This is a genomic window from Novosphingobium sp. 63-713, assembly GCF_001898925.1.
GTDB lineage: Bacteria > Pseudomonadota > Alphaproteobacteria > Sphingomonadales > Sphingomonadaceae > Novosphingobium.
In genome coordinates this window covers 346,029-542,981 of record NZ_MKVS01000005.1, presented here as the reverse complement: position 1 = coordinate 542,981, position 196,953 = coordinate 346,029, and the positions used below count along the sequence as shown (strand labels likewise).

Annotated in this window: 157 protein-coding genes (1 of these 157 cut by a window edge); 81 read left to right on the top strand and 76 right to left on the bottom strand. The window is 64.5% G+C overall.

Annotated features, from left to right (window positions below):
• A partial coding sequence (locus BGP00_RS03310; RefSeq protein WP_292925700.1) for an Ig-like domain-containing protein occupies nucleotides 1-2,966 on the bottom strand: 2,966 nt, incomplete at its 3' end.
• A gap of 1,449 nt (nucleotides 2,967-4,415) precedes the next feature.
• Between BGP00_RS03310 and BGP00_RS03305 the strand changes: the two genes are divergently transcribed.
• Together BGP00_RS03305 and BGP00_RS03300 are read left to right on the top strand one after the other, a co-directional pair.
• Entirely contained in the window at nucleotides 4,416-13,718 is a 9,303-nt protein-coding gene (locus BGP00_RS03305; protein WP_292921925.1) for an autotransporter-associated beta strand repeat-containing protein, read from the top strand.
• Nucleotides 13,719-14,135: 417 nt separating this feature from the next.
• The gene (locus BGP00_RS03300) at nucleotides 14,136-16,724 is read left to right on the top strand and encodes a TonB-dependent receptor (protein ID WP_292921924.1); all 2,589 of its coding nucleotides are present in this window, start codon (nucleotides 14,136-14,138) and stop codon (nucleotides 16,722-16,724) included.
• Between the two features lie 116 nt (nucleotides 16,725-16,840).
• Here BGP00_RS03300 and BGP00_RS03295 read toward each other — a convergent pair whose 3' ends face one another.
• The 3 genes from BGP00_RS03295 to BGP00_RS03285 are packed head-to-tail and all read right to left on the bottom strand — an operon-like array spanning nucleotide 16,841 to nucleotide 21,360.
• Nucleotides 16,841-17,923 (bottom strand): glycosyl hydrolase 53 family protein, encoded by a 1,083-nt coding sequence (locus BGP00_RS03295; protein ID WP_292921923.1) that lies wholly within the window; start codon nucleotides 17,921-17,923, stop codon nucleotides 16,841-16,843.
• Between the two features lie 13 nt (nucleotides 17,924-17,936).
• The gene (gene galA / locus BGP00_RS03290) at nucleotides 17,937-20,432 is read right to left on the bottom strand and encodes a beta-galactosidase GalA (protein ID WP_292921922.1); all 2,496 of its coding nucleotides are present in this window, start codon (nucleotides 20,430-20,432) and stop codon (nucleotides 17,937-17,939) included.
• 4 nt (nucleotides 20,433-20,436) lie between these two features.
• Entirely contained in the window at nucleotides 20,437-21,360 is a 924-nt protein-coding gene (locus BGP00_RS03285; RefSeq protein ID WP_292921921.1) for a Gfo/Idh/MocA family oxidoreductase, read from the bottom strand.
• Nucleotides 21,361-21,487: 127 nt separating this feature from the next.
• Here BGP00_RS03285 and BGP00_RS03280 point away from each other — a divergent pair, with 127 nt between their 5' ends.
• Both BGP00_RS03280 and BGP00_RS03275 read left to right on the top strand, forming a co-directional pair.
• Nucleotides 21,488-23,281: an IlvD/Edd family dehydratase gene (locus tag BGP00_RS03280; RefSeq protein ID WP_292921920.1), complete on the top strand. Its 1,794-nt coding sequence runs from the start codon at nucleotides 21,488-21,490 to the stop codon at nucleotides 23,279-23,281.
• Between the two features lie 10 nt (nucleotides 23,282-23,291).
• Nucleotides 23,292-24,149, top strand: coding sequence for an SMP-30/gluconolactonase/LRE family protein (locus BGP00_RS03275; protein WP_292921919.1), 858 nt, complete (start codon nucleotides 23,292-23,294; stop codon nucleotides 24,147-24,149).
• Nucleotides 24,150-24,158: 9 nt separating this feature from the next.
• Here BGP00_RS03275 and BGP00_RS03270 read toward each other — a convergent pair whose 3' ends face one another.
• Nucleotides 24,159-24,878, bottom strand: coding sequence for an FCD domain-containing protein (locus BGP00_RS03270; protein ID WP_292921918.1), 720 nt, complete (start codon nucleotides 24,876-24,878; stop codon nucleotides 24,159-24,161).
• Between the two features lie 86 nt (nucleotides 24,879-24,964).
• Here BGP00_RS03270 and BGP00_RS03265 point away from each other — a divergent pair, with 86 nt between their 5' ends.
• The 6 genes from BGP00_RS03265 (at nucleotide 24,965) to BGP00_RS03240 (ending at nucleotide 30,677) form a co-directional block, all read left to right on the top strand.
• The gene (locus tag BGP00_RS03265) at nucleotides 24,965-26,542 is read left to right on the top strand and encodes a sodium/sugar symporter (RefSeq protein WP_292921917.1); all 1,578 of its coding nucleotides are present in this window, start codon (nucleotides 24,965-24,967) and stop codon (nucleotides 26,540-26,542) included.
• Nucleotide 26,543: 1 nt separating this feature from the next.
• Nucleotides 26,544-27,413, top strand: a complete 870-nt coding sequence (locus BGP00_RS03260; RefSeq protein WP_292921916.1) for a 2-dehydro-3-deoxygalactonokinase — start codon at nucleotides 26,544-26,546, stop codon at nucleotides 27,411-27,413.
• A complete protein-coding gene (locus tag BGP00_RS03255; protein ID WP_168602083.1) occupies nucleotides 27,413-28,042 on the top strand; it encodes a 2-dehydro-3-deoxy-6-phosphogalactonate aldolase in 630 nt (209 codons plus the stop codon). Before BGP00_RS03260 ends, BGP00_RS03255 begins: the two co-directional genes overlap by 1 nt.
• Nucleotides 28,043-28,126: 84 nt before the next feature.
• On the top strand, nucleotides 28,127-28,867 hold the full coding sequence (locus tag BGP00_RS03250) for an MgtC/SapB family protein (RefSeq protein ID WP_292921915.1): 741 nt from the start codon (nucleotides 28,127-28,129) through the stop codon (nucleotides 28,865-28,867).
• A gap of 37 nt (nucleotides 28,868-28,904) precedes the next feature.
• The gene (locus tag BGP00_RS03245) at nucleotides 28,905-29,951 is read left to right on the top strand and encodes an FUSC family protein (RefSeq protein ID WP_292921914.1); all 1,047 of its coding nucleotides are present in this window, start codon (nucleotides 28,905-28,907) and stop codon (nucleotides 29,949-29,951) included.
• A 123-nt stretch (nucleotides 29,952-30,074) separates the two neighbouring features.
• On the top strand, nucleotides 30,075-30,677 hold the full coding sequence (locus BGP00_RS03240; RefSeq protein ID WP_292921913.1) for an alpha/beta hydrolase: 603 nt from the start codon (nucleotides 30,075-30,077) through the stop codon (nucleotides 30,675-30,677).
• A 4-nt stretch (nucleotides 30,678-30,681) separates the two neighbouring features.
• Here the strand turns inward: BGP00_RS03240 and BGP00_RS03235 are convergent, their stop codons facing one another.
• Nucleotides 30,682-31,830 carry a ThuA domain-containing protein gene (locus tag BGP00_RS03235; RefSeq protein WP_292921912.1) on the bottom strand — a complete coding sequence of 383 codons (1,149 nt, stop codon included), beginning with the start codon at nucleotides 31,828-31,830 and terminating at the stop codon, nucleotides 30,682-30,684.
• 244 nt (nucleotides 31,831-32,074) lie between these two features.
• Here BGP00_RS03235 and BGP00_RS03230 point away from each other — a divergent pair, with 244 nt between their 5' ends.
• The 5 genes from BGP00_RS03230 to BGP00_RS03210 all read left to right on the top strand — a co-directional run bounded on the left by BGP00_RS03230 (nucleotide 32,075) and on the right by BGP00_RS03210 (nucleotide 36,297).
• Nucleotides 32,075-32,788 carry a glycosyltransferase gene (locus BGP00_RS03230; RefSeq protein ID WP_168601449.1) on the top strand — a complete coding sequence of 238 codons (714 nt, stop codon included), beginning with the start codon at nucleotides 32,075-32,077 and terminating at the stop codon, nucleotides 32,786-32,788.
• A 75-nt stretch (nucleotides 32,789-32,863) separates the two neighbouring features.
• Complete coding sequence (locus BGP00_RS03225) at nucleotides 32,864-33,064, top strand: hypothetical protein (protein ID WP_168601450.1); 201 nt, start codon at nucleotides 32,864-32,866, stop codon at nucleotides 33,062-33,064.
• A gap of 61 nt (nucleotides 33,065-33,125) precedes the next feature.
• A complete protein-coding gene (locus BGP00_RS03220; RefSeq protein ID WP_292921911.1) occupies nucleotides 33,126-33,995 on the top strand; it encodes an EamA family transporter in 870 nt (289 codons plus the stop codon).
• Between the two features lie 129 nt (nucleotides 33,996-34,124).
• Nucleotides 34,125-35,339: an MFS transporter gene (locus tag BGP00_RS03215; protein WP_292921910.1), complete on the top strand. Its 1,215-nt coding sequence runs from the start codon at nucleotides 34,125-34,127 to the stop codon at nucleotides 35,337-35,339.
• A 100-nt stretch (nucleotides 35,340-35,439) separates the two neighbouring features.
• The gene (locus tag BGP00_RS03210) at nucleotides 35,440-36,297 is read left to right on the top strand and encodes a DUF4437 domain-containing protein (protein ID WP_292921909.1); all 858 of its coding nucleotides are present in this window, start codon (nucleotides 35,440-35,442) and stop codon (nucleotides 36,295-36,297) included.
• Here the strand turns inward: BGP00_RS03210 and BGP00_RS03205 are convergent.
• Nucleotides 36,291-37,520 (bottom strand): MFS transporter, encoded by a 1,230-nt coding sequence (locus BGP00_RS03205; RefSeq protein WP_292921908.1) that lies wholly within the window; start codon nucleotides 37,518-37,520, stop codon nucleotides 36,291-36,293. The two genes, BGP00_RS03210 and BGP00_RS03205, sit on opposite strands and share 7 nt — an antisense overlap.
• A 172-nt stretch (nucleotides 37,521-37,692) precedes the next feature.
• Here BGP00_RS03205 and BGP00_RS03200 point away from each other — a divergent pair, with 172 nt between their 5' ends.
• From BGP00_RS03200 to BGP00_RS03175, 6 genes are all read left to right on the top strand, one after another.
• Nucleotides 37,693-38,508 (top strand): alpha/beta hydrolase, encoded by an 816-nt coding sequence (locus BGP00_RS03200; RefSeq protein WP_292921907.1) that lies wholly within the window; start codon nucleotides 37,693-37,695, stop codon nucleotides 38,506-38,508.
• Nucleotides 38,505-39,164: a hypothetical protein gene (locus BGP00_RS03195; protein WP_292921906.1), complete on the top strand. Its 660-nt coding sequence runs from the start codon at nucleotides 38,505-38,507 to the stop codon at nucleotides 39,162-39,164. The genes BGP00_RS03200 and BGP00_RS03195 overlap by 4 nt, the downstream gene beginning before the upstream one ends.
• 108 nt (nucleotides 39,165-39,272) lie before the next feature.
• Nucleotides 39,273-40,658 carry an MFS transporter gene (locus BGP00_RS03190; protein WP_292925699.1) on the top strand — a complete coding sequence of 462 codons (1,386 nt, stop codon included), beginning with the start codon at nucleotides 39,273-39,275 and terminating at the stop codon, nucleotides 40,656-40,658.
• Nucleotides 40,659-40,829: 171 nt separating this feature from the next.
• Nucleotides 40,830-42,968, top strand: a complete 2,139-nt coding sequence (locus BGP00_RS03185; protein WP_292921904.1) for a TonB-dependent receptor — start codon at nucleotides 40,830-40,832, stop codon at nucleotides 42,966-42,968.
• 55 nt (nucleotides 42,969-43,023) lie between these two features.
• Nucleotides 43,024-43,410, top strand: coding sequence for a cytochrome c family protein (locus tag BGP00_RS03180; protein WP_292921903.1), 387 nt, complete (start codon nucleotides 43,024-43,026; stop codon nucleotides 43,408-43,410).
• Between the two features lie 8 nt (nucleotides 43,411-43,418).
• Complete coding sequence (locus tag BGP00_RS03175; RefSeq protein ID WP_292921902.1) at nucleotides 43,419-44,327, top strand: alpha/beta fold hydrolase; 909 nt, start codon at nucleotides 43,419-43,421, stop codon at nucleotides 44,325-44,327.
• An 82-nt stretch (nucleotides 44,328-44,409) separates the two neighbouring features.
• Here the strand turns inward: BGP00_RS03175 and BGP00_RS03170 are convergent, their stop codons facing one another.
• Nucleotides 44,410-44,772 carry a hypothetical protein gene (locus BGP00_RS03170; RefSeq protein ID WP_292921901.1) on the bottom strand — a complete coding sequence of 121 codons (363 nt, stop codon included), beginning with the start codon at nucleotides 44,770-44,772 and terminating at the stop codon, nucleotides 44,410-44,412.
• 11 nt (nucleotides 44,773-44,783) lie between these two features.
• Entirely contained in the window at nucleotides 44,784-46,013 is a 1,230-nt protein-coding gene (locus BGP00_RS03165) for a methyltransferase domain-containing protein (RefSeq protein ID WP_292921900.1), read from the bottom strand.
• 204 nt (nucleotides 46,014-46,217) lie between these two features.
• On the opposite strand from BGP00_RS03165, the gene BGP00_RS03160 reads away from it, so the two are divergent.
• Nucleotides 46,218-47,255: a DUF1838 family protein gene (locus tag BGP00_RS03160; RefSeq protein ID WP_292921899.1), complete on the top strand. Its 1,038-nt coding sequence runs from the start codon at nucleotides 46,218-46,220 to the stop codon at nucleotides 47,253-47,255.
• A gap of 64 nt (nucleotides 47,256-47,319) precedes the next feature.
• Here BGP00_RS03160 and BGP00_RS03155 read toward each other — a convergent pair whose 3' ends face one another.
• Nucleotides 47,320-48,879, bottom strand: coding sequence for an FAD-binding oxidoreductase (locus BGP00_RS03155; protein ID WP_292921898.1), 1,560 nt, complete (start codon nucleotides 48,877-48,879; stop codon nucleotides 47,320-47,322).
• Between the two features lie 192 nt (nucleotides 48,880-49,071).
• Between BGP00_RS03155 and BGP00_RS03150 the strand changes: the two genes are divergently transcribed.
• From BGP00_RS03150 to BGP00_RS03110, 9 genes are all read left to right on the top strand, one after another.
• Nucleotides 49,072-49,692, top strand: a complete 621-nt coding sequence (locus BGP00_RS03150; protein WP_292921897.1) for a cytochrome b/b6 domain-containing protein — start codon at nucleotides 49,072-49,074, stop codon at nucleotides 49,690-49,692.
• Nucleotides 49,689-50,258: an ureidoglycolate lyase gene (locus tag BGP00_RS03145; RefSeq protein ID WP_168601466.1), complete on the top strand. Its 570-nt coding sequence runs from the start codon at nucleotides 49,689-49,691 to the stop codon at nucleotides 50,256-50,258. The genes BGP00_RS03150 and BGP00_RS03145 overlap by 4 nt, the downstream gene beginning before the upstream one ends.
• Nucleotides 50,251-50,613, top strand: a complete 363-nt coding sequence (locus BGP00_RS03140; protein WP_168601467.1) for a hypothetical protein — start codon at nucleotides 50,251-50,253, stop codon at nucleotides 50,611-50,613. Before BGP00_RS03145 ends, BGP00_RS03140 begins: the two co-directional genes overlap by 8 nt.
• A 13-nt stretch (nucleotides 50,614-50,626) precedes the next feature.
• On the top strand, nucleotides 50,627-51,832 hold the full coding sequence (locus BGP00_RS03135) for a class I SAM-dependent methyltransferase (protein ID WP_168601468.1): 1,206 nt from the start codon (nucleotides 50,627-50,629) through the stop codon (nucleotides 51,830-51,832).
• A 126-nt stretch (nucleotides 51,833-51,958) separates the two neighbouring features.
• Nucleotides 51,959-53,011, top strand: coding sequence for a DUF3089 domain-containing protein (locus tag BGP00_RS03130; RefSeq protein WP_292921896.1), 1,053 nt, complete (start codon nucleotides 51,959-51,961; stop codon nucleotides 53,009-53,011).
• Nucleotides 53,008-53,970 (top strand): alpha/beta hydrolase, encoded by a 963-nt coding sequence (locus BGP00_RS03125; RefSeq protein ID WP_292921895.1) that lies wholly within the window; start codon nucleotides 53,008-53,010, stop codon nucleotides 53,968-53,970. Before BGP00_RS03130 ends, BGP00_RS03125 begins: the two co-directional genes overlap by 4 nt.
• 452 nt (nucleotides 53,971-54,422) lie before the next feature.
• The gene (locus BGP00_RS03120) at nucleotides 54,423-56,855 is read left to right on the top strand and encodes a TonB-dependent receptor (RefSeq protein ID WP_292921894.1); all 2,433 of its coding nucleotides are present in this window, start codon (nucleotides 54,423-54,425) and stop codon (nucleotides 56,853-56,855) included.
• Nucleotides 56,856-56,961: 106 nt separating this feature from the next.
• Nucleotides 56,962-57,255, top strand: coding sequence for a DUF1330 domain-containing protein (locus tag BGP00_RS03115; protein WP_168601472.1), 294 nt, complete (start codon nucleotides 56,962-56,964; stop codon nucleotides 57,253-57,255).
• On the top strand, nucleotides 57,252-58,085 hold the full coding sequence (locus tag BGP00_RS03110) for a DUF1838 family protein (RefSeq protein ID WP_292921893.1): 834 nt from the start codon (nucleotides 57,252-57,254) through the stop codon (nucleotides 58,083-58,085). Before BGP00_RS03115 ends, BGP00_RS03110 begins: the two co-directional genes overlap by 4 nt.
• Here the strand turns inward: BGP00_RS03110 and BGP00_RS03105 are convergent, their stop codons facing one another.
• The 3 genes from BGP00_RS03105 to BGP00_RS03095 are packed head-to-tail and all read right to left on the bottom strand — an operon-like array spanning nucleotide 58,086 to nucleotide 61,208.
• On the bottom strand, nucleotides 58,086-59,420 hold the full coding sequence (locus BGP00_RS03105; protein ID WP_292921892.1) for an MFS transporter: 1,335 nt from the start codon (nucleotides 59,418-59,420) through the stop codon (nucleotides 58,086-58,088).
• Nucleotides 59,420-60,433: a phosphotransferase gene (locus BGP00_RS03100; protein ID WP_292921891.1), complete on the bottom strand. Its 1,014-nt coding sequence runs from the start codon at nucleotides 60,431-60,433 to the stop codon at nucleotides 59,420-59,422. Before BGP00_RS03100 ends, BGP00_RS03105 begins: the two co-directional genes overlap by 1 nt.
• Nucleotides 60,408-61,208 carry an alpha/beta fold hydrolase gene (locus tag BGP00_RS03095; protein ID WP_292921890.1) on the bottom strand — a complete coding sequence of 267 codons (801 nt, stop codon included), beginning with the start codon at nucleotides 61,206-61,208 and terminating at the stop codon, nucleotides 60,408-60,410. Before BGP00_RS03095 ends, BGP00_RS03100 begins: the two co-directional genes overlap by 26 nt.
• Nucleotides 61,209-61,377: 169 nt before the next feature.
• Here BGP00_RS03095 and BGP00_RS03090 point away from each other — a divergent pair, with 169 nt between their 5' ends.
• Together BGP00_RS03090 and BGP00_RS03085 are read left to right on the top strand one after the other, a co-directional pair.
• Nucleotides 61,378-62,466, top strand: coding sequence for a Gfo/Idh/MocA family oxidoreductase (locus BGP00_RS03090; RefSeq protein WP_292921889.1), 1,089 nt, complete (start codon nucleotides 61,378-61,380; stop codon nucleotides 62,464-62,466).
• 1 nt (nucleotide 62,467) lies between these two features.
• Complete coding sequence (locus BGP00_RS03085) at nucleotides 62,468-63,379, top strand: formylglycine-generating enzyme family protein (RefSeq protein WP_292921888.1); 912 nt, start codon at nucleotides 62,468-62,470, stop codon at nucleotides 63,377-63,379.
• Nucleotides 63,380-63,390: 11 nt separating this feature from the next.
• Here the strand turns inward: BGP00_RS03085 and BGP00_RS03080 are convergent, their stop codons facing one another.
• Entirely contained in the window at nucleotides 63,391-64,155 is a 765-nt protein-coding gene (locus BGP00_RS03080; RefSeq protein ID WP_292921887.1) for an SDR family NAD(P)-dependent oxidoreductase, read from the bottom strand.
• A gap of 118 nt (nucleotides 64,156-64,273) precedes the next feature.
• On the opposite strand from BGP00_RS03080, the gene BGP00_RS03075 reads away from it, so the two are divergent.
• Nucleotides 64,274-65,236, top strand: coding sequence for a hypothetical protein (locus BGP00_RS03075; RefSeq protein ID WP_292921886.1), 963 nt, complete (start codon nucleotides 64,274-64,276; stop codon nucleotides 65,234-65,236).
• Here BGP00_RS03075 and BGP00_RS03070 read toward each other — a convergent pair.
• The 4 genes from BGP00_RS03070 to BGP00_RS03055 are packed head-to-tail and all read right to left on the bottom strand — an operon-like array spanning nucleotide 65,223 to nucleotide 68,896.
• Nucleotides 65,223-65,852, bottom strand: coding sequence for an isochorismatase family protein (locus BGP00_RS03070; RefSeq protein ID WP_292921885.1), 630 nt, complete (start codon nucleotides 65,850-65,852; stop codon nucleotides 65,223-65,225). The two genes, BGP00_RS03075 and BGP00_RS03070, sit on opposite strands and share 14 nt — an antisense overlap.
• Complete coding sequence (leuD, locus tag BGP00_RS03065) at nucleotides 65,849-66,472, bottom strand: 3-isopropylmalate dehydratase small subunit (RefSeq protein ID WP_168601482.1); 624 nt, start codon at nucleotides 66,470-66,472, stop codon at nucleotides 65,849-65,851. The genes BGP00_RS03070 and leuD (BGP00_RS03065) overlap by 4 nt, the downstream gene beginning before the upstream one ends.
• The gene (gene leuC / locus BGP00_RS03060; protein ID WP_292921884.1) at nucleotides 66,469-67,893 is read right to left on the bottom strand and encodes a 3-isopropylmalate dehydratase large subunit; all 1,425 of its coding nucleotides are present in this window, start codon (nucleotides 67,891-67,893) and stop codon (nucleotides 66,469-66,471) included. The genes leuD (BGP00_RS03065) and leuC overlap by 4 nt, the downstream gene beginning before the upstream one ends.
• Nucleotides 67,894-67,903: 10 nt before the next feature.
• Nucleotides 67,904-68,896 carry an alpha/beta hydrolase gene (locus BGP00_RS03055; RefSeq protein WP_168601484.1) on the bottom strand — a complete coding sequence of 331 codons (993 nt, stop codon included), beginning with the start codon at nucleotides 68,894-68,896 and terminating at the stop codon, nucleotides 67,904-67,906.
• A gap of 238 nt (nucleotides 68,897-69,134) precedes the next feature.
• On the opposite strand from BGP00_RS03055, the gene BGP00_RS03050 reads away from it, so the two are divergent.
• The 4 genes from BGP00_RS03050 (at nucleotide 69,135) to BGP00_RS03035 (ending at nucleotide 74,264) form a co-directional block, all read left to right on the top strand.
• Nucleotides 69,135-70,589: an FAD-dependent oxidoreductase gene (locus tag BGP00_RS03050; RefSeq protein ID WP_292921883.1), complete on the top strand. Its 1,455-nt coding sequence runs from the start codon at nucleotides 69,135-69,137 to the stop codon at nucleotides 70,587-70,589.
• Nucleotides 70,590-70,690: 101 nt separating this feature from the next.
• Nucleotides 70,691-71,617, top strand: coding sequence for a polysaccharide deacetylase family protein (locus tag BGP00_RS03045; RefSeq protein WP_292921882.1), 927 nt, complete (start codon nucleotides 70,691-70,693; stop codon nucleotides 71,615-71,617).
• On the top strand, nucleotides 71,614-72,765 hold the full coding sequence (locus BGP00_RS03040) for an FAD-dependent monooxygenase (protein ID WP_168601487.1): 1,152 nt from the start codon (nucleotides 71,614-71,616) through the stop codon (nucleotides 72,763-72,765). The genes BGP00_RS03045 and BGP00_RS03040 overlap by 4 nt, the downstream gene beginning before the upstream one ends.
• Nucleotides 72,762-74,264 carry an aldehyde dehydrogenase family protein gene (locus BGP00_RS03035; protein ID WP_292921881.1) on the top strand — a complete coding sequence of 501 codons (1,503 nt, stop codon included), beginning with the start codon at nucleotides 72,762-72,764 and terminating at the stop codon, nucleotides 74,262-74,264. The genes BGP00_RS03040 and BGP00_RS03035 overlap by 4 nt, the downstream gene beginning before the upstream one ends.
• Nucleotides 74,265-74,298: 34 nt before the next feature.
• Here BGP00_RS03035 and BGP00_RS03030 read toward each other — a convergent pair whose 3' ends face one another.
• From BGP00_RS03030 to BGP00_RS03010, 5 genes are all read right to left on the bottom strand, one after another.
• Entirely contained in the window at nucleotides 74,299-75,093 is a 795-nt protein-coding gene (locus BGP00_RS03030; protein ID WP_168601488.1) for an IclR family transcriptional regulator C-terminal domain-containing protein, read from the bottom strand.
• Between the two features lie 113 nt (nucleotides 75,094-75,206).
• On the bottom strand, nucleotides 75,207-76,328 hold the full coding sequence (locus tag BGP00_RS03025; RefSeq protein WP_292921880.1) for a zinc-binding dehydrogenase: 1,122 nt from the start codon (nucleotides 76,326-76,328) through the stop codon (nucleotides 75,207-75,209).
• Nucleotides 76,329-76,332: 4 nt separating this feature from the next.
• Nucleotides 76,333-77,187, bottom strand: coding sequence for an isocitrate lyase/PEP mutase family protein (locus BGP00_RS03020; protein ID WP_292921879.1), 855 nt, complete (start codon nucleotides 77,185-77,187; stop codon nucleotides 76,333-76,335).
• A 60-nt stretch (nucleotides 77,188-77,247) separates the two neighbouring features.
• Nucleotides 77,248-79,110, bottom strand: a complete 1,863-nt coding sequence (locus BGP00_RS03015; RefSeq protein WP_292921878.1) for a hydantoinase B/oxoprolinase family protein — start codon at nucleotides 79,108-79,110, stop codon at nucleotides 77,248-77,250.
• Between the two features lie 16 nt (nucleotides 79,111-79,126).
• Entirely contained in the window at nucleotides 79,127-81,175 is a 2,049-nt protein-coding gene (locus tag BGP00_RS03010; protein WP_292921877.1) for a hydantoinase/oxoprolinase family protein, read from the bottom strand.
• Between the two features lie 260 nt (nucleotides 81,176-81,435).
• Between BGP00_RS03010 and BGP00_RS03005 the strand changes: the two genes are divergently transcribed.
• Together BGP00_RS03005 and BGP00_RS03000 are read left to right on the top strand one after the other, a co-directional pair.
• Nucleotides 81,436-82,941 (top strand): aldehyde dehydrogenase family protein, encoded by a 1,506-nt coding sequence (locus tag BGP00_RS03005; protein WP_292921876.1) that lies wholly within the window; start codon nucleotides 81,436-81,438, stop codon nucleotides 82,939-82,941.
• Nucleotides 82,942-83,050: 109 nt separating this feature from the next.
• A complete protein-coding gene (locus BGP00_RS03000; RefSeq protein WP_292921875.1) occupies nucleotides 83,051-84,265 on the top strand; it encodes an alpha/beta hydrolase-fold protein in 1,215 nt (404 codons plus the stop codon).
• Nucleotides 84,266-84,283: 18 nt separating this feature from the next.
• On the opposite strand, the gene BGP00_RS02995 is transcribed toward BGP00_RS03000, so the two are convergent.
• On the bottom strand, nucleotides 84,284-85,639 hold the full coding sequence (locus BGP00_RS02995; protein WP_292921874.1) for an MFS transporter: 1,356 nt from the start codon (nucleotides 85,637-85,639) through the stop codon (nucleotides 84,284-84,286).
• The gene (locus BGP00_RS02990; protein WP_292921873.1) at nucleotides 85,636-86,505 is read right to left on the bottom strand and encodes an alpha/beta fold hydrolase; all 870 of its coding nucleotides are present in this window, start codon (nucleotides 86,503-86,505) and stop codon (nucleotides 85,636-85,638) included. Before BGP00_RS02990 ends, BGP00_RS02995 begins: the two co-directional genes overlap by 4 nt.
• A gap of 120 nt (nucleotides 86,506-86,625) precedes the next feature.
• Between BGP00_RS02990 and BGP00_RS02985 the strand changes: the two genes are divergently transcribed.
• Genes BGP00_RS02985 through BGP00_RS02970 form a run of 4 tightly spaced genes read left to right on the top strand, consistent with a single transcriptional unit; the run spans nucleotide 86,626 to nucleotide 90,930 of the window.
• The gene (locus tag BGP00_RS02985) at nucleotides 86,626-87,912 is read left to right on the top strand and encodes a M24 family metallopeptidase (protein ID WP_292921872.1); all 1,287 of its coding nucleotides are present in this window, start codon (nucleotides 86,626-86,628) and stop codon (nucleotides 87,910-87,912) included.
• Nucleotides 87,909-88,733 (top strand): LLM class flavin-dependent oxidoreductase, encoded by an 825-nt coding sequence (locus BGP00_RS02980; protein WP_292921871.1) that lies wholly within the window; start codon nucleotides 87,909-87,911, stop codon nucleotides 88,731-88,733. Before BGP00_RS02985 ends, BGP00_RS02980 begins: the two co-directional genes overlap by 4 nt.
• The gene (locus BGP00_RS02975) at nucleotides 88,733-89,962 is read left to right on the top strand and encodes an LLM class flavin-dependent oxidoreductase (protein ID WP_292921870.1); all 1,230 of its coding nucleotides are present in this window, start codon (nucleotides 88,733-88,735) and stop codon (nucleotides 89,960-89,962) included. Before BGP00_RS02980 ends, BGP00_RS02975 begins: the two co-directional genes overlap by 1 nt.
• Complete coding sequence (locus BGP00_RS02970) at nucleotides 89,959-90,930, top strand: alpha/beta hydrolase (RefSeq protein ID WP_292921869.1); 972 nt, start codon at nucleotides 89,959-89,961, stop codon at nucleotides 90,928-90,930. Before BGP00_RS02975 ends, BGP00_RS02970 begins: the two co-directional genes overlap by 4 nt.
• On the opposite strand, the gene BGP00_RS02965 is transcribed toward BGP00_RS02970, so the two are convergent.
• Nucleotides 90,927-92,171: a serine hydrolase domain-containing protein gene (locus tag BGP00_RS02965; RefSeq protein ID WP_292921868.1), complete on the bottom strand. Its 1,245-nt coding sequence runs from the start codon at nucleotides 92,169-92,171 to the stop codon at nucleotides 90,927-90,929. The two genes, BGP00_RS02970 and BGP00_RS02965, sit on opposite strands and share 4 nt — an antisense overlap.
• Before the next feature lie 180 nt (nucleotides 92,172-92,351).
• On the opposite strand from BGP00_RS02965, the gene BGP00_RS02960 reads away from it, so the two are divergent.
• The 3 genes from BGP00_RS02960 (at nucleotide 92,352) to BGP00_RS02950 (ending at nucleotide 95,243) form a co-directional block, all read left to right on the top strand.
• Nucleotides 92,352-93,557 (top strand): FAD-dependent monooxygenase, encoded by a 1,206-nt coding sequence (locus BGP00_RS02960; protein ID WP_168601500.1) that lies wholly within the window; start codon nucleotides 92,352-92,354, stop codon nucleotides 93,555-93,557.
• Nucleotides 93,558-93,648: 91 nt separating this feature from the next.
• Nucleotides 93,649-94,395, top strand: coding sequence for an arylmalonate decarboxylase (locus BGP00_RS02955; RefSeq protein ID WP_292921867.1), 747 nt, complete (start codon nucleotides 93,649-93,651; stop codon nucleotides 94,393-94,395).
• 170 nt (nucleotides 94,396-94,565) lie between these two features.
• A complete protein-coding gene (locus BGP00_RS02950; protein ID WP_292921866.1) occupies nucleotides 94,566-95,243 on the top strand; it encodes a hypothetical protein in 678 nt (225 codons plus the stop codon).
• A gap of 128 nt (nucleotides 95,244-95,371) precedes the next feature.
• On the opposite strand, the gene BGP00_RS02945 is transcribed toward BGP00_RS02950, so the two are convergent.
• From BGP00_RS02945 to BGP00_RS02900, 10 genes are all read right to left on the bottom strand, one after another.
• Complete coding sequence (locus BGP00_RS02945; protein WP_168601502.1) at nucleotides 95,372-96,262, bottom strand: hypothetical protein; 891 nt, start codon at nucleotides 96,260-96,262, stop codon at nucleotides 95,372-95,374.
• Nucleotides 96,263-96,285: 23 nt separating this feature from the next.
• Entirely contained in the window at nucleotides 96,286-97,467 is a 1,182-nt protein-coding gene (locus BGP00_RS02940; protein WP_292921865.1) for a CaiB/BaiF CoA-transferase family protein, read from the bottom strand.
• On the bottom strand, nucleotides 97,464-98,381 hold the full coding sequence (locus BGP00_RS02935; protein WP_292921864.1) for a hydroxymethylglutaryl-CoA lyase: 918 nt from the start codon (nucleotides 98,379-98,381) through the stop codon (nucleotides 97,464-97,466). The genes BGP00_RS02940 and BGP00_RS02935 overlap by 4 nt, the downstream gene beginning before the upstream one ends.
• Nucleotides 98,378-98,965 carry a 3-isopropylmalate dehydratase small subunit gene (gene leuD, locus BGP00_RS02930; RefSeq protein WP_292921863.1) on the bottom strand — a complete coding sequence of 196 codons (588 nt, stop codon included), beginning with the start codon at nucleotides 98,963-98,965 and terminating at the stop codon, nucleotides 98,378-98,380. Before leuD (BGP00_RS02930) ends, BGP00_RS02935 begins: the two co-directional genes overlap by 4 nt.
• Nucleotides 98,962-100,332 (bottom strand): 3-isopropylmalate dehydratase large subunit, encoded by a 1,371-nt coding sequence (locus BGP00_RS02925; protein WP_292921862.1) that lies wholly within the window; start codon nucleotides 100,330-100,332, stop codon nucleotides 98,962-98,964. The genes leuD (BGP00_RS02930) and BGP00_RS02925 overlap by 4 nt, the downstream gene beginning before the upstream one ends.
• Nucleotides 100,332-101,360, bottom strand: coding sequence for a zinc-binding dehydrogenase (locus BGP00_RS02920; RefSeq protein WP_292921861.1), 1,029 nt, complete (start codon nucleotides 101,358-101,360; stop codon nucleotides 100,332-100,334). The genes BGP00_RS02925 and BGP00_RS02920 overlap by 1 nt, the downstream gene beginning before the upstream one ends.
• On the bottom strand, nucleotides 101,357-102,964 hold the full coding sequence (locus tag BGP00_RS02915) for an FAD-binding oxidoreductase (RefSeq protein WP_292921860.1): 1,608 nt from the start codon (nucleotides 102,962-102,964) through the stop codon (nucleotides 101,357-101,359). The genes BGP00_RS02920 and BGP00_RS02915 overlap by 4 nt, the downstream gene beginning before the upstream one ends.
• Before the next feature lie 94 nt (nucleotides 102,965-103,058).
• Nucleotides 103,059-104,429: an FAD-dependent oxidoreductase gene (locus tag BGP00_RS02910; RefSeq protein ID WP_292921859.1), complete on the bottom strand. Its 1,371-nt coding sequence runs from the start codon at nucleotides 104,427-104,429 to the stop codon at nucleotides 103,059-103,061.
• Entirely contained in the window at nucleotides 104,429-104,791 is a 363-nt protein-coding gene (locus BGP00_RS02905) for a hypothetical protein (RefSeq protein WP_168601508.1), read from the bottom strand. The genes BGP00_RS02910 and BGP00_RS02905 overlap by 1 nt, the downstream gene beginning before the upstream one ends.
• Nucleotides 104,788-106,014 carry a class I SAM-dependent methyltransferase gene (locus tag BGP00_RS02900; protein WP_168601509.1) on the bottom strand — a complete coding sequence of 409 codons (1,227 nt, stop codon included), beginning with the start codon at nucleotides 106,012-106,014 and terminating at the stop codon, nucleotides 104,788-104,790. The genes BGP00_RS02905 and BGP00_RS02900 overlap by 4 nt, the downstream gene beginning before the upstream one ends.
• 191 nt (nucleotides 106,015-106,205) lie before the next feature.
• Here BGP00_RS02900 and BGP00_RS02895 point away from each other — a divergent pair, with 191 nt between their 5' ends.
• The 7 genes from BGP00_RS02895 to BGP00_RS02865 are packed head-to-tail and all read left to right on the top strand — an operon-like array spanning nucleotide 106,206 to nucleotide 112,412.
• Entirely contained in the window at nucleotides 106,206-106,514 is a 309-nt protein-coding gene (locus tag BGP00_RS02895) for an REDY-like protein HapK (RefSeq protein WP_292921858.1), read from the top strand.
• A complete protein-coding gene (locus BGP00_RS02890) occupies nucleotides 106,511-107,338 on the top strand; it encodes an SDR family oxidoreductase (RefSeq protein WP_292921857.1) in 828 nt (275 codons plus the stop codon). Before BGP00_RS02895 ends, BGP00_RS02890 begins: the two co-directional genes overlap by 4 nt.
• Complete coding sequence (locus BGP00_RS02885; protein WP_292921856.1) at nucleotides 107,338-108,699, top strand: MmgE/PrpD family protein; 1,362 nt, start codon at nucleotides 107,338-107,340, stop codon at nucleotides 108,697-108,699. The genes BGP00_RS02890 and BGP00_RS02885 overlap by 1 nt, the downstream gene beginning before the upstream one ends.
• Nucleotides 108,696-109,577, top strand: a complete 882-nt coding sequence (locus tag BGP00_RS02880) for a VOC family protein (RefSeq protein ID WP_292921855.1) — start codon at nucleotides 108,696-108,698, stop codon at nucleotides 109,575-109,577. The genes BGP00_RS02885 and BGP00_RS02880 overlap by 4 nt, the downstream gene beginning before the upstream one ends.
• A complete protein-coding gene (locus BGP00_RS02875) occupies nucleotides 109,574-110,425 on the top strand; it encodes an alpha/beta hydrolase (protein ID WP_292921854.1) in 852 nt (283 codons plus the stop codon). Before BGP00_RS02880 ends, BGP00_RS02875 begins: the two co-directional genes overlap by 4 nt.
• A gap of 35 nt (nucleotides 110,426-110,460) precedes the next feature.
• Nucleotides 110,461-111,183, top strand: coding sequence for a DUF3108 domain-containing protein (locus tag BGP00_RS02870; RefSeq protein ID WP_168601514.1), 723 nt, complete (start codon nucleotides 110,461-110,463; stop codon nucleotides 111,181-111,183).
• Nucleotides 111,183-112,412 (top strand): MFS transporter, encoded by a 1,230-nt coding sequence (locus BGP00_RS02865; RefSeq protein ID WP_292921853.1) that lies wholly within the window; start codon nucleotides 111,183-111,185, stop codon nucleotides 112,410-112,412. Before BGP00_RS02870 ends, BGP00_RS02865 begins: the two co-directional genes overlap by 1 nt.
• An 18-nt stretch (nucleotides 112,413-112,430) precedes the next feature.
• Here the strand turns inward: BGP00_RS02865 and BGP00_RS02860 are convergent, their stop codons facing one another.
• The 4 genes from BGP00_RS02860 to BGP00_RS02845 are packed head-to-tail and all read right to left on the bottom strand — an operon-like array spanning nucleotide 112,431 to nucleotide 115,940.
• Nucleotides 112,431-113,450, bottom strand: coding sequence for an NAD(P)-dependent alcohol dehydrogenase (locus BGP00_RS02860; RefSeq protein WP_292921852.1), 1,020 nt, complete (start codon nucleotides 113,448-113,450; stop codon nucleotides 112,431-112,433).
• A gap of 6 nt (nucleotides 113,451-113,456) precedes the next feature.
• Nucleotides 113,457-114,377, bottom strand: a complete 921-nt coding sequence (locus BGP00_RS02855; protein WP_292921851.1) for a polysaccharide deacetylase family protein — start codon at nucleotides 114,375-114,377, stop codon at nucleotides 113,457-113,459.
• On the bottom strand, nucleotides 114,374-115,258 hold the full coding sequence (locus BGP00_RS02850; protein ID WP_292921850.1) for a polysaccharide deacetylase family protein: 885 nt from the start codon (nucleotides 115,256-115,258) through the stop codon (nucleotides 114,374-114,376). Before BGP00_RS02850 ends, BGP00_RS02855 begins: the two co-directional genes overlap by 4 nt.
• Nucleotides 115,251-115,940 carry an isochorismatase family protein gene (locus BGP00_RS02845; RefSeq protein ID WP_292921849.1) on the bottom strand — a complete coding sequence of 230 codons (690 nt, stop codon included), beginning with the start codon at nucleotides 115,938-115,940 and terminating at the stop codon, nucleotides 115,251-115,253. The genes BGP00_RS02850 and BGP00_RS02845 overlap by 8 nt, the downstream gene beginning before the upstream one ends.
• Nucleotides 115,941-116,325: 385 nt before the next feature.
• Between BGP00_RS02845 and BGP00_RS02840 the strand changes: the two genes are divergently transcribed.
• On the top strand, nucleotides 116,326-117,780 hold the full coding sequence (locus BGP00_RS02840; protein WP_210428367.1) for an NAD-dependent succinate-semialdehyde dehydrogenase: 1,455 nt from the start codon (nucleotides 116,326-116,328) through the stop codon (nucleotides 117,778-117,780).
• Between the two features lie 39 nt (nucleotides 117,781-117,819).
• Here the strand turns inward: BGP00_RS02840 and BGP00_RS02835 are convergent, their stop codons facing one another.
• From BGP00_RS02835 to BGP00_RS02815, 5 genes are read right to left on the bottom strand one after another with little or no spacing between them, the layout of a single operon-like run.
• Nucleotides 117,820-119,163, bottom strand: a complete 1,344-nt coding sequence (locus BGP00_RS02835) for an LLM class flavin-dependent oxidoreductase (protein WP_292921493.1) — start codon at nucleotides 119,161-119,163, stop codon at nucleotides 117,820-117,822.
• The gene (locus tag BGP00_RS02830) at nucleotides 119,160-120,452 is read right to left on the bottom strand and encodes an MFS transporter (RefSeq protein WP_292921495.1); all 1,293 of its coding nucleotides are present in this window, start codon (nucleotides 120,450-120,452) and stop codon (nucleotides 119,160-119,162) included. Before BGP00_RS02830 ends, BGP00_RS02835 begins: the two co-directional genes overlap by 4 nt.
• A gap of 8 nt (nucleotides 120,453-120,460) precedes the next feature.
• Nucleotides 120,461-121,639, bottom strand: a complete 1,179-nt coding sequence (locus BGP00_RS02825; RefSeq protein WP_292921497.1) for a M24 family metallopeptidase — start codon at nucleotides 121,637-121,639, stop codon at nucleotides 120,461-120,463.
• Between the two features lie 9 nt (nucleotides 121,640-121,648).
• The gene (locus tag BGP00_RS02820; RefSeq protein ID WP_292921500.1) at nucleotides 121,649-123,367 is read right to left on the bottom strand and encodes an amidohydrolase family protein; all 1,719 of its coding nucleotides are present in this window, start codon (nucleotides 123,365-123,367) and stop codon (nucleotides 121,649-121,651) included.
• Nucleotide 123,368: 1 nt separating this feature from the next.
• Nucleotides 123,369-124,733, bottom strand: a complete 1,365-nt coding sequence (locus BGP00_RS02815; protein WP_292921502.1) for an LLM class flavin-dependent oxidoreductase — start codon at nucleotides 124,731-124,733, stop codon at nucleotides 123,369-123,371.
• A 234-nt stretch (nucleotides 124,734-124,967) separates the two neighbouring features.
• Between BGP00_RS02815 and BGP00_RS02810 the strand changes: the two genes are divergently transcribed.
• From BGP00_RS02810 to BGP00_RS02800, 3 genes are read left to right on the top strand one after another with little or no spacing between them, the layout of a single operon-like run.
• Nucleotides 124,968-125,648 carry an SDR family oxidoreductase gene (locus tag BGP00_RS02810; RefSeq protein WP_292921504.1) on the top strand — a complete coding sequence of 227 codons (681 nt, stop codon included), beginning with the start codon at nucleotides 124,968-124,970 and terminating at the stop codon, nucleotides 125,646-125,648.
• Nucleotides 125,645-126,910 carry an MFS transporter gene (locus BGP00_RS02805; protein ID WP_292921506.1) on the top strand — a complete coding sequence of 422 codons (1,266 nt, stop codon included), beginning with the start codon at nucleotides 125,645-125,647 and terminating at the stop codon, nucleotides 126,908-126,910. Before BGP00_RS02810 ends, BGP00_RS02805 begins: the two co-directional genes overlap by 4 nt.
• Complete coding sequence (locus BGP00_RS02800; protein WP_292921508.1) at nucleotides 126,900-127,715, top strand: alpha/beta hydrolase; 816 nt, start codon at nucleotides 126,900-126,902, stop codon at nucleotides 127,713-127,715. Before BGP00_RS02805 ends, BGP00_RS02800 begins: the two co-directional genes overlap by 11 nt.
• On the opposite strand, the gene BGP00_RS02795 is transcribed toward BGP00_RS02800, so the two are convergent.
• Both BGP00_RS02795 and BGP00_RS02790 read right to left on the bottom strand, forming a co-directional pair.
• Nucleotides 127,708-128,109, bottom strand: a complete 402-nt coding sequence (locus tag BGP00_RS02795) for a hypothetical protein (RefSeq protein ID WP_292921510.1) — start codon at nucleotides 128,107-128,109, stop codon at nucleotides 127,708-127,710. The two genes, BGP00_RS02800 and BGP00_RS02795, sit on opposite strands and share 8 nt — an antisense overlap.
• Nucleotides 128,106-128,672: a hypothetical protein gene (locus BGP00_RS02790; RefSeq protein WP_292921512.1), complete on the bottom strand. Its 567-nt coding sequence runs from the start codon at nucleotides 128,670-128,672 to the stop codon at nucleotides 128,106-128,108. Before BGP00_RS02790 ends, BGP00_RS02795 begins: the two co-directional genes overlap by 4 nt.
• Before the next feature lie 444 nt (nucleotides 128,673-129,116).
• On the opposite strand from BGP00_RS02790, the gene BGP00_RS02785 reads away from it, so the two are divergent.
• Both BGP00_RS02785 and BGP00_RS02780 read left to right on the top strand, forming a co-directional pair.
• Nucleotides 129,117-131,621, top strand: a complete 2,505-nt coding sequence (locus tag BGP00_RS02785) for a TonB-dependent receptor (RefSeq protein ID WP_292921514.1) — start codon at nucleotides 129,117-129,119, stop codon at nucleotides 131,619-131,621.
• A gap of 49 nt (nucleotides 131,622-131,670) precedes the next feature.
• Complete coding sequence (locus BGP00_RS02780) at nucleotides 131,671-131,958, top strand: DUF1330 domain-containing protein (RefSeq protein ID WP_168601530.1); 288 nt, start codon at nucleotides 131,671-131,673, stop codon at nucleotides 131,956-131,958.
• Here BGP00_RS02780 and BGP00_RS02775 read toward each other — a convergent pair.
• From BGP00_RS02775 to BGP00_RS02750, 6 genes are all read right to left on the bottom strand, one after another.
• On the bottom strand, nucleotides 131,955-133,043 hold the full coding sequence (locus BGP00_RS02775; RefSeq protein ID WP_292921519.1) for a LacI family DNA-binding transcriptional regulator: 1,089 nt from the start codon (nucleotides 133,041-133,043) through the stop codon (nucleotides 131,955-131,957). The genes BGP00_RS02780 and BGP00_RS02775 overlap by 4 nt on opposite strands.
• 369 nt (nucleotides 133,044-133,412) lie before the next feature.
• Nucleotides 133,413-134,357: an alpha/beta fold hydrolase gene (locus BGP00_RS02770; RefSeq protein ID WP_292921520.1), complete on the bottom strand. Its 945-nt coding sequence runs from the start codon at nucleotides 134,355-134,357 to the stop codon at nucleotides 133,413-133,415.
• Between the two features lie 11 nt (nucleotides 134,358-134,368).
• Complete coding sequence (locus BGP00_RS02765) at nucleotides 134,369-135,196, bottom strand: phytanoyl-CoA dioxygenase family protein (protein WP_292921521.1); 828 nt, start codon at nucleotides 135,194-135,196, stop codon at nucleotides 134,369-134,371.
• On the bottom strand, nucleotides 135,193-136,281 hold the full coding sequence (locus tag BGP00_RS02760; protein WP_292921522.1) for an LLM class flavin-dependent oxidoreductase: 1,089 nt from the start codon (nucleotides 136,279-136,281) through the stop codon (nucleotides 135,193-135,195). Before BGP00_RS02760 ends, BGP00_RS02765 begins: the two co-directional genes overlap by 4 nt.
• A gap of 11 nt (nucleotides 136,282-136,292) precedes the next feature.
• The gene (locus BGP00_RS02755) at nucleotides 136,293-138,173 is read right to left on the bottom strand and encodes an MFS transporter (RefSeq protein ID WP_292921524.1); all 1,881 of its coding nucleotides are present in this window, start codon (nucleotides 138,171-138,173) and stop codon (nucleotides 136,293-136,295) included.
• Nucleotides 138,174-138,282: 109 nt separating this feature from the next.
• Nucleotides 138,283-138,945, bottom strand: a complete 663-nt coding sequence (locus BGP00_RS02750) for a hypothetical protein (protein ID WP_292921526.1) — start codon at nucleotides 138,943-138,945, stop codon at nucleotides 138,283-138,285.
• Nucleotides 138,946-139,203: 258 nt separating this feature from the next.
• On the opposite strand from BGP00_RS02750, the gene BGP00_RS02745 reads away from it, so the two are divergent.
• The 4 genes from BGP00_RS02745 to BGP00_RS02730 all read left to right on the top strand — a co-directional run bounded on the left by BGP00_RS02745 (nucleotide 139,204) and on the right by BGP00_RS02730 (nucleotide 144,383).
• Nucleotides 139,204-140,694 (top strand): FAD-dependent oxidoreductase, encoded by a 1,491-nt coding sequence (locus tag BGP00_RS02745; protein ID WP_292921528.1) that lies wholly within the window; start codon nucleotides 139,204-139,206, stop codon nucleotides 140,692-140,694.
• A 115-nt stretch (nucleotides 140,695-140,809) separates the two neighbouring features.
• Nucleotides 140,810-141,757 (top strand): formylglycine-generating enzyme family protein, encoded by a 948-nt coding sequence (locus BGP00_RS02740; protein WP_292921530.1) that lies wholly within the window; start codon nucleotides 140,810-140,812, stop codon nucleotides 141,755-141,757.
• Entirely contained in the window at nucleotides 141,754-143,937 is a 2,184-nt protein-coding gene (locus BGP00_RS02735; protein WP_292921532.1) for a molybdopterin cofactor-binding domain-containing protein, read from the top strand. Before BGP00_RS02740 ends, BGP00_RS02735 begins: the two co-directional genes overlap by 4 nt.
• Nucleotides 143,934-144,383: a (2Fe-2S)-binding protein gene (locus BGP00_RS02730; protein WP_292921534.1), complete on the top strand. Its 450-nt coding sequence runs from the start codon at nucleotides 143,934-143,936 to the stop codon at nucleotides 144,381-144,383. Before BGP00_RS02735 ends, BGP00_RS02730 begins: the two co-directional genes overlap by 4 nt.
• On the opposite strand, the gene BGP00_RS02725 is transcribed toward BGP00_RS02730, so the two are convergent.
• The 6 genes from BGP00_RS02725 to BGP00_RS02700 all read right to left on the bottom strand — a co-directional run bounded on the left by BGP00_RS02725 (nucleotide 144,370) and on the right by BGP00_RS02700 (nucleotide 150,573).
• Nucleotides 144,370-145,401, bottom strand: coding sequence for an oxidoreductase (locus BGP00_RS02725; protein WP_292921536.1), 1,032 nt, complete (start codon nucleotides 145,399-145,401; stop codon nucleotides 144,370-144,372). The genes BGP00_RS02730 and BGP00_RS02725 overlap by 14 nt on opposite strands.
• Nucleotides 145,402-145,510: 109 nt before the next feature.
• Nucleotides 145,511-146,905 carry a TolC family protein gene (locus BGP00_RS02720; RefSeq protein ID WP_292921538.1) on the bottom strand — a complete coding sequence of 465 codons (1,395 nt, stop codon included), beginning with the start codon at nucleotides 146,903-146,905 and terminating at the stop codon, nucleotides 145,511-145,513.
• Nucleotides 146,902-148,002: an HlyD family efflux transporter periplasmic adaptor subunit gene (locus tag BGP00_RS02715; protein ID WP_292921540.1), complete on the bottom strand. Its 1,101-nt coding sequence runs from the start codon at nucleotides 148,000-148,002 to the stop codon at nucleotides 146,902-146,904. Before BGP00_RS02715 ends, BGP00_RS02720 begins: the two co-directional genes overlap by 4 nt.
• Nucleotides 147,999-149,693: an ABC transporter ATP-binding protein gene (locus BGP00_RS02710; RefSeq protein ID WP_292921542.1), complete on the bottom strand. Its 1,695-nt coding sequence runs from the start codon at nucleotides 149,691-149,693 to the stop codon at nucleotides 147,999-148,001. Before BGP00_RS02710 ends, BGP00_RS02715 begins: the two co-directional genes overlap by 4 nt.
• A gap of 135 nt (nucleotides 149,694-149,828) precedes the next feature.
• The gene (locus BGP00_RS02705; RefSeq protein ID WP_292921544.1) at nucleotides 149,829-150,248 is read right to left on the bottom strand and encodes an SgcJ/EcaC family oxidoreductase; all 420 of its coding nucleotides are present in this window, start codon (nucleotides 150,246-150,248) and stop codon (nucleotides 149,829-149,831) included.
• Nucleotides 150,249-150,321: 73 nt separating this feature from the next.
• Nucleotides 150,322-150,573, bottom strand: a complete 252-nt coding sequence (locus BGP00_RS02700) for a hypothetical protein (RefSeq protein WP_292921546.1) — start codon at nucleotides 150,571-150,573, stop codon at nucleotides 150,322-150,324.
• 158 nt (nucleotides 150,574-150,731) lie between these two features.
• Here BGP00_RS02700 and BGP00_RS02695 point away from each other — a divergent pair, with 158 nt between their 5' ends.
• Nucleotides 150,732-150,905, top strand: a complete 174-nt coding sequence (locus BGP00_RS02695; protein WP_292921548.1) for a hypothetical protein — start codon at nucleotides 150,732-150,734, stop codon at nucleotides 150,903-150,905.
• A 33-nt stretch (nucleotides 150,906-150,938) separates the two neighbouring features.
• Here BGP00_RS02695 and BGP00_RS02690 read toward each other — a convergent pair whose 3' ends face one another.
• Nucleotides 150,939-151,415 carry a MarR family transcriptional regulator gene (locus BGP00_RS02690; protein ID WP_168601546.1) on the bottom strand — a complete coding sequence of 159 codons (477 nt, stop codon included), beginning with the start codon at nucleotides 151,413-151,415 and terminating at the stop codon, nucleotides 150,939-150,941.
• An 82-nt stretch (nucleotides 151,416-151,497) separates the two neighbouring features.
• On the opposite strand from BGP00_RS02690, the gene BGP00_RS02685 reads away from it, so the two are divergent.
• Genes BGP00_RS02685 through BGP00_RS02675 form a run of 3 tightly spaced genes read left to right on the top strand, consistent with a single transcriptional unit; the run spans nucleotide 151,498 to nucleotide 154,125 of the window.
• On the top strand, nucleotides 151,498-151,980 hold the full coding sequence (locus BGP00_RS02685) for a DUF3237 family protein (protein ID WP_292921551.1): 483 nt from the start codon (nucleotides 151,498-151,500) through the stop codon (nucleotides 151,978-151,980).
• A gap of 1 nt (nucleotide 151,981) precedes the next feature.
• On the top strand, nucleotides 151,982-153,667 hold the full coding sequence (locus BGP00_RS02680; RefSeq protein WP_292921552.1) for a CocE/NonD family hydrolase: 1,686 nt from the start codon (nucleotides 151,982-151,984) through the stop codon (nucleotides 153,665-153,667).
• Nucleotides 153,664-154,125, top strand: coding sequence for a DUF3237 domain-containing protein (locus BGP00_RS02675; protein WP_292921554.1), 462 nt, complete (start codon nucleotides 153,664-153,666; stop codon nucleotides 154,123-154,125). The genes BGP00_RS02680 and BGP00_RS02675 overlap by 4 nt, the downstream gene beginning before the upstream one ends.
• Here BGP00_RS02675 and BGP00_RS02670 read toward each other — a convergent pair.
• Both BGP00_RS02670 and BGP00_RS02665 read right to left on the bottom strand, forming a co-directional pair.
• On the bottom strand, nucleotides 154,110-155,459 hold the full coding sequence (locus tag BGP00_RS02670; RefSeq protein WP_292921556.1) for an MFS transporter: 1,350 nt from the start codon (nucleotides 155,457-155,459) through the stop codon (nucleotides 154,110-154,112). The two genes, BGP00_RS02675 and BGP00_RS02670, sit on opposite strands and share 16 nt — an antisense overlap.
• Nucleotides 155,456-155,845, bottom strand: coding sequence for a nuclear transport factor 2 family protein (locus tag BGP00_RS02665; RefSeq protein ID WP_292921558.1), 390 nt, complete (start codon nucleotides 155,843-155,845; stop codon nucleotides 155,456-155,458). The genes BGP00_RS02670 and BGP00_RS02665 overlap by 4 nt, the downstream gene beginning before the upstream one ends.
• Nucleotides 155,846-155,946: 101 nt before the next feature.
• Between BGP00_RS02665 and BGP00_RS02660 the strand changes: the two genes are divergently transcribed.
• The 6 genes from BGP00_RS02660 to BGP00_RS02635 all read left to right on the top strand — a co-directional run bounded on the left by BGP00_RS02660 (nucleotide 155,947) and on the right by BGP00_RS02635 (nucleotide 164,195).
• The gene (locus tag BGP00_RS02660) at nucleotides 155,947-156,744 is read left to right on the top strand and encodes an IclR family transcriptional regulator (RefSeq protein WP_292925698.1); all 798 of its coding nucleotides are present in this window, start codon (nucleotides 155,947-155,949) and stop codon (nucleotides 156,742-156,744) included.
• Nucleotides 156,745-156,845: 101 nt separating this feature from the next.
• Nucleotides 156,846-159,278 carry a TonB-dependent receptor gene (locus tag BGP00_RS02655; protein WP_292921562.1) on the top strand — a complete coding sequence of 811 codons (2,433 nt, stop codon included), beginning with the start codon at nucleotides 156,846-156,848 and terminating at the stop codon, nucleotides 159,276-159,278.
• Between the two features lie 75 nt (nucleotides 159,279-159,353).
• On the top strand, nucleotides 159,354-160,328 hold the full coding sequence (locus BGP00_RS02650; RefSeq protein ID WP_292921564.1) for a TauD/TfdA family dioxygenase: 975 nt from the start codon (nucleotides 159,354-159,356) through the stop codon (nucleotides 160,326-160,328).
• Nucleotides 160,325-161,953 carry a thiamine pyrophosphate-requiring protein gene (locus BGP00_RS02645; protein WP_292921565.1) on the top strand — a complete coding sequence of 543 codons (1,629 nt, stop codon included), beginning with the start codon at nucleotides 160,325-160,327 and terminating at the stop codon, nucleotides 161,951-161,953. Before BGP00_RS02650 ends, BGP00_RS02645 begins: the two co-directional genes overlap by 4 nt.
• Nucleotides 161,950-162,873: a TauD/TfdA family dioxygenase gene (locus tag BGP00_RS02640; protein WP_292921566.1), complete on the top strand. Its 924-nt coding sequence runs from the start codon at nucleotides 161,950-161,952 to the stop codon at nucleotides 162,871-162,873. Before BGP00_RS02645 ends, BGP00_RS02640 begins: the two co-directional genes overlap by 4 nt.
• Nucleotides 162,870-164,195 (top strand): MFS transporter, encoded by a 1,326-nt coding sequence (locus BGP00_RS02635; RefSeq protein ID WP_292921568.1) that lies wholly within the window; start codon nucleotides 162,870-162,872, stop codon nucleotides 164,193-164,195. The genes BGP00_RS02640 and BGP00_RS02635 overlap by 4 nt, the downstream gene beginning before the upstream one ends.
• Here the strand turns inward: BGP00_RS02635 and BGP00_RS02630 are convergent.
• Nucleotides 164,177-166,117, bottom strand: coding sequence for a glycoside hydrolase family 127 protein (locus BGP00_RS02630; protein WP_292921570.1), 1,941 nt, complete (start codon nucleotides 166,115-166,117; stop codon nucleotides 164,177-164,179). The genes BGP00_RS02635 and BGP00_RS02630 overlap by 19 nt on opposite strands.
• 310 nt (nucleotides 166,118-166,427) lie before the next feature.
• Here BGP00_RS02630 and BGP00_RS02625 point away from each other — a divergent pair, with 310 nt between their 5' ends.
• Nucleotides 166,428-168,341, top strand: a complete 1,914-nt coding sequence (locus tag BGP00_RS02625; protein WP_292921572.1) for a sialate O-acetylesterase — start codon at nucleotides 166,428-166,430, stop codon at nucleotides 168,339-168,341.
• 9 nt (nucleotides 168,342-168,350) lie between these two features.
• Here BGP00_RS02625 and BGP00_RS02620 read toward each other — a convergent pair whose 3' ends face one another.
• On the bottom strand, nucleotides 168,351-169,403 hold the full coding sequence (locus BGP00_RS02620) for a LacI family DNA-binding transcriptional regulator (RefSeq protein WP_168601560.1): 1,053 nt from the start codon (nucleotides 169,401-169,403) through the stop codon (nucleotides 168,351-168,353).
• A 304-nt stretch (nucleotides 169,404-169,707) separates the two neighbouring features.
• Between BGP00_RS02620 and BGP00_RS02615 the strand changes: the two genes are divergently transcribed.
• On the top strand, nucleotides 169,708-171,294 hold the full coding sequence (locus BGP00_RS02615) for an alpha-L-arabinofuranosidase C-terminal domain-containing protein (RefSeq protein WP_292921575.1): 1,587 nt from the start codon (nucleotides 169,708-169,710) through the stop codon (nucleotides 171,292-171,294).
• A gap of 132 nt (nucleotides 171,295-171,426) precedes the next feature.
• Here the strand turns inward: BGP00_RS02615 and BGP00_RS02610 are convergent, their stop codons facing one another.
• From BGP00_RS02610 to BGP00_RS02595, 4 genes are all read right to left on the bottom strand, one after another.
• Nucleotides 171,427-173,340 (bottom strand): NPCBM/NEW2 domain-containing protein, encoded by a 1,914-nt coding sequence (locus BGP00_RS02610; RefSeq protein WP_310013580.1) that lies wholly within the window; start codon nucleotides 173,338-173,340, stop codon nucleotides 171,427-171,429.
• The gene (locus BGP00_RS02605; RefSeq protein WP_292921577.1) at nucleotides 173,337-174,410 is read right to left on the bottom strand and encodes an alpha/beta fold hydrolase; all 1,074 of its coding nucleotides are present in this window, start codon (nucleotides 174,408-174,410) and stop codon (nucleotides 173,337-173,339) included. The genes BGP00_RS02610 and BGP00_RS02605 overlap by 4 nt, the downstream gene beginning before the upstream one ends.
• A gap of 177 nt (nucleotides 174,411-174,587) precedes the next feature.
• Complete coding sequence (locus tag BGP00_RS02600) at nucleotides 174,588-175,610, bottom strand: cupin-like domain-containing protein (protein ID WP_292921579.1); 1,023 nt, start codon at nucleotides 175,608-175,610, stop codon at nucleotides 174,588-174,590.
• 2 nt (nucleotides 175,611-175,612) lie between these two features.
• The gene (locus BGP00_RS02595) at nucleotides 175,613-176,299 is read right to left on the bottom strand and encodes a SapC family protein (RefSeq protein WP_292921581.1); all 687 of its coding nucleotides are present in this window, start codon (nucleotides 176,297-176,299) and stop codon (nucleotides 175,613-175,615) included.
• 364 nt (nucleotides 176,300-176,663) lie between these two features.
• Here BGP00_RS02595 and BGP00_RS02590 point away from each other — a divergent pair, with 364 nt between their 5' ends.
• The 3 genes from BGP00_RS02590 (at nucleotide 176,664) to BGP00_RS02580 (ending at nucleotide 183,868) form a co-directional block, all read left to right on the top strand.
• The gene (locus BGP00_RS02590; protein WP_292921583.1) at nucleotides 176,664-179,528 is read left to right on the top strand and encodes a TonB-dependent receptor; all 2,865 of its coding nucleotides are present in this window, start codon (nucleotides 176,664-176,666) and stop codon (nucleotides 179,526-179,528) included.
• 73 nt (nucleotides 179,529-179,601) lie between these two features.
• Nucleotides 179,602-181,146: a tryptophan halogenase family protein gene (locus BGP00_RS02585; RefSeq protein ID WP_292921585.1), complete on the top strand. Its 1,545-nt coding sequence runs from the start codon at nucleotides 179,602-179,604 to the stop codon at nucleotides 181,144-181,146.
• 118 nt (nucleotides 181,147-181,264) lie between these two features.
• A complete protein-coding gene (locus BGP00_RS02580) occupies nucleotides 181,265-183,868 on the top strand; it encodes a glycoside hydrolase family 3 C-terminal domain-containing protein (protein WP_292921828.1) in 2,604 nt (867 codons plus the stop codon).
• Between the two features lie 75 nt (nucleotides 183,869-183,943).
• On the opposite strand, the gene BGP00_RS02575 is transcribed toward BGP00_RS02580, so the two are convergent.
• Nucleotides 183,944-186,280 (bottom strand): glycoside hydrolase family 95 protein, encoded by a 2,337-nt coding sequence (locus BGP00_RS02575; protein ID WP_292921587.1) that lies wholly within the window; start codon nucleotides 186,278-186,280, stop codon nucleotides 183,944-183,946.
• 188 nt (nucleotides 186,281-186,468) lie between these two features.
• Here BGP00_RS02575 and BGP00_RS02570 point away from each other — a divergent pair, with 188 nt between their 5' ends.
• Nucleotides 186,469-187,605, top strand: a complete 1,137-nt coding sequence (locus tag BGP00_RS02570) for an aldose epimerase family protein (RefSeq protein ID WP_292921589.1) — start codon at nucleotides 186,469-186,471, stop codon at nucleotides 187,603-187,605.
• Between the two features lie 40 nt (nucleotides 187,606-187,645).
• Here BGP00_RS02570 and BGP00_RS02565 read toward each other — a convergent pair whose 3' ends face one another.
• From BGP00_RS02565 to BGP00_RS02535, 7 genes are all read right to left on the bottom strand, one after another.
• Nucleotides 187,646-188,386, bottom strand: coding sequence for an FCD domain-containing protein (locus tag BGP00_RS02565; RefSeq protein ID WP_292921591.1), 741 nt, complete (start codon nucleotides 188,384-188,386; stop codon nucleotides 187,646-187,648).
• 67 nt (nucleotides 188,387-188,453) lie between these two features.
• Complete coding sequence (locus tag BGP00_RS02560; protein WP_292921593.1) at nucleotides 188,454-190,148, bottom strand: carboxylesterase family protein; 1,695 nt, start codon at nucleotides 190,146-190,148, stop codon at nucleotides 188,454-188,456.
• A gap of 61 nt (nucleotides 190,149-190,209) precedes the next feature.
• Entirely contained in the window at nucleotides 190,210-191,652 is a 1,443-nt protein-coding gene (locus tag BGP00_RS02555) for a family 43 glycosylhydrolase (RefSeq protein ID WP_292921595.1), read from the bottom strand.
• Nucleotides 191,653-191,696: 44 nt separating this feature from the next.
• Nucleotides 191,697-192,386 (bottom strand): acetylxylan esterase, encoded by a 690-nt coding sequence (locus tag BGP00_RS02550; RefSeq protein WP_292921597.1) that lies wholly within the window; start codon nucleotides 192,384-192,386, stop codon nucleotides 191,697-191,699.
• A 262-nt stretch (nucleotides 192,387-192,648) separates the two neighbouring features.
• Complete coding sequence (gene xylA, locus BGP00_RS02545) at nucleotides 192,649-193,956, bottom strand: xylose isomerase (RefSeq protein WP_168601572.1); 1,308 nt, start codon at nucleotides 193,954-193,956, stop codon at nucleotides 192,649-192,651.
• Complete coding sequence (gene xylB, locus BGP00_RS02540; protein ID WP_292921601.1) at nucleotides 193,956-195,407, bottom strand: xylulokinase; 1,452 nt, start codon at nucleotides 195,405-195,407, stop codon at nucleotides 193,956-193,958. Before xylB ends, xylA begins: the two co-directional genes overlap by 1 nt.
• A 4-nt stretch (nucleotides 195,408-195,411) precedes the next feature.
• A complete protein-coding gene (locus BGP00_RS02535) occupies nucleotides 195,412-196,512 on the bottom strand; it encodes a glycoside hydrolase family 43 protein (protein WP_292921829.1) in 1,101 nt (366 codons plus the stop codon).
• Between the two features lie 173 nt (nucleotides 196,513-196,685).
• Between BGP00_RS02535 and BGP00_RS02530 the strand changes: the two genes are divergently transcribed.
• On the top strand, nucleotides 196,686-196,953 hold the 5' portion of the coding sequence (locus BGP00_RS02530; RefSeq protein WP_292921603.1) for a glycoside hydrolase family 9 protein. Its footprint extends 2,246 nt past the window's final position; only the first 268 of its 2,514 coding nucleotides appear in the window; its start codon is at nucleotides 196,686-196,688; the stop codon falls past the right edge of the window.

Genomic DNA, 196,953 nt, shown 5'->3' with positions numbered 1-196,953 from the left:
CACAGGCCGGTGGCGGCGCCGCTGCCGTTGGTGGGGTGGCCGAGGGCGGCGTTGATCTGCCCTGCGACCGAATTGGCGCCCGCGCCGTTCAGCACGTTGATCGCGGCCATCAGGCCTGCGATGGAATTGAGTGTGGGCGTACCGCCATGGGTGCTGGAATCATCGATGACCAGTGCAAGGTTGGCGTTCGTCCCGTTGATCTGCGTTTGCAGACCCGCCGTCGCCGTGCTGATCGCGCTTTCGATCGCTGCCCACAGGCCGGTGGCCGCGCCGCTGCCGTTGGTCGGGTGGCCGATGGCGGCGCTGATCTGGGAAGCGACGCTGCTCTGGCCCACCAGCGTTTGCAGGGCGGCGACCGCGCTGTTCAGCGCGTCGATCTGGGCGCTGAGCGAGGCGATGTCCTGATAGGTGGCGTTGGCGTAATTGGCGCCCTGCAGCGTGGCGATATCGTGCTGGAGCGTGGTCTGCAGCGCCGTAACGGTGGCGCTCAGGCTGTCGTGGGCGGCCTGCAGCGCAGTGATCGCGGCGGCATTGTTGCTGTTGCCGGTCTGCAGCGCCGACACGGCGGTCTGCAGCGCGCCGATATTGGTCAAAATCCCGGCGATCTGCGTGGCCTGCGTGGCAATATTGCCGGTGTTGGCGGCAATCTGGGTCGCCTGGGTGTTCACCTGCGCGGTCAGCGCGGTCATCGCCGAGGACAGATTGCCCACCAGCGTCTGGAGCGAATCCAGATTATGCGCCGTAATGGCGTTGAGATCGAGCTGCTGCTGGTTCACCTGCGTCTGCAGCGCGGCGAGCGCAGCCTGAATGCCGGTGATCGAGGCGGTGGTTGCCGTGCCGCCATGAGCCGAGGCGTCATTGATCAGCAGGGCAATGGCCGAAGTGTTGCCGCTCACCGCCGTCTGCAGCGCGCTGATCGCGCCGCTGATCTGGGGGATCGAGGGGTAATTCAGCGCCGAAATCAGATTGGCCGCGGTGCTGTTGCTGATGACGGTGTTGTTGCTGCCATATTCGACGGTCACCGTGGTGCCCATCAGGAACAGATTGCCCGGACTTTGCAGGAAGGTGATGAGGTCGTTGATCTGGCTCTGCGTGTCGAGATGGATCGTCAGTTGCCCCAGACCCGACAGGCTGACCAGCGAGGACAGCGCCTCGAACTGGGCCAGCGTGAGGACCACGCCCGAATTGATCTGGATATTGACGATGCCGGTCAGATTGACGCCCGACAGGTCAAGCGTGCCGTTGCGCACCTCGATCTGGTTAAAGCCCTGTACGCTGCTGGCCGAGGAGAGGACCACGCGATCCTGCGCCGAGGCGAAATCGAGGATCAGCAGGTTGGGCTGGCCCGGATTGGCGGCGGGCGAAACATTGGTGATCAGCGTCAGCGGATAGGTATCGACCGCGCCGGGGGTCTTGTCGGCGACGGTGACATCGACCGGGCTGCCGTTGGGATTGCCGGTGATGGTCAGCGATGTGGCGTTGGGCGCGTTGATTGTGATCGGCACATTGCCGTCAATGGCGTTGACCTGCACCGCGACATTGGTGGCGCTGGTGTTGACCACGCCCGAGCTGGACGAGACCAGCTGCAGGTTCTGCGAAGCCGTGGCGCTGTTGCCCGCCGCATCGGTGGCGGTCACGCCCACCGCGTTGATGCCATTGGCGTTGAGCGCCAGCGTGCCGCTGGTCGGCGTGGCGGTGGCGGTATTGACCGACCATGCGCCGCCGGTGGCCGTGGTCCGATAGGTGGCGCCCGCGATGGTGACGACCACCGTGTCGCCCGTTTCGGCCGTGCCCGAGAGCACCGGTGCGCCGCCTACCAGGATGGGCTGGCTGGTGATGCCAACGGCGGTCACAGTGTCGAGCGTATAGGACAGGGTGCCCGCCGAACCGGCATTGCCCGCCGCATCCGTGGCGACCGCCGAAACACTGACCGCGCCATCGCCAAGGGTGGCCATATCGCCCGAGGACAGGGTGACGGTCTGGGCGCTGCCCGTGCCGGTCACGGATTTGGTCACCGTGTGGCTGCCATTGGTGAAGGTCAGCGCGACCGTGCTGCCGTTTTCCGCCGTGACGCTGACCGAACCGTTGCTGGTCACGCGGTCGGTGGCCGAGGCGCCGGTGTCGGTGGAGAGCGCCAGCGTGGGTGCGGCGGGGCCGGTGGTGTCCAGCGTGAAGCTGTTGGTGGCTGCGCTGCTGGACAGACCATTGGCCTTGGCCACGGCGCTGACGGAAATCGCGCCATCGCCCAGCGTGGTGAGATCGGCCGAGGTCAGCACCACGGCAACCGCCGAACCGGTGCCGGTCACGGACTTGGTCAGCGTATGCGTGCCATTGGTAAAGGTGACGTCGATGGTCGTGCCCGAAGCGGCATTGACGGTGACAACGCCGCTGGCCTGGGTGGCTTCGGCGGCATTGGCGCCATTGGTGCCCACGCCATTGCCCAGCGTGACGACCGGGGCGGTGGGCGGCGTGGCCGGTGCGGCCGCCGATCCGCCGCCGCCGGCCAGCGCACCGGCGAGGCCGCCCGCCGCGCCAAGGCCCAGCAGGAGCAGCAGTGTGCCCGACAGGCCATGATGGCGGTCATCGGAATTGTCGCTTCCGCCCGCGCCTTGCGCGTCGGCTTCGGCATTGCCCCAATCTGCGGCGGCCCATGCGCCTTCGCCCGGATTCGCATTGTCAAAGGCGGTGTTGATAGCGCTCAGATCCAGCGGCCCCTTGCTGTCCAGCCCGTCGATCGCCTCGCCCGCGATTCGCAGCTGGATGGCGTCATCGCCCTGATTGTAATCGAGGATCAGCTTGCCGTGGGCAAACTCGGCCTTGGCCGGGCGCAGGGCATTGTGGTTCTGGGAATCGACCACTTCGACATGCGCGCCGGCGGGCAGCGTGATGTCGTTCATTCCCTTTCGCAGCTTCTTTGTGACGTGGCGTCCAGTTTCATGCGAGGCGATACGCAGGACGACGGTCATGTGTGGATCCTTATAAAAAAGATGATGCAAAGAGTGCGAAAGGCGTCGAAATCGCGGTATATTGTCGGGTCGGTAATGATCGGATTAAAACTTGCAACTCGTACAAACACATAGCGATTTGCGAGTTAAGTATTCCAACCTATTCTCTCCCTTTAATGCCATTATAGCACGGTCTTGGTTTCTTTATTTTAATCGCCGACCTCGTAGTAATACAGAAATTACTATTTGGCGGATAAGCGGCAATAAGGCACTGCCTGCGCCTGCGCCCGCCCGGCGCCGGGCAAGGGGAAAAGGTAAGCCATTGGCCCATCTTGGAGATTTTGCGCAGTGGGGCATGTTTGGCGCGCAGCAGGCGGGCGTGCGGCCGGTGGTTGGGGAAAGAGAGTTTGAGGCGAACCGAGTGCGATTTCGGCATTGCGGACCGGATCACGCAGGTTTTGCGCCTGTTGCGGCCGGAGGGTCAGCCCTATTGAAAACCCCGCAGCAAAGCGATGAACCGAGTCCGATTGATCGAGTGATGAAGCGGTGGGCCGTTTTATGGCGGAGGTGGCCACCGGCTGTGCCTGCCTTCCATCCGCTCATGCCCATTAGGGCGGATGTGTACAGCGCGGACAAGAGAAGCAGAGCCTGCCCCCGAATTGCCGGACGCGATAGGCTGCCGCTCTGTCCGATAGCGGCATGGTGGCGCATCCCAGGCTGGTCGCCAATGCTTGCGACCGGTTCGAGCGGATGCATTCCAGAGTCTGCATACGAGGCACCGGGCCGTTCCCATGGAGCTTTAGCTTTGTCGGCAGGGACGAACGGGGCCTTCTATCGCAAGGGGCAGATAGGCGCCGGGAGCGCGCATCAGAACTCCGACGCCGCCGCGACAGTTGCCATACTGCCCGGCGGAGCCTGTGCGGTTACGGAACGGGCGAGGGGCCTGCCTGCCTTTCCAGAATCGCAGCCTTTTTTATCCCTGTACGATTTGCCTTAGGTTCAAAAAGGTGAATTTTATAGGCCCGATCGGCGTAATGCTGCGTTTGCGAATGAATAAATATATTTATATTTCAATATATTAAATTCAATCTTGCACCCCTTCACGGCAAATGACGAAGGCGGAATTTATGGGTAGTCGACCTAGGTGAAAATTAACCAAATCTGACGTAATCGCCGGTTATATCGCAGGGTATAAGTCGTTCCGATGCGTCGGTGCGAACCGGATGGGGATTGCCTACAGTTTACTGTGGGTGGGTTTGAATATTTTTTGGGGACAGTGGGCGACAATTCCATACAGTGATTGAGGCTGCCGGGGCGGCATGCGCTCGCGTATTTGCGCAGTGCTTTGCCTGCCGGGCCAGTCTGTGGTTCTGACAACAAGGTTTTCCTTGGTGCGCGCCGGCTTGTGTCGGCGTGACTGGTTTTGTTGTGCCCTGTTCGTTTTGTTTTCTTATGAACAGGTGGATAGTGATGAAACAGCGTCGTGGATGGTTGCTCTCAAGCTCGATTCTGGCTCTTGGTGCCATGGCTTCGCTTCCGGCCACGGCTTTGGCCCAGAGCGCCCCGGTCAATGTCACCAACGGCAGCGGCGGCTCGGGCTTTGTCGTTTCGGGCGACACCTCGCTTCAGGCGGCCAACCCCACGAAGGTGGTCGGTTCGAACGTCTCGGTGGGCTCGAACAGCAGCCAGACGGTCTTCACCAACTATGCCACTGCGGGCGGCAATGGTTCGGGCGGCGGCGCGGGCCTTGGCGGTGTGTTCTTCGTGGACAATGGCGCCACGCTCACGCTCAACAACGTCAGCTTTGCCAATAACACGGTGACGGGCGGGCAGGGCGGCGGCATCGCCACCTCCTCGGTCGCTCCCATCGCCTTCACCGTCACGGGCGTCACGGCCGACGCCAGCGCGGCCCAGATCTATCGCCCCTCGCTGTCCAACGGTTCGAGCAGCCTGATTACCTATAACAACGGTCAGTACTACCTGACCGGCGTGGTCGCCACCGGCGACAACCAGTTGATCACCCAGGGCGCGGGCGTTGCCGTGGCCGGGCAGAACAACGGCGCCAGCGTGGCCGGGACCGTCGGCTCGACCATTTCCAGCATCACCAATGTGGGCGTCGATGCGAACGGCAATGCGCTCAACCTGATCACCTTTGCCGATGCGATTGCGCTGCCCACCTCGGATTTGGTCACCGGCACTGTGACCTTGGCCAGCACCACGGTGACGTTGGGCAATTCGGTCAATGTCTCGATGCTCCAGCGCGGCCAGAAGGTCTTCCTGTCCGACGGTACCACGGCCACCATCGCATCGATCACCTATGATTCGACCGATCCCAGCAACCCGGTCATCACCGGCTTCACGCTGGATCACGCGGTGGCCAATGTCACCGTCACCGCCGTTTCGGTGACCGAAGTGAACGTGGCGCGCTTTGCCACCGCCACCACCAGCACCTTGTCGAACACGATCACCCCGATCGCGGGTATGACCGGCTTCAAGGTGGGCATGGTCATCACCGGCAATGGCGTTCCGGCCAATACGGTCGTCACGGCGGTCAATGCCAATACCGGCGCGATCACCCTGTCGAATCAGGTCGATCTGAGCCAGGTCTATTCCTTCAAGGGAACCTTCAGCCCGCTGATCTCGAACACAGGCGGCAATGCGGTGGTTCAGGTCAACTCGCTCACCGGCCTTGCCGTGGGCGAAACGGTTTCGGGCACCGGCATTCCCAACGGGACGGTGATCACCGCGATCAACACCACCACCAATCAGATCACGCTGAGCAATGTCATCGCTTCGAACGGCGTTTCGGCGATCAATGCCAGCAAGGAAATCATGACCTTCAACCCGGTGCTGGCGGTCAACCAGACCGGCGGCAGCACGGGCACCGTGACGGTGGGCACCACCACCGGCCTGATGGTCGGCCATCTGCTGGTGGGCAGCAATGTGCCCGCCAATGCGGTCATCACCTCGATCAACACCGCCAACAACACCGTTTCCTACCGTATCGACGCCGCGGCGGGCAATCTCAACACCGGCGGCTCGATGAACAATCTGGCCTATATCGGCACGGTGGGCGGCAATGGCAGCGGCGGCGCGGATGGCAGCGCCTTCTCCGCGATCTTCGTCGATGGCGAAGGTTCGCCGGGCAATAACGGGCGCAATGCCTCGAACGGCACCAATGCGCCGGGCGGACGCGGCGGCGTGGGCGGCAGCGGCAGCGCGGGCGTTCCCTTCAATGCCCAGCAGACGCTGGCGGTTGCCAATGATGCCCTCACTCTGGGCTTTGACATTTCCGAAGCGGCGGCGGCGCTGGCCCAGTTCACCCCCAATTTCGCCGAATCGGCGATCAAGGTGGCCCGCGCGGCGGTCGATGGCGTGACGCTGGCCGATGACATTCTGGCGCTGGTGACGTGGAATATCGCGCTGGCCAACGGCACGGTGGCCCATGGCGGTGCGGGCGGCCAGGGCGGCAATGGCGGCGCCGGTTCGACCTTCTATGGCGGCGGCGCAGGCGGTCAGGGCGGTTCGGGCGGCGCGGGCGCGCTGTCGCAGACCGACGGCGGCGCGGGCGGCGCAGGCGGCGCGGGCGGCGCGGGCGGCTTTGGCGCGGGCGGCGGTTCGGGCGGCCTTGGCGGCGCGGGCGGCTCGGGCGGCCAGAGCATTGCGGGCGCGGATGGCACGGGCGGCGCGGCCGGTTTCGGCGGCGGCGTCGGTTCGACGGGCACGTCGGGCGGCGGCGGCGGCTCGGGCTTTGGCGGCGCGATCTTTGTGCGCAGCGGCGGCACGCTGGTGCTGCAGGGCAACGGCATTTTCCAGAACAACGCGGCCATTGCCGGATCGAGCAACAATGGCGGCGCGGCAGGGCAAGCGGCGGGCGCGGACATGTTCATCATGACCGGCAGCAATGTGACCCTTCAGCCGGGCACGGGCAACACGATCACCTTCTACGATTCCATCGCGGATGACAGCGCATCGAGCATCGGCACGGCCTCGATCGCGGCGGGCAGCGGCGCGTCGCTCAAGATCGTGGGCGGCGGCACGGTGCAGTTCCTTGGCACCAACACCTATTCGGGCACGACCGAGATTTCGGGCGCCACGCTGGAAGCGCAGGACGGCACCGGCATCAATGCCATGAGCCACATCCTGTTTGACGGTTCGGGCACGATCGGCGCGGGTCTGTCGACCAACTCGGCCGGTGTGCTCCTCTCGGGCGGCACCTTCAGCCGCGCGGTGGGCAGCCAGCCCAACAACGTCTCTTGGGCAGGCAGCGGCGGTTTTGCGGCCACCTCGGGCGGGCTGACCGTCAATCTGGGCTCGATCAACGGTGGCGTCGGCCCCGCGCTCACCTGGAATTCGGGCGGTTTTGTCACCACGGGCAGCACACTGGTGTTCGGCTCGGACGCGGTTGACGCCACCGGCTCGGTCAATTTCCTCAATGCGATCAACCTGAGCGGCCTTAACGGCAAGATCGCCGTGCTCCACAACAGCGGCGCCGCCACCAACGGCAGCACCAGCTTTGATGCGGTGATGCAGGGCGCGATCTCCGGCGGCACGCTGACGGTGAATGACGCCGCCAATGGCTATGCCGGCTCGCTGCTGCTGTCGGCGCAGAACAACCTGAGCGGCATTACCGTCAACGCGGGTCAGGTTTCGACCACCAATGGCACGACCAGCGGGCGCCTGATGAACGCCGTTTCGGGCGGTTCGGTGCAGGTCAACGGGGGCAGCCTCGTGCTGGGCGGCGCCGAGGCGCTGACCACGGTGAATGTCGCGGCGGGCGGTCTGCTGGTGGCCGCTGGCGCCACCACGGCGACCGCTATCAACAACGCGGGCACCACCACTTTCGGCAACACGCTGTCGGCCAACTCGATCACCAATTCGGGCGGGCTCTCGCTGCTGGGCTCGACCACGCTTACGGGCGGCGTGACCAACCAGTCGACCGGTACGCTGTGGCAACTGGCCAATGTCTCGGCGGCCAGCGCCGCCAACAATGCGAGCGGCATCTGGGATCTTTCGGGCAATCTGACCACCACCGGGACGGTCACCAATGACGGCCTGCTCAATGTGGTGGGCACGCTGTCGGGCGACATGCTGAGCGAGACGGCGGCCACGCGCACGATCAACACCGCAGGTTTTGGCGGCGCCTCGAGCGGCAATGTCAATCTGGGCGGCCTTTACAACACGGCCAACACGCTGGTCATCAACCAGTCGGGCACCTCGACCTACAGCGGCATTTTCTCGGGCGCGGGCGGCTTGACCAAGACCGGCGCGGGCCTGCTCAATCTGGCGGGGGCAAATACCTTCACCGGCCCGCTGGCCATCAACGGCGGCACGATCAACACCACCGCAGGCGGCACCTTTGCCGATACGCTGGACGTGACGGTGGGCGCGGCAGGCACCTATGTGGTCGGCACCAGCGACACGATCCATTCGCTGAGCAACAGCGGCACCACCACGGTGAATGCCGGTCTCAATCTTGCCACGCTGACCAACAATGCCACCGGCAATGCCACGGTCAACGGCTCGCTGACCAGCTCGGGCGATGTGTCGAATGCAGGTACGCTGGGTTTTGCGTCGGGCTCGACCGGCTCGATCGGCGGCGCGCTGAACAACACGGGTACGCTGACTTCGGCCGGGCAACTGACCGTTTCGGGCCTGTTCACCAATGCGCTGGGCGCAAGCGCCACGCTGGGTTCGGCGGGCTGGACCCTGCTTGACAGCCTGACCAACAACGGCACACTGACCGCCTCGTCTCCGTTGACCGTGACCCATGCTGTGACGAACAATGGCACGGGCACGCTGACCCTCAACGCCGGGTCGCAGGGCCAATTCGGCAGCCTGACCAACGCGGGCACGGTCAATGTCAACGACTCGCTCAACGTGTCGGGCGCCTATACCCAGAACGCGGGCACGCTGACCGTCGCCGGCGGCAAGACGCTCACCACGGGCAGCTTCTCGGGCGCGGGCGGCACCGTCACGCTGAACGGCACGGGCAATGTCTTCACCATCAACCAGTCGGCCGACGGCACCTATGCGGGCGTGGTGACCGGCACGGGCGGCGTTTACAAGCAGGGCGCGGCCACGCTGACTCTGGCGGGCGCTGCGAACAGCTTTACGCCGGGCCAGCTGATCGTTCATGAGGGCGGCGTGACCGTCCAGAACGCGGGCATTCTGGGCGGCGCTCTGCCGGTGCGCACCGATGCGGCGGGAACGCTCACGCTGCTGGGCGACCAGTCGATCCTGGGTCTGCTCAACAATGGCACGACCAATCTTGTCGCCAATCTGACTACCAGCAGCACCGTGACCAACAATGGCCTGATGAATGTGATCGGCACGGTTTCGGGCAATCCGGCCGTGGAAACGGCAGCCACGCGCACGATCAACACGGCAGGCTTTAGCGGCGCCTCGACCGGCAACGTCAATCTGGGCGGCCTTCAGGGCGCGGCCAACACGCTGGTCATCAACCAGTCGGGCTATTCGCTCTATGCGGGCGTCTTCTCGGGCGCCGGGGCTCTCACCAAGACCGGCAACGGCGGGCTCAGCCTTGCCGGGGCCAGCACCTTTGCGGGGCCGCTCACGGTCAATGCGGGTTGGATCGACACCTCGGCGGGCGGCACTTTTGCCGACACGCTCGACGCCACGGTCGCGGCCAATGCGGGCCTCTATCTGGGCACGAATGACACAATCCACTCGGTCAACAACAGCGGCTATACCTATGTCGGCGCCACAATCGGTCTGACCACGCTGAACACGACCGCGACCGGCTATACGCAGGTCTATAACACCCTCAATGCATCGGGCGACGTCAGCAATGCGGGCACGACCCGCTTCAGCACGGGCTCGGTGGAGAACCTTGCGGGCAACCTCGTCAACACCGGCGATCTGCGCTCGCGCGGCACGCTGAGCGTGGCGGGCCTGTTCACCAATGACACCACCGGCACCGCCACGCTGGGTTCGGGCATTTATGCCAACAACGGCACCAGCCAGTTCGGCGCGATGCTCAACAATGGGCTGATCGACGCCTACACGCCGCTGACCGTGACCGGCAATGCCACCAACAGCGCCACCGGCACGCTCAACCTGCATCTGGGCTCGGCGCCCGCGTTCGGCAGCCTGAACAATTCGGGCACGATCAACGTTTCGGACAATCTGTCCGTCTCGGGCGCCTATGTGCAGGATGCCGGTACGCTTTCGCTGGCCGATCATCTGGTGATGAACACGGGCAGCTTCTCGGGCGCGGGCGGCTCGGTGTTGCTGGGCGACAGCACGGGCTGGGCCATCAACCAGACCACCGACGGCACCTATTACGGCGCCATCGGTTCGCTCAGCGGCAATGCCTCGACCGCCAGCATCTTTAAGTATGGCGCGGCGGCCCTGACGCTGAACGGCGGCGCGGGCAGCGTGATGGCCTCGCTGCTTGAAGTGGCCAACGGCACGCTCAACGTTGCCAGCGCCAATGCGCTGAGCAGCAACATGGCGCTTTACGTCAATCCCCAGCAGAACGGCGCGGCGCCCGTGCTCAACCTGCTGACCAATCAGGCGATCACCTCGCTCTACACCAACGTGGGCGGCGTAACCAACCTGTCGGCGGATCTGACCACCAGCTCCTATACGCAGGTCGATGGTCGCCTCAATGTGCTGGCGGACGGCAGCGGCGCCACCACGCGCACCATCAACACGCCCTATCTGCTGGGCGCGGCAAGCGGTGTGGTCAATCTGGGCAGCAATGCCACGCTCAACCTCAACCAGTCGGGCAATTCGCTCTATCAGGGTATCCTCACCGGCAGCGGGGCGCTGACCAAGACCGGCAACGGCACACTGCTGCTGAGCGGGGCCAGCACCTTCACGGGGCCGCTGACCATCAATGGCGGCACCGTCGACACCACGCCGGGCGCCACCTTTGCCGACAGTCTGGATGTGACCGTGGGCGCGGCGGGCACGTTGATTGCGGGCACGAACGACACGATCCATTCGTTGAGCAACAGCGGCACGACCACGGTCAACGCCGCCCTGTCGCTCGCCTCGCTGACCAACAATGCCGGGGGCACCACCAGCATCAACGGCGCGTTGACCAGCACCGGCGATGTGTCGAACGCAGGCACCCTCACTTTCGCTCAGGGCACCACCGGCACGATCGGCGGCGTGCTGAACAACACCGGCACGCTGACGTCGCAGGGCGTGCTGCAGGTGGCGGGTCTGTTCACCAACGGGGCCTCGGCAACCGCCAATCTGGGCACCACGGGCGGCAGCAGCTTTGGCAGCCTGAGCAATGCGGGGATGCTCAACGTCAACTCCGTCCTGCTGGTCACCGGGGCTGCGGCCAACAGCGCGGGCGGCACGGTCAACCTCAATGCCGGGACGCTCTCGGAACTGGGCAGCCTGAACAATGCGGGCACTTTCACCGCCTCGTCCTCGCTGCTGGTTGACCACAATGTCACCAACAGCGGCACGCTGACGCTGAATGCGGGCAACACCTATCAGTTCGACAGCCTGACCAACAGCGGCGCAATTGCCGCCAAGGCCGACCTCTATGTCGCCAATGCCTACACCCAGAATGCGGGCAGCCTGATCACCAGCAACAATGCCACGCTGACCACCGGCTCGCTCTCGGGCGCGGGCGGCACGATCACGCTCAACGGCACCAGCACGTTCAACATCAACCAGACCGCCAACGGCACCTATTCGGGCGTCATCAACGGCACGGGCACGGTGCAGAAATACGGCACCGGCGTTCTCACGCTCAACGGCGGGGTCGACAGCTTTGCTCCCAGCGCGCTCTCGATCCACTTTGGCGGCGTGACGGTGGCCACGGCCGACCTGCTCGACCATGCGCTCAATGTGCAGATCGACACGCCCGGCACGCTGACGCTGCAGGCCAACCAGACGATCCACAACCTGACCGGCAGCGGCGTGCTGAACATCGGCACCAACCTGCTGACGCTGGCCAATGGCGGTTCGTTCAGCGGCGCGGTGCAGGGCACGGGCAATGTGGCGGTGTCGAGCGGCACCTTCAACCTGAGCGGTCAGAGCAGCTCCACCTCTGGCACGTTCAGCACCAACACCGGAACCACGCTCAACATCACCCAGACCGGCAGCATCGTTGCCCCGACGGTGACGCTGGCCAATTCGACGGTGAACCTGTCGGGTGCCATCACCGGTACCACGGTCAATGTCGCAGGCACGCTGCTGCACATGGGCAATGGCATCGATCTGGGCCAGAGCGGTGCGACCTCGGGTCTGGTGACTTCCACCAACACCTATGTCATCAACAGCGGCGCGATCACCGGCAACGGCTCGATCACCGGCAACACCTTCGTGGGGGGCACCACGGCGGGCACGATCGCGCCGGGCAACTCGCCGGGCGTGCTCACCTTCGGCAACCTGAATTTCGGCAACAATTCCAGCGCTGTGATGCAGATCGACGGCAATGCCGGGGCGGGCGCCACCGGCGGGTATGACCAGATCATCGTGACCGGCAACCTTGCGCTGTCGGGCTCCTCGGTGCTCAATCTCACCAAGTCGCTGCCCGCGAACAACTATGCCATTGCGCTGGGCTCGGGCATCCAGATCTTCAAGGTCGCGCCGGGCAAGACCTCGGGCTTCTTCGGCTCGGTGGTCACGTCCAACTTTGCCCAGCCGGTGGCGCTCAACCTGTCGAACGGCACGGTCTATGGTCTGGGCAGCTATACGCCCGCCAGCTTCACGGCCGCGGTTGCCACGAGCGACAACCAGAAGGCGATCCTGAGCACGATGCTGGTCAATTCGACCGGCGGCACGCCGCAATATTACGGCGGCAATCTGCTGGGCGCGCTGACCTCGGCTCTGGCCGCAGGCGGGGCGAACACCGCCAGCGTCTTCCAGCGCTGGTCGCCGCAGGGCTATGGCGCGATCCTCGATCAGATGCAGTTGGCTTCGCTCGACGGTCTGGCCGAGGTCGGGGGCTATCAGAAGCTGAACCCCGGCCACATCCGGGCCACCGGCTCGATCGAGCGCAGCGGCATGGACGGCGTCAAGGTTGCGGGCGACACCTGGAACAAGCATCGCGGCATGGCCTACAACATCGGCTTCTCGGGCGATCTGAAATTTGCCCAGCTCAATGTGACCTACAGCCACACCAACGGAAACTACTCGAACGACTATCTGACGGGTTCGATGCCGGGCGACCAGTTCGCTGCGGGCTTCTCGGCTCCGTTGACCCGCGATCAGGCGCTGCGTCTGTTCGGTCGCTTTGCCTATGGCACCTATTCGGCGCACGGCAAGCGCGTCATGCTGACCGGCGTGGCCGATTATACGGCCAATGGCGCCAGCACGACGACCTATGGCGGCGGGCTTGAATATCTCAAGAGCCATGGCGCGCTCACGCTCGACCTGACCGCCGAATATATGGGCATGACGCAGAAGACCAAGGCCTTCACCGAAAGCAGCGTCACGGCCAGCCCGCTCGACCTGTTCACCATTGGTGCGATGAACCGCAACCAGCAACTGGGCCGTCTGCGCGCCAAGTTCGATTATGGCTTCTCCAAGGTGGTGGGCGGCTATGTCGATCTGGGCTACACCCATGCCTTCGGCAAGGGGCAGACCCTGGTCGGCGCAACGCAGGTTGCCGATCCGATCGCCTTCTCGCTTAAGGGCAGCGGCCTGGCCGCCGATCGTATTCAGGCCAGCGCCGGTCTGCGCTTCACGATCAGCCAGTCGGTGCAGATCAACGCCGATGGCGGCGTGGGCAACAATGGGCTGTTCCGCTTTGGCGGCGGGGCGCGCATCGTCTTCTGATCGCGCTTCGGGTCTTTCTGACAAGAGCAAGGGGTTGGCTTTCGGGCCGGCCCCTTTTTCTTTGTGCGGAAGGGGGCTTTCGGGCCGGGCGCCTTGCCCTGATCCCGGAGAGGCACACCGGCGATGATGAGGGCCACCGACGATCAGGTCGGCGCGGGCGGGAATCCTGCGGACTTCCGCTTGGTCATCAACAGGTTGCCGGACGCGGGGGCTGATCCCTGAGTACCTTTCCTTCGGCGATTACCTGTGACCGATCCACCATAGGGCTGCGTCATCCTTGCCACAGTTGGGCGGGCTTTCGTCCGGGATCGTCTGCTTATGGTGTCTGCATTCTTGACAGCCCCATACGTATGACCTTATTTATAAGATAAATGAGATTCCAAAACGATTAACGCCAGGCCTTAAGGGAGGGTATTCGTGATTCGCAAAACATATGGCGCCGCAATGGTGAGCGCTCTGGCATTGGCTGTGGCCGCAAGCCCGGTTTGGGCGGCCGATGAGACCCCGGCGCCGCAGGATATTGTCGTCACCGGCCTGCGCGCCTCGCTGCGCGACGCCATCTCGGCCAAGCGCGCCTCGGCCGTCGTGACCGAGACGATTTCCTCCAAGGATATCGGCGTCTTGCCCGATGTGACCATTGCCGATGCGCTGGCCCGCCTGCCGGGCGTGACGGCCACGCGCGACCGCGGCAATGCCAGCCAGGCTTCGGTGCGTGGCCTCGGCCCCCGTCTGGTGCTGGGTCTGGTCAACGGGCGCGAAGTGGCGTCTTCCGAGCCGGACCGTAATGTCCGCTGGGAAATCTATCCTTCCGAAGCCGTGTCGGGCGTGACCGTTTATAAATCGCAGGGCGCCGATCTGATCGCGGGCGGTGTGGCCGCCACGATCGACATCCGCACGATCCGCCCGCTCGATTATGTCGGCCCGCGCCTGACGCTGCGCGCCGGGGCCCAGATGAACGACCCGGGCTTCCGCATCCCCAATTATGACAATGTGGGCACGCGCGGCAGTGTGCAATATATCACGCGCCTGACCGACACGCTGGGCCTCTCGCTGGGCGGCAGCTATCAGAAACAGAAGAACGGCTATTCCTCGTTCCAGGGCTGGGGCTATAACAATGCCGACGCCGGCAACAGCCCGCCCACCTATAACGGCCAGTCCGTCAACGCCCCGTGGGGCGCGCAGGCCGAGGTCAAGGCGCTGATCGAGGAGCGCTGGAGCACCAGCGCGGGGCTGCAGTGGAAGCCGGACGATCACTGGGATGTGAACGCCGATTTCCTCTATTCCAATGTGAAGATCAACGAGAACCAGTTCCAGCAATGGCATGGCGGCTGGGGCGATTGGGGTGGCACTTTGCCCGACGCTACCTATGGTGCGGGCCAGTTCACTCTGGCGGGCAACGATATCGTTGGCGCCACGGTGGGCAATTACAAGACCACCGTCACCAATGTGATCGCCAAATATACCGAGGACAAGAACCTGCTGGCGACGGGCCTGAATGCCCGTTACCGCGCCGATGATGTCACGGTGAAGTTTGACGCTTCCTATTCGCAGGCGCGCCGCAACAACACATGGGCCGCGCAGGAATGGAACGTCTGGCCCCAGAGCGTGACCTTCAACACCGCCGCAGGCGTCGTCCCTTCGATCTCGACGGCCACCGATGTGACCGCCGCCTCGGCCCAGTCCTATGCGGGCACAGGCCTGACCGGGCCGCAAAGGCTGGTCGATGCGCTGGGCGCCATGGCGCTGGATTTCAATTACAAACTGCATGGCGGGATTGTTACCGCGCTCAATGCCGGTCTGCGCTATTCCAACCGCATCAAGAGCTTCAACTCGCTGACCGGCGGCACGGTCAATCTGACAACCACGCCCAATTTCTCGTCTTTCAATATCACCGGCGGCGGCTTCAGCTTCCCCACCATGCTCTATGCCAATTATGACGCGATTTCCTCGCTCAACCTGAACACCGCGACGCAGGACAAGACCCAGTACTGGCGCGTGCGCGAGGATGATTTCGAGGCCTATGCGATGGCCGAACTGGCGGGTAGTCTGGGCGCTGTGCCTTATTACGGCAATGTCGGCGTGCGCATGGTCGATGTTTCCACCGGATCGAGCGCCTATCAGGGCGTGACATCGTGGAACGGCAGCGCCAATGTCACGACCTATAATCCGGTCTATGCGCCCAACCATTATTTCCGCGTGCTGCCCAGCCTCAACCTCAATTTCGACCTGAACGATCACCTCAAGCTGCGCGCGGGTGTGGCGCGGGTGCTCAGCCGCCCGCCGCTCGACGAATTGCGCGCCAGCCAGAACCTGTCCTACTATCCGCCCTCCTACCTTTCGGGAAGCGCGGGCAATCCAAACCTCAAACCCTTCATGGCCACGCAGGGTGATCTCAGCCTTGAATATTACTTCCACAAGGATGCGGTGATCGCGCTGGCGGGCTATTACAAGGATGTCGACAGCAATGTCGGCTATACCCAATATCCCACCACCATCGCGGGCACGACCTATACGATCACGGGTCCTGCCAACGGCAAGGGCGGCTATATTGCGGGCACAGAGCTGTCGCTCTCCACGCCCTTCTGGTTTGTGCCGGGCCTGTCGAACTTCGGGGTCTATGCCAATGCCGCGCTGGTGGATTCGAACCTGAAGGAAATGACGCCCACCTATAATCCGCTGCCCGCCGTGGGCATGGCCAAATTTACCAGCCAGTTCGACCTGTGGTATTCGGGCCATGGCGTGGATGCGCGCATCGGCATCAAGCATCACAGCCCCCAGACCGTGATCTTCGGCTGGGACGCATCGAAGCTGACGCGGATGGAAAGCGAGACGATCGTGGGCGCCAGCGTGTCCTATGCGATCACCAAGGCGATCTCCCTGCGCGTTCAGGCCAACAATCTGACCAATCAGGCGGCGCGCTTCTATTACGCCAACGATCCCAATCAGATCGCCCGTTATGAAAAGTATGGCCCCAGCTATCTGGCCGATGTGACCGTCAAGTTCTGATGAAAAGGGCCTCCGGGGGACCATCCTTCTCCCGGCGGCCCTTCCAACCTCTCTCACAGCAAAAGGGCCGCGAGGATTGCTCCCTCGCGGCCCTTTTCGGTTGCGCGGGTTTTGCGTTATTTCCGCGTCATTTCCATAAAGCGCATAACGGGCAGCGCCTCATGCCGCTTGATGTCGAACCACGCGGCATTTTCCCAATCCGATCCCACGCCCCAGCGCGTCCTGCATCCGGTCGAAACCCGGTCGGGCGCCCAATAGACCACGCCATTGCCGCCATTGGCCACCACCAGTTTCGTCAGGTCCTCCATATAGCGGGCCTGCCCCTCGCGGGTGACGGGATATTCGGGCAGGGCCGAATCCGAACCCAGCAGGTTGGGCGTGGTGTCGCCATAGTCATTGGTAAAGGGATAGGCCGTTTCCACCACCCAGACATCCGCGTCATAGCGCTTGTGGGCGGCATCGATCACCTTGCCCAGGCCCGTGAGGTTGTATTTCGACCATTTGGAATAATAGCTGATGCCGATGATGTCATAATCCATCACGCCTGCCGCCGTCGCATCGTCGAACCAGCCGATGACATTTTCCGGCTGGGCGATATGCAGCATGACTTTCATCGGATGGGCATGGGCCTTGGCCGCCTCGCGCACGGCGGCAACGCCTGCGTTGATCAATCGCGCATTGCGCTCCCAGTTGATCCGGCCATCCTTGGTGCCGCCCAGCATTTCCGGGTTTGTTTCATTGCCCACCTGAACAAAGGCGGGCAATTGCCCCTCGGCGGCCAGACGGTCGAGGATTTGGCGCGTGTAATCATGCAGCGCCTTGACCTGATCGTCGGTGGAAAGTTTGGCCCATGCGGCGGGCGCGATCTGCTTTTCACCATCGGCCCAGTCGTCGGAATAATGGAAATCGAGCAGCACCTCCAGGCCCGCCGCATGGGCGCGGCGGATCGTCTTGAGCACATCCTCATAGGTGCTGTATCTAGTCCAGCCCGGCGCGTTCCAGATGCGCACGCGCATGATGTTGCCGCCATGCGCCTTCATCAGCGCAAAGGGATCGACGGGCTTGCCGCCCTCGCGAAAGACCGCGCCGCAATCCTCCATTTCATTGGTAAAGGACAGATCGGCGCCCAGATAGAGTTTGGGCGCGGCCGGTGTCGAGGCCGAAGCCAGCAGCGCGGCGGCAAGAAGTCCAAGGGCCATGGGTTTTGCTCTTTCAGATCGTATGCGCAAACAGGTCGAGGCGGGCCGGGGCCAGCCCTTCGCCCTGCGCGGTGAGGGTGATCTGTCCGGCGCTCCTGTCCGCCTGAACCAGAACCTGCGCCAGCCCGTTGAAGGTGCGGCGCTCGAGGCTGTGGTCGGGCGTGGTGTCGGTGGGATCGCCATTGCCGGTGCCCAGCACGCGCCCCGGCCCCGAAAGGGCAAAGCGGATGGGGACGGCGGCGGTGGGCACGGGACGGCCCGCCCGGTCGAAGACCTCGGCGCGGATGATGGCCATATCGGCGCCATCGGCGTGCAAACGCGCCGTATTGGCCGACAGGCGCAGCATGGACGGAGCGCCCGCCGTCACCCGCCTGTCGCGCGCGGTGATTCGCCCCTGCGCATCATAGCCCACCGCCTCCAGCACGCCCGGCGCATAGGGAACCGACCATGTCAGGTGGCCATTGCGCGGCATCTCCTTGCGCCCAAACCCGCGCCCGTTCAGCCGCAATTCCACCTGCGCGCAATTGCCATGCGCCCAGACCTCGATGGGCTGGCCTTCGCGCCCGGCCCAGTTCCAGTGGGGCAACAGATGGACCTGCGGCAATTCGGGCCGCCACCATGCGCGATAGTAATAATAATTATCCTTGGGGAAGCCGCAGATGTCGGCCGCCCCGAAATAGGAGGAAACCGATGGCCATGCCGCATAGGGCGTGGGCTCGCCGCGATAGTCAAAGCCGGTCCAGATGAAGCCGCCCGCAATGCCGGGGTCCCTGGCCACGATGCTCCACCACGCCTCGCCGGTGCTGGCCCACCATGGCGCCTCGGTATCGTAGGCGCGCACGATATGGCGCGCGGCATCATTGGCATATTCGCCGCGCGTGGCGACAGTGCTGGCGGTTTCCGTGCCGATCACCGGCGTGTCGGGATATTTGGCCTTGAAACCGGCGATCTTGTCGGTGCGATAGTTGAAACCCACGACATCGACCGCGCGCGCCGCGCCATCCTCGTACCAGCCATTGTCCATGGCCTGCGTGGTCTGGCGCGTGGGGTCCAGCTCCTTGCAGCGCGCCGCCAGCTTTGCCGAGATATTGTGCCCGCGCGGGGTGCCCTGATGCCCTTCCTCATTGCCCACCGACCACAGGATGATCGAGGGATGGTTGCGGCTGGAAAGGATCATCCGGTCCAGCTCGTCCATCGCCTCGGGGCTGGTGTTGTTCAGCCTTGTTTCCGCGATCATCATCATCCCCATCTCGTCGCAAATGTCGAGCAGGGCCTGTGAGGGCGGATTATGCGCGCTGCGCCAAGCATTGGCGCCCATCTCCTGCATCTGCGCCACGCGCCAGCGGTGCAGCGCATCGGGGATCGCCGTGCCCACGCCCGCGTGATCCTGATGGTTGCATACGCCCAGCAGCTTGACCGGCGTACCATTGAGGAAGAACCCCTGATGCCCGTCAAAACGCAAGCTCCGCACGCCAAAGCGTGTTTCGACCCGGTCCACCACTTCGCCGCCCACGATCACTTCGCTGATCAGGCGGTAGAGCACGGGGGCCTTCACCGACCACAATTGCGCGCGGGGGATGGTGATGGCGTGGTCCACCACTGCCTTGCCGGCAACAGCGACGGCAGGACCATCTCCCGCCGCCGCCACGCCGCCATCGGGAGCCATCACCCGGTGGCGAAGCTGAACTGCCGTCTGCGCGCCCAGATTGACCAGATCGGTGGAAACCGAGACAATGGCGCCTTGCCCGCGCGGCTCGGCCCGCACGCAAACGCCCCATTGCGGGATATGCTGCGCTGCGGCGGAAACCAGCCGGACATGGCGATAGAGCCCCGCGCCCTCGTAAAACCAGCCTTCGCCAAGGCTGGCATCGACGCGGATGACCAGCAGATTGGGCTTGCCGTCATAATTGAGATAGTCGGCGATATCGACACGGAACGGGGCATAGCCGCCCGCATTCTCATGCGCGATATAGCCGTTGACGATCACCACCGCATCGCGAAACACCCCGTCAAATTCCAGCCAGACCGCGCGGCCCTTGTCCTGCGCGCCCACAGGCAGGGTGCGGCGATACCAGCCCACGCTGTTTTGCGGAAAATCGCGGCCGATGGCGCGGAAACCATGGCCCGCGATGAAATCCTCGCGCCCCTTTTCCATCGTGGCGGGCGGGGCGTAGGGCAGGGCGCTGGCCCAGTCATGCGGCACGCGCACCGCTTCCCAGCCGCTGTCGTCGAAATCGGGCTTGACCGTTTCGGCCACATCAAAGCCCGGCTTGGCATAGGTGCGCCCCCAATTGCCGAAACCGAAATCGCGCGCCGGATCGGCGGCATGGCCAAGGTGAAAGCGCCAGCCATCGTCGAGCACCACTTCGCGGCGTGGCGATGGGGCGGGGGTGGGCGTCTGGACGGCGGCCTTGGCCAGCGCCTGATCGGCGCAGGCAAGGCCTGAGGCCGCCGCCAGCGAGGCGGCAAGGACACGGCGGCGGTCTAGCGGGGGAAAAGAGCTGGTCATGGCGTCAGAACTCGAAAGGGGGGAGAGAATGGTGGCTGCCCAGCATCATCGCATCGGCCACCAGCGTCAGGGGCCGGGCATCGACATCGCTCTGCCCCGCATCGATCAGCCGGGCAAAGCGGGCATAGAGCCGCGGATATTCGGCATCGGGCGCCACCTCCTGCGCGTTGTTGTCAATGGTCATCTGCTGGCCGCCCTGCGTCAGTTGCAGCAGGCCCGCGTCCGTGTCGACGGCAATATCCCATTGCGGCGCGCCGGGGTGCAGGATCGACAGGTCGCAGGCCACCTCGGCCCCGGCATGGCGCATGGTCAGGCGGGCGGTCATCGGCGCCTGACGGTTGGCGGGGATGCCCAGATCCGCGCTTTCCAGCGCCAGCGGTTGCGGCAGGATATGCGTCAGAATCGAAAAGGCGTTGATCGCGGTGTCGAACACGCCAAAGCCGCCCGCCGCCAGCAGCCAGTCCTGACCCGGATGCCAGACGCGCACATCCTCGCGCCAGTTGAGGCGGACGGCCTTGATCTGGCGCGCGGCCAGCCATGCGGCGGCGGCATCGACAGCGGCGCTTTCGCGGCTGTGCCATGTGGCCAGCATGGTGCAGCCCGCGCTCGCCCGGACCAGTGCATCGACCTGCGAGAGACCGGCGGCGGGCGGCTTTTCCAGCATCACATGCAGCCCGGCCTCCAGCGCGCGCTGCGCCAGCCCCGCGCGCACCGAGGGCGGCGTGCACAGCACGACAGCATCCAGCGCGAGCCGCGCATCGAGCAGCGCATCAAGCGTGGGATAGGAGGCAATGCCCTCCAGAGCGCCCTGCGGATCGGCCGTGGCGGTCAGGGCAAAGCGTGGATTTTCGGCAATGGCGGGCAGATGCTGATCGCGGGCGATTTTGCCCAGCCCAACCAAACCCAATCGAATCAGGGAATTACTCATGAATGCATCCTCGCGCTTTACTTTTGTATGATATATATGCTTATAGACGTCAACAGCAAGCTGGCGCGGCGCGGGAATCGCATGGGGCCACCAGACACGCTGCCAGACACAAGGAGACTGAAACGCGATGTCCGATGCCCAAAAGCCAACGCTGCGTAGCCGCGCATGGTTCGACAATCCGGCCTCGCCCGACATGACCGCGCTCTATCTTGAACGCTATCTCAACTATGGCCTCTCGATGGAGGAACTGCAGTCCAACCGCCCGATTATCGGCATTGCCCAGACCGGCAGCGATCTTTCGCCCTGCAACCGCCATCACATCGTGCTGGCCGAGCGCGTGCGCGACGGCATCCGCGAGGCGGGCGGCATTCCCATCGAATTCCCCTGCCACCCCATTCAGGAAACCGGCAAGCGGCCCACCGCCGGGCTTGATCGCAATCTGGCCTATCTCAGCCTGGTCGAAACGCTGTTCGGCTATCCGCTTGACGGCGTGGTGCTGACCATCGGCTGCGACAAGACGACGCCTGCGTGCCTGATGGCGGCGGCAACGGTCAATATTCCCGCGATTGCCCTGTCGGTCGGCCCGATGCTGAACGGCAATTTCAAGGGCGAGCGCACCGGCAGCGGCACCATCGTGTGGAAGGCGCGCCAGATGCTGGCGGCGGGCGAGATCGACTATAAGGGCTTCATCAAGCTGGTGGCCTCCAGCGCGCCCAGCACGGGCTTCTGCAACACGATGGGCACGGCCACCACGATGAACAGCCTGACCGAGGCGCTGGGCATGAGCCTGCCCGGCAACGCGGCCATCCCCGCGCCCCACCGCGACCGCGCGGAAAGCGCTTATCACACCGGCCGCCAGATCGTGGAAATGGTGCGCGCCGACCGCAAGCCTTCAGACATTCTCACCCGTTCAGCCTTCCTCAACGCCATCCGCGTCAATTCGGCCATCGGCGGCAGCACCAATGCGCCGATCCACCTGAACGCCATCGCGCGCCATGTCGGCGTCGAACTTTCGCTGGCCGATTGGGAAAGCCATGGGGCCGACATTCCGCTGCTGGTCAATCTGCAACCGGCGGGCGAATATCTGGGCGAGGATTATTACCGCGCGGGCGGCGTTCCGGCGGTGATGGGCGAACTCTATCGCGCGGGCCTGCTCGATGGCGAAGCGTTGACGGTCAATGGTTGCACCGTGGCGCAGAATATTGCCGAGGCCGCCATTGAGGATGAGGATGTGATCCGTCCGCTCTCCGCGCCTTTGAAGCCTGCGGCGGGACTGACCGTTCTGTCGGGCAATCTGTTCGACGCGGCGGTGATGAAAAAGAGCGTGATTTCCGATGCTTTTCGCGCGCGCTATCTGGCCGACCCGGATGATCCGGAAGCGTTCGAGGGCAATGTCGTGGTGTTCGACGGGCCGGAGGATTATCATGCGCGCATCGACGATCCCGCCCTTGGCATCACCGACCGCTCGATTCTGGTGATCCGCGGCGCCGGGCCGGTGGGCTATCCGGGCGGGGCCGAGGTGGTCAATATGCGCCCGCCCGCCGCCCTCATCCGCGCCGGGATCGACGCTTTGCCCTGCATCGGCGATGGGCGCCAGTCGGGCACCAGCGGTTCGCCTTCGATCCTTAACGCCAGCCCCGAGGCGGCGGCAGGCGGCGGTCTGGCGCTGCTGCGCACGGGCGATATTGTCCGCATCGACCTGAAGACCCGCAGCGTGAATGTGCTGGTGAGCGACGAGGAACTGGATCGACGCCGCGCTGAAAACGCGGAAAATCCCTTCTCCGGCCCGGAAAGCCAGACGCCTTGGCACGAAATAGCCCGGCGCGAGACGGGGCAATTCGCGGGCGGCGCGGTGATCGAAAGCGCGGTCAAATATCAGCGCATCGCCCAGACCAAGGGCCTGCCCCGCGACAGCCATTAAGGGGGGGACTATGGGCGACTGGACCATTATCGAACGGGCGCGGCGCGACATTCTGGGTGAGGGCATCACCTATGTCGCGCGCGAGGATGCGCTCTACTGGGTGGATATCATTGGCCAGCGGGTGAACCGTTATGGCTTGGGCGATGGGCAATATCGCGAATGGGCGATGCCCGAAATGACCGGCTGGCTGATCGAGCGCAGCACGGGCGGGGGCTTTGTTGCCGGGCTGAAATCGGGATTTCACCATCTCAGCCTCGATCCCTTCGCGCTCGAACCCATCGCCGCGCCCGAGCCGGATCTGCCCTTCAACCGCATGAACGATGCCTGCGCCGATGCCCATGGTCGCATCTGGGCGGGTACGATGAGTATGGATGGCAGTCGGGACGAGGGCGGTCTCTACCGGCTCGATCCGGACCTGTCATGGCATCGCATGGACGCGCCCTACGCAATCGCCAATGGCCCGGCGATCAGCCCGGATGGCGCCACGCTTTACCATACCGACAGCGCGAAGGGGCTGGTCTACCGCTTTGCCTTGCATGACGATGGCAGCCTTGGCCCGCGCAAGATTTTTCTTGAATTTCCCGATGCATGGGGCTCGCCCGACGGCATGACGGTGGACGCGCAGGGCGGGATCTGGATCGCCCACTGGGGCGCGGGCTGCGTCAGCCGGTTTGATCCCGACGGCGGGCGCGAGCGCTGGATCGACCTGCCCGCCAGCCAGATCACGCGGCCCTGTTTCGCCGGGGCCGATTACAGCCGCCTGTTCCTGACCAGCGCCGCCGATGGGGTGGACGAGGAACTGGCCGGATCGGTGTTCGAGGTGGAGGCGGGCGTGTTCGGCCTGCCGCCCCGCATGTTCGGCGCCTAGGCGATGAGCCTAATGCGCCGCATGGCTGTGCCGGGCGATCAGGTCCATGACATCGCCGATGATCGCGCGCATGGCGTCCTGGGCCGCGCGCGGATCGCGGGCCATGATCGCATCGCGCACCGCGCCATGCGCGGCCAGATCGGCCGTGCGCCCGACAATGCGGTTGGTCAGCCGGATCGAGGTGCGCAGGGCCGTGGCGACCACATCGCGGAACTGGGCGAAGAAGGGATTGCCGCTGGCACGCAGGATGGCCAGATGGAACGCGATGTCGGCGTCGAGTACATCGTCCTCGCCCATTTCGGCGGCCTCCATCCGCGCAAACCCGGCCTCGATCAGCGCGCGCCCCTTGTCATCGGCCGAGCCGGCGGCCAGCGCGGCGGCGGCCGGTTCGATGGCCGCGCGCAACTGGTTGAACTGCGAGAGCAGCTCGACCGAGAATTTGCGTTCGAGCAGCCAGCGCAGCACATCGGCGTCAAACAGGTTCCAGCTCGCCACCGGCTGAATGCTGGTGCCCTGTCTTGGCCTTGCGGTCAGCAACCCCTTGGCCGTCAGCATTTTGACCGCCTCACGCGTGACCGATCGGCTGACGCCGTGCTGGGTCGAAAGCTCGGCCTCGGTGGGAAAGGGGCGGTTTTCAAAGGCGCCCGTCACGATTTGCCGCCCCAGCAGATCGAGCAGCCCGTAGGTCAGATTGCGCCCAAGGCCGGAGATATCGTCATTGTCGGTCATCGTCTGGCCCCCTCTGGCATGTGTTTTTATCATATAAATAGACATAATCGCCCTTTGGCAAGGGATTCGAGAGGAAACACCATCCCATGACGCTCTCAACCATCGATACGGCCATGGTGGTGGCCTATGCGATCTTCATCTTTGGCCTTGCCCAATGGGTCAGCCGCCGCAAGGGCGATGCGCAGGAGGATAGCGCGGGCTATTTCCTGGCCAGTCGCGCGCTGCCGTGGTGGGCCATCGGCGCCTCGTTGATCGCGGCCAATATTTCGGCCGAACAGATCGTGGGCATGGCAGGCTCGGGCTATGCCATCGGCCTTGCGATCTCCTCCTATGAATGGATGGCCGCGCTCACGCTGCTGATTGTCGGCAAATTCTTCCTGCCGGTGTTCCTCAAGAACAACATCACCACCATGCCGGAATTTCTCGAGGCCCGTTTCGGCCCGACAATCCGCACGGTGATGGCGGTGTTCTGGCTGGTGCTCTATGTGTTTGTGAACCTGACCTCGATCCTGTGGCTGGGCTCCATCGCGGTGCGTCAGGTGGCGGGCGTCGATCAGGATGTCGCGCTGGCGGTGCTGGGTGTCTTTGCGCTGGCCTATCAGATCCGGGGCGGACTGAAGGCGGTGGCGCTGACCGATATTGTGCAGGTGGCGCTGCTGGTGATGGGCGGCCTGATCGTTTCGGGCATTGCGCTGGGCCAATTGGGCGAAGGGGCAGGCGCGCTCCATGGCTTTGAGCGGCTGGTGCGCGCAGTGCCCGATCATTTCCATATGATTCTTTCGCCCGACAGTCCGCATTACAAGGACCTGCCCGGCCTTGGGGTGCTGATCGGGGGCCTGTGGATCGCCAACCTGTCCTATTGGGGGTTCAACCAATATATCATCCAGCGCACGCTGGCCGCCAAATCGCTGGGCGAGGCGCAGCGGGGCATTGTGTTCGCCGCTTTTCTCAAGCTGTTGATGCCGGTCATCATTGTGCTGCCGGGGATCGCCGCAGTGCTGCTGGCGCCCGATCTGACCAAGCCCGACCAGGCCTATCCGGCGATGATGCATCTTTTGCCCAACGGCTTGCTGGGGCTTGTTTTTGCCGCGCTGACGGCGGCGATCATCGCGTCCACGGCCAGCAAGATCAATTCCATCGCCACGATCTTCACGCTCGACCTCTATGCCCGCAAGATCGCGCCGGGCGCCAGCGAGGTGCAACTGGTCCGCGTGGGCCGCATCACCGCCTGCGTGGCCACGGTCATCGGCATTGTCGCGGCGCGGCCCCTGCTGGGCGGCATGGATCAGGCGTTTCAGTATATTCAGGAATTCTCCGGCTTTGTGACGCCGGGCATCACGGTGATCTTCCTGACCGGCCTGTTCTGGCCCCGCGCTACCGAGGCAGGCGCTCTGGCGGGCGCGCTGGCCAGTGTGATGCTCTCTGCGCTGTTCCGCTTTGGCGGGGTGACGGCTCTGACGGAAATTCCCTTCATGCATCGCATGGCCATGGTGTTTTTCGCCTCGCTGGCGCTGACGGTGGTGGTTTCGCTGCTGGGCAAAGCCCCGGTGCGAGAGGGCAAGGGCATCATGGAAGGCGTTTCCTTTGCCACTTCGCGCGGTTTTGTCATCGCTTCGGCGCTGGTCAGCGCGATCCTTGTGGCGCTTTATACGGTGTGGTGGTGATATGACGGGTGACATGATCGCGGTGGATTGGGGCACGACCAACCGCCGCGCCTATCTGATCGATGCGGCGGGACAGGTGCTGCATACCGAGCGCGACGGCATGGGCCTGCTGGCCGTGCCGCCGGGGGGCTTTGCCGACCAGATTGCCGCGATCCGCGCGAAGATGGGCGATCTGCCGGTGCTTCTGGCGGGCATGGTGGGGTCGGCGCGGGGCTGGGTCAATGTGCCTTACCTGTCCTGTCCGGCGGGGCTGGAGGATCTGGGCGGGGCGCTGCACTGGGTCGAGCCGGGGCGGACGGCCATCGTGCCGGGCCTGTGCGATCCGGCGGGCGATGTGATGCGCGGCGAGGAGGTGCAGTTGCTGGGCGCGGTGGCGGCCGGATTGGCGCCGGGCGACGCGCTGTTGTGTCAGCCCGGCACCCATTGCAAATGGGCGCGCATGGCGGGCGGGCGCGTGGCCTCTTTCGCCACGGCCATGACCGGCGAGATCTTTGCCCTGCTGAAAAACCATAGCCTGCTGGCCGATTTTCTGGGCGGCGATGTGGATGATGATGAAGCCTTCCGCGCCGGGGTGCGCGATGGGTTGAACGGCCGCCTGACCACGCGCCTGTTCCGCGTGCGCGCCGCCGCCCTGCTGGGCCATCGCCACGTCGAGGACAGCGCGGCCTATACATCGGGCCTGATGATCGGCCATGATGTGGGCGGCGAGGCCCTGCGCGAGGGCGATCCGGTCCATATCCTTGCCGACCCGCATCTGGGCCGGTTATATGCCGCCGCCGTGCATATTGCCGGAGGCCAGCCCATTCTGATCGACAGTCACGCGGCCTTTGTGGCCGGTATCTTCCGCCTGTGGAAAGCGAGCCAAGTATGATGACGCCTCTTGAACAACTGAACGCCGCCCTTGCCATTTGCCCGCTGGTGGCGATCCTGCGCGGAGTGCGCCCCGATGAGGTCGAGGCCGTTGGCGATGCGATCATCGAGGCAGGCTTTTCCATGATCGAGGTGCCGCTCAATTCGCCCGATCCGCTGGCCTCGATCGCGCTGCTGGCAAAGCGTTACGGGCCGGACGTGCTGGTCGGGGCGGGGACAGTGCTGACCACGGCGGATGTCGCCAATGTCAAGGCGGCGGGGGGCACTCTCATCATCTCGCCCAACGTGAACACCGATGTGATCCGCGCCAGCGTGGCGGAGGGCATGATCTCGCTGCCCGGCTTTTATACGCCCACCGAGGCTTTTGCCGCGTTGGAGGCAGGCGCCACGGGGCTCAAGCTGTTCCCCGCAGAAGGGGCCAGTCCAGCCTATATGAAGGCCCAGCGCGCGGTTCTGCCCAAGGATCTGCCCTTGCTGGCCGTGGGCGGGGTGACGCCGGAAAACCTGTCGCAATGGGTGGCCGCCGGTGCGCAGGGGGCGGGGCTTGGCTCGGCGCTCTACAAGGCTGGCCTCTCGGCGGCGCAGGTGGGCGAGCGGGCGCGGGCCTTTGTCGCGGCGGCGCGGGGGTAAGCACGCCGAGGCCATTTGTCGTCTGGTGTTAACATGGCGCGGGCAGTAAGGCGCCTCTTGCCCGCGCAACAGGACACCAGCCCGATGAACACCCCCAACCCGGCCCAGATCGCCGCCCTGTTCGATGTCGACCTGATCGGCCTGATCACCAGTTTCATCTGCCTGCTCACCGCCTTTGTGCTGGGCACGCTGATCGGGCTGGAGCGGCAATGGCGCCAGCGCACGGCGGGCCTGCGCACCAATGTGCTGGTGGCGGTGGGGGCGGCGGCCTTTGCCGATCTGGGGCTGCGCGTGGCGGGCGTCGACGGCGGGGTCCGGGTGATCTCCTATGTCGTCTCAGGGATAGGCTTTCTGGGCGCGGGCGTGATCATGAAGGAGGGCACCCATGTGCGCGGCCTCAACACGGCCGCCACGCTCTGGGCCAGCGCGGCGGTGGGCAGCTTTGCCGGGGCGCGCAAACCGGCCGAGGCGGTGCTGGTGGCGATCTTCGTCTTGGCGGGCAACACGCTGCTGCGCCCGCTGGTTGATGCGGTCAACCGCCGCCCGATGGATCCGGGCGAGACCGAGGCGCTTTATCGTGTCCATGTGGTCTGCCCCTCGGGGGGCGTGTCGCAGGCGCGCGATCTGTTGTTCGAGGAACTGGAAACCCACCATTATCCGATCCGCGACATAGAGACACTGGCCGATAGTGAGGCCCATGTCGAACTGGCCGCGATATTGGTGCCTTCCACGGCCAATCCGGCCGATCTGGACGCGATCACCGCCCATATCGCCCGCCATGAGGGCATCATCAGCGCGACCTGGACGGTCAGCGCCACCAACTGAGGTGGCCTTTGGCGGCGGGGCGGCCTAGGATGCACCCATGCCTTTTGCTCTCCCCACCCGCAATCGCCTCGCTCTGGCCCAGACCGTGCGCGTCATGGCCGCCTGCCTTGCCACCTACGGGCTGACCGGACTGCTCGGGCTGAAGCAGGGCTATTGGGCGATTTTCACCGTGCTGATCGTCATGCAGGGCTCGCTGGGCGCGACGGCGACGGCGGCCTTCGACCGGCTGCTTGCGACGATTGCCGGGGCGGTGCTGGGCGGAGCGGTGGTGATGGTCACGCCGCGCGATCCTGTGGCGGTGGGGGCCTCGCTGATCGTCATGTCGGGGGTGCTGACCTTTGCCGCCGTGCGCCAGCCTCGGCTGCGCGGTGCGGCGCTGACCTCGGCCATCGTGCTGTTGACGCGCTCGCCCGATATTCCCGTGGGGATCTTCGTCATTGATCGGATCATCGAGATCACGCTGGGCGGGGCGATCGGCGTGATGGCAAGCCGGTTCATCCTGCCGGTGCGCTCACGCGGGGCGATGATCGCGCGTTTTTGCGAGATCCTGACCACGATGGCGAAATTGCTGAACGCGCAGGCCGATACGGTGGCGCGGGGCGAGGCGCTGGTGTCGGCCGAGGCCAACATCGCCTTGCGCCAGTCGCTGGTGGCGACCGAGGCGGTTTTGAACGACGCGCGGCGCGAAAGGGCGATGGGGCTGGTGCGTGAGGATGTGTCCGACGGTATCCCGCGCACGCTCTGGCGCATCCGCAACGGCATTGCCCAGATCAGCCAGATTCTGCGCACGCCTTTTCCGCCCAACGCGATGGCGATTGTCGGCCCGGCGGTGGAGGGGATGCTGCGCGCCCATGCGCAATCGGCGCAGGATGCGGCATCGGCCCTGTCGGATGGCGCCGCGCCGGTGCAAGATTCCCAGGCGGCCGAGGCTTTTGAGCGGGCCTTTGTTACGCTGCAGCATTCGGACGAGGCGCGGGCGATTCCGTTTGATGAAATGGGGCGGGTGTTCGGCATGGCCTTTACCCTGCGGCGGATGCAGCAGGATTTCCACGATCTGGGCGAGCGGATCGCGGAGTGCCGATAGTATCTGGGTTGGCCGAGGCCCGGATGGACAAATTCCGCTTGGGGGTGGGCAAAGAGGAATAGCTGGCGCGTCGACTATACTCTACTTTATAAATAGACATTATCCCCATGCGCGGAGTCCATCGTGTCCTCCCATCCTGAATTTCCTTTGGTGCTGACTGTGCCGGGTCTGGGCAATTCCGGCCCCGACCATTGGCAGACCCGCTGGGAAGCGATCCATCCGCATTGCCGACGCGTGGAGCTGGGCCTGTGGGATCGGCCCCATCGCAATAGATGGATCAATCAGCTCAACCTGGCTCTGCGCCGCGCGCCGGGTCCGGTCCTGCTGGCCGCGCACAGCCTGGGCTGTCATGCGGTGACGGCCTGGGCCGCGATGGAGCCGGATGCGGCCTCGCTGGTGGTGGGGGCCTTGCTGGTCGCGCCGCCGGAGGTCGATTTCTTCCCTCTGGATCCCCGTGTCAGCGCCTTTTCGCCCACGGCTTCCGGGCCTCTGCCCTTTCCCTCGCTGCTGCTGGCCAGTCGCAATGATCCCTATTGCGGGCAACCGGCGGCGCGGGTTCTGGCGCGCATGTGGGGGGCGCGGTTCCTCGATGCGGGCGCGCTGGGGCATATCAATGCCGAAAGCGGGCTGGGCGATTGGGAGGAGGGCTGGCGGCTGTTGGCGCAATTGGTCGATGGCGGCGCAGGGCCGGAAACAGGCGTGCAGGCGGGGGCGCCTGCACGCTGAAGTCCTATTTTGCGCAGGCGGGATCGGGTTTGCCCGCCCATTCCACCGCCTGCGTCAGCATCCGGCGGTAATTGGCGTCGGCAAAGCTGGAGGGCGGATGGCCGATGGCGGAATAAAAGGCGCGGCCCCGGCCCACGCAATGTTTCCACGCGATGGGATGGTCGGCCCCCATCCGCAGATTGGCGGGCGGATCATAGCTTGCCTCGTCCAGTTTCGCCAGCACGCGCACGCCCTTCAGGCGGGGATTGGCGCGGAAGGAATACCATTCGTCGGTCATCGTGAATTGCGCCGGAATGCCGCGCGTCACCGGATCCTGCCCTTCGATATGCAGCGTTGCCGGGCGGAATTGCGGATTGGCCGGATGGCCGAGGAATGCCGCGCCCACCAGATGGTCGGTGTACCAGTCCCAGAACGTGGCCGGATCGCCCGCTGCGCCATGCACGCCGACAAAGCCCCCGCCATGCTCGATCCAGTCCTTGAGCGCGCGGCGCTGGGTCAGGGTCAGCGCATCGCCGCTGATATTGTTCCACACGACGAGGTCATAGCGGGCCAGCACCTCAGGCCGGATCGCGCCGCCCTTGTCGGTCACCTGCATCGACCAGCCGTTTTCCTGCGCCAGCCCCTGCAGCGCCTCACGCGCGGCGCCCACCGATTTGGCGTCGAGGAAGCCGTTGATCTTTTCAAACACCAGCACATGCAGTCCCTTGCCCGAGGGGCGCGGGTCGGCGGGCTCGTTGTCATAGCGCGCGCACCGGGCCAACTGGTCGGCGCGCGTGACAGGCAATTTATGCAACCGCGCGTCCAGCCTGGCCAGCAGGGCAGGGTCCTTGGGAGGCCCGGCCTGACCGCTGGAAAACACGCCGCGCAGGGTTACGATGGCGCTGAAGGTGGGGGCCTTGGTGCCGGTCAGAAAGGGGGTGAGTCCGGTAAAGCTCTCGCCCAGTTCGGCCGCCGCGGCTGCCTTGGCCTCCGGATTGATCAGCACATCGATAAGAGGACTGTCGATTGAATAGGGCGCGCGGGCCATCGGGCAATCAGTAACGGCATTGGCGGTGACGGCATCGGCCGCCAAGGCGGGCGTCGTCAGCGCGGGTAGGGCGAAACCCGCGCCAACCACCCCGACCAGCAGCTTTGCCATTCTTATCATGCTCATATTCGGGCCCTCTCATTATGGCTTTGGCCGTATCATGCTCTGATTGCGCTACCATTGCCACAGGAGATTGCACGGCCCCGGCCGACGGGCCGCCATGCGTGAAAAAGAAACATTGGAAGAGCGCCCCGCCCCGCTGGACATTGCCCGGGATAGGGCGATATAGCGCCCGCCAATTCCCGATTGGCAGGAGCATAAGAGATCATGCTGTTGCGCAAGCATTAAGACCGCCGGACACCAAGCTTTCATGCCCACTATCAGCCTGATTATCCCTGCCTTCAACGAAGAAGATTATCTGCCCGCATGCCTTGATGCGGTCATGCGGAATGTGGCGGGCAAGGCGTTCGAGATCATCGTCGTCGACAATAACAGCACCGATGGCACGAAACAGGTGGTCGAACGTTATCCGGGCGTGACCTATGTGTTCGAGGCGGAAAAGGGCATCACCCGCGCCCGCCAATGCGGTTTCAAGGCGGCAAAGGGCGATATTCTGGCCTATGTCGATGCCGATACGCTGCCGCCAGCGGGCTGGGTCGAACAGATCATCGAACAGTTCGACAAGGACCCCAAGCTGGCCTGCCTGTCCGGCCCCTACAGCTTTTATGATGTCAGCGGGTTGCGCAACGCGATCTCGAACGCATGGTTCGTGGCGGCGCGCCCGCTATATAATTTCACCGGCTATATGCTGGTGGGCGGCAATTTCGCCATCCGGCGCGAGGCGCTGACCAAAATGGGCGGATTTGACGCCACGATCGAATTTTACGGCGAGGACGTGGACATCGCCAAGCGCGCCAAGAAGCAGGGCAAGGTCCTCTTCTCGCCCCGCTTTGTTATGCCCACATCGGGCCGCCGCATGGCGCGTCAGGGTTTTGCCAAAACCGCCGCGATCTATTTCATCAATTATTTCTCGATCGCCTTTCGCGGCAAGCCCGCCACAAAGAGCTATCTGGACATTCGCTGAGGCGATAGTCCATCCCCCGGAATGCTGACTGCCGCCCCTGCCGGTGGGCGGCCCTTTATGATGACAGGAAATCCCGTGACCAAGGCAATCAAACTGACGCTGACCGAGGACGAGGCCGAAATCATCGTCGATGCACTGGAAGCCGACATGGAAGGCTATCTGGAATCGGCCAAGGAAGCGCGCGGCAATGCCAACCGCGAAGACGTCAAGACTTTCAGCGAGGCGGCCGAGCGCATCGGCGCGCTGATCAACAAGGTCCGCGCGCTGCTGGATTGAGCGTGATGCGGGCCCCTGCGCCATGCGGGGGCCAATTCCATGAAAAGGACCGGCGCCCGCGATGAACCGCGCAGGCAAGACTGACGCGCCCGATGGCACCGCGCTGGCCGCGCTGTGCATGGCGGGGGCGCAGGTGTCGGTCAATGTCGGCGCGGCGCTCGGCAAGACGCTGTTTGTCAGCGTCGGCCCCGAGGGCGTGGCGGCGTTGCGCACCTCGATTGCGGCGATCCTGCTGCTGGCGATTGCCCGGCCATGGCGTGCTATGCCCTCGCGCACGCAGATGGGCTGGCTGACGGTCTATGGGCTGACGCTGGGCAGCATGAACCTGCTGATCTATGCCGCTTTTGCCCGAATCCCTATCGGTGTTGCGGTCGCCATCGAGATTTGCGGGCCGCTGGGTCTGGTGCTGGCCACCAGTCGCTCGCTGCGCGATTTTCTGTGGCTGGGGCTGGCGATCGGCGGCTTGCTGCTGCTGGCGCCATGGCCGGGTGCCGGGGTGCGGCTCGATCCTGCGGGCATCGGTTTTGCGCTGGCCGCCGCGCTGGCATGGGCGCTCTACATCCTGTTCGGCAAGCGCGCCGCGCAGGTGAAGGGCACCACGGCGGTGGCGCTGGGCATGACGATCGCCTGCTGCGTGACGCTGCCCTTTGGCCTGTCGGCGGCGGGCGGCCGCCTGCTCGATCCTTCGGTGCTGGGGCTGGGGATCGGGGTGGCGCTGCTCTCCAGCGCGTTGCCCTATGTGCTGGAAATGAAGGCGCTGGGTTATTTAAGCGCTCGGGTCTTTGGCGTTTTGACCAGTGCGGCCCCTGCTGTTGCGGCTCTGGTCGGTTTCCTCATTCTGGGCGAGCGGTTGGCCCTTGCCCAATGGCTGGCCATCGCGCTGATGATCGCGGCCAGCGCGGGGGGATCGCTGACGGGCCGGCGCACCTGATTTCCTTGGGGAAACAGACATTTTCTCAGGGGGAACGGGCAAGGCGCCGTCACCGGAATTTTTCGGAACTATCCGCCTGTCGGATAAACCTCGCTTGCAGGGCGGGGGCGATGTCCGCAATCTGAACCCATGACGGATCGCAATCAACCTCTCACCGCGCGCCAGGAGCTGGCGCGTCACTGGCCCATTGTGCTGGCCGCCGCGCTGGGCGTGGGTTTTGGCACGATGGGCATCGGCTTTTATTCGCTGGGCCTGTTTGTCAAACCGCTTCAGGCCGAATTCGGCTGGAGCCGCGCGGCGGTTTCGGGCGCGGCCACGTTTCAGCAATTGGGCATTTTCCTGTCCGCCCCGCTGGTCGGGCGGCTGGCGGACCGGATCGGGCTGCGGCCGCTGGCGGTCGCCTCCTATGTCGCCATGCCGCTGGCGCTGGTGGCGCTTTCGATGGCGGGGCCCTCGGTGTGGGGCTGGTATGGGCTGTGGCTGCTGGTCTCGCTGGCCGGATGCGGTACGACGCCTGCGGCATGGGCGCGGATGGTGTCGATGCGTTTCGATGCGGCGCGCGGGCTGGCGCTGGGGTTGATGCTGGTGGGCACGGGGCTGGCCGCCGCGCTGGTGCCTGCGCTGCTGGGGCCGGTGTTTGCCCATGATGGCTGGCGCACGGCCACGCTGGTGATGGCTGGGGCGGCTGCGCTGGTGGGCATCCCGCTGGGCCTGATGCAGAGCCGCGAAGCGCCCGCGCCTGCCGCGCGCGAGAAGGACGGCCATTTTGCCAACCGCGAAGGCGGACACTTTGAACGCAATCGGCCCGTATTCATGCTGCTGGCCATCGCCTTTCTGGTGGGGGTGATTGTGGCGGGGCTGATCATCCATCTGGTGCCGATGCTGGTGGACCGGGGAATGGATGCAGGCCTGGCGGCGAAAATGGCGGCCAGCATCGGCCTTGCCGTGATCGCGGCGCGGGTGATCGTGGGCTGGCTGTTTGACCGGTTCCATGCGCCCTATGTCGCGGCGGTGTTTCTGGCCATGCCGGTGGGCTCGTGCCTGCTCTTGGGGCTGGGCGGGCCGGTTTTGCCTGCCGCGCTGATGCTGGGGCTGGCGGCGGGGGCCGAGGTTGATATGCTGGCCTTTTTCACCAGCCGCTATGCCGCGATGAAGAATTACGGCGCGACCTACGGCGTGATCCTTGGCACGTTCAGCCTTGGCGCGGCGCTGGGGCCGATGATGGTAGGGGCCAGTGTGGACGCGACGGGCGGCTATGGTGCGGCTCTGGCCGGATCGGGGCTGGGTCTGGGGCTGGTCGTGGTGCTTATCGCTTGTCTGGGGCCGTACCGCGCCCAGGAATAATCCGGCTCTCTCCGCCTGTCGGATGCCGCTTTTGCGCTGACGCAATGGGGCGGGCGCCGCGCTGCCCCAGTCTGGGCTCCTGTTTCAAGGGAGGAGCCCCATGCTGGAGCGCGAACATATCGAATTTGTCCAGGCCCAGATGTTGCCATGGCTGCGCATCGGCCCCGGCCTTGCGCGGCCTGATGCCGAGATCAAACTGCTCAGCCGCGATGAGGGCGACGGGGCCTGCTCGGTCCTGCTGCGCTTTCCGCCGGGGTGGAGCAGGGAAGGACCCGAGCATCTGCTGGCCGATGAGGAATTCTATGTCCTCGAAGGCCAGATCGAGCTGAACGGTCAGAATTACGCGCAGGACACCTATGCCTTCCTGCCCGCAGGATGGACGCGCAACACCACCTCGACGCGGACGGGCTGTGTGCTGATCGCCTTTTACAGCGCCGATCCCAAACTGATGCCCCATGCGGGCGATGGCCGGGCCGAACAATCGGCCCGCGCGGTGCCCTGGCTGGATGTGGCGGCCATGCCATGGGACATGACCCTCAATGATCCCAAGCTCAAACATCTGGGCATCAGCCGCAAGGACCTGCGCCGCGATCCTGAAACCGGCGAGCGCACCTTCCTCTCGTTGATCCTGCCGCAGGCGATACCACAGGGCAACAAGGGGCCGCAGGAGATGCATCCGGTGGTCGAGGAAAGCTATCTTATCGCCGGATCGCTGACCGGGCCGCAGGGGACGATGTATCCCGGCGCCTATTTCTGGCGCCCGCCCCATATCGTTCATGGCCCCTATGGCGCTCGCTGGGGCAGCGTTTGCCTGATGCGCTTTGTCGGCGGCGCCCATGTCAACATCTGGACCGAGGCGGAGGCGGGCTTTGATTTTGCCGCGCCCTATCGGCCGGACCTGCCGCCGCGTCTGGCGCATCTGGCCGCCATGCCTTTTACCCCGCCCGCGCCTTATTGATCGAACCGGCGATATTTGCCCAGCAGCAGAAAGCTGGCGGCGCAAATCACCAGCGCCACGGAAGAAGCCGAAAGGATCGCATGGAAATTGCCGGTGGTGTCATGGTTATGGCCAAACACCATCGGCGAGAACCCGGCCCCGGCCGCAAAGCAGACATAGAGCAGCCCATAGATCGCGCCATAGCGCCGCAGCCCGAAATAGCGCGCCACAAAGAAGGCCACCATATCGTATTCGATCCCCAGCGCGAAACCCAGCGTGAAGGTGGCAAGGCGCGCATGGCCGACATCGAGCAGCCCGCTGCCCAGATACCAAAGGCTGAACGCGGGCAGCGAGAGGATGACAAAGCCCACCAGCGGCGCCCAGATGCGATCCAGCAGCCAGCCCCCCACCAGCCGCCCGATGATGGCCGCCAGCCCGATCAGCGGGGTCACGGTCAGCGCCTGTTCGGGCGAGAGGCCGCCGTCTTTCAGGATCAGTTCCAGATTGGGCACAGGCCCGCCCATGGCAAACGAGGTGGGAACCAGCGCCGCCGCAATCAGCCAGAAGCGCCAGTCGCGCAGCGCCTCGGGCGTGGTCATGCCGGGGCGTTCGACCGGGGCGTGATGGCCGTCGGGGGTGCTGCGCTCCTCCTCGCGAAAGAGGAAAAAGGCGGCGGGAAAGGCGATCAGCACAGGCAGCAGCCCCACCGCCACAAAACCCATCCGCCAGCCATAGGCCGCCAGCACCGCGCCCAGAAAGGGCTTGCCGAAAATGCCGAACAAGCCGGTGCCCGTCATGGCCAGCCCCAGCGCCAGCCCCTTGGCCCGGTCAAACCCGCGATTGACCGCGCGGGTAAAGGTGATCGGCAAAGTGGCCGCGCCCACAAGGCCGATGGCCAGCCATGTCAGATAGAATTGCACCAATGACCCGGTGAGCAGCGAGAGCGAGACAAAGCCCAACCCCCACAAGGGGATCGCCACCAGGATGATTCGCCGCGCCCCGATCCTTTCGGCCCATGCGCCATAGGACGGCCCTGCCCACAGCGACATCAGCGTGATGATCGACATCGAGGCCATGATCTGGCCCACCGACCATCCGAATTCGCGCACCAGATAGGGCGCGAACAGGCCCATCGAATAGGTCGGCACCGCCGCCATGCCCAGACCTATGCCCAGCGTGGAGGCCAGAATGACGCCCCACCCGCGCGAGAATTCCTCGCGGGCGGTAAGGGGGTGTTGGGGCATATCGCTCATAGGGCCTCGGTGCTTGTGGGTCAGGGAGCGATTTGGCGCAGCAGCGCGGCCCGGCGGCAACGATGCCCCGGCGCGCACTCCGCTGTGCGGATAGTCTACGCCGGGGCCAAGGCTTTGGCGCGGCCCATGGGCAGTCTGCCCGCCGACCAAGCAGGAGGAATTGATGCGCCGCGCCTATGCTGACGGGCCTTTTGGCCAGATCCATTACCAATATGCATCGGGCAATCTGGCCGGGGGCGCCCGCCCGCTGGTGCTCCTGCATCAGGCGATCATGGCGAGCGGGCAGTTCGACCATGTGTTTGCCCCGCTGATCGCGCATGGTTTTGCGCCGATCGCTATCGACATGCCGGGCTTTGGCCTGTCGGATGCGCCCCCGGCCGCGCCCGCCATTGCCGATTATGCGCGCTGCGTGGCCCCGGCGCTGGACGCACTGGGCGTCGGCCGGGCGGCGGTGGCGGGGCATCATACCGGGGCGCTGGTGGGCACCGAATTTGCCCTTGCCGCGCCCGACAGGGTCGAGGCCTTGGTGATCCACGGGCCGATGATCCTGCCCGAGGAGGAGCGCAAGGCGTTCACGGACGATATTTGCGCGCGCGAAATCGCCTTTGCCGCGCGGGCCGAGGGCGCGCATTTTGTGGAGGTGGCGCGGATCCGTGAAAGGCTGTCACAGGGGCGGATCGCGCCCGACCGCATCACCGACTATGTGGTCCAGGCGATGCAGGCCTATCGCATGGGGGCCTATGCCTATGGCCATGGCGCGGCCTTTGCCTATGACCATACCGCTCCGCTGCAAAGGCTGGCGCTGCCGGTGCTGATCCTGTCGAACACGGGGGATATGACCCATCCATGGGCGCAGGCCGCCCGCGCCCTGCGCCCCGATTTCGCCTATGCCGAGATTGCGGGCGGCGGCATCGACATTTGCGATGAAGATCCGCAGGGCTGGGCCGATGCCATTGCCGTTTTCCTGAAATCGCTATGATCAAAAGCGGGCGGATCGCCTATCGCGACGCGGCGGGGCGGGAGACGGGGTATGAGACCTTCGATCTCATCGCCACGCAGGGCCGCCGTCTGCTGCGCGCGCTTTGCGTGATGGAGGACATCGGCCTGATCCGCGAAGTCTCGATCGGCATGGGCGATGATTTTCGCCCGCATGACGGGCAATGTCGTATCTGGCAGGGCGGGGCCGAAAGCCTGATGCGTTTTGCCATCGGGCCGGATCAGGCGGTTTGCGGCGATCAGGTCCTGCCGCTGGCGGATCCCTTGCCCTATCTGGGCCTGCATCCGCTTTCGGGCGACGCCTTGATCATCCATCAGCGCGGGACGGATGCTCCCGGCGAATATCGCCCCATCGCCGCCATCACCAATTCCATCTCGCCCAATGGCGAGGAGGATCTGTATATGCAGGCGATGGAGATCGCGGTCGCCTATATGGGGCCGGGCGAGATCGACGTGGCGGCGGGGCGCTTTGCGGCCTGGCATTACCGGCTGCGCTGGCGCAATGACTGGCCGCCTGCGGATCTGTGGGTGCGCGCGGGCGATGGCTTGTTCCTGATCATGCGCTGGGCCATGGTTCCGGCATGGTACGAATTGACCGATTGGCGCGATGGCCCGGCCCCCTGTCCGCAGAGCGGATAAGTCTGGGGCGGGGCGCGCCATGGCCCCCGCTTGCGCAAGAATGCGGATGGGCGGGTCGGAGCAATCCGGCCACCCCCTTGATCCCCCAGAGCCACAGGACTGCCTGCAATGACATCCCCCGCCATGACCCTTCAGGCTGATCTTCACGACAAGGTGCCCACCGGCGTCGTGCTGCGCTATGGCATCGGCCAATTGGGCGCGCAGGTGTTTCGCGATACGCCCGCTGTGCTGCTGCCTTTGTTCATGACCACGATGCTGGGTGTTCCGGCGTGGCTGGCGGGGCTGGTGGTGCTGGGGCCGAAATTGTGGCTCATCCTGTGCGATCCCTTGGTGGGTGCATGGTCGGATCGCGTCAAGGCGCTTTATGGTCGCACGCCTTTCCTGATCGGCGGGGCGCTGGGTACGGCGGCCTCCTTTGTCGCGCTGTTTGCCGCGACCAGCTTTTCCAGCCCCTATTGGGCGGCCGCCACAGTCTGCGCGCTGTTCTTCGTCGGGTCGACGGCCTTCAGCATCTATTCGGTGCCCTATCTGGCGATTGCGGCCGAATTGTCGGGCGATCCGCATCAGCGCAACCGGATCATGGTGCTGCGCATGTTTTTCGCCACGTTCGGCGTGCTGATCGGGGTGGGCGTGGCCCAGCCGATCATCGAGCATTTCGGCGGCGGCGCGGCGGGCTGGCACATGATGAGCTATGTGCTGGGTGCGATCTGTCTGGTTTCCATGCTGACCACGGCCAGCGGGCTGCGCCGGGTGCCTCTCATCATGGCGGGCGATGTGCCGGGCAATCTGTGGCAGCAACTGGCGCTGGTGCGTCAGAACAAGCCCTTTCTCGTGCTGCTGACCACCAGCTTTATCTCGAACATCGGTCAGGCGGCTTCCTATACGGTCATCGGCTTTGTGTTCCTTTATGCGCTGGAGGCGATCTGGCTGATCCCGATCTTCATCCTGTGCATGTCGGCGGCCAGCCTCGCCGCCCAGCCGCTCTGGCTCTGGCTGCCGCGCCGCATCGGCAAGCCGCGGGCCTATGTGACGGCGGCGCTGGTCTGGGTCGCGGTGACGGTGACATGGCTGTGGGCCGGGCCCGCCGATGATGTGGTGCTGCATCTGGGCGCGCAGGCGCTGGGCACGCAGCATGTGCTGGTATTGGCCCGCGCGGTGGTGATCGGCATGGTCAATGGCGGGTTCATCCTGCTGGCGCTTTCGATGATGACCGATACGGTCGATTATCAGCGCCGGTTGATGGGCGTGGCCAATGAGGGCGTGTTTGCCGGGCTGTTTTCCGCCTTTGAAAAGCTGGCTTTTGCGATGGGGCCGGTGATTGCCGGGCTGGTGATGAGCGCCTTTGGCTTCGTTTCCTCGACCGGCGGCGCGGCTGGCCAGACTCCCCATGCGATTACCGGGATCATCCTGCTCTACAGCGTGATTCCCGCCGTGATGCAGGGCCTCGCACTGCTGGTGTTCAGCCGCTATCGCCTGCCTGAAATTGGCGGATAAGTCCTTGTCCGGCCGTGGCATTTCACCACGATGGCTCGCGTGTCCGCAGGGCGGCCAAAATCTGCCCGCCCTGCGGAGAAAGCCCGGTCCGGCGATGGTCCGACCGGCCCGCTGCCGCAAAATTTCCCCGCATAGGCATGGGATCAACCATGCCAGGGGAGTGAAGCGAGTATGAGGAATTCCTACCGGTTTTACGCGGGCGCGGCGCTGCTGGCGCTGGGCATCGGCGGCGCGGCGCAGGCGCAGCAGGCGCCCGCCACCACCGACAATGCCGACATCACCGTGACCGCCACCCGCACCGCCTCGACGGTGCAAAAGGTCGCCGTGGCGGTGACGGCGCTGGGCGCGGACACGATCGTCAAGCAGGGCATCACCAACGTCAAGGACATCAGCCAGATTGCCCCCAATGTTCAGATCCGCACCGTTTCTGGCGGCTCGGCGGGGATCACGCCCTATATCCGCGGCGGCGGGGTGACGGACGGCGCGAATGTCACGTCGGAACCCGAAGTCGGCATCTATATCGACGATGTCTATCAACCGCGCGCGGCGGCTTCCTTCATCGACCTGCTGGATATCGAACGGATCGAGGTGCTGCGCGGGCCGCAGGGTACGCTTTATGGCCGCAATTCCAGCGCGGGCGCGCTCAAGATCGTCAGCCGCACACCGGGCGCCACGCCGGGGCTGAAGCTGGAATTCGGCACGGGCAGCTGGGACGGGCGCAGCATCAAACTGGTGGGCAACACGCCGCTGTCGTCCGATGGCGCATGGCGCGCGGGGATCTCGGCGCTCTATCGCGGCCAGGACGGCGGGCGCCAGTACAATGCCACGCTGGGCAAGAAGGTGGGCGCGGAGAATTATTACGGCGTAAAGGGCGATCTGGCCTATGTCGGCGCGGGCCTGACCGCTCGCCTGTCGGGCTATTATTCTGCGCTGGATGGCGACGGGCTTTACCCTTCCGCGCTCTCGCCCACCTATGCAGGCAATGACTATCTGGCGGTCGCGCCGACAAGCGGTTCGTATCAGACCGTGCTTAGCCCCTCGAAGAGCTTTACCAAGGTGGTGCAATATGGCGCCAATCTCAACATCGAGGCCGATGTGGGCAGCGCCAAGCTGACCTCGATCACGGGCTGGAGCCATCTGCGCGACAATTGGGCGCAGGATTTTTCGGGCGGCGTGGCATGGTCGGCGCTGGGCGTGCCGCTTGCGGGTTATACGTCGCTGTTTGACCGCACCTCCTCGCTGCATGACACATCCTTCAGCCAGGAATTGCAGCTTCACGGCGATGTGCTGGGCGGCAAGGTCAGCTATGTCGGCGGGCTTTATTTCTTCCGCGAAACGGGCGCGCAGACGCTGCTCTCCAGCATCTTCTTCACGCCCTCGACCACGGTCTTCAACATCGAGACCAATTCCTATGCCGCCTTTGGCCAGATCGGCATCCATTTCACGCCCGAGCTGACGCTCTCGCTGGGCGGGCGCTATACGCAGGATGACAAAATCCTCAATGCCGTGATCAGCGGCGCCTCCGTCAACCGCAAGGACAGCTGGGGCACGTTCCTGCCCAAGGCGGCGCTGGAATATCAGATCACGCCGCGCGTGATGGCCTATGCCAGCTTCTCCGAAGGGTTCAAGGCGGGCGGCTATAACGGGTTGGCCAGCGATGCGGTGGCGCTCAATTCGCCCTTTGCCCCGCAAAAGATGAAGGCCTACGAATTGGGCCTGAAGACCGAGTTTCTTGACCGCAAGGGCAAGCTCAACATCTCGGCCTTCTTCAACGATTATTCCAGCCTGCAACAGCAGGGCGTGACCGGCACGGGCGCCTTCATCACCCAGAATTACGCCGCTGATCACAAGGGCATCGAGGCCGAATTCTCGCTTCGGCCGATCACCGGCCTGACGCTGTGGGCCAATGGCACGTATAATGACGGCAAGTACAAGGCATCGGCCGCCACGGTTGCGGGCGTTGCCTCCTATGTCGGCAATGCGATGACCAATGTGTTCAAATATCAGGCTTCCTTCGGCGCAGATGCCGCTGTCCCCGCCCATGGCGGCGAAGTGACCATGGGCATCAACACCACCGCGCGTTCGGATTATTATTCGACGCCCGACAATCTCTACATCGGCCATGTGCCTTCGACCACGATTGCCAATGCCTATCTCGGCTTTGGCAAGGACAACTGGTCGCTGCGGGCCAATGTGAAGAACCTGACCAACCAGATCGTGTGGACCACCGGCTTCGGCTTCTCGGTGGTGCGCCCGCGTTACATGAGCGATCCGCGCACGTGGCAGCTGACGTTCACCTATAAGATGTAAAATACCGGCGTGCGGCGTCATCGCGCGCCGCCCGCCGCGCAATGGAGAAAAAGGGATGAAGGTTTCGCGTTTCATGGGTCTGGCCGCGATGGCCATCGGGCTGACGACCGCAGGCGCCGCGCAGGCACAGGGCGCCGATCCGGCGGTGCGGGGCAAGCTGTTGTTTCTGCAATGCGGGGCGTGTCATGCGGTGGTGCCGGGCGCCCCGGCCAAGGTGGGGCCGAACCTGTCGGGCGTGTTCGGGCGCAAGGCGGGCGCGGCGGCCGGTTTCAAATATTCGCCCGCGCTGGCCAAGGCCGGTCTGACCTGGGATGAGGGCAATCTGGACAAGTGGCTGACCTCGCCCGCCAAGCTGGTGCCGGGCACGATCATGCTGTTCCCCGGTTTGCCCAAGCCGGAGGATCGCAAGGCGGTGATCGCCTATCTCAAGACGTTGAAGTGAGCGAGGAAATGAGCAGGGAAGTGAGCGGCGCGTCGCTTTCCCGCCGCGCCCTGATCGCATCGGGCGCGGCGCTTGGGGTGGGGGCTGCGCTGCCGGCGCTGGCCGCATCGGTGTCCACTGTGTTCGAGATCGAGGCGGCGGGCGGGCGCAAGGTATCCATCACGCAATGGCGCCCGGCCCATCCGGTGGGCACGATCCTGTTCAGCCATGGTGCGGCTTCCTCGCCGCGCTTTTACGAGGCGATGATCGGCCCGATGGTCGCGGCGGGTTGGCATGTGCTGGCCCCGCTGCATGTGGATTCGCGCGAGCATCCCGATACGGCCAAATTCACCGGATTGGCCAGTTGGCGCGCGCGGCTGGAGGATTTTGCGGCCCTTGCCGCCCATATCGGGCATCGGCCCTATGTGGCGGTGGGCCATTCCTATGGCGGGCTGACCGCGCTGGTGCTGGGCGGAGCGCAGAGTGTTGCGCCGCAGGGCTGGAGCGGCCCGCAGAGCGACGGTAAGGCCAAGGCCGTCATCGCCTTTTCTCCGCCCGCCGCGATTCCCGTGCTCATCACGCGCGAGGGCTATGGCAAGCTGTCCGTGCCCGCGCTGGTGCAGACCGGCACGCTCGATCTGGTGCCGGGGATGACGGCCACCGATCCCGATGGATGGAAGGTGCATCTCGACGCCTATGAGGTCGCCGCGCCGGGGGGGCATCGCTATGGCCTCGTGCTGTCGGATGTCAGCCATTATTTCGGCGGCCTGATCTGTGACTATGCGCAGAAGGGGCCGCCTGCGGTGCAGGGGCTGAGGGATGCGAACCGGATCGCGGGCCTGTTCCTCGGCGCCTATGGGCGGGGGGATGCGAAGGCCCTTGCCGCACTGGACCGGGCTGTCTCGCCCGATCTGCCGGTGCGCCTGATGAAAAAATAAGCGCCGCAGGTTTGGGCCTGCGACGCTGCATTTCATACCCAAGGGAACGGGTGCGAGGGCCAAACTCCTCGCACCCTTTTTCTTACTGCTCGGCAATTTCCTCAATCACCTTGGCAAACCCGGCCTCGGTTTCGGCATCGCGGGCTTCCTGTGCGTCCTTGCGGGCCAGATAGAACAGGCGGCCGAGGAAATCCTGACGCCGCGCCTCGCGCTCTTCCAGCGCTTTCTGATCCAGCACCAGCGCCTCGATTCCCGCGGCAAGGTCGATCCCCTGCGCCTTGGCCGCGCGTTCGGCGCTGTCCAGCCGGTCGCGCAGGGTCGAGATCTCGCTGGCCAGCACCATGATCATCGACATGGCTGTGTCCAGCCCGTCGGTGTCATAGAATTGCGGGCGCTTGCCTTTGGCGTCGCGGATGACGTGGGGGCGTTCGGTTGTTTCGGTCATCGTCAATCCTCTCAGGCGGCCAGAGCGGCCACGTCGGCCTTGCGGGCGATCAGCACTTCCCAGCCGCCGCCGGGAGCAAATTCGCCGGCGGTAAATTCGCGCTCGGCCACGTCTTCGGCGGCCTGCTGGCTGTAGCCATCGGCGGCGGCGGCAAATTCCATCACGGCCATCGGCGCGGTGTCGAATTTGACGGCGGCGCGGTCGAACCCGACCTTTTCGGCCAGGGCGATCTGATCCATGTCGCGCATCGCGCCCCAGAAGGGCTCGTTATTGTACCAGGTCTCGTTGTCGAGGATGAACTGGGTGAACGGGTCCATCAGGTCAAACGGCGGCAGGTCGGCATGGATCATCATGCCGCCTGGCGCCAGCACGCGGTGCGCCTCGGCAAACACGCGGGGCATGGCCTTGCCGCTGGTTTCATGCAGCAGGATATGGCTGACCACGAGGTCGAAATAGCCGTCCTCGAAACTGGTTTCCTCCGCATTCATGGCGGCGAAATTGACCTCCAGCCCCATCCCGGCGGCGCGGGCATGGGCATAGCGCACGCAGGGCACGCCCACATCGATGCCCCAGACCTCGGCCTCGGGGAAATATTCCTTATAGGGCAGGGTCGAATGGCCCACCGTGCAGCCCATATCCAGAATGCGGCGCGGTTTGAAATCGGGCGCATGGCGGCGTAGGTAATTGCAAACGCTGCGGCCCATGTCGTCATTGTCCGGCCCGGTATAGCCCATCGCATAGAGGAACACGCCCCGGTCATAGAGCGCGCCGACCGAGACGTCATCCTTGGCCACTTCGCTGCAATAGCCGCCCGGCATGCAGTGGATGTCAAAGGCTGTGACATAACGCGGCGGCACGAAACCTTCGGGGATGCGCAGTTCCGCCTTGGTCCCGGCCGACAATTCGCGCGCCCGTTCGATCAGTTCGGGCAACTGGCGGTCGACCGAGACATTGACCGATTCCCACAGCAATTCCTGCGCGATGCGGTTGGTGGCGGCATAATGCTGAAAATACGCGTCTTTTACCATGCCGTTGCGAATGTCGCGGCGGTTCTGCGGCTTGCGGCCATGCTCTTTTTCAAAGGCCTGCGAAACGCGCGTGTTGTAAACCGGCGTCAGGCCGGGGAGCAGGGTGCTCTGGACAAAGCCCTTGAGGCTCTTGGCAAATTCCTGCCGCGCGGCTTCATCGGCCGTCGCGGTGGGGAGCATCTTGTGGCTCGCTTGCTGAAACGTGTTGAGCATCTCGACTCCATCGGGAAGGTGACACCGGGGGATTGTTGATCTGTGACCAGAAATGGGTGGTTGCGGGCCGGATGGCAAGGCGGAGCGCCATGCGCTATCCGTCTGGTGGACAGCGTCAGCCTGCCGCCGTGTGGCGGGCGCGGGAATACGGAAAACTGCGCCCAAGATTATCCCCCGCTTGGGCGTATCAGGAGTCGGATGAAGATGGATGAGATGAAGGTAAGTCGGCGCGGCGCGCTGGGCATCGCGGGGGCTGCGGCGGGCGCCGCGCTGGTTCCCGCGGCGGCCGAGGCGGCAGCGAAGAAAGCGGCCCCCAAGGGCAAGCCGCCGATCGATTTTGTGACCAAGATCGACTTCAAAGATCCCAAGTGGACCCGCGACACCTATGCCCGCCTGGATGCGGACGTGGCGCCGGGCAAGGAAAAATGCGGCTGGATCCGCGGCAAGATTTTTGGCGTGCGCGACAATGAACCTGTGCGCCCGCTGATGAATGTCGAAGGCTTTTCCTTTGTTCGCATCAACCGTCAGGCCGATGGTTCGTGGCGCCGTCTGCTGCGCGAGATCGTGTTCTATCGCGACATCAACACCAATGAAATTTTGAAAGAATGGGACAATCCCTATACCGGCGAGCGGGTCCGCGTGGTGCCCATCGCCAATGACCCGTTCAATTTCACCATCAGCGAATTCGTGCCCGAACCGCCTAGCTACGGCGGTTTGCAAAAAGCCAAGCACGATCCCAAGCCTTTCCTGCAGGATTGGCAGTGGGGGCCGGAAGGCACGATGATCCTGAACACCGGGATCGACATGATGTATCCCAACGCGCTGCAGCCTGACAAATGGCCGCGTGAAAGCTCGGGCTACATGAACCGCGTGTCGGAACAGTTCATCTATGTGGTCAAGAAAGAGGATGTCGAAAATCCCTATCTGACCCATATCCCCCACACCGGTTCGTGGAGCCGCGTGACCCCCTGGCTGCCTTGGATGCTGATGGGTCAGGCACCGGGCCATATGAACTATTTCACCCATTTCTCGACCATCCCCAATGGCATTGCCGGTCTGCCCAAGGATCTGGTGGCCGCCGCGCGGGCGATGGATGAAAAGTGGCTGCACGCGCCCGAAACGGATTACGGCCCGTCGCTCTCCAGCCTTGAGAACTATGCCCGCGAGCAGAAGCCCGCGCCGGTTCCCGCCGGTTGGGCTCCGCCGCAGCCGCCCGCGCCGCGCAACCCCTTTGCGAAGTAAGGGCTAAAACAAAAGGGGCCGGGAAGGGTGATCCTTTCCCGGCCCCTTTTCTATGTTCGGCGGATCAAAAACCTAGCGCGCCGGGGTTCATCACGCCCTTGGGGTCAAGCTGATCTTTCAGCGCGCGCACCAGCACCGAGGCCTGCGGCGTCAGGCGCGAGACATAGGGATAAGCGCGGCCGATCTGGAAATGGCCCGCGCCATAGTCCTGCATCAGCGCGACAATCGCTTCCTTCAGCTCATTGGCATAGGCCTTGGCCTCCGGGTTGGCCGGATAGTCCTTCAGCCCCGCGATCCATTCCTTGCCCAGTGTTTCGAGATGATAGGGTGTGCGCGCATCGGGCCAGTAGAGCGCGATCTCATAAAGGAACCCGGCCGAATTGACCGGCGAGGCCATCGTGCCGGTCCAGATGCCCAGCCGGTCCATATCCGCCTTGCGCGCGGCCAGCATGGCCTTGAACGCGCTGTGAAACAGCACGGTTTTTTCGTGGGCCAGCACGCCATGGATCGGCACCCAGCGTTCGCCATTGGGGCCAAGGATATTGCCCAAGGGCGCAAAGGGCATGGTGCGCACAAAGGCGGGGATGGTGTTGGCGATCTCGCGCCCGTCATCGCCGATGATGCGGCGCAGACGCTCGGCCCGATGCGCCGCATCGGCAGGGTCAAAACCCTCGACGATGAAATGGCACATATACTGGCCCGAACGCATCGGGTCCTCGCCCGCCAGCGCCATTTTCAGCACCTGCGTCAGACCCTTGAGCTTGTTGGGCGCCTTGCTCAGCACGCTCCATGCGATCTGCATCCGCGCGCCCACGCTTTGCTGACGCCCGATCTGGCCCTGCGAGAGAGCAAGGTCGATCATGAAATGACTGTCGTCGATCCGGGCGATCTGGGCGCGGCGCACGGCGGCGTGATAGGCTTCGAAACTGTCAAAGGCAAAGGACAGCGCCTCGGCATGGGGCAGGGCGGCGATCAGCGGCAGGCGGATGCGCGCCTTGACCCCCAGCGTGCCGCAATCGCCGGTGAACAGGCCGGTGATGTCGGGGCCATAAAACCGCATCGATTCGGCCGCATTGGTGGTCAGCAGTTCGCCATTGGCCAGCACCACATCCAGCCCCAGCACGCTTTGCGCCGAAATGCCGTGGGCGGCGGTGCCGTGGCTGACGCTGTTCTGGCTGACCGATCCGCCGACAGTGGCGGCGATGCCCGAAAACGGCCCCCAGAAGGGCGTGCGCAGGCCCCGCGCATCCAAAGCGGCCTTGAGCGCGGCCCAGGTCACGCCCGCCTCGACGGTGACGATGGCGTTGCGCTCGTCAATCTCCATCGCGGTCAGAGCGCCGGTGTCAATCAGCACATGGCCGCCCGCCGGAAACAGATAGCCATCGGTATAGGAAGCCCCGCCGCCGCGCGGCACAATCGCCACGCCCGCCTCGGCGCAAAGGCGCACGGCGGTCTGCAGCGCCGCCACGCTGGCCGGGCGAAGGATGCACAAAGGCGCGCCGCCGGTGCGGTAAACGTCATTGGACACATAGGCGAGGCGGTCGGCATCATCCACCACCGCCCCGGCGCCCAGAGCCTGAACCAGCCGCGCCTTCAGCGTGTCATCCTGCATTGTTGCGCTCATCGGTTCGGGCCTTTCATCTGTCGGGGGCATATTCAGCCTCTATCGCTGGCGCAAGCAAGGGGGCCGGGCGAGGCATGGGGGTGATTTATCCGGCCTGCGGGCAAATCGGGCGAGGGGCAGTGGGAAGGACGTCATCACAGGCATCCTCCCGCCAAAGCCGCAGATCATATGCGGCGGGAGAAAGAGTCGCCCATGGGAGTATCCGCCATAACCGGCTGGAACCGTATCGCCCGCGCCCTGCATTGGGGCACGGCGCTGGCCGTGCTGGTCGAGGTGCCGGCCGGCTTCATCATGAGCTGGACCTATGCCGCCCGCGATCCGGGGGGCAAGGCCAGCCATGTTCTTTCCAGCCAGATCCATCATACGCTGGGCATGATCGTGCTGATGGCGGTGGTGTTTCGCATTGTCTGGCGCCTGACCCATGACAGGCCGCCGCCGCCCGCAACGTCCAGCCGCTTCGAGGTCGTGCTGGCCGCCGCGGTGCAGGGACTGCTCTATCTGCTGCTGCTGGCGCTGCCGCTTTCGGGCTGGGCGGCGCTTTCCTCGATGGCGGCGGGTGCGGGCTATCCTGCGCCCGAGATGTGGTTCTTTGGCACGGATGGATTTGGCCCGGACGGGTTCATCCCGCATATCGTGCCGCCGGTGGCGTGGAATGCGCCGGTCCTGTTCAAATATGGCTTCTTTGCCCGGATGCATGTCTGGGGCCTGTGGCTGGGCGGGGGTTTGCTGGCGCTGCATATTGCCGGTGCGCTCAAACAGCATTTCATCGCGCGCAGCGATGTCCTGATCCGTATGTGGCGGGGGCAGGCATGAGCGAGATCATCACCCTGATTCCGCAACCCGCCACGGCCGAGGCGCTGGCCCCCTTTGGCGCGATCATCGGCGCGGCCAGCGGGGCCAAGAGCGTGGCGGTGGATTTCTACAAGGGCGCGGTGCGGATGAGCTATCCCGCCCCCTTTGAATGCGACCATCCGGTTGAGATCACCCTTGCCGACATGGACCCGCGCCCCGGCGAGGTGCGCTATATGGAGCGCCATGCCCAGCATACGCAGGCTTTCATCCCGCTGGGCGGCAAGCCTTTCGTGGCGGTGATGGCTCCGCCCTGCGAGGGCGACCTGCCCGATCTTTCGGCCGTGCGCGCCTTCTATTTCGACGGCAGCGCAGGCTTTGCCATGCATCGCGGCACATGGCATGAATTCCCCTTCGCCGTGCTGCCCGATACGCAGATCGCCGTCTTGCTTTCCAGCCAGACGGGGTATGATCTCAAGGCCAAGGATGAAGTGACCGAGGAGGCCCATGGGCCCGACCTCGACAAGAAGGACATTCGCGCCCGCACCGGGCGCCTGTTTCGATTCAGTTTGGAGCAAGATCTTGGTTGAACGCAAAAATCTGGACCGGACGGCCCGTTCCAAAGGCAGCCAGCCCGTGGTGCTGGAAAGCGCGACTCAGGATGCGCTGGCGGGCATGGTGCTGGCGCTGCTGGGCGAGGTGATGGTGCTGAAGGACCGGCTCGACGCCAATGAGCGGCTGCTTAAAGCCGCCGGGCTGCATGGGCCGGAGGATATTGACGCCTATCATCCCGATGCCGAGGCGCGCGCCTGTCGCGGCGCCTATAAGCAAAAGGCCTATGAGCGTGTTCTGGGCGTGGCCCGCGACCGGCTGCTGCCCGAGGCGCTGGCCGATCAGAACGCCTATGAAAACGAACTGGCGCGTGTCGCCGCCGACGCTAACTGAGGAGGTTCCCCCCATGGCCACTCTTGCTGAATCCGCCCGCCCCAATTCCACCCATTACGGCCATGCCGTGATGCCCCAGGCCACCCATGACGAACAGGCGCTGGAGGATCACTTCCTGGCCATGCGCATGTGGACCAACCAGAAGATGGACCCGCTCGACCGGCGCCTGCTGGACGAGGTGATCGTGCCCGAAGTGACGGCCAGAACCGGCAAGGCCCCCACCCGCAGCACCGAGGTGCGCAATGCGCTGGAAAACCATCCGCTGCACCAATATTGGCTGACGCTCTCGCTGTTCTATCAGGACCGCATCTGGCAGGCGCTGGATGGCGCGATTGACCGGCAATATGATGAACTGGCGGGCAAGGTGGCCGAGCAGGCGGCTAATCCTAAGGGCTCGTTGCGGCTGAACCCCGATCTGGTCATGCCGCGCTATATCAGCTCGATCGACCATCACCGCATGGCGGGCGGCTATATCACCGACACGTCGGATGCCGATTTCCGCGCGGGGGCTCTGTATGACCGTTTCGCCTCGACCTATCTGCGCAATCTGAACGGCGGATGGAAGAATGACGGGCGCGGCCATACGCTGGCCAGCCATGTTCAGGGCTTCTTCCCCGATTTCAAGCCCAAGCGGATCCTCGATCTGGGCTGCGCGGTGGGCCATTCGACCGTCGCCATCGCCCAGGCCTTTCCCGATGCCGAGGTCTATGCGCTGGACGTGGGCGCACCGATGCTGCGCTATGGCCATGCCCGCGCCGAAAGCATGGGCGTGGCCATCCATTTCAGCCAGCAGGACGCCGAACATACCGATTTCAAGGACGGCTGTTTCGATCTCGTCTGCTCCTCGGCCCTGCTGCATGAAACCTCGGCCAAGGGGATGCGCCAGATCTTCAAGGAGAGCCACCGTCTGCTGCGTTCGGGCGGGATCATGTGCCATGTCGATGTGCCGCCGCGCCACGAACATCTGAGCCTGTGGGACCAGATGCGCTGCGATTTTGAATCGCATTACAACAACGAACCCTTCATGACCTCGCTGGCCCGCACGGACTGGATGAAAGTGGCCACCGATGCCGGTTTTGCGGCGGACAAGGTGGCGGTCGGCTATCGCAAGGGCAGCTATTTCCTCAATCCGAACACCGAGGATTTCTTTACCGAGGGCCACCCCGAAGGGCGCACCCTGATGGGCAGCTGGTATGCCTGCGCGGCGGTGAAGGACTGATCCTGTCCGCCAGTCGGCTAGAGTTTCGAGCGCAAGACCGGCCGCCATTTTGCCCTGCATGATCCGGGCATGATGGCGGCCGTTTTGGTGGGTAAAGGGTCTGGAATGCGTAAAGCGATTGTTGGGATGTTGCTTGCTGTTGCGGTGACGGGGCCGGTCAGGGCGCAGGATGGGGCGGCGGCCGTGGCCGCCAAGGCTCCGCCCGCTCCTGATTACGCCATGCGCGCCAATTGGTCGGTGTTCGCCTCCAGGGGCTGGGCCTCGCCCCTGCCTGAGGGTGCGGCCAAACCGGCCCGCGCGCCAAAGGTTGCGGTCTTTTTCCTTCACCCCACCACGCTGCGCAGCGAGACGGGCGAGTTGAACCAGAACACGGCCGACGCCAAGGCCAGCCACTGGACCGATGAAAGCAGCATCGCTCGACAGGCCAGCGTCTTTGCCGCCTGTTGCGATGTCTATGCCCCGCGCTATCGCGCCGCCACCTATAACAGCTTCGCCAGCGGTCCGGTGCGCGAGGCGGCCTTTGCCTTGGCCTTTGGCGATGTCGAGCGTGCCTTTGACGCATTCCTCAAACAGATCGGCGACCGTCCCTTCATCATCGCGGGCCATTCGCAAGGGGCCTTCCATTCCGCCACCCTGCTGGAGCGACGGATCGACGGCGCGGCGCTGCAAAAGCGGCTGGTGGCGGCCTATATTATCGGCATCAATCTGGCGCAGGGCGATTTCGGCAAACGGTTCAAAAGCGTGACGCCCTGCGCTGCGCTGGACCAGACCGGATGCGTGGTGCAATGGAACGCCTATCTCGATGGCGCGGCCGATGTGGCGAAAATGGCGGGCTACTCGCAATCGACCTATGTGCAGAAATATGGCGATGACGCGGGCAAGGTCACGCTTTGCGTTAATCCATTGACCTTTGACGCCAGGCTGAAGGAGGCGCCATCGGCGGCGGCCAAGGGCGCGGTGCCGGGCAGCCCCGGTTTCGGGCCTTTGCAACCGCTGAAAGCGGGGGCGGTTTCGGCGCGTTGCGATTTCGGCCTGCTGCTCGTCCGGCCCGACAAGGCGCTGGGGCTGGAGCCGCTGGCAGGCGGCGTTATGCATTATCATGATCTGGGCCTGTTCTGGGCCGATACCAGCGCCAATGCCGTGCTGCGCGCCCGCGCCTATCTGGCAGGTGGCAAGTGAGGGTGTGGCGCTGGGCGGGGGCTGCGCTGATCGCGGCGGTTTTGGGGGCCGGGGCCTATGTGGGCGCGGCACGGGCCGGATGGCTGCGCCCGGATGAGGGCGAGATGTGCGCGCGCTATGCCACGCCTGCCTCGCGCTTTATCACCGTGGACGGACAGGCGCTGCATGTGGTGGATGAAGGGCCCGGCCGCGCCGATGCGCCGGTGGTCATGTTGGTGCATGGTTCCTTTGCCTCGGTGCATATGTGGGATGATTGGGCGGCGGGGTTGAAGGGCCGCTATCGCGTGATCCGTTTCGACCGCCCCGGCATGGGCCTTTCCGGGCCGCAGCCGCAGGGCCTGTACAATGGCGATGCCGAGGCGGCGTTGATCGCAGCGCTGGCCGCGCAGATGAAACTGCGGCCTTTCGTGCTGGTAGGCACCAGCAGCGCGGGCGAGGGCGTGGCCCATTATGCTGCGCAGCATCCGCAGGCGCTGCGCGGTCTGGTGCTGGCCAATATCGCCGCCGGGCCGCTGAAACCGGCGCCGCATTTCACGCCATGGTTCAAGGCGGTGCTGGCCTTTGACGGTCTGTTGGGCGGGCATCACATACCGGCGATGTGGGGCGGGATCCTGCGGATGAATTATGCCGATCCGGCCCGTGTGACGCCCGAACTGGCGCGCGAATGGACCGAACTGAACAATCGCGCACAGGGCTGGCCGCGCCATTTCGGCAAGGCGCCGCACTTTGCGGGCACGCCCGCCGATCTGGCCGCGATCACCACGCCCACGCTGGTCCTGTGGTCGGATCGCGATCCCGAGGTACCTTTGGCCAAAGATGGGCGCCAAACGCTGGAAAGGCTGGGGGCAAAGGACAAGGTGCTGTCTGTCGTTAAGGATTGCGGCCATATGATGCCGCTGGAATGTCCGCAGGCGTCATTGGCGCCTGTGCAGGCCTTTTTGGGCCGGATTTCCCGCTAAACCGCGTCGTCAATTACGGATTCCTGCGAATTTCGCGCCGCCCGCGCCGTGCCTAGCACGCTTTTGTGACTGTTTGGTCGAGCCTCTGCATCCGACAGGCGAATAGGCCGCATTTCCTGCGCCACGCGGGGCAGGGGCAAGGCACTCTCTCTTCAGCCGAAAGGGATAAGCGGAATCGGCCAGATAGGGGAGTTCAAGTCAAACGGCTCGTTTTGGGGCCGGGGTGTTTTACGCGATGCGTAATTCGCCACATTCCCTGCTGGATGGATCGCGCCAATTGGCGCCGCGTGAACAACAGGCGGATAGAATTTCATAAGAACAGATAGCAGCGGGAACTAGAACAAATTCTGGATCGGTTTTTGCCGACATAACAATTATCCAGTGAGGGAAAAATGGAAACTCGCTTTTTGAAAGCCTCTGTGGCGACAACGACCTCGGCTCTTGCGATTTTTGTGGCACTTGGGGTTGCCACTCCTGCGCTGGCCGCTGAACCGGCCGCTGCCGCGCCCGTCGAGGATGCAGGCACCATCACCGTCACCGCGCGTAAACGCAGCGAAGACATTCTCAAGGTTCCCGTGACAGTCACCGCGCTGACGGCTGAAACGCTGGCGCAAAAGGGTGTTGTCTCGATGAGCGGGCTGGCCCAGTCGACGCCGGGCATCAACATCAACGACAACTCTTCGGGCCACGCCGACCGCTCGTTCCAGCAGATCGTGATCCGCGGCTTCACGCCCTCGACCACGCTGGCCACCACCACCTCGATGTTCATCGACGGCGTGGCGGTTGCCTCGCCCTCGGCGATCATGTCGGTTTCCGATCCCAAGCAGGTCGAAGTCGTCAAGGGTCCGCAGAGCGCCTATTACGGCCGCAACACCTTCGCCGGCGCGATCAACATTTCCACCAAGGATCCGACCTCGGAATGGCACGGCAACCTGCTTGGCATGGTGGGCACGCGCGACAATTACCGTCTGCAGGGCGCGATCGAAGGGCCGATCTTCGGTGATGTCCTGACCTTCCGCATCACCGGCGACCGTTGGGCCAAGAGCGGTTCGTGGAACAATGCGGCCCCCGGCGGCGGCACGCTGGGCGACCAGAAGAGCACGATCGGCACCGCCACGCTGCTGTTCAAGCCTGCGCATAACTTCTCGATCAAGCTGTTCGGCCTGATGAGCGAAGACCGCGACGGCGCCCCGGCGCAGGCCCGCCTCTATGCCTATGACATCAAGTCGAGCTCGGGCGCCGTTATCGCGCCCAGCCAGTCGAACTGCTCGTTCCAGGGCAACAGCCGCGGTGTGGCCGGTCAGGGCACCGCCGTCACCAATGCCTATATCTGCGGTGTTACGCCCAAGCTGGCCTATCCGGTTTCGGCCAATGTGGCCAACACCGATGCGATCCGTTCGTGGCTGTCCAGCCCGACCAACCGTATCGTCAGCCCCAGCGAGGGCGTCGATGGCTATGGCCTGCGCCGCATCAGCCACCATGCCCATGCCAATGCCGAATGGGTGATCAACCCCAACATCACCGCCGCCGTGCTGGCCGGTTACAACCGCGAAGTGTGGTCGACGCTGATCGATCTGGATGGCCTGGACACCAGCAGCATTGCCTATCCGGCCAACCCCAAGGGCTATTGGGATTTCCCCTATCTGATCGAACGCAAGACCAATGACTGGTCGATGGAAGGCCGCGTCAATTACAAGTTCGGCCGCCTGCGCGGTGTGGCGGGCGTTTCCTACCTCAAGGCGCAGCAGTTCCAGGGCGGCGGCGGCGGCTTCACCGCTCTTACCTCCGCGCTGCTGTCTCCGGGCGGCAAGGCGGAAAGCCGCACCACGGGCCTGTTCTTCGGGGCGACCTATGACTTCACCGATAAATTGTCGGCCAGCGTTGAAGGCCGTTACCAGATCGACTGGCTGGGCGCGTTTACCCGTCCCTCGGGTCAGACGCTTCAGGCCGGCTATCTGCCTGCGGGTACCTACGCGGGCGGCAGCCTGCTGGCCTCGGCCAAGTATAACAATTTCACCCCGCGTGCGATCATCAACTATCAGTTCAACCCCAGCTTCATGGCTTATGCCTCGTGGGCCAAGGGTGTGAACCCGGCGCAGTTCAACACCGCCATTTTGTCCACCAGCACGGCCATCCAGAATGCAGCGATTGCCGCCGGCGGCGAACTGTCGATCAAGCCGGAAAAGATCACCAACTATGAAGTGGGTGTGAAGGGCAAGGCGCTGAACGGCGCGCTGCGCTACACCGCCGCAGCCTATTACGCCCAGTGGCGCGATCAGATCAACGCGATCTCGATCATCGTGAACGACCCCACTTCGGCCACCGGCACGAGCTTCCAGAACGTGTCGGCCAATACCGGCAATGTCGATCTTTATGGTATCGAGGGTGATTTCTCGTTCAAGGTCAATGACCTGATCACGCTGGACGGTGCAGGCGCGATCAACGCTTCGGATATCAAGCAGTTCCGCAGCACCACCGTCAGCCAGTTGACCGGCATTTTCGACTTCTCCGGCAAGGAGATGAAGAACACGTCGAAATATTCGGCCAACCTAGGCGTGCTGCTGCATGGCGATCTGCCCTCGGTTGATGACGGCAAGTGGTTTGCCCGTCTCGACTGGAGCTACAAGTCGGGCCAGTGGTCGAACGAGGCCAATATCCTGCGCACGCCTGATCGCCATATCTTCAACCTGCGCGGCGGTGTGTCGAAGGGCAATGTCGCGGTTGAGGCTTTCGTCAACAACCTGTTCAACAACCACACCTACACCTCGATCGGCGACAACTATGCCATCGACAACACGCTGGCCCACTTCGGTTTCTATTCGGCGGCTGTGATGGGTCTTCCCGAACTGCGCACCGTCGGTGTGCAGGTCAAGGTCAAGATGTAATGACCCAACGGGGCGGCGGCGCAATCCGCAGCCCCGGACGGACAGACGGTTTCAGGCTGGCTCTGCGCAGGCGGGGCCAGCCTTTTTTGTCAGAGGAGAGCGGCATATGACAGCCTATATCTGGGCCACGGTAAAAAGCGGCGAGCCGGAGGCATTCATCGCCTATGCGCGCGCGGCGGCGCAGGTCGCGGCGGATTTTGGCGGGGAATATCTGGTGCGCGGCCTGATCGAGCAGGTGTTTGAGGGCGAATGCGAGGATGCGGGCCGGGCGGTGCTGATCCGCTTTCCCGATGCCGATGCCGCGCGGGCCTATATGAACAGCGAGGGCTACAAGGCCGCCAAGGCTCTGCGCGAGGGCGCGGGCGGTTCGGTCAACTCGCGCCTTGTGGTGGCGTCATGACGGGCGTGTCGCGGCGTGGCGTACTGGGCGGAGCGGGCCTGATGCTGGCCGCGCCTGCGCTGGCGGCGGTGCGGGGGCTGGATCTGGCCGCGCCTGCGGACCGGCTCAGGGCCTTCGTCAAAATGCGCGGCAGTCTGGATGACCGGCTGATCGCTAGCTGGGTCTCGGCCCGCTACTACGGCATAACCGGGGATGAGATGCGGCCGCTTTTCAATGTGCGCTCGGCGGTTTTTGCGCGTTACCGCCCGGCCGCCGATGGAGGCTATGAGGCAGTCAATGCCGAAATCGCCTGGTTCACCGATCCCGACACGGGTGCGGTGCTGACCCAATGGCGCAATCCCTATACGGGGCGTGATGTGAAGGTGCCGATGGGGGGTTATGCACCATCCAAGGTGTTCATCCGCCCCGATCTGGGCTTTGCGCTGGCCAAACCGGTGCCGGGGCTGGAGATCGAGCACGAGGTGCTGCCCTTCGAGGTGCGCGGCGATGATCTCTATATCACCGAGCGTTCGCGCACCGCGATGCGCTTTGCCCCCGGCGCCAAACCTTTCCGCTATTCGGAGAGCAACACGTTCCATGCCCGGCTGTCGGCCGTGCTGTCCGGCGCCCCCCATGTGCCCAGCGATGTGAGCTTCACCAATGTGTGCAGTTGGCGTCCGTGGATGGAGATGGGCGACACACCGGGCCATATGTCGGCCATCGGCATCGGCAAGCAGGGCGCGGCGATGGACAGCATCCCGGCGGAATGGCAGGCCGCGACCCGCCAGTTCCGCCCGGAGGTGCTGAAGGACCCCGCAGCTTTGCTCACGCCCCTATGGAACGCGCCCTAATCAGACACCCAGCAGGGCGGCGGTCTCGTCGCCCTGCTTTGCCGCGCGGCGCATGGCGACGCGGCCCATGTTGAACAGGCCCGCAGCCAGCACCACCGCAGGCCCTGCCACCAACGCAATCGCCCAGCCCACCTTGGCCGGATCATGCAGCACCGCGCCATTGACGCTGGCCACCAGCAGCGGCCCGCTGGCCGCGCCCAGCAAGGTGTTGAGCACCAGCGTCAGCGCGATCGAGGTGCCCCGCATCCGCGCCGGAACAATCGCCTGCAACGTGGCGAACATCAGCGTGCCGCACACCGCATAGATCGCATTGCCCGTGGCCACGACAAAGGCCGCCGTCCGCGCATCGCCCGCCAGCACCGCCAGCGTCGAGGGCAGCGCCAGCAGCGGCATGAAGGAGAGCAGGCTGAAGCGCAGCATGGGCTTGCCCGCCTTCATCGAGCGATCCAGCAGCCACCCGCCCACCAGCGGCCCCGTTGCCGAGAACAGCATCGAGAGCGGCCCCAGCCAGGCGCCCACAAATTGCGGCGAAACGCCAAAGCCGCGCATCAGCATCGTGGGTTGCCATGCCGCGCCGCCATAGGCCGCGATAAAGCACACCCCAAAGCCCAGATAGAGCGGCGCCAGCACCGCGCGGTTGCGCCAGAACCATGCTGCGCTCTCGCCGATGCCGGGATGGGCGGCCAAGGGCGATTGCCCGCGCCGCGCCGGTTCGCGCGTGGTGAGCATACCCAGCACGACGATGAGGCCCAGCGAGCCGGAAATGACGAAAACCGTCCGCCATGGGGCAAGACCGGCCAGCACCGGCCATGTTGCAAAGGCCCCCTTGGCCGCTGCACTCAGCACGATGCCGGTGAACGCAATGCCCAGCCCCTGCGCCAGCGACTGGCCCATCATATAGATGCTGATCGGGCGGCCGCGTTTCTCGGGCGGAAAGAGGTCGGAAATCAGCGAGATCGCGCAAGGCCCCAGCGCCGCCTCGCCCAGACCCACCAGCAGGCGGGCGGCAAACAATTGCCCGAAACCCGCCGCCAGCCCGCTGCCTATGGTGGCCAGCGACCAGAGCGCGATGCCCCCGGTCAACAGGTTGCGGCGCGACACGCGGTCGGCCGCAACCCCCATCGGCATGCCCATAAAGGCATAGAACAGGCCGAAGGCCAGCCCCTGCAGCAATCCGATCGCGCCATCGCCAATGCCCAGATCATGGCGCACCGGATCGACCACCATGTTCAGGATCGCCCGGTCGATGACCGAACAGATCCCGGCAAGGAACAGCAGCGCGACCATCCACCATGCGGTGGCGGCGCGGGGCCAGCTTTCGGCCGGGGCCCGCATCAGAGCAGACCGCAGGCGCGGGCGCGCGTCTTGATGTAATCGCCCAGCCAGTCGAGGTTGCGGAAGCGCAAAGTGCCGCGCCCGACCGCCGTGCTGGAATGGGCCATGCCCGCCACCAGACGCAGCGCCTTGCCCATCAGGAAGAGTTCCTTGTTGGCGATTTCCTCGGCGGTGAAGGGGCGGACCGACTGATAGCCGTCCTCAAACGCCGTGCCATAGCTTTCCGAAAAGCCGTAGAACAGATTACCCCAGACGAAGTTCTGCACGTCCTGCATCAGGAAATCCTCGCCCGCCGCGTCGAAATCGAGCAGCGTGATCGTGCCCGCATCATCGACATGGACGTTGGAGGGGTGGAAATCGCGGTGGCACACGCCCAGCGGCACACCGGCGGCGGCCAGCTCATCAAGGCGCTTGTCCATATTGGCGGCGATAATCGGATAGTCGCGCAGGTCGTCCGGGCGATCATACACAAAGTCGATCAGCGCGGGCATGCAGATATTGTAATCCTTGGCCGTGTCGGTGGTGAACTTGTGATCCTTGCCCGCCCATTCAAAGCCCTGAAGGTGCAGATTGGCAAAGGCAGCCCCGATGCGGAACGAGGTTTCCTCGCTCAGCATATCCCCGAATTTGCGCCCCGGCGCCCAGTCATACATGGCAATTGCGCGCGCGCCCTCGGGCGTGGCGGCCTTCCAGTAGAGCGAGCCGTCATGCTGGGGCACGGCGACGCTGGCGGGGAAAGACTTGTCCTTCAGGAAAGCGAGGAAGTCGAGTTCATAGGCAACATCGTCAACATCGCGGTACGTCTTGCGCCACACGCGCAGCGCATATTTCGTCTGCTCGTCCTGAACCAGATAGACATCGTTCATGCCGCGATAGAGCAGCCACACGTCCAGCTTGCCCACCACCGGATAGCGCGCCTTGACCTCGCGCGCGATAAAGTCGGGGTGCAGCACCGAATGCGAAATGTCGGCAATCGGCAGGCCGGATTCAACCAAGGAAGAGACGTAATTCACGGGCAAGCACCTCTGGAGCAATGTCGAAAATATCGCGATCCAATTGGGGCAGATCGCGGATGGAAATATCCGGTATCAGCGCCGCCGCCGCCAGCGCAGGCTCGCGCAGGGCTTCATGCGGTTGCAGCAAAAGTACCGGACAGGTGATCTGGCCAAGGCGAGCATAGTCATAGGACCATACGCCGCGATAGGCCCATGTGAAGCGGTCAAGGATAAAGGCCTTGTCCGCAAAATGACGGATCGCGCGGGGCAGCGACTGGCGCGGATCGCGCGCCTTGACCACATAGGCCCACAGGCGCGTCAGCAGGTCGAGGATCACCGCGCCATCCTCGTCGGGCGTTGGAAATTCCTCGGCCTCGCGCAATTTGGCGGCGCGGATGTCGGCCGGATACATGGGAATGCCGGTCAGGCCCATCCGCCGCACCTGCCCCGGCAAGGCCAGCGCCAGCTCCACCGCCAGCAGCGATCCGGTGTGATAGCCGTAAAGGTCAATCGGCCCATCAACCCCCAGCGCGGCCAGACCATCGGCAAAGGCCGCAGCATAACCGGCCATGCCGGGAGGGGCGGGCGGCGCATCGCTTATGCCATGGCCGGGCGTGTCAAAGGCGATCACGCGGCGGTCCTGCGCCATGGCGGCGATCAGCGGTTCATATTCCCAGCCCGAGGACGGGTTCTGATGCAGCATCACCAGCGGCGGATGCGCGCCATCAACGCCCGCCTGCCGGTAGTGCAGTTGGCCATAGCGACAGGTGGTATAGGCGCGCGACAGGGTCATGATCGGATCGGGGGTGTCCGTATAATTATCGCATCAACATGATCCCGCGCGGATTGCACAACAGGGAGTCACGGCGGACTCTCCGCAGGGCGGAGATTTGGGCTATCGGCGCGTGGCATTGCGGCCGGTCGCGCCATCCTGATGGCTTGCCGCAACAGGAGAATGGCAGATGGAGAACCCGCTGGGTTTGGCATTGGTGGGATGCGGGCGGATTTCTGGCGCGCATCTGGGCGCGGTCGGGCAACTGGCGGATCGGGTCCGTCTGGTGGCGGCGGTCGACCGCGATCTGGCCGCCGCGCAGGCTGCGGCCCGGCCCTTTGGCGCTGTGGCGACCGATGATCTGGCGCAGGTGCTGGCCATGCCCGAGGTTGAGGCGGTGCTGATCGCCAGCCCCAATGACCTGCATGCCGAACAGGCGATGGCGGCCATTGCGGCGGGCAAGCATGTGCTGGTGGAAAAGCCATTGGCGCCCACGGGCGAGGAAGCCCTTGCGCTGGCCCAGGCCGCAGCGGACAAGGGCGTGGTGCTGGCCGCCGGGCATACCTATCGTCAGGGCCCTGCCTTCCATTATCTGCTCGACCACTGGCAGGATTTTGGCAAGCTGATGGCAGTGGAGGTCACCTCCTGCGTGCGCTGGAACGGCCCGCAGGCGCCATGGTGGGCCACGCGCAAGCCCGAGGAAGGGCTGATCCTCTCGCTCTTTGCGCCCCATTCGCTCGATTTCGTGCAGATGTGCATGGGGGCGGATGATCCGGTCCGGGTCCATGCCGAGGCCGCCCGCTGGCAGACCGGATGGCAGGGCGAGGATCAGGCGATGATCCTGCTCGCCTATCCGGGGCGGCGCATGGCCAGCGTCCATATCAGCTATAATCAGCCCAGCATCATCGACCGCAAGGTTTTGCATTTCAGCAAGGGTGTGGTCGAAATCGAGGATGGCGAATTCCTGCGCTTCAACCGCGAATTGCTGGTGGAGCCCGCGCCCGGCGTGGTGCGCGATGCCCGCGTGATGGGCGGGCGCGATCTGGGCCATTATTTCCGCATCCAGATGGAGGAATTCGTCGCCGCCGCGCGCGGCCGCCCGCATCGCAGCGTCAGCGGCTTTGACGCGGCGCGCACCATCGCGCTCATCGACCGCATTCTGGCCGATGCGCGGCGCAATGGGGCCGATGCCATAGATCCGCCGCCCCCGCCCGAACTGACGCTGGACATCACCGCGCAGGTTAAGGCCGATGCCTTCAGCGATCGTAGGAAGGGTTAAGATGCGCGATGTCCTGTCTCGATGGATGCGCGGCGCGGCCATGATGGCGATGGCTGCGGCGGTGATGGGCGCGGCCCCGCCCCCGTCAACGCCCAAGCCGGAACTGGGCCCGGACGGTACGCCGATCATCCGGGCCGCGCCTGCGCCGTCCTTTCCCTCGCTGCGCCCCGGATCGGCTTTTGCCGATGGGGCCGACCTGCCCGAAATGGTGGTCGTGCCCGCCGGGCGCTTCATGATGGGCGCCACGCCCAAGGACAACCGCTCGGTGGGCGTATGGCCGATGTTCGATGCGATGGAGGGGCCGGTGCATCCCGTCACCATCGCGCGGCCCTTTGCCGTGGGGCGCTATGCCGTCACCTTCGCTCAATGGGACGCCTGTGTGGCCGACGGCGGTTGCGGCGCCTATCGACCGGCGGATGAAGGCTGGGGACGCGGGCGGCGGCCGGTGATCAACGTGAATTACGACGATGCGTTGGCCTATGTCGCCTGGATCAGCCGCAAAACCGGCCAGCCCTATCGCCTGCTGTCCGAGGCGGAATGGGAATATGCCGCGCGCGCGGGCACGGTGACGCCCTTTTATTTCGGCACGCGCATCACCCATGATGATGCCAATTATGGCAATTTCTATGACCGCACGACGCCGGTGGGGTCCTATCCGCCCAACCGGTTCGGCCTGTATGATATGGCGGGCAACACCGCACAATGGGTGGCCGATTGCCATCACCCCGATTTCAAGGGGGCGCCCGGCGATGGTTCGGCATGGATCGCGGGCGGCGATTGCACCAAGCGCAATGTGCGCGGCGGCGGGTGGAGCCTGCTCGACTGGACATTGCATGTGGCCCAGCGCATCGGCGATCCGCCGCAACAGCGCAACAACCATCTGGGCTTTCGCGTCGCGCGCGATTTGCCGTGATGAAGGGGGGCCTAGCGCCCCCCCGCCACGTCCACCGTGGTGCCGGTGATATAGCTGGCCTCGTCGCCGGCCAGGAACAGGATGGCGTCGGCCACCTCGCGCGGCGTGCCCAGCCGATGCAGCGGCACCATCCGGCTGGGGGCATATTCGAGGCCCTGTTCGTCCATCGCGCGCAAGTATGGCCCTGCCAGTTCAGTATCGATGGGGCCGGGGGCCACAGCGTTGATCGTGATCCCGCTGTCGCCCAATTCGATGGCCAGCGCGCGGACAAAGCCGATCACCCCGGCCTTGGCGGTCGAATAGGGAGCGGCGCCGGTATAGAAGGCGTTCCACACTGTGCCATTGCGCGCGCCTGAGGACAGACACACGATCCGCCCATAGCCGCGCGCCGTCATGCCCGGCACAGCGGCGCGGGTGCACAGGAACATGCTGCGCAGGGAGAGCGCCATCGTGTGTTCCCAATCATCAAGCGAGAGATCGGCAATCCGCCCCGAACGCCCGCCGCCCACATTGTTGACCAGAATGTCGAGCGGGCGCCATGCCAGCGCAGCAGCGAACAGATCGGCCACCTGCGCCTCATCGGTGACGTCGCAGGGGATGATCCGATGCGGCGCCTCGCCCAGCAGGGCGGCGGTTTCGCGCAACCGCCCCTCGTCGCGGTCGGCAAGGATGAGTGCCGCGCCCTCTTCGGCAAGGCGCAGCGCGGCGGCGCGGCCGATGCCCAGACCCGCGCCGGTGATAAGGGCGGTTCTGCCGCCCAGTCGTGATTGGCTCATGGCGTGCAGGCTATGGAACGTGCGTGCCTATGGGCGCGCTTTGCGCGGTCTATCCGATGGGCGGAATTGTGGGAAACGGTCATTGCGGAGCAGGCGCGGCGCGGCGCAGCCTTGGCCCATGATCGCACTGGACAATGGTTTCGAGGAAGTGGTGGCCATCGTGGCCGATGCCGGGGCAAGCGCGGCAAGGCTCTACGCGGCGACGGGCTTTGTGCCTGTGGCGCAGGGGCCGGTCGATGACGGGGCCATGGCGCTGATGGGCCTGACGGGCGCGGCGCGGGAGGTGCTGATCGGGCATCCCGGCGTGGCGCGCGGTCGCATCCGGTTGATCCAGATCGACGGCCCGGTGGCGGACCTTAACCGCGAGGGCGGGCAGGCGTGGGATCCGGGCGGGATATTCGACATCAACCTGCGCGCCCTGCCCAATATCGAGGCTTTGCAGCGCGCGCTGGTGGCGCAGGGCTTCGTCGCCCATGCCCCGATCACCGATTGGGATTTCGGCCCGCTGGCCGTGCGCGAGGTGGTGAGCAGCGATGCCGATGGTCTGTGCGTCGCGCTGATGGAGCGGGTGCGGCCCCCGCTGCAGGGCTATGACGGCGTGTCCGGCCCGGCCAGCTTTGTGTTCAATTCCACCCAGGTCGTGCCCGATTTCGAGGCGGCGCGGCATCTCTATCGCGATTGCTTCGGATGGTTGCCGGTGCAGGAAACGCAAGGCATGGCGGCGCAGGACAGCGGGGCAAACTGCATGGGCCTGCCCGAGGGGATCGCCGCGCAGATCCCGATGCGGATCGGCATCTATCACCCCGAAGGGCGGATGGAGGGTTCGGTCGAGATCATCGAATATGGCGTGCGCGGCCATGATTTCTCGGACCGCGAACCGCCCCTGCGCGGCTGGACCGCCCTGCGCTTTCCGGTGACGGATCTGGAGGAATTCATCGAGCGGGCGGCGCAGGGCGGGTGTCGGATCATTGGCCCGGTGGCGGCGCAATGGGCGCCCCACCCGGCCGGAATGGCCGCCGCCGCGATCACCCCATGGGGCGCGCGGCTGGAGGCTTTTCAATCGGGGGTCAAAGACCGCTGAGATAGGCGATGGCTTCGGCCTCGTTGATGACATCGGCATATTTGGCGTTCATGTCGAAGAGATTGGCATCATGCGGGCCGGAATGCCGGTCGCCGCAGCCGTCGGCAATGACGGCGGTCTTGAACCCATGGCTCATCGCATCGACGCAGGAGGCGCGCACGCAGCCGCTGGTCGAAAGGCCGGTGAGCAGAACGCTGTCCACGCCCATGGCCGTCAGCGTACTGGCAAGGGACGTGCCGAAAAAGGCGCTGGGATATTGCTTGGGGATGACCAGTTCGTCCTCAAAAGGTTCAAGCCCCGGCCCCCACTCGGCCATCGGATGGCCCTTGACGAAATAGCGCAAGGGCGCGGCCTTTTCAAAGAAGCGCCCGCCATCCACGCCGCTCGCATGATATTGCACGCAGGTCAGGATCACCGGAACCCCGGCCTTGCGCGCCACTTCGCGCACGCGCAGCGCGCTCTCGATGGCGTCATACACAGGCTGGCCGCAATAGAGGTCGCAGTCGGGTTCGAAATAGGCGCGGCAGAAGTCGATCATCACCAGCGCGGGCTTTTTGCCGAAGCCGACGCGGGTGTTATAGGCGCGCTTGTAGTTTTCGAGCAGATCGTCGCTCATGATGCATCATCCTCGGCATAGAGCCACGGCGCGCTGGCCTTTTGGCGTGTTTCAAATTCGGCGATCGCGCCGGAATATTGGTGCAGCAGGACGGCAGTCTCGTCCCAGCCGTTGAGCAGGGCCAGCTTGCGTTCGGGTGCGATGTCAAAGGCAAAGGCGCGGTTGCCCACGGTCAGGCTCTGCGTCTCCAGATCGACGGCGAAACTCTGCTCGGTCTGGGCCGCGACCATCAGTTCGGCCACCGTGTCGGCGGGCAGGGTGATGGGCAGAATGCCGTTGCGCTGGCAATTGGAATGAAAGATCTCGCCAAAGCCCGCCGCGATGATGCAGCGCACGCCAAGCCCCGCAATCGCCCAGACCGCCTGTTCGCGGCTGGAGCCGGAGCCGAAATTGGCCCCCGCGACGATGAAAGGCGCGGCGTTGAAGGGCGCGCGGTTGAGCACGTAATCGGGGATTTCCGCGCCATCGGCATCAAACCGGCGATCATGAAACGCATAGCGGCCCAACCCCGCCTTGGCGGTGATCAGCAGAAAGCGCGCGGGGAAGATGATGTCGGTGTCGATATTTTCTTCGGGCATCGGCGCGGCCTTGCCCGACAGGGTGGTGAAAGGCTGGCTCATGCCGCAAACTCCCTTATATCGGCGATATGGCCCGCGATGGCGGCGGCGGCGGCCATGGCCGGGCTCATCAGATGGGTGCGCCCGCCCGGACCCTGACGGCCCTCGAAATTGCGGTTGCTGGTGCTGGCGCAGCGTTCGCCCGGCTTGAGGCGGTCATCGTTCATCGCCACGCACATCGAGCAGCCCGCCAGCCGCCATTCAAACCCCGCCTCGATCAGGATGCGGTCCAGCCCCTCGGCCTCGGCGGCGGCGCGGGTGGCCGCCGAGCCCGGCACGACGATGGCCTTGATGCCCGGCGCGACCTTGCGGCCCTTGGCCACGGCGGCGGCGGCGCGGATGTCCTCGATCCGGCCGTTGGTGCACGATCCGATGAAGGCATGGGTGATGGCAATGTCGGTCAGGCTCTGGCCCGGCGTCAGGCCCATATAGGCCAGCGCCTTTTCCGCCTGTCGCCGCTCCGGCCCTTCGGCCAGTTGCACGGGATCGGGCAGAGCTGCATCGACGGGCAGCGTCTGGTCGGGTGTCGTGCCCCAGCTCACCTGCGGCACCAGCAAGGCCACATCGACCTCGATCACGCGATCATAGGCGGCATCGGCATCGCTGGCCAAATCGCGCCAAGCGGCCACGGCCTGATCCCACAGCGCGCCCTTGGGGGCCAGACGGCGGCCCTTGAGGAAGGCGAAGGTCACATCATCCGGCGCGACCAGACCCACGCGGCTTCCCGCCTCGATCATCATGTTGCACAAGGTCATGCGCTCGGCCATGCTCATGGCGCGCACGGCCGGGCCGGTGAATTCCACCGCATGGCCCGCCGCGCCATCCGCGCCGATCCGGGCGATGATGGCAAGGGCAATGTCCTTGGCAAAGACCAGCGGATGGCGCGTACCCGTAAGCTCGATCCGCATCGTCCTGGCCCGCTTCTGACGCAGGCATTGCGCGGCCATCACCGTGCCCTGTTCCGATGCGCCAATGCCAAAGGCCAGCGCGCCAAAGGCGCCATGCGTGGTCGTATGGCTGTCGCCGCAGACGATAGTGGTGCCGGGCAGGGTGAAGCCGCTTTCCGGGCCGATCACATGGACGATGCCCTGTTCGGCTCCGTCGAGATCCGCATAGGGCACGGCAAAATCGCGGACATTGGTTTCCAGCTCGGCAATCTGGGATGCGGCCTGCGCGTCCTCGATCGTGCCATGGCGGATACCGTCGGCGCGCGGGCTTCGCGTGGGCACGGCATGGTCGGCCACGGCGATATGCGTTTGCGGGCGGCGCAATTGGCGGTCCGCCTCGCGCATGGCGACAAAGGCCTGCGGGCTGGACACCTCATGCAGGATCTGGCGGTCGATATAGAGCAGCGTCTCGCCGCCGGGCAGTTCGGCCACGGCATGGGCGTTCCACAGCTTTTCATAAAGCGTGTAGGCGGTCATGGATGAAAACTCAAAGTTTGGGGGTGCCAGCCTCGACATAGGCGGCGATCAGTTGGGCAAAGCGGTCGCCCACCTCAAGCGGGGGATAATGGCCGACATCGGGCATCAGCACGCGGCTGATCGTGGCGTTGGAAAGATATCGCGCGATATGGTTGGCTGCGATTTCCGGCAAGAGCGGATCGGCCGCGCCCCAGATCAGGAACGTGGGCGCCTTGACCTTGGCCATCTCGACCGTGGCCTGCTTACCATCGCCAATGCGCGCGACCAGCGCGATAGGGTATTTTTCCGGCGTGCGGCGGTTGAAATCGTAATATTCATCGCGGGTTTTCTTGCTGATCCGCTTGGCGTCGCCCGCGAAAAAGCCCAGATAATCGTCCCAGTAGGGGCGGTCGTTATAGCCACCATTGGCCTTGGCGCGGGCGATTCCGTCAACGAAGCTCTTGGGCATCACCAGATGGCTGGTATCGACCGGATCGCTGGGTGTGTTCGACAGGATCAGCCGCTCGACCAGTTCGGGGCGTTTGGCGGCCAGATACATGCCCATCGTGCCGCCGCTCGACACGCCCACGAAGGTTACCTTTTTCACATGCAGCGCATCGAGCAGCCCTTCGGCAATCTCGACCGGCTGGACATTCTGGGCGACTTCATCGGAAATCCGGCCCGACAGGCCATAGCCGGGAATGTCGAAACGGATGATGCGATAGCGCGATTTCAGCCGCGCGGTGACCACATCCCATGTGCGCAGCGTCGAAACCGAGCCATGGACCATATAGAGGACGGGCGCATTGCGCGGGCCTTCATCCTTGTAATGGACCTCGACGCCCTTGATCGTCATGAAGCGACTGGCCGGATCGCGGTATTTGGCGCGCAATTGTTCGACCGAGAGATAGGGATGGGCCGCCACCGCCGCAGGAGCAGGGGCGCTCTGCGCATGGGCGAGCGGCGAAACCATAGCGGCCGCCAGCATCGAGCCGACCAACAGAACCGGGCGCAGGCACTTCATCGCTTTCTCCACCATTTATAACAGCCGCGCGCCTTATCAGCGCGCGCAGGCTTTGCCACAAGGCGGCAGATACCCGACGGCACAGGCCCCCCTTTTGCATGGGCTATGATGATGGCAATCCGCGAGGATTTCCGAAACGGAAAGTGCGCTATCCGACAGGTGGTGATGGGCCGGGGGTGGATCGACAGGGCGGTGGCCAGAGTGTGCATTGCGGGCAGGCAGTTCTTGGAGTTTGAAGATGGGCGTTGACCGGCGCGGATTTACCTTTGGCCTTGGCATGGCGGGCCTGATGGCGGCCTCGCCCGCGATGGCGCGCGCGGCGGCCAAGGCGGCCAAGCCCGTAGCCCCGCGCGGCACCGATGTGATCGTGCTGGGCGCGGGGATTTCCGGCCTGAACTCGGCATGGCTGCTCGAACAGCAGGGGCTGAAAGTCACCGTGCTGGAGGGCCGCCAACGCGTGGGTGGGCGGATCATGACGCTGATGGATCAGCCCGGCTATCCCGAAATGGGCTTCAATTCCATGGCCGAAGGCTATGGGCGCGGCATTGACGCGGCGGCGCGTGCGGGCGTGGCGCTGGAGGAGGTGGGTGCGCGCTATCGCATCGGCGGGGCGCCGGGGCTGTATATCAACGGCAAGCTCTTGAGCCGCGAGGAATGGGCCAGGCATCCGGGCAACCCTTTCCCCGACGCGATGAAGACCTTCGTGCCCGCCGAACTGGTCAATGTCCTGATCGCCAAGAACACGCGGCTCAAAGACTGGAGCCAGTGGGCGGACGCGGCCAATGCCCCGCTCGACATCTCGCTTTACGAATGGCTCAAGGCGCAGGGCCTGTCGGATCAGGCGATCCATCTGGCCAATGACGTTTCGCCCTATTACGGCACCAATGCCTATGACGTTTCGGCGCTGATGCTGGAATATAACGACGGCTTTGTGAAGGCGCAGATCGCGGCGGGGATCAAGTCGCTGGCGGTCAAGGGCGGCAACCTCAACCTGCCCGTCGCCATGGCCAAGATGCTTAAAGGTGACCTGTTGCTGGGCAAGGAAGTGGTGGCGATCGAGACCACCGCCGCCAATGCCACCGTCACCTGCGCCGATGGTTCGGTCCATACGGCGGGCCGGGTCATTTCCTCGCTGCCTTTCTCGACCCTGCGCCATGTGCATGTGATGTCGGGCCTTTCGGGGGTTCAGGCGCGGGCCGTGGCCACCATGCCCTATCAGCCTTTGTCGATTGCTTTCCTGACCGCCACCGCGCCGTTCTGGGAAGAGGATAAGCAGGCGCCCGGCATGTGGACCGACGGCGTGACCGGCGTGGTGACGCCCCAGCGTTTCGGCGCAACGCCGGAGGAAATCACCGGCTTTACCGTGCAGGCGCGCGGCGCGATGGCCCATTACTGGGACGGCATGGGCAAGGAAGCGGCGATGGCCACGATCATCGCCGGGATCGAGGCGATCCGCCCCTCGACCAAGGGCAAATTGCGCGGCGCGGCCTATTTCAGCTGGATCGGCGAACGGTTCAACCAGGGCGACTGGGCCTATTTCAGCCCCGGACAGGTCGCGGGCGTGATGAGCGAGATCGGCAAGCCGGCGGGCCGCCTGCATTTCTGCGGCGAGCATACCGCGACCGGCGCGCGCGGATTGGAAGGCGCGCTGGAATCCTCCGAACGCGTCGCGCTGGAGGTCTTGTCGGCCTGATGCGCATTTGTTCGCATTGCGGAGACTCGGTGCTTGCCGATGGGCGCGGAGGCTCAATAATGTTTGTGTCGCACCATATTTTGCCAAGCGAGTAACGTCTCATGGACTATGATTACATTCCCCTTCCCGCCCGCCAGCCCCTGAAGTGGCCGAATGGCGCGCGGGTGGCGCTGATCCTGACCTTCAACCTTGAGACGTGGGATCTGACCAAGGACAGCGACAAGCCTTATTACGCGGGCGGCCCGGCGATCCTGCCGGATTCGCTGCCTGCCAACACGCCGGATTTCCCCAATTTCACCTGGCGCGAATATGGTCAGCGGGTTGGCATCTGGCGTCTCTATGATCTGTTCGACGAACTGGGCGTCAAGGCGAGCTGCACCACCAATGCCGTGACGTTTGAGCGGCGCAAGGCGATGACCGATGCTTGCCTTGAGCGCGGCTGGGAATTGCTGACGCATAATTGGGAACAGGGCGAACTGCTCACCTCCTTCGCGCATCAGCCGGAGAAGGAGCGCGACATCATCCTGCGCAGCCTTGACCAGTTCGAGAAATACACCGGCCGCAAGTCGAAGGGCTGGCTGTCGTCCTCGCTGCGCGGCACGATGCAGACGGCCGATATTCTGGCTGAATATGGCTGCAAATTCTACTGCGACATCATGAATGACGATCAGCCCTATCTGCTGAAGACGCCCAACGGGCCGATCGTCTCGGTGCCCTATTCGAACGAAATCAACGATTTCACTTTCATCACGCGCAAGAATTTCACCACGGACCAGTTCCGTGATGCGCTGATCGAGGAACTCGACGTGCTTTATGCCGAGGGTGCCAAGACCGGGCGGATCATGAATGTCGGCCTGCATCCGCATGTGTCGGGCCGCGCGCATCGCGTGCGTGCGCTGCGTGAATTCATCGAACATGCCAAGAGCCTGCCCGGCGTATGGTGGGCCACCCGCGAGGAAATCGCGGAGTGGTATCTGGAGAACCATGAATCGCACATCCCCGGCCAGCTTGAAGGCGGTGCAAAGTGAGCAAGCCGCAGACCATTCTGATTGTTGGCGGCGGCGTGGCGGGCATGACCGCCTCGGCCGCGCTGGCCCAGCAGGGTTTCAAGGTGACGCTGCTCGAATCCGCGCCCCAGTTCGGCGAAATCGGCGCGGGTCTGACGCTGACGCCCAACGCGATGAAGGGGCTGGATTTCATCGGCATCTGCGAGGAAGCCGCCGCCGTGGCCGTCGAACCCACCCGCCAGCGCATCCAGCACTGGCAGGATGGGCGCACGCTGGTGGCGTTTGACCGTTCGACCCAGCGCGAGAAATATGGCGCGCCCTATATCACCGTTCACCGCGCCGATCTGCATGGCGTGATGACGCGCGCAGCGGAGCGTGCCGGGGTGGAGATGATCGCCGGGGCGGCTGTCGTGTCCAGCGAGGGAACCACCGTGACGCTGGCCGACGGGCGGCAGTTCAGCGCCGATGTTCTGGTCGGTGCCGATGGCGTGAAAAGCGTTATCCGCCAGCGCTTTGGCGACGATGCCCCGCATTTCACTGGCCATGTCGCATGGCGCTGCCTTGTGCCGGTGACGCCGGAAATTCAGGATCTTTCCGACTTCCCCGGCATCATCATCGGCCCCGGCGCGATGATGAACCGCTATAATGTGCGCGGTTCGAAGGTGATGAATTTCGTCTTCTTCGCCCGGCAGGAAGGCTGGAATCAGGAAGGCTGGACCACGCCTGCCGATCCGGATGAATTGCAGGCGATCTATGGCCATTGGTGCGAGGATGCGCAGCGCCTGCTGAAGGCCGCAATTGCCCAGCCGCTGTTCAAATGGGCGATCAACGCGCGCAAGCCGATGCCGAGCTGGGTGCTGGACGGCAATGTCACGCTGATCGGCGATGCGGCCCATGCGATGACGCCTTTCCTGGGCCATGGCGCGGCCTGCGGGATCGAGGATGCGGTGGTGCTGGCCCGCGCGCTGGCCGCTTCGGATTCCGCTGCCGAGGGCCTTGCCCGCTATGAGAAGGCGCGCCACGAACGCGCAACCTTCATCCAGCAGGAATCGAATGCCAATGCCGACCGGATGCAGGGGCAGAACACCGATTTCTTCGGCCTTGAAGGCATGAAGGACGAGGAATCGCTCGGCCTGTTCCTATATGATCCTCGCACGGTGGAAGTATGAACGTTCTCCCCTTTGACGGCCACGCCATCGCCCCCGAAACCGCCGCCTTTCTGGGCCAGCAGCATCGGTTGCTGATCGACGGCGCATGGGTTGACGGCAGCGGCGAGCATGTCACACGCGATCCGGCCACTGGCCTCGAACTGGCCCGCTTCGCCACCGGCGGCGCGGCCGAGGTGGACGCCGCCGTGGCCGCCGCCCGCCGCGCCTTTCATGGCGCATGGGGGCGGATGACGGTTTCGGACCGCACCGCGATCCTGTTCCGCCTTGCCCGGATCATGGAGGCCAATGCGCAGCTTTTGACTGAGCTGGACATTGTCGACAATGGCATGCCCGGTTTCATCGCCGGGCTGACCACGGCCAATTGCGTCGAAATGGTCGATTATTACGCGGGCGCCGTGATGCGGATCGAGGGCACCACCACCGCCCCCCCGCGCCATATCGCCGCCGAGACCGAGGCGCTGACCTATACGCTGCGTGAGCCGGTGGGCGTTGCCGGGCTGATTGTGCCTTGGAACGTGCCGCTTTCGACCGCCATCCTGAAGCTGGCGCCTGCGCTGGCGGCGGGCTGCACCGTGGTGATGAAGCCGAGCGAGGAAACCCCGCTCTCGGTGCTGGCACTGGGGCAGATGATCCTGGATGCCGGGTTCCCGGCGGGCGTGGTCAATATCGTCAATGGTTTTGGCGGGGATTGCGGCGCGGCGCTGGCCGAGCATCCGGGCGTGGACAAGATCAGCTTCACCGGATCGACCGTGACCGGCAAGAAGATCGTGCAGGCCGCCTTGGGCAACCTCAAAAAGGTCAGTCTTGAACTGGGCGGCAAATCGCCGGTGGTGGTGATGCCGGACGCCGATCTGGCGCTGGCCGTGCCGGGCGTGGCGCTGGCGACCTTCTTCCTTCAGGGCCAGAACTGCATGGCGGGCACGCGCATCTTTGCGCATGAGGCGATCCATGACGCGCTGGTCGAGGGCGTGGCGGCCTTTGCGGCGGGTATGAAGCTGGGCCACGGGCTGGACCCGGCCACGATGCAGGGGCCGATGATCTCGGACGCGCATAGCGCCAAGGTGATGGGTTACATCGAGGCGGGCAAGGCGGCGGGGGCCACGCTGGTCTGCGGCGGGGACAAGCTGGACCGCCCCGGCAATTTCATTCCGCCCACGATCTTTGCCGATTGTCGGCCCGATATGTCGATCGTGCGCGATGAGATCTTTGGCCCGGTGATGGCGGTGCAGAAATTCGCCACCACCGATCTGGACGAAATTGCCGAGCTTGCCAATGACACGCCCTTCGGCCTGTCGGGCAGCGTGTGGACGCGCGATCTGTCGACCGCGCATCGCATGGTCAAGCGCATCCGCGCAGGCCATGTCTCGATCAATTGCCACGGCGCGGTGGGCACCAACATCCCGTTCGGCGGCTTTGGCCAGTCGGGATGGGGCCGCGAATTTGGCCGGGAAGGGCTGGACGCCTATCTCGAAACCAAGGCCGTAACAGCCCGGCTGTAACACGAAAGGGGCGGGGAAATTCCCGCCCCTTTTTTTATGCGCTGCCTACGGGTGCGCCATTCGACAGATCGTGGCTGATCGCCGCAGCAGTGGCCTTCAGATCATCGAGATAGCGTTCGAGCGCGGTCGAAAGCTTCATCGCGGCCACGAAAAAGGCCAGCGTGATCGCCGCCTCGAAATGGCCGTTGCGGAACACCGGCACCGCGATGGACGATGTCTTGCCCGGCGTCAGATTGTGGTGATTGCGGCCCTGCACCGCATAGCCGTCGGCGCGGATGCGTTCGACATCAAGGCCAACCTCAGCGGTCGCCAGATAGTTGAGGTCGATATCCTGCGACACGCGCATGAAGCGCAGGATCATTTCGCGATCCTCGTCATCGGCAAAGGCCATCGACACCTTGCCCGAGGCGCTGTCCAGAATGGGCAGCGTAAAGCCGGGATAGTAATGTTCAAAAGTCAGCGAGGAATTGGCATGGGTGGAATCGCGCAGCATCATGTCGCGCCCCACCCGGATCGCCACCGACACCGGCCAACCCACCCGCCGCGTCAGCGCCACGATATGCGGACGCGCGATACGCACCAGTTCATCGTCATGCTGAAAACCGGTGGCCAGCGTCTGGACCAGCGCGGTGGCGCGGTAACGCTTGCGTGCCGGCTCCTGCTCGATCAGGCCCTCATACAGCAGCGTCTGCACGATGCGGCAGGCGGTGGGATAGGGGACCTGGCTCGCCTTCGCGATTTCCATCATCGAAAGCGAGCCGTGACGATTGATGGCTTTCAGCGCGGCGATTGACCGCGTGATCGACCGAATGGGAACACCCTTTTCCATGACCGTTTCTCCCGTGAAACTCTATTGTCGTGAGAGTGTCAGGAGATTGTCATTTTTCCGAAAAGGACGCCAGTTTATCCGACAGGCGGATACGCATTCTGGCGTATATCCATTTAACCGCCGGGAATGACCACCTGCCGGATGGCTGCGCCGCTGGCCAATTTGTCCATCAAAGCGTTGATTTCCGACAGCGGGCTGATCGAGGTCAGCAGCTTTTCCACCGGCAGACGGCCTGCGCGCCAAAGAGCGATGTAGCGCGGAATATCGCGCGAAGGGATCGAGGAACCCATGTAGCTGCCCATTAATGTCTTGCCGTCGGCGACCAACGAAAGCGCGTTGATCGACAGCGACTCGGACGGATTGGGCAGGCCGACTGTCACGATCCGCCCCCCACGCCGCGCAGCCTGATAGGCCGTGGCCAGCACGGCGGCCTTGCCCACGGTTTCGACGACCACATCGGCGCCGCGCGCGGCTTCTTCCTCACCCGGGGCAAAGGCGCCCGCCGCGCCCAGTTCAAGCGCCAGCGCGCGCTTTTCCGCGCTGGGGTCAACCGCATAGACCGGCTGCGCGCCGGACGCCAAAGCGCCCAGCAGCGCGGCAAGGCCCACTCCGCCAAGGCCATAGATCAGCACGCTTTCGCCGGGGCGGACGGCGGCCGTGTTCATCACCGCGCCCACCCCCGTCAGCACCGCGCAGCCGAACAGCGCGGCGGTTTCGGCCGGAATGTCGGCGTCCACCTTCACCACGCTGCGCCGGTCCACGACGGCATGGCTGGCAAAGGCCGAGACGCCCAGATGATGGTGGACATGCGCGCCATCACACGACAGGCGATGGCCCCCGCGCATCAATTCGCCCCGCCCGTTGGCCGCCGCGCCATTGGGGCAGAGGTAGCCCTCGCCCGACTGGCACGCGACGCATTGGCCGCAGGAAGGCAGGAACACCAGCACCACCCGGTCGCCCAAGGCAATGTCCCGTTCATTGGGATCGCCAAGGGCCAGCACCGTCGCCGCCGCCTCATGCCCCAGCGCCATCGGCATCGGGCGGGGGCGATCCCCGTTGATGACCGACAGATCCGAATGGCACAGGCCCGCCGCATCAATCCGCACCAGCAATTCGCCGGGCAATGGATCAGCCAGTTCGACCGATTTCACATCCAGCGGCTTGCCCGTGCCATAGGGGGCGGGGTTGTTGCCGCTCTGGTTGAGCACAGCGGCGGTGATGGTGCGAGTGTTCATGGTCTTACTTCGCCCACTTCTTTTCAAAATCCCAGACTTCGTTAAAGCCGATCAGGCCGCAGAATTCCTTGAAATTGAAAATGCCTTCCGGCTCGCCGATGCCATGATCCTTGAGATCGCGCAGGCACTTTTCCATGGCCGTGGCCGCCACCAGCGAGGTCAGCGAGGGATAGATGGCATAGGCATAGCCGATCTCTTCCAGAACGCTGGCATTGGGGATGGGGGTCGAACCGCCATTGGCCATATTGGCCATCACCGGCTTTTCAAACAGCGAGCAGGCCTTGGCCATTTCCTCTTCGCTTTCCAGCGCTTCGGGGAAGATGATATGGGCGCCGGCCTTGTCATAGGCCTCCATGCGGCGCATCAGGGCGTCGAAACCTTCGCTCTGGCGCGCATCGCTGCGGGCGATGATGAGGAAGTCCTCGCTCTCTCGCGCGTCCACCGCCACCTTGATCTTGTCGACCATATCCTCGACCGGGATGCAGCGGCGGAAGGGGGTGTGGCCGCACTTCTTGGGGAATTCCTGATCTTCAAGCTGGATGCAGGTGACGCCCGCCGCCTCATAGCCCTTGACCGTGTGATGCACATTGAGCAGCCCGCCATAGCCGGTGTCGCCATCGGCAATCACCGCGCTGTTGCTGGTGCGCACCAGCGTGGTCATGCGGTTGAGCATTTCGGTATAGGTGGCGATGCCCGCGTCGGGCAGGCCCCATGCGCTGGCCGTCAGCCAGTAGCCGGTGCCATAGACGATGTCGAAGCCCACCTTGTTGGCGATGGCCGCCGTGATCATGTCCTGAATGCCGGGCACGACAAAGAATTTGCCGCTTTCCAGCTTTTGGCGAAGGATGGGATTGGCCATGATGTTCTTCCTGCGATTGTTGCGGCCCCGAAAGCGGACGCCTTCGGGGCCGGATAGGTTTTAGGCGACGGTGGCCCACTTGGGCGCCTGCGGCGCGGGCAGGCCGGTTTCGGCCAGGCAATTGGCGCGCAGCGTTTCGAGGTCCGGGCCAAAGTTGAAGGTTTCGATGGGGCCGCGCTCGGCGCGCATTTTGGCGCGCAGAGCCTCGGTGGCGGCGGCATCCACCGCACCATCGACCAGCACCACGCCATAACGCAGCGCGCCCTTCTCGGTCACCAGCCCCTGCGCCAGTTCCTTGGCGAGCAGCGCGGGATCGCGCTCCAGCGGGTCACCCCAGCCGCCGCCGCCCCAGGTGATGAAGTGCAGGCGATCGCCCGCCTCGACCGGATAATCCTCCAGCTTGTTGCCGACGACGATCTCGGTGCCGTCCTTTTTGACCAGAACCTTGCGCGCGCGTGCGCCCGGTTCGCCGCCGTTCACACCCCATGGCGGCACGAACCAGCGGTCGTCATGGATGGCGATCACGCCGTCTTCAAGGAAGCGATAGACCATGTCGATGCCGTTGCCGCCGCGATGCAGACCGGCGCCGCCCGAATCCGCCACCGTTTCATAACGCTCGATGATCAGCGGGAAGTAGCGTTCGAGAAACTCGTTGGGCACGTTGGTGAAGCCGGGGAAGAGCGAATGCCCGTCCGGCCCGTCGCCCATCGGGCGGCCCGGAATGCCGCCAAAGCCGATCTGGAACAACTGGAACCACTTGCCCGCCTTGTCCGTGCCCGCATAGAAGAGGTGAGGCGACGACGAGAAGCCCGCAGCATTGAGGAATTCCGGCGTCTTTTGCCCCAGCAGACCGCCAAGGATGTCGAACAGGCGGCCCAGCACGTGGGTGCGGCCCGACAGCGCGGCGGGGAACTTGGGCTTGAGCAACGATCCTTCGGGGATGCGCACGTCAATGAGGTCGTAATAACCGTCGTTGAACAGGATCTGCGGATCGAAGACCATGATCATGTAGATGCCGAAGAACATGCGCATCATGTTCTCGTTGAGCAGCATGTTGATCGAGGCCTGCGACTGGGGATCGGTGCCGTCAAAGTCCAGCACGACCTTGCCGTCCTCGCGCCACATCGTGCATTTGATCTTGTAGGGGCCAAAGCCCATGCCATCGTCGCAGATGTAGTCCTCGAAGCTGACCTTGTCCTCGCCGATCGAGGTTTCAATGAGGTGCTTCATCGCGCGATAGTTGCGATCCAGCAGCAGGTCGGTGGCCGAGGTGAACATGTCGTCGCCAAAGCGCTCGGCCATTTCCACCACGCGGGCGGCGGCCACGCGGCACGAGGCGATCAGCGCGTTGAGGTCCGCCTTGCACCAGTCGGCCGTGCGGCTCTGATGCATGACCAGCTTGATGAGGTCCTCGTTATAGACGCCCTTCTTCCAGATCTTGACGGGCGGGATGCGCACGCCTTCCTGAAAGATCGACGTGGCGTGGATCGGCATCGATCCGGGCACCATGCCGCCGATGTCGCTCTGATGGCCGAACATCGAGGTATAGGCGATCAGGCGCCCGTCCTTGAACACGGGCAGCAGCACCAGCCAGTCGTTGCAGTGCGAGATCGCCCCGCCCACCGAATAGGGGTCGGACAGGAAGATCAGGTCGCCATCCTCAACCGTGCCGTCATAGCCTTCGAGGAAGGGGCCGATGTACGAGCCGAACTGGCCCACGATCATGCGGCCCTGATAGTCGGCGATCAGCGGGAAGGCGTCGCCCTGTTCGCGGATGCCGGGCGACATGGCGGTGCGCACCAGCGTGGCGTCCATTTCGATGCGGGCGTTGCGCAGGGCGTTTTCGATGATGTCCAGCGTGACCGGATCTACGGCCACGGTGGCAAAAGGCGTTTCATTGGCCTGAATGATCTGTGCGGGCATGTGCTTTGCCTCCTTCTCAGGCGAGGTTGATGAGGATGTTGCCGACGTGATCGACGGTGCCGTTGCAGCCCGCCTCGATCAGCGTGGTGGAGTCCATTTCGACGACGATGGCAGGGCCGGGGATGACATCGCCCGATTGCAGCAGCGCGCGGTCATAGATCGCGGCGGGCATCATCGCACCATCGGCCCAGAGTTCGTGGTCGCGGATCTTGGCGCGGTCCAGATTGCCGTCGGACTTGGGCAATTCGGGCGCGGGCAGATCGAGCGCAGGCCCCATGGCCACCGCGCGCAGGTTCACCAGCTCATGGGCCGAATCCATGTTGAAGGTGAAGAGACGCAGATGCTCGGCATCGAAACGGTCGGTGACGGCCTTGAGGCCATCGCGGCGCAGCGTTTCCGGGTCGATCGAGAGCGGCACTTCAAAGGCCTGCCCTTCATAGCGCACGTCCAGTTCGAACAGGCTGGTGATGTCGGCCTCGTTGATCCCTTCGGCCAGCAGTTCGGCGCGGGTCTGGCGGGCCATGTCGTCGAGCACGGCGATGACGTCCTCCTCGGCGGTGTCGGCCACGCGCTTGGAGAAGCTGCGCGCCGTTTCCGTGCGCATCCGCGTGGTGGCATCGCCCAGAGCGCAAAGCACGCCCGGCGAAACCGGCGAGACCGCAGGCCACGAACCCATCAGGCGCGCCACGGCGTTGACATGGAGCGGACCCGCCCCGCCAAAGCCCATCAGCGCGAAATCGCGCGGGTCATAGCCCTGCTGCACCGAGATCATGCGCAGCGCGCCGAACATATTCTCGTTCACAATGTCGATGATGCCGCGCGCGGCCTCCATCAACCCGATGCCCAGCGCGTCGGCAATGGTCTGCACCGCCTTCTTCGCGCCCTCGCGGTCCAACTGGAACGTGCCGCCCAGCAGGTTTTCGGGCAGATAGCCCAGCACCACATTGGCGTCGGTCACGGTCGGCAGCGTGCCGCCCTTCTGATAGGCGACCGGGCCGGGGACAGCGCCCGCCGACTGCGGACCCACGCGCAGAGCTTTGGTCAGTTCCGGCACATAGGCAATCGAGCCGCCGCCCGCGCCCACGGTCTTGACGTCCAGCGCCGAGGCGCGGACCTTCAAATGCCCCACTTCGGTGTCGCGCTGGCGGCGGGCCTCAAGCCCTTCGATCAGCGCAACGTCCGTGCTGGTGCCGCCCACGTCGAGCGTTAGGATATTCCTGATGCCCGAATTCTTGCCGACCCAGATCGCGCCGGTCACACCGCCCGCCGGACCCGACATCAGCAGCGAGACGGGATGCTCCTCCGACTTTTCCGAAGACATCAACCCGCCATCCGAACGCAGAAGCGAAAGCGATCCGGCCATGCCCGCCCCGCGCAGCTTGTCGCGCAGGTTGCGGACATAGCGGCGCATCACCGGGCGTACGCTGGCATTGGCAACGGTGGTCAGCGTGCGCTCATACTCCTGCATTTCGGGCAGGACTTCGTGGGACAGCGAGACGGGCACATCGGGCATGATCTCGGCGGCCAGTTCGCCCACGCGCTTTTCATGCGCGCCGTTGAGATAGGCGTTGACGAGGGAAACCGTCAGCGCCTGAACGCCCGCATCGCGCAATTGTGTCAGCGCCGCGCGGATTTCGGCATCGTCAATCGGGCTGATTTCCTTGCCGTCGGCATCCATGCGACCGGCGATTTCCAGCGTATCCTGCAGCGCGGCCAGCGGCTCGGGCTTGGGCCATACGATCCAGCCCGCCAGGCCGCCCGGCACAAAGGACCGCGCGATCTGCATCACCTGGCGATAGCCCTGCGTGGTGATCAGGCCGACGCGCGCGCCCTTGCCTTCCAGCACGGCATTGGTGGCCACCGTCGTGCCGTGCAGGAAGAATTCCACATCCGAAGGGCTGATCCCGGCCTTTTCGCAAATCGCGCTCACGCCGTTCAGGATGCCTTCCGAACTGTCATGCGGCGTCGAAGGCGTCTTGTGGCGCCAGAATTTGCCGCTGGTCTGGTCGAAAAGCAGGAGGTCGGTGAAGGTCCCTCCAACGTCTACACCCAATCGGTAGGTCATATTTTCCCCGGCTTCCTTTGGTTTCATGTGCCGGCGGCTGTTGGCCTGGGGCCTTGGCCTGCCGGTTCCAGATGCTCTAAGGCTGTGACGTGATCGTCAGCGCCAATGGGGTGAAGGCGTAACGCAATCGCCGCGCTTGGCCCGGCTTTGGGCGCGGACTATCCGCCAAGCGAATTTTTGCCCTCGCGCAGTGGTCATTCCCCCGGCCCATGGGCAGGTTCACAGCCAAGGCGGACGCGCCAATCATGGAGAAAGTACCGATGGCCCTTGATCTGAACACGCTGCGCAGCGATTCGCGCGAATTTCTGGCCCGGCGCGGCGCGGGCGAGGGCCTGTTTATCGCGGGGCGCTGGCGCAAGGCCGAAGGTGGGCGCACGCTGCCGACGCTCGACCCTGCCACCGGCGCGCGGACCGCCGAGATTGCTGCGGCCGGCACCGGTGATGTCGAGGCCGCCGTCGAGGCCGCCCGCGCGGCCCTGCCGCTCTGGCGCGCCACGGTACCGGTTGAGCGCGCGCGCATCCTCTGGAAGATCGCCGATCTGATCGAGGCGCATATTGACGAGCTGGCCGAGCTGGAAACGCTCGATCAGGGCAAGCCGCTCTATGTCGGGCGCTGGGCCGAAATTCCGGGTGCGGTCAATCAGTTCCGCTTCTTTGCCGGACAGGCGATGACCATCGAGGGCAATACGATCGAAAGCTCGATCAATTATCAGCCCGCAGGCAAGCAGATGCGGTCGTGGACCCTCCGCGAGGCGGTGGGCGTGGTGGCGGCCATCGTGCCGTGGAATTCGCCCTTGGTGCTGACCGCGATGAAGCTGGCTCCGGCGCTGGCGGCGGGCTGCACCATCGTGCTGAAACCGGCCGAGGACACCAGCCTGACCGCGCTGCGTCTGGCCGAACTGATGGCGGAGGCGGGTGTGCCTGCGGGTGTGCTCAATGTCGTGACCGGGCTGGGCAGCGAGACGGGCGCGGCGCTGGCCAATCATCCGGGCGTGGACAAGGTGGCCTTTACCGGTTCGACCGCCACGGGCCGGGCGATCCTTGATGCGGCCAAGACCAATTTCAAGCGCGTGACGCTGGAGCTTGGCGGCAAATCGCCCTCGATCGTGATGCCTGACGCTGATCTTGATCTGGCGATTCCGGGCGTGGCCAATGCGATCTTCTTCAACGCAGGACAGGTCTGCATCGCGGGCAGCCGCCTTTATGTCCACCGCTCGATCCACGATTCTGTGGTCGAGGGCGTCGCCAATTATGCCAAAAGCATCAAGATGGGCCATGGCCTGTTGCCCGATACGCAGATGGGGCCGGTCGTTTCGGCCCGCCATGCCGAGCGCGTCGAGGGCTTTCTGACCCGCGCCAAGGCGCAGGGCGCGACCATGCTGGCGGGCGGCGAACGCAGCGGCGAGGCGGGAACCTTCATCAGCCCCACCGTGGTTGTGGACGTAAAGCCCGATTTCGAAATCGTGCGCGAGGAGGTCTTCGGCCCGGTTCTGGTGGCGCAGCCCTATGACGATATTGAGGAAGTGGTCGCAGCCGCCAATGCCAGCGAATATGGCCTTGCCGCCAGCGTCTGGACCGAAAGCCTGAGCCACGCGCACCGCATGAGCAGCGACATTCGCGCCGGGACGGTGTGGATCAATTGCCATGCGATGTATGACGCCTCGCTGGCCATCGGCGGGGTCAAGGCTTCGGGTTGGGGCCGCGATTCGGGCAAGCAGGCGATGGACAATTATCTGGAATGGAAGACTGTCTGCGCGGTCGTGTGACGGGGGCGTATGAGATGATCTGCCCGATGGGCGGATAGGCGGGGGCGGGGCGTTGTGAAGTGGCCCCGCCGCGCCAGCTTTCCCTTTCCAGTCGAAAGGGAGACAATCCATGCGGGGCCGAAAAGCCAAACCGTTCAGCCGCCTGTTACCTATCCTGCTGTGCGCCGGGGCCGCGATGGCCGCCCCCGCCATGGCCCAGAACGCCTCCTGTCAAAAGCCGTGGTTCACCCCGCAGGCCCCGCCGGTGCAATCCTTCGAGGTGCTGCCCGATGGGCGCGTGACTTTCCGGCTCTGCGCGCCGCAGGCCCATGAAGTGCTGGCCACCAGTTCGGATGCGGGCGAGGTGATCCCGATGGGCTTTCCCGTGGGCACGCCGCAGGGGCTGGCCTTGACCCGCGATGATACCGGATTGTGGAGCGGGACGACCGCCAAGCCCTTCAAACCCGGTCCCTATCGCTATGCCTTCCGCGTCGATGGAATCCGCACCGCCGATCCCTATGCGCAGGCTTTTTCGCGCACCCGCTATGGCATAGAGGCGGTGCTTGAAGTGCCCGGCAGCCGGTTTCAGGCATGGGACGCGAGCCTGCCCCATGGCGCGGTGGCCAGCGTGGATTACTGGTCGGCTTCGCTGAAAAGCCGCCGGCGGGCGCATGTCTATACCCCTCCCGGCTATGAAAAGGGCGGCAATCAGCGCTATCCGGTGCTCTATCTGGTCCATGGCGCGGGCGACAATGATGAGAGCTGGACCGGGATCGGCCATGCGAACCAGATCCTCGACCGGATGATCGCGGCGGGCAAGGTCAAGCCGATGATCGTGGTCATGCCCGATGGCCATACGCCCGATGCGGCCCGCGCGATTGATTTCCACGCCCATGATTTTGGCGATGATCTGACCCGCGACCTGATCCCCCTGATCGACCGGACATATCGCACCACGCCGACCGCCGATGCGCGGGCCATGGCGGGCCTGTCGATGGGCGGTTCGCACACGATCCGTGAAGGGCTGACGCGCCCCGGCACTTTCCACTGGATCGGCATCTTCTCAATGGGCGTGGGCATCGGCAGCCAGACCGGCGTCGATCCCAAGCGGATCGAGGAATTCGCCACGGAGAACGCCGCCGCGCTCAAACAGGCGGGGCGCGATATGCATCTGGTCTATTTCGCGATGGGCAAGGAGGATTTCCTTTATGCCTCGGTCAAGCCCACCCGCGAGGTATTCGACCGTTTCGGCATTGCCCATGTCTATCATGAGAGCGAGGGCGGGCACACCTGGATGAACTGGCGCGATTATCTGGCCGATTTCGCGCCCCGCCTGTTCAAATAGGCCTGTTCAAATAGGCCTTCAGGCCGCCGCGCCCTTGCGCGCGGCGGCCATCTTGCCCTCGTCCAGATCATAGAGATAGAGAAACACCCCGTTTACCACGAACATGGCCGCCGGGATCACCGCATAGCCCATGGTCAGCGCCAGAATCGCGCTGGGCGGCTGGGTCACCAGCTTGCCGCCCATGGTCGGGATATAATGGGCCGCGCGCAAAAACACGCCCAGCACCGCCACGCCCAGCGCGAAACTGGCCTTTTCCAGCACGGCGGCGGTGGAGGAAAGCAGGCCCTCGCGCCCCATGCCGGTGATCGCCCGGTCATAGACCATCGTGTCGCCCAGCATCGAGATCGACATCAGGATCAGCGCCCCCGAACCAAAGCCCGAAGTGATGCCGCGCACAATCAACTCACCGTTGCCCGGCGCATGGGGCGCGGCCAGCCAGCTCAGGGCCGTGGCGCAGAAGATGAAGACGCCGATGAGATAGGTGCCCCGCTTGCCGATCTTCTTGCCGCTCCACACCCAGAGCGGCATGGAAAGCGCCGTGACGATATTCTGCACCGAGGTCAGCAGGATCTGTCCGCCATAGCCCACGCCCAGCACATTGAGCAGGAAGAGCAGCCCGCAGGAGCCGATGCTGGCAAAGGCGAGGAACTGAAACACCTTGGCGCCCAGCAAGAGCATATAGGGCCGGTTGCGCGTCATCAGCGCGATCTGGCGGGGCAGGGAAAGGGGCGGCGGGGCATCCGCATGGGCCTCCTCGGCATGGGTGGCCGGAACCGAGAGCACCGTGGCCGTCATCGCGCCAAAGATCACCAGCGCCATCACCAGCCCCATCGTGGCATAGGCCGCGCCGCCCGCGCCGCCCGCCTTGATGATCGCCGCCGTGCCCGCCGTGGCCAGCATTTGCCCGATCGAGACAAACACCGTGCGGAAGGAAAGCAGGCGGGTCCGCTCGGCAAAACCTTCGGTCAATTCGGCGGGCAGCGCCATATAGGGCACGGCAAAGAGCGAATAGGCGGTGGAATAGATCACCTGCGCCGCGATCATATAGGCGATCAGCGCGCCTTGCCCCAGCGCGGGCGGGGCAAACAGCATCAGGAACGAGGCCGCCGACAGGATCGCACCCACCAGCATGAACGGGCGGCGGCGGCCCCATTCGCTGCGGCTCTTGTCGCTCATCGAACCGATGATCATATCGACCACCGCATCATAGAGCTTGGCCCCCATCATCAGATAGCCCGCGATTTCGGGCGATTGGCCCAGCACCGTGGTCATGAAGGCGGGGTAATAGGCCGTGACCGCATTGAGCATGATCGACACGCCCACCGTGCCGATGCCAAAGCCGAGGCAGGTCTTCATGGGAAGGCGCGCGTTCATGCCTCTTCTCCTTTCAGGAAGGCGAGGATCGCGGCGGCCTTGGCCGCATCTCCGGGGGGCAGGGAGGCCGCGCGCCCATCAGACAGGATCTCCAGCGCGCGCGCCACCGAGGCATTGAGCAGCGCCAGTTCGGTTTCCGGCTTGAGCAAAAGCGTGGGCGCGGCGACCAAGGCCATCCGGTCAAAGGCGCGGTATTCAAAGGCCGCGATATAGGGCAATGAATAGGTGTCCCATGACTTGAGCACGTCCAGCGTGATGCGGTGCAGGATTTCGGGCGGCGGCATGGGCACGGACAGACGGTGTCCTGCGTCCTGCATGAAATGGGGAAAGAACAGCGCCTGATCGCGGCAGAAGTTGAAGGCCCAGATCAGATGGCGGCCATAGGCGTCGGGTTCGACGCGGGGCGCGTAATTCTCGATCACGGCTGCGCGCAATTCGTCATCATATTCGGTGATGCCGTCCAGCACCACGCGCCGCACCCGCTCCGGATAGGCCGCCGCCATTTCGCAGGCGATGCGCGCGCCGGTGTGGGTGCCGTAAACATCAACCTTGTCCATGCCCAGCGCGTCCAGCATCCGCACCATCGAGCCTGCGAAATAGGCGATATCGGGATGGTCGGGCGCGGGGGCGGCGCTGTCGCCATTGCCCAGCGTGTCGGGCGCCAGAATCGGCCCCTCATGCCCTGCCGCGCGCAACGCCTGCATCAAAGGCTGGCTGAACCATCCCGAGGCGGGCGAGGCATGGAGCAGCAGCAGCGGCGTGCCGCTTCCCTCCATCCGGCGCAGGTGGATCTGTCCTTCATCGATGGTGACGAAGGCTCTGGTGATAATGGGGTGGGTGATGACGGGGGGATCGATCAGGCTCATGGACAGCGAAGCTAACCCGGCGTGGCGCGCGCACTTGTCGCATCCTGACCTTATCCAGCAGGCGGATAGAAGCCTTTTGTCGGGGGGCGCAAGCGGCCCCGGCATGGTCAATTCGCCTTCATGTTACACCGCAACGCCTCCGATGATGCCCTGCTGGACGGATTGAACGCCGCCGGGCCGATCCATCTGGCCGAAGCCCATGCCGTGATGGAGCGGTGGGGGCTGGACGCGCTGGTCTGCGCCCAGCCGGTCAATGTGTTTCACGCGCTGGGCCATTGGCCCCAGATTGCGCGGACCCGGATCGGCCAGCCCGCCGGAACCTTCGCCATCCTCTCGCGGCGGCAGATCGACAGGCCGGTGCTGGTCACCAGCCGTTTCCTGCATTTCTACACCTATGCCGATGGGCGCGGCCCGGTCGAGGCCTTCCTCTATGACGATCTGAGCGATGGCGAGGATCTGGGGCAGAATGGCGATTTTCCGCTTTGCCCGGATCGGGGACTCGCGCCGCTCTCCGCGATGGAGCTGCACCGCTTTGCCATCAGCGCGGCGGCCTTGCGGCACCGGGCGGCCTATCGCCATGCGGGCGGGGCGCTGGTGGCGGCACTGCGCGAGATGGGCGCGTGGGGTGGGCGGATCGGTTGGGATGATCCCTTGATTGCGGGCGTTCTGGCGCGCCATGGGCATGAGGGGGCGAACATTGCGGCGGACAATGCCATGCGCGAAATTCGCCTGATCAAATCGCCGCTTGAAATTGCGCTGATGCGCCGCGCCGCCCGCGCCAATGTCGAAGCCTTGCAGGCGGTGGCGCAGGGTGTGCGGGCCGGGGCCTCCTACCGCGATCTCCACGCCCTGTTTCGCGCCGAGGCGGCCGCGCGGGGCAATACGGCGGTGTTCCTCAATGTCGACCGCTCCTCGTCCGAAACCAGCCCGCATCGCATTGCCGATGGGCAGGCGCTGTTCCTCGATGCGGTCAGCCATTTTCAGAATTATCACGGCGATTTTGCGCGCACGGTCTTTGTGGGCGAACCCACCCGCGCGGCCGCACGAGCCGCCGATGCCGCCGCCTTTGCCTGGCGGGCCGTGCGCGAGGAGATCAGGCCCGGCCTGCGCTTTTCCGACATCGTGCGGATCGGGCAGGAGGCGCTCAAACGCGGCGGCTTTGATGTTCAGGTCGGCTTTGGCCCGCATTCCTGCGGCCTCGCCCATACGGACGAGCCGGGCGAGGATGCGGGCGGCTTCTGGCGCAAGCCGGATATCGAACTGCGCCCCGGCATGGTGATTTCGGTCGATTGCCCCGTGCTCGATTCGGGCCTTGGCGGCTCGGCCCATTGCGAAGACCTCGTTCTCATCACGGCCGATGGCTGTGAAACCATCCATTCCTCTCCTCCAGCGGTGATTGTCGTATGACCAGAAGCTTTATCCTTTCCGCCGGCATTGGCGATCCGGCGCTGGCCGATCCGGCCATGGCCGCGCAATTCGTGACCGCCGCCGAGGCGGCGGGCGTCGATCTGCTGATGCTGGGCCGCCATGACAGCCTGCCCTTTGATCCGCAGGTGATTGCCGCATGGGCCGCGCCGCGCGTGTCGCGGCTGGGGCTGGTGCCGCTGGTTTCCAGCCGGATCGCGCATCCCTTTCATGTGGCGCGCGCGCTTTCGGCGGTCGATTACCTTTCGGGCGGGCTGCTCGGCTGGTGCCCGGTGGCGCAGGGGGGCAGCGCGGCGCAACTGGCCGATCTGGTGCGGGCGACGCGCGCCCTCTGGGATGGCTGGGATGATGATTGCCTGATCATCGACAAGGCAAGCGGGCGCTATCTGGATACGACCAAGGTGCGGCCGAGCAACTATGTCGGCACCCATTATGCGGTGCGCGGCCCGGTCAATGCGATGCGCCCGAAACAGGGGCATCCCGTGCTGGTCTGCGATGCGGCCTCGCCCTTTGCGGTGCCCGGCCTTGATGTGGTGATTGCCGCCGAGGGGCAGGCTTTTCCCGCTGCCGCGCGACGCCTGCTGCGGGTCGATGCGGGCGCAGACCTTGCCGCCATGACCGCAAGGTTCGAGGCGGGCGAGATCGACGGCCTGCATATCGACCTGACCAATCCTGCCACCGAACTGGCCCGCATCGGCAAGGCTCTGGCCCCGCTGACCCAGGGGCGCCCTTCGGCAGGCACTTTGCGCGAGAGGCTGGGCCTGCCCCTGTCGCTGCGCAACATTCATGAGGAGATTGCCTGATGCCCCGTCCGATCCATCTCTGGGCCTTTCTTCAGGGCATCGGCCATTATCCCAGCGGTTGGCGCCATCCCGGCGCCGAGCCGGAGGGCGTTTTCACCATGGATTATTACGCCCGCGTCGGGCGTCTGGTGGAAAAGGGCCGGTTTGACGCCATTGTCTTTGGCGACCAGTTGCAGTCGCGCGGGGTGCGCGGGCGCACGCCCGAACATCTGGCCATGCCTACGCTCGATCCCATGGCGCTGCTTTCGGCCATCGCCTCGGTCACGCAGCATGTCGGGCTGGTGAACACGCTTTCCACCACCTATTGGTCGCCCGAAGGTCTGGCCGAGCGTTTCGCCACGATGGACCGGATGAGCGGCGGGCGCGCCGGGTGGAACATCGTCACTACCGCGCATCCCGACACCGCGCCCAATTTCGGCGACGAGGAACTGCCCGAAAAGTCGCAGCGCTATAAGATGGCGGCGCAGACCGTGGCGCAGGCGCAGGCGATCTGGCGTGAGCGCAACGCCGCGCTGGGGCCTTCGCCTCAGGCGCGCCCGGTTTTCGTTCAGGCCGGGCAATCGGGCGACGGGCGCGACTTTGCCGCCAGCATCGCCGAGGCGATCTTCTGTTCGGCCCCGACCATCGAGGAAGGCATCGCCTTTCGCAATGACATGCGCGCCCGCGTGGCGGCGGCGGGGCGCGATCCCGATGCGGTGCGGATCATGCCGGGCCTGTCCTTCATTCTGGCCGAAACCGAGGCCGCCGCGATTGCCAAGGATCAGGCCATCCTCGATCTGGCTGACGAGGCGCTGTGCATCGAATATCTCTCGGAATCGCTCAATTGCGATCTGACCGGGTTTGATCCGGCCGGGCCGATCCCGGTCGATCACATTTTGAGCCAGACCTGTTTCCCCAAGGCCGACATCGGCCGCGCGCTGGAAAAGCCCGCTGCAATTGGCCTGCCTTTGGGCAAATTCGCTTCGGGCTATGTGCGCACACCGCGCGGGCATAATGTGTTTCGCGGCACGGCCTCGCAACTGGCTAATATGATGATCCAGTGGGTCGAGGCGGGGGCCTGCGACGGTTTCACGCTGCAACCGGCCTATATGCCGGGCGAACTGGAGATCTTTGTCGAGGAAGTGGTGCCGATCCTGCAGGCGGCGGGCGCGCTGCGCACCGAATATCCGGGCAGCACGCTGCGCGAAACGATGGGCCTGCCGCGCTGGCCTGCGGATATGGCGGCGTGATCGGGGGGCTGGCGGCGCTGATGCTGATGGCGGGCGCCGCGCCCGCCGTCGAAACGCCCAATGTCCATACCGACCGCGCCGCCGTTGTCGCGCGCTGGGCCAAGGCGCCCTCGCGCTTCGTCACGGTCGATGGCGTGCCCATCCATGTGCGCGAGGAAGGGCGTAAGGGGGCGCCGGTGGTGGTCCTGCTGCATGGCTCGATTGTGAACCTGCATGAATGGGATCTGGTCGTGCCCTTGCTGGCGCGCGATTATCGTGTGGTGCGCTTTGACTGGCCGCCCTATGGCCTGTCGGGGCCGGATCCCAAGGGCGTTTACACGACCCCGCGCGCCGCCGAACTGATGGACGGGCTGATGCGGGCGCTGGGCCATGACCGTTTCGCGCTGGTCTCCACCAGCAACGGGGCCAATGTCGCGCTGGAATATAACCGGGCCTATCCGGGGCACGCCACGGCGATGGCCTTTTCCATCCTACCGCTCGAACGGCCTAGCCAGACGCGCAAGATCGGCGCGCGGATGATGGAGCTGATTTACGATCAGAAGGCCAGGACGCCGCAATGGCGCAGCCATGCCTTTTTCCGTGAGGTGTTGAAGGACACCACCCCGCCCGGTTTCGAACCGAAGGACTGGATGGTGGACAGCATTTTCGATGCTGACAATCTGCCCGGCGCTTATGTCAATCAGGCTGCGCTGCTGGCCGCCAATGTCGAATTGTTCAAGACCGATATCGTCAAGCGCGAAACCGAGGCCGTCACCGTGCCGGTGCTGCTGCAATGGTGCACCTATGACACAGTGATCAGCCAGAGCGCGGCGCAATCCAAGGGGCGTTTTCCCAATGCGCGGGTGGATTATATCGAATATCCCACGCTCGGGCATTTCCCCATGTGGGAAAATCCCAAGCTGTTTACTCGCGATCTGAAGGCTTTTCTGGACCGCCAGCGCAAACCGGCGGCCCCGCGCAGGAATTAGGGTTTGATTGCCCGGATCAAAAGGTTGGGCAGATAGGCATTATCCCATTCCGCCTGTGTCGATGCCCCCTGCATCGAAGAGGGTGCAGGCGGGGTGGCGCCGATACGCAGCACGATCAGGTCATATTTGGGCGCGACATAGACCACCTGATTGGAATTGCCGTCGAACAGGTAGAGGTCGGGGTCGAGATAAGGCTCGCTGTGCAGCACCTGCGGTCCCAGCGTGCCGGGTGCGCCAAACCCGCGCCTTTGATGATAGGGCTCGCCGATCCACAGGCCCAGGCCGAAATTGGGATTTTGCGGCGTGCCCTTGCGCATTTGCGCCGTATAGCCCTTGGGCAACAGGCGTTTGCCGCCCCATACGCCATCGGCATGGATCAGCATGGCCATGCGCAGATAGGTCTCGGCGGGCAGATAGGTGCAGCAGCCCGAATGGGCCAGACCCCCTTCGCGGTCCACCCAGATCGTGCCGCCCGGCGCGCCGATTTTCGCCAGCACTTCGGACCCGACAAATTCGCCATAGCGCCGCCCGGTGGCCCGCTCGATCACCATCGCCACCATGTCGGACGGCGCATTGGCATAGGCATAGCGCGTACCCGGCTCTGCAATCATCGGATAATGGTCGATGATCTCGCGCCCATGGTCGGTGGACAGATAGGCGGTGTTGAGCGGATGGGTGGGATCGGGGCTGAACCCCTGATCCAGCATGCCAGAGCGCATATCGAGCAAATGACGCACCAGAATGCGGCCCTTCTGCGTGCCCTTCAATTCGGGGATGATCTCGGCCAACGGCTGATCCAGCCCCTTGATCCGCCCCAGCGCGATGGCGCGGCCCACCGCCAGCGCGGTGATCGGCTTGGACAAAGATTTGGAAAGCATCGGCACCTGCGCATCCATGCCCGGCCCATACCAACTGTGGATCAGCGCGCCCTTGTGCCAGACCAGAAAGGCGCTTGACCGCATCGCGGCGGCATAGGCATCGCCCTTGGCCAGAGCGGCGGGGTCAATGGCGGCGTCGGCGCGCGCCATCATCACTCGCCATGTCTTGGCCCCGGACAGTTTTTCCATCGGCGCATAGGGAAAATTGCCGGGATCTTTCAGGAATTGCGCGAATCGCTGCTGATAGACCGCCTTGTCCCCGGCAACCTCGCCCGCAACGCTCTGGGCCATTACCCCGGCGGCCGGAAGCGCGGCCAGAAATGCGGCAATGGTGGCCGTTACGAGTGTCTTTGCCCTTTGCATGTCAACAATTCCCCGCATTCCTGATGGTCTCGAAGTTTTTGCAATCTGCCCATTGGGGCGGTGCATGCCTGTGCAGAGCGCGCCAATCCCCACTGTGCGGATAATTCCACCACATGCCGCATCACCGGGGGGCCAAGCGTCCATATCCCGTGCAAGTCCGAGGTTTGGAGTGCATGAGCTATGACAGGGGTAGAACGGTGCCAGGTGGGGATTGTGGGTGCAGGCCCCGTTGGCACAGTAATGGCCACCCTGCTGGCCAAGGCCGGCTATGACGTGGTGGTTTTCGAGGCGGGACTCGATTGCGCGCAGGATCTGCGCGCGTCCACGTTCCACCCTTCGACGCTGGAAATGCTGGATGATATCGGCATCACGCAATTGCTGCTCGATCGCGGGCTGAAGGCGCCGGTCTATCATTGGCGCGACCGCGCCTCGGGCGAGGTGGTCGATTTCGACCTGTCCGAAATCGCGGATGTCACACGCTATCCCTATCGCATTCAATGCGAGCAATATCACCTCTCGCGCGGGCTGGCCGAAGGGTTGGACCAATATTCCAATGCCAAGGTGCTGTTCGGCCATCGGCTGCTGACGCTGGAGCAGGACGATACCGGCGTGAACCTGTGCGTCGAAACGATGACCGATATCGTGCGCTATCGCTGCGATTATCTGATCGGGGCGGACGGGGCCAATTCGGTGGTGCGCAAATGGCTGGGCATCGAATTCGACGGTTTCACCTATCCCGAACGTTTCCTCACCTTGTCCACCAAGCTGGAACTGGCCGATTATCTGCCCAATCTGGCCTATGTGAACTATGTGTCGGATCCGTCGGAATGGCTGGTGCTGCTGCGCGTGCCTTCGGTGTGGCGCGTGCTGGTGCCGACCGATGCTTCGCTGGGCGACGATTATCTGAAATCCGACGAGATCAAGGACGGTATTTTCCAGCGCCTGCTGGGCACGGATCTGCATGTCGAGACCGGCCACCGCACGCTCTATCGCGTGCATCAGCGCGTAGCCAAGAGCTTTGGCAACGGGCGCGTCTATCTGGCCGGGGATGCGGCGCATCTCAACAATCCGCTGGGCGGGTTCGGCATGAATTCGGGCGTGCATGACGCTTTCAACCTGTTTGAAAAGCTGGACCCGGTGCTCAAGGGCACCAAGACCAACCAGAGCCTTGCGCTCTATGATCGCCAGCGCCGCACGGTAACGCATAGCTTTACCCAGCAGCAGACGATCGAGAACATGGCCTTCATCAAAGGCGGCGCCGATGAAGCGCACAAGCGCCGCCGCCAGGCGATGCTGGACCTGAAGGCCGATGACGACAAGCGCCGCGCCTATCTGATGCGACAGGCGATGTATGAAAGCCTTTCGCAGGCCGCAGCGGTCGAATGAGTTTTCGGGCGGGGCGGTCAAACGTCCCGCCCTTTTTCCATCCAATCTGGGCACGGTCCCCCGTCCTGCCTGTAACAAGGAGTATATTCGCATGGGTGACGTTCTGGGCTGGCGCAAGCTGATGGGGGTGATCGCGCCTTCGACCAACACCACGGTGCAGCCCGATATGGAGCGGATGCGCCCGGTGGGCGTGACCAACCATTTCAGCCGGATCTATGTCGAGGACCCGCTCGCGCTGTCCAATGAGGATTTCCTGGTCGGCACACAGGCGATTTCGGACGCCACCCATGATGCGGTGCGCTCGGTCATGACGGCCAAGGTCGATTATCTCGTGCTGGGCATGTCGGCGGTAACGTTTTACGGCGGCGTTGAAGGCAGCCGCAAATGGAAGGCCGATGTCGAAGCCGTGGCAGGCGTTGGCGCCAGCACGGGCGCTGAATCCGTGGCCGCCGCGCTCAAGGCCTATGGCGGGGTCAAGACCGTTAGCTTTGTCTCGCCCTATTACCCGGTGGCCAACACCGAAGTGCGCCGTTTCCTTGAGGAATCGGGCTTTGAGGTGAAGCGCGACAAGCCGCTTGAATGCAAGCGCTGGACCGACATTGCCAAGGTGACGCCGGACGATTTGCGCCCGGTGCTGGACTATCTGGACGGCGATGATGTTGACGCCATCGTTCAGGTGGGCACCAATCTTTCGATGGTCGATCTGGCCGTGGAATATGAGCAGAAGCTCTCCAAGCCGGTGATCGCCATCAACACCGCCACCTATTGGCATGGCCTGCGCGCCTGCGGGATTGAGGACAAGATCGAGGGCGTGGGCCGGTTGCTGGCCGAGTTTTAACCGAAATGCGCGCCCGCCTGACCGACAGGCGGGCGTATCGCGGGGGATGCCTACCCGCGCGCGCCCCGCCCATGCGATGCATCAGCCACAGCAGGACGTCGGCGCCATCAACCGCCCGACGACAGGGCCGCGCATGATCGCAGCGCCGGTCCCAACTCAGGGAGAAAACCGTGATACAGGAAGTTCTCGTACTGCGCTGGGTGCACATCATCTGCATGGTCTATTGGCTGGGCGGCGAATGGGGTGTGTTTCAGACCAGCTATAATATCCTCAACCGCAATCTTTCGATGGAAGAGCGCAAGCGGCACATGGAAACCGCCTATCGCATCGACATTCTGGCGCGCACCGGCATCATCACGCTGCTGCCGCTTGGTCTGCATATGGGCAATATCTATGGGCTTCAGCCCTATGGCGGCAATTTCCTGACCTTCATGTGGATCTTTGTCGCTGGCTGGCTGGCGCTGTGCTGGGGCGCGTTCATCAAGCGCGAGACCGATATCGGCATCCGTCTGACCAAGATCGACGAATCGGTGCGCTATATCCTCATCCCCACGATCTTTTTCGTCGGCATTTCCTCGCTGCTGGGCCATGGTCCGTTCGAGGCGGGCGAGGGCCAGCGCTGGTACGCCACCAAGTTCACGCTTTATGGCTTTACGCTGTGCATCGGGCTGGGTCTGCGCTGGATCATGCGCCGCTGGACCACCGCGTTCCGCATTCTGGCCCAAGGCCCCAACCCCAAGATCGAGGCCGTGCTGGAGCGCGACTTCTTCCTCGGGCGCTGCATGGCCTATGTCTATTGGATCACGATTGCCAGCATCTGTTTCCTCGGCACGGTCAAGCCGATCTGAGGACGCCTTCTCAAAGGGGCACAGGAGCGCGGCGGGCCAAACCCGCCGTGTTTTTTATGCGCGCATAAAAAGACCCCGGCGCCTTCTGTTGAAAGCGCCGGGGCCAAGTGCGGGTTCGTGTTGACGGATCAGTTGCGATAGGTGGTGGCCGCGCGGGTCAGCACGCCCATCGGATCGGCCGCCATCGCCGGATCGGCCTTGGCCACCATCGCGCGCCAGTCTTCGGGCATATCGGCATAGCGGGCCACTTTCATCCCCGCGCTGCGCAGCGTCTGGGTGCCCAAGCCTGCGGGCATTTTCCACCAGCGCGCATAATCGGTGACATCCGTGCCATAGGCGGTCGCGCTGACAAAGGCGCGCTTGGGATCAAGGGCCTCAGCAGCAGGGCTGCAAATCATGCTCATATCGTTGAGCACGCGATCGTTTTGCCCGGCCGTTTCCGCGCGGGCGCGGCTGTGGGTCTGGAAACAGACGGTGTCACCAATACGGAAGAAAAGCTCGGGCACGTGCTCGACCGAGAACTTCGACCCACCAATGGTCGGGGGCAATTGCAGGACGTTATCCGCGTTATAGACGACCTTGGTCGGGCCGACGGGAGCGAACGGCACATCGACCATCGTACCGGTGATCGGATTAAGCAGCTTTTCCGCGCGCACGCCCGAATCCAGCGCGGTGCGGAAGGCCAGCTCATACTGGCTGATCACCAGCCCGCCATCGGCGGTGGGACGCACATCCATCAGCGCGCCAAAGATCATGTCGCACATCGGGATCAGATTGGCGCCCTGCTGGGCATAATTGCGCCCGCGAAACCACCAGAACACCGGCCCCGCATCGGTGCGCATCCGCATCCGCCGGGTGATGGCGATGCGGGCGGCGGCATCGGTGGGGATGCCCTCTTCGCGGGCGATCGGGGCTGCCGCCGCCATTTCGGGCATGGCCATGGCCGCGCCCAACATCATGCCCCCCGCCATCAGCATTCGACGGCTCAGCAGCAGGCTTTCATCGCAATTATCGCTCATTGCTTTCCCCCCAACTGTCGTGATTACAGGGCGCCAACCGCCCCGGACCCGATCAGTTGTTCAATTTTTTCATCATCATAGCCCAGCGCTCCCAGAACCTCGCGCGCATCGCGCCCCGGCAGCGGCAGATGGTTTTCGGCCCCCGTCCGCCGCCCCGCCATCTCCAGCGGGACGGTCGGTAATTTCGTCTCGCGCCCATCGTCAAGGAACACCGTCTCCAGCCCGCCTGCGGTCAACTGAGGATCGTCGAACAATTCCTCGGGCTTGCTGACCGGGGCGAAGGGGATGCCGGTGCCTTCGAGCCGCGCGATGATTTCGGCGCGGGTAAACGCGGCAACCTTCTCGCGCACGATGGGCAGGATACGGTCGCGGGCCAATACGCGCTGGTTGTTGGCGCGGATGCTTTCATCGGCCCACAATTCATCAAAGCCGAGCAGCGCGCAGAATTTTTCCCACAGGCTGTCGGAGACCACGCCGATGAACACCGGCAGGTCCTGCGTTTCAAACACGTCATAGATCGCCCAGGCCGAAATGCGCGCGGGCATCGGCGCGGCGGGCTTTCCGGTCACGGCAAACTGCGCCATATGCTGGCCCACCAGATAGGCGGTGGTTTCAAACAGGCTGGCCACGACCTTTTGGCCCAGCCCGGTGCGGTGGCGTTCCTCCAGCGCGGCAAGGATGCCGATCACGCCGAACATCGCGCCCGTCACGTCGATGACGCTGGACCCGGCGCGCAAGGGGCGCCCCGGAGGGCCGGTCATATAGGCAAGGCCCCCCATCATCTGCGCCACTTCATCGAGCGCGGTGCGGTTTTCATAGGGGCCGGGCAAAAAGCCCTTCTCGCTGCAATAGATGAGGCGCGGATTGGCATCCGCCATCGCCTCATAGGACAGGCCCATGCGGTCGAGCGCGCCGGGGCGGAAATTCTCGACCATAATATCGGCGCCCAGCACCAGATCGCGCGCCACGCTCACGCCTTCGGGCGATTTCAGGTCAAGGCAGATCGACTGCTTGCCGCGATTATACATCGGGAAATAGCCCGAGCCGGAACCGAGCAGTCGCCGCGTGGCATCGCCGCCGATAGGCTCGATGCGGATGACCTCGGCGCCAAGGCTGGCCAGGATATGGCCCACCGCCGGACCCATCACCATATGGGTGAACTCGATCACGCGGATGCCCGCCAGAGGTGTGGGGTTCTGGCTCATTGGGCGATCCTTTCCTGATAATCCATCATCACGCCCGCATCGGGGGTGAAACCATACAGCGGCTCTTCCGGCAGGGCCTCGGCCAGAATGGCGCGTACTTTCAGCAGCTTTTCCAGATCGATGCCGGTTTTGTAGCCCATCGCGTTGAGCATCAGCACCAGATCCTCGGTGACCAGATTGCCCGAGGCCCCCGGCGCATAGGGACAGCCGCCAAGGCCGCCCAGCGAGGCATCCAATGTGGTGATCCCTTCATCCAGCCCTGCCAGCGCATTGGCCAGCCCCAGCCCGCGCGTATTGTGCAGGTGGAGCGTGGTCAGCGCCTCGCCCACCTCGGCGCGCACGGCGCGGACCAAGCGGCGAACCTGCGCCGGATCGGCATAGCCGGTGGTGTCGGACAGGCTCAGCTCCTTGGCCCCGGCCTCGATGCTGGCCGCCGCCAAGCGCACCACGGTGGCCTGGGGCACGGCGCCCTCGATGGTGCAGCCAAAGGCGGTGGAAAGGCCCACCGCGAAATGGACACCCGCTTCGGCCGCGATCCGGCCCATCGCGCGGATTTCCTCGATCATCTGCGCGTGGTCCTTGCGGACATTGCGGATCGAATGGGTCTCGCTCATCGAAAATGGTGCGGAAAAGCCATGCACGCCCGCCTCGACCGCGCGCGCCGCGCCCTTGGCATTGGGCACCAGCGCGACGACGTTCAGGCCCGGAATGCCACGCGCGAACCGCACCAGTTCGGCGGTATCGGCCATTTGCGGCAAGAGGCTGGGGGGCACGAAACTGCCCACCTCGATCTCGGGCACGCCGCAGGCGGCCTCGGCCGCGATCCAGGCCTTTTTGGCCTCCAGCGGCATGACGGGCTTGATCGATTGCAACCCGTCGCGCGGGCCGACTTCGGATATGGTGATGAAAGTCATAGATAGATCCACGGGCGCGCCACGCGGTCGGCATCGGTCCATGCGGCGATGGCGGGGCGCGATTTCAGGGTGAGGTCAATGGCGTCCAGGCCTTCAAGGAGCATGTCCCTGGCCTCGGCCTCGATGGGGAAGGAATAGGTTTGCTTCCCGCAGGTCAGCGTCTGGGCGGCAAGGTCGATATGGACCTCGCGCCCGGCGATGCTTTCCACCACATCACGCGGCAGGACCAGCGGGAGCAAGCCGTTGCGGATACAGTTGGCGGCAAAGATCGGCGCAAAACCGGGCGCAATGATGCAGCGCACGCCATATTCGGCCAGCGCCCAGACCGCATGCTCCCGGCTGGACCCGCAGCCGAAATTAGCGCCCCCCGCGATGATCCGCGCGCCCGCATATTCGGGCCGGTTCAGCACGAAATCGGGATTGGGCACGCGCCCCTCGACATAGCGCCATCCGGCAAACAGGCCTTCGGCCAGACCGGTGCGTCCGGTCGATTTCATCTCCCGGCTGGGGATGATCGCGTCGGTGTCGACATTGTCGAACATCAGCGGCGCGGCGACGGCGGACAGGGTGGTAAAGGGGGTCATGCCTGCGGCTCCAGATCACGCGGATCGGCAATCGCGCCCGCGATCGCGCTGGCCACGACGACTTCGGGGCTGGCGATATGGGTGCGGATGCCGGGGCCCTGGCGGCCTTCGAAATTGCGGTTGGTGCTGCTGATGCTGCGGCTGCCTGCGGGAAAGCTCTCGCCGCCGGCAAAGAAGCAGAGCGAGCAGCCGCTCATCCGCCATTCGAAACCGGCGGCCTCGAAGATCTTGTCCAGCCCTTCGGCCTCGGCGGCGCGTTTGACCGCGCTGCTGCCCGGCACGACCAGCGCCTTCTGGATCGAGGGGGCGATATGGCGCCCCTTGGCCAGCGCGGCGGCGCGGCGCAGGTCGGACAGGCGCGCATTGGTGCAGGAGCCGATGAAGGCCACATCAATCGGCGTACCCAAGATCGCCGCGCCGGCGGCGAGGCCGATATAGTCATGCGCGCGGGCAGGCCCGCCGGGCACCACGCCGTCGACGGGGATCGCATGTTCGGGGCTGGTGCCCCATGTGATCATCGGGGTAATCGCGGAGGCGTCGATCACGATGGTGCGGTCGAACTGCGCCCCTTCGTCGGAATGCAAGCACGCCCAATAAGGCGCATCAAACGCGGCGGGCGCATAGCGGCGGCCCGTCAGATAGGCATAGGTCTTTTCATCGGGCGCGATGATCGCGGCCATAGCGGCAAATTCGGTGGCCATGTTGCACAGTGTCATGCGCGCCTCGATGTCGAGCGCGAGCACCGCAGAGCCTGCAAATTCCACCACATGGCCCGCGCCGCCGCCTGCGCCATGCGCCGCGATCAGCGCCAGCGCCATATCCTTGGCCGTCACGCCGGGGCGCAGCGCGCCGTCAAAGCGCACCAGCATCGTTTTGGGCCGGGGCAGGCGCAGCACGCCGGTGGCCATTGCATGTTCGGCCTCCGACGATCCGATGCCCCATGCCAGCGCGCCCAGCGCCCCTTGCGTGCAGGTGTGGCTGTCGGGCGCGACAAGCGTGCAGCCGGGCAGCACGATGCCCAGTTCGGGCGAGATGACATGGGTGATGCCCTGATCCGGGTCGGTCACATCGAACAGGGTGATGCCTGCCGCCATCGCCGCCGCGCGGGTTTCGGTGATGAAGGCCTGTCCACCCTGCATCAAGGTCTGGTCGCCGCGGCCGGGCCGGGTATCGACAATATGGTCCATCACGGCAAAGACGCGGGCCGGATCAACCACCGGCCGCCCCGCCGCCGCCATGTTCTTGAGCGCCGAGGCCCCAGTGCGTTCATGCAAAAACACCCGGTCTATCGCCACCAGATCCGAACCGGCAGGCGTGGTGGCGGTGACATGCGCGTCCCAGATCTTGTCGGCTAGAGTTCGCGCCATCACGCGCCGCCCCCCAGATCGACGATGACCTTGCCGCTCGACGCGCCCGAGAGCAGGCGTTCGACCGCATCGTAAATGCCTTCAAGACCGGTAAAGCGCGGCGTGTCGAAATAGACCTTCACCTTGCCCTCGGCATAGAGGGCGAAGAGTTTCTCGCGCGCCTCGGGCCAATGCGGGGTCAGCAGGCCGTTCATGAAGCCGCGCACCGAGGCGCCCTTGTAATAGATGGCATTGGCGATGCGCGGGCCGCTGATGATTTCGGGAACGCCGTTCAGGTCCGCCGCCGCGCCGCCCACCACCAGCCGCCCGTGATTGGCCAGATTGGCGAGGAACGCATCGAAGATCGCTCCCGAAACCGTATCGACCGCCACGTCGATGGCATTGCGGTATTCGGCATTCAGCACGGCGCCGACATCCTCGGCGCGATAGTCGATCACCCGCGCCGCGCCCAGCGAGCGCACGAAAGCGGCCTTTTGCGCGCCGCCGCAGACCGCCACGACATGGCATCCGCGCACGGCCGCGATCTGGACGAGGAAATGGCCCAGACCCCCCGCCGCCGCCGAAATCGCCACCGTTTCGCCCGGTTGCAATTGCCCGATCACATCGAGCGCCACCATCGCCGAAACCCCGGTGCTGCACAGCGCCAGCCAGTCGGGATCGGCCGAGGGCACCTTGAGGAAATTGGCGGCGGGGGCGATATTGGCCTCGCGGTATCCGCCGGTAAAGCGCGTGGTGACCACGGCATCGCCCGGCGCGAAATCCGCCACGCCCGCGCCTACCGCCTCGACCACGCCCAGTGCCTCGACCCCGGTATAGGTCGGCAGGGCGATCTTGACGTAATCGACGGCATCGCGCGCAATCTGCGTGTCGAAAATGCCGTTGATCCCGCAATAGAGGTTGCGCACGCGCAATTCCCCCGGCGCGGGATCGCTCAGCGGCAGTTCACGGATCACGCAACCCTCGCGGAACGAGGGCGCGATGGTTTCAAGCCGGATCGCGCGGTAGGTGTTCAAGCCGGAGGTGTTCACGCGGGAAACCCCAGACAGCCCGGATTCAATTGCCCCTTGGGATCGACCACCGATTTGACCGTATCCAGCACGCGCAGGAAGGCCGGATCGCGGCTCTCGCGGTATTTGTACGAACGCCCGATCTGGAAATGGGCGCAGCCATAGCTCTCGGCGATCCGCTTCACCTTCTCGCGCGCGGCGGCGACCACGGCGCTCGCCTCGGGCGCATCGCCCAATTGCTTGAGGCGCGCCAGATGGGCCGGTTCGACCATGCTTTCATGCACCGGGCGATAGCCCTGCGGCCAGAAGAAGACCGGTTCCATGCAGATGGCATTGTTGTGCAGCGTGGAAAAGAGGAAGCCGGTGTGGATGCCCAGCCGGTCGAATTCGCCCGCCATCTCGTCGAAATAGGCCTTGATGTCGGCAAACATCCTGGGCGCGTTCGACAGTGAGACCTGACCATGGACCGGGATCCAGCTTTCGCCTTCCGGCCCCAGGATCGAATTGGGCGGCGGGAAAGGCATGGCCCGGATCACTTTGGCGATCGTGTTGGCGATTTCGACACCGTCATATTGCGCGGCAATCGCGCGCGCTGTGGCGATATCGGCGGCCACGGCCTCCTTGCAGCGGCCCTCGGCGGTGATGTGGAGGGGGTATTCCTCCTCCTCGATAAAGCTGCGCCCGGCGGTGGCGATCTTCAGGCCGGCCTTGAGCGCGCCGAACACCGACTTTTCCTTGGCCATCACCGCGCCCAAGGCTTTGACATCATTGGTCATGCCCATGCGGCGCATCCGCACCTTGGTCAGGCCCGGATCAAAGCCGCAGGTTTCCGAGGCAATTCCGGCGCGCGCCATCTCGGCCAGCGCCTCCAGCATGATCGGCCCGGTCTTGAAACTGAAGCTGACCGAATCCTCAAATTGCGGGCGGCGCATCACGCGGAAAGTGACCTCGGCCTTGAGGCCCAGCGTTCCGGCATCGCCCATGAACAGGCCCGCCAGATCGGGGCCATAGTGGCGATAGAAAGGCGTTTCGCCATCCGGCCCGCGCGCGCCCGTTTTCAGCACCGACCCATCGGCCAGCACCATCGTGATCGCGATCACGCTCTCGGTCGAGGTGCCATATTGGCCGCAGCCGAACATGGCATTATGGTTCGACAGACCTCCGCCGATGGTGGAGTAGATCCCGCTCATCGGCCCCCAGAACGGCAGGCGCAGGCCCAAAGGCTGCAACGCATCGTCGATGGCCTTCCACGAGATGCCCGCCTCGACGGTGATCGTCATGTCTTCTTCGCGGATCGACAGGATGCGGTTCATCCGCAAGGTGTCGATCGAAATCGTCATGCCCGTCGCCGGGATATAGCCGCTGGTATAGCTCATGCCCGCGCCGCGCGGGGCAAGGTCGACGCCCGCCTCGACCGCGGCCTTGACCACGGCGGCCAGCTCGGCGGTATTGCCCGGCGCGACGATCAGCATCACCGTATGGTCCGATGCGCTCCAGATGTCCTCGCTGAACAGGCGGCGGCTCGCTTCATCCTCGCGCAGATTGGCTTCGCCCACGATGGACGCAAGGCGCGAACGCAGGTCAGCGGGGCAGGGGGCGGAAATTGTTGCGGTTTCCTGAGACATGATGGCCTTTCGGATCGAATGGGTTTTAAAATAGGCAAAGTGGTCGGGCGGCGGGGGGCAGGCGGGGGATCTATCCTCCTGTCGGATGAAGCGATCAGGCCACCAGGGCTGCCGCCGACAGACCCGCGAGCCGCCCCAGCGTGACCGCCGTGCACAGCCCCATCGCGGGCAGATAGCCCCAATGGGCGGGCCCCGAGACGCTGCGCGCCGCGCCGCCCCCGGCAAACAGATTGGGCAATGGTGAACCATCCTCGCGCAGCACGCGGGCCGCGCCGTCGATCTGCAGCCCGCCCTGCGTGTGATAGATCGCGCCTACTACCTTGAAGGCGCTGAGCGCGCCCTGCGGCGGGGCGGCATCGTCCCAGCATCGGCCCATGGCGTCGGGGCGGCTCTGCGCCTTGGCCTGCGCGGCCTCGGCCAGAGCGGCGGCCAGCGCCTCGGCAGGCACGCCGATGGATTGCGCCAGAGAGGCCGCATCCGCGCCGCGCCGCGCGGCATTCAGACCGGCCAGCGCTTTCATTTCTGGCGTGTAGGCCTGCGCCGCCTCGATGCGTTCATCAAGGATCACCCAGCACGGACCGCCTTGCGCCATCACCGGATGCACCATCCCGGCAATGTCCTCGCTCTCGTCGCAGAACCGTTCGCCCTGCGCGTTCACGATGATCCCGCCATCGACAATCACGCCGGGCACCACCGAAATCCCCTGCGGGTCGGTCAGCATGGCATAGCCCTGATAGGCCCCCATATCGCCCAACGCAGCCCCCAGTTTTTGCCCCAGCAGGACGGCGGTGCCGTCGCTGCCTTCATGGCCATTGTTGCGGGCATCGGCCATCGAGGGGATATATTGCGCCAGCAGATCGTGGTTCGCCGCATAGCCCCCGCTGGCCAGGATCAGGCTCTCGCAGCCCACCTGCTCCACCGATCCATCGGGGCGGCGCAGGCTGACGCCCAGCACGCGGCCCGCATCATCGGCATGGATCTCCACCAGCCGCGCGCCCAGCATCACCATCACGCCCTCATCCTCCAGGCGCTGGTGCAGCAGGTCCACCATGTCCTGTCCGTCATGGCCGTGCCAGCCATGCATGCGATAGGTGGACAGACCATAGGAGGGACGGAAACCCATATCGAGCTCCCACGGCATCGACAGCCGCTCGCCCATCCAGTCGAGCGTGGGGCCGGAATGGTCGGCAATCGCGCGGGCGATGACCGGATCGGTCTCGCCGCGCGTTTTGGCAATGATGTCTTCGTAATAGGCTTCGGCGCTGTCGCTGATGCCCTTGGCGGCCTGCGCGCGCGTGCCCGCCGCGCAGATCAGGCCCATCGACATGCCGGTCGTACCCATCGGCCGCTCGTCGGCCTCGACCAGCAGCACCTCGGCCCCGGCATCGCGGGCGGAGAGCGCCGCGATGCAACCGCAGGCGCCCCCTCCAACCACCAGAACGGGAATGGAAAATTCGAATTCCATCAATCCGCGTCCCGCACCATGTCGTCGGCCATTTCGCCGCTGGCCACATCATCGGATAGGGCGGCGGCCTCGTTCTCCTGCTGGATGATGCGCAGGATGCGGGCGATATATTCCTGATTCCACATCTGGCGCTCGGCGCTGGCCGAGGCATCGGGGGCAAAGGCGTCGATCTCGCCCTCCACCAGCACGCCCTTGGCCTTCAGCAGGCGCTCCAGCGTATCGGCGCGCTGATGCGCCACGGCCAGTTCCTGCGCGAGGCTCATGGTGATGGCCAGCACGCGCTCGACCTGGGGCTCAAGGAAATAGGGGCGCTTGCCGGCGGGCTTGGCACCGGCTTCGTTCAAGGCGTCGTTAAAGCTCATGCCACGGCTCCGATCACATGCCACGCGGCCTTGCGGCCATAATCCTCGGTGTTGTCCTCGGCCGCGTCGGGGAAGATTTCGCGGTCCACCACGCCATAGACGCCGCCATGGATGATCTTGGCCCGGTCAAACCCGGCGCGCTCCATTTCCGCGTCCAGATCCATCTCGTGCATCCGGCTCCAGAAGGGCTCATTGTTGTAAAACGCGTCCCAGTCGCGCATGGCCTGTTCGAACAGGGGCATGTCGGGGGCATATTGCGGCTGTTCGACATGCAGCACGATGCCGCCGGGCCGCAGCAAGCGGTGGCTTTCGGCAAAGATGTTGCGCAGCGCGCGCGTCGACAATTCGTGCAGGAACATGGTCGTCTGCACCCAGTCGAAACTGCCGTCCTCGAAAATGCCGGTCAGGTCCTCGGCGCTGGCCTGAACGAAGCGGACATTGTTGATGCCCAGCGATTTCGCCCGCGCCAGACCATAGCGCAGCACCGGCGCGCCCAGATCGACAATCGTCAGTTCCGCATCGGGGAACGCCTGCGCCAGAGGCAGGCTGGAATGGCCCACCGTACCGCCGAATTCCAAAATCTTCTTCGGCGCGAAATCGGGCAGGTTCTTCTTCACCCACTGCACCACCGCATGCCCGCCGCCATCGGAATATTTGCCCAGCAGACCGCCCGTGGTGACAAAACCGGCATGGTCGTAATTGGCGCCATTGGTGAAATCGTCGGGTGCATATTCGCGGTGATAGCTGCCCGGCATGCAATGGTGATCGACCGCGGAAACATAGCGCGGGATCTCCAGCGCGGGGTTCAGCACCAGCCGGTCATCGCCCTCGATCAACGCCTTGCCGCGCGCGTTCAAGTCCTCGCGCTGGCGGATCACGGTCCAGCGGCCTGCCTGCTGACGCTGCTCCATCGTCATGCGGCGCAGGGCCGACCATGTGCAGAACGCAGGGTCCTCCAGCATCGCCTTGCGCGCCTCGTGGCGGGTGGCGATGGGGCGGCCATGCGCGGCGGCGAAGGCGGGCGCGACCCGCGCGTCATAGGCGGCCTTGACGCCGGGCACGACGCGGGCGGCCAGATGGCGGTTCATCTGGGCCAGAAAATTGATCCGCTCGATCTCGTCATGGCTGGTTTGCGGAAAGACGCCATGGCGGCCGATCACCCGGTAATCGGGCGGGCCATCATAGGATGCGGCTGGGCTGTTCGGGCGCTTGGTTTCGGCCACGGGGCTTGTCCTTGATAGTGTTTGCCGGGATGGGGGATTGCCTGTCGCGGGGTGCAAACTAGCCCGGCGCGACGCTTCATCCGAAAACCACCCCGGACCTGACCGACAGGCGGTCAGACCGCCCCGCGCCCCTGCATCGGGCGCCCATTCCGGCCCAATTTCTCCACCACACCCAGATGCGGAGAAGTGAGATGCGGATTTTCGCCCTGTTCAACCTGAAGCCCGGCGTGGACGAGGCGGCCTATACCGAATGGGCCAGGACGGTTGACCTGCCTACGGCCAATGGGCTGCCCTCGATTGACTCGTTCCGCCTGTTCAAGACCACCGGCCTGCTGGGCAGCGACGCGAAGCTGTCCTACAGCCATATCGAAGTGCTCGACATTGCCGACATGGAACAGTTCGGCCGCGATGTGGCCACCGAGGCGATGCAGGCCGTGGCCGCTGCGTTTCAGGGCATGGTGGACGTGACCTTCATCACCACGGAAGAGATCGTCGCATGAGCAGGCGTTTTGCGGGCAAGGTGGCGGTGGTCACCGGTTCGGGCCGCCGGGGCGGTCTGGGCGAGGCGATTGCGCGGCGGTTGAGCGAGGAGGGGGCGATCCTCGTCATCTCCGACATCGGCACCAGCCGCGATGCGGCCACGCCCGAAGGTATGATCGGCGGCACCGACGAGATGAAGGCCATTGCCGCCGACCTGCCTTCGCCCGCCAGCACCTGCGTCTGCGATGTGCGCGATCCCGACAGCGTTCGCGCGCTGGCCGACCATGCCGTGGTCACGCATGGCGGGCTGGATATCTGGGTCAACAATGCGGGCATCGGCTATATCATGAAGCCGCTGGCTGAAGTCTCGCCGCAGGACTGGCGCGCGGTGATCGACGTCAACCTGACCGGCGCATGGTTTGGCCTGCAGGCCGCCGCCGAGGTCATGGTGCGCCAAGGGCGCGGCGGACGCATCATCAACATCGCCAGCCAGGCTGCCAAATCGGGCTTCCCCCATGCGCAGGCCTATACCGCCTCCAAGCATGGGCTGGTGGGCCTGACCCGTTCGGCCGCCATCGAACTGGGCGAGCATGGAATTACCGTCAACAATGTCTGCCCCAACCATGTGACCACCGGGCTTGGCGCTTGGCAGAACGAGCATTTTGCCGAATTGCAGGGCATCAGCGTCGAGGAATACCTGAAGCGCATGGCCGCGCGCATTCCGCTGGGCCGCCCCGGTCTGCCGGGCGATACGGCGGGCGCGGTGGCTTTCCTGTGCAGCGATGACGGCGCCTATATCACCGGCGAGAGCATGAACGTCTCGGGCGGCGAGGAGCCGCATTGATGGCCCAAAATTCCGCCGAAACCCTTGTCGATCATGCGCTGAACCTGCGCTGGGCCAATGTGCCGGATGCCGCGCGCGAAAGGGCGCTGGCTTTCCTGTATGACACGCTGGCGGTGGGCGTGGCGGGGGTGGGCGCGGCTCATGCCGATGCGGTGCTGACCATGGCGCAGGGCTGGGGCGCGGGGCGCGTGGCGGGCTTGCTGGGGCGGCCCGGCCTGCGCCTGCCTGCGGCTTCGGCGGCCTTTGTGAATGCCTATCAGATCCACGGGCAGGAATTCGACTGCGTCCATGAATCCGCCGTGCTGCATCCGATGGCCACGCTGCTGGCCGCGCTGCTGGCCGAGGCGGCGCGGGGCAAACCGGTCAGCGGCGAGCAATTCCTGACCGCGATGGTGGCCGGTGTCGATGTTTCGGTCACGCTGGGTCTTGCCGCGCCCGGCGCGCTCAAATTCTTTCGTCCGGCAACGGCGGGGATCTTTGGCTGCGTGGCCGGGATCGCCGCCCTGCGGGGTATGGGGCGCGAGATGGCGCTCGATGCTTTTGGCCATGCCCTCGCGCTCGTCTCGGGCACGATGCAGGCGCATTTGGAGGGCAAGCCTGCTCTGCCGGTGCAGGTGGCCGCCGCCGCGCGCAATGCGCTGGTGGCAGTCGATCTGGCGCGGGGCGGGATGCCGGGTGTGCGCGATCCCTTGACCGGGCCTTTTGGCTATTTCCCGCTGCTCGAAGTGCGCGAGGAACTGGATGCGGCCATCGCCCTGCTGGCGCAGGGCCATCGCATTGCCGAAGTGAGCTGGAAGCCTTTCCCCACCGGCCGCGCGGGCCATGGCGGGATCGTGGCGGTCCAGCGCCTGATGGCGCGCGGGCTGATCGCGGACAATCTGACGGCGCTGGAATATCGCGCGCCGCCGCTGATCCATCGCCTTGTAGGTCGCCCGGCCAAGCCGGGGATGGAGGTGGCCTATGCGCGCCTGTGCCTGCCCTATCTGGCGGCCGGCGTGCTGGTGCGCGGGGGCATCGGGCTGGGCGATTTCACGCGTGAGGCGCTGGATGATCCGGCGGTGCTGGCCATGGCGCGGCGGATTGCCGTGGTGGCCGATGACAATCCCGATGCGGCGGCCTTTGTGCCCGCCCGCGCCATTGCGATCCTGAGCAATGGCACGCAGATGATCGAGGATGTCGCGGCCCAGCTCGGCTCGCCCGCATGGCCTTTATCGGCCCTTGAACAACAGGCCAAGGCGCAGGCCTGCCTCGATTTTGCCGGTCTTGGCGCGATGGCTGCGCCGCTGGCCGATGCCATTGCCGGGTTCGCGGCCGCGCCCGATGCGCTGGCGGCAATCCGCGCCACGGGAGTGATGGGATGACCTTGCTGAAATGCGCTACGCATGTTGTGGCCGATCTGGATGACGCGGTGGCGCGCTATGGCGCATGGATGGATTATGCCGTGGTGGAAAGCGGCGTGGTCGATGACGGGCTGGCCGCGCTGTGGATGGCGCCTGACGGTGCGGGGCGGCGCTATGCGCTGATGCAGCCTGCCTCGGGCGCGCAGACTTTCCTGCGCGTTGTCGAAGGCGATGTGGTGGAGGATTATGTCCCCATCCGTTCCTATGGCTGGGCCGCGATTGAGCTTTGCGTTACCGATGTCGAAGCGGTCAATGCGCGGATGATGGCCTCTCCTTTCGAGATCATCGGCCCGCCCCGGCCTCTGGACGGCTTCGCCATCGTCAAACCGATGCAGGTGAAGGGCGCGGACAAGGAAGTGGTCTATCTGACCCAGATCCTTGCGCCCGGCGCCGAACATGGCCTGCCCGCGCCGCAATCGCTGGTGGACCGGCCCTTTATTATGGTGCTGGCCTGCCCCGATTTGCGCGCGGCGATGGATTGGGCGCGCGATGTGCTGGGGCTGGAGGTGATCGATCCGGTGGCGATCCGTTATTCGATGATCGCCAAGAGTTTCGATCTGCCAGAGGGCCAAAAGACCGAGATTTCGACCGGACGCTGGGGCGATCACGTCTTTCTGGAATTCGACCAATATCCGCAAGGCGCATGTCCGCGCCCTCGTATCGAGGGCCAATTGCCGCCCGGCGTTGCCATCACCACGATGGAGCATCCCGATTTCGCGCGCCTTGCGCCCCACTGGGCCGTGCCGCCCGCCATGCGCGAGGGCGCACTCTATCAGGGCCGCCGCACCGGCATGTTGCTGACGCCCGAAGGCGCGCTGCTTGAGGTGATCGAGGCGTGATCATTCGCCGCGCCTTTGCCGATCTGGCACATGGCCAGATGCATTATCGCCATGCGGGCGAGGGGGCCTTTGCGGGCGGGGTTGACGCTTTGCTGGTGCTCCATCCCTCGCCTGTGTCCTCGCGGCAAATGGTGCGGATGGTCGAAGGGCTGGCCCCGCTGGGCCGCGTGATCGCGCCCGATACGGCCGGTTGCGGCGACAGCGATCCCCTGCCGCAGGAGGTGCCCGCCATCACCGACTATGCCGCCGCCCTGCGTGATCTGATGGATGCGCTCGGGCTCGGGCGCGTGCTGGTTTACGGGATGCATACCGGGGCGGCGATTGCGGCGGAGCTGGCCATTCTGGCTCCCGATCGCGTGGCGGGCGTGGTGATCGACGGCCTGTCCGATTTCCATGGGGAGGGGCTGGAGGAAGTCCTCACCCATTACGCGCCGCCTTTCCCGGCTGATCTCGACGGGGCCGGTCTTGCCCGCCTGTTTCAGTTTTGCCGCGACCAGTTCCTGTTCTTCCCATGGTATGCGCGCAGCGGGGGCGCCCGCCGCGATACCGGCCTGCCGCCGCCCGATGATCTCTACGGCTGGGTGGGCGAGGTGTTGAAGGCGCGCGGTTCCTATGCCCGCGCCTATCACGCCGCCTTTCGCTGGCGCGGGCGTGAAAGGCTGCCGCTGGTGGCCTGTCCGATGGCGATCACCTGCGGGGCCAATGACCCGCTCTATGCCGCAACCGATAGCGTGGCGCACGATGCGGGGATGGGCCTGCGCCCGCTGCCCCGGTTTGATGCGCCAGATTATGCCGCCGCGCGCCGCGATCTGATCCTTGCGCTGGTCCCGCCCGATTCCGGGGCCTGATTCCGGGCCAGCCTGACATTTACGGAGAAACCCTCATGCAGCAACATCGCACCATCACCGGCAAGATCCTCTACACCTCGCGCAAGCCGGGACGTGAGGGCGAGGAGCGGGGGCGCGAATTTTTCACCTGGACCCATCACAGCGACGGCAAGAAAACCCTGCGCGCGCGCTGCGAAATCGACGAACCGGCCCCCACCGTTCACCGCGACATTACCTATAGTATGGACGAAAATGACATGCCGATGGACTGTTTCGTCCGGCTGGTGATCGGCGACAAGTTCATGGGTTCGGGCTGGTTCCGCTTCACGCCCGATACGGTCGAATGCGAAAGCTATGGTCCCAGCATCGGCCGCCTCTCGCAGCGCATGCCGATCGAGGGAGAGTTCGACGGTTTCGGCACGCATCCCATTGTGGCCGATGCCTATATCACCCGCAAGATCGACCGCGCCACCACCGAGCCGCGCAATTTCCGCTGCTTCCTGCCTTCGCCCGACCATCGCGGGGCCACGCCCCCGGTGATCGCCGAAAGCGTGATGCGGCTGGGCTATCTGGGGCAGGAAACGATCACCGTTCCGGCCGGAACCTTTGATTGCCACAAGTATGAATTTACCGATCCGCATGGCGCGATGGTCTCTGGCGGCCAGCCCCATCCGCCCTATGAACTGTGGGTCACGGCCGATGAGGATGCGATCTTTGTTCAGGGCGGCGTGGGCGGCTATATGCAGACCTGGTACGAACTGGTCGAGCTGTCACGCTGATGGGCGCGCCGTTGGACAGCAGCCCGGTCGACAGCGCCAAGGGCTGGAGCGTCGTTCTGGCTGGGATGGTGGGCATTGCGCTGGGGCTCAGCCCGGTGCCTTTCTACACCATCGGCATGTTCGCGCCCGAACTGGCGCGGGCCTATGGCTGGAGCTTTACCCAGCTCATGACCTGTCTGACGGTGCAGACCACGGTGGTGGTGCTTTCGGGGCCGCTGTCGGGCTTTGCGCTCGACCGGTTCGGGGCGCGGGTGGTGGCGCTCTGGTCGGTGCCGCTGTTTGCGCTGTCCTTCATGAGCCTGGCGCTGAACAATGGTTCGCTGCCTTTGTTCTATGCGCAATGGGCGATCATGGGGCTGGTCGGGGCGGGCACGCTCAACGCCACATGGACGCGGCTGGCCAATGCGTGGTTTTTTCGGCATCGCGGGCTGGCCATCGGGCTGGTCAGCGCGGGGACGGGGATCACCGGCTTTGCGATCAAGCCCTTTGCGGCATGGCTGATCGGCCATTATGGCTGGCGGATGGGCTTTGCGGTGATCGGGGCGCTGCCGCTGGTGGTGGCGTGGCCTCTGGTCTTTGCGCTGTTCCGCGCGCCGCCGGGAGATGCCCTGCGCAGGCCGGACAGGGTTGGGGCCGAACCCACGGTATGGGCGGTGATGGGCACACGGCCGTTCTGGCTGATGGCGGCGGCGTTTCTGTTGCTGCCCTTTGCCTTGACCGCGCCGATCCCCAATCTGGAAAATATCCTCAAAACGCAGGGCTTTTCCCTGCCGCAGATCGGCGCGGTGGCCTCGGCCTTCGGGCTGGCGGTGGTGGCCGGGCGCGTGGGCGGAGGCTGGGTGCTCGACCGGGTCTGGGCGCCGGGGGCGGCGTTTGGCGTGCTGCTGCTGCCGATGGCGGGCAACTGGCTGCTGGCCGGGCAAGGGCTTTCGCCGGGCATGGCCACGCTGGCGATCATCGGCATGGGGCTGGGGTCGGGGTTTGAATTCGACCTGCTGGCCTATCTGGTTGCGCGCTATTTCGGGGCGCGGCACTATGGCGCGATCTATGGCTTTTTCTATGTGATGATCGCGATTGGCGCCGGGATCGGCCCTGTGGCCTATGGGCGGGTGTTTGACATGACCGGCGCCTATGGAGCGGCGCTGATGGGCGGGATCGGTTGCCTCGTGCTGGCGGCGGTGCTGCTGCTCGCGCTTGGCCCCTATCCGCAGGAGAAGGCGGGCGATTAGACCCGCCTTCGCGCTGTTCTACTGCGAAACGCGGATCAGGATCTTGCCGACATGGCCGCCTGATTTGAGGCGGGCATAGGCCGCCGGGGCCTCGTCAAAGGCAAAGGTGCTGTCGATCACGGGCTGGATGTTCTGCTGCTCGATGGTGCGGACCAGACGAGCCAGCATCGCGCGGCTGCCCTCGGCAATGCCCTTCAGGACAAGGTTCTTGTAGATCACCAGGCCGACATTGATCGCCGGGGCGCCTTCGCGCGGGGCCACGCTGATAAAGCTGATGCGCGCATTGGCGGCGGCGGCAAGGATCGATTTGGCATGGGTGTCATACCCGCCGGTTTCGACGATAATGTCCGCGCCCGCGCCGCCTGTGGCCTTCATCACTTCGGCTTCCCAATCGGGATTTGCGCGATAGTTGATGGTGATATCCGCGCCCAGCTTGCGCGCCAGTTCGAGCTTTTCATCGCTGGAACTGGTGATGATGACCCGCGCGCCATGCGCCTTGGCGATTTGCAGCGCCCAGATCGCCACGCCCCCGGTGCCCAGCGCCAGCACGGTATCGCTGGCCTTTATATGGCCCACCTCGACCACCGCATGCCACGCCGTCAGGGCCGAGGAGGCGAGCGGGGCGACCTGTTCGTCGGACAGGCTTTCGGGCACCTTGACCAGCGCGGCGGCCGGAACCCGGATATATTCGGCCAGCCAGCCATCATGGGTGATGCCGTAATCGGTGCCGAAATGCGAAAGCGCAAAGGCCCCGTCGATCCAGTTGACGAAATGGGCAAAGACCGCCCGGTCGCCCAAGGCCAGACCGGAAACGCCTTCGCCCAGCTCGACCACTTCGCCTACGCCTTCGGAGGCGGGGATGCGGTTTTCCGCCTTCTTCGCGCCATAGCGGCCTTCGAGCACCTGAATGTCGCGATTGTTGAGCGCAACAAGGCGGGTTTTGAGGAGCACCTCGCCAAAGCCCGGCTTGGGTATTTCGCGGGTCACGGGGTGCAGGCTGTCCAGCCCGGTCTGCGGGCCGATTTCATAGGCTTTCATGTCGAATTATCCCTGGTTTGCCGCAAAGGCATCGAAAATGTCGCCGCCGCGCGCGAACCATGTGTCGGGGCGGGCGGCCAGATCGACCAACAGCCCTTCGAACGCATCCATCCGATAGGGCAGGCCGATGATATAGGGCGTGAGATGGAGCGGCAGCATCCGCCCGCCGCCCTGCGCCTGCGCCTCGGCGCTCAGCCAGTCATGCGCGTCGAGCACCTGCTGCGCATAGGAATCGACCGACTGCTGCTGAACATTGATGATCTGGCGGTCGGACAATTCGTGGTTGAGGGGGATGTTGACGAGCCCGTTGTTGAAGGCAAAGGGCATTTCGTCATTCACCCAATCGACGCAGTAATCGACGCCTGCCTCCTTCAGCAGATCAAGCGTGGCGAAACTTTGCGAACGGGCGATGGAATGCCATCCGCGCGGGCGCTGGCCGGTGGCAGCTTCCAGCGTGGCAAGGCTCTGGGCGATCAGCGCGCGCTCCTGCTCCACCGGCAGGGTGGAGGCGATGGTGCCGTTCATGTCGGTGCTGTGGGCGATGATTTCGTGGCCCGCGTCCACAATATCCGCGATGATCTGGGGATAGCGCGTGGCGATCGCGGCATTGACCGCGACGCTGACTCGCGCGCCCACTTTCGCAAAGGCATCGAGCAGGCGATAAAAGCCAACTCGCGTGCCATATTCGCGCGAGGTATAGTGGCGATAGTCGGGATAGGCGGTCTGCATATGGCCCGGCGCGCGGAAGGGCGTGTCGGAGGGGGTAATCGGAAACCATTCAAGGCTGACCGTGAACCACACCGCCACCCGCCGCCCGCCCGGCCATGCCAGAGGCGCGCGCTTGGGCAGGGGCGCGTAAGGGTAAAGCGCGTGGTCATAGCCCAATCCGCGCTTGGCATATTCCAGATAGGTCGGGTCGAGGCTCATCGGGCGTCCTCCTGAACGGCGTACCACGCATCGGCAATATCGCCCGCCCGCGTGATCCACGCGCGGTCATCTGCTGCAATATGGCGCAACACTTCCTCAAACGGCCCGATGCGATGGGGCTGGCCAATCAGATAGGAATGGAGCGGGATGCACATCACGGTGCCGCTTTCCTCCGCCGCCAGTCGCTCATATTGCCGGATCAAGGTCTGGGCATATTCGCGCGGGCTCATATTGTAGATGAAGAAGCCGTAGTGGTCGTTGACCTCAAGGCTGTAGGGCATCGAGATCAGGCGGCCTTTTGATACTTTGACCGGAAAGGGCTGGTCATCGTGATAGAGGTCGCAGGTGTAATCCATGCCGTACTCGGCAATCAGATCCAGCGTGCGCGGCGTATGCGTCAGCGCGGGCGCCAGCCAGCCCCGGATCGTTTGCCCTGTGGCCTCACGCACGGTGCGGATCGAATCCTCGATGATCGCGCGCTCTTGGCGCTCGTCCATGCCATAGGAATAGCGCGTGTTGTAAATGCCGTGGGAAAAGAACTCCCAGCCGCGCGCATTGGCATCGGCCACCACATCGGGGTGATGCTGGCACAGCGCCACCGACAGGCTGACCGAGCCGGGAAAGCCATGCTTGCTCATCACATCGGCCATGCGCCAATGGCCCACGCGGTTGGCATGGTCGCGGTGGGCATAGCCCACGACATCGGGGTGCGGCTTGGCCCATGATTTGCGATGCGGATTGACTGGCGGGTCGATCTCGTAATATTCCAGATTGGGCGAGATCCACACCGCCACCTTCTTGCCGCCCGGCCAGGCGAAAGGCTTGCGGCCGCGATAGCGCTGAAACTCGTAGAGTTCGGGATCAGGGCTGCCTTCACGCATCGGGGCGGCCCTCCAGCCAGTCGATCACGCTCTGCACCGGCTCGACATCAGCATATTTGAGCTGAAGATCGGTCAGATTGGCGAAGTGATAGGACTCGTGCTTGTCCGCGCAGCATTCGATAGGAACGATGGTGCGATAACCGCGCGAGAGCGAATCCACCGCGCCCGCACGAACGCAGCCCGAGGTGGAGCCTCCGGTGATCACCACCGTATCGACCTTGTGCCACACCAGCAGGCTTTGCAGCGGCGTTTCAAAGAAAGGCGAGGGCATGCGTTTGGTATAGACCGTATCGCCCGGCGCAATCTCGCAGCGATCGTCAAAGGCGTGGCGGTCGCTGTCATACTTGATGTTTTGCAGGCTGTCGGGCGTGTTGGTCCGCGTGCCCCAGACGCCCGCATCGCTGGCATCCTCGGCATAGGCCACATGGGTCCAGATCACCGGCATGCCCTTTTGGCGGGCCAGCGCCGAGATCGTGTTTACATATTCGATCTGGCGCGGATCGGTTTCATAGGCGGTTTTGTAGCGGTCGATGCGGGTGTAGGCATTCTGGAAATCGACATTCACGATGGCCAGCTTTTCGCCAAAGCCGAATTTGGAGCGGGCCGGATTGGCCATCACCTCTTCGAAGATCTGGCGGGCGGTCTTGCCGTCGCTCACCATTTTCGTGCCGATTATGTCCATGGAGGGCCTCTTGCTGGAATTGGGATTGCGCCGCAGGCTGGCCCCTTGCGGGCGGTTTTGGCCACTGCTGCCCCGATTTTGTCCGCCCACCGGAAAAAGCGGCCAAGCCGCCTTGTCCGGCCGGGGATGGGCGGCGCACCTGTCGGCGGGCAAGTGCCGCAGGGAGAACGGGGCGTGACGAGAAAACGCAGGTTTATGGCCGGTCTGCTGGCGCTGGGTCTGGCTGCGGGGATGGCGCCCGCGCGGGCCGCCGCCACCTTTAGGCGCGCGGCGGCCCTGGCTTCGGCATGAAGGGAACAGGCACGAGCGCCGATCATTGGATCGAGGAATTCGACTGGTGGATGCAGCAGGTGCTGGCCGACAAGACTGAGAAGAGGACGAAATGATGGATCTGAGACTGGCCGAGCCTGCGCTGCTGCGCGATGCGGCTTTTGTGGGAGGCGTTTGGGCGCGGGGGGCGGCAAGTATTGCCGTGACCAATCCGGCCGATGGCGCGCTGATCGGCCATGTGCCCGATCTGGGCGAGGCCGAGACGCTGAGCGCGGTGGAAGCCGCTGTGCCCGCGCAGGCCGCATGGGCGCGCGTGACGGGCAAGGGGCGCGGGGCGGTGCTGCGCCGCTGGGGTGAACTGATGATGGAGCATCAGGAAGACCTGGCCCGCATCATGACCGCCGAACAGGGCAAGCCATTGGCCGAGGCACGCGGTGAGGTGGCCTATGCCGCCAGTTTCCTCGAATGGTTTGCCGACGAGGCGCGGCGCATCACCGGCGACGTGCTGACCCCGCATCAGGCCGACCGCCGCATCCTTGTCCGCAAGGAGCCGGTGGGCATCGTGGCCGCCGTGACGCCGTGGAATTTCCCGCTGGCGATGATCACGCGCAAGGCCGGCCCTGCACTGGCGGCGGGCTGTGCGATCATCATCAAGCCATCGGAACTGACGCCCCTTTCGGCGCTGGCGCTGGCCTATCTGGGTGAGCAGGCGGGGGTTCCGGCAGGTGTGCTCTCGGTCATCACCGGGCAGGCCGCGCCCATCGGCAATGTGCTGACCGGCGACAAAAGGATCGCCAAATTCACCTTCACCGGATCGACCGGCGTGGGCAAGAAGTTGGCCGCGCGCTGTATGGAAACGGTCAAGCGTGTGAGCCTCGAACTGGGCGGCAATGCGCCGTTTATCGTGTTTGATGATGCCGATCTGGACGCCGCGGTCGAGGGCGCGATTGCCAGCAAGTTTCGCAATGCGGGGCAGACCTGCGTCTGCGCCAATCGTCTCATCGTGCAATCGGGCATTTACGATGCCTTTGCCGAGGCGCTGGCCGCGCGCGTGGCGGGATTGAAGGTCGGGCCGGGGCTTGCCGGACCCTCGGATCAGGGGCCGCTGATCGACGCGCGCGCCGTGGACAAGGCCAAGGCCCATGTCGCTGATGCCGTGGCGCGCGGGGGGCAGGTGCTGACCGGGGGGGCGCCCTTGCCGGGCGAGGGCACCTTCTTTGCCCCCACCGTCATCACCGGGGTTCCGGCCGATGCCTTGCTCTGCCGCGAGGAAACTTTCGGTCCGGTGGCCGGACTGGTGCGGTTTGAAACCGAGGAAGAGGCGATCGCCATCGCCAATGACACCGATGCGGGTCTGGCCTCCTATCTCTTCACCCGCGATTACGAACGCGTGTGGCGCGTGCCCGAGGCGCTGCGCTATGGCATGGTGGGGGTCAACACCGGCCTGATTTCCACCGAGGTCGCGCCCTTTGGCGGGGTCAAGGAATCGGGCATGGGCCGCGAAGGATCGCATTACGGCATGGACGATTATCTGAATTTGAAGATGGTTTGTCTGGCCGTGGCGGGCTGACGGGTTGCTTCCCCGGCGCGCGCCGGGGCAGCCCTGTGTTCAGGCCCAGAGGTCGGGCTCATCCCCCATTCGCGCATGGGCGGGGCGGGGAATGCCCAGATTGTCGCGCAGGGTCGCGCCCTGATAGTCGGTGCGGAACAGGCCGCGCTTTTGCAGGATCGGCACCACCTGATCGACGAAATCCTCAAGGCCGCCCGGGAGGTAATTGGGCGAGAGCGAGAAGCCATCGGCGGCGCCCGCGCGGAACCATTCCTCCATCATGTCGGCCACCTGTTCGGGCGTGCCCGCCATCGAGAAACTGGCGCGGCTGACCGTTGCGCGCTTGGCCAATTGGCCCAGCGTCAGATCCTCGGCCCGCGCCATGCGGACCAGTTCCTGCTGCACCCATTGCCCGCCATTGGTCAGCGGAATGTCGGGCATTTTATCATCGGGGCCATAATCGGACAGTTCGAACCCGATCTGCATCTGCAGCGTGGCCCATGCCAAAGCATCGGGGATCAGGTTGAGCAATTCCTCCTGCGCCGCGCGCGCCTCGGCCTCGGTCGAGCGGACCAGCAATTGCACCGAGGGCAGCACCGCCATATGCGCAGGATTGCGGCCAAACGCCGCCGCGCGCGCCTTCATGTCATCGTAAAAGGCGACGGCCTTGTCCTTGCTGCTTTGCGCGGTGAACACCAGATCGGCGGTGCGGGCCGAGAGCGCGCGCCCCGGCCCCGATCCGCCTGCCTGCACGATGACGGGATGGCCCTGCGGCGGACGGCCGACATTGAGCGGCCCGGCCACGTTGAAGAACCGCCCCTTGTGGTTCAATTGCCACAATTTGGCCGGATCGAAATAGCGTCCCGCCGCCTTGTCGCGCAGAACCGCGTCGTCCTCCCAACTGTCCCACAGGGCCTTGACCACATCGACGAATTCCTCCGCGCGTTCATAGCGCAGATCGTGGTCCATCAGCCTGTCATGGCCGAAATTGCGCGCCTCGCTGTTGCCCGCGCTGGTCACCACGTTCCACCCTGCGCGGCCCTTGGTGATGTGGTCCAAGGACGCCATGCGGCGCGCCACGGCATAGGGTTCGTTATACGTGGTCGATACCGTGCCGATCAAGCCGATGTCGCTGGTCACCATGGCAAGGGCCGCCAGCAAGGTGGTCGGCTCCAGCTTGCCCGCATAATCGGTGGCGGCATAGGCGTCGCGCCCCTTGATACAGGGCAGGCCCTGCTGATCGCCGGAGAAATAGCAATGCAGCTTGCCCCGCTCGGCGGTTTTGGCAAGGCGGACGTAATGGTCGATGTCATGCTGATCCGCATCGGCGCCATAGCGCCATCCGCCCGGATGTGCGCCGCTGTTGTGAATAAAGGTGGCCAGCACCATCTGGCGGCTGTTCATGGGTTTTCGTCCTTTTGAGCAGAAGTGATCGCCGCGCGCCATGCGGCGGCAAAGCAAAGCGAGGAAAGCAGCAGAAAGGGCAGGCCCACGCGCATAAAGGCCAGGCCAAGGTCGCCAGAGCCGCCACCGGCCCCACCACCCGCCAGCGCCATGACCCAAGGTCCGCCCGCGCCCGCGATGACCGCGCTGCACAGGCCCAGCATGGCCATGCCAAAGCCGCGCATCGTGTTGGGCAGTATGTCCTGAAGCGTGGTATTCATCGCGACATTGATCATCGGCATGGCGATGCCGATCGTGCCCAGCATGGCCAGCGAGAGGCGGTAATCGGGCGCGAAACCTGCAAAAGCGGCGGGCAGGCCCAGCAAAGGCAGCGCGCAGAGCAGCGGAATGCGCCCCGCCCGGCCGCCCGACAGGCGCGAATCCGCCAGCAACCCGCTGATCAGATAGCCCGATACCCCCGTCACCAGCAGCATCAGCCCCAACGCCCCGCTGAAAGCCGTGATCGGCAGGCCATAATGGCGGGTGAGGAAAGGCGCGGTCCACATGGTGATGCCCAGCAGCGCGACATAGAACAGGCAGAAGCCCAGATAGAGCGGCACGACCAGCGCCCGCCTTGCCCACAGATCGCCCAGCTTGGCGGCCATATGCGCGCTGTCGGCCTCACGCGCGGCGGCGTGGCGCACCGGCTCACGCGCGGTCAGCAGCAGGAGCGAGACCACAGGCCCGCCCAGACCGCACAGGACAAAACACGTCCGCCATGCCTCCAGCGGGCCGAAATGGGGCAGAGTGATAGCGATGCCATGGCGCAGGATCATGCCGGGAATCACCGAGGACAGGCCCGAGCCGATGCTGGCCCCGATGAAATAGACCGCCATTGCCCGCCCGCGCCGCGCGGGCGCAAACAGATCCGCGATCAGCGAGAGGGCGGCAGGCGCAATCGCCGCCTCTCCCAATCCCACCACCATGCGCGCGGCAAAGAAGCCGGCGAAGCTGGGCGCAAGGCCACAGGCGATGGTCGCCACGCTCCAGAGCGCGATGGCGCCCGCCACCAGCCGCCGCCGGTCGCGGTGGTCAACCAGCCAGCCCAGCCCAAGCCCCAGCACCGCTGAAAGCAGGCTGTAGGCCATGCCCATCAACAGACCCATCTGGGCATCGCCAATGGCGAAACTCTTGCGGATCGGTTCGGCCAGCACGCCGACAATCGCGCGGTCGATGCCGTAGAGATTGGCGCCCAGAAACAAGAGCAGCATGGGCCAGATCACCTGTCGCGCCGGGGGATATTCGCGCATGGGTCGCTTCACTCCACCGGCACGGTGCGGCCGTCGATACAGGCCAGCAGACGGCCATCGGGGTTGTTGAGGATCTCGACCTCGCCATCCTTGAGGTAGATGATATCCTCGAAATGGAATTTGCCGATATCCGGCCCGATCCATGGCAGATCGCAGGAGATCACCATGCCATCGACCAGTTCGAATGTGTGCATGCCCCCATTGGCATGGGGGTGGTCAGTATGTTCCAGCCCGACCGAATGCAGGCCGCAGCCGCGAAATTCAGGATTGCCCGCCGCCTGGATGCAGCCGGTAACGGCCTTTTCGACATCGGTGGAAAGCGCGCCCGCGCGGAAATGGGGCAAGGCCGCCCGCCAGCCAAGCCGCGTCGCGTTGAACACGCGCAATTGCTCCGCATTGGGCATGCCGATGACAGCGGTGCGGCCAATGTCACTGGTATAATGGGCAAATTCGCAGGTGGCGTCGAAGGTGATGGTATCGCCGGGCAGCAGCGGCGCGGTTTTATCCAGTCGGCCAAAGCCGGGGCGATAGGGGGTGATGAGCAGAAACACCGGCCTCGCCCCGCTCAAGGCGGCGGCGGACCAGAACACGCGCTCGGCCTCGGCGCATGTGGCGCCCGCCGCGATCGCCTCGGCGCTGATCTGCAGGGCCAGTTCGGTCTTGCGACTGGCCGCGCGCATATGGCCCATTTCCTCGGGCGTCTTGACCATGCGAATGTCGCGCAGGAAATCGCGCGCGCCCACCGCCTCGATCGCCCCACCCAGCATTTCGGCCACATCCAGCCCCAGCCCGCGATCCTCAAAGGCGATGCGCGAGCCGCGGTCCAATCCGATCTCGCGCAGGTAATCGGCCACCGCCTCCGGGTGGTTCTGGGGCAATCCCTCGCTGGTCAGCGCGCCCTGCGTGCCGCCCGCGCCAATGCCGGGTTTGCGGGCATAGCCGCGCACGATCCGCATCCATGTGCCGCCGCGCTGCTGGGGCTGGCCTGTATCGACCTCGACGGTCAGGACGGCGGCTTCCTTGGCGTGATCGCGCGGCAGCAGGGCCAGCGCCAGATCGCCAAAGCCCCAACTGGCATCCGTGGCCCAGCTTGACAGGTAATAGGTGTTGATCGGGGTGGAGGCGACGATGGCGTCAATGCCGTCACGGTCCATCAGTGCATCGGCGCGGGGGCGGTTGAGCAGCATGGGAAACCTTTAATGAGCGCGGCGCAGCAGGCGGCCGGGCAGCGCGCCGGTGGGCTTGTCTTCGCGGTGGGTGATGATGCCGGACAGGATCGTGGCGGTATAGCCCCGCGCCTCCTGCGTCAGGCGGCGACCCCTTGCGGGCAGGTCGAAAGAGGCGCGCGGCGGGTAAAGATGCAGCCGGTCATGGTCGATGACATTGATGTCGGCCTTCATGCCGGGCGCCAGAATGCCGCGATCGGCAAGGCCCATCACACCCGCCGTATGGCCGGTCATGCGATGCACGACATGGGGGATCGAGAGCCTCTCGCCCACCCGGTCGCGCGCCCAATAGGTGAGCAGATAGGTCTGCATCGAGCCGTCGCAGATCGCCCCGCAATGCGCGCCGCCGTCGCCAAGGCCCAGCATGGTGTCATCCCGCGTCAGCATGTCGCGCACCACATCCAGGTTGAACCGTGTGAAATTGCGCGCCGGGAAATAGAGGATCGCCTGCCCCTCTTCCTCAAGCAGCAGATCATAGGCCAATTCCGGCAAGGACACCCCGCGCGCGGCGGCCAGATTGTCGAGGCGGCGGCTTTCGGGCGGGGAATAGTCCGGCTCTGCGCCCATCGGATAGCACAGGTGGATATAGCGCATGAAGGCGGGATATTTCGCCGGGTCCAGCCGCCCGCCATATTCGGACAGGATTGCCTTGCGCGTTTCGGGGCTGCGCATCGCCGCCACCCGTTGGCCCAAGGGCAGCGCATCAATCGCGTCATAGCTGGGGCAACCGCGAAACGGATGCAGCGTCAGTTGCAGGCCCATCAGCACGGCCACCGGACGGCCCACGACCTGCCCCAGCATATCGGCCCCTGCCGCGCGCGCGGCGGCGCAGGCATCGGCGATCTCCAGCCAGCGGTCGGGCGCTTCGTCATATTGCAGCAGGGGGAAGGTGACGGTGTGGCCCGATTCCTGGGCGATACGCTGCAAGAGACGGAATTCGCTGGAAAAGCCATTGGCCGTGTCGAACTCGGATGCCGACATGAACAGCGCTTTGCCATGCGGGCGCATGGCCAGCGCGATGGTCATCAACTCATCCTCGCTGGCGGTGGTGACGGGCAATTGCTCGCCGCCCGCCGTGCGATGGCCGATCACGCGGGTGGTGGAAAAGCCAAAGGCGCCCGCCGCCATGCCCTCGGCCACAAGGGCTGCCATACGCTGCATATCGCGGGTGGTGGCCGGTTCGCGCTTGATCGCCCGCTGGCCCATCACCCAGACGCGGATCGGGATATGCGGCACGGCAACGCCGAAATCGGCATCCATCCGCCGCTGTTCCAGCGCGTTCAGGAAATCGGGAAAGGTCGTCCAGTTCCACGGCAGCCCTTCGGTCATGACGATGCCGGGAATGTCCTCCACCCCCTCCATCACGTCGATCATCTGCTCGCGCATTTCCGGCTTGCAGGGGGCAAAGCCCACCCCGCAATTGCCCATCAGCAGGCTGGTCACGCCATGGTTGGTGGAGGGCGAGAAATGGCTGTCCCACGTGACCTGCGCGTCATAGTGGGTGTGGATGTCGACAAAACCGGGGGTGACAAGCTGCCCGCGTGCGTCGATTTCCTCCGCGCCCGATCCGGCGATCTGCCCGATGGCGGCGATGCGGCCATCGGCAATGGCCAGATCCGCTTCGTAAAGATCGCCCCCCGTGCCATCCGCCAGCGTGCCGCCCCGGATCACCAGATCATAATCGGCCATTTCACGCATCTCCCTTGGCGGGCCAGATTTCGGGCTGAACATGGGCATATTCGCCGGTTGCATAGCCATTGGCGGGCCGCGCCAGCCCCAGTCGGTCGCGCAGGGTTTGCCCCTCATATTCGGTGCGGAACAGGCCGCGCCGCTGCAATTCGGGCACCACGCCCTCGACGAAGGCCTCCAGCCCCGCGGGCAGATAGGCGGGCGTGATGACAAAGCCATCCGCGGCCCCGCTCTCATACCAATGCTGCAATTCGTCCGCGATGTCGGCGGCGGTGCCCGCGATCGAGCGGCTGGTGCGCCCAGCCGCCACGCGCCGCGCCAGTTCGGCAATCGAGAGGTTCTCGCGCCGCGCAAGGCCCACCACCTGTTCCCATGTCGATTGTGACATCGTGCTTTGTGGCACATCGGGCAGAGGGCCCTCGGGATCATGGCCGGAAAGGTCAAAATTGCCCAGCAAACCTTCCAGCTTGCCGATGGCGACGGGCGTGGGGATCAGCGCGTCCAGCTCGCGCTGGATGGCCTGCGCCGCCTCGCGCGTGGGGGCAACAATGGGCGTGATCGCGGCCATGATCTTGAGGCTGTCTGCGCTGCGGCCTACTTCGGCCAGCAGATCGTGCATTTCCGCCCGAAAGGCGCGGGCCGTGTCGGGGCTGGGGTGGGATGTGAAGATCACCTCGGCATGGCGTGCGGCAAAGCGTTTGCCCGTGTCCGAGGCTCCGGCCTGCACCAGCACCGGATGCCCCTGCGGCCCGCGCGGCACGTTGAGCGGCCCGGCCACGGCGAAATGCTCGCCGCGATAATCGACCCCATGCAGGCGCGCAGGATCGACATAGCGCCCGCTCGCCTTGTCAGCCACCATCGCGCCATCTTCCCAACTGTCCCACAGGCGCTTGGCGGCCTGCACAAACTCCTCGGCGCGTTCATAGCGCTCGGTGTGGCCGTAATGGGCGGCGCGGCCGAAATTATGCGCCTCATTCTCCATGGTCGAGGCCACCATGTTCCAGCCGATGCGCCCGCCCGAAATATGGTCGATGCTGCTCAGACGGCGGGCCAGTTCATAGGGCTGGCTATAGCTGGTCGAGGCAGTGCAGATGAAGCCGATCCGGCTGGTCGTGGCGCAAAGGTGGGCGATGATGCTGGCCGGGTCCAGCTTGGGCGTTTCCAGACAGGCGAAGGTCTCGGCGCTCTTGGCCGGCGGATATCCCACCGAATCGGCGATGAACACCGCATCGAACAGGCCCCTTTCCGCCGCCGCCGCGCATTGCCGGAAATAGGCGATATCGGTCAGCGCATGGCTTTGCGCATCGGGGTGGCGCCACCCGGCGATATGGCCGCCGGTCTGCATCAGGAAAGCAAGAAGTTTCATAGGGAGTGATTATGTTGTGCATTTTTGTGCATGCGATAAATCCCCATGAAATGTCCGCCTATCGGAATTTTTCGGCGCGACGCCTTGATAAGATGTGCAAGAAATTGTGCAAGTGAGTGAATGGCGTATCGCCCGATCTCCTGCCGGATGGAGTGCAGGGGAAAAGGCGATGCGGCGCGCAAGGGCTGCACATGGGTGCATCCGCCATGCGCGCGGTTGGAAAGGGCGGATTCTGTGCCGGATAAAAGAGTGCTGATCACCGGGGCGGGCGGCGCTCTGGGCATGGCCACGATGGCGCGCTTGACGGCGCAGGGCTGGCGTGTGGCGCCGGTGGCGGGGCGCCATGGCGCGTCTGATGCGCCCGGTTGGTTCGGCCCGGTCGATCTGGCCGATCGCGATGCCGCCGCGCAGGTGGTGGCACAGGCGGCGCGCGCGCTGGGCGGGCTGGACGGCGTGGTGCATCTGGCCGGGGGCTTTGCCATGCAGCGCCTGCTGGAATGCACGCCGCAGGACTGGCGCGCGATGCAGGCGGGCAATGTCGAAAGCCTGATCGCGGTGGTGCAGGCCGCCGTGCCGCATATGGCCGAGGGCGGGGCGATTGTCGCCGTGGGCGGCATGGCGGCGGCGCGCGCAGGGGCGGGCATGGCGGCCTATGCCTCGGCCAAATCCGCCGTTTTGCGCGTGGTCGAGGCGCTTGGCGTCGAACTGGCCCCGCGCGGCATTCGCGCCAATGCGGTGCTGCCGGGCGTAATCGACACGCCCGCCAACCGCCGCGATATGCCCCGCGCCGATCCGGCCAAATGGACCCATCCCGATGCGATTGCCGATGTCATCGCCTTTCTGCTTGGCCCGCAATCGCGCGCGATCAATGGGGCGGGTGTGCCGGTCAACAATCCCGCCGGGCCCGCGGCATGAAGCCGTGGCGCGCGTGGAGCGCGGTGCTGATCCTGTGCATCGCGCAGGTGGTTTCGACGGTGGATCGCGGGATGCTGGCGCTGGTGGTCGATCCGGTGCGGCGCGATCTGGCGATTGGCGAGGTGGATATTGCCTTGCTGCAAGGCTTTGCCTTTGCTGTCTTTTATGTTTCGGTGGGGCTGCCGCTCGGCTATGTCGCGGATCGGGTCAACCGACGGCGTCTGCTGTTCGGCGGCATTCTGGTGTGGAGCGCAGGCACCATCGCCTGCGGTTTGGCGCAGACATTTGTGCAGATGTTCCTCGCCCGGCTGGTGATCGGCGTGGGCGAAGCGGTGCTGGGCCCCTGCGCGGTGGGCATGATCGGCGAGATGTTTGCTCCGGACAGGCGCGGGCGGCCCATGGCGCTCTATGTGCTGGGCAGCATGGTGGCCTATGGCCTTGGTTCGATGGCCACCGGGGCGGTGCTTCAGGCGGGCGCGGCGGGCGGTTTTGCCGGATGGCCTGGGATTGCGGATCTGGCGCCGTGGCGGATCGCCTTTGTGCTGATGGGGCTGGCGGGGCTGCCGGTGGCGCTGCTGCTGCTTTCCATTGCCCAGACGCGGCGCGCGAATAGCGCGCAGCCGCTCAGCCTGCCCTTTGCCGACATGGCGGCGCGGCGCGGGGTGCTGCTGCCGCTCTATGGCGCGGTGGCGCTGTTTGCGATGGGAGCGGCGGCGGCCTCGGGCTGGGGCGCGGCTTTGCTGGGGCGGGCCTATCATTACGCGCCCGCCGATGTGGGCAAGCAGTTGGGTGCGGCGCAGATGGTCTGTTCGCTGATCGGGGCCGGGCTGGCCGCGATCGTCGTGGACCGTGTGGCGCGGGCAGGCGGAACGGTGGCCAAATTGCGGATGAGCGCCTTGCTGGCGCTGCTGACCATCCCGGCCTGCATGGGCTTTGTCAGCCAGAGCGGCGCGGGCGCCTTGGCGATCACCGCCACGGTCATGGCGACGAGCGCGATCTATGGCACGACGATGCTCTCCATTCTGGCCGAGGCGGTGCCGGTTGAGGCGCGCGGGCTGGCTGTCGCGCTTTATGCCTTTGTGATGACGATGATCGGCGGCTCGCTGGGGCCGTTGGCCGTGGCGACGCTGACCGAGCGTGTATTTGCCGATCCGGCCCGTGTGGGCTGGTCGATGGCGCTGGTGGGCGGGGTTGCCCTGTCCCTTTCGGCCTTGCTGGCGGCGGTGGCCGCGCGGGCGCAGGAGAAATTGGATGCTTGTTGAAAAAGCCTATGCGCCCAGCCGTTTCGGCCAGTTGCATTACCGGATTGTCCGCCCGGATGGACCGGTGACACAGCCGCCCTTGCTGGTGCTGCATCAGACGCCCAGCAATTCCTATGAATGGATGCCGATCCTGCCGCTGCTGGCGCGGGGGCGGGTGGTGATTGCGCCCGACACGCCCGGTTATGGCATGAGCGATGTGCCGCCCGAGCCTGCCTCGATCCCCGATTTTGCCGGCGTGATGGCCGATCTGATCGACCATCTGGCCGCGCGCGGAGAGATCGCGGGCGGGAATTTTGATGTGATGGGCGCGCATACCGGCTCGATCATCGCGACCGAACTGGCGGTCCGTCTGCCTGATCGTGTGCGGCGCTTGGTGCTGTTCGGTCTGGCCGCCTATCCCGAGCATGAGCGCGAGCGACGACTGGCGCTGCTTATGGAGAAATTCCCGCGCCCCGGCGCCGACCTTGCCCATGTCGAACAGCTCTGGGCGATCTTTGGCGAGTTGGGCGATGCGCGCATGACCAGCGAGCAGCGCCACGTTGCAATGGCGGAATGCTTGCGGCTGGGCGCGCGGATGCCTTGGGGCTATATCGGCGTCTATCGCTATGATTTCCTTGGGGCGCTGGCGCGGGTGGAGCAACAGGCGCTGGTCATCAATGCGCAGGATGATCTCTGGGAGGTGACGCAGCAGGTGGCCCCGCTGCTGCGCCATGGGCGGCTGTGGCCCTTGCCGGGTCGGGCGCATGGGTTTCTGGCTTTTGACGCGGTCGAAATTGCGCCCGCGATTCTGGCCTTCCTTAGCTGATCGCAGCGGCCTCCTGCCTCATCCTTGCCTCGGTTGGCGCGTCAAAGGCGATGCCGATCACCGTGCAGGGCTGCTCCAGCGGATAGGAGCGATGGCCGCGCCCCACCGTGTCCAGCATGACCAGCATATCACCGGGGCGCAGCACGCGCCGCGCCCCATCGCCCGCCTCGACCGCCCATGATCCGCGCAGCACGATCGACAGACCCGCCATGGCCGAATTGTGCCACTCGCCATAGCCCTCGCCGGTTCCTTGGGTGATACCCCATCCGGTGGCGCCCGAGATGCCTTCCCAAAGACCGGCCTGTGTTTTGCGGCAGAGCGCCAGCGGCATGTCGAGCAGGCGCGATCCGCCGTCGGCTGTGGGCATGATCGCGACGGCCTGATAGGCGCTCATCGAAACCACAGCCTGTCGCGCTCGCTGCTGCCTATTGTGGGGCATAGCGCCTTGGGCATTTGCACCGAGGCCATGAACGAACCCTGCGGCCCGGCGCGTGAGATATGGCCCTTGCCGCTGCAATCCTCGGCGATGGCGATGTCGCCATGGCGCAATTCGTGGAATGATCCGTCCTCCAGCCCGATCAGCATCGTGCCGAAAATCGGGATCAACAGGGTCGGCTGGTTGGCGACATGAAAGCTGAAACCGGCGTTGGGCGCGGTGCCGCCGATGGAGACGCGCTCGGCCTCGCGGCGCAGGAACAGGGCGATTTCGCCCATCGCGGGGGCGTTGACGGGCAGGCTTTCGATCCGGCTCTTGCCGTCCGGTGCGGTGTAGAGGTGGAAGGCACGGGCAAACCACGGGATCGGCCCCGTGCCATGGAAATCGAGGGGAAAGGGCGGGGGGCTTGGCGCCGGGGCCTGCGCGGCGAGCGGGGCGGCAAGGGGAGTGGCCATGCCCGCCAGAATCAGATGGCGCATCAGGGCGCGGCGCGGGGGACTGGGCGGTGCTTCATCGGGCATGTGGGCATCCTTTCTTGCAAGATAGATGCATTGATGTGCATCATCTTTGCGGTTCCAAGATGCGGCGCCGGGACATCCGACAGGCGGATTTATGGCCGAGAAATGACGGAAAAAGCTCGCTTCATGACCGGGCGCTCTGTCGCCATGCCCCTTGTCTTGGGCGATTTTGCACGGATCGGGCGCGCTGATCCATCATCCGACAGGCGAACAGGCCTCATATCGTGCATCAGGAAAACGGATGGTGATGCAAGTTTTGCCCATCCAAGGCGCAGGCATGTGCACATTCGTTCATGATGCCCACCTGCGCCGGGATGCCAACGGGCGAGCATAACGCCCGGCCAAACAGCACCAATGCCGGGGCGAAACGCAGGACCGCCCCACACAATTTTCCGGGATGAAAGCTGCCGCCCTGCATAGGGTGGCTTGAAATGAGGGGTTATCACCATGATGCGTTACCCACGACCGATCCGTTCTCTCTCCATCTACCATCTGGCCGCCTCGGCGCTGGCGATGGGCGCCACACTGGCCGCCGCCGGTCCGGCTCAGGCTGCTGAACCGGCCGGCGCCGATGCCGCCAATGATCTGGGCGCCATCACCGTGACCGCGCGCAAGCGGTCCGAGGATATTCTGAAAGTTCCCGTCACCGTGACGGCCCTGACCGCTGCGGCGCTGGAACAGCGCGGCATCGTTTCGATCACCGATCTGGCCAGTTCGACGCCGGGGGTCAATGTCAACAACAACTCGTCGGGCCATGCCGACCGCTCGTTCCAGCAGATCGTGCTGCGCGGCTTCACACCCTCGACCACGCTGGCCACGACCACCTCGATGTTCATCGACGGCGTGCCGGTGTCCTCGCCCTCGCAGGTGACCTCGGTGTCCGATCCGGCGCAGGTCGATGTGGTGAAAGGCCCACAAAGCGCCTATTACGGCCGCAACACCTTTGCCGGCGCGATCAACGTAACCACCAAGGAGCCCAAGGGCGAATGGGCGGGCTCAATGACCGGCATGGTCGGCACCCGCGCCAATTACCGGCTGCAAGGCACGGTCGAAGGGCCGATCATCGGCGACATGCTGACCTTTCGCGTGACGGGCGAACGGTTTTCCAAGAACGGATCGTGGCGCAATGCCTATGACGGCAGCACGCTGGGCGACCAGAAGACCACCACCGGCACCGCGCTGATCGTGTTCAAGCCCAGCCCCAAGCTGACCATGAAACTGTTCGGCATGATGAGCGAGGACCGCGACGGCGCGCCTGCCCAGACGCGCCTCTATGGCTATGACATCAAGACGGCTTCCGGCGCGCTGGTGGCGGCCAATCAGTCGAACTGCACGCTCAATGGCAATTCGCGCGGGGTGCAGGGTTTTGGCAGCACGGTGTCCAACGCCTATATCTGCGGCACGGTGCCGGGCCTGATCAATCCGATCTCGGCCAACACGGTCAACACCGACGCCATCAAGCAGTTCCTCGCGCTGACCTCGAACCGGGTCATTCCGACCAGCGACAGCGTCGATGGCTATGGCCTGCTGCGCAAGAGCCAGCATGCGCATACGGCGGTCAATTACAAGATCTCCAGCGACCTGACCGCCGATTTCCTGGCCGGGTATAACCGCGAGGTCTGGTCGACGCTGATCGATCTGGACGGGTTCGATTCCTCCGGCTTCCCTTCGACCACCAATCCCAAGGGATATTACGATTTCCCCTATCTGGTCGAACGCCGCAACATGGACTGGTCGATGGAAGGGCGTTTGGCCTATAATCACGGTCCGCTGCGCGCGGTGGCCGGGGTCAGCTATCTGAAGGCCGACACATGGTCGGGCGGCGGCGGCGGCACGGGCGCGTTGACGGCATCGCTGCTGGTGCCGGGCGGCAAGAGCGAGAACCGCACCACGGGCATGTTCTTCGGCCTGACCTATGATGTCCTGCCCAACCTCTCTGCCAGCATCGAGGGGCGCTATCAGATTGATACTTTGGGCGCCTATGCACGTTCGGGCGGCCAGACCATCGCGTCGAGCGCCTTCATTCCGGCGGGCACCTATGCGGGCAATGCGCTGCTGGTGCAGCAGACCTACAAGAATTTCACCCCGCGCGCGATCGTCAACTGGCAGATCAATCCGCGCACCATGGTCTATGCCTCATGGGCCAAGGGCGTGAATCCGGCGCAGTTCAACACCACCATTCTGGCCCAGTCCGCCTCGGTTCAGGCCGCTGCTCTGGCCGCGGGGGGGCAATTGACCATCGCGCCAGAAAAGATCACCAATTACGAAATCGGCATGAAGGGCAAGGCGCTGGACGGTCGCCTGCGCTATACGGCGGCGGCCTATTATGCCCAGTGGCGCAACCAGATCAACGCGATCACCATCGTGGCCGCCGATCCCACCACCTCCACTGGCTTCACCTTCATCAACACCTCGGCCAATTCGGGTTCGGTTGATCTTTACGGCGTTGAACTGGACACCAACTGGAAGGTCAGCGACCTGTTGAGCATCGAAGCCAGCGGTGCGATGAACGGCAGCGATATCAAATATTTCCGCAGCACGACCATCAGCCAGTTGACCGGCATCTATGACTTTTCCGGCAAGGAAATGAAATATACGTCGAAATATTCGGCCAATGTCGGCGTCATTCTGGGCGGCGACCTGAAGAATGTGGCCGATGGCAAGTGGTTCACCCGTCTTGACTGGAATTTCAAGTCGGGCATGTGGTCGAACGAGGCCAATATCGCCAAGACGCCGGACGCGCATAAGTTCAATCTGCGCGCGGGCGTGTCCAAGGGGCGGGTCGCGGTCGATGTTTTCGTCAACAACCTGCTCAACGACAAGACCTACAACTCGCTCACCGACAATTATGTGCTGGACCCCAGCTTTGCCCATTCGGCCTATTTCTCGGCCCTTTTGGTGGGGCTGCCGGATCTGCGAACTTTCGGGCTTCAGGTGAAGGTCAAGATGTAAACCTGTTCGGGGCGGGCCTTCGGGTTCGCCCCATTCCAGAGGAGGGCTTATGCCTGCCTATATTGTCGCCACGGTCCGCGTGCATGATCGGGAAAAATTCGCCGAATATCTGAAGGCTGTGGCAGGCGTTGCCGAGACATTCGGCGGCGAATATGTGCTGCGCGGCAAGGTGGCCGAGGTGCTCGAAGGCGATGTCGATCCTGCCGAACTGGTGGTGGTCCTGCGTTTTGCCGATGCGGAGCGCGCCCGCGCTTATGTCAATTCCCCGCAATATCTGGCGGGCAAGGCGCATCGCATCAACGGCGGCGGCGTGGTGGAATCGCGCCTCATCGCCTAATCGGCATATTGCGGGATGGCGGCGGGGTTGTTGGCAAAACTCAGCCCCAGCGTCGTCTCGCGCTCGATCACATCGCAGGCCAGCCAGATGCGCGGCGGCGGCGCCACATTCGGCCCCAGCCGCCCCGCCATGGTCGACACCGCCGTCTGCACCAGCGAGAGCAGCGGCAGGTGGATCGAGGAGGTGGCATGGGAAAGCCAGCGCGATTGCGACGTGTCGCCAAAGCCGACCACCGAGACATCCTCGGGTACGCGCAGGCCGAATTCCTTGCGCGCCACATCGACAATGCCCACCGCCAGATAGTCCGAGGCGGCAAAGATCGCGTCGGGCCGATCCTCGCCTGCAAACAGGACGCGCGCGGCAGTGATCCCGTTTTCATAGGTCCAGCCCGTATCCACCCAGCGACACGGCGCGCTGCCGCCCGTTTCCATGGCATGGGCAAAGGCCTGCAATTCGGTCAGGCGGCGCGGATTGGCGGCAATCGCGGCGGGGCGGCTGCGCCCTTCCTTTTGCATCAACTGTGCAATGCTGCGCCCGATTTCCGGCCCGTCGATCCATACCAGAGCGGCGCCTTCGACCACATCCTGCCGATCGAGCACCACCAGCGAAATGCTGGCCGCGACGACCTTTTTGCGCACCGCCGCGCCCGGCACGGCCGAGAGTACGATAATGCCGTCAACCTGTTCATCGACCATGTCCGACACGGTCACGTCCAGCAACGCCAGATCGCTGACAATCCGCCACACCACCTCGAAGCCGCGCTGGCGCAATTCGTCCTCGAACATCGCGTACATATGGCAAAAATAGGGCGAAAACAGGTTGGCCATGATCACGGCGGCGCGCTTGGGGCGGCCGTGATTCTGCTGGCTGCTGGCCGATTGCGGGCGATAGCCCAGCGCCTGCGCGGCAGCCAGCACCTTGGCGCGGGTCTGGGGCGCGACGCTGGCCCCCGGCGTAAAGGTGCGCGACACCGCCGAGCGCGAAACCTGCGCCATGCGCGCCACATCGTCGGCGCTGACCTTGCGCCCGATGGCCTTGGGGGCGGTGGTTCGGGCGGCGGGTTTGGAGGGGCCTTTGGGCTTCATGCGATCGGTTGCTGGTCCGTGAAGGGGTGAAGGTCTGTGCATCAGGCTTACGAGTGTTGCACGAATTGTCAAACCCGGCGGCGGTGATGCCCTGCGGCCGATCAGCCTTGCGCGGCTTCGGCCCGCAATTTGGCAGGCGCGCGCGGAGTGTCCGCCTGTCGGACAGGGGCGGTAAGGCGGCATAATTGCACAAATTATCGCAATATTGTGCATAATGAATTGAATGAAATTGCGCAAAATTCACAATTCGCGCCCTGCCTTTGCGGCAAAGGGAGCCAAGGAACCGGGCAAAGACGGCAAAAAGGCCGCCGCGCCTGCAACGACCCTCACTGGCCCGGGCCGCGTTGGCCCGGGTTCTTTTTGCTTGCGTTATACCGCGTCCAGAAAGCGCGCCAGCAAGGGCGCGGTGGCCTGCGGATTGTCCTGAATTACCCATGCGCCGCTCTCGGGCACCACCACCGTCTCGCCCCGGCGCAGCACCGCCTCGGCAAAGGGGCGGAAACGCTGGTAGGCCTTGTCGAACTGGCCATAGACCAGCAGGGTGGGGCATTCCACCCGGCGCAGCGCCGCCTTCAGATCGGTCACGCCCACGCCGCGCTCGCTCGGCTGCAGCCAGAGATCGGCGGCCTGACGGCTCTGGATTCCCTCGCCGTTGATCGCATCGGCATGGACCATGCCAAAAGTGTTCACCAGCAATTCCGGCCCTGTGGGCATCGGATGGCCGCCCGCATCAAAGATCGGCTTCAATTTCACATCCACCGCCTGGCGCACTTCCTCCAGCGTTTTGCGCCCGCCCAGCGCGCTGGAAATCACCCCCAGGCGCCGGACGCGATCGGGATTTGCCGCCGCCATGACCACGCCAAGGCAGCCCCCCAGCGAGGTGCCCATCACATCGACCACCGGGATTTCCATCTCGTCCAGCGCGCCAAACAGCATGGCCGCCGTCTCGCCCAACGTGTGGATATAGGGCGGCGGCCCCTCCATCCGTGATGCGCCATGGCCGGGCAGGTCGAAGGCGATCACCTGACGCCCCTGCGCAAGGGCCGGGGCGACCTGCCGCCAGTCGGCCAGCCATCCGCCCAGCTTGTGGAGCAGGATGACGGGCGGAACTCCGGCCCGCGCCTCGCCCAAAATGGCGTAATGCAGCACGCCCCCGCCGCGCCGGATCTCGCCCTGTCGCGTCCATGGTCCAGCGGGGGGAACAATCGGCCCCGGTCCCTTCGGCACAGCCCCCCTTGGCGCTGCGGCGGCCCCGCCTGCCATCATTGCGGCGCCCATTCCGATCATCTTGGCCATATCGCGGCGGTTCATCATCGCATTGCTCCTTATGCGCTCACGCGCAGATCATCACGGCGCCACAGGATCGGCAAGACATCCTGCGCCCCATCGACCAATTCGCCCTCGGGCATCGCCTCCACGCCGGGGATCGCCGCCTTGTAGGGCGCATTGCGCCAGCGCACGTCATGCCCGAACAGGCGCACCGCCAATCCGGTGCGGGCCAGAGCGGGGCTGTCATTGCCTTTGGAAAAATGCGGCGTATGCGGGTGAAAGATCACGGCATCGCTCGGCTCCATATCGAAAGTGACAAAGCGGAAGGCGAAATCGGGATTGTCGCGCTCGGTCTCGAAATTAGGGCACAGGCCATCGGCCTGATCGGGGCGAAAGCCAAAGGTCAAACCCTTCTCCACGCAATGCCGATGCCACCCGGCGACATATTCGATCCGGCCGTTTTCCTTGTTCACCGGGGTAAAGGCTGTCCAGATATTGGGCGCCATTTCTCCGCTGACCGGCCATGCCGTCTCGTCGCAATGCCATGGCATGATCGAGGGGCTGAGCGGAGGCTTGGAAAACAGATGATCGTGATACATGCGGATATGATCCGCCCCGATCACGCGGCCGGTGGCCTCGGCAATCGGGCTTTCCATCACAAAGGCGCGGAAATCGGGATCATTGCGCCACAGATAGCAGACCGAGAGCATCGCCCCGTTCGACGGCCCCAGCGTGCCGTAGCGCCCCGGATCGGCGGCAACGCGGGCAATGGCCGCCTGCATCCGCGCGATCCAATCCGCATCCAGCAATCCGCGCAGCACCACCACGCCGTCGCGCGCATAGGTGTCGATATGGTCCTGGGTAATCGCATATTGCATGGTCATCGGATGGTTCCTTGGCTTGACGCATCATGGGCCAGCGCGGCGGCGCGCAGGCGGGGGAAGAGTTTTTCGCCATATTCGGCCACGTCCTGATCGGGGCGGAAACCGCGGATCAGAAAGCGCGTGATGCCCATGGCGTAATAATCCATCAGCGCGGCGCAGACCTGATCGGGCGTGCCGACCAGCGCGGCCTGATTGCCAAAGCGCCCCTGCGCCAGATGGGTCACGCCCAGCCAGAGGCAGCGGTCATGGCGATGGGCGCTCTGGGCGCTGGAAAGGATGGCATCGCCCGCATGGCTGGCCTGGGTGAAATTGCTGGGGCCTTGGGGCGCGGGCAGGCGCGCCATCATCGCGCGGAAATCGCGCAGGACAGCATCGGCCTTTTCCCATGCCTGCGCCTCGGTATCGCCAAGGATCACCAGCACGGTCATCATGAAGCCTATCGGGCGGCCATGGGCTGCCGCCAGCACGCGGTCGCGATGGCCCGCGATATGGGCCAGCGTGTCACCGCTCATGGCAAAGAGATCGGCGTGGCGGCCGCAGGCGGCGATGGACTCAGGCGATGTTCCGGCCCAACTGACGGGAATCGCGCCGGGCTTTACCGGGCTGAAGGCTTGATTGAAGCGATAGAAGCGCCCTTCGTGGTCGATGGGCACGGGGCTTTCCCAGATCCGGCGCATAATGCCGACATATTCATCGGCGCGGGCGTAGCGGTCGGGCTTGGCGGTGAAATCGCCGTCGGCCTCCAGCTCCTTGTCGCTGGGTCCGGCGATGATGTGGACGGCCATGCGACCGGGCGCCAACCTGTCGATCGTGGTCAGCATCCGCGCCGCCATGGTGGGGGCGATGAAGCCGGGCCGGTGGGCCAGCAGGACTTTCAATCGCTGCGTCCCGGCCAGAACATGGGTCGCGATGGCGTGGCTGTCGGGCATCAGGGCATTGTTGGCGATCAGCACCCGGTCATAGCCCGCCGCTTCCTGCGCTCTGGCGCTTTCCAGCATGGCGGCGGGGTCGAACTGGTCAGGCGGCGCGTGGTGGAGCGGGGTGCCCCGGTTATGGGAAACAAGACCGGTGATTTCGACAGGCATGGATTGTCCTCTCAGGGCTTGGGCACGGGTTGAGGATTGTGCTGAATGTTCAGATGGTTGGCCACGCAATCGCCCGGCGCCACGCCATCGGGGCAGGAAGATGCGCGCGGTTTCAATGGCTCTTCGCGCGGCAGGCGGATGGTCATGGCCATCACCGGCGCGGTGCCGATGGCGTGGCTGGTATGGCCGCGCCCCGTGGTGTCGGCGGCCAGAACGATGTCGCCCGCGTGCAATTGCCGGATCGCGCCATCGCCCAGTCCCACCTCCAGCGTGCCGCTCAGCACCACCAGCAGGCGCGGGCTGGAAACCCGGTGCCAGTCGATGAAGGTGCCGGGAGGGCTGACCCCGATTTCCGTGTCGGTGGTATTCAGACGCGCGTTGACCAGCAGCGGATCGGCGCCGGGCGCGCGGGGCAGGGTGATGGTGGAAAGATGCGAGACACCGCCCGCATCGGCGGTGATCTGGGGGATGGTGATGCCCGCCCCCTGCGCGCGGGCGGGGGAGGGCGCGGTGCCGATCACCATCACCATGGCCAGCGCGCCGATCACCATGGTCGCGGGCAGACCCTCGCGCGGCGCTCCGGCCATTTCATCGCCCGATGATCGCCGCAGGAACAGGCAAGCCAAAATCGCGGCCAGCGCGGGCAGGATCGACATGGACAGGACGATGCCCAGCACCACGCCTGCGCCTTGGGCACTGCCCGCATCGCGGGCCGAGACAAAGCCCGCATGGCTCATGATCGTGCTGAAAATGAAGGTGCCAAAGGCGGCGGTAGCCTTTTCCACCATCACGAAAACCCCGGCCAGCGCGCCCTCGCTGTCGGCCATGGCGGGATGGGCGCGGGCGTGGTCCATCGTGTCGGTCAGCACGGTGTAGAGGCCGAAGAACAGGCCCCCGAAACACAGGCCCTCGGCCCCGCCCAGCATCAGCACCCAAGGCATCGGATGGCCCGCAGGCACCAGATACCACAGCAGCATTGCGCAGGTTTGCGCGCCTGCGGCCATCATCAGCGCGCGGCGGCGGCCAAACCGGCCCGCAATCCGCACCCATCCGGGCTGGCTGACCATCATGCCCAGCGTCTGGAGCAGGAAGATCGAGGCGAGGCTCTTGTCCGAGGCGTGCAGGACATGGCGCGTGTAATAGGGCAGCGCCGCGCCATGCAGCGTCAGCCCGGCAAACATCGTTACCTTAAAGGCAATCAGGCGGCAGAAGCGCCGATTGGCGCGGATCGCGGACAGGCCCTGTCGCCAGCTCAGGCGCTTTCTTTCGGGCGGGGCCTCCTCGCCCTCCAGCCCGTCGATCAGCAGGAAAGTGCCGATCCCGCCCGCCGCCACCAGCGCGGCCAGCACCAGCGCCAGCAACCCATGCGCCGCCCTGTCTCCCCCGAGCGCGGCCAGCATCCATGGCGCGGCCGATGTGGCCGCCAATCCGCCGAAGGAGGAGCCGTAGACGCTGAAAGTCATCAGGCGCGAACGTTGATGGAAATCCTGCGTGATCTGGCGCCCGATGGCCAGATAGGGGATGCGATAGAGCGTATAGGCGGTGGAAAAGACCAGCAGCGAGGCGCCCGACCAGAGCTGAAGCCCCGCGCCTTGCAACCCGCGCGGCACATTGAACAACATCACCAGCGAGAGCGCCGCCAGCAGCCCGCCGCCCGCCAGATAGGGGCGATAGCGGCCCCAGCGCGTGCTGGTGGCGTCGCACAGCAGGCCGACCAGCGGATCGATGGCGGCATCATAGATCTTGGAGAGCACCACCAGCAGCCCGGCCGCGCCCATCGCCATGCCCAGCGAATCGGTCATGAAGCGCAGGTGGAGCAGCCCGACCGCCCCCACCAGCGCCGCCGAGGTGAAGGAGCCGAGGCCCCAGCCGATCAAGGCTTTGCGTTGCATGATAATTCCCCGGCATGGTGTGGGGGCGCCGGTGCGCCGCCTTATGTGCAATATGGATGCAAATATTGGCGGCGATTTTGCACAAAGAGCATCCTATCCGCGTGGCGGATTAAACCGGTGTGCCCAGCCCCAGCACGCAGGCGATCAGCACCAGCACCCAGATGCATTGCACCGTGGGCCGCGTCTGGCCCAACACCTTGCGGATGGCGGCGTCGCTCTGGGGTGTGGCCCCCTGCGCCTTCATGGCGGCAATGGCGGGAAACAGCGGCACAAGTTGAAAGCGCACGATCACGCCCGTGGTCACACAGGCCGCCAGCACCAGCAGTTTGCAGGCGATGAAGAAGGGCATGGCCAGATGACCGGTCAATCCCGCCACACCCGATCCGGCCAGCAGCGCGATCATCGCATAGCGGATCTTGATGTCGATGCCGCGCGCCAAGGCCCCGCGCGAGCCATGGATCAGATGCACCGCCCAGGCCAGCGCCAGCCAGATCAGGCCGAACACCCACAGTCCCGCCAGCGCCCATGGCGCGATGGCCAGCCAGCCCTTGGCCGCCGCCAGCGACAGGCCCGTCGGCAGCGTCAGGATCAGCACCGTGCGCGGGGCCATGTCGATCCCGTTCATGATTTTCAGCGCCAGCAGGCGTTCGCCTGCCGGCCTTTTTTCGTCCATCATAAAGCCCGCGCTGTAGAATGTGCCCAGATCCCCGCCCAGCCAATAAATCGGCACCAGCAGGTGAAGCAGGGTGAGCAGGACAAGCGACCAGTTCATGCAGATCTCCCCGAAACGGGCGGCGGGGGCGATCAACGGATTTCGTGCAAAACCCCGCCGCAATGTGCATGGCCATGCAATGCGGCCGGTCCGCAGGGCAGCGCTTCAGCGTGGTTTTGGCCGTGTGTCGGTTAAATCCGACGCTGATGGCCGTAGTATTGCCGGTTGTGATGCAATAATTTGCAAGCAACGCTGCCCAATGCGCGGAGAGGCTCAGCCGCCGCGAAAGGCCTTACAGGAAGAATGGTGGAAAAGAGCATGTTCGACAGACGCGACTTTCTGATGAATGCCGGGTTGATCGGCGCCGGGGCAATGCTGCCGGGGGCGGGTCTGGCCAAGGGCGTGCTGGCGGCGGAAAAGGCCGATGTGGTGATCATCGGCGGCGGCCTTTCGGGGCTCAATTCGGCGCTGATGCTGGGCGATCTGGGGTTCAAGGTCGTGGTGCTGGAGGCCGGCGCGATGGTCGGCGGGCGGGTGAAAACGCTCGACACCAGCGAGGGCAAGCTGGATGTGGGCGCCAGCCAGATCGGGCGCGGCTATGCGCGGATCATCGATGCCTGCATGAAATTCGGGCTGAAACTGACGCCGGAGGACCGCGACCTGCTGCCCTTTGGCTTCCGTTACAAGGACCAGTGGATCGACCTGAAAACCTGGGCCGACAACCCGCTTAACAAGACCGTGGGCGAGGAGCGCAAGATTTCGCCGATGCTGATGGGTCAGGCGGTGACGAGCAAGTGGAACCCGTGCAAGGAATTGTCGGACTGGCTCGATCCGGCGCTGGCTTCGCAGGATATTTCGCTGCGGCAATTGATGGTGCAGAAGGGCTATTCGCCCGCCGCCATCGAATTGGCCTCCTATTCGGCGCCCGGCATCGGCATCGATGAAACCTCGATGCTGCGCATGTGGCAGGAGGAGACGCGCGGGGCGGCGGACCGGCGCATCGGCGGGCGCGAGCATGAACAGCGCGACCATCCCTTTGGCGAAACCAACGATCACAATGCCATCGACGGGCTTTCCTCGATCAACAATATCGTGGGCGGCACCCAGCAACTGCCCTTCGCCATGGCGGCCAAACTGGGCGATGTGGTGCGCTTGAACAAACGCGTTGGCCGGATCGCGATGAGCGACAAGGGCGCGACCGTGACCTGCATCGACGGCAGCGCCTATCAGGCGCGCTTTGTGATCTCCAGTCTGCCTTTCTCGATGCTGCGCGATGTGGAGATCACCGGCGGCCCCAATCCGATCGCGCGCGATGCCATTGCCCATATGCCCTATGCCAACACCGCGCGGCTCTATCTCAGCGTGGAAAAGCCTTTCTGGAAGGCGGACGGCCTGCCCGCCAGTTTCTCGACCGACGGACCGATCGGCATGTTCTGGGGCATCGACAACCACACCGGCGAGGGCAAGCATCGCGCGATGGTGGTGATGGTGGGCAAGGTGGCGCAGGCTATTTCGCAGCGTGAGCACGCCGTGCCTTTCATCCTCTCCGAACTGGAACGGCTGCGTCCCGCGTCCAAGGGGCTGCTCAAGGTGGTGGCCTATAAGGACTGGCTGCGCGACCCCCTGCAAAAGGGCTGCGGCTTCAGCCTGGCGCCCGGACAGGTCAACGCCTTTGGCCGCGATTTCATCAAGCCGTGGCAGGTGCTCCATTTCTGCGGCGAGCATACGCGGCGCAGCGATTACGGCATGGAAAGCGCGATGGAAAGCTCCGAACGCGTGGTGCTGGAGGTGGCCGAAAGGGCTGGCTGACCGGCTCTATCCGCTCGCCGGACAATGGTGACAACAGCGACTGCCCCGCGCCCGGCGCAGGGCAGTCTTTGCCCCAAGAGCGCCGCGCAGGCGCAAAGGCATTGGGGAGACAATCATGACATATCGCTGGTTTCTGGCCGGATTGGCGCTGGCTGTTTCCCCGCCTGCCATGGCCGCGCCGAAGGCGATCCGCGATTGCAAGGATGTATGTCCGGCGATGGTGGTGGTCCCGGCGGGCCATTTCATCATGGGCGCCGATGCGGGCGAGGCCGACCGGCCCGAAGGCGCGCGCCATCCCGTCACCATCGCCCACGCCTTTGCGCTGGCCACGCGCGAGGTGACCAATGGCGATTATGCCGCCTTTGTCGCGGCTACCGGCTATGCCTCCTCGCGCGGGTGCCGCAGCCTGATCCGCACAACGGGCAAGATCGAGGCGATCCCCGATGCCGATTTCCGCCATCCGGGCGAGGACGCGGGTGATGGTGCGCCCGACCGTCCGGTGGTCTGCGTGTCATGGCGCGATGCCAAAGCCTATACCGCCTGGCTCAGCCAAAAGACCGGCAAGCCCTATCGCCTGCCCAGCGAGGCGGAATGGGAATATGCCGCGCGCGCAGGCACGAGCGAGGAATTCCCGTGGGAAGGCGGCGCGGCCAAGGCCTGCGTCCATGCCAATGTGCTGGACGGCGATGGGATGAAGGATGGCGCGCTGGCGGTGTTCGGCGGGGCGGGGGGCATGGCGGCGGCTGTGCCTTGCCGCGATGGTTTTGCCGGGGCGGCGCCGGTGGGGTCCTATCCGCCCAATGCCTTTGGCCTGTACGATATGATCGGCAATGTCTGGGAATGGACGCAGGATTGCTATGTCGCGCCCTATCCCGCCGAGGCCCCGCGCGATGGCCGCGCCTATGAGGTTTCGGGCGCATGTCCGCGCCGCGCCGTTCGCGGGGGAAGCTGGATCTCGGCGGCTTTCCGCAACCGGGTGACATGGCGCGGGCGCGATCCCGAGGATCAGGTGAGCTGGATTTTTGGTTTCCGCGTCGCGCGCGATCTGGTGGACGGCAAATGAGCCGCGTGCTCAATCTCAGCCGCCGCGAAATGCTGCATGGGCTGGGCGCGGGTGTGCTGGCGCTGGGCTTTGGCTTTCCCGCGCGGGCGCAGGGCGAGGCGGGCTTTGGCGCGATGATCGCGATTGCGCCCGATGGCGCGGTGCATTTCACCTGCCCCTCGTCCGAAATGGGGCAGGGGACGCAGGAGGCCCTCGCCCGCCTTGTCGGTGAGGAGCTGGATTGCGACTGGGCGCGGATGCAGGTGCTGCTGCCATGGGCCGACCGGGCCTTCATCAACCCCGGCATGGGCAAGCAGATGACGGCCAACAGCGCGACCACGGTGGGCTATTTCCTGCCCTTGCGCCGGGCCGGGGCGGCGGCGCGGATGATGCTGATGGCGGCGGGCGCGGCCCGCTGGGGCGTGGCGGTGGATCAAGTCTCGACCCAAGGCGGCGAGGTGGTTCATGCGGCCAGCGGGCGGCGGCTGACCTATGGCGCGCTGGCGGCGGAGGCGGCGCGTCTGCCGGTGCCGGGCGATGTGGCTCTGAAATCCCCTGCCGATTTCCGCCTGATCGGGGGCAAAGGCCCGCGCAAGGATCTGCTGCCCAAGGTGACGGGCCGGGCCGAGTTCGGCGTCGATGTGATGCGCCCCGATATGCTGGTGGGCGCGCTGGCGCTGGCCCCGCATCCGCGTGCAAAGGTTGAGGCGGCCAATTTGGCGCAGGTGAAGGCCATGCCGGGCGTCGTGGCGGTGGTGCCGGTCGATGGCGGCTATGCGGTGCTGGCCTCGCGTTTCTGGACCGCGAAAAAGGCGGCGGAGGCGTTGAAACTGACCGTCCTTTCCTCGCCCACGGCGGGAGTGGATGACAAGGCGATTGATGCCGCGCTGACCCGCGCCTTTGCGGAAAAGGCGCCGCTGCCTTTTCCCGATTTTGATTTTTCCACCATGCGGCCGCGTGCGGGCGGGGGCGACAAGGCTGCCGTTCTGGCCGCCATCGCCGCCGCCCCGCGCCGGGTAGAGGCCGACTATGACGTACCCTATCTGGCCCATGCCGCGATGGAGCCGTTGAATTGCAGCGCGATTCTGGCCGATGGGCAATTGACCCTGCGCGGGCCGATGCAATCGCCAGAGGACGTGCGGGCGCTGGCGGCCAAAATGGCGGGCTTGCCGCTCGACAAGGTGCGGGTGGAGGTAACCTTCCTTGGCGGCGGGTTTGGCCGCAAATGGGCGACTGATTTCCCGATCCCGGCGATGCAGGCCGCGATGGCCGTGCCGGGGCGCTGGGTCAAACTGATCTGGACGCGGGAAAATGATCTGGCGATGGACCAGTTCCGCCCGGCCTATCGCGTGAAGAGCGTGGCCGGGATCGGCGCGGATGGGGCCTTGGTCGTGGTCCACAGCCGGATCGCGGGGCAATCGATCAACACCTATCACGGACGTCGCGGTTTTCCCGGCATGGCCGATCCCACGGCGGCGGGGCTGCTGATCTATGGCTGCTATGCCCCCGTGATGAAGCTGATGGAGTTTCACGAGGCCGATCTGGCGATCCCGGTCGGCTTCTGGCGGTCCGTCATGATGAGCCAGAACACGTTCTTTGCCGAAAGCTTCATCGACGAAGTGGCGCGGGCGGCGGGCCGCGATCCCTATGCCTATCGCCGCGACCTGCTCTCGGGCGAGCCGCGCATCCAGCGCGCGCTGGACAAGGCCGCCGCGATGATCGGTTGGGATCGGCCCAAGGCGAAGGGCGTGGGGCGCGGCATTGCGCTGACCTATAATGAGGGCCATGTCTGCGCGCAGGCGGTCGAGGTGCGGGTGAGCGCCGACAAGGGCAAGCGCAAGCTGGCGATCCGGCGGATCGTGGCGGCGTTTGATTGCGGGGTGATGGTCGATCCGGCGGGCGTGGAAAGCCAGATCAGCGGCGGCATCATCTTTGGCCTTCAGGCCGCGTTGTGGGGCGGGGTCTCCTTTGCCGATGGGCGGCCCCAGATCAGCAATTTCAACGATGTGCGCCTGCCCGGCCTGGCCGATGTGCCGCCCATCGAGGTCGCGCTGATCCCCAGCGGGGCCAAACCGGGCAATGCGGGCGAGGCAGGGACGCCGCCGATTGCCCCGGCCCTTGCCAATGCCATAGCGGACGCGGGCGCGGGCCGGGTGCGCCGCCTGCCTCTGTCGCTTCGTTTTGAACTGGAAAACGCATGATCACGATCACGGTCAATGGTCAGGAACGCAAGTTCGAGGCCGACGAGGACACGCCCCTGCTCTGGGCCCTGCGCGAGGATCTGGGGCTGACGGGCACCAAATTCGGTTGCGGGGCGGGGCTGTGCGGCGCCTGCACCGTGCATGTCGATGGCGAGCCGATGCGTTCGTGTCAGATCCCGGTGAATATGGCGCAGGGGCGCAGCATCACCACCATCGAGGGGCTGACCCCGGCGCTGGGCCTTCATGCGGTGCAGGCGGCATGGGTGGCGGCCCAGGTGCCGCAATGCGGTTATTGCCAGCCCGGCATGATCATGGCGGTGGCCGGACTGCTCAAATCCAATCCGCGCCCCGATGCTGCCGCGATCCGCGCGGGCGTGACTAATCTGTGCCGCTGCGGCACCTATCCCCGGATCGCGGCCGCCATTGCGCAGCTCAGCTCAGGCTGATCCGGCGTCCCTGTTCGGCGCTGGCCATGCCCGCTTCCAGCACTTCCATCACCGCCATCGCCTGCTCGGCCGGGACGGGGTTTTCGCCCTTGCCGTGCAGCGCATCGGCCAGAGCCTGCCAGAACAGGCGATAGTCGCCGCGTTCATTGGGCACGGGGGCGGATCGCGACGGATCGGCGCCATCGGTGAAAGATCCGATGGCCGGGTCCAGCCCCCAATCCGGCCCGCCCGGCGCGGCGCCGCCCAAAATGGCCGGTTCCTGCGGGTCGATGCCCGGTTTGATCCAACTGCCCCCGGTCCCATGCACGGCAAAGCGCAAGGCATGGTCGGCGGCCAGTTTGCTGGAGCACAGGACGGCGCGGCGGCCGGGATAATGCAGAACCACATGAAACCAGTCGGGCGCGGGCGCACCGGGGCGCAGCGCGGCCAGATCGGCGGTGACGGCATCCGGGCGGCCAAACAGGCACAGCGCCTGATCGACCAGATGCGGCCCCAGGTCGAGCCATGATCCGCCCGCGCGCGCCTCTTTCCACACCGCCGCGGGAACTGGACGCCAGCGGTCGAAATGGCTTTCGAAATGGACGATCTCGCCCAGACGCCCTTCGCCGATCAGCCGACGCAGGGTGAGGAAATCGGCGTCCCAGCGGCGGTTCTGAAAGGCGGTCAGCATCTTGCCGCTGATCCGGGCGGTATGGGCCATGGCGCGGGCATCGGCGGCGGTGGTGGCAAAGGGCTTGTCCACCACGACATGCTTGCCCGCCCGCAGCGCGGCGATGGCGTGCTGGGCGTGATAGTCATCGGGGCTGGCGACAATGACCAGATCCACATCGGGCCGCGCCAGCAGGGCGTCGACATCGGGCACGACCGTCATGCCCGGCAGGCCCGCATGGACCTTGGCCGGATCGCGCGAGACCACGGCGCGCAACGCCAGCCCCGGCGTCAGCGCGACAAAGGGGGCATGGAACACGCGCCCGGCAAGGCCATAGCCGATCAGGCCGACGCCAATTTCGCGCATCATTCATGCTCCTTTCGCTGTATCCTCTGCCCGGCCTCTAATCGCTTTGCCCGCCCGTGCCCAGAGCGTTGTGAGCCCGCATCGCCATCGGCCAAAGGGCGTTCGGGAGCCGCTATTCCAGCCCCAATTGCCCGCGATCCACTAGCGAGGCGGCCAGTTCCGCGCGCGAGGCCGAGACGCGATATTCGGCATCGACCTGGCGCAGGCGGGCATCGGCGGCGGCTTCCTCGCGCAGGTTGACCAACAGGAAATCGCTGGCGCCAAGGCTGAACCGGCGGCGTTCGGCCTCGGCCATGCGGGCGGCAAGGCCTGCCTCGTCATGGGCCAGATGCGCCAGCCTGTCGGACCCTGTCACCTGCGTTTTCAGATTGGCGATCTCGACCGACAATTGCTGTTCCAGCAGGCGGCGGCGCTGGACCAGTGCGTCGGTCTCGGCGGCGGCTTCGGCGATCTTGCCGCGCGCCTGCCGCTGTTCCAGCGGCATCGTGAAGCGCAGGCCGACAATGGCTTCTGCCGGGCGGCGAACATAGCCCATGGGGCCACCATCGCCGATATCCTTCGACCCTTCGACGCGCAGGTCGAGCCGGGGGCGCAATTCATTCCGGGCCATCGCGCTGCGGGCCGAAGCCTGCGCCAGACGGGTCATCAGCATTTGCACGTCGGGCCGCGCCTTGATCGCTTCCTCCTCGCTCTGACCCAGCGGCGGGGCAAGGCGGGGCAGGGCGGCGGGCAAATCCTCGGCCCCGGGTACGATGGGCTGGCCCTCTTCGTTGCGCCAGAACAGCGAGAGCGCGTTGGCCTGTATCGCCAGATCCTGCTGAGCGCGCACCAGCAGGGATTGGCGGCGCACGATATTCTGCTGATTTTCCACCACCAGCATGGCCTGACGCGCGCCCGCTTTCACTTGCTTTTCAATCGAGGCCTGCCGCGCGGAGGCCAGTTCGAGCAGGTCCTGATAGATGCGCAGGCGCTGTCCGGCCGCCACCCATTGCTGATAGGCTTCGATGGCTCGCCTCTGCACGCCGACCGCCACCATCTCGCGCTCCATCTCCGCCAGATCGGTGTCCAGCCCGGCGATCTGCATCCGCCCCCGCCGCTCGTCAATCAGCCGGTCGCGCAGCAGCGAGAAGACCGCGCCCACCTTCACCTCGCCCAGCGAATTGGTGACGGATTTGCCGTCATAGGAGGGAAACGGCCCCATCGAGAGGCGATAGCCCGCGTAATAATTGCCGCCGTTGGATGTCAGCGGGCGGGTGGCCTTGGCCTCGGCGGCGGCATTGTCATAATAGCCCAGCGCCCGCCATTGCACATCGCCATCGAACACCAGATCATACAGGCCGTGCGTCGAGAGCAGCCGCGCATCGGCCTGTTTCTGGCGCGCCACGGCCTCAAGGATCTGCGGCGCATGGGCGGCCGAGGAGGCCAGCACCTGTTTCAGCGTCAATTCCGCCGCCCCGGCCGCGGGCGCCGCCAAAGCCAGCGCCATGCCCATAAAAGCGCGGATCACTTGCCCTCCTCCTCATAGGAATCCTTGGCCTTGGATTTGCTCTTGGCCTTGTCGCCCTTGTCGGACAGCGCCTTGCCCAGACCCTTGCGCGGGCCGGGGTTTTCGGGCGGCGTCATTTCCAGCGGGAAGTCATTGAGCTGACGCCACAATTCATAGCCGACGCTGACCGTGTTCATCTGGATCCATCCGCGCACCTTCGATCCCAGCCGGACGAAATTGCTGTCCGGCCAAGCCCGCGCGCCCGGCATCGGTTCGACCAGCACACGGAACAGGCCATTGTCCAGCGCCGAAGGGTCGATCGAACGCACCCGCCCGTCAAACATGCCCTGCGCCACCGAGGGCCAGCCGCTGAACTGGATCGCGGGCCAGCCTTCGAAATTCAGCCGCACCCGCTGGCCGCGCCGCACCATGGCGACATCGCGCCCGTCGATCTGCAATTCGACCACGCGCCGGGAATTTTCAGGCGCCAGAGTGGCCAGCCAGTCGCCCGCGCTGACCAGAGCCGCGCCTACGCTGGTGTTGATCGCCTGAATGCGCCCGTCGCGCGGGGCGCGCACCACCTGCGCCGACTGGCGATTGAGGGCGATGTCCACCCGGCTCAGCTTGGCCTTGGCCTCGGCCAGTTTGGCGGCATGTTCGGCCACCTTGATCTGGGTGTTTTCATAATCGCGCCGCGCCGCCAAACCGTCGGCATAGAGCGAACGGGTGCGTTCCACATCCAGCTTGGCCACGGCCATGGCCTGAGCGACGGAATCGATCTGGGCCAGAACCTGCGCGCGCTCGGCGGCCATGCGGGTCAGGACATCGGGGTCATTGTCGACGATGCGCGCGATGGGTGCGCCTGCTTTCACCTCCTGCCCATCATTCACATACCATTGCTCCACCCGGCCCGGCACAAGCGCTGTGACCTGCTGCACCCGGTCATGCGGGTCGAGCGCGGTCACGCTGCCCCGACCCGGCGCGGTCTGCACCCATGGCACCAGCAGCAGGAAGGCGACAATGGCGGGGATGGACAGGGCGATCATCCATGCCACCACCCGCATCACGCGCGGCGGGCGCATGGCGCTCAGCGTGGCGAAACGCTCGAACCGACTCATGCCCGCGCCTCCGCGCCAAGACCGGAGGCCCTTTGGGCAACAGGGCGTATGTCATCCCATTGCCCGCCCCGGATCTGTTCGCGATTGCCCAGCCACAGCCAGCCGTCGCGCCGCAGCCCTTCGGGCCGCCCGGTGAATTGCAAAACGCTGGTTTCCGTCTGGCGCAGATGATCCAGCACGCGGTCCAGCCGGTCGGGGGGCAGCAGGTCATAGAGGGGCGAGAGCACCAGCACCTTGGGCCGCGCCAACAGCGCGCCCGCCAGTTTGAGCGCCATCGTCTCGCCCACCGCCAGCGGCCAGCCCAGCGGCGAGAGCATCGTGTCCATCCCTTGCGGCAATTGCCCCACACGGTCGGCCAGCCCGACCAGATCAAGCGCGGCCATGATCGCCTCATGGCGATCCCCGCTGGCCAATGAGAGATAGTCGCGCAGGGAAAGATCGACGATGGTGGGGCGATCGAGCACCACCACATCCGAGCGCAGGCGCAGCATGTCATAGGTGCCGATATCGGCACCGCCCACGGTGATCAGGCCGCGTGTGGGCGTGTCAAGACGCTTGAGCAGGACCGAGACGGCGCGGTCCACCCCCGGCGCGGCAAGAATGGCGAGCTGCTCGCCGCTGGCCACGGTGAAGTTCAGGTGATGATCGCCCAATTCGACATGGCGAAAGGCAATCGCGCCATTGGGCAGCGCGGGCGCATCGACCTTGGGCGGGCTTTCCTGCGGCACATCCCAGAACAGCGAGAGTTCCTCCAGCCCGCCGACCAGATCATAGAAAGTTTCCAGATAATTGCCCATCTGCGCAATGCCATAGAACACGCCCGACAGGATCAGCTCGGCGGCCACCAACTGGCCGATGGAAAGCTCGCCCGCGATGATCAGCATCCCGCCCATCGTCAACAGACCCGCGCTGGCGCAGGCATAGAGCAGCAGCAGGCAGATGGTCTGGGTAAAGGTATAGCGGAAATGGGCGCGATGCTTGGCCACGTAATCGGCGGTCAGGGCTTCGGACTGATCGATGGCGAAATGCATGTGGCGGCTGGATTTGTAAAAGCCGTTCGATCCGCCCACGCCGTCCAGCCAATGGGCGGCGGCATGTTTGGAATGGCTGACGGCAATGGCCGTGGTGAAGGCCCCGCGCGCCCAGACCATCAGGATCAGCGCGATCAGCGTGACCAGCAGCACATTGAAGGCGAGAAAGAAGGGATGGTAAAAACTGGTGACGACCAGACCCACCACGCCTTGCAGCACGATGGCGAAGCCGCCCACCAGCAGGCTGGTCAGCGCCTTTTGCACGGTGGCCATGTCAAAGAAGCGGTTGAAGAGATCGCCGTGGCGCGCGTCATGAAAGAAGGGATTGCGGGCATGAACCGCGCGCAGCGTGATTTCCGCCATCATCCGCGCGAAAAACCGCCGCTCGAACAGCGCCATGACATGCACGCGCAGCGCGCTGAGCAGTCCGGCCAGCAGCAGCAGGCCAAACAGAATGGCCGAGAGCGTGAAGAGCGGCGCGGGCAGCGCGATATTGGCCACCGCATTGATCAGCAATTGCACCGAAATGGGCGTGGCCAGCGAGAGCAGGGAAATGGCGGCCCCATAAAGCAGCGCCATACGCAAATAAGGCCCATCCGGGCCCAGAATCAGCGCAATCCACCGCGCCACCTGTCTCATCCCCACATTCTGTTTGGCCATGCTTACCCCGTTTACTGCACCTGCGAAGGAAATAGCGGGGCGGCATGGCACTTCAAGATCAGGAAAATGGGGAAACAAAATAGAACATTTCAGCAATAAGGGCGATGACCAAGAAAAAGGCCAAAACCATCGGATCTATTGGGAAAATCTCAGCATCGGTTCGCCTGTGCGGGGGTTGGACAGTGTTACATTTTCTATCGCCTGAAACCGCCAATTGTCATTCCGCCGGGAAAGGACGGCAAGGATCAGCGTGTCGACACAATGCGGTCCCGCTGGGTGAGCTTCGCCGGTGGTGAGCCGGCTCCAGAAATGGACGATGGCGGTGTTGGCATCGATCAGGGCGGCGTCGATCAATTCGTTCTCGAGAGCGGAATCGCGATAGATTGTTTCGTGAAGGGGCTGATGCATGGCGATGATCGCATCGACGCCGCGCACATAATGGGCAAACCTGTTCACGAAGGTGGCTTCATCGTGAAACAGGGCGGCAAAATCCCCCATATCATGCGCATTCCACGCTGCCTGAAAGGCTGCCGGGGCATCTTCGGGCCGAATCATCTGCGGGTTCCTTCGTCTGACGGGCGACCCGCATGGAATAGACGCCGCGCGGGTCTTGGCCAAACATCCCTGTTCAGCGCTTGGGTTTGCCCGATCCTATGTCGGGCATGGAGGTCAGATGGCCTTTGTTTCCTGCCCCGACATCGCGCGCGCCCACATCCCTGTCGGCGGTGCGTTCGCCGGGGGCGGGCTTTTGCGCGCCCACCGCGCCTGTTCCGCCCGCTTCCAGACCGGGATTGTCCCGCTGCTCGGTCAGGGTGGAGGGGGCGGGCGGGGTCTTGCCCATCTGGTCGCCTTGCTTGTCCTTGCGAATGTTCTGCGTCATCGGGGGCTCCTTTTCCCGGCTCGTCATCACCTTGAAAGGGATGGCGGGGGCAAAGGATGCACAGGATCGCCGCGCCGGGACAAAATAGGCGGAACTCTACGAGCGCTCACCCCTTCCGTGAGATGGGGTGCCGACACCCCGGCAAAAGGATATGAGCCATGACTTCGCATAACCGCAAAGGCCCCCTTGGGGACGTGATACCAAGCAAGGACGCCCCCGATCGGGAAACCAGCGGCGGCCAGAAGCCGGAAAAGGTCGAGGATCGCCCCAATGTCGGCCAGGTTTCGCCCGAGGACTATCCCGAGGCGGATCGCGCCAGAATCAAACCCTGAGCGCCTTTTGTCACCGGCCCGGAAGGCGCCGGTTCAGCGGGAATTGGGCTTTGGATCGCGATGTTCGGCTACGCGCAGGGCGATCTTGCTCAGCGCTTCGTTGAGCAGGTCGCGCTCCGCCTCCGTGATGTCCTGAAGGATGGCCGCGAAATAGTCGCCGCGCATCTTGCGGGCGCGTTCGAACAGCGCCTGCCCCTCGGGCAGGACCGAAATGATCTGGCGTTTGCGATTGTGCTCGTTGCTGTTGCGCTCGATCAGCCCGGCCTCGATCAGGCGTTTGACCGCGCGGCTGACCTCGGCCCGGTCTGAGTCGAAGGCCGCGCCTATGTCGGCCGCGCTGGCCGGACCCGCCGAGCAGATGAAGGCCAGCACCCGCCATTCGGCCAGAGTGAGCGCGAAATTTTCCTGCAATTGCTGCATCGTGGCGCGATCCATCATGCGGGCAAGCAGCAGCAGGCGATGCGGCAAACGGGTGCCGCCAAACAGATCCCAGGTCCGAGGCAAAGTCATCTTTTGATCGCTGCCAAAGCGAGCGGACAAATGCAACGGGAATCATGTTGACTAATCAACATGTGCGGCGCATGACATGGGCATGACCCAAATCCATCCTTTTTTGCCCCGGCTGGAACATGCCTTCACCATCTCGATCGACCTGTCGCGGCCCTACTGGATCACTCCTGGGGCGCGGGGCGATACGCGCGCGGCGATTTTCGCGGCCCAGGGCGTGATCGAGGGGCCTCGTCTGCAAGGGCGAGTGGTGCCCATGTCGGGCGGGGACTATCCGCTTTCTCGCCCCAACGGCGTGATCGACTTTGATGCGCGCTATTTGCTGGAAGCCGAGGATGGGGCGATCATCTATCTGGAAAACCGGGGCTTTCGTTGGGCGCGCAGCCCAGAAATCGCCGAAAAGATGCGCCGCAACGAGCCCGTCGGCTTTGACGATTACTATATGCGCGTAACCCCGCGTTTCGATGCGCCCGCCGGGCCGCATGAATGGCTCAGCCAGCATGTCTTTGTGGGCGTTGCGGAAAAAGTGCCCAATGCCAACCGCATCCATTATTTCGTGGTGATGTGAGATGGCGGGCGGGGGTTTGGCGCCGTCCTATCCGGTGCGGATGCGCGCCGGTGTTGACCCGTACAGCGCCACGCACAAGCCGCCCCTGCCGCCCACCAATTTTGCCCGATGGAACGAGCGCGGGCTGACCATCGAGCGCAACCATCGCATTCGCCTGCGCGACGGGGTGGAGATCTTTGCCGACATCTATCGGCCCGAAGGCGCACAGCAAGGCGTGCCGATCCTGTTGGCATGGGGGCCTTACGGCAAACATGCGCTGACCAATCGCGTGTTCTGGCCGCGATCCGGGGTGGACCCGGATTGGCTTTCCGATCTTACCGCTTTCGAGGCGCCCGATCCTCTGTTCTGGGCCGGGCATGGCGTGGGCGTGGCGGTGGTCGATCCGCGCGGGGCATGGCTTTCGGGCGGGGATTTCCATCATAACGGCGCGCAGGAGGCGCTGGACTGCGCCGATACCATCGAGTGGCTGGCCGGTTTGCCATGGTGCAACGGGCGGGTGGGGATGACGGGCGTGTCTTATCTGGCCGCGATCCAGTATCTGGTCGCGCCCCTGCATCCGCCCGCGCTGGCCGCGATCAATCCATGGGAAGGCTTTTCCGACTGGTATCGCGAATTTGCCTATCATGGCGGCATTCCCGAAACCGGCTTCCTGCCGCGCGCCTCGGACAATATCCGCTTCTCGCTGGGGCGGACCGAGGATACGCTGGAAAATGTCCGCGCCCATCCGCTGATCGACGATTACTGGCTGTCGAAATCCTATGATCTGGCCGCGATCACCCAGCCCGCCTATGTCGTGGCCAGTTGGTCGGATCAGGGACTGCATCTGCGCGGCACGATCGAGGCGTGGCGCCAAATGCGCAGCCCGCAAAAGTGGCTGGACATCCATGGTCAGAAGAAGTGGGCGCATTACTATTGCCCCGAAAGCCGCGCCCGGCAGACCGCCTTTTTCGAGCATTTCCTGTTTGATCGCCCTACCGCTGTGGCCGCATGGTCCCCGGTACGGATCGAGATCCGCGAGCAACATGGGGTCCAGCACGAGCGGGCCGAGCGGGAATGGCCGCCCGCGCGCACGGCCTATCGTGAACTCTTTCTCGATCCGGCGCGGGGCACCTTGTGCGATGCCGCGCCCCCGCCCTCCAGCCTGCGGCAGGACGCCGCCCACGGCGAGGCCCATTTCACGATTCGTTTTGACCGGCCCACCGAAATCACCGGTCAGGCCGCCCTGCGCCTCTGGGTGGAGGCCGAGGGCAGTGATGATGCCGACCTGTTCATTGCGCTGCAAAAGCTGGATGCCGCAGGGCAGGAGGTGGGCTTCACCTTCTACGCTTTTTATGAAAACGGCCCCATCGCGCTGGGCTGGCAAAGGGCCAGCCATCGCGAATTGGACGAGGCGCTTTCCACACCCGAACGCCCCGTGCATCGCCACCGCTGCGAGGAAAGGCTGAAGCCGGGCGAGAGCGTTCCGGTCGAGATCGAAATCTGGCCCTTCTCGGTCCGCTTTGAAGCGGGTGAGAGCCTGCGGCTGGTGATTTCCGGCCGCGACATTTATCGGCCCGAACCGGGTGTCATGCTGCCCTTCCCCCAGCATCAGGATACGCGCAATGCGGGCCATCACGTCTTTTACGGCGGCGGGGCCATGGCCTCGCGGCTGATCCTGCCCTTCCTTCCCGCATCGGAGCATCCATGACTTTGCAGCCAACCCTTGCCGATTGCCGCCTTGAGCATGTGTTCGACATCGAGGTGCTGTTCGGCGCGGATCGCACGCTGTTTGGTCCTTTGCCCGGCGGCGGGCATCAGGGTTATACGCCTGCCATCGGCGGCATAATCACCGGGCCGCGCCTGACGGGCAGCGTTGTGCCCCATTCGGGCGCCGACTATGCCACCGCGCGTGAGGATGGCACGATCGAGCTGCGCGCCCATTACCTGCTGCGCGCCGATGACGGCACGATGATCTATATCCAGAACCTGGGTTATCTGGTCCGCCCGCGCCCGGGTGAGGACCAGCCTTCCTATTTCAAGCTGACGCCCTATTTCCGCGTGCCCGTCGGGCCGCATGACTGGCTCAACCGCACGGTGATCGTGGGCGGGGGAGAGCGGCGGTCCGACCCGGACCGCACGCTCTTTCGCTATTACGCCCTCGTCTGAGCGATCCGGCGCAACCCTGGCGCGGCGGCCAGAAAACACAGCGCCGCCGCAAAGAACACCAGCACCGCCAACGACAGCGCGCTTTGCAGCCCCTGCGCTGACGCCTGCCGACAGGCGGCGGCCACGGCCTCGCCGGCGCCATGGGCGGGCATGCCTGCCGGGCAATCCACGCCATATTGCCCGGCATAAGCGGCCCGCGCCGCCCGGTCGGAAACAAAACCGACAAAGACCGGCCCCAGACCCGAACCGATCAGCGTATAGAGCAGCGTGTAGAGCGCCACGCCGCTGGCGCGCATGCGCGTGGGCAGGAGGTTCTGGATCATGCCTGTGGTCGGCCCGTAAAACAGCAGGAGGAACGCGCCCGCCGCCAGCAGCAGCGCAAAGGCCGCGCCCAGCGAGGCGGCATGAAAGGCCAGCCAGTAGATCGGCGGCGCCAGCGTCAGCCCGAAGGCCGCGCCCCATGCGGGCCAGCGCGCATCGCGCCGGGCCAGCCAGTCGGTGCCGAAACTGCCCACGATCAGGCCGAAGGTGATGGCAAGGCCCGAAATCAGGCCGAAATTGGCCGCCGCCTCGCGCACGCCCAGATGGTGGGTGCGCGCCAGAAACACCGCCAGAAATTGCGAGATCGAGGTCATGCCAAAACCCGCCAGACTGCCCCCCGCGATCACGCAGAGCAGGGTGGGATTGCCCGCCACTTCGCGCAGGAATTCGCCGACCGGGGGCGCCTTGCCGCCCTTGGTGCCGGCGTCATAGCGCCCCCGCTCCGGCTCGGGCGCCAGCAGCAGAAGCAGGCCCGCCACCACAAAGCCGGGCAGGGCAAAGAGCAGAAAGGCCGTGCGCCAATGCCAAAGCAAGGCAATATGCCCGGCCAGCATCGCGCCGAGCAGCGTGCCGATGGGCGTGCCCAGCATCACCAGCGCAAAGGTGGAGGCGCGCTTTTCACGCGGGGCGATATCGGCCACCAGCGAGGCGGTGGGGGGCACAAAGCCTGCCTCGCCCATGCCCACGCCAAGGCGGCTGGCGGCCAGCGCGGCAAAGCTGCCCGCCATGCCGGTGGCCGCCGTGGCCAGCGACCAGATGATGGTGCAGGAGGCAATGATCCGCTTGCGCGAGAACCGCTCGGCCAGCAGGCCGATCGGCAATCCGGCCAGCGCATAGAGCGCGGCAAAGACCAGCCCCTGCAACAGGCCCAATTGCAGATCGGTGAGCAGAAGATCGGCCTTGATGGTCTGGGCCAAGGCGGAAAACACCGCCCGGTCGGCGAAATTGAGCGTGCAGGTGAGCAGCAGCAGCACCAGCAGGACCCGGCGGCGCGGGGCCGCGGGCGCGCTCATGCCGGTTCTCCCGCCGCGCGATGGCGGCGCGACAGGGTGACGGCCTCGATCCTGCGGAACAGGCCATCCTGCATTTGATAGAGAGCCATGCTTTCAATGGCATAGGTATCGCCTGCCTGCATTGTCCGGCCGGAGAGCTCGACACCGTCGCGCCTTGCTGTGAACACCGAGGCCAGCGCGGCGGCAATGGCGCCATCCCCGCCCAGAGCGGCGCGCAGCGTCATCATCCGATGGAAGTCCTCCCGCGCCTTGCGATAATAGGCCACAATCGCCTCCGCGCCGCGCAGGATGATGCCGGTTCCATTGCGCAACTCGACGTCGGGCGCGTAGAATCGGCCATAGGCGACCTCATCGCCCCGGTTGAAGGCGGCTAAATAGTTCTCCATGATGGCATGTGGCTGCATGGCGATCTGCTCTCCCATCGTATTCTTGTCGAACCATCTTTGACCGCTTAAGTTGATAGATCAACATAATTCTCGGAGGCATGATGCGCGAGGTTCCATCCGGCGGTGCAGACAGGCTGGCATATCTGCTCAAACTGGTGGCCCATGGGCCGGACCGCTTCAGCCTGGGCGATCTGGCCGCGCGCGCGCGCCTGCCCGCCAGCACGGTCCACCGTCTGTTGCAGGTGATGGTGAGGGCGGGACTCGTCGAACGCGGGGCGCATCAGACCTATCGGCCGGGCCGTGAATTCTATGCGATGGCCTCGCAACTGGTGGCGCGTTTCGATGTCATCCGCTCCGCCCGGCCTTTGCTTGAAGGGCTGGTGGAGCGCTGGCACGAGACAGCGGTGCTGTGCACCTATAACCCTACCGACCGCCGCGCGACCATTGCCGATGTGGTCATGACGCCCCATCCGCTGCGCTTTGCGGTGGAAAGGGGAGGCGAGATTCTCCTGCCCTGGGGCTCGCTGGGGCGGGCGATTCTGGCTTTCCTTTCCGGCGGAGAGATGGAGGCGATTATCCGCGAAACGCGCTTTGGCCCCTTGACCGGGCGGCCGCGCGATCCGCGCAGCGAGCTCGAAAAAGGCCTGCGCGAGGTGCGCGAAGAGGGCGTTTCGCGCTTTTACGACCCCGATATCGAGATCGCGGGCATTGCCGCCCCGGTGTTCGGCGCCGAAGGGCTGGTGCTGGGCTGTATCGGCGTGACCATGCCGTCCAAACGCTATCTGCTCCATGCCGAGGATGATTTGGTGCTGGCCGTGCGCGAGGCGGGGCAGAACCTGAGCGCGGCCGCATCGATGGGGCAGGGTGGTGTGGACCAAGAATTCCAAAATACGGAATAGTGGTTCTGCAAGATGGAAGATGCTTGAAAGTTGATTGCTCAACATTATCGTCACTCCCCGTAACCCGGCGCAAAAAAAGCGGGGAAAAATGGGAGAGGGCAATGAACTACCGCAAGGGGAAGGTGCTCGTTTACGCTTCGTCGGCTGCTCTGGCCATGGCGCTGTTTGGCGGCGAGGCCCATGCCGAAGAGCAGGCCGCCAAGAACAATGCGCCTGAAATCGTCGTTACCGCGCAATTCCGCAGCCAGAAGCTGCAGGATGTGCCGATCGCCATTACCGCCGTCAACTCGGCCATGCTGGAGCAGCGCGGCGCCACCAATATCGCCGACATCGGGTCCAGCGCGCCCAACGTGACGCTGCGCCCTGCGGCGGCCAGTTTCGGCCCCTCGGTTGTCGCCTACATTCGCGGCGTGGGCCAGCGCGACACCAATTTCGCGCTGGAGCCGGGGGTCGGCCTCTATATTGACGATGTCTATCTGCCCACGATGCATGGATCGCTGCTCAATCTGGTCGATCTGGACCGGGTGGAGATTCTGCGCGGGCCGCAGGGCACGCTGGCGGGGCAGAATTCGATCGGCGGGGCGATCAAGCTCTATTCCAAAAAGCCCGATGCCAATCCGGACGCCTATATCTCGGCCACCTATGGCGCCTATAATCGCGTCGAAATCCGGGGCGGTTCCAATTTTACCATCGCGCCCGACAAGCTCTATATGCGCCTGACCGGGGTGGGCGTGCACAAGGACGGCTATGTCACCCGCTATGACTATGCCTGCACCCATCCGGGCAGCACCGTGCCCAGTTCGGTCACCGGATCGAGCTGCAAACTGGGCACCGAAGGGGGCAAGGATTATGTCGCGGGCCGCGCGGCCTTTCGCTGGACGCCGACCAGTTTCCTGACCGCCGACATTGCCGTGGACATCACCCGTGACAACAGCGAGCCTACGCCATCGACCCTGCTCTATGTGGGCCGCAATGCCAATCCGGGCTCGACCCTGACCGGCATCGCCAGCCCGCCTGCGGCTGCCTATGTGCTCAACGGCAATGTTTATGGCAATGCCACCGGATCGCCCTTCATCAGCTATTCGCCCTTTGGCGCCTATGCGCAGGACACGTTCAGCCGCAGCCCCTATATCAACTACGAGAATTACACCGACACCGCCCCGCGCGACGGTTCGGCCCCTTGGCAGGCCCCGCTCAAGGCCGCGCTCAACACATGGGGCATTTCGGGCACGCTCAGCGCCACGCTGACGCCCAATCTGAAGCTGACCTCGATCACCGCCTATCGCCAGTTCGACGGCACCTATTCCACCGGCGACGGTTCGCCGCTCAACCCCTCGCTTCAGGCGAACAACATCTACAACAAGCAGTTCAGCGAGGAATTGCGCCTGTCGGCCAAATTCGGCGATCTGGCCAATCTGACGGTGGGCGGCTTCTATTTCTACAAGCGCAGCCGGTATCAGGCGCGGATCGAGCTGACCACGCTCAACTTCATCGAGGACGATTCGATCCCCGCCACCACCAAGGCGGTCTTTGCCAATGCCGATATCAGCCCGATCAGGAACCTGACCGTGATCGGCGGCATCCGTTATACGGATCAGTCCAAGACCTTCTATTATGGCCGTTTTGGTGTACCGGGATCATCGACGGGGGGCGCGGTCCCGCCTTCGCTTGCGGCGCTCAACGGGCTGGTCGGGGGCTTCAACGGCGGCCGGTTCGACTATCGCGCGGCGCTGCAATATCGCTTCAACGATGATGTGATGGGCTATGCCCAGTTCTCCACCGGCTTTCGCGGCGGCGGCATCAACCCTCGCCCCTTCTTTCCGGCGCAGGCTTTGCCGCACAGCCCGGAAAAGCTCAACGCCTATGAAGTGGGCCTGAAAACCGACCTGTTCGACCGCCGCCTGCGGATGAATTTCTCTGGTTTCATCAACAAATACACCGATATTCTGGTGACGGTGGCCAGTTGCCCGCTGCCCGGCGTTCCGGCCGCGCCCTGTTCGTTGCCGCTCAATGCGGGCAATGCCACGATCAAGGGGCTGGAGGCCGAAATGCGGCTGCAACCCGTGCCCGGCCTGACGCTGGAAGCTTCGCTCGCCTATCTCGATTTCAAATATGACTCCGTCAGCGCCGCCGCCGTCACCTCCGGCATCGGCACCGAGGACAAGGGCCAGTATATCTCGCCATGGCAATGGAGCTTTGCCGTGCAATATGACTGGAGCCTTGGCGCCATGGGGACCATCACCCCGCGCGTCGATGTCAACCATATCGACAGCTTCAACCGCAACGCCAACAATGTCGACGCCGCCACCGGGGGCAAAGACATTTTCGGTCAGGTGCCGGGCTATACGCTGGTCAACGCCCGCATCGCCTATCAGACGGCGGGCAAAGAATGGGAACTGGCCGTCGAAGGGCGCAACCTGACCGACAAGCTCTATTACACCGATATTTTCGACAATCGCGGATCGACCAATTCGATCCAGGGCACGCCTGCCGAACCGCGCACATGGGCGGTGACGGTCAAGCGCCGCTTCTGAAAATCGGGGCGCCCCGGTGGCGCCCCACCATCCAATGCCACCATCCCTTTATCCCATTTTGCGGGAGGTTTTCTCATGGCCACTTCCTTTTCCAGTCCAACGGCATCTGGCGCGGCCTCCGGCGTGCCCATTGTCGCCGGGCTGCCCATGCCCGAATTTCGCCATATCACGGTTGAACCGATCAGCGGCGCCTGCGGCTGCGAGATCGGCGGGGTCGATCTGCGCCAGCCCCTGCGGCCCGAGGTGCTTGACGAGATCATGCTGGCCTTTCAGCATTTCCTCGTCATCGTCTTTCGCGATCAGGACCTGACGCCTGAGCAGCACAAGGCTTTCTCGCGCCATTTCGGCGAACTGACCGAATTGCCCCAGGCGCCCACCTATAATGGCGACAATCTGATGCAGGAGGTGCGCCGCGAGGCGTGGGAGCCGGTCAATGTCGTGCCCAGCTTTGAGCATTTCCACACTGACAGCCCGTTCCTGCCCCAACCGCCCAAATGCATTGTGATGCGCGCGCTCGATTGCCCGCAATGGGGCGGCGATACCGCCTTTTCCAACGCCTATCTGGTCTATGAGCATCTCTCGGACGGGATGAAGGCGCTGCTCGACGGGCTGCAGGTGGTCTATTCGGCCAAGGATGTGTGGAGCAAGAACGAGAAACTGCCCCCGGAAAAGCGGCTGCGCCTGCGCGAGAGCCATGGGTTTACCGAGGACCAACTGGAAAACATCCAGCCTGCCGTGCGCGTCCATCCCGAAACCGGCCGCCGCGCGCTTTTCGCCACCACCGCCTATTTCCGCCATTTCGTGGGGTGGAGCGAGGAGGAGAGCCGCGCCTTGCTCAACTATCTGCAAAGCCTTGCCCAGCATCTGCATTACCATTGCCGCGTCAAATGGCGCAAAGACACGCTGATCGTGTGGGACAACCGCTTTACGCTTCATCGCGGCGTGCATGATTTCAAGCATGAGCGGCGCCATCTGATCCGCACCACCGTGATCGGCGAGCGGCCCATGGGCATTGCCGATCTGGCCGCGCCGGCAGGGGAAGGGGCATGAAGGTTGGCGCCGCGATTGCGCGTATCCTCAAGATCGAGGGCGTCGATGTCCTCTTCGGCTATCCGCGCAATGCGGTGCTGGAGGCCGCCGCCAAGGAGGATATTCGCACCATCATCGTGCGGCAGGAACGCACCGGGTTGCATATGGCCGATGCCTATTCGCGCATGACGCGGGGGGCCAAGATGGGCGTCTTTGCCATGCAGCACGGGCCGGGCACGGAAAACGCCTATGGCGGCGTGGCGCAGGCTTTTTCCGAAAGTGTGCCGGTGCTGGTGCTGCCGCAAGGCTATGCGCGGGCGCTGGCCCATGTGCCCGACAATTACAACGCCTGCCGATCCATGCGCGACATCACCAAGACCGCCGAGCCGATCCTGCGCGCGCAGGATACGCCCGCCATCCTGCGCCGCGCCTTCACCGCCCTGCGCAACGGGCGGCGGCGGCCCGCTCTGGTGGAAATGCCGTGGGATGTGCTGGCCGAGGATGTGGGCGAGGCGCTGGATTATGCGCCGGTGGTTTCAACCCGCTATGGCCCCGATCCCGCGCAGGTGGCCGCCGTTGCGAAAAGGTTGGTGGCAGCGCCCCGTCTGGTGATCCATGCCGGGCAGGGGGTGCATTGGGCCAATGCTTACGGCGAATTGCGCGAACTGGCCGAACTGCTGGCCGCGCCCGTTTCCACCAGCCTTGAGGGCAAGAGCGCCTTTGACGAGACGCATCCCCTTGCGCTGGGTTCGGGCGGGGCGGCGATCCCGGGGCAATTGCGCCATTTCCTCGACCATGCGGATCTCATCTTCGGTATCGGCTGCAGCTTTGCCCAGACCGCCTTTGGCGTCGCCATGCCCGGTCATGTGCCGATCATCCATGCAACGCTCGACCCGGCCGACATCAACAAGGGCGTGCCTTGCGAGGCCGCACTGATCGGGGATGCGCAACTGACGCTGGCCATGCTGATCGAGGCGGTGCGCGCGCTGCTGCCCGCCCCGCGCGATATGGCCCCCGTGGCCGAGGAAATCGCCAAAGTGGAGCAGGCCTGGCTGGCCCAATGGCTGCCTTTGCTGGAAAGTGATGATGCGCCGATCAGCCCCTATCGCGTCTTGTGGGAATTGCAGCGCACGGTGGATGTGGCGGGTACGATCATCACCCATGACGCCGGATCGCCCCGCGATCAGCTAACGCCTTTCTGGAAATCGATCACCCCGCTCAGCTATATCGGCTGGGGCAAATCCACCCAGCTTGGCTATGGGCTGGGGCTGGCGATGGGGGCAAAACTGGCCTGCCCGGACCGGCTGTGCATCAATGTCTGGGGCGATGCGGCGATCGGCTTTACCGGCATGGATTTTGAAACCGCCGTGCGCGAACGCCTGCCGATCCTCTCGATCCTGCTCAACAATTCGGCCATGGCGATCGAGCTCGACCAGATGCCGGTTGCTACAGAGCGCTATCACGCCACCGCCATCTCCGGCCATTATGCCGATTTTGCCCGCGCGCTGGGCGGCTATGGCGAAAGGATCACCGACCCCGCGCAGATCGGCGATGCCATCCGGCGCGGGATCGCCGCCACGCAGGCGGGCCAGCCCGCGTTGCTGGAATTCATGACCGCCAAGGAAACAAGAGCTTCGCGGCTGTGACAGAGCTTCTGTCCCCGCAGGCGGAGCGCCCGCCCATCCGACCATTGACCACCGGGGAGGTGCAGGCTTTGCTGGATGGGCGGGAGGAGGCTCTGGCCGATCTGCGCGATGATATGACCGCCAATTTCGCGCGCGGTCCGGGGGCGATCCTGCTGCGCGGGCCGGACCCTGCCGCGTTTGGCGAGGCGCGCTTTGCCTCGGTCCTTGCGCGGATCGGCGGCTGGCTGGGCACGCCCGCGATCCAGTCTCCGCAGGGCGAGATGGTGGCCCGTGTGGAGCGGCGGGGCGATGATCCGGCCGCGCGCGGAACCCATTCCGACCTTGAACTGCGGCCCCATACCGATCTGCATGATATTCTGGCGCTGGGCTGTTTTCGCAGCGCATCGGCGGGCGGGGAAAGCCTGCTGCTGTCGGCCCGCGATCTCTATGACGCGATGCTGGATGAGGCGCCGCAGCATCTTCCCGCCTTGGCCAAGGGTTATCCTTGGGGCACCAACCCGGCTCTGGCCTCGCGGCACAGGCTTCGCCCTCGCCTGCCGATCCTGTTCATGCCCCAGGGCGGACGCGGGGCGCAGGTGGCCTTCAACGGCTATTTTCTGCGTCAGGCGGCCCATGAACGGGGCGAGGATCTGCCGCCCGCTCTGGCCGCCGCGATCGAGCGTATGGAGGCGGTTGCCGGTCGGCTGGCCGCACGCAGCCTGTTTGACCTGATGCCGGGCGACATGCTGTTCTGGCATAACTGGAGCTGGCTGCATGGTCGCATGCCCTTTGCCGACCGGGCCGGACATACCCGCCTGCTCTTCCGCCTGTGGATACGCTCCGCGCTGGCCCCGCGCGCCGGTCCGGGCCTGCTTGAACTGGGGCTGCGCATGGATGAAGATCACCGACTGACGGCTCAAATGGGGAGAGAGAAGCCATGAGCGAAGCCATTGCTCAGGATAAAGAGGCAGGCTGGCCGTGGAAAGCGAGCTGGCCGCTGGCGCTGCTGACGCTGATCGCGGTGTTCAACTATCTCGACCGGGCCTTGCTCGGGCTGGCGCTGCCGCTGGTCAAGCGCGAATTCGGCGCGTCCGATACGGTGCTGGGGCTGGTGACGGGCGTGGCCTTTGTTCTGCTCTATTCGGTGCTGGGTGTGCCGATCGCCTGGCTGGCGGATCGCTATAACCGGCGCAACATCATCACCTTCGGCCTGGCCTTCTGGAGCCTGATGACCGCGCTGACCGGCTTTGTCGGTTCGGTCTGGCAATTGGCGATGGCGCGTTTTCTGATGGGCGCGGGCGAGGCCTGCGCGATGCCGCCGTCCAATTCGATCATCGCCGATCTGGTCCCGCCCCGCCGTCGTCCGCTGGCCATGGCCATATTCGGCACGGCCAATTCGCTGGCCTTCATCATCTTCTTTCCCATCGCCGGGTGGGTGGCCCAGCATTATGGCTGGCGGGCGATGTTTCTGGCCATGGGGGCGCCCGGTCTGGTGGTGGCCTTGCTCTTCATCGCCACGGTGCGCGAACCTGCGCGGCAGAGCCATGGGGGGGGCGATGCGGCCCGTCCGCGCGGCGGAGAGATGACGGGCGGCGCGATCCTTGGCGATGTGGCGGACCTGTTCCGCAACCGCTGGTTTGGCTGGGTGTTTCTGGGCGTGACGCTGATGGGGGCCAATGTCTGGGCGGCGGGGGCGTGGACGCCCACCTTCTTTGCCCGCGTGCATCATATGGGCCTTGCCGAGGTGGCCGGGACGGTGGGACCGGTGCGCGGCTTTGTCGGTGCGGCGGGTGTGCTGGCGGGGGGATTCCTGATTGATCGGCTGCCCGCTCATCGCGACAGTTGGCGTATGGCCATTCCCGCCATCGCCTGCATTCTGGCCGGGCCCGCCGAGGCGCTGTTCCTGCTGGGCGATGCGCGCGCCCTCTGGCTTTCCGGCTTTGTCGCCACCAGTTTTCTTTCGCTGATCCATCAGGGGCCGATCTATGCCGCGACGATGAATGTCGTCCGGCCGGGCCAGCGCGCGCTGGCGATTTCGGTGATCCTGTTCGGCGCCAGCTTTCTGGGCAATGTCGTGGGGCCTAGCGCCGTGGGCCTGCTCAATGACAGGCTGGCGGCGGAATATGGCCCTCTGGCGGTGCGCTATTCGATGCTCATCATCGCGGTCACGCCGGTTCTGGCGGGCCTGTGTTTCCTGCGCGCCGCCTTTCTGCCGTCAGAGGCCGCCCGGCCCCGCGCCATGCCCTATCCCAGCCGCCAATAGGTCGCATAGCGTTCATGCGCGATGCGGTAATAGGGAATCAGGCGCAGGGGCTGCTGCCGGGTTGACGCAATCGTGAATTCCAGCGGCCCGGCGCCGGGGCTAATCCTCTGCGGCAGGGTCTCTGCAGGGCCGCTGATGGCGGGCGCCGCAAAGGCGGTGTCATTATATTCGCCATACTTCCTTTCGTTGACAATGATATCGGCGCCGGGAGCAAGCCCCTCGCCCCCCAAAGCCCCTGCCAGCACCAGCGGACCATAGGTAAAGGCCACGATATCGGGCGCGGTGGGCGCGCTCTGTGTCCCATGCTCCATGATCAGGCGCAGTTCGACCTCATCGCCATCGCGCCACGTGCGGGCTATTTCGACATAGCGGCCCGGCGTGGCCGAGAGCGCCACCTGTTTGCCATTGACCAGCACGGCGGCGGTTCGGCTCCAGCCGGGATGGCGCAATTTGAGGGTCAGGTCTGCGGGGCGCGTCAGTTTCCAGCGCAGATGGGTCACCGAACTTTCGGGGAAATTCGTGGTCTGAACCAGTTGCGCATCCTGCTCGCGCCAATGCAGGGCGGATGGGATGAACAGGTTGACGTAAAGCGTGCGGCCATCGTGGAAATAGATGGAATCGCGATATTTGACATGGTTCTCCATGCCTGTGCCCGTACAGCACCAGAAGGAATCCTCCGGGCTGTGGTATAGTTTCATATAGCCCGGCCGGGCGCCCTGAAAATAGGTGACCATGCCGCTGTCGGGGTCTTGCGAGGCAAGGATGCCGTTATAGAGCGTGCGCTCGTAGAAATCGGCATAATCGACCGAGGGATCGTTCAGGAACAAGGCCCGTGTCAGCTTGAGCATATTATGCTGGCCGCAGGTTTCCGACCCCTTGGCGGAAAAGACATGTTTGTCGAATTGGGCCGTCGGAAAGAAATGTTCATTATCGCCATGGCCGCCGGTGGCAAAGGAGCGGTTATTGACCACTGTTTTCCAGAAGAATTGGGCGGCATCGCGATAGGTTTCATCGCCGGTTGCCTCGTAAACTCTTTCAAAGCCGACGATTTTGGGGATCTGCGTGTTGGCGTGCAGCCCGTCGAGCTGATCGTGCCCGGCGGCCAGCGGGGTCAGGATCGCCTTGTGCGAAAAGCGCCGGGCCAGCAGGCGATAATCCTCTTTGCCGGTCATGAAATAGAGATCGGCCAAAACCTCGTTCATGCCGCCATGTTCGGTATCGAGCATCGCCTCGAACTGCCCATCGGACAAGGGGCGCGTCGCGATCACCGCCCAGTCGGCCAGACGGATCAGCACATCGCGCGAAAGGGTGCTGTCGGCCAGCAGCGCGGCGTCGCGCAATCCGGCAAAGACCTTGTGCAGCGTGTACCACGGAACGCCGGTGATCTTTTCCCCGCGCAGATGCGCCGCGACCAGCCCGGCCCCTTCCGGAAAGGCGCAGACGAGGCCCGTGCCGGATGCTTTCTGGCATTCGGCCAGTTCGGCGGCGATATGGTCCACCCTTTGCCGGAAACGGACATCGCGGGTGGAGCGCCATGCCAGCGAACAGGCGGACAGATAATGGCCCAACGTATGGCCCTGACAATGGATGTCCTGCCACATCGGCTCGGATTCCCATCCGCCATAGGCGTGCGCCTTGGGCGGCAATCCGGCATTGACGCGGAAATTGTGGAGCATCCGGTCGGGCTGGAGCCGCAGGAGATAGGCCTCGGTCATCCTCTGGGCATGCAGAAAGGGGCTTTCGCCCAGTTCGACATCGGCCAGATCGAAGGGGCGCAGCCGGGCCTTGCCGAATGCGGGCAGGACGGATTTGGTCACCGCGCCCGCTCCTGCCGGCAGGAGGCCGAGGGCAATGGCCGATGTGGCGGCCGATGCCAGTATTTCTCGCCGGGAATGTCCGGTGCAGCAGGTCGGATGGGTCAAGGCTCTCCCCCTTGTTTCTTGATTATGCAAAGTTAGCGTTATCCTATCAGGGAAAATCCATGGCTCCAAGACCCTGATTACCAATGGGCGCCAAGCCCGAAAATGATTGCTTTCTCTCTTGCCGTTCGCGGGGGACCTTATTAGGATAGCGTTATCAAAAAATGGTGGAACGGATGTCTGATACGCCCGCGGCTTGCCGTAAGGCCGGTTTTTACCGAAGTTTGGCGGGACAGTGGTGAGTGGTGCTGATGGTGGCTGTTTCCGCCCGACCTCGCCCCGGCAGCCTTTCCTCCCTGACGGAGATGATGCGATGAATTTGGCTAGCTATGGGCGGCTGACTGTGATCCTTGGGGCGGCGCTGACGGGCGGCGCGGCGCAGGCGGCCTCGCTCAACCTGTCGCCGGTGTGGGGCGATCATGGCGTGATCCAACGCGAGGCCCCGGTTGTGGTCGGAGGCACCGCCATGCCGGGCGCGACGGTCAAGGCATCGCTCGGCGCCGCGCAGGCGCAGGCCCGCGCCGACAGGACCGGCCATTTCGCCCTGACCTTTCCCGCGCGTGAGGCATCGGAGGTGCCGGTTGATCTGACGGTGGAGGCGGGCGGCGAAAGGATCGTGCGCCACGATCTGCTGGTGGGCGATGTCTGGCTATGTTCGGGGCAATCGAATATGGAATTCCCCGTGGCGCGGGCGCTGAACGGCGGTTTCGAGGCTGCCATGTCCAGTGATCCGCAATTGCGCCTGCTGACCATTCCGCAGGCCATTTCCTTTTCCCCGCGGGAGGCCTTTGCCCGGCCAGTGGTTTGGCAATCCGCCGCGCGTGAGAGCGTCACGAGCTTTTCGGCGGCCTGCTATTTCATGCTGCGCGATCTGCGCAAGGCGCTGAAAGTGCCGATGGGGGCGATCCATTCCAGTTGGGGCGGCTCGCAAATCCGCCCATGGCTCAGCCCGGAGGCCGGGCTGGCGCTTTACGGCAGCGCGGAGATGGCCTCCATCAAGCGCTTTGAGAACGATCCGCTGGCCGCCGTCACCGCCTTTTCGCCGCGTTGGGAGGCATGGTATCGCGGCGCCACCGGGGGCGGTCAGCCATGGCTGCAGCCCGACACGCTGAGCTGGCAGCCGGTGCCCTCGATCCAGGGCTGGCTGGCATGGGAAGGCACACCGCTGGCCGCCAAGCCGCTGGGTACGGTCTGGCTGCGCCGTCAGGTGACGCTGAGCCGCGAGCAGGCTGCTGCCGGGGCCGTGCTGGCGCTGGGCGTGCTGGATGACATGGATGTGACCTATGTGAACGGGCGCGTTGTTGGCAACAGTTTCGGCTGGGATTATCAGCGCGAATATCGCCTGCCGCCCGCCTATCTGCACGAAGGCGTCAACGAGATCATGGTGGCCGTGACCAACACCTATGGCAATGGCGGCTTTGCCAGCAGCGCGGACAAGCTGGCGCTGCGTATCGCGGGCGGGGAAACCATGCCGCTGGGCGATGGCTGGCGCTTCAGTATTTCGGGCGCGGGGGCCAATCCGCCGCGCACCCCATGGGACGCCAATGCGGGCATCGGCGTGATGCACAACCGGATGATCGCCCCGCTTGGCGCCTTCGCGCTGAAAGGGGCGGTGTGGTATCAGGGGGAAAGCGATGTCGATACGCCCGGCTATGCTGATCGCCTGAAGGCGTTGATCGCGGGATGGCGGCGGCAATTTGGCGCGAAACTGGCGGTCGAGATCGTGCAATTGGCCGATTACGGCCCGGTGCATACCGCACCCGGCGCATCCACATGGGCCGCGCTGCGCGACGATCAGCGCCGCGTGGCTGCTGGTGATCCGCAGGCCGCTCTGGTCAGCGCCATCGACATTGGCGAGCGCACCGATATTCACCCCGCCAACAAGCCCTTGCTGGGCAAGCGCCTGGCTTTGGCCGCGCGCGGGGTGGCGATGCCCATGCCCTTGGAGGCCTGGCGCGAGGCGGGCGGCGTGCGCATCCGCTTTTCCGGCATCGAGGGCGGGTTGCAGGCATGGAGCGCGCCCGGCCCGATTGGTTTTGAACTGTGCGATGGTGCAGGGCAATGCCGCTATGCCGCCGCGCGGGTGGATGGCGACAGCGTGGTGCTGGCCGATGACGGCAAGCCGGTGGCGCAGGTGCGCTATGCCTGGGCCGACAGTCCGGTGGTCAACCTGTTTGATGCGCGCCAGATCCCGGTGCCGGGCTTTGCCCTGCCGGTTGCGCCATGAAAGGGCGCGTCAGGCCGGAGGAGGGCCATCGGATTCGCGCTGGATAAACGTATAGTCCAGCGAGACATGGCGTGGCTTGCGCGGTTGTTTCTGGCGTTCCAGCCGAATATCCTGCACCAAAAGGTCGATGGCGTTCTCGGCCATTTCGCGGATAGGCTGGCGGATGGTGGTCAGCTCGGGCCAGATGGTGGAGGCCAGCGCCGTATCGTCAAAGCCGCAGACGGTGAGATCGCCCGGCACATCCAGCCTCATGCGATGAGCCGCCGCCACGCAACCGGCGGCCATATCGTCGTTCGAGGCAAAGATCGCAGTGGGCCTCTCCTTCATCGCCAGCAGCTTGGCCGCCGCGTCCATGCCCGAACGATAGGTGAATTCCCCTTGCTGGATCAGCGCCTCATCCACCGGCACCCCGGCATTGAGCATACTGTCGCGGAAACCGGCCAGACGCAGCGCGCTGACCGATTGCGCCGGATTGCCGATGATAAAGCCGATGCGCCTATGGCCCAGCGCCAGAATATATTTCGTCATGTCCAGCGCGGCCTGATAATCGTCGATCATCACCGCGCCGTGATGGGCGGCGGCCTGGCCGGGGCCGATCAGCATGGCATGGGCCCGCAGCCGCCGCAGCAGCGCCAGCAGTTCGGCATCATCGCTGAGCGGCGGAGGCAGGATGAAACCGTCAATACCGCTGGCGGTCAGCTTGTTGATCAGCCTTTCCTTGTCCTCGCCCACATCGCAGCGTTCGATCACCAGATGCGCGTCGAGGCGGCTGGCCGCGTCCATTCCCCCGATCAGCAATTCGGTCAGATAGGCCGCCGAAGGGTTCACATAAAGCAGCGCGAGCCGGATCTGCGATACACCGGCCAGACTGCGCGCGGCCTTGTTGGGCGCATAATCCAGTTCCTTGATCGCGGCCTCGACGGCCACCCGCGTGTCCTCGCGCACGCCGCTGCTGCCGTTGATGACGCGGCTGACGGTCATCGGCGAACATTGGGCCAGACGGGCAACGTCATTGACAGTGGGGCGGCCAGACTGGCGGCGGCGCAGGCGAGGTTCTTTCATGGCGTCCTTATCCTTTCGGGATATTTGGCGCGAGCCCTCGCGCAATGCAACATGAGATGCGCGACCGACGCGATTGGGGCTTGCGCAGGCGGACGGTTTTGTTAAAGTTAGCGCTATCAATAGTCGGACGAAACGACGCAGGCCGACATCGGCAAATACTGAGAGGCATAGCTGCGCAGCAGCATGGGCAGATGAGCATGGCGTTTTGCGAAAGAGAGCGATCCTTGATCGCATGATGCTTTGTCGGCCTGTGCCTATTGGGCGCCGAGCCAAACAATCAAAAGTCCTTTTGGGGAGAATGCTTGTGGAAAAGACCATGATGCGCGCCGCTTTGCGCTCAGCCTTTCTGGCCGGGGCGGGCGCGGCCCTGATGGCAGGGGGCCCGGCCATGGCGGGCGCGCCGGTGGAGGTGACCGTGGAGGCCGCCAAGCCGGGCGATGTGATCGATCGCAATATTTTCGGCCAGTTTGCCGAACATCTCGGTTCGGGCATCTATGGCGGCATCTGGGTGGGCAAGGATTCGCCCATTCCCAATGTGCGCGGGATCCGCTCCGACGTGGTGGCCGCGCTCAAGGCGATCAAGGTGCCCAACGTGCGCTGGCCCGGTGGTTGCTTTGCCGACGAATACCACTGGCGCGACGGGATCGGCGCGGCCGACAAGCGCCGGGTTCAGGTCAATACCAATTGGGGCAGCGTGCCCGAATCCAATGCCTTTGGCACGCATGAATTCATGGATTTTGCCGAGCAGATCGGCGCCGACCCCTATGTTTCGGTCAATCTCGGGTCGGGCAGCCCTGCCGAGGCTTCGGCCTGGGTGGAATATATGACCGCCGAAAAGGACACCACGCTGGCCAAGGAGCGCGCCGCCAATGGCCATGCCGCGCCTTGGAAAGTGCCGCTGCTGGGCATAGGCAATGAAAACTGGGGCTGCGGCGGGGCCATGTCGGCCGACCACTATGTCGAGGAGATGAAGCGATTCACCAACTTCATCCGCAATTTCAACCCGGCCCAGCGCGAGAAAGACAAGATGAAGCGCATCGCCGTGGGCTGGGATGGCGGCAAGCTGGATTATACCGAACGGGTGATGAAGGCGTGGAAGGACCACGTTTACAGCTGGGACATCGAGGGCATCTCGCTGCACAGCTACACCATCGGCGGGGCATGGCCGCCGCATCAGGTGGCCACAGGTTTCGGGCTGGATGATTATGCCGCCGTCATCAAGGACACGCTGCGGATGGATCAGTTGATCAATACGCAGACCGCCATCATGGACAAATATGATCCGGCCAAGAAAGTGTTTCTGGCCGTGGACGAATGGGGCGCGTGGCTGACACCCACGCCGGGCACCAATCCCGGTTTCCTGATGCAGCAGAACAGCATTCGCGACGGCATTCTGGCCGCGATCAATCTCAATATCTTTGCCCGCCATGCAGACCGGGTGAAGGTGGCCAATATCGCCCAGATGATCAATGTGCTTCAGGCGATGATCTTCACCGATGGCGCCAAGATGGTGCTGACGCCCACCTATCACGTCTATCGCATGTATGTGCCGTTTCAGGATGCGCGCTTTGTGCCGGTGAAATTTGCTGCGGGCGAATATGTGCGCGGCGCGGTGTCCATGCCCAAACTGGACGCGATGGCGGCGCGCGATGCGCAGGGGCATCTCTGGCTCTCGCTGGTCAACATTGATCCCGAAGCGCCCGCCAGCATTCACCTTTCCGGTTATAAATCGGCCAGCGGTGATGTGTTGACCGCGCCCAAGGTGGACAGTGTCAACACGTTTGACGCGCCCGCCATTGTCGCGCCCAAGCCGGTTTCGGTGAAGGGCAAGGCGGGCGGTCTGACGCTGGAACTGCCCGCGCGTTCGGTGACGGTGGTGCGGCTGGATTGAGGACGGAAAAGGCGTGGATCTGGGGTCCACGCCTGCGGCGGCTGCGCTTCCCTCACCTGTGGCCGCCGCAATAACAGGAAAGGCCCGATGCGTGATCCGCGCATCGGGCCTTTTTCGGGTTGGGCGAAAAGATCAGCGGTCGAGCGCCGCCGCCCCCCATGTTACCGTTACATTCTGCAGATCGCCGCGATCTCCCCGCGCCACCAGCTCGATGATGCGCGCGCCTTCGACCGGCGCGTTCAGCGCCACCGGTTGATCGCCGCGTTTCATCCAGCCGCTGCGCGCCACGCTGCGGCCATCGGCAAAGACCTCGAAACGGACACGCGCACCTTGCGACAGGGAGGAATCGTCGATGCCGACTCTGGCGGCAAAGTTGCGATAGCCGGCATTGCGCACCTCCAGCCGCGAATTGGCCAAAGCGCCGATCCCGCTGGAGAAATTGACCCCGCCGATGCGCAGGCTCATGCCATAGGGCGTGGCATCGGCTCGCGCGCCGCCCCATCCGCCATAGATCGGATGTTCGCCATCGCCGCGCGTGTTGCGCCAGGGCAGCAGGCCGCGATGCACCATCGGGTCGGCCATTGGTTCGACAATGCCGTCCACCGCCGGGTTCACACTGCCCGGCATTTCGGAAAGATAAAGGCCACCCGGATGCGTCCTTGCGCCCGAAACGCGGAACACCAGCGTTTGATGCCCGGCCAGATGGAGGTTGACCTCCTTGGTGAAACGGCTCTGCGCTCCGGTCCACAGGTCGGTCAGGTCAATCCCGCTGTCCTCGCGCAATTTGAGATGGGCGGCGGTGAGTTTGACGTCAATCGGCCCGCCCGTGCGGTTGAGCAGCGCCACCGCCTTGCCGCCATTGGCCAGCGTTTTCACGAAAATCTGCGCGGTGTCGCCGTCATAGGCCAGCACCGCCTGATTGCCGCCCGCATCCTGATTGAGCGCGATCAGCGCGTTGTTGCCCAGAATGGAGAGCAATTCGGGGGTGGCCTTGCGCATGTCATAGCCGATGATCAGCGGCGCGTTGAGCATGGCCCAGAGCGCCATGTGCGAGCGTGCCTCCTGAACATGCGCGGTGTCAAACTCGCCGGTGCCGACATAGAGCATGTCGGGATCGTTCCAACTGTTGGGATGGGCGTAAAGCTCGCGCCGGGAGGCGGAATCGAGATTGTGCAGCATCCGCTCCCAGTTGGGCGAGATATCCTCGCTGGTGCGCGACATATTGCCAAGTTCCTTGGCCCAACTGCGCACGTCGGCCGCCCCCCACAGACAGATGGAGAGCACATAATCATTGGCAGGCCGCGTGCGCGCCAGCGCCAGACCCACCCGCCGATACAGATCGCGCACGGCCGGAATATCGGTGCGCGAAAGGTTTTCATAATCCACCAGCGGCCCCAACGCGCGATATTGGCCCGAGGAAACCAGCTTGTTTTCCGGTGACATGGCGCGGATGCCGCAACCGTCGATCTTGATGAGATCAAAGCCCCATTCGCCCATCATCAGGCCGATGTCCTGATCGATATGATCGTAAAGGCCCACTTCGCGTTCGGCCACATTGCCTTCGGGCTGGCCCTTGAAATCGGCGGTATAGGCCTGACCGCAGGAATTGCGGCCAATGTCAGAATAGATGCCCGCCTTCAGCCCCATTCCATGCAGCCGGTCGGTCAGGGGACGAAAGCTGGTGTTGCCGTCGCCCGTCTGCGCCGAGGGGAAAGCGGCCGTACGGATCAGCAGGCGCCCGTCGTTCTGCCGCCGTTTCAGCCACCAGCCATCGTCAATATCGACATAGCGATAGCCCTTGGCGGCCAGCCCGGTATCGACCAGCGCCTTGGCCGCCGCCATCAGCTTTTCCTCGTCAATATCACTGTTGAAGGCGTTCCAACTGTTCCAGCCCATCGGGGGCAGGGGGGCCTGACCGCGCGCGGTGACGCTCCATTGCCCGGTTGGCGCCAAAGGGTCGGGCGCAGCATGCAGTTCGGTTGTGATCAGGCCGGTTGCCGCAAAGCTGGCGGCCAGCAGCAGGCCCGTTCTGAAGGCGCGGTTCACGGGCGTTTTCCGGACACGAGATGTTGGCTGAAGAAGGGCACGACCTGCTCCTGAAACCGGAAGGCGACGCGGTTGGTGTGATCGCCTTCATAGATGGTGAAACTGTTGGCGATGCCATAGCTGTCCAGCACATCGTGCAGCCGGGCGGTGTCGGCCTTCAGACCGTCTTTGTCGCCCACATCCATGGCGATGGCGCTGTAGCGGCGCAATTGACCGATATATTGGTCCACAAAGGAGAGCGGCGCATTGGCCGCCCATTTGGCCAACACATCCTCACGCGGTTTGTAGTCGCCCGCAGGACCGGCCGCCATGGGCAGGTCGAGATAGAGCGGCGGGTTCTTGGGATTGGGCGACCATGCGGCGGCGGCGGCCAGCGTGCCGCGCTGGGCCCAGGGCAGGCCGGACGAATCCGCGGGGGATTTCATGGCCGCATAGGCCTGCATTGCCTCGGGCGAGACGCCGAACATACCGCGCGCTGAAAGGCAGCAGGGGCTCATCAGATAAAGCGCGCCAAACACATCGGCATGTTTCATCCCGATCCGGCTGGCGCCATACCCGCCCATCGAATGGCCGATCAGGCCGCGACTCTCGCGCCGGGCGATGGTGCGGTAATGCGCGTCAATATAGGCGACCAGATCGCGCGAGATGAAGGTTTCAAAATCGCCCGTGGTGGCCGAACTGGAATACATCGAGCCATTATGCGCGGTCTTGCTGTCGGGAAAGACGAAAATCATTTCCTGCGCGCCCTGCGCATAGGCGTTTTCGATGACCTGAGGCACATGGATCTCGCCGGTCCATTGGCGCGCGCCGATGGAATAGCCATGCAGCGCATAGACCACCGGATAGCGCCGGTTCCTGTCGCGGCCATAGCTGGGCGGCAGTACGACCAGCACTTCGCGGTCGGCGCTGTCGCCTTCCAGCGCATGTTCGAGCGCGGCGCCGTGGACCGTGATGGTCTGCACGGTGGTGGCAGGGGCGCCGGCGATGGCCGCCGGGGCGGCGGTATTGACCTGTGCCTGCACGGGCGCCGTCATCAGCGCGAGCGTGCACAGCAGGGCGGAGCGTTTCATGGGCTTCTCCCGATTTGTCTGCTTAGTATTTTTGTGCCCCGCCCGACATCATCCCAAAGGAATAATGAGAATAAAGGCGAGGGTGGTGCGAATCATCGCGGTATTGGCATCGGCAAAGGCGAATACGGATGATTTATAATCAGACTAAATAACGGCGCGCTTCTGTCAAGCGGATGCTTACTGTCCGCGCAGCGCGCGCATGATCATCGCCCGGATCTGGCCATAGCCGCCCCCGGCCAGATCGCGCAGCACGCCCCGTTTTTCCTCCGGCAAATGGGCCAGCGGATGGCCATTGGGCCGAAACACGAAATGGTCGAAATAGGCGCGAAAGGCCTCCCGGTCCGCCTGCGGCCTTTCGCCCAGCGTGATCATGGCAAACAGCATGGCCAGCATCGGCGCATCCGGCCCTATGGCAAAGGCATCCCACCAGAAATTGGCCATGATGTTGAAAGGCGCGGTGGCCTCGACCTGGTGCCACCATAATTTGGGCAGATAAAGCGCATCGCCCGGCTCCAGATCGACCACCCGTTTGCGCGATTCGGCGCGGGCAAAGTGGGGATAGCGTTCGGGGTGATCGCGATCGCCGGCCGCCATGCTGACCGGTTGGCCCGCCAGCGTGAAATCAATCGGTCCGACATAGAGATCGCCGATCGCATCGGGCGGATAAAGCGTGAAGCGCCGCCGCCCCGCCAGCACGCAGGCAAAATTTTCATAAGCATCATAATGACATGCCACATGCGAGGCATTGCCGATCCAAAGCCGCATGGCCACGCCCTGCGGCACCAGTGCGGGCTGATGCTGGGCGACCATGCCGGGCAAATAGGCCGGGGCCACGAGCGAGCCCAGATAGGCCGAGGGCAGGGCCGGATCGGCCACACGGTCCAGCATGCGCTGCAAGGCTTCGCCGATGCCCATCTCGACTCGCTCGAAATTGAACCCGTCGAGGCCGTTGCGATAGAAATAGCGCCCATCGATGGCCGGATCGCCCAGCATCACCTGCGGCCGCTTTCCGCTGTCATGGCGGCGCAGATAGTCGCAGGCGGCCAGGTCGGAAATTTGCGCCGCCCGCCCCAGCGGCCAGTCCTGCGCATAGCCGCGAATCACCACCGGCTCTCCGGTCATCGCCACCGTTTCGCGAAACCGCGCGGGGTCGGACAAGGCGGAATCCTGGGCGGAACATTCGCGCAGGCCTTGGGTCATGGTCAGGCGCCCACCAGTCGTTCGTTGCGGCGGCGCGCCAGCACGGCCACCTGTTGCAGCGAGCCGCGAATGGTCAAGGCGGCCTGCAGCCAGCCCTTGCGGAATAGTCCGAGGATATCTTCATCCGCCAGTGCATTGAGAGCATCGCCGCTGATCGTATAGAGCCCTTCAAGCGACACCTTGGCCCCATCGTCGAAATTGAGCGTGATATCGACCGGTTCGATGACGCGCAGCCGCAGCATTTCCTCGATAAAGGCTTGTGTCGGCGGGGTATGCTGCACCATCACGCCCACCGCGCGCTGGATCAGGCGCATCTCGTCGCTGGGGTTGCCGTCGGCGTTGAACAGCGGGATCGTGCCGCCCGGCGCAAAGCGGGGGTCGGCCAAATCCACCACAATATCAGTACCATCGGCAAAAAAGCCCTGACGCTGGATATTGCAGGGCAGAAACGCGGCATTGGCTTCATTGGCGCCTTCGACCAGCACTTCGCCCGCGGCAAAGCCAAACAGGGCGCCCAGTCCGAACCGGCCGGTTTCAGGGCTTTTGGCAAAGAAGAGCGGACAGCATGAGGCCGCTTTTTCTGCTTCGATCAGTGTGATTTGGACAAAATGAGGGTGGATTCCCGCCATTGGATGAATACGCAGATCGCGATGCGCCACGCTGTTGAGCGCTTCCAGTTTTTCCGCCAATTTCCTCTCCCTTCGTTTACGCTAACTATGCGGGAAAGCGGTGCAAGCGGGCAAGCAGACTTTGCAGTTACGCCCATTTTGCTCGCTTTATGTGTGTATAATTCGCAACACCATCCGACCTCGACGATTACCCAGACTAATTGGGCTTGATAGCGCTACCTAACTTCGCTAGAGGCAGAGTGCAAGGTGACGATACAGCACCGGCTGGAGAGTGAATTGCCAGGCAAGCAGGCCGTGTCGAACGGCTGTGCCCATGATTCAGCAGGAATCCGCAGACAATCCGGCAAGAAGGTCGGCGGGAAAAGCGCAGGTGTCATCGCCCCGGGCGGGGGAGCCGCCAGAACAGACTTCAAGGGGAGAGGATATGGCAAAAACATTAGTTTCAAAGTGGTTGATCGCCGGCGGAATGGGTGCGCTGGTGGTTGCCATGGCGGGGCCGGCCTATGCGGCCGAGCCCAACGCGGCGCCCAATGCGTCGGATCCCGAAATTATCGTTACCGGTATTCGCGGCTCGCTTCAGCGCAATATGGATATCAAACGCGCCGCATCGGGCGTGGTGGACGCGATTTCGGCCGAAGATATCGGTAAATTCCCCGATTCGAACGTGGCGGACTCGCTCCAGCGCCTGCCCGGCATCTCGATCCAGCGCACCGGCCAGCGCGGTGAAGCCAACGGCGTGACCGTGCGCGGCTTTGGCGGCGACTTCAACGATACCCAGTTTGACGGCCGCCACCTGTCCACCGCATCGGGCAACCGCGCGGTCGATTTCACCACCATCGGCTCTGATTTCGTCAGCCGTATGAGCGTTTACAAGACGCCCGACGTGACGCTGGGATCCAGTGCCATCGGTGCGACGCTTGATGTCAATCTGCCCAAGCCCTTTGACCGCAAGGGTTTTCAGATGGCGGCCAAGGCGGCGGGCACCGTGCAGGACCGCAACGGCAAGGTTGTGCCCTCGGGCGGCCTGCTTTTGAGCAACACCTTTGCCGATGATACGGTGGGCCTGCTCGGCTATGTGACCTATCGCCGGGCGGACACGACCTCCAACCAGGTCTTTATCCCCGGCTGGATCGGCAAGCAGTTCAACACGTGCCAGGTCAATGCCGCCTGTACTGACGCGCAGCTTTCCAATGCGGCCAACTGGAACAAGGTGGGCTGGTTCCCGCAGCAGATCGGCGCCAATCAGGTGACCACGGAAGATGCGCGCATCGATGGCCGCATCGCCTTCCAGTGGCAGGCCAATGACAAGCTGCTGCTGACCCTTGATGATAATTTCAGCCGTCAGGTCCTGCATCAGCAAAGCTATGGCTATGGCGCGTGGTTCAATGGCGACGATCTGCGCAATGTGAAGTTTGATTCCAACGGCACCGTGACCGATTTCAATCAGTTCGGCACGCCGATGGACTTCAACGCGGGCATCCAGCGGACGATCAACCAGACCAACATGTTCGGCGCCAACCTGAAGTGGGAAGCGACTGACAATCTGAAGTTCGATTTTGACGCCGCCCTGTCGCGCTCGGTGCTGAACCCGGGCAACAACGGCTATAATGACAACATGGACATCGGTTATGGCGGCAGCAATGTCGATCCGAACGGGTCCTTCGTGTCCACGCCGTGCACCAATGGCGTCTGCACCCGCTATTCGACCATTCTGGGCGCCAACACCGGCGCGACCATGCTGGGCAACAGCGCCAACTATCTGCCCAGCATCCATGATGTCGGCCCGGCCGGCAATGCGACGGCCTTCACCAACCAGGCCGTTATCGGCAACCACGTGATCGTGCGCGGCGCCAACTATTACACCGATCTGGTCAAGCAGTTCAAAGCCGCGGGCCGGTGGGAACAGGAAAACCTGAAGATCGACTTTGGCGTCCGCTATTCGGAAGACAAGTTCCATCAGGAAAGCCAGAACACCTTCGTCAACGGCACCTTTGCCCGCTATGCCGGTTATGGCGCGCCCTCGGGCCGCACCGGTTCGATCGCCCCGCTGCCCGCCAGCATCTATCAGGGCATCATCAGCACTTCGGGCTTCATGCCCGGCTATTCGGGCAATGTGGCCCCCGCGCTCATCAAGTATGATCCCTATGCGGTCTATAAGCTGCTTGATCCCACGGGCGTGGGCACGGCGCCCGCCTTTGACCCCAGCACCGTGCTGGGCGTGAAGGAGCAGACCTATGCCGGTTGGCTCAAGGTGGCGATGGATGCCGATCTGGCGGGCATGCCGTTCCACTTCTCGGCGGGTCTGCGCGATGAATTCACCCATCTTGAGGCTTCGGCCATCGGCACGCTGCCGGTCAACCTGATTACGGTAACGACCGACCCGACGCTGATCACGGTGGGTTCGTACACGCCGCAGCAGGCGATCATCAAGACAACCAACTACAACTACCTCCTGCCCAGCTTTGATGCCAAGCTGGAGGTGACCTCCAAGCTGACGCTGCGCGCGGACGCTTCGCGCACGCTCACGCGCCCCGCGCTCAGCTATCTCAAGCCGAACATCACGCTGGGCACGATGCGCAAGGGCAGCCTTGCCGCCTCGGGCGGCAATGCCAGCCTCAAGCCCTATCTGTCGGATAACTTCGACGTTGCGGCCGAGTATTACTACAAGAAGAACTCGTACTTTGCGGTCAACGGCTTCCTCAAGTATATCTCGAACTTCATCGTCGGCGGTGTCAGCACCCAGTCGATCAATGGCGTGACCGATCCCTTCACCGGCCAAGTCGCCCAGTTCCAGGTGAACGGCAAGATCAACGGGCCGGACGGCGTGGTCAAGGGCGTGGAAATCGCCTGGCAGCACGTGTTTGGCGATACCGGCTTCGGCTTCAATGCCAATGCCACGCTGGTCAAGACCAATCGCAATTTCGACACATCCGACATTTCGGGTGCGGCCTTTGCGATCACCGGCCTTGCCAATTCGGCCAACTTTGTCGGTTTCTATGACAAGCACGGCCTTCAGGCCCGCGTTGCCGTCAACTGGCGCGACAGCTATCTGCTGACGCTGGGCCAGACGCAGGGCGGCACCTTTGGCGCGGAACCTGTCAATGTGAACCAGCAGGTCCAGGTCGATGCCAGCGCCAGCTATGACATCACCAAGCAGGTGACGGTCTTTGTCGAGGGCACCAACCTCAATAATTCGACCTACAGCACCTATGGCCGCTGGTCGAACCAGCCGCTTGATACGTGGTCCTATGGTCGCCGGTTTGTTTTCGGCGCCCGCTTCCACTATTAATCGGACATAAGGCAAGGGCGGCGCCGGGATCTCCGGCGCCGCCCACCATCATAACAAGCATCGGAGCAGGGGAATGGTTCACGCGGTGCGCAATGTGGTGATCGTGGGCGGCGGCACGGCCGGTTGGCTGACCGCCGCGATCATCGCCGCCCGGCATCAGGGGCGCATGCCCAGGGATTTCACCGTGACGCTGGTGGAATCGCCCGATGTCCCGATCATCGGCGTGGGCGAGGGCACATGGCCGACCATGCGCCAGACCCTGAAAAAGGTCGGTGTTTCGGAAACAGACTTCTTCCGCGAATGCGATGCCGCCTTCAAACAGGGTGCGCTTTTCGCCAAATGGACCACCGGCGCGCCGGATGACGCCTATTACCACCCGCTCGTCCTGCCCCAGCGCTTTGGTCAGATGAATCTGGTGCCGCACTGGCTGGCCGCGGAGAGCAACGAGAGCTTTTGTGACGCCGTCTGTCCGCAGGGGCAGGTGTGCGATCACGGCCTTGCGCCCAAGACCGTCAGCACAGCCGAATATGAAGCGCTGACCAATTACGCCTATCATTTGGACGCGGGCAAATTCGCCCCCTTCATGCAGCGGCACTGCACGGAAAAGCTGGGCGTGCGCTATGTGCCCGCCGATGTCCATGATGTGATCCAGCATGAAAACGGCGACATCAAATCCATCGTGACGATGCAGGCGGGCGAGATCGAGGGCGATCTTTTCATCGACTGTACGGGCACGCATGGCCTGTTGCTGGATCGCACGCTGGGTGTGGGTTTCCGCGATTGCAGCCATATCCTATTCTGCGACACGGCGCTGGCGGTGCAGGTGCCCTATCCCGCGCCCGACACGCCCATTGCCACCCACACGATTTCCACTGCCCAATCGGCGGGCTGGATCTGGGATATCGGCCTGCCCACGCGGCGCGGGGTGGGCCATGTCTTTTCCAGCCGCCATATCAGCGATGATGAGGCCGAGGCCGAATTGCGCGCCTATTTGGGGCCTAGCGCCAAGGATCTGCCCGCGCGCAAGATCAGGATCCGCGCGGGCCACCGCGAGACCTTCTGGAAGCGCAATTGCGTGGCCGTGGGCATGGCGGCGGGTTTCCTTGAGCCGCTGGAGGCTTCGGCCATCATGCTGATCGAGCTTTCGGCCAAGCTGATCGCCGAACAGATGCCCGCCAACCGCGAGGTGATGGACATTGTGGCCGACAGGTTCAATGAAAAGACCCATTACCGCTGGGGCCGGATCATCGATTTCCTGAAACTGCATTATGTGTTGAGCCAGCGGCGCGACACTGCTTTCTGGCGCGACAATATGGACCCGGCCGGCATCCCCCAGCGGTTGCAGGACTTGCTGCACCTGTGGCGTTATCAGCCGCCATGGTTCCATGATGAGTTTGACCGGGTGGATGAAGTGTTCCCGCCCGCCTCCTATCAATATGTGCTCTATGGCATGGGTTTCCGCAGCGAGGTCGAGCGCGACCATCTGCGCCCCGAAGCGCAGGAGGCGCAGCGCGCGCTGCGCGAAAACCGCGAGATGGCGCAGAAGCTGATCTCGCGCCTGCCGCGCCATCGCGATCTGATTGAAAAGATAGCCCAATATGGACTTCAGCCGGTGTGATCGCCCGAGGCGCCATGTCGGCGCCCCGCCATTCGATCATGCCTCAGGGGAGAATTGTGTGTCCCATTTTCTGAATGCCTCGCGCGTGCCCGTTTCGCGCGCCACTCTTGCCGCCGCCCTGCTGCTGGCGCTGCCGCAGACGTCTTTGGCCCAGAGCGCGAGCCCGGTGGCGCAGGCCGACAAGATGGCCGCCGATCTGGTGGGCAAGCTGACCACCGAGGAAAAGGTGGCGCAGCTTGTCAATGTCGCCCCCGCGATCCCGCGCCTGAATATCCCGGCCTATAACTGGTGGACGGAAAGCCTGCATGGCGCGATCGGCGCGGTGCCCACCACCAATTTCCCCGAGCCCGTAGGCCTTGCCGCCACGTTCAACACGCCGCTCATCCATGACGTGGCCCGCACGATCAGCGTCGAGGTGCGCGCGCTCCACACGCTGGGCCGCGAAACGGGCCATCTGGGCAAAATCGGCACCGGGCTGGATACATGGTCGCCGAACATCAACATCTATCGCGATCCGCGCTGGGGCCGGGGCCAGGAGACCTATGGCGAGGACCCGTTCCTGACCGCGCATATGGGCGTCGCCTTTGTCACCGGCATGCAGGGCGACAATCCCGACTTGCCCGATGTGGTGGCCACGCCCAAGCATTTTGCCGTGCATTCCGGCCCGGAATCAACGCGCCACGCAGCCAATGTCTTTGTCTCGCGCCACGATCTTGAGGACACCTATCTGCCCGCCTTCCGCGCCGCGATTGTCGAGGGCAAGGCGGGTTCGATCATGTGCGCCTATAACCGCATCGACGGCCAACCCGCCTGCGCCAGCAATGACCTGCTGAAGGACCATCTGCGCGGAGCATGGGGTTTTACCGGCTATGTCGTGTCAGACTGCGATGCGGTGGTCGATATTGCCGATCATCACAAATATGCCACCGATCCGGCCGCAGGCGTGGCGGCGGCTTTCCGCACGGGCGTCGACAATGAATGCCACACCGGCACGATCGGCGAAGCCAAGGGGCTGGGCGATCGTTATATGGCCGCGCTCAAGCGGGGCTTGCTGACCGATGCCGATCTCGACCGCGCCTTGGTCCGGCTGTTCTCGGCCCGCTATCGCAATGGCGACCTGCCCGGCCTTGCCGCGCGCCAGCTCTCGATGGTGCCCGTCAACGCCATCGGCACGCCGCAGAATGGCGCGCTGGCGCTGAAGACGGCGACGCAGAGCATGGTGCTGCTCAAGAATGACGGGCTGCTGCCGCTGCGGCCCAATTCGAAGATCGTGGTGGTCGGGCCGCTGGCCGATGCCACCCGCGTGCTGCGCGGCAACTATTCCTCGGCGGCCAGCGCCCCGCCGGTCTCGGTGCTCGACGGCCTCCATCGCGCCTTTCCCAAGGCGACCATCGTCCATGTGCCCTTCTCGTCCTCGATCACCGATGGCGATCTGGTGCCCGATGGCCATTTCGTCACGCCCGATGGCAAGCCCGGCCTGCGCGCGGCCTATTACAACGCGATTGACCCCAATGCCCCGCGCGGCGAGCGTAAATTCGCCGCCAAGCCGGTGGTGACCCGCACCGAGACCAACCTTTCAACCAAGGCTTCGGAACTGAAGCAGGTGGCCGACACCTACAAGGTGGTATGGGACGGCTATTTCGTTGCGCCGGACACCGGCACCTATCGCCTTGCCGTGACGGCGGTGAAGGGCGCTATCGAGATCGACGGCAAGCCGATGGTCAAATCCGACCGCTACTCGCTCTGGGGCGAGCGGCCCGAATTTGTCGATGTCGATCTGAAAAAGGGCCAGCGTTACAAGATGCATTTCGACATGGAGGGCGGCGGCGCGGCCTCGCCGGGCATGTTCTGGAAACGGATTTCGCATGACACCTATGGCGAAATGGCGCGCGCGGTGAAGGATGCCGATGTCGTGCTGGCCGTGGTGGGCCTGACCGCCGAGCTGGAAGGCGAGGAAATGCCGATCAAGATCGAGGGCTTTGACGGGGGCGACAAGACCTCGCTCGAACTGCCCGCCGATCAGCGCGAATTGCTGGCCAAGGCGAAGGCTTCGGGCAAGCCGCTGGCCGTGGTGACGATGAACGGCAGCCCGATCAATCTGGGCTGGGCCAAGGACAATGCCAATGCCATTCTCGAGGCCTGGTATCCGGGCCAGTCGGGCGGGTTGGCGGTGGCCAATGTCCTGTCGGGCGCGGCCAATCCGGCGGGGCGTCTGCCTTTGACCTTCTATCGCGATGTCAAGGATCTGCCGCCCTTTGACGATTATTCGATACAGGGCCGCACCTATCGCTATTTCACGGGCACCCCGGTCTATGGCTTCGGCTACGGGCTCAGCTATACCAGCTTTGCCTATTCCGCGCCCCAGATCGCGCCGGTGGAGGGCGATGCCGCCAAGGGCATCCGCGTGACCGCGCAGGTGCGCAACACCGGCGCGCGCGATGGCGACGAGGTGGTGCAGCTTTATCTCAAGGTTCCGCAATTGCCCGGCGCGCCGCGCATCGCCCTGCGCGGGTTCCAGCGTGTTTCGCTCAAAGCCGGCGAAAGCCGCCAGATCACGCTCGACCTCTCGCCCCGCGATCTGTCGGCGGTGACGGCCGACGGGCGGCGCCAGGTGTTTGCCGGGCATTACCAGCTCACCCTTGGCGGCGGCCAGCCCGACAGCGGCCTGCCCGGCGTTGCGGGCGAGTTCGATGTGGCCAAATCCGCCGATCTTCCGCTCTGATCCCCCCGCTCAATCCCCCAGCGACCCAGGGGGACGACTGAAGGGCCGGCAGCACCATGCTGCCGGCCTCCTTTTTCAGGCAGGCGTCAGATGAGAGCCTTTGAGGCGCAGCACCCGCCCCGGCGTCAGCCGGATCCCGCGCGACACTTCGCCCAGCCGAATCGTGCAGTCCTGCGCCCGCGCGCTGGTCAGGATCGCCTCGGCCAGCATCCCCTGCCGCCAGACCAGATCCACCCGCACCCCGCCGCGCGCGATGAGCCCCCTGACCGCGCCCTCGCGCCAGGCCGAGGGCAGGGCGGGCAGCAGATGGATCATCCCTTCGCGACTGTTGATCAGCATTTCGGCCATGGCCGCACAGCCGCCGAAATTGCCGTCGATCTGAAACGGTGGGTGGGCGTCGAACAGGTTGGGATAGGTCCGCCCACGGCCCAGCAGAAAGCGCAGGATACGATGCGCCCGCTCGCCGTCGCCCAGCCGGGCCCAGAGCGCGATGCGCCATGCCGTGGCCCAGCCGGTCGATTCATCCCCGCGCTTTTCCAGCGAGACACGGGCTGCGCGGGCCAGATCGGGCGTCGTGTCGGGCGCAATCTGCTGGCTGGGATAAAGCGCATAGAGATGCGAGACATGGCGATGGTTGGGTTCGGGGGCGGCATCGTCCCAATCCTCCAGCCATTCCTGCAATTGCCCGCTTTTGCCGATGCGGTCCGGCGCCAGCGCGGCGCGGGCCTTGGCCAGTTGCGCGGCGAAATCGGCATCCTTGCCCAGTTCCCCTGCCGCCATGGCCGTGCGCGCAAACAGATCGCGCAGGATCTGGCGGTCCATGGCCGGTCCGGCGCAGACCGAGGCGCCAAAAGGATGCTGGTTTTCCGGCGAGATCGAGGGCGATGTCACCAACCCTTGGGCCGAGGGCTGCAACGTGTCGAGAAAGAACAGGCAGGCCCCGTGCAGCAGGGGATAGATCGACGCGAGATAGGCCCGGTCCCGCCCGTAATCCCAGCGATCCCACAGCATGTTGCACAGCCATGCGCCGCCCATCGGCCACAGGCCCCATGCCGCGCCGTCGATGGGTGCGGTTGCGCGCCACAGGTCGGTATTGTGATGGGCCACCCAGCCGCGCGCGCCATACATGCGCCGCGCCGTTTCCTGGCCGGTTTGCGCCAGTTCACGCGTCAGGCGCAGCAAAGGCTCGAAACATTCGGCCAGACCCACCGGATCGGCGGGCCAGTAATTCATCTGGGTGTTGATATTGATCGTATATTTCGATCCCCACGGCGGGTTGGTCTTGTCGTTCCATATGCCCTGCAGATTGGCCGGTTGGGATCCGGGGCGCGAGGAGCAGATCAGCAGATAGCGTGCATAATGGAAATAGAGCGCGGCCAGGGCGGGGTCGTCCTCGCTCTCATTGGCCGCGATGCGCTGGTCGGTGGGGAGGGCCGCGCCCTTGCCCCGCGTCAGTTGCAGCGAGGCGCTGCGATAGAGGCGGCGATGCTGGGCCAGATGGCGTTGGCGCAGGGCGGCAAAGGGCAGGGCCGATGCGGCGGCCATCTGATGCGCGGTGATGGCCTGCGGATCACCCGATACGTCTTTGGGCCCGCGATAGCTGGTGGCCATGGCCACCAGCAGGATGACCTCGCGGGCGGGATCGACATGAAGGGCATCGTCCAGCGCCCGCCATGTGCCGCCCGGAGCGATGACGCGAAGGCGGGCGGCAAAGCGCAGCGCGCCGGGAATGCCCTCGGCCGCTCCGCCTTGGCCGGAGAGCAGGATGCTGTCGCGTTGCGCCTCGGCCTTGGCCACCTGCGGGCTTTGCAGACGGAGCGTGATCGGGGGCAGCAGGCCGTCCTTGGCAGAGAGGCGCAGGGCGATGACCTGATCGGCGGGCGAGGCGAAGACCTCGCGCTGGACTGCGACGCCGCCTGCGGCAAAGCGGGTGGTGGCGATGGCGGCGTCAAGGTCGAGTTCGCGGCGATAGGCATCAGCCGGGCCGTCAAAGGGCATGTCGATCAACAGGTCGCCCAGCGTCTGATAGGCCATCTGGTGCAGCGGGCGGCCCATCATCGCGGCATTGGCCAGCGCCTGCGCGGCGGCATAATCGCCTTTCGCGATCAGCGCGCGCACCTGCGGCACGGCTTCGGCGGCCTGTGGGTTGATCGGATCATAGGGGCCGCCGCTCCACAGCGTATCTTCGTTGAGCTGCAGGCGCTCCTGCCGCGTTCCGCCAAAGACCATGGCGCCGATACGGCCATTGCCGACCGGCAACGCCTCCGTCCAGACCCTGGCCGGATCGGTATACCACAGGCGGTGCTCTTCGGGGATGGGCGCGGGCGCAGCTTTGCGGGGCAGGGCGCTCATGGCGGGCTGGCTCAGCAACGAAGCGCTGGCGGCCAGATATTCGCGGCGGCTGAAGGTCATCCTCGGGTCCTGTTGTTGTAATAAGTCAGATTATATAGCGCCGATCCGGAATGCCATCCAGCGCAAATTGATCTAATAAATACATATAAAAACATAATATTATGGGATAAATGAAATTTTATCGTCTCTTGTTGAGATTCGATATAGTATGATTATAAGTTGGGCAAAAGAGCCATGGAGAGTATGCGATGAATTGGAAACATTGGGCCGGATCGGCCATGGTGGCGGCAACTCTGTCGGGCGCGGCGCAGGCCGCCACGGCCCGGCGCGAGGATGGCGGCAGGCTGGCCGACGGGCGCGCGGTCGAGGCGGTCACGCTGGCCAATGGTCATGGGGTTTCGGCGCGTATTCTGGCCTATGGCGCCGCATTGCAGAAATTCACGGCGTCCGACCGTCATGGCAAATCGGCGGATATCGTCATCGGCCTGCCCGACGCCGGGGCCTATGAGGCGCGCCAGTCCTTTTTCGGCGTGACGGTGGGCCGCTATGCCAACCGGATCGCGGGCGGCAAATTCACGCTGGACGGGCAGACCTACCAACTCCCGCTCAATGACAGGGTGAACAGCCTGCACGGCGGCGGCAAAGGGTTCGACCGGCAATTGTGGAAAGTGGAAAGCGTGACGTCAGGCAAGGTCGCCTCGGTGGTGCTGCGCCACATCAGCCCCGATGGCGACAGCGGCTATCCCGGCACGCTGGATGTGACGGTCACCTATTCGCTGGATGAAACGGGCAATCTGACCATCGCCTTTGCCGCCAAAACCGACAAGCCGACCATTGTGAACATGACCAATCACGCCCTGTTCAATCTGGCGGGCGAGGGCGGGGCGCGTGATGCCATGGACGAGGTGCTGACCATCCCGGCGGCCCGTTACACGCCGGTCAATGCCGCCTTGATCCCCACCGGCGAATTGCGCGCCGTAGCGGGCACACCGTTTGATTTCCGCAAGGGGCGCGTGGTGGGCCAATCCCTGCGCGACGGGCATGACGAGCAATTGGCGATCGCGCGCGGCTACGACCACAATTTTGCCGTCGACACAGGGCTGACCAAGACGCCCAAGCTGCTCGCGCGTCTGGCCGACCGGACCTCGGGCCGGGTGCTGGAAGTGCTTTCCACCGAGCCGGGCGTGCAATTCTATACCGGCAATTTCATCGACGGCACGATGCTGGGCAAGAACCGCCACATCTATCGCATGGGCGACGGCATCGCGCTGGAGCCGCAGAAATTCCCCGATACGCCCAATCAGCCCGCCTTTGGTTCGGCGCGCATCGATGCGCAGCACCCCTATGCCCACACGATGGTCTATCGCGTGTCGGTGTCGAAATGAACGACAGATGGCGGTGCCGGGCGGGCGCCGCCATCTCAACCTATGGCGAAAGACCGATGTCCTCCAGCGCCAGTTCGATCAGCCGCACCATGGCGGCGCGGGCCGCCGCCGGATCGGCATCGGCAATCGCATCGAAGAGCACGCGATGGTCGGGCACAGGGTCGCGCGGCAATTTGCGCTTGCGCTGCTTGTAGATCGTGGTCCAGCGCACCGCCGCGCCGATCGAACTGGCCAGCGAGATCAGTGAGGCATTGCGCGTGGCGCTCAGCAAGGTGCTGTGAAAGCTCTGGTCGGCGGCCTGCCCGGCCGCGGTGGCCAGACCATGGCGCGCCATTTCCTCCAGCGCATGGCCCATTTGCGCCAGTTGCTGACCATTGCGGCGCCGGGCGGCAAGCTCGGCCGCCGCCGGTTCGATCACCATGCGCAATTCGAACAGATCGTCGATAAAGCTTTGCGTCGGCTCGCCTTCAAAGGTCCAGGCCAGCACATCGGGGTCCAGCATATGCCAGCGCGAGGGATCGGTGATGCGCGTGCCCGTCTTGGGCTTGCTTTCGACCAGCCCCTTGGCGGCCAGAATGCGGATCGCCTCGCGATAGGCGGTGCGCGAGATGTTGTTTTTCTGGGCAAAATCCACTTCGCTGGACAGGACATGGCCGGGCGGATAATGGCCGGTGACAATGGCAATGCCCAGATCGCGGGCAATGGAGCCATGAATCCGCAGCGATTTATCCACCCGTTCCGTTGCCTGATACTCCTGCATTGGCTTTTGCTTCACCGCCAAGGTCCCTCCCGCAGGGCGCAGCCTATGGCGGTTTTCGCGCCTTTGTCCAGTCGCGCCCCATTGGGCGTCAGGTCAGGAGGAGGCGGCGCACCGCGCCTTCGGGGTCGTTTTCCATCCGGCATCGGGTGTCAAACACCATGGTCTGGCAATGCACCGGATCGCTGGGCCCCCATGCCAGACCTGCCTGATCGGGCTTGCCGGTATGGGCAAAGGCGGCCCATGCCCCGGCCATATTGCGGGCGATGGCCTGGGCCTCGGGCGTGTTGCCGGTGGCCTGATCGCAGATTTTGGTGTTGTCGAAGCAAAAGGCCAGTTCGGCGGTATGCCATGCGCCCGGAATGCCGTCGAGGATCGGCGTCTGCCATTGGAACAGATATTGATAGGCCGGCGCCCCGCCCGCATCATGGCGCAGCTTGACCATGCGGTTGACATTGTTGCGCCCCGACAGGCCGCCCACCCCATAGGAGAGGGTGCGTATCGCCTTTTCCGGATGCGCCTTTTTCATCGCCGCGATCAACGCATCGGCCTTGGCCCCGCCCAGCGCTTCGGCCAGTTGCGCGCGCCATTCGGCCTCGCTGGGGTTGCGGCCCAGGCTGGTGCCTTCCTCGCTGACATTGCCGATGATGACGGGGATGTCGCGCGCGGCGGGCGGGGCCACATCGTGAAACGAGCGGCAGGTGATATTGCGCATGTCCATCGTCGGCGCCCAGCCCACGCGCGGGGTCGGGCTGGCGCTGCCGCCCGGTTGGAGGACGGAGGGACGCATCGGCCCATTGATCCGCGTCGCAACGCTATTTCCCGCCTCGAACAGCCTTTGCCATTCCATCTTCTGCAGGGCCGCCATGTCTCCCTGCGCCACGCCCAGTTCGCGCAAAACCTGACGCGAGAAATCGCGCGACTGCTCGGCGGACGGGATATTGCCCCCGCCGCCCGATTGCACGATGGCGCGGTGAAACAGCCCCTTGGCCGCAGGCATGCCCATCAGTGTGGTCACTTTCGATCCGCCGCCAGACTGGCCATAGATCGTCACCCGGTCCGGGTCGCCGCCAAAGGCGCGGATATTGTCGCGCACCCATTCCAGCGCAAAGACCAGATCGAGCATGCTGACATTGACGGAATCGGCATAAGTCTCGCCGCCAAATTCGGCCAGATCGAGGAAGCCCAGCACATTGAGCCGGTGGTTGACCGACACCTGCACCACATCGTGATGCCGCGCCATCTGCGCCCCATCATGCGAGGCCAGTTCATAGGAGGAGCCGAAGGAAAATCCCCCGCCGTGCAGATAAACCATCACCGGTTTCGACCCCGACAGCGATCCGGTCCAGATGTTGAGCTTGAGCATGTCCTCGCCCAGGAAGCCGTCGGTCCATTGCTGGATGAACGTATGCTCGATGGCGCGGAAACTGTGCAGCGTCTGCGGGCAATTGGCGCCATAGGCAAGGGCGGGATATTCCCCTTCCCATGCCTTGGGCGGCTGGGGCCGCAGCCAGCGGTTGGCCCCGGCGGTGGTGTCGCCATAGGGCACGCCCTTGAAGGTGAACACGCCGTCGCTGACATAGCCGCGCACCTTGCCATAGCGGGTGGGAACAATGGCGGAATGCGGCGTGGAACAATCGCTTGTGTGGATGGCGGGGGCTTTAGCTGCCGGTTTGGCCCCCGGTTTGGCCAGAGCCGGCGAGGCGGCAAGGCTGATCCCAATCCCGGCTGCGGCGAGCGCGCCGCGCCGGTCGGTGATGATGCTGTCTGATGCGGTTTTGGTCATGACATCCTCTCTGGTCGGGCTCTCTGGTCGGGCCATTCTGTCTCGCGGCCTCTTGCGGATTTCAGGGCAGGCGGAAGGTCCAGCGCGCCGCATCGCTCTCGGGTGAAAATCGCACCAGACGGGCGGTGGTGCGCCCCACGGCGGCCAGCGCCAGCGGCGCACGCGGATCGGGCGTGCTGCGCGGAATGATGCGATAGGTGCCGTCGGAAAGCTGGTCGATGCGCCAGAGCTGTTCGGGCGCGCCGGTGAAAGCGGGCACGGTGACGACCTCGCCCGCAGGCGTCGCGGCCAGTGCGCGCTCGGTCCCGGCAATCGTGATCTTCACATAGGGCGCGCCCATATAGCCGCCTGCGCCGGGCGCCGGGCTGATGGTCCAATGCTGATGCGGGCGGACCATATAATCGCCCATGTCCACCGCGATGGGTCCCTTGGGCCAGACCTTGCTGTTTTCCTCCAGCGTCTGATCGGGCAGCGGCTTGTCCGGCCCGTCGGCGGGGTTGCGGAACCAGCTTTTGCGGAAATCGAAGGGCAGGCGCACCTCGTCCACCGCCAGTTCCAGCGCGCCGCCGCGTTCGGACTGGATCTCATAAGTGCCGGAGCGCAGGTTTTGCTGACCCAACGGCCAGCCATTCCTCCAGGTCAGCGGCAGGATGGCCAGCACGCTGCGCCCTGAGCGGTCCATGTCGGCTTCCCAATGGAAGGAGAATTTCTCCACCCCGTCGCCCAGATCGATCAGACCGAAATGGCCCGCGCCAAGGCCCCGCCCATGCGCCCCCCACACCAGCTTGCCCCCGCCCTTCAGCATGGGCACGCCGAAATTGTCGACATAGGGACCCAGCGGATTGCGCGAGCGGCCCACGCGGATGTTATAGGTTGAATTCGGCCCGTCGCAGCAGGTGCCCTGCGTGCCGAGCAGATAATACCAGCCGTCGCGATGCATCAGCGCGGTGGCTTCAAGGTCGATGGCAATGTCCACCGGCTGGTTGCCCGCGACGCGCTGGCCGGTGGCGGGGTCGAGTTCGACCATGCGGATATAGCCGAAATAGGTGCCGTAGCTGAGCCAGAGATGGCCGTCGGCATAGAGGAAGGCCGGGTCGATGGCATCGCACGGTTCCTTGCCGTCGCTGGAGGCGACGATGCCCACGTCGTGATAGGCAAAATCGGGCGATTTGGGATCGAGCGATTTGGTCCACATCACTTTGACGTTGCTGGCATGGCCGCCGTTCATACCGCCGCCGCCCACGGCATAGGCGACGTAATAGCGATCGCCGATTTTGATCGTGTCGGGCGCAACGCCGCCGCCGGGGCGCACGCCGCCCTTGTGCCATGTCCAGCCATCGGCCGACACCAGCCCGCCTTCTCCGGTGCCGAAAGTGTAATACTGGCCGTCCGAAAAGGCGATGGTCGAAGGGTCGTGGATAAAGGGTTCGCCCTCAAGCTGGGCCTTGGCGCCGCCCGCGGCCAGCGCTGCAAGGCAGAGCGCGGGGATCAGGTGTTTCTTCATGACGATCATTCCGTGAGAAAAGGGTGCGATCAGCGGTTGAAGCTTCAGCGCGTCGTGATACGCAGATCAGTGATCGGGCGACCCGCATCATCGACAAAGCGGGCGCAGAAATCGCTGAGCCCGGGCCCGTTGATGATCGCGCCGCGCAGGATATTGCGCCCTTTATGCAGCGTGACATGCGGCGAGACGGCATCATCCATCACCATCCGCCGGTCGCCGAACAGAGCGGTGGTCTCCGCGCCGTTCAGCCACCACATGGAGGCCGAATTCGACCCTACCGCCAGATGCGCGTCGGCGATCTCGCGGTCGCTTTCGACGATGGTGGTGACCCAGAAGATCACACCATAGGTCGGTTTGCCCAGCCCCTGGGCCAGATAGAACAGTTTGGCGTCAAACAGGCCCGCATCCAGCGCATGCCATTGCAGGCTTTGCCCATCCACGCGCACCGTTTGCCCATCGCGGGGGAAGGCGGTCGCGCCGCCGGGCAGTGCGGCCTTGGCAAAGGCGTCGCGGACATAGGCGCTGGTAAAGCCCTGATTGCTGCGGTTGGGCTTGGCAATCGGCTCCAGCACCAGCCAGCGGCGCAGGAAACCGTCCTGATCGGGGCTGGCCGAAGGGGTGGTGACGGGTGCGAAATAGGGGGCAAGCGAGGCTGTATCCGGGGCGGCGCGGGCGCAGAGTGGGGCAAGCAGCAGCGAGGCCGCAAATGCGGCGGCGCAGGATATTCGTTTCATGGCAATCCTCTGGGAAAGGCTCTTTTATTGGTCTGATTAAATGCCAGAGAATCGATGTTTGCGCTATCATTTTATGCGTTCAAAAGTGGAATTCTGATGGCTATTGAAATATTATGGCTTGAAATATGGGATATTCAGTCGCGATAGCCGACAGTCCAGAGTATTTAAATAGTCTGATGATATCTGAGTGGCTCGTCCGGATCATGGTTGGGGGAAGGGAAGCGGCAGGCCCCCTTTCCCCCGGAGATGACAAACAGCCCGATCAGAAGCGGTTGATCAGGTTTTCCAGCCATTCCTGCCGCCCGGAAACAGGTTGGGGCGCCAGATTGTTCACCACGGCCATATCGGCAATCGAGGCCAGATCGCCCCCCTTGATATTCTTGCCCAGATCGCTGCTCCAACCGGCATAGCGTTCATCGCGGAAGGCATCGAGGCGGCCGTCCCTGATGATCGCCTCGGCGCGCAGCAGCGAGCGGGCGATGACATCCACCCCGCCGACATGGCCGTGCAGCAGGTCCGCCGCATCCACCGACTGGCGGCGCACCTTGGCGTCGAAATTGAAGCCGCCGGTGGTGAAGCCGCCCGCGCGCTCGATCTCGATACAGGCCAGCGTCAGTTCCTCGACAGAATTGGGGAACTGGTCCGTGTCCCAGCCATTCTGCGGATCGCCGCGATTGGCGTCGATCGAGCCAAGGATGCCCAGCGCGCCCGCCATGGCGATTTCATGCTCGAACGTGTGACCTGAAAGCGTGGCGTGGTTGGCCTCGATATTGACCTTCACCTCGCCTTCAAGACCAAAGCGCTTGAGGAAGCCGTACACGGTCTGGGTGTCGAAATCATACTGGTGCTTGGTCGGCTCATGCGGCTTGGGCTCGATCAGGATCGTGCCGGTGAAACCAATCTTGTGCTTGTGTTCGACCACCAATTGCAGGAAGCGGCCGAAATTCTCCTGCTCCACCGCCAGATTGGTGTTGAGGATCGTGTCATAGCCTTCGCGCCCGCCCCACAGCACGTAATTCGCGCCGCCCAGACGATGGGTGGCCTCCAGCGCATCGCGGACCTGGCTGGCGGCCCAAGCATAGACTTCGGGGCGCGGGGAAGTGGCGGCGCCCGCCAGATAGCGCGGGTGGCTGAACAGATTGGCCGTGCCCCACAGCAGCTTGCGGCCATGCTTGGCCTGAAGCTCCTCCAGATGGTCGACGGCCAGAGCAAAGCTCTTGCGGAAATCGCCGATGCTTTCGGCAGGGGCCATCACGTCCACATCATGGAAGCAATAAAACGGCAGGTCGAGCTTTTCGACAAAGGCGAGTGCAGCCTCACGCTTGGCGCGGGCGGCGGCCTCATCCTGCGGACCCTGCAACCATGGGCGGTTGAACGTGCCCGCGCCGAACACATCGCTGCCCGGCCAGCAGAAGGTGTGCCAGAAACAGACCGCAAAGCGCAGATAGTCTTCCATCCGCTTGCCAAAGACCATGCGGTCTTTGTCATACCAACGGTAGGCCAGATCGCTGGCGGCATCGGGGCCTTCATAGCGGACCGTGTCAAATTCGGCGAAATAGGCGGCAGACATCAAAATCTCTCCTGAAGTTGGCGCAGCGCCCATGTGGCGCGCTGAAAGCTTTCGCGTTTGGGGGCAAGGCGGGCGGCCAGATCGAGGTCCGGCTCGATGGTGGCACGGATCGGAGGGCGGGTGCAGATGGCGGCCGGATCGCCGCCCATTCCCAGTTGGGCCAGACGCGCCGCGCCCAGCGCCGGGCCGACTTCGCCGCCTTCGAGATAGAGCAGCCGCACGCCCAGCACACTGGCCAGAATATGGCCCCAATAGAGCGAGCGCGAACCGCCGCCGATCACGGCCAGTTCCTCGATATGCGTGCCAGCCTCGCGCAGGGCGTCGATGCCGTCGGCATGGGCAAAAGCCACGCCCTCCAGCACGGCGGCGGCAAGGCGGGCGGTGGTGGTCTCATGGCTCAGCCCGACAAAGCCCGCGCGCAGATGCGGGTCATTATGCGGCGTGCGTTCGCCCGAAAGATAGGGCAGGAACAGTTCCGGCCCTGCGCATGGCCCCGTGCTTTCGGCCAGGGCGAAGAATTCCGCCGGGCCGGGCACCTGACAGGCCGATGCCGCCCAATCGATGCAGGAGGCGGCCGAAAGATGCACGCTCATCTGATGCCACACGCCGGGCAGGGCATGGCAAAAGGCATGAACCGCGCGCGCCGGATTGGGGCGGAACGCATCGCCCGCCACAAAGATCACGCCCGATGTGCCGAGCGAGAGCATGCCTTGCCCTTCGCCCGTCACGCCCACGCCCAAGGCGCCTGCGGCATTGTCGCCCGCGCCCGCCACCACGGGCACGGCCTCCATGCCCCATTGCGCGGCCACTTCGGCGCGAAGGTGGCCGGTGATCTGCGGCCCTTCATAAAGGCGGGGCATATGGTCGAGCGTCAGCCCGGTCGCCGCCAGCATGGCCTCGGACCACGTGCGCCGCGCCACATCGACCCACAGCGTTCCTGCCGCATCCGACATGTCGCTGGCCTTTTCGCCGGTCAGGGCAAGGCGGACATAATCCTTGGGCAGCAGCACCGTTTTGGTGGCGGCAAACACTTCCGGCTCATGATCGCGCACCCAGAGCAGCTTGGGCGCGGTAAAGCCGGGCATGGCGATATTGCCGGTGATGGCGCGGCTTTGCGGCTCGGCGGCCTCCAGCGCGGCGCATTGCGCATGGCTGCGCCCATCGTTCCACAGGATCGCGGGGCGCAAGGGGCGGTCATCCGCGCCCAGCAGGGTGGCGCCATGCATTTGCCCTGCAAGGCCGATGGCCGCCACCGCCCGGCGCAGGTCCGCGTCCAGACCCAGCACGGCGCGATGGGTTGCATCCACCCAGTCATCGGGCGCTTGCTCCGACCACAATTCCTGCGGCCGGGAAACCGAGAGCGCCGCGCTGCATTGCGAAAGGACGCGCCCGTCGCTGGCGGTCACCACGGCCTTAACGCCGCTGGTGCCGATATCTATGCCCATAAACATGGGATCAGCGCGCCTGCAGCGGATCGATGGTCTGGATCGTGCCATCGGGGTTGAAGGTCAGCTCCGTCACTTTCACATTGCGCAGGTGGTTTTTGTTCGAAAGCTGGGTGTCGGCATAGAACAGCCACCATTTGCCATCGGCCTGAAGGATCGAATGATGGGTGGTCCAGCCCTGAACCGGCTTCAGGATATGGCCGGTATATTTGAACGGGCCATAAGGGTTGTCGCCGATCGCATAGTTCAGGAAATGCGTGTCGCCGGTCGAATAGGTATAGTAATATTTGCCGCCGCGCGTGAACATCCATGACGCCTCAAAGAAGCGCCGCTCATGGTCGCCGGTCAGGACCGGCTTGCCGTTTTCGTCCAGGATCACCGCATCGCGCGGCTTTTCGGCAAAGCTTTTCATGTCGGCGCCCATGCGCGCCACCTTGCCCGACAGGGCGGGCTGGTCATTCCGGCCAAGGTCGGTGTCCGAACCGTTGGGGTCGAACTTGCCGCCGGCCCAGCGCTGAAGCTGGCCGCCCCAGATGCCGCCGAAATACATATAGCTCTTGCCGTCAGTGTCGGTGAAGACGGCCGGGTCCATCGAATAGCTGCCCGCGATGGGTTTCGGTTCGGCCTTGAACGGCCCCATCGGGTTTTTCGATGTGGCAACGCCAATGCGGAAGGTGCCCAGGCCGTTCTTGTCCTTGGCCTTGTCGCGCGCGGGGAAGTAGAGGTAATAGGTGCCGTTCTTATAGGCCGCATCGGGCGCCCACATCTGCTGGCTGGCCCACGGCACATTCTTTACGTCCAGCGCCACCGGGCCGATCGTTACCTTGCCGCCGATACGGTCCATGCGCAGCACGCGATAGTCGCGCATCGCATATTGGTTGCCCAGATCATCGTCGGGAATGGGCGTGGGAATGTCATGCGAGGGATAGACATAGATCTTGCCGCCAAAGACATGGGCCGAAGGATCGGCGGTATAGATGCTGGTCACCAGCGGCTGATCGCGAAAACCGGCGGCCGGGGCGGTGGCCTCGCCAAAGGCGTGGGCAGGCAGAAGCGCGGCCAGCACGGCAGCAGCGCCAAGGGTGGAGATCTTTCCCTTCACGTTCGACATCCTCATTTGCTGTGGTCCTCTTGAGGCGGGCCATCACGATGAATCTTTGATAGCGCTATCGCTCTGTCTCATCAATCGCAAATCGCCATTCGACGCAGACTAATTTGCAGGGAGAGGCGGTGGACTGCGCGATTTTCCTTTGATAAATGATAGCGCAAACATTGGAGAGAGCCATGCCCGGAAAGTCCAGATTGCTGTTTTGCCTTGGTCTGTTGGCCGCCGCCGCCCCGGCATGGGCGCAAAATGCGCCCGATGCCCTGACCTTGGGCGGGAAAGGCTATTACGAGGCGGCGGGGGTCAATGTGCTGGCCTTTTCCAATTGGTATGACGGGCTGTTTGCCGATTCCAAGATCAGCGGCATCGAGATCATCCAGCAGGGCCTGCGCAATGCCACCAACGGCGATGTGCGCCTTTCGGCAACGCCCGGCCAGTGGGACCCGA

Coding starts and splice junctions, on each gene's coding strand:
- BGP00_RS03035 (WP_292921881.1), top strand. CDS start 72,762: ATGAACGTTCTCCCCTTTGACGGCCACGCCATCGCCCCCGAAACCGCC.
- BGP00_RS02990 (WP_292921873.1), bottom strand. CDS start 86,505: ATGAGCCTGATCGATCCCCCCGTCATCACCCACCCCATTATCACCAGA.
- BGP00_RS03235 (WP_292921912.1), bottom strand. CDS start 31,830: ATGAGCATGATAAGAATGGCAAAGCTGCTGGTCGGGGTGGTTGGCGCG.
- BGP00_RS03110 (WP_292921893.1), top strand. CDS start 57,252: ATGACGGGCGTGTCGCGGCGTGGCGTACTGGGCGGAGCGGGCCTGATG.
- BGP00_RS02680 (WP_292921552.1), top strand. CDS start 151,982: ATGGCGGGCGGGGGTTTGGCGCCGTCCTATCCGGTGCGGATGCGCGCC.
- BGP00_RS03200 (WP_292921907.1), top strand. CDS start 37,693: ATGCGCCGCGCCTATGCTGACGGGCCTTTTGGCCAGATCCATTACCAA.
- BGP00_RS03220 (WP_292921911.1), top strand. CDS start 33,126: ATGAACCGCGCAGGCAAGACTGACGCGCCCGATGGCACCGCGCTGGCC.
- BGP00_RS02675 (WP_292921554.1), top strand. CDS start 153,664: ATGACTTTGCAGCCAACCCTTGCCGATTGCCGCCTTGAGCATGTGTTC.
- BGP00_RS03305 (WP_292921925.1), top strand. CDS start 4,416: ATGAAACAGCGTCGTGGATGGTTGCTCTCAAGCTCGATTCTGGCTCTT.
- BGP00_RS02945 (WP_168601502.1), bottom strand. CDS start 96,262: ATGAGCGATAATTGCGATGAAAGCCTGCTGCTGAGCCGTCGAATGCTG.
- BGP00_RS02650 (WP_292921564.1), top strand. CDS start 159,354: ATGGCCACTTCCTTTTCCAGTCCAACGGCATCTGGCGCGGCCTCCGGC.
- BGP00_RS02775 (WP_292921519.1), bottom strand. CDS start 133,043: ATGAAGCCCAAAGGCCCCTCCAAACCCGCCGCCCGAACCACCGCCCCC.
- BGP00_RS03005 (WP_292921876.1), top strand. CDS start 81,436: ATGGCCCTTGATCTGAACACGCTGCGCAGCGATTCGCGCGAATTTCTG.
- BGP00_RS02700 (WP_292921546.1), bottom strand. CDS start 150,573: ATGACGCAGAACATTCGCAAGGACAAGCAAGGCGACCAGATGGGCAAG.
- BGP00_RS02745 (WP_292921528.1), top strand. CDS start 139,204: ATGTTCGACAGACGCGACTTTCTGATGAATGCCGGGTTGATCGGCGCC.
- BGP00_RS03295 (WP_292921923.1), bottom strand. CDS start 17,923: ATGGCCCTTGGACTTCTTGCCGCCGCGCTGCTGGCTTCGGCCTCGACA.
- BGP00_RS02855 (WP_292921851.1), bottom strand. CDS start 114,377: ATGAGCCTCGACCCGACCTATCTGGAATATGCCAAGCGCGGATTGGGC.
- BGP00_RS02835 (WP_292921493.1), bottom strand. CDS start 119,163: ATGAACAGCCGCCAGATGGTGCTGGCCACCTTTATTCACAACAGCGGC.
- BGP00_RS02965 (WP_292921868.1), bottom strand. CDS start 92,171: ATGCAAAGGGCAAAGACACTCGTAACGGCCACCATTGCCGCATTTCTG.
- BGP00_RS03055 (WP_168601484.1), bottom strand. CDS start 68,896: ATGAAGTGCCTGCGCCCGGTTCTGTTGGTCGGCTCGATGCTGGCGGCC.
- BGP00_RS02625 (WP_292921572.1), top strand. CDS start 166,428: ATGAATTTGGCTAGCTATGGGCGGCTGACTGTGATCCTTGGGGCGGCG.
- BGP00_RS02535 (WP_292921829.1), bottom strand. CDS start 196,512: ATGTCGAACGTGAAGGGAAAGATCTCCACCCTTGGCGCTGCTGCCGTG.
- BGP00_RS03255 (WP_168602083.1), top strand. CDS start 27,413: ATGACGCCTCTTGAACAACTGAACGCCGCCCTTGCCATTTGCCCGCTG.
- BGP00_RS02955 (WP_292921867.1), top strand. CDS start 93,649: ATGGGTGACGTTCTGGGCTGGCGCAAGCTGATGGGGGTGATCGCGCCT.
- BGP00_RS03245 (WP_292921914.1), top strand. CDS start 28,905: ATGCCTTTTGCTCTCCCCACCCGCAATCGCCTCGCTCTGGCCCAGACC.
- BGP00_RS02645 (WP_292921565.1), top strand. CDS start 160,325: ATGAAGGTTGGCGCCGCGATTGCGCGTATCCTCAAGATCGAGGGCGTC.
- BGP00_RS03270 (WP_292921918.1), bottom strand. CDS start 24,878: ATGACCGACAATGACGATATCTCCGGCCTTGGGCGCAATCTGACCTAC.
- BGP00_RS03045 (WP_292921882.1), top strand. CDS start 70,691: ATGGACTATGATTACATTCCCCTTCCCGCCCGCCAGCCCCTGAAGTGG.
- BGP00_RS03145 (WP_168601466.1), top strand. CDS start 49,689: ATGAGCGAGATCATCACCCTGATTCCGCAACCCGCCACGGCCGAGGCG.
- BGP00_RS02715 (WP_292921540.1), bottom strand. CDS start 148,002: ATGAGTCGGTTCGAGCGTTTCGCCACGCTGAGCGCCATGCGCCCGCCG.
- BGP00_RS02800 (WP_292921508.1), top strand. CDS start 126,900: ATGCTTGTTGAAAAAGCCTATGCGCCCAGCCGTTTCGGCCAGTTGCAT.
- BGP00_RS02665 (WP_292921558.1), bottom strand. CDS start 155,845: ATGGAGAACTATTTAGCCGCCTTCAACCGGGGCGATGAGGTCGCCTAT.
- BGP00_RS02865 (WP_292921853.1), top strand. CDS start 111,183: ATGGGCGCGCCGTTGGACAGCAGCCCGGTCGACAGCGCCAAGGGCTGG.
- leuD (WP_168601482.1), bottom strand. CDS start 66,472: ATGAGCCAGCCTTTCACCACCCTGTCGGGCAAGGCCGCGCCGATGCCC.
- BGP00_RS03020 (WP_292921879.1), bottom strand. CDS start 77,187: ATGGCCAATCCCATCCTTCGCCAAAAGCTGGAAAGCGGCAAATTCTTT.
- BGP00_RS02575 (WP_292921587.1), bottom strand. CDS start 186,280: ATGACCTTCAGCCGCCGCGAATATCTGGCCGCCAGCGCTTCGTTGCTG.
- BGP00_RS03285 (WP_292921921.1), bottom strand. CDS start 21,360: ATGAGTAATTCCCTGATTCGATTGGGTTTGGTTGGGCTGGGCAAAATC.
- BGP00_RS03070 (WP_292921885.1), bottom strand. CDS start 65,852: ATGAGCGACGATCTGCTCGAAAACTACAAGCGCGCCTATAACACCCGC.
- BGP00_RS03085 (WP_292921888.1), top strand. CDS start 62,468: ATGCGCGATGTCCTGTCTCGATGGATGCGCGGCGCGGCCATGATGGCG.
- BGP00_RS02555 (WP_292921595.1), bottom strand. CDS start 191,652: ATGAAGAAACACCTGATCCCCGCGCTCTGCCTTGCAGCGCTGGCCGCG.
- BGP00_RS02805 (WP_292921506.1), top strand. CDS start 125,645: ATGAAGCCGTGGCGCGCGTGGAGCGCGGTGCTGATCCTGTGCATCGCG.
- BGP00_RS03210 (WP_292921909.1), top strand. CDS start 35,440: ATGCTGGAGCGCGAACATATCGAATTTGTCCAGGCCCAGATGTTGCCA.
- BGP00_RS02895 (WP_292921858.1), top strand. CDS start 106,206: ATGCGGATTTTCGCCCTGTTCAACCTGAAGCCCGGCGTGGACGAGGCG.
- BGP00_RS03195 (WP_292921906.1), top strand. CDS start 38,505: ATGATCAAAAGCGGGCGGATCGCCTATCGCGACGCGGCGGGGCGGGAG.
- BGP00_RS02605 (WP_292921577.1), bottom strand. CDS start 174,410: ATGAAACGCTCCGCCCTGCTGTGCACGCTCGCGCTGATGACGGCGCCC.
- BGP00_RS03180 (WP_292921903.1), top strand. CDS start 43,024: ATGAAGGTTTCGCGTTTCATGGGTCTGGCCGCGATGGCCATCGGGCTG.
- BGP00_RS02885 (WP_292921856.1), top strand. CDS start 107,338: ATGGCCCAAAATTCCGCCGAAACCCTTGTCGATCATGCGCTGAACCTG.
- BGP00_RS02890 (WP_292921857.1), top strand. CDS start 106,511: ATGAGCAGGCGTTTTGCGGGCAAGGTGGCGGTGGTCACCGGTTCGGGC.
- BGP00_RS03155 (WP_292921898.1), bottom strand. CDS start 48,879: ATGAGCGCAACAATGCAGGATGACACGCTGAAGGCGCGGCTGGTTCAG.
- BGP00_RS02735 (WP_292921532.1), top strand. CDS start 141,754: ATGAGCCGCGTGCTCAATCTCAGCCGCCGCGAAATGCTGCATGGGCTG.
- BGP00_RS03115 (WP_168601472.1), top strand. CDS start 56,962: ATGACAGCCTATATCTGGGCCACGGTAAAAAGCGGCGAGCCGGAGGCA.
- BGP00_RS02820 (WP_292921500.1), bottom strand. CDS start 123,367: ATGGCCGATTATGATCTGGTGATCCGGGGCGGCACGCTGGCGGATGGC.
- BGP00_RS02765 (WP_292921521.1), bottom strand. CDS start 135,196: ATGACCATGCAATATGCGATTACCCAGGACCATATCGACACCTATGCG.
- BGP00_RS02910 (WP_292921859.1), bottom strand. CDS start 104,429: ATGGAATTCGAATTTTCCATTCCCGTTCTGGTGGTTGGAGGGGGCGCC.
- BGP00_RS02785 (WP_292921514.1), top strand. CDS start 129,117: ATGATGCGTTACCCACGACCGATCCGTTCTCTCTCCATCTACCATCTG.
- BGP00_RS02690 (WP_168601546.1), bottom strand. CDS start 151,415: ATGACTTTGCCTCGGACCTGGGATCTGTTTGGCGGCACCCGTTTGCCG.
- BGP00_RS02840 (WP_210428367.1), top strand. CDS start 116,326: ATGGATCTGAGACTGGCCGAGCCTGCGCTGCTGCGCGATGCGGCTTTT.
- BGP00_RS03185 (WP_292921904.1), top strand. CDS start 40,830: ATGAGGAATTCCTACCGGTTTTACGCGGGCGCGGCGCTGCTGGCGCTG.
- BGP00_RS03215 (WP_292921910.1), top strand. CDS start 34,125: ATGACGGATCGCAATCAACCTCTCACCGCGCGCCAGGAGCTGGCGCGT.
- BGP00_RS02655 (WP_292921562.1), top strand. CDS start 156,846: ATGAACTACCGCAAGGGGAAGGTGCTCGTTTACGCTTCGTCGGCTGCT.
- BGP00_RS03000 (WP_292921875.1), top strand. CDS start 83,051: ATGCGGGGCCGAAAAGCCAAACCGTTCAGCCGCCTGTTACCTATCCTG.
- BGP00_RS03250 (WP_292921915.1), top strand. CDS start 28,127: ATGAACACCCCCAACCCGGCCCAGATCGCCGCCCTGTTCGATGTCGAC.
- BGP00_RS03010 (WP_292921877.1), bottom strand. CDS start 81,175: ATGACCTACCGATTGGGTGTAGACGTTGGAGGGACCTTCACCGACCTC.
- BGP00_RS03090 (WP_292921889.1), top strand. CDS start 61,378: ATGGAGAACCCGCTGGGTTTGGCATTGGTGGGATGCGGGCGGATTTCT.
- BGP00_RS02730 (WP_292921534.1), top strand. CDS start 143,934: ATGATCACGATCACGGTCAATGGTCAGGAACGCAAGTTCGAGGCCGAC.
- BGP00_RS03230 (WP_168601449.1), top strand. CDS start 32,075: ATGCCCACTATCAGCCTGATTATCCCTGCCTTCAACGAAGAAGATTAT.
- BGP00_RS03025 (WP_292921880.1), bottom strand. CDS start 76,328: ATGAACACTCGCACCATCACCGCCGCTGTGCTCAACCAGAGCGGCAAC.
- BGP00_RS02570 (WP_292921589.1), top strand. CDS start 186,469: ATGAATTGGAAACATTGGGCCGGATCGGCCATGGTGGCGGCAACTCTG.
- BGP00_RS02725 (WP_292921536.1), bottom strand. CDS start 145,401: ATGATGCGCGAAATTGGCGTCGGCCTGATCGGCTATGGCCTTGCCGGG.
- BGP00_RS03175 (WP_292921902.1), top strand. CDS start 43,419: ATGAGCAGGGAAGTGAGCGGCGCGTCGCTTTCCCGCCGCGCCCTGATC.
- BGP00_RS02660 (WP_292925698.1), top strand. CDS start 155,947: ATGCGCGAGGTTCCATCCGGCGGTGCAGACAGGCTGGCATATCTGCTC.
- BGP00_RS03030 (WP_168601488.1), bottom strand. CDS start 75,093: ATGGAAAAGGGTGTTCCCATTCGGTCGATCACGCGGTCAATCGCCGCG.
- BGP00_RS02815 (WP_292921502.1), bottom strand. CDS start 124,733: ATGAAACTTCTTGCTTTCCTGATGCAGACCGGCGGCCATATCGCCGGG.
- BGP00_RS02825 (WP_292921497.1), bottom strand. CDS start 121,639: ATGCTGCTCAACCGCCCCCGCGCCGATGCACTGATGGACCGTGACGGC.
- BGP00_RS03150 (WP_292921897.1), top strand. CDS start 49,072: ATGGGAGTATCCGCCATAACCGGCTGGAACCGTATCGCCCGCGCCCTG.
- BGP00_RS02915 (WP_292921860.1), bottom strand. CDS start 102,964: ATGTCTCAGGAAACCGCAACAATTTCCGCCCCCTGCCCCGCTGACCTG.
- BGP00_RS02750 (WP_292921526.1), bottom strand. CDS start 138,945: ATGAACTGGTCGCTTGTCCTGCTCACCCTGCTTCACCTGCTGGTGCCG.
- BGP00_RS02905 (WP_168601508.1), bottom strand. CDS start 104,791: ATGAGCTTTAACGACGCCTTGAACGAAGCCGGTGCCAAGCCCGCCGGC.
- BGP00_RS02985 (WP_292921872.1), top strand. CDS start 86,626: ATGTTACACCGCAACGCCTCCGATGATGCCCTGCTGGACGGATTGAAC.
- BGP00_RS03190 (WP_292925699.1), top strand. CDS start 39,273: ATGACATCCCCCGCCATGACCCTTCAGGCTGATCTTCACGACAAGGTG.
- BGP00_RS03050 (WP_292921883.1), top strand. CDS start 69,135: ATGGGCGTTGACCGGCGCGGATTTACCTTTGGCCTTGGCATGGCGGGC.
- BGP00_RS03280 (WP_292921920.1), top strand. CDS start 21,488: ATGTCCGATGCCCAAAAGCCAACGCTGCGTAGCCGCGCATGGTTCGAC.
- BGP00_RS03105 (WP_292921892.1), bottom strand. CDS start 59,420: ATGCGGGCCCCGGCCGAAAGCTGGCCCCGCGCCGCCACCGCATGGTGG.
- BGP00_RS02685 (WP_292921551.1), top strand. CDS start 151,498: ATGACCCAAATCCATCCTTTTTTGCCCCGGCTGGAACATGCCTTCACC.
- BGP00_RS03135 (WP_168601468.1), top strand. CDS start 50,627: ATGGCCACTCTTGCTGAATCCGCCCGCCCCAATTCCACCCATTACGGC.
- BGP00_RS02740 (WP_292921530.1), top strand. CDS start 140,810: ATGACATATCGCTGGTTTCTGGCCGGATTGGCGCTGGCTGTTTCCCCG.
- BGP00_RS03265 (WP_292921917.1), top strand. CDS start 24,965: ATGACGCTCTCAACCATCGATACGGCCATGGTGGTGGCCTATGCGATC.
- BGP00_RS02590 (WP_292921583.1), top strand. CDS start 176,664: ATGGCAAAAACATTAGTTTCAAAGTGGTTGATCGCCGGCGGAATGGGT.
- BGP00_RS02995 (WP_292921874.1), bottom strand. CDS start 85,639: ATGAACGCGCGCCTTCCCATGAAGACCTGCCTCGGCTTTGGCATCGGC.
- xylB (WP_292921601.1), bottom strand. CDS start 195,407: ATGTTTATGGGCATAGATATCGGCACCAGCGGCGTTAAGGCCGTGGTG.
- BGP00_RS02845 (WP_292921849.1), bottom strand. CDS start 115,940: ATGGACATAATCGGCACGAAAATGGTGAGCGACGGCAAGACCGCCCGC.
- BGP00_RS02705 (WP_292921544.1), bottom strand. CDS start 150,248: ATGATTCGGCCCGAAGATGCCCCGGCAGCCTTTCAGGCAGCGTGGAAT.
- BGP00_RS02780 (WP_168601530.1), top strand. CDS start 131,671: ATGCCTGCCTATATTGTCGCCACGGTCCGCGTGCATGATCGGGAAAAA.
- BGP00_RS02790 (WP_292921512.1), bottom strand. CDS start 128,672: ATGCCCGATGAAGCACCGCCCAGTCCCCCGCGCCGCGCCCTGATGCGC.
- BGP00_RS02925 (WP_292921862.1), bottom strand. CDS start 100,332: ATGGCGCGAACTCTAGCCGACAAGATCTGGGACGCGCATGTCACCGCC.
- BGP00_RS02710 (WP_292921542.1), bottom strand. CDS start 149,693: ATGGCCAAACAGAATGTGGGGATGAGACAGGTGGCGCGGTGGATTGCG.
- BGP00_RS02830 (WP_292921495.1), bottom strand. CDS start 120,452: ATGCGCGAATATCCCCCGGCGCGACAGGTGATCTGGCCCATGCTGCTC.
- BGP00_RS02940 (WP_292921865.1), bottom strand. CDS start 97,467: ATGAGCCAGAACCCCACACCTCTGGCGGGCATCCGCGTGATCGAGTTC.
- leuD (WP_292921863.1), bottom strand. CDS start 98,965: ATGACCCCCTTTACCACCCTGTCCGCCGTCGCCGCGCCGCTGATGTTC.
- BGP00_RS02550 (WP_292921597.1), bottom strand. CDS start 192,386: ATGAAACGAATATCCTGCGCCGCCGCATTTGCGGCCTCGCTGCTGCTT.
- leuC (WP_292921884.1), bottom strand. CDS start 67,893: ATGACCGCCTACACGCTTTATGAAAAGCTGTGGAACGCCCATGCCGTG.
- BGP00_RS03160 (WP_292921899.1), top strand. CDS start 46,218: ATGGATGAGATGAAGGTAAGTCGGCGCGGCGCGCTGGGCATCGCGGGG.
- BGP00_RS03075 (WP_292921886.1), top strand. CDS start 64,274: ATGATCGCACTGGACAATGGTTTCGAGGAAGTGGTGGCCATCGTGGCC.
- BGP00_RS02935 (WP_292921864.1), bottom strand. CDS start 98,381: ATGACTTTCATCACCATATCCGAAGTCGGCCCGCGCGACGGGTTGCAA.
- BGP00_RS03015 (WP_292921878.1), bottom strand. CDS start 79,110: ATGCCCGCACAGATCATTCAGGCCAATGAAACGCCTTTTGCCACCGTG.
- BGP00_RS03130 (WP_292921896.1), top strand. CDS start 51,959: ATGTTGCTTGCTGTTGCGGTGACGGGGCCGGTCAGGGCGCAGGATGGG.
- BGP00_RS02600 (WP_292921579.1), bottom strand. CDS start 175,610: ATGACCCAAGGCCTGCGCGAATGTTCCGCCCAGGATTCCGCCTTGTCC.
- BGP00_RS02635 (WP_292921568.1), top strand. CDS start 162,870: ATGAGCGAAGCCATTGCTCAGGATAAAGAGGCAGGCTGGCCGTGGAAA.
- BGP00_RS03260 (WP_292921916.1), top strand. CDS start 26,544: ATGACGGGTGACATGATCGCGGTGGATTGGGGCACGACCAACCGCCGC.
- BGP00_RS03095 (WP_292921890.1), bottom strand. CDS start 61,208: ATGACCCTGTCGCGCGCCTATACCACCTGTCGCTATGGCCAACTGCAC.
- BGP00_RS02960 (WP_168601500.1), top strand. CDS start 92,352: ATGACAGGGGTAGAACGGTGCCAGGTGGGGATTGTGGGTGCAGGCCCC.
- BGP00_RS02980 (WP_292921871.1), top strand. CDS start 87,909: ATGACCAGAAGCTTTATCCTTTCCGCCGGCATTGGCGATCCGGCGCTG.
- BGP00_RS03275 (WP_292921919.1), top strand. CDS start 23,292: ATGGGCGACTGGACCATTATCGAACGGGCGCGGCGCGACATTCTGGGT.
- BGP00_RS02795 (WP_292921510.1), bottom strand. CDS start 128,109: ATGAGCGCCTATCAGGCCGTCGCGATCATGCCCACAGCCGACGGCGGA.
- BGP00_RS02975 (WP_292921870.1), top strand. CDS start 88,733: ATGCCCCGTCCGATCCATCTCTGGGCCTTTCTTCAGGGCATCGGCCAT.
- xylA (WP_168601572.1), bottom strand. CDS start 193,956: ATGTCTGCCGCCTATTTCGCCGAATTTGACACGGTCCGCTATGAAGGC.
- galA (WP_292921922.1), bottom strand. CDS start 20,432: ATGACCAGCTCTTTTCCCCCGCTAGACCGCCGCCGTGTCCTTGCCGCC.
- BGP00_RS03170 (WP_292921901.1), bottom strand. CDS start 44,772: ATGACCGAAACAACCGAACGCCCCCACGTCATCCGCGACGCCAAAGGC.
- BGP00_RS02560 (WP_292921593.1), bottom strand. CDS start 190,148: ATGACCAAAACCGCATCAGACAGCATCATCACCGACCGGCGCGGCGCG.
- BGP00_RS02670 (WP_292921556.1), bottom strand. CDS start 155,459: ATGAGCGCGCCCGCGGCCCCGCGCCGCCGGGTCCTGCTGGTGCTGCTG.
- BGP00_RS03080 (WP_292921887.1), bottom strand. CDS start 64,155: ATGAGCCAATCACGACTGGGCGGCAGAACCGCCCTTATCACCGGCGCG.
- BGP00_RS03205 (WP_292921908.1), bottom strand. CDS start 37,520: ATGCCCCAACACCCCCTTACCGCCCGCGAGGAATTCTCGCGCGGGTGG.
- BGP00_RS02850 (WP_292921850.1), bottom strand. CDS start 115,258: ATGCGTGAAGGCAGCCCTGATCCCGAACTCTACGAGTTTCAGCGCTAT.
- BGP00_RS02880 (WP_292921855.1), top strand. CDS start 108,696: ATGACCTTGCTGAAATGCGCTACGCATGTTGTGGCCGATCTGGATGAC.
- BGP00_RS02860 (WP_292921852.1), bottom strand. CDS start 113,450: ATGAAAGCCTATGAAATCGGCCCGCAGACCGGGCTGGACAGCCTGCAC.
- BGP00_RS02770 (WP_292921520.1), bottom strand. CDS start 134,357: ATGATGAACCGCCGCGATATGGCCAAGATGATCGGAATGGGCGCCGCA.
- BGP00_RS03165 (WP_292921900.1), bottom strand. CDS start 46,013: ATGCTCAACACGTTTCAGCAAGCGAGCCACAAGATGCTCCCCACCGCG.
- BGP00_RS02620 (WP_168601560.1), bottom strand. CDS start 169,403: ATGAAAGAACCTCGCCTGCGCCGCCGCCAGTCTGGCCGCCCCACTGTC.
- BGP00_RS02695 (WP_292921548.1), top strand. CDS start 150,732: ATGACTTCGCATAACCGCAAAGGCCCCCTTGGGGACGTGATACCAAGC.
- BGP00_RS02755 (WP_292921524.1), bottom strand. CDS start 138,173: ATGCAACGCAAAGCCTTGATCGGCTGGGGCCTCGGCTCCTTCACCTCG.
- BGP00_RS02870 (WP_168601514.1), top strand. CDS start 110,461: ATGCAGCAACATCGCACCATCACCGGCAAGATCCTCTACACCTCGCGC.
- BGP00_RS02760 (WP_292921522.1), bottom strand. CDS start 136,281: ATGCCTGTCGAAATCACCGGTCTTGTTTCCCATAACCGGGGCACCCCG.
- BGP00_RS02585 (WP_292921585.1), top strand. CDS start 179,602: ATGGTTCACGCGGTGCGCAATGTGGTGATCGTGGGCGGCGGCACGGCC.